Origin of the sequence: Streptomyces klenkii, from assembly GCF_003626645.1 — a bacterium.
Classification (GTDB): Bacteria; Actinomycetota; Actinomycetes; order Streptomycetales; family Streptomycetaceae; genus Streptomyces; species Streptomyces klenkii.
This window is the reverse complement of the sequence record NZ_RBAM01000002.1, coordinates 170,632-395,813: the sequence shown is the minus strand read 5'-3', so window position 1 is coordinate 395,813 and position 225,182 is coordinate 170,632. Positions and strand designations below refer to the sequence as shown.

Sequence of the window (225,182 nt, the reverse complement as noted above, 5' to 3'; positions counted from 1 at the left end):
ATCGACCGCCCGGCCACTCGAAGGAGTGAACATCCATTGCTGATTGACAATCGGCCTGCTTCACTCATCGCACACGTGCCAGGTCAGCACGTCACCTGAAGCAACGCGGAGGGCGCCGACAGGATGCGCATGTGCCACGGTGGAATTCCGGCATCCGGCACACTGGCCCCATGCGCATCGAACTCGCCACCCAGCCGGGGGATCTCCGCCACCCGAACGAGGACTTCGTATCCGTAGCCCTGCCGGCCTCCGGTAAGGGCGGTGCGCTGGTGCTGCTCGACGGGGTCACGCCGCCGCCCTCCGGGGACACCGGATGCGTGCACGGAGTGCCCTGGTTCACGGCGCGGTTGGGCGGCGCCCTGCTCGAACTGGCCCTCTCGGAGCGGGAGCTGAGCCTGGCCCGCTGCCTGTCCGGCGCCATCTCCCGTACGAAGGAGGCCCATCGGGGCACGTGCGACCTCGGTCACCGGCGCACGCCGCAGGCCACGGTCGTCGTGGTGCGGTGGGACGACGTACGCGTGGAGTACCTGGTGCTGTCCGACTCCGCGCTGCTCGTCGAGTCCGCGGACGGCGCGGTGACGGCCGTCCTGGACGACCGCATCGAACGGCTGCGGGCCCTGGGGCCGGTGACGGACGCCGCGCGCAACGCGGAGGGCGGCTTCTTCACGGCGGCGGCGGACCCGGCTGTCGCCGGCCGGGCGGTGACCGGTGCGCTCGCGCGGGCGGAGGTGCGGGCGCTGGCCGCGCTCACGGACGGCGCGGGCCGGTGGGTGGAGGTGTTCCGGGAGGGGGACTGGCCGGACTGCCTGGCCGTCCTCGCGAAGGAGGGCCCTCAGGCGCTGATCGACCGCGTACGGGCCGTGGAGGAGGGTGCGCGGGGAGAGCGCCTCGGCAAGCGGCACGACGACGCGGCGGCGGTGTACGTGGAGCTCTAGCCGCCCCCGCTCCCCGGCCCGCTCCGCCGCGCGGGCCGCCCTACTGCTCGGCGCTCGTGTTCAGCTGGTGGAGCAGGCGGGCCAGCTCCGCCACTTCGCCGCGGTCCCAGTCCGCCAGTTTGCGTACGTACTGCGCACGGCGGGCGTCGCGCACGCGCGTGAAGCGGGCGCGGCCCTCCTCCGTGATGCGCACGAGGGACGCCCGGCCGTCGGCCGGATCCGGCTCGCGGGTGACGAGGCCGAGCTCGGCCAGCGCGCGCAGCTGGCGGCTCATCGTGGCCTTGCCGACCCCGAAGTACGCCGCGAGGTCCGTGGCGCGCTGCGCTCCCGCGTCCTCCAGGCGGACGAGGAGGCCGTAGGCGGCGGCCTCCAGCTCGGGGTGCACCTCGCGCGCCATCTCACCGGACGACGCCCGGGCCCGGCGCAGGAAGACGGCCAGCTCGCGTTCCAGGGAGAGGTACGCCTGGTCCATACCTCTGCTCTGCGCGGCGCCCGGCCCGCCCTCCCCGGGGGGCGGGGTAGTCGTCTGGTGCACGTCAGGAACCTCTCCGGTTTTCCGGTTGTTGAAAGTTTTTCCCGTTCGCGGTCTTCACCGCAGCTCCGCCAGTATTTCGCAGGATTAGACCAACGGCAGCACCGCGTCCCCCTATGCCTGGCGCGTCCGTCGCCATAACGTCATTTATGACATGGCCATACCAATGTCTTCGCGCCGTCGGCGCGTCATTGGTACTCCCCCCACGGACCCTTCTGGAAGGCACGCCATGGTCACGTTCAGATGCAGATCCGGCCGCACGGGCCGCAGATCCCCCACGGATTTACGCGCCCCCTCCCCCCTGTCCGTCCTCTCCCTCCTCCTGGCCTCCCTGCTCTCCGCCCTCTGCCTCCTCGGCACGCCGGCCGCCGCGCACGGCGCGAAGCGGCCCGCCCACCCGGAGCGGGACTGGCTCGGCTCCACCCTGCGGGACCACGAGCGCCCCGCCCCCGGCACCCCTCCCCCGCCCGGCTTCGCCTCCGTCGAGGGCGTCGACGTCTCCAGCCACAACGGCAGCGTCCCCTGGTCGTCCCTGTGGAACAGCGGCAACCGCTTCGCCTACGTCAAGGCGACCGAGGGCACCAGCTACACCAATCCCTCCTTCGCGCAGCAGTACAACGGCTCCTACGGCGTGGGCATGATCCGCGGCGCGTACCACTTCGCCCTGCCCGACAACTCCGGCGGAGCCGCGCAGGCCGCGTACTTCGCCGGCCACGGCGGCGGCTGGTCCCAGGACGGGAAGACGCTGCCCGGCGTCCTGGACATGGAGTACAACCCGTACGGCTCCACCTGCTACGGCATGAGCGCGAGCGCACTCGTCAACTGGATCGCGGACTTCTTCGCCACGTACAAGGCCCGCACGGGGCGCGACGCCGCGATCTACACGTCGACCGGCTGGTGGAAGCAGTGCACCGGCAACTACGGCGGCTTCGGTGCCACCCACCCGCTGTGGGTGCCCCGCTACGGCTCCTCCGCCGGGGAACTCCCGGCGGGCTGGGACTACTACACCTTCTGGCAGTACACCGACACCGGCCCGACGGTCGGTGACCACAACCGCTTCAACGGCGCGTACAGCCGCCTCCAGGCCCTCGCCAACGGGTGAGGCGGCGCCCCTCACAACCCCCCACGCCCCCACGACCCCCCACAAGGAAAGACACCGGGCCCCCGGCACATCGGCGCCGGGGGCCCGGTCCTGTCCTGCCGCCGTTCAGCGGTCAGCAGTCAGCGGTCAGCCGCAGGTGCCCGCCGGGCGGGTGCGGGTGACCAGGTCGGTCGAGCCGGTGGTGGCGTCGATCCACACCACCTGCTTGCCGCCCGCCGCGGCCGGGGAGGACTGCTCGCCGCGGTTGCAGGAGACGCGCGCCCGGGAGGAGCCGTCGGCCGCGAACTGCCACAGCTTGGGCAGCGACTCGTTGAACCCTGTCGCGTCCGGCTGCGCGTCGGTGACCGTGACCGCGCTCTCGGAGGCGGTCAGCTCGGAGGCGCGGAGCGCGCCGGCGCCCTTCTCCGGGCTGAGGTCGGTGACGCCCGTCCCGTCGGTCTTGGCGCGCCGCACGGCCACGTGGCCCTTGTCGTCCGCCGTCTCGTCCACGAGCCAGAAGACGGCGGTCTCGTTGATGCCGGTCTGGCCGATGTTCTCGGGCTTGCCGAGCTGACCCATCGCGGTCTTCGTGCCGGTCTTAAGGTCCAGCACCTCGGTGCCGAGGCGGTAGTCGTCGCCCTCGGGGAAGAGCGTGGCGTACGCGATCCTGCCGCCGTTCAGCGACGGGAGGGCCGTCGAGAGCTCCGCGCGGCCGCCGTCCACCCAGGTGGGCTGCTTGTCGCCGGTGCGGACGTAGCCGACGTGGCGGCCGCCGAGGAGGTCGGCGGTGTCGAAGACGACCGTGCCGCCCTCGACGCGCACGTTGTACACCGAGCCCGAGCCCGTCCCGTACAGCTTCTTGACCGGGCCGCCCGCCAGCGGCCGGGAGAGGACGTCCGTGCCGGCGCTCCCGTAGGCGACCCAGGCGACGGTCTTGCCGTCGGTGGCCGGGGAGACGTGGAAGCGGCCGTCGTTGGGGCTGATCAGCTTCGGGGAGCCGCTGCCGTCCACGCGGCCGGCCCACACCGAGTACGCCTCGTTGCCCTCCTCGTTCGACCGGGAGGCGGTCCACCAGCCGCCGCCGGCGCCCGCGCCCGTGGCGGTGGTGTTGAGCTTGGCGGAGAGCACGTCGGTGTCGACGCCGAGCGCCAGCTCCCAGCCCGGCACGATCCCGTGGGCGTTGAAGGACCGCTGGACGGCGTTCAGGTCCTTGCCGGAGACGCCGAGCGCCTTCGCCGCGGCGATGACGGCGTCGCGGCCCTCGGTGAAGCCGTCGAGGGGCGTCATGTACTCCGACAGCGCCTTGTAGACGATGCGGTCGGCGAGGGTGCGGCCCACGTCCTCACGGATGTCCCACAGGGCGCCCGAGAAGATGGTGGAGTTGAGGTGCACGCCGCCGTTGTCGGTGCCGAAGCCGACGCCGAGGAAGCCCTTCGACGTGGTGCGGCCGTCGTTGAGGTCGCGGAAGGCGCACTGCCGCGGGGTCTTCGTCCGGCACAGGTTCCCGCCGAGCAGGCCGGCGTCCGGGTCGTCCATGGACATGCCCGCGGCGTCGACCGCGATGGCGTTGCCGAAGTAGTCGGCGAGGGCCTCGTTGAGGGCGCCGGACTGGCCCGCGTAGACCAGGTTGGCGGTGTGCTCGACGACGCCGTGGGTCATCTCGTGGCCGACGACGTCGAGGTCGGCGGAGAGCGTCTTGTAGTCCTCGTTGCCTCCGCCGTACACCATCTTGGTGCCGTCCCAGAAGGCGTTGACGTACGCGCCGCCGAACTCGGTGACGCCGACGAGGGAGTTGATGGTCATGCCGCGGCCGTCCAGGCTGTCGCGGCCGTGGACCTTCTTGTAGTAGTCGTAGACCTTGCCCGCGGCCCAGTGGGCGTCGACGGCCCCGGCCTCCGAGGCGTCCTTGCCGAAGGACGGCGTGGGCGAGCCGAACTCCTTGATGCCGTCGGGCCAGCGGCCCTCGACCTCGCTGACCTCCTTGCCGCGCGCGTCCCAGGTGGTGACCGGGTTCTTGCTGGAGTCCCACATCCGCGCGTAGTCGGACATGACGTACTCGTTGCGGGCGGTGTCCTTGACCAGGCCGAGCTCGACGGTCGTCCCGTCGTACTTGACGCCGGAGCCGTTGACGCTGGGGCTGATCGGGCCCGCGGCGGCGCGGGCGGCCGCCTTGGAGGTGTCCGTGGCGGCCGCGCGGGCGCGCTCCTGCAAGCCGTCCGCGCCGAACGTCTTGATGCCGCTGTACTGCAACACCGGGTAGCCGGCCTTGGCGTCGACGTAGACCTCGCGCAGCACGGGGTGCCCGGTAGCCGGATCGGTGCCGCGGACGGTGACGTGCTGGGTGAGGACGCCGGGGCCCTTGGGGACGACGACGAGGCCGCGCGCGGTGCCGGTCAGGGACCGGGCCGCGGGCGTCGCGCCCTTCGCGCGGGCGGCGTCGCCCTTGCCGAGCCGGTTGCCGGCGAGGTCGTGCAGGGTGGCGGCGACGGCCCGCTCGACGGCGAGCTTCTCGCCGACCTCGGCGCGGGTGTCCGCCTTCAGGCCGGTGAAGTACTTGCCGGAGGTTCCGGTGACGACGCGCTTGCCGTTCTTGTGTTCCATCCGGACGACGTACTGGCCGCCCAGGACGTCGACGCCCTGGTGCTTCTGCTGGAGCCGTACGGTCTCGGAAGCGCCCGCGCTCACGGTCTGCACGGGCTTGAGGTCCCGGGCCGGCTCGGCGATGCGGTAGCGGTTGCGCTTGCCGGCGAGGTGGCCGCGGGCGGCGTCGGCGGCGCTGCCGGAGGACGCGGCGGCCTCGCGGATGCCGTCGACCAGGGCCGGGGTGGAGGTGCCCTTGCCCGGGATCACCTCCGCCGGGCCGTCATCGCCACCGCCGGCCGCCGCCTGGGCGGGCACCGCGGCAACAAGAAGCGCGGCGGCACCGATCAGTGCCGCCGCGCCCGGTATTCCGCTCTTGATGGTCCGTCTTCCTGCTCTTCGTGAACGTGCGTGGGTCATGCGCACAGTTCCCCCTCCGAACGTGACTGGTCGGTCAGCGGAGCTTGGTCGGGGACCATGCAAGCGGTGGGGTTCGCGTCCGTCAACGGAGCGAATGAGACAGGACCTTCGCCGCGGACCCTACGCGTCGACGGGCTCCCACGAGGCGGCCCCCGCGGCGTCGCGCACGACGCGCCCGAACACCACGTCCGCGAAGTGGATGCCGAAGCCGAGCGTGCCGGGCCCGGCCATCTCCTCCACCAGGCGGCGGCGGTGGACCGCGGACTGCCGGGCGTCGTGGTCGACGACGGCCGACCACTCGGGGTGGGCTATCTGGACCGGCGAGTGCAGGGCGTCGCCGAAGGCGATCAGGCGGCGGCCGCCGCCGGTGATGACGTAGGCGGCGTGGCCCGCGGTGTGGCCGGGCGTGAGCATGACGCGGACGCCGGGGAAGATCTCCTCCCCGTCGGCGACGGTGCGCAGGCCGGACTCCAGGGCGGCGAGCGCCTCCGGGGACACGCCGTGCTGCTCGGCGAGGTGGCGGTGCTCCCACTCGGGCGCGCTCATGAGGTGGACGGCGCCGGCCTCGGCGAGCCGAGCGGACCAGCCGGTGTGGTCGCCGTGCAGGTGGGTGATGGCCACGGCCTCGATGCCGGCGGGGGTGCGGCCGAGGCGGGCGAGGTTGTCGAGGAGGGCACCGCCGTTGATCTCCCCCACGGGGGCACCGGGCTGGGCCGGCAGGTGCACGGGGCCGACGCCCGCGTCGATGAGCAGGGCCCGGTCGCCGTGCTCGACGAGGAGGCCGCCCATGCTCGCCACGAGGTTGCCGGTCGCGTCGAGGTGGGCGGAGTGCTCCGCCCACACCTCGTCGGTGGTGTCCGGCAGCCAGCCGCGCGGGCTCAGCCGGCCGGCACCGTCCGGCACGTAGGTGACCTTGATGTCGCCGAGCTGGAGGGAGCGGATGCCGGCCGGGCGGCGGAGGCGGTCGTCGTTCATGGGTGTGTTCCGTCCTTCGTACTGCGGGGTTCTTGATCAGCGACAATAAACTTACAGCTTGAATGATTCAAGCTGTAAAGGTGTCGGCTTGATGGAGTTGGCTACGATGGCACCCATGACCACCCAGGAAGCGCACATCCTCGCCGAGCGGCGGCTCTGCGGCCTGGTGAACGGCCTCGCCCGGCGGATCGCGGACCACGTGCGCGACCGCGCGGCCCTGCTGGACCTCACCACACCCCAGGCCACGGCCCTGCGGGAGCTGAGCGGCCCGATGACGATGCGCGAGCTCGCCGGCCGCATGGCCTGCGAGCCCTCCAACGCGACCTTCGTCATCGACAAGCTGGAGGGCCGCGGGCTCCTGGAGCGCCGGCCGCACCCCACGGACCGCCGCGCCAAGCAGCTGGTCCTGACCGGCGAGGGCACGGCCCTGCGCGAGCGGCTCATGGAGCTCCTCGCCCGCGAATCGCCGCTGGCCGGGCTGTCCCAGGAGGAGCAGGACGCCCTGCACGGGCTGCTGGACAAGGCCGTCAGCCACAGCTGACAGCGCGACCGCACAGGAAACGGCGCGGGGCCCGTACCTCCGGTGAAGAGGTACGGGCCCCGCGCCGTTCGCGTCCGTCACGCCGCCGCTACGACCTCCGCCCCGGCCGGCCGCAGAGCCAGGGCGAGGACCTGGCGGACGTCCGAGACCGGGTGGACGTCGAGCTTCTCCAGCACCTCGGCCGGCACGTCGTCCAGGTCCGGCTCGTTGCGCTTCGGGATGATCACCGTCGTCACGCCCGCGCGGTGCGCCGCCAGCAGCTTCTGCTTGACGCCGCCGATGGGCAGGACGCGCCCCGTCAGGGACACCTCGCCCGTCATCGCGACGTCCGGCCGCACCGCCCGGCCCGACAGCAGCGAGGCGAGCGCCGTCGTCATCGTGACGCCCGCGCTCGGGCCGTCCTTCGGGACGGCGCCCGCCGGGACGTGCAGGTGGATGCCCCGGTCCTTGAAGTCGCCCACCGGCAGCTCCAGTTCCGCGCCGTGCGAGCGGAGGAAGGACAGGGCGATCTGTGCCGACTCCTTCATCACGTCGCCCAGCTGGCCCGTCAGGGTCAGGCCCGCGCCGCCCGTCTCCGGGTCGGCCAGCGATGCCTCGACGAAGAGGACGTCGCCGCCCGCGCCCGTGACCGCGAGCCCGGTCGCGACGCCGGGCACGGCCGTGCGCCGCTCGGCCGGGTCCTGCGCGGACTCCGGGGTGTGGTGCGGCCGGCCGATCAGCGGGCGCAGCTGCTCGGCGCCGATGGTGAACGGCAGCTCCTGCTCGCCCAGTTCGTGCCGGGCCGCGACCTTGCGCAGCAGCCGGGCCACGGAGCGCTCCAGGTTCCGCACGCCCGCCTCGCGGGTGTACTCGCCGGCGAGGCGGCGCAGGGCCTCGTCCTCGATCACGACCTCGCCGGGTTCGAGGCCCGCCCGGTCGAGCTGCCGGGGCAGCAGGTGGTCGCGGGCGATGACGACCTTCTCGTCCTCGGTGTAGCCGTCGAGGCGGACGAGCTCCATGCGGTCCAGGAGGGCTTCGGGGATGGCCTCCAGGACGTTGGCCGTCGCCAGGAACACGACGTCCGACAGGTCGAGTTCGACCTCCAGGTAGTGATCCCGGAAGGTGTGGTTCTGCGCCGGGTCGAGGACCTCCAGGAGGGCCGCGGCGGGGTCGCCGCGGAAGTCGGAGCCGACCTTGTCGATCTCGTCGAGGAGCACGACCGGGTTCATGGAGCCGGCCTCCTTGACGGCCCGCACGATGCGGCCGGGCAGCGCGCCCACGTACGTGCGGCGGTGGCCGCGGATCTCGGCCTCGTCGCGGACGCCGCCGAGGGCGACGCGCACGAACTTGCGGCCCATGGCGCGGGCGACGCTCTGGCCGAGGCTGGTCTTGCCCGTGCCGGGCGGGCCGACGAGCGCGAGCACCGCGCCCCCGCGCCGGCCCCCGACCACGCCCAGCCCCCGGCCGGCGCGCCGCTTGCGCACCGCCAGGTACTCGGTGATCCGCTCCTTGACGTCCTCCAGGCCCGCGTGGTCCGCGTCGAGGACGGACTTCGCGCCGGGGATGTCGTACGCGTCCTCCGTGTGCTCGTTCCAGGGCATCTCCAGGACGGTGTCCAGCCAGGTGCGGATCCAGCCGCCCTCGGGGCTCTGGTCGGAGGACCGCTCCAGCTTGCCGACCTCCTTGAGGGCGGCCTCGCGGACCTTCTCGGGGAGGCCGGCGGCCTCGACGCGGGCGCGGTAGTCGCCGGACTCGTCCTCGGGATCGCCGTTGAGCTCGGCGAGCTCCTTGCGGACGGCCTCCAGCTGGCGGCGCAGCAGGAACTCGCGCTGCTGCTTGTCGACGCCTTCCTGGACGTCCTTGGCGATGGACTCGGCGACGTCCTGCTCGGCGAGGTGCTCGCCGAGCCGGCCGACGGCGAGCTTGAGGCGGGCCACCGGGTCGGCGGTCTCCAGGAGCTCGACGCGCTGGGCGACGGTGAGGAAGGGCGAGTAGCCGGAGTTGTCGGCGAGCTGGCCGATGTCGTCGATCTGCTGGACGCGGTCGACGACCTGCCAGGCGCCGCGCTTGCGGAGCCAGCTGGTGGCGAGCGCCTTGTATTCCTTCGCGAGCTCGGCGACGGCGCCGGGGAGGGGGTCCGGGACGGTCTCCTCCACGGGGGTGCCCTCGACCCAGAGCGCCGCCCCGGGCCCGGTCGTCCCGGCGCCGATGCGCACGCGGCGGACGCCGCGGACGAGCGCGCCGGGGTCGCCGCTGCCGGAGAGCCGTCCCACCTGCTCGACGCTGCCGAGGGTGCCGACGCCCGCGTACGTCCCGTCGACGCGCGGCACGAGCAGGACCAGCGGCTTGCCGCCGCTCCCCCGCGCGGCGGCCTGGGCGGCCTCGACCGCGGCCCGCACGTCGTTGTCGGACAGGTCGAGGGGCACCACCATGCCGGGCAGCACGACCTCGTCGTCGAGGGGCAGGACGGGCAGGGTGAGCGGTGCGGACAGCGAAGCCATGATCTCCCCTTAGGCAGGCAAGTTGAGCTATGCCGACTCAATGCGGGGCGCTCCGCGGATGTTCCCGGGTCCGTCCGGCGTTCGCTCTGAGCGATCGCCGGCGGCGAGGCCCGCGGGCAGGGCTCGCCCTGTCCAGCAGGGAGCTCGCTGCTGTTGTTCCCGCCGCCGCGGCGATCAGCCGAAGCGGCGGTATCCGGCAGTGCCGGGCCCGGCACCGCCGTGAACGCCGTGCGGCCGGTCAGGCCGCGGCCGCCGGCCCGGGCGGGAAGGACCTCCGGTAGTCCGTCGGCGTCACGCCGAAGTGGAGCGTGAAGTGGCGCCGCAGGTTGGCGGCCGTGCCCAGGCCGCTCAGTTCGCTGACGCGTTCGACGGACAGGGCCGTCGACTCCAGGAGCGACTGGGCGCGGGCGAGGCGCTGGGTGAGGAGCCATTGCAGCGGGGTCGTGCCGGTGGCGGCGTGGAGGCGGCGGAAGAAGGTGCGCGGGCTCATGCCGGCACGGGCGGCGAGGTCGTCGACGGACAGCGGGCGGCCGAGGTGCTCGCGGGCCCACTGGAGGACGGGGGCGAGGCTGTCGTCGTCGGCCTCGGGCACGGAGAGGTCCACGTACTGGGCCTGTCCGCCGGGCCGGTGCGCGGGCACCACCAGGCGGCGGGCGAGCTGGTTGGCGACGTGCGCGCCGAGGTCGCGGCGGACGAGGTGGAGGCAGAGGTCGAGGCCCGCGGTGACGCCGGCGCTGGTGAGGACGTCGCCGTCGTCGACGTAGAGGACCGAGTCGTCCACGCGTACGCGCGGGTGGCGGCGCGCGAGGGCTTCGGTGTGCATCCAGTGGGCGGTGACGCGGCGGCCGTCGAGCAGGCCGGCGGCGGCGAGGGCGAAGGCCCCGGCGCACAGGGAGACCATGCGGGCCCCGGAGTCCGCGGCCCGGCGCAGGGCCTCCAGCAGCTCGGCCGGCAGCTCGCGTTCGCCCTCGATGCATGCCTCGGGCACCGACGGCACGATCACCGTGCCGGCGCCTTCCAGCCCTTCCAGGCCGTACGGGGTGCGCAGCGTGAGCCCGAACGGCCCGGGCTGCGGTTCGCCGCCGCCCACGGAGCACACGCGCAGGTCGTACCAGGGGTCGGCGAGGTCGGGCTGCGGGATGCCGAAGACGGTGCAGACCACCCCCAGCTCGTACAGGTCCCACAGGGGGACGTCGTCGTCGATCACGGCCACGGCCACGGTTCCGGCGCTCATGATCGACAGCCTAGGCGGGGATGGCAGGAATTTTTCGGAGTGCGTCAGTCCTGCCACTGTCGGGCCGCCCGTGCCGGTGCGAGGCTGATCGCACTTGATCAACTTCTGTGACACACGGGGAGAAACCACCCATGAAGGTGACCGTTCTCGGCCTGGGTTCGATGGGGACGGCTCTGGCCGGCGCCCTCCTGGAGGCCGGCCACGAGACCACCGTCTGGAACCGATCGGCGGGCAAGGGCGAGGCGCTGGCCGCACGCGGCGCCGCACGGGCCGGGACCGCCGCGGAGGCCGTGGCGGCGAGCCCCCTGGTCATCGCCTGCCTGTCCGACTACGACGCCGTCGACGGCGTCCTCGACCCGCTGGCCGAGACCCTGCGCGGCCGCACGCTCGTGAACCTCACCTCCGGCACGCCGGAGCAGGCCCGCGAGAGCGCTTCCCGGGCCGCCGCACGCGGCATCGGCTACCTCGACGGGGCGATCATGTCGACGCCGCCCGGCATCGGCAGCCCGCAGGTCATGCTGCTCTACAGCGGCTCTTCCCAGGCCTTCGCCGAGCACCGGGAGACCCTGGCGAGCCTGGGCGACCCCGTCGGCCTCGGGGAGGACGCCGGGGCCGCCTCGCTCTACGACACCGCCCTGCTCGGCATGATGTGGGCGACGCTCGGGGGCTGGCTCCAGGGCGTGGCGCTGACCGGCGCCGACGGGGTGGACGCGGCGACGTTCACGCCCGTCGCCGTCCGCTGGATGACGGCGGTGAGCGGCTTCATGAGCACCTACGCGCCGCAGGTCGACGCGGGGGCCTACCCCGGGGACGACGCCACGCTCGACGTCCACTTCGCCACGATCGAGCACCTCGTCCACGCGAGCGCCGCGCGCGGCCTCGACCCGCGGCTGCCGGAGCTGTTCAAGACCTTCGTCGGACAGGCGATCGCGGCCGGCCACGGCGGCGACAGCTACGCCCGCCTGATCGAGACCGTCCGGGCGGGGGGCCGGGCATGACCGCGGCCGTACGCGCGGCGACCGCGCCCGCGGTCCCGGCCGCCGGCCCCGCCGCGCCCCTCACCGCCGGCGCCTGGGCGGCGCTGGTCACCGACGCCGCCGACCACTGCTCGGCGGTCCTGGAGGCGGGCGCGGACCACGACTGGTCCCGGCCCGCGGCCGGCCTGGAGTGGTCCGCGGCCGCGACGCTCGACCACCTCGCGCTCGGCCTCGTCGGCTACGCGGGCCTGCTCACGGCCCGGCCGACGGACCGCTACATCGCCCTGTTCGCCTCGCTCGACCCGAAGGCCCCGCTACCGGCCCGGCTGGAGGGCATCCGCATCGCGGCGGCGCTGCTGGCCGCCACCGTCCGCGGGGCGGGCGCGGGGGACCGCGCCTGGCACCCGTGGGGCCACTCCGACGCGCCCGGCTTCGCCGCCATGGGCGTGACGGAGCTCGTGCTCCACACGGACGACATCGCGCGCGGCCTCGGGCTGGCCTCCGCCGTCCCCGGCGAGCTCTGCACGCCCGTCCTCGCCCGCCTCTTCCCGGACGCCCCGGCCGGCCGCTCGCCCGCGCAGACGCTGCTGTGGTGCACCGGCCGGGCCGCCCTGCCCGGCCTCCCGCGGCGCGCGCAGTGGGCCTGGGACGGCACCGTCCGCGGCTGACGCGGCCGCCGGCCCCTTGTCGCGCACCAGCCCCCAGCACGCCATGCCTGTCAGCAGGGCGATCGGGTGGCCCCAGCTGGCGAGGGGGTCGGCGAACTCGACGAGGTCCTGGGCGCACATCAGGAAGGAGAGGCCGAGGACGGTCCACTTCGCGCGCGGCCCCAGGAGCCCGGAGAGCGCGCCTATGCAGGCCATCACGCCGAAGCTGATGCCGTAGTCGAGGCGGTGCAGGGAGGCCTCGGGCAGCCGCCCGGCGGCGACGGCGCCCGCGACGGGCAGCTCGGTGGCGAGCGTGGCCAGGACGTGGCCGAGGAGGAAGACGCCGGCGGTGCGGGCCCCGCCGGTCCGCCGCTCCAGGGCGGAGACGACGAGGACGAAGAGGATCCCGTACAGCGAGTACAGGCCGCCGGCTATCCACAGGGCGCTGGCGAGCAGGACGACGAGGGGCTGCTCGGCCAGGTGCGCGGCGTCGGTGCTGGACTCGCGCAGGAGGTGGCTGACGGTGGCCTCGTCGCCGTAGTCCGTGTAGATCGCGGTGGCGAGCAGGACCAGCGCGTAGAAGAACGTGAACGGCGTGCCGAGGGGCGTGGGCAGGGCCCGCAGGAGGCGCCGGCCCGGCCGGAGGGCGCGGCGCGGGGGCCGCAGGGGCATGCCGTCGGGGTCCACCACGTTCACTCGGCCAAGCCCCTTCCTCGCGGGGTCCGTACTGGCACCCGGCGGGGCGAAAAGCGCGCCCGCCCCCGCTCCCACCGAGATTAAGGTCCATCGAGGGCAGGGGAATCAAGCTCAGCCAGTGACTCCGGTCACCCTCGTCAACCTCACATCCGCCTGCCGCGTCCGCCGCGTACCGACCGACCCGGAGGCCACCTCGTGACCACCCTCCAGCGCGACCCGTACGACACGAACGACCCGCACGGCCCGTATGACACACCCGGCCCGTACGGCACACCCGGCACCCACGACGAGCCCGTCACCCTCGACCGCCGTGACGGCCCGTACGGAGAGGTCGTCCTGCGCCGCCGGGGCACCGGGGACCGCGCCGTCCACGAGATCATCGCGAACGGCTGCTTCCTGATGGACACCTCCGACGGGCGCTCGGAGCGCCTGCTCGTGGACGCGGCGCTGGCCGCGCTCCCCGCGGACCGCGCGGAGCCGGCCGTCCTCATCGGCGGGCTGGGCGTCGGCTTCTCGCTCGCCCGGGCCGCGCAGGAGCCGCGCTGGGGCCGGATCACGGTCGTGGAGCGGGAGCCGGCGGTGATCGGCTGGCACAAGGACGGCCCCCTCAGCGGGATCTCGGCCCGCGCGCTGGCCGACCCGCGCGCGCAGATCGTGGAACACGACCTCCTCGGACACGTGCGCACGGCCCCCGTCCGCTACGACGCCCTGTGCCTGGACATCGACAACGGCCCCGACTGGACGGTCACGGAGAGCAACGACAGCCTGTACTCCCCCGCCGGTCTGGCCGCCTGCCGGGAGCGCCTGACGCCCGGCGGCGTGCTCGCCGTCTGGTCGGCCCGGCCGTCCGCCCGGTTCGAGCAAGCCCTCCGGAATGCCGGGTTCGAAGGGGTACGGACCGAAGAGATCGCGGTTGCCCGGGGCGTACCGGACGTAGTGCACCTCGGGCAACGTGCCGCGTAGCCGTCGCCCGCCGCGTGCCCGTACCCTGCTTGCCACAGCTGCCGAAGCCGGAGCTGCCGAAGCCGGCAAGGAACGACGCGACGGAAGACGCTAGGGGCGGGGCGCGCATGGAGCAGACACACATCGGCCCGAACGGGGCCGCCGCGTCCGCCGGGGCGCAGCGCCGGGTGCTGGTCGTCGAGGACGACCGGACCATCGTGGACGCCATCGCGGCCCGGCTGCGGGCCGAGGGCTTCCAGGTCCGCACCGCGGGCGACGGGCCGGCGGCCGTCGACACCGCCGAGGCGTGGCAGCCCGACCTGCTGGTGCTCGACGTGATGCTGCCGGGCTTCGACGGGCTGGAGGTGTGCCGGCGGGTGCAGGCGCAGCGGCCGGTGCCCGTCCTGATGCTCACGGCGCGTGACGACGAGACGGACATGCTGGTGGGCCTGGGCGTCGGCGCGGACGACTACATGACCAAGCCGTTCTCGATGCGCGAGCTGGCGGCCCGGGTGCACGTGCTGCTGCGGCGCGTGGAGCGGGCGGCGCTGGCCGCGCACACCCCGCGCAGCGGCATCCTGCGCCTGGGTGAGCTGGAGATCGACCACGCGCAGCGGCGGGTCCGGGTCAGAGGTGCTGACGTGCACCTGACGCCGACCGAGTTCGACCTGCTGGTGTGCCTGGCGAACACGCCGCGCGCCGTCCTCTCCCGCGAGCAGCTGCTGGCGGAGGTGTGGGACTGGGCGGACGCCTCGGGCACCCGTACGGTCGACAGCCACATCAAGGCGCTCCGCCGGAAGATCGGCGCGGAGCGGATCCGTACGGTGCACGGCGTGGGCTATGCGCTGGAGACCCCGGCGGCATGACCGGCGGCACAGCCGGCCCGCGGGGCGGCGCCGAGCGTCGCAGGGGCATCCCGGTGGCGGGCCTCGGCGGGCGGGTCTGGGAGGCGCTGCGGCCGCTGGACCCCTACCGGTCGGTGAAGGCGGCGCTGGGCGCCCTGGTCATCGGCTCCGTGGTGATAACGACCTTCCTGGTGTTCGTCGCGATCCGGTCGGCGACCGAGCTCCGGGTGATCACCGTCTTCTCGATCATCGCCTCGCTGCTCATAACGCAGTTCGTCGCGCAGGGCCTGACCGCGCCGCTGGACGAGATGACCGAGGTCACGCGGGCCATGGCGCAGGGTGACTACACGCGCCGGGTGGGCGCCGGGCGGCGGGACGAGTTCGGGCACCTGGCGAACGCGTTCAACCGCATGGCGGCCGATCTGGAGGCGGTGGACACCCACCGCAAGGAGCTCGTCGCCAACGTCTCGCACGAGCTGCGGACCCCGATCGCGGGCCTGCGGGCGGTGCTGGAGAACGTGGTGGACGGGGTGTCGGCCGCGGATCCCGAGACGATGCGGACGGCGCTGCGGCAGACGGAGCGGCTCGGCCGGCTGGTGGAGCAGCTGCTGGACCTGTCCCGGCTGGACAACGGGGTCGTGCCGCTGCACGCGCGCCGCTTCGAGGTGTGGCCGTATCTGGCGGGCATCCTGAAGGAGGCGAGCATGGCCAACGGCTCCAGCTCCTCTCCGCACGCCCGCAAGGACGTACATCTGCACCTGGACGTGTCGCCGCCGGAGCTGACCGCTCACGCGGACGCGGAGCGGCTGCACCAGGTGGTGGCGAACCTCGTGGACAACGCCGTCAAGCACAGTCCCCCCCACGGGCGGGTGACGGTGCGGGCGCGGCGGGGCGAGGGGCCGCAGTCGCTGGCGCTGGAGGTGCTGGACGAGGGCCCGGGCATCCCCGAGGCGGAGCGGCACCGGGTCTTCGAGCGGTTCAACCGGGGCGGCTCGGGCCAGCAGGGCCCGGGCACCGACGGCGGTACGGGACTGGGCCTGGCGATCGCGCGCTGGGCGGTGGATCTGCACGGCGGGTCCATCGGGGTGGCCGAATCCCCGCACGGATGCCGCATTCAGGTCACTCTTCCGGGCGGACCTCGCGATCAATGTTGACGTATGGTCGATGGCGGAGGCACACATTCGAGGGAGTGTGGGGCGCGCTGGAGCGAACCCTGATACCCCCGGGACCAGCAGAACCCCGTGTGTTTCCCGCCAAGTCATGCCCCGAAACCCCCGAGCAAATGTGACTTGCGCGACTGCTTGCCCGGGTGGCCTGCATCAACCGTGCAGACAGGCGTAGCCTTTATTCCCGCTGTCCATCACCTTGTGAAGCGGAAGAGGGCGGTTACCGCCGTGTCGCCACAGTCCCCCAACACCTCGAGCATCTCGACCGACCAAGACGGGCAGGGCAAGAGCCCTGCCGACGTGTTCGGTCCCAATGAGTGGCTCGTCGACGAGATCTACCAGCAGTACCTCCAGGACCCGAACTCGGTCGACCGAGCCTGGTGGGACTTCTTCGCCGACTACAAGCCGGGCACGGCGGCGTCGGCTCCGCCGGGGCAGGCTGTGAGCGCGGGTGCGCCGCAGGCGGCCCAGGCCGCCGCTCCTCCCGCGGCGCAGGCCGCCCCGGCCGCCGCCGCTCCGGCTCCGGCCGCTCAGGCCGCCGCCCCCGCTGCCGCGCCGCAGGCGCCGGCGGCTCCCGCGGCGAAGCCCGCTGCCGCGCAGCCGGCCCCCGCCAAGGCCGCGCCCGCCGCCGCGAAGCCGGCCGTCAAGCCCGGTGCAAGCACCGGCTCCACCGGAGCGGCCGGCGCCGCGCGCGTCTCTGCGGCGACCGAGGCCCCCGCCGGCCCCGAGTACGTCACGCTCCGTGGCCCCTCGGCCGCCGTCGCGAAGAACATGAACGCCTCCCTGGAGCTGCCGACGGCCACGTCCGTCCGCGCCGTCCCGGTGAAGCTGCTGTTCGACCAGCGCATCGTGATCAACAATCACCTCAAGCGCGCCCGCGGCGGCAAGGTCTCCTTCACGCACCTCATCGGCTTCGCCATGGTGCAGGCGCTGAAGCTCATGCCGTCGATGAACTACTCCTTCACGGAGAAGGACGGCAAGCCGACCCTCGTCAAGCCCGAGCACGTCAACCTCGGCCTGGCGATCGACCTGGTCAAGCCGAACGGTGACCGCCAGCTCGTGGTCGCGGCCATCAAGAAGGCCGAGACGCTGAACTTCTTCGAGTTCTGGCAGGCCTACGAGGACATCGTCCGCCGCGCCCGCATCGGCAAGCTGACGATGGAGGACTTCACCGGCGTCACCGCGTCGCTGACCAACCCCGGCGGCATCGGCACGGTCCACTCCGTGCCGCGTCTGATGCCCGGCCAGGGTCTGATCCTCGGCGTCGGCGCCATGGACTACCCCGCCGAGTTCCAGGGCACCTCGCAGGACACCCTGAACAAGATGGGCATCTCCAAGGTGATGACCCTGACCTCGACGTACGACCACCGGGTGATCCAGGGCGCCGCCTCCGGCGAGTTCCTGCGGATCATGTCCCAGCTGCTGCTGGGCGAGAACGGCTTCTACGACGAGATCTTCGAGGCGCTGCGCATCCCCTACGAGCCGGTCCGCTGGCTCAAGGACATCGACGCCTCGCACGACGACGACGTCACCAAGGCCGCCCGCGTCTTCGAGCTGATCCACTCCTACCGGGTCCGCGGCCACGTCATGGCCGACACCGACCCGCTGGAGTACCGCCAGCGCAAGCACCCCGACCTCGACATCACCGAGCACGGCCTCACCCTGTGGGACCTGGAGCGCGAGTTCGCGGTCGGCGGCTTCGCCGGCAAGGCGATGATGAAGCTGCGCGACATCCTCGGCGTGCTGCGTGACTCGTACTGCCGCACCACCGGCATCGAGTTCATGCACATCCAGGACCCCAAGCAGCGCAAGTGGATCCAGGACCGGGTCGAGCGCGGCCACTCCAAGCCGGAGCGCGAGGAGCAGCTGCGCATCCTGCGCCGGCTGAACGCCGCCGAGGCCTTCGAGACCTTCCTCCAGACGAAGTACGTCGGCCAGAAGCGATTCTCCCTGGAGGGCGGCGAGTCCGTCATCCCGCTGCTGGACTCGGTGCTGGACGCCGCCGCCGAGGCGCGCCTGGACGAGGTCGTCATCGGCATGGCCCACCGCGGCCGCCTCAACGTCCTCGCCAACATCGTCGGCAAGTCGTACGCCCAGATCTTCCGCGAGTTCGAGGGCAACCTCGACCCGAAGTCGATGCACGGCTCCGGCGACGTGAAGTACCACCTGGGCGCCGAGGGCACCTTCACCGGCCTGGACGGCGAGCAGATCAAGGTCTCGCTGGCCGCCAACCCGTCCCACCTGGAGACCGTCGACCCGGTCGTCGAGGGCATCGCCCGCGCCAAGCAGGACATCATCGGCAAGGCGGGCACGGACTTCACCGTCCTGCCGGTCCAGCTGCACGGCGACGCGGCCTTCGCGGGCCAGGGCGTCGTCGCCGAGACGCTCAACATGTCGCAGCTGCGCGGCTACCGCACCGGCGGCACCGTGCACATCGTCATCAACAACCAGGTCGGCTTCACCGCGCCGCCGGAGTCCTCGCGCTCGTCGATGTACTGCACCGACGTCGCCCGGATGATCGAGGCACCGATCTTCCACGTGAACGGTGACGACCCGGAGGCCGTGGTCCGCGTCGCGCGGCTCGCCTTCGAGTTCCGCCAGGCGTTCAACAAGGACGTCGTCATCGACCTGATCTGCTACCGCCGCCGGGGCCACAACGAGTCGGACAACCCCTCGTTCACCCAGCCGCTGATGTACGACCTGATCGACAAGAAGCGCTCGGTGCGCAAGCTGTACACCGAGTCCCTCATCGGCCGCGGCGACATCACCCTGGAAGAGGCCGAGCAGGCCCTCCAGGACTACCAGGGCCAGCTGGAGAAGGTCTTCGTCGAGGTCCGCGACGCGGACGCGGCGACGGCTCCGGCCGCCGCCGTCCCGGCCCCGCTGGGCGGGTTCCCGGTGGCGGTGAACACCGCGATCTCCCAGGAGGTCCTCAAGCGGATCGCCGAGTCGCAGGTCACCACGCCGGAGAACGTCACCGTGCACCCGCGCCTGGTGCCGCAGCTCCAGCGCCGCGCCGCCAGCCTCGAGGACGGCACGATCGACTGGGGCATGGGCGAGACCCTCGCCTTCGGCTCGCTGCTGATGGAGGGCACCCCGGTCCGGCTCGCCGGCCAGGACTCCCGCCGCGGCACCTTCGGCCAGCGCCACGCGGTGCTCGTCGACCGCGAGACCGGCGAGGACTACACCCCGCTGCTCTACCTGTCCGACGACCAGGCCCGCTTCAACGTCTACGACTCGCTCCTGAGCGAGTACGCGGCGATGGGCTTCGAGTACGGCTACTCGCTGGCCCGCCCGGACGCGCTGGTGCTGTGGGAGGCCCAGTTCGGTGACTTCGTCAACGGCGCCCAGAGCATCGTCGACGAGTTCATCTCCTCCTCCGAGCAGAAGTGGAACCAGACCTCTGGTGTCACGCTGCTCCTGCCGCACGGCTACGAGGGCCAGGGCCCGGACCACTCCTCGGCCCGCGTCGAGCGCTTCCTCCAGCTCTGCGCGCAGAACAACATGACGGTCGCCATGCCGACGCTGCCGTCGAACTACTTCCACCTGCTGCGCTGGCAGGTCCACAACCCGCACCACAAGCCGCTGATCGTCTTCACCCCGAAGTCGATGCTGCGTCTGAAGGCCGCGGCGTCGAAGGCGGAGGAGTTCACCAGCGGCGGGTTCCGTCCGGTCATCGGTGACGACACCGTCGCCGCGGCGGACGTCCGCAAGGTCGTCTTCTGCTCCGGCAAGGTCTACTACGACCTGGCCGCCGAGCGGGCCAAGCGCGGCGCGAACGACACGGCCATCGTCCGCATCGAGCGCCTCTACCCGCTGCCGGGCGAGGAGCTCCAGGCCGAGATCGCCAAGTTCCCGAACGCCGAGAAGTACATCTGGGCGCAGGAGGAGCCGGCGAACCAGGGTGCGTGGCCGTTCATCGCGCTGAACCTGATCGACCACCTGGACCTGGCGGTCGGCGCCGACGTCCCGGCCCGCGAGCGGCTGCGGCGGATCTCCCGCCCGCACTCCTCGTCGCCGGCGGTCGGCTCGGCCAAGCGCCACCAGGCCGAGCAGCAGACGCTGATCAACGAGGTGTTCGACGCCTGACGGACGTCGTCCGACGTCGTACGGCGTACGGAACGGGCCCCCACCGCTGCGAGGCGGTGGGGGCCCGTTCCCGTACCGGCGCCCGCCTATCCTTGGCCTGACCACAGACCTGACCGACCTGATTGATCCGACGGAGAGAACGTGTACTTCACCGACCGAGGCATCGAGGAGCTGGAGAACCGGCGGGGCGAGGAGGAGGTGACGCTCGGCTGGGTGGCCGAGCAGCTGCGCACCTTCGTCGACCTGAACCCGGACTTCGAGGTGCCGGTGGAGCGGCTGGCGACGTGGCTGGCACGGCTGGACGACGAGGACGACGAGTAGAACCTCCTTATCCCGCGCCCCGTAAGGGGCGCGGGGCAGTGTTCATCTGCGGCTCCGCCGCGTGGGCGCGACAAGCCCCCACCGGCCCGCAGGAACACTCAGGCGCGGCCCCGCCACCAGTCGTACGCGAGCGTCAACGCGCCGTCCGCGAGGACCACCGCTCCGGCGGTCACGGCGCCGCGCCGCCCGCTCCGGCGGCCCCACATCACCAGGGCGGCCCCGGCCACCATCTCCCCCGCGCCCAGGGCGCGGGCCCGCCGCCCCCGCGTCCACGCGCCGAGCCGGCTGCTGTCCGCCGCGTCGAACCCGGCCCGTACGGCCTCGCGCCAGCCGGGCCAGTAGACCGCCTCGGCGGCGGGGAGCGCGCCCGCGGAGGCGCGCAGGCCGTCGGCCGGGACGCCCGGGGCGAGGCCGGGCGGCAGGTGCAGTCCGGTGCGCGAGAGGACGGCGATCAGCCCGCGGACGCGCGCGGCGGCGTCGGCGTCCGGGTCGGGCCGGGTGAGCGCGTCGAGCGCGTCCCCGTCGAGGACGGGGTCGAGGCCGGTCCGGGCCCGCAGCGCCGTCATGGCCGGCTCCTCGCCGAGCGGGGTGCCGTCGGCGAGCCACGCGTACCCGGCGGTCCGCCGGAAGCCCGCCGCGACGACGAATCCCGCGCCCGACCCGTCCCACCACAGGCCCACGACGGGCCACGGCTCGGCGACGGCCAGCGCGTGGGCCCAGCCGGCGGTGGCGGTCGCGAGGCCGGTGCCCTCGGTGCGCCAGGAGTCCTCGCCCGGGATCAGCGCGCTCCAGCCCTCCCCGGCCGGGACCAGGAGAAGCGGTTCGTTCAGGAGCTGGGCGGAGGGCCGGACGCGGCCGGGCTCGGCCCGGCAGAGCAGCAGGACCCCCGCGGCGCGGCTGTGATCAGTAGCGGACATGCGACAACGCTATGCCAAGGCGAAGGCGCTTGACTTCACACGACCGCGATATATCGTGTTTATGGAAGACGCGATAGGTTGCGTCTCGTAGGTCATCGCGTACGCCGTCGCGCAGGTCTTCACGTAGGCCATCGCGTAGGACATCGCGTACGCCAGCTCGTTCGTCCATCCCGACGCAGGAGGGGGTCCGGCATGCCCGCAGAGTCCGCAGGGTCCGCAGAGTCCGAGTGGTCGCTGTCCGCACCGGAGAAAATCGTCTTCGAGGGCCCGGTCACCGGCCTCGACGTGAGCATCGTGAACGGCGCGGTCAACGTCGTCGGCGCGGACGGCGGCCCGGCCCGCCTGGAGCTGACGGCGCTCGACGGCCCGCCGCTGAAGGTCGTCCACCAGGGCGGCAAGCTGACCGTCGGCTACGAGGACCTGACGAGGAAGTCCCTCCTCGGCTGGTTCGGCCGCAAGAACTGGAACCGCTCGGCCGGCGTGACGCTCACCGTGCCCGCGACCGCCGACGTCAAGGTCGGCATCGTCGGGGCGAGCGCCGTGGTCTCCGGCATCGCGGGCGACACGAAGGTCTCGGGGGTCTCCGGCGACACCACGCTCGTCGGCATCACCGGCGACGTCCGTACGGAGACGGTCTCGGGCCGGGTGGAGGCCCAGCGCCTCGGGGGCGACGTGCGCTGCAACGGCGTCTCCGGCGACCTCACGCTCGTGGAGTGCTCGGGCGGCCGGATCAAGGCCGACTCGGTCAGCGGCAACGTGGTGATCGACCTGGCGCCGGCCGCGCCGGCCGTCGACCTGGCGGTCACCACGGTCTCCGGCGAGGTCGCCGTCCGGCTGCCGTCCTCGGCGGACGCGGCGGTGGACGCGGGCACCACGGTCGGCCCGGTCTCGTGCTCCTTCCCGGAGCTGTGGGTCAAGGACCAGTTCGGCTCGCGGAACATCACCGGCCGGCTCGGCGCCGGCCGCGGGCAGATCAAGGTCACCAGCGTCTCGGGCGCCGTCGCGCTGCTCCAGGGGCCGGACGCCGACGACACCGACGAGTGGGCGGACGACGACGCCCCCGCCCAGGGAAAGGTCCTCTGATGCCCCCCGTCTTCGCCCACGGCCGGCTCCGCCTCTACCTGCTCAAGCTGCTCGACGAGGCGCCCCGCCACGGCTACGAGATCATCCGGCTGCTGGAGGAGCGCTTCCAGGGCCTGTACGCCCCGTCCGCCGGCACGGTCTACCCGCGGCTGGCCAAGCTGGAGGCCGAGGGCCTCGTCACGCACACCACCGAGGGCGGCCGCAAGGTCTACGCGATCACCGCCGCCGGCCGCGCCGAACTCGCCGGCCGGCAGGGCGAACTGGCCGAGCTGGAGCTGGAGATCCGCGAGTCGGTCTCCGCCCTCGCGGCCGACATCCGCGAGGACGTCCGGGGCGCCGCGGGCGACCTGCGGCGCCAGATGCGCGAAGCCGCCCGGCTGACCCGCGCGTCGGGGGACGCCCACTCCTTCGACGGCGCCAAGGAGGACTTCCGCCGCGCGAAGGAGCAGTGGAAGGAGCAGGCCCGCCGGGCGAAGGAGGAGAGCCGGCGCGCCCGCCAGGACGCGCAGCAGGCCCGCCACCAGGCCCGGGAGGCCCAGGAGAAGGCCCGCGAAGAGGTCCGGCGCATCACCGAGCGCGTCCAGGAACAGGTCCAGGAGCAGGTGCGCCGCGGCGACTGGCCGACGGGCATCGCGGAGGGCGTCAGCGCCCTGGCGAAGGAGTTCGGAGCGTTCACGGGCTGGACACCGGGGGCGGCGGGAACGGCGGACGGGGCCGGCACGAACGGCACCCCGCGTGCCGAGCAGCCGGCGGGCCCGGCACCGGAGTGGGCCGAAGCCGCGGACAGCCTCTCCAAGGACCCGGCCCGCGACCTGGACCGCCTCCTCGACCGCTTCCGCGACGACATCCGCGACGCGGCCCGCGACCACGGCGTGACCCCCGCCCAACTGGCCGAATCCCGCCACCACTTGGCTACGGCAGCCGCCCGCATCACGGCCCTCCTCCACCCGGGAGACTGACATGCCCACAGGATCCACAGCATGGTGGCTGTCCCGCCTCTTAGGCCCCCGGACCACACCCCCGACTACCCGGCAGCCGCCACAGCCACGGCCTTGACGGCCCCGGGCCCGCACAGCCCCTCCGCCCCGAGGGGCGGCCCCAACAGCCAATGCGCCCCGGGCGGCCCACCCCGCCCCGGCGCCGGCACCCCCAGAAAACAGGCAGTCCCCAGCGCCTCGGTGCCGGACTCGTCCCAGGACGCGGCGGTGCCGCACGGCACGAGGACGTAATACCAGCGCCGCGCGGGATTGACGATCACCCCGCACTCGACACCGGCCTCCCGGAAGACCCGCTCGACGGCGTCCCGGTCCCCTCCCCCGGCCCGGGCGTGAACGACCTCGGCGGACAGCCGGACGGCGTCGAAGAAGAGACCGGTGCGCAGCATGGCGGGAGCACCCCGGGTCCAGGCTTCCCGGACGCCTTGAGGATGACGCTCACCTGCGGCGAGCCAGTAGGCGGCATGGCTGAACATGGGCGGCTCCGGAGTGTGCTCGGCACGGATGGGGTGACGGCCCCAGCATCCCGGTGGGCCCTGGCCCGGACGAGGGCTCTGAAAGGGCTTCGAACGGACCTCCCAAGGACCTCCAGTCGCCCAAAAGGCTGAACAGAAGCCCTTGTTCAGGCATACGGTGCTGCCATCGCCAGGATGCCCCCGGAGGTCTTGTGTCACGTTCGGTCGGGAACAACCGCCTCAAGGCCGCCCGAATGGCAGCCGGATACACGTCCCAGCAGAAGCTGGCCGACGCCATCACCGGGGCAGCGCCACAGCTCGGGCTCCGCGGGGTCACGGTGGGAGTCCGGCAGGTCCGGCGATGGGAATCGCCCACCCCGCCGTGGCCCCAGCCCGACATCGGGCGCGTCCTCGCCCACCTGCTCGGCCAAGGCCTGGAAGAGCTGGGCTTCACGCCCCCCTGGGGTCCGGGGGGCGACCGTCCCGACCCCGTACGGCGGAATTCCGTCGCCGCCACCGCCGCGGTCGCGGGACTGGGCTCCGCTCCGCTCCGAGCCGTCGCCGCGCCCCAGCCGGCAACAGTCGGCACCGACTTCAGCGAGGTGACGCGGTCTCACAGACGGCTCTACTGGAGCGTTGCTCCGGCGACGCTCCACCCCGCCGTGCTGGGACACGCGCACCTCGGCTGCGCTCTCCTGCCGGACACGAGGGGGACAGCCCGCCACGTCCTTGCAGCGGCCCTGGCGGAGTCCTTCCTCCTGGCCGGACGCATCGAGTTCTTCGATCTGCAACAGCCGGAGCAGGCGGCCGAGACGCTCCTGCGCGCCCTGCAAGCAGCCGGTGAAGCGGACGACTCCCTCCTCGGCAGCGCGATCCTGGCCCATACGGCGTTCATTCCCGGCTGGGCCGGCAAACGGGACGAAGCCGCCGAGCGCATGGTCGCGGCACGGGCGTACGCTCGGCGCGCCACCCCGTCGGCGGAATTCCTGGCTTGGCTGGACGCCGTGGAGGCCGAGTGCGAGACCCGGTGCGGCAATCCGCGCGCCGCGCTGCACCTCATCTCCCATGGTGAGGATGTCCTCTCCACAGGGCCCGTTTGTCCGCCGCCGGACTGGCTCGACTGGTTCGACGCCACCAGGCTGGCCGCCTTCAAGGGCAACACACAGCTGAGGGCCGGGCACCTGCCGCAGGCCCGGGAGACACTCCTCCGCGTCCTGGAGGAGCTGCCCCTGGAGTCCGACAAGCAGCGCACGGTGATCCTGGGCGACCTCGCAGCCGTGGAAGCGGCCGCCAAGCGCCCCGAGGAGGCATGCACGTACGCGATCCGTGCCCTCGACCAGCTTCACCTCACCTGGTACGCGACCGGCATGGAGCGCGTGCGCGAGGTGCGCCGGGCACTCACGCCGTGGCAGCACGAGCCGTACGTGCGCGAGCTCGACGACCGGCTGTACAGCTGGGGTACGACCGTCAGCGCGCTGCGGCGTTGAACTTGCCCACCTTCTCCGCGAGTTCGGCGAGGCTGTCGATGCGGAAGGTCGGCAGCTCCGCCGCGGCCGGGTCGTGCTGCTGGATGGTGCCCCAGGGCCCTCGGCGGATCAGGGCCGTCCGCATGCCTGCGGCCGCGGCCGGCCTGATGTCGTTGTCCAGACGGTCACCGACGTAGAGCGTCTCGTGAAGGGCGAACGGCACGGCCTTCGAGACCCGGACGAAGAACTCCGGATCGGGCTTGCTCGCACCCCAGTCGTCGGAGGTGCCGATCAGGTCCACGTCGTCCGTGAAAAGCTCACGGAGCAGACCGCCTGCCCGTACGGTCTGATTGCCCGCGATGGCCAGCCAGAGCCCGGCTGCCCGCAGTTCCGCGAGCGCAGGCCGCACGTCGGAGTAGAGGTCGTCCTCGCCGAACCACTCCGGCATCCCGGCGGCCGCGCGCTTCTCCCGCTCCTCGTAGAGGTCGAAGCCGGGCCGGAAGGCCTGGAAGGTCTCCCGGTAGTCCTGCCCGCGGGCGATGACCGCGCCGAACATGGCGGCGAACGTGTGCCGGGGAACACCCAGCCAGTCGGCCCACGTCCCGTACTCGCGGGTCTCGTCCACAAGGCACTCGCCGACATCGAAGACCACAGCTCTGATCATGCGGCGATCGTAGAGGCGGACGCACCGCCCCGGCCAGGGGCAGCCGCCCCGGGCGGCACGCGTTCAGGGGGCGGTACGGGCCCTGGCCCGTACCGCCCCCTGTTCGTCGGTTCGTTACAGCACCTTCGAAAGGAACGCCTTCGTCCGGTCGTGCTGCGGGTTGGTGAGGACGTCGCGCGGGTTGCCCGCCTCGACCACCACGCCCTGGTCCATGAAGACCACCGAGTCGCCGACCTCGCGCGCGAAGCCCATCTCGTGCGTCACCACGATCATCGTCATGCCGTCCTCGGCCAGGCCCCGCATGACGTCCAGGACGTCGCCGACGAGCTCCGGGTCGAGCGCCGACGTGGGCTCGTCGAAGAGCATCAGCTTCGGCTCCATCGCCAGCGCCCGCGCGATCGCGACCCGCTGCTGCTGGCCGCCGGAGAGCTGCGAGGGGTAGTTCTCGGCCTTGTCGCCGAGGCCGACCCGGTCGAGGAGCTTCTTCGCCCGCTCGCGGGCGACGGCCTTCGTCTCGCCCTTGACCTGGACCGGCGCCTCCATGACGTTCGCGAGCGCCGTCATGTGCGGGAAGAGGTTGAAGCGCTGGAACACCATGCCGATGTCCCGGCGGTTCCGCGCGACCTCGCTGTCCTTGAGCTCGTACAGCTTGTCGCCCTGCTGCCGGTAGCCGACCAGCTCGCCGTCCACGTACAGCCGCCCGGCGTTGATCTGCTCCAGGTGGTTGATGCACCGCAGGAACGTGGACTTGCCCGAGCCGGACGGGCCGATGAGGCAGAACACCTCGCGCGGGGCGACCTCCAGGTCGATGCCCTTGAGGATGTGGGCCGCGCCGTAGGACTTGTGGACGCCCTCGGCCTTCACCATTGCGTTCATGCGCTGACGCCTCCGGACGGACGGTTGCTGAAGGAGGCCAGGTTGACCTTGATCTTCTGCCATGGGGTGAGCGGCAGGGTGCGCAGCGAACCGCGCGCGTAGTGCCGCTCCAGGTAGAACTGACCGACGCTGAAGATGCTGGTCAGGATGAGGTACCAGGTGGCGGCGAGGAAGAGCATCTCGACCGTGGCGCCTGTGGTCTGGCCGATGTCGGAGGTGGACCGCAGGAGTTCGAGGTATTGCGCGGCGCCGGCGGCCAGCGACGAGGTCTTCAGCATGTTGATGAACTCGTTGCCGGTGGGCGGCACGATCACGCGCATGGCCTGCGGGAGGACGATCCGGCGGAGCGTCCTGCCCTGGCTCATGCCGAGCGCGTGCGCGGCCTCGGTCTGGCCCTCGTCTACGGACTGGATGCCGGCCCGGACGATCTCCGACATGTACGCGGCCTCGTTGAGTCCGAGGCCGAGGAGCGCGGCCACGAACGGGGTCATGAAGTCGCTCATCTCGTCCCGGTAGATCGGGCCGAGGTTGATGTACGGGAAGATCAGCGCGAGGTTGAACCAGAGCAGCAGCTGCACGTAGACCGGGGTGCCGCGGAAGAACCAGATGTAGACCCAGGCCACGGATGACGTCACGGGGTTCTTCGACAGCCGCATCACGGCCAGCACGATGCCGAGCACGAGGCCCAGCAGCATGGCCAGCAGCGAGATCAGCACGGTCTTGCCGAGGCCGGAGACGACCGTGCCGTCGAAGATGTAGTCCGGGATGGCGCTGTAGTGCACCTTCGCGGTGGCGAAGGCGTTGATCAGCAGGCCGAGCAGGGCCAGCACGAGCACGGCGGAGATCCAGCGGCCGTAGTGCCGGACGGGGATCGCCTTGATCGCCTCGGGGACGGTGGCGGTCGCGGTTGCGGCCGGACCGGGGTTGTCCTTGCCGGGGTTGTCCTTGCCGGGGTTGTCCTTGCCGGGGTTGTCCTTGCCGGGGTTGTCCTTGCCGGGGTTGTCCTTGCCGGGGTTGTCCTTGCCGGTCTTGCCCGGGTTGGTCTTGGCGAGCTTGTCTCCGTCGGCCGGGTCGGCCGGGTCGGAGGACTTGGCGGCCTTGGCGGACGCGTCGGCCTCGGCGGGCTTGTCGTCGCCCTTCGCCGGCTCGGCGTCGTCCTCGGCGCCCTTCGCGGGCTTGTCGCCGTCGGCCGGCTTCGCGTCCTCGGCGGGCTCGTCGGCCTTGGCGGCCTTGGCGGCCTCAGCAGCCTTGCCGGCCTTCTCAGCCTTCTCGGCCGCGGCGGCCTCAGCCGGCTTCGCGGCCTCGGCCTGCTTTTCCGTTTCGGCCGGCTTCGCCGGTTCCTTCTTGTCGGGCTCGTCGGGGGACGGGGAGTCAGGGGAAGAAGTCACGGGGAGTGCCTTTCCAGCAGATCCGTACGAGGGAGAGGGGGACGGAGGGGGGAACTCCCGTCAGGAACCGCCGTTGACCTTGGCTTCCTTGACGGCACCGGCGTCGACGCCCCAGGTCTTGACGACCTTTTCGTACGCACCGTTCTTGATGATCGCTTCGAGGGCCGCCTGAAGCGCGTCCCGCAGCTGGGTGTTGTCCTTCGCGACGGCGATTCCGTACGGCGCGGCCTCGACCTGCTCGCCGACCGCCTCGAAGGCATTGCCGCCGTCCGCGGTCTTCACCGCGTACGCGGCGACCGGGAAGTCGCTGGAGACGGCGTCGACACCGCCCGCCTTCAGCCGGGTCTGGGCCTCCAGATCAGTGTCGAAGGCCTCGATGCTGATCTTGTCCTTGTCGTTCTTCTCGCACTTCTCGGACTGGGACTTGGCCAGGTCGTCGGAGACCGTGCCGCGCTGCACCGCGATCTTCTTGCCGCAGAGGTCTTCCCAGGTGGCGATGCCCTTGGTGTCGCCCTTCTTGGTGTAGATCGAGACGCCTGCGTTGAAGTAGTCGACGAAGTCGACGCCGTCGGTGACCTTTTTGCCGGTCTTGGCGTCGATGCCGTTCTGGCGGTCCTTCGTGTCCGTCATGGCCGACATCGCCATGTCGTACCGCTTGGAACGCAGTCCGATCAGCAGGTTGTCGAAGATGCCGTTGTTGAACTCGACCTTCACGCCGAGTTCCTTGCCCAGGGCGGCGGCGATGTCGGGGTCGATGCCGACGACCTTGCCGTCCTTCTTGAACTCCACGGGCGGGTAGGCGATGTCCGAGCCGACCTTGATGACACCGGCGTCCTGGATCTTCTTCGGCAGCTTGCCGAAGAGGGGCGCTTTCGAGCCCTGGGCGCTCTGACCGGCCCCATTGCCGGTCTTGTCCCGCTGATCGCCACAGCCGGTGAGCAGCAGGGCGCCGGCGACCGCGATCGCGCCGGCCGCGGCCAAACGACTCCTGGCGGCAGCCGTGCGAGGGGTGGTGCTTGCGGTCATTGCTGGTTCCTCCTGCGGGTGAGGGGGTGGCCTGCCGTCGGGACGGCACGGAGCAAACACGGAACAAACACAGGAAAACGCTGATGACGCACGAGGGGCGGAGCACACGCCCTTGGATGTCGCGACCTCGTGCGATTGGGGCATCTTGCCATCCGGACTGCACCATTCGGGGGGCTCGCTATGTCAAAATCGGATAACGGGCGATCCCCGTGCCGCATCAGGGCCGTATCGGGCCCGCGTCAAGGCCGCACCGGGTCCGTATCGGGTCCGCATCAGGTCGGTGCCGGGTCGGCCGGGTCTACCGGACTCATGGGTTCCCTTTCTCTGGACCGCTCTGCGGGCCGCCGGTACGAGACGTATCTCACGCACCCTCTGTCTCAGTACGTGGACATATCCGCCCGCTTGACACGTCTTTTCCACCGCCTTGCCACCGTTCTGACACGCCTCTGCGGTTGCGCTGAACCGCGCCGCGGCAAGTCAGCGGGAACTCACTCGTAGGCCGTAGCGCTCATTTGATAGAAAGACCAGCTACACCCCGTATCCGGGGCTGAGGGCGCGTGTGCGGCGCGCCCGGCATACGGATCCGTACCGTGCGGCACCAACCCCACGCACGGAGGTCATCTCGGTGGCCGGACACGGACCCGAAGCCCGACCCGCCCCGTAACCCAGGGCGGCTACCCTCGACGGACATTCGACAAAGGGGTCAAATACAGTGGCAGCGGAGATCGTGAATCCTCGCAGCGACAGCGCTCCGGACGGCGATGACACTCATGGCGAGTTCTTCGATCCGGCCTTTGCGCTGCACCGTGGCGGCAAGATGGAAATCCGGGCGACCGTGCCCGTGCGCGACCGGGACGACCTGTCCCTCGCCTACACGCCCGGTGTGGCAAAGGTGTGCAGCGCCATCGCGGAGCACCCGGAGCTCGTCCACGACTACACCTGGAAGTCCCAGGTCGTCGCCGTGGTCACGGACGGCAGCGCCGTCCTCGGGCTCGGCGACATCGGCGCCGAGGCGTCCCTGCCCGTGATGGAGGGCAAGGCGATCCTCTTCAAGCAGTTCGGCGGCGTCGACGCCGTCCCCATCGCCCTCGACTGCCGCGGCGTCGACGAGATCGTCGAGACCGTCGCGCGCCTCGCGCCCTCCTTCGGCGGCATCAACCTGGAGGACATCTCCGCGCCGCGCTGCTTCGAGGTCGAGCGCAAGCTCCAGGAGCGTGTGGACATCCCCGTCTTCCACGACGACCAGCACGGCACCGCCGTCGTCACCCTCGCCGCCCTGCGCAACGCCGCCAGGCTCACCGGCCGGGCGCTCGGCGAGCTGCGCGCGGTGATCTCGGGCGCGGGCGCGGCCGGCGTCGCGATCGCCCGGATCCTGGTGGAGGCGGGCATCGGCGACGTCGCCGTCTGCGACCGCAAGGGCATCGTCTCGGCCGACCGCGAGGACCTCACGGCCGTCAAGCGCGACCTCGCCGGCTTCACGAACAAGGCCGGTCTCTCGGGCACCCTGGGCGCGGCGCTGGACGGCGCGGACGTGTTCATCGGCGTCTCGGGCGGCACCGTGCCCGAGGAGGCGGTGGCCACCATGGCGAAGGACGCCCTGATCTTCGCCATGGCCAACCCCAACCCGGAGATCCACCCGGACGTCGCGCACAAGTACGCGGCCGTCGTCGCGACCGGCCGCAGCGACTACCCGAACCAGATCAACAACGTCCTGGCCTTCCCCGGCATCTTCGCGGGCGCCCTCCAGGTGCGGGCCTCCCGCATCACCGAGGGCATGAAGCTCGCCGCCGCCGAGGCGCTGGCCGCGGTCGTCGCGGACGAGCTGAGCGCCGAGTGCGTCATCCCGTCGCCGTTCGACGAGCGGGTCGCCCCGGCGGTCACCGCCGCCGTCGCGGCCGCCGCCCGGGCGGAGGGCGTGGCGCGGCGCTGACGCCCGCGCCTTGAGCCGTACGTGCAGCTGTACGTGCACGAGCCGTACGTGCAGCCGTACGTGTACGAGACCGGGCCGCACTCCCTTCCGGGGGGGGTGCGGCCCGGTTTTCGTGGATCAGCCGAGCCGCCGTACGAACACGTCCCCGCTGCCGTTGGTGTCACCGGGCACCAGGTTGCTGCCCCAGCTGTTGAAGACGGCCGTCCGGCCCAGCAGGTCGGTCCGGACCTCGCCCGCGGTGCCGTTGTCCTGGGTTCCGTCCGCGGCGACGTTGAGCCGTTCCACGGCGCCGGTACGGAGGTCCCGTACGAAGACGTCCTGCCGGTCGTTGGTGTCGCCGGGCACCAGGTTGGCGGCGTCGGAGGCGAAGAACACGCGCCGGTTGTCGGCGCTCATCGCGGCGCCCCCGTAGGAGCTCCCGTCGGCCTGGGAGCCGTCGGCCGCGAGACTCAGGCGCCGGGTGGCCCCCGTCAGGAGGTCCTTGGCGTAGACGTCCTGGGCGCCGTTGGTGTCGTCCTCCGCCACCCGCTCGGGGCTGGAGAAGAGCGCGTACCGGCCGTCGGGGCTGAGGCCGATGCCGCCGGTGACCAGCGCGGGCAGTCCCTCGTACGTCTCGGCGGCCCGCTCGGTGCGGCCGGTGCGCAGGTCGTGCACGCAGAAGCCGTAGAGGCCGGGCCGGGCGAGGCCCTTGCCGGGCTTCGGCGGCCCGCCCGGGGCCAGGTTGCCGGCCGCCGTCCGGAAGCCGACGCGGCTGCCGTCCGCGCTGATCACCGGGTAGCCGGACATGCCGTCGGCCTGGGTGCCGTCGCTCGCGACGCTCACCCGCCGCGTGGTGCCGCGCAGGCGGTCGAGGACGAAGACGTCCTCCCGCTGGTTGGTGTCGCCGGGCACGAGGTCGTCGCGGGCGGAGACGAAGGCGACGTAGCGGCCGTCCGTGCTGATGACCGGCGAGTGGTTGGAGCCGCCCGCAGCGGTGCGGTTCTTGACGAGCACGTCGGTCCGCCCCGTGCGGCGGTCGCGGACGAAGACGTCGGAGCCCTCCGGATTGCTGCCCGGGGCGAGGTCGGCCCCCGAGTCGAAGACGACGTACCGGCCGTCGCCGCTGATCGACGGCGACGAGCCCCCGGTGCCGGCCGGGGTGCCGTCGCTCGCCGCGCTGACCAGCTCGGTCCTGCCGGTCCGCAGGTCCCGTACGAAGACGTGGCCGGCGGGCCCCGCGCCGGGCACGAGGTTGCCGGCCCGGGACGCGAAGGCGGCGTACCGGCCGTCGGCGCTGAGCGAGGCGCCCCACGACTCCGCGTCGGCCTGGGTGCCGTCGCTCGCGACGCTGACGCGCTCGGTGCGGGGCGGGGCGGGCGGCGCCCCTGCGGAGGCCGCGGAGGCCGCGGGAGCGGCGGGCAGCAGGGTGACGCAGCCGCCCAGTAACGCGGCCGCTACGGCGATCCTTCTGATCCGTCTGATCCGTCCGATCCGTGAGGACTGTCTGATCGGTGGGGACTGTCTGACCGGTCCGGTGCCACTCGGGTTCGGGTAACGCATGGTTCCCCCTCCGTGAGCTCCCGCACCGGGTGGCACGGGGCCAACCGAAGCCAACCCCCGGCCCTCACGCCCGGTCAATGAGGAGGCGCAGCCTCCGCCGCGGATACAGCCGTTGCGACAGGGGGTTCTGGACACAAAAGCGGGGCGCGGCGCGTGTCACACCACGGCGAGGTTCCGCCCGGCGGGGCGGCGGGGCTAGGTTCGGATCATGTTCGCCGCCTACGCCGCACGCATCGACCGTGACCAGCCGCTCAACGGACTCGAGTTGGGGCAGCGCCCCGAGCCGGAGGCGCCCCCCGGCTGGACGGTCGTCCACGTCAAGGCGGCGACGCTCAACCACCACGACCTGTGGTCGCTGCGCGGCGTCGGCCTCGGCGAGGAAGCCCTGCCGATGATCCTCGGCTGCGACGCCGCCGGTGTCGACGAGTACGGCAACGATGTCGTCGTCCACTCCGTCATCGGCCAGACCGGCCACGGCGTGGGCCCGCTGGAGACGCGCTCCCTCCTCACCGAGCGCTACCAGGGCACCTTCGCCGAGCGCGTCGCCGTCCCCGCGTGGAACGTGCTGCCCAAGCCCGCGGAGCTCAGCTACGAGGAGGCGGCCTGCATGCCGACCGCGTGGCTCACCGCGTACCGCATGCTGTTCACCAACGCGAACGTGCGCCCCGGGCAGAGCGTCCTCGTGCAGGGCGCGGGCGGCGGCGTCGCCACCGCCGCGATCGCCCTCGGCGCGGCGGCCGGCCTGCGCGTCTACGCGACCAGCCGGGACGCGGTCAAGCGCGAGCGCGCCGTGGAGCTCGGCGCCGAGGCGGCGTTCGAGCCGGGGGCGCGGCTGCCGCACCGGGTCGACGCCGTCATCGAGACCGTCGGCGCCGCGACGTGGTCGCACTCGGTGAAGTCCCTCAAGCCCGGCGGCACCCTCGTGATCTCCGGCGCGACCAGCGGCCAGAACCCGCCGGCCGCCGAGCTCAACCGCATCTTCTTCCTGGAGCTGAAGGTCGTCGGCTCCACCATGGGCACCAAGGAGGAGCTGGCGGACCTGCTGAGCTTCTGCGCGGCGCGCGGCCTGCGGCCCGTCATCGACACCGTCCTGCCGCTGGACCGGGCCCGCGAGGGATTCGAAAAGATGGCCGGTGGCGACCTGTTCGGCAAGGTCGTACTGACGGTATGAACGGCGGATGCCGAAGAGACGCTCGCGACGCTTGCGCAAGGCGGCGTTCCTCGCCGTAGCCGCGGTCCTGGCACTCCTGGCGCCGGGAACGGCCGCGGAGGCCCGCGCGCCCGGAGCCCGGGACACCGCCGCGGCCCCGGGCATCCCGCCCCTCACCGACGAGCAGGGCCGCACCCTCACCCTCCGCGGCTGGAACCTCGCGGACAAGGAACACCGCGGCGACGAAGCCCCCGCGGACATCACCGAGCGCTCCCTGCGCGACATGTCCGCGCAGGGCTTCAACCTCGCCCGGCTCGCGGTGTTCTGGGACGACCTGGAGCCGCGGCCGGGCCACTACAGCGAGCGCTACCTGCGCAAGATCGAACGCGTCCTGGACTGGGCGCACCGCTACCGCGTCCGCGTCGTGATCGACGCCCACCAGGACGTCTACGGCCCGGCCTTCGGCAGCCACCGCGGCATCCCCGCCTGGGCCACCCGCACCGACGGCCTGCCGTACCGGACCCATCCCGACGACTGGTTCGCCGAATACTTCGAACCCGCCGTGCAGGCCGCTTTCCAGCACCTCTACGAGGACGACGACCTGCGCCGCGCCCAGGCCCGCATGTGGCAGGTCCTCGCGGGGCGGCTCGCGGACCACCCGGCCGTGTTCGGCTACGACCTGATCAACGAACCGATGGGCCGGCTGCGGGAGGGGGAGGGCATCCCGGACGCGGCGCGGCGCATCGAGGCCACGCAGATCACCCCCATGTACCAGCGCGTCGCCGAGGCGATCCGGCGCGTCGACCGCCGCCACTGGCTGTTCATCGAGCCCACGCCGGCGGCCGGCGAGGGCGTCCCGACCGGCCTGGGCCGTATCCACGACCCCAAGGTCGTCTACGCCCCGCACTTCTACAACGCCGCCATGGAGGCCGGCCGCGACTACGACCCGGCCTCGGGCTGGCTCTCCGCCTACGAGGCGGCCGTCGTGCACTACCCGCGCGCGATGCGCATCCCCGTCTTCATCGGCGAGTGGGGCCCGCTGAACAGCTCCCTGCCGAACATGGCCCGCTTCTACGCCGACGCCCTCACCTCCATGTCCCGCTACGCCACGGGCTGGGCGAGCTGGACGTGGTGCTACGGCGGCGCGTACTGCGCGATGGACGAGCGGGGCCGCTTCCAGCCGAACAAGTCCCGGACGGCGGAGCCGTACGCGGCGGCGGTGGCGGGGTCGGTGCGGACCGTGTCGTACGACGCGGGAGCGGCCGTCTACCGCCTGACGTACACGCCCCGGGGGAAGGGAGTGACGGAGTTGTCCACACCCCCGTCGCCCCGAGGCTGGCACATCACGGTGAGAGGCCCTGCCCACGCTGATGTGACGAGGGTGCGACCGGGCGAGCGGGGCGTCGTACGGATCCGCGCGGGGGTGGGCGCGGGAACGGGTGAGGTGAGGGTGACGGTGACGCCGGGCTAGCCCTGGGGGAAGCGGTCGGTCTCCAGCGTCATATCGAGGGCGGTGTCCGTGAGGTCGATCGGCTGGCCGAACTCAACGGTCAGGTTGCCCCAGTACTCGCCGTCCTTCGGCAGGGTATGCAGATGACACCGCCCGGTATACGGGTTCGCGATCAGGTAGACCGGGATCTCGCCGACAGCGTACGCAGTCTTCTTCTTGCCGTAGTCGTTGTCGATGGTTCCGCGCGAGATCACTTCGAGAACGAACTCGACGTCCTGATGGCGCCAGCGGTTCTTCTCATCCCGCTCAGCGTCGTCCGACAGCTTGAAGAGGTCGGGAGCGAAGGCGTTGTCGCTACCCGGGAGATCCAGGCGTACATCAGACATGATCTTGCTGCTGCGCCCGAAGCGCATCTTCATTTGCAGGAGCACGTCGGCGATGATCTCCCAGTGCGTGCTCCTCTGCGGCGTCATGAAAATAGCCCCCCCCACGATCTCGCCCTTGAACCCCTCGGGGACGATCTCGTAGAGAAGCTCGAACATGTCGTCGAAGCTCTGCTCGCCGCTGTCGGCCATCTCGGTCCTGTCGGTCAGTGCGATGGTCACCGTGACGCTCCTCCCCGCTGCCACTGGTTTCAGCAGCCGCGCAGTTCAACGATACGCACGGATGCCCGGATACGCCTTAGCCGATGTGGCGTGCCTCACGCGGGAGGCGGTACGGGGCACCTCCCGTACCGACTCCCGCCGTTGTGCGCCTGCGGCCGCTACCTCAGCGCGAGCACCATCGCGTCCGACGGGGAGCTCCAGACCGTGCGGGCCTCCGCGAAGCCCGCTTCGCGGAGGGTGCGGGCGTGCCACTCGGCGGAGGGGGTGTCGCCGTCGGCGTGTTCGCCGTAGATCGCGAAGCGTTCGGCGGTGGGGCCGGCGAGGACGGGGTCGGCGGCGGCGAGGTCCCACCAGGCGCGCCAGTCGACGGCGCCGGCGGCCTTGGCGCGGTCCATGCGGGCGTGGCGCAGGGCCCGCTCGGCCTCGTTGATGCGGGGCGTGGCGGGGTCGGGCATGTGGTCGGCGTTGAGGAAGACGCCGCCGTCGCGGACGAGGCCGGCGAGCTGCCCGTAGAGGGTGCGCAGGGGGTCCGAGTGGAGCCAGTGCAGGGCGGTGGCGGTGAGGACGGCGTCGTAGCGGTCGTGGGGCAGCCGGGCGGTCCAGTCCGGGTCCTTGAGGTCCGCGGTGACGAAGCGGGCGCGGTCGTCGCCGGCGAAGGTGCCGCGGGCGATGGCGAGCAGGGCCGGGTCCAGGTCGACGCCCGTGGACTCGGCTCCGGGGAAGCGGGCGAGGAGGCGGGCGGTGATGGTGCCGGTGCCGCAGGCGAGGTCGAGCACACGGGGCGCGGGGCCGGCGAAGGCCTCGACCATGTCGAGCATGACGCGGAACCGCTCCTCGCGGTCGGGCAGGTACCACTCCTGCTGCCGGTCCCAGCTGTCCTGCCAGGCGCTCCAGTCCGTGCCGGTGACGGCCTCGGTCATGGGGGGTCCCTCCAACGGGTCGCGCGTGTAATACCCTCGGTCAGGTACCGACCATTACAAGAGTCGGCGCTCCGACCCTAAACCCGCCTGCGTAAGGACCACAAGTGGAACTGGCCTATTACTCGGACTTCGCTGTGCGGCTGGTCAACAGCGAGGAGCCCGCGCGCGGCACGGACACGCTGACCTCCGTGGACGCCGTGCGCGAGCTCTTCGGCAACAGCGCGCAGGCCGCACGGCGCGCGGGCGACAGCGACGTGACCCGGCTGCGGGCCGTACGGGCCCGGCTGCGCGCGGTCTTCGAAGCGGCCGCCGAGGGCGACGAGGTGCGCGCCGTGGACCTGCTCAACGCGCTGCTGATGGAATACCCGGTCAGCCCGCAGGTATCCGGGCACGAGTACCGCGACGAGGACGGCCGCCCCAAGTGGCACATGCACATCGCCGACCACGCGGCCAACGCCGGCGCCTCGTACGCGGCCACCGCCTGCATGGGGCTGGCCGTCCACCTGACCGAGTACGGGGTCGACCGGCTCGGCATCTGCCAGGCCGCGCCCTGCCGCAACGCCTACCTGGACACCTCGACCAACCGCTCGCGCCGCTACTGCTCCGACCGCTGCGCCACCCGCGCCAACGTCGCCGCCTACCGGGCCCGCAAGCGCCTGGAGAGCCGCGCGACCGAGGCCCCCGCGGGCAGCGACCGCACCGGCCTGAGCGCCGACGCCAGCCACGACAGCAGCGCGCCGGCCGAGCGCTGACCCGCCTCCGGGGGCCTCCGCAGCCGCACCAGCGCGCGGGCGACCACGAACTCCTCCGGCACGGCGCCGAACTCCCGGCTGTCGTTCTCGACCAGCGGGTTGTCCCCCCGCACCCACCAGCCGCCCTCGCGCCGCTCGACGGCGCGCTTGACGATCAGCAGGTCCTGCCGGAACGGGTGGCGCAGCACGACCACGTCACCCGGCCGCACCACCGCTCCGTACTGGACGACGAGCTGGTCCCCGGGGTTCAGCGTCGGCACCATCGACGGGTTGTAGACCTCGGCCAGCCCGATCCGCAGCAGTCCGCGACGCTCGCGGTCCTGCTCCTGCCCGCGCTCGTCCACTTGCTCCTGCACCACGGCACCTCCCGGTCCGTATCCTCCACCAGTCCCAGACTGACACCGGTCTTTTGTCCTAAGCCCCCCGGGGCACCCGAGAAAAGCCTTCCCACACCGAGTAATCTCGCACCTGAGAAGACGATCACGAGGAAGGACAGCTCTATGCTCTCCCGCCTGTTCGCACCCAAGGTGCGAGTCAGCGCCCACTGCGACCTGCCCTGCGGTGTCTACGACCCCGCCCAGGCCCGCATCGAGGCGGAGTCGGTCAAGGCCGTCCAGGAGAAGTACCAGGCGAACGACGACGCGGACTTCCGCGCCCGTGCGCTCATCATCAAGGAGCAGCGCGCGGAGCTCGCCAAGCACCACGTCTCGGTGCTCTGGAGCGACTACTTCAAGCCGCCGCACTTCGAGAAGTACCCGCAGCTGCACCAGCTGGTCAACGACACCCTGAAGGCCCTGAGCGCCGCCAAGGCGTCCAACGACCCGAAGACGGGCGAGAAGGCGCTGGAGCTCATCGCCGAGATCGACCGCATCTTCTGGGAGACGAAGAAGGCCTGATTCAGGCTGAAGACGCGTCACCTACGGCCCGGCAGCTGTGCTGCCGGGCCTTTGGCGTAACGTGCCCGCGCCACCGCCAGCGCCGTCCCGTAGAGCGTCAGGACGACGGTCATCAGGGCGTAGTACAGCGGCGGCAGGGGCGTCATGCCCAGGGGCGGGCCCAGGGGGGACAGGGGCAGGAGGAGGCCTACGACGGCCAGGCCGGTGGTCGCCAGGCGGACCGGCAGCGGGGCGCGGCGCTCGGCGGCGTCCCGGCCCGCGCGGAGGAGGAGCATCACCAGGGCCTGGGTGAGCAGGTTCTCCGTGAACCAGCCGGCGTGGAAGGCGGCCTGGCCGCCGGTGCTGCCGGCGGAGCGCAGGGTGAGGGCCAGGACGGCGAAGGTCGCGAGGTCCGCGGCGGCGTTGATAAGGCCGAAGGCCGTCATGAAGCGGAACAGCGCGCGGGGCCGCAGGACCGCGGGCCGCTCGTGGACCGTGGCGGCGGGGCGGTCGTAGGCGAGGGAGAGCTGGGCCGCGTCGAAGCACAGGTTCTGCACGAGGACCTGGGCGGGCAGCATCGGCAGGAACGGCAGCAGCAGGCCCGCCGTCAGCATCGCGATGACGTTGCCGAGGTTGGACGAGAGCGTGATGCGCAGGTAGGCGGCGATGTGGCCGGTGCTGCGGCGGCCGGTGACGACGGCGCGGCCGAGGGCGGTGAGGTCCTTCGAGGCGAGGACGACGTCGGCGGCCTCGCGGGCCACGGGCACGCCGTCGCGCGGGCAGATGCCGACGTCGGCGGCGTGCAGGGCGGCCAGGTCGTTGACGCCGTCGCCGAGGAAGCCGGTCGTGCTGCCGGCGGTGCGCAGGGCGCGGACGACGCGGGCCTTGTGCTCGGGGGCGCAGCGGGCGAAGACGGTGGTGCGGGCGGCGAGCAGGGCGAGTTCGGCGTCGCCGGCGGCGTCGATCCGGGCGGCGGTCAGGGGTTCGCCAGGGTCCAGGCCTAGTTCGCGGCAGGCGCGGGCGGCCGTGCCCGGGTGGTCGCCGGTGAGGACCTTGACGGCCACGCCGCGGTCGGCGAGGACGGTCAGGGCCTCCGCGGCGGTGGGCGCGAGGGCGTCGCGCAGGCCGACGAAGCCGGCGAGAGTGAGCTCGCGCTCGTCCTCGGGCGCGTACGGGCCCGCGCTCGCGGGCCGCTCGGCCACGGCGACGGCGAGCACCCGCAGGCCGCTCTCCGCGAGGGCGTCCGCCCGGGCGGCGAGGCGTGCGCGGTCCGCGGGGCCGAGGGTGCGGCCGGCTCCGGGGCTCCCCGTGCCGTCCGCCACGCGCGTGCAGCGCTCCAGGACGTCCTCCGCGGCGCCCTTGACGACGAGGACGTACGTGGCGGCCGGGCGGCGGCCGCGGCTGCCCGTGAGCGTACGGACGTTGCCCGGCAGCACCGGCTCCGGGCCGTCCGGTTCGTACCCGCTGCCCGGCTCGTACCCGCCCGGCACCCGCACGAGCGCCGAGGCGATGCGGCGCCCGGGCCCGCACGGCAGCGCCGCGACGCCCTCGACGCCGTCGGCGCCGCCGCCCCGTTCCTCGTCGGCGTCGAGGAGGGCCTCGTCGAGGGCGTCGGGCGCGGGGAGCTCGGCGAGGTGGAGCGTCCAGAGGGCGGCGACGGCGGCCCAGTGGAGCACGGCCGGGTCGTCGCGGCCCTCCGCGTCGACCGCGCGGTCGAAGACCGGCCGGTCCTGGGTGAGGGTGCCGGTCTTGTCGACGCACAGCACGTCGACGGCGCCGAGGTCGTGCAGCGCGGGCAGCCGCCGCACGATCACCTCGCCGCCACGGGCGAGGAGGGCCGCGCCGCGGGCGAGGGCGGTGGTCACGACGACCGGCAGCATCTCGGGCGTGAGCCCCACCGCAACGGCGACCGCGAACGGGAGGGTCTCCAGGCCGCGGCCGCGCAGCAGCGCGCTCGCGACGAGCACCAGGGGCGCGGTGAGCAGCATGAACCGCACCAGGGTCCAGGCGATGCCGTTCACGGAGCGGTCGAAGGGGCCGGGCAGGCGCGGGCCGGGGTTCCGCGGCAGGGCGCCGGAGAGGACGGTGTCCGCGCCGGTGGCGACGACCACGCCGGTGGCGCTGCCGGAGACGACGCTGCTGCCCTGGAGGCAGAGGTCGCCGGCCGTGTCCTTGGTGACGGGCGCGGACTCGCCGGTCAGCGCCGCCTCGTGCACGGTCAGGCCCGTCGTACGGAGCAGCCGCAGGTCGGCGGGGACGAGGTCGCCGGGGGCGAGGAGCACGACGTCGCCCGGGACGAGCTGTTCGACGGGCAGCTCGCGGGTCACGGGGGCGTCCGGCTCCGCGGGGCGGCGGCGGACGGTCGCGGTGGTGGCCACCAGCTCGCGCAGGGCGGCCGCCGAGCGGTCGGCGCGGTGCTCTCCGGTGGCGCGCAGCACGCAGCTGACCGTGACCAGGACGGCGATCACGCAGGCGGTGCCCCAGGCGGCGAGGGCCGCCGAGACCAGGCCGAGGGAGAGGAGGACGGCGGTGAAGGGGTCGCGCAGGCTGCGCGCGAAGCGGCGCGGCCAGGGGTCGGGGCGGCGGCCGGGGAAGACGTTCTCGCCGTGGCGCGCGAGCCGCGCGTCGGCCTCGGCCTCCACCAGTCCGCGCGGCCCGCTCTCCAGCGCGCGCAGGACCTCCAGGGCAGTGGCACCGGCGGCTTCGCCTCGCCCGGTGGCTGCTCCGCGGCCGGTGGCCGGTCCTCGCGCGGCGGGGCGGTCAGGCGCCCAGGCCATGGAGGCGCCCGGTGCGGGCGGCGCCGAGGGCACCGGCGTCCCCGGCACCGACCCCGGCCTTGCGGTCGGCGAGCTGTCCCACCATCAGCCGGACGATCGTGACGACGTGCGGATCGTCCACGAGGTAGACCATGCGCCGCCCCTCGCGGCGCGACCGCACGAGCCCGGCCAGCTTCAGCTTCGCGAGGTGCTGGCTGATCGCGGGCAGCGCGCCGCCGACCCGCTCGGCGAGGGCGGTGACGTCGCTCTCGCCCTGGGCCAGGGCCCACACGAGGTGGAGCCGGGCGGGCGAGGCGAGCAGCCCGAACGCGGCGGCGGCCTCGGTGAGCACGTCCGCCGCGGGGTCGCCGAGGCCCTCGCCGAAGTCCTCTTCGACGTCCTCGAAGCTTCCGACACCTGCGGCCACAGTCGCTCTCCCGTTCCTGCCGCGCTTCCCTGTGCCCGGCACGACCAGTCTAGGCAGGGCGCGGCGGGCGGACGGGCGGACATGCGCCGCCCCGAGGCTGGGCAGAAGTACCGAGAGGAACCGGTCTGGAAGGGCGGCAACAGGCTGCAAGAGGGGGAGCCGTGGAAATCTCCGGAATTTTCAGTGCAATCATCATCGGTCTGATCATCGGCGTGCTGGGGCGGCTGGTCGTGCCGGGCCGCCAGCACATCGGCGTGCTGTGGACGATCGTGGTGGGCATCGCCGCGGCGTTCCTGGGCGCGGCCATCGCCCACTGGCTGGGCGTCGACGACACCAAGGGGATCGACTGGATCGAGTGGCTCATCCAGATCGGCCTGGCCGCGCTGGGCGTGGCCGCGCTCGACCGGGCGAAGGCGCGGCACTGATGTCCGTACGGGCCGGGTGGTTCAGGAGATCAGTAGCGGTTCAGTAGCGACGCAGGAGCGGTTCAGGAGAGCTTGCCGTCGTAGTCCGGCAGCTTGAAGGTCCGCTCGGCGTGGCCGCCCACCAGGTCGCTGTTGTTGTTTCCGATGTTCGCGATGATCGTGTAGCCGTTGTTCTCGATCTCGGCGCGCTTGGCGGTCTTGTACGTGCTCACCTCGTGGAAGAGGTCGGGGAGGTGGCGTACGTACAGGCCGCTGACCGGGTAGCCGACGTTGCGCAGGTTGTGCTCGGTGAGCCCGTCGAGGATGCCGGGGCGCGCGGTGACGAAGAAGATCGCGGCGCCGCGGGCGTTCGCGTACCGGGTCAGGTCCAGCACCGGCTTGATGGCCGGCGTGGGGTACGTCCAGTGGAAGTCGGTCTCCAGCGAGCTGTTGTCGATGTCGAGGACGATGGCCTGCTTCCGGCCGTGCGCGTTCGCCGTGCGGTCCTTGACGTAGGGCAGGGCCTGGTCGATGACGGCCTGGACGTCGCGCTGCCAGGTGGCGTAGTCGACGCCCTTGAGGCCCGCGGTGCCGGAGGTGTGTGCAGCGGCGCCGGCAATCGTGCTCGCGTTCGCGTTCGTGCTCGCGCTCGCCGTGGTGTTCGTGGTGACGGCGGCGGGGCTGTCGGCGGCGGTCGCGGCCGTGGCGGTGGCGGCGGTCGCGGCCGTGGCCAGGACGGTGGCGGCGAGGGCGAGGGCTGCGCGACGGGCCGGAATCGGTGCGGTCATGCGTGGCATGTTCACGTCCGTCAGTGACGCGCAGGGAACGCGCGGGTGGCCGTCCGGCGTCGCGGGGCTGCCCGGTCCGTGCACCCGCCCCCGCATCCACCCCCGCGTCCACCCCGGCGTCCGCATCCGCGCCCGCTCACGCGTCCTGCCCTGGTCCTGTCGTACGCCCATCGGCTGACGATCCGTCGTATTTTCTTCCGTTTACGCGCCGGTCCCCGAACCGGGAGGCATGGGCCACGGGTCGCCGGGTAGGCGGGCGGGGGTCACCTACGGATCTGGGGAGGACGATGTGACCATCACGGCATCCACGTTTACGACGGAGCATTCGGCGGCTGCCCCGCAGCGGCTCGAAGAAGCGGTCGGGGGGCTGCCGTACATCGAGGACGCGACCACAGTTGCGCCGCGGGACGCCCGCGCGCTGTCCGGGCTCTTCTTCGCACGGCTGCGGGAGCTGGAAGAGGGCACCCGCGCCTACCAGTACGCACGGAACACCCTGATCGAGATCAACCTCTCGCTCGTCCGCTTCGCCGCCTCCCGGTTCCGCAGCCGCGGCGACCAGATGGAGGACATCATCCAGGTCGGCACGATCGGGCTGATCAAGGCGATCGACCGGTTCGACCTCTCGCGCGAGGTGGAGTTCACGACCTTCGCCGTGCCGTACATCGTCGGCGAGATCAAGCGGCACTTCCGCGACACCGGCTGGTCGGTGCACGTACCGCGGCGCCTCCAGGAGCTGCGCGTCGAGCTCGCGAAGGCCACCAGCGAGCTCTCCCAGGAGCTCGACCACGCGCCGACCCCCGCCGAGCTGGCCGAGCACCTCGGCATCAGCCGCGAGGAGGTCGTCGAGGGCATCGTCGCCGGCAACGGCTATACGGCCGGCTCGATCGACGTCCCCGTGGACGACGGCTCCGAGCAGACCGGCACCACCTACGCCGACCGGCTCGGCGGGCTCGACCCCGCCCTCGAAGGCGTGGAGAACCTGCACGCGCTCAAACCGCTCGTCGCCGAGCTGGACGAACGCGACCGGAAGATCCTCCGGATGCGGTTCGGCGGGGAGATGACCCAGTCGGAGATCGGCGCGGAGCTGGGCATCTCGCAGATGCACGTCTCGCGGCTGCTGACCCGGATCCTGGGACGGCTCCGGGCGGGGATGCTCGGGCAGGGGCACGCGCAGAGGCAGAGGTAAGCAGCAGAGGTAAGAGGTAGCGGCGCCGCGGGCCGGGTGCCCCCGGGTACCCGGCCCGCGGCGCTACGCCCGCTACGCCCGCCCCGCTACGCCACCGCCGGTGCCGGTGCCGCCGGCCCCGTCGCCGCCGGCACCAGCCACGTCGCCCGGACGGTCTTCCCGTCCGGCCGCCGGTCCACCTCCAGCAGGCCGGCCAGCCGCTCCACCATGTGCCAGCCCAGCCCGCCGCCCCCGCCGAAGTCCGGGGTGCGCGGCTGCGGCGGCCGCGGGCTCGCGTCGGCGATCTCCACCACCAGCCGGTCCTGCACAGCGCGCACGCACAGCCGCCACCAGCCGCCCGCGTGCCGGATGGCATTGGTGACCAGCTCGGACACCACGAGGACGACGGCGTCCGGATCCGCCCAGGGACAGTGGCGCGCCAGGAACTCCGCCGTCGCGTGACGCGCGCCGGCGGCGTCCCCGTACGGGGCTTCGATCACAACCATCCGGCGGCTCCCTCGTTGCTGACCTGTTTCGTTGCTGACCTGGCTGTTCGTGTCCGTCGTGCCGCGTATACCCAGCGATCGCCGGGTCATGACCACCGCGGGACGAGGGGTTCGTCACCGTATGGCAGGCGCTTCCCGGGCCCGCCGCTCCCCCGCCCGCGGCCGCGCGCTCACCAGTACCCCCAGCGCGCCCGCCACCAGCAGCCCGCCCAGCCACAGCGCCGCCGGCAGCGACACCGCGTCCACGGCCCGCCCGCCCAGCAGCGCCCCCAGCGCGATCGCCGCGTTGAACGCCGAGACGAAGAGGGCCGACGCCGCCTCCCGCGCCGCCGGGGCCGACGCCGTCAGCAGCCCCTGCGTGGCGACCGACACCCCTCCGTACGCCAGCCCCCACGCCACGACGAGGACGCCGGCCGCGAGCACGCCGCCCGCCGGCACGGACATCGCCGGGACCACGACGGCCAGCGCCGCCGAGATCACCAGCAGGGCGCGGCGCGGGCTGCGCGCGGCGGCCGTGCCCGCCAGGAAGTTGCCGGCCACGCCCGCCGCGCCGTACGCCAGCAGCAGTCCGCTGATCAGGCCGGCACCGGCACCGGACGCCCGCTCCAGGACGGGCCGGACGAAGGTGTAGCCCGCGAAGTGCCCGGTCACCAGCAGCAGGACGACCAGCAGGCCCGCCCGTACGCCGGGGACCCGCAGCAGCCCCGCGACCTCCGCCGGCCGCACGGCGCGCTCCGGCGGCAGCGGGGGCAGCAGCAGCGCGAGCGCCGCCGCCACGGCGAGGGACAGCACGCCCACGGCGGCAAACGCCACCCGCCAGCCGTCCAGTCCGCCCGCAAGGGTCCCGGCCGGCACGCCCAGCACCGACGCCACGGCTATACCGCTGAAGATCAGCGACGTCGCCGGTCCCACCGACCGCTCCGGCACCAGCCGCACCGCCAGCCCGGCCGCCACGGCCCACACTCCCCCGATGCACAGCCCCACCAGCACCCGCAGCGCCACCAGGACCGCGATGTGGGGCGCCGCAGCCGACAGCAGGTTCGCCACGGCCAGCAGGCCCATGAGCCCCACGAGCACCCACCTCCGGTCGAGCCGCCCCGCGGCCGCCGGCACCGCGGGCGCGGCCACGGCCGCCACGAGGCCCGGCACGGTCATCGTCAGCCCGGCCGTGCCCGCCGGGACGCCGAGCCCGGAGCCGATCGGGGTGAGCAGGCCCACGGGGAGCATCTCGCTGGTCACGACCGAGAACGTCCCTGCGGCGACCGCCGCCACGGCGGGCCAGCCGCCCCGCGCCTTCGCGTTGCCCTTCGCCTTCACGTACGTGTTCATGGTCACGAGCCTCGGTACGGCCGCGCCCGGGAACAACGCCGGACCTCTCATCCTTCAATGAGCGGAGCTAATGGACGGCAGGACTACGGCGGGGGTACGACGTGGGCACGGGCATCGGCGTAGGCGTGGGCGTAGGCATCGGCGTGGGCGCGGACCTCAGGGAGCTCGAAGCCTTCCTCGTCCTCGCCGAGGAACTGCACTTCGGCCGGGCCGGCGAGCGCCTGTACGTGTCCCAGGGCCGGATCAGCCAGCTCCTGCGCTCCCTCGAAGGCCGCGTCGGCGCCCGGCTGTTCGACCGCACCAGCCGGCGCGTGGCGCTCACGCCGCTCGGCGAGCGGTTCCTGGCCGGGCTGCGGCCCGCGTACGAGGCCCTGGCGGGGGCCGTCGGCGACGCCCGGGACGCCGCCCGGGGCGTGGACGGCACCCTGCGGATCGGCTTCCAGGGCATGGCGGGGGGCGGGGTGACGGAGGCCGTGGGCACGTTCCAGGACCGCCACCCGGGGTGCGCGGTCGAGCTCGTGGAGATCCCGCTGAGCGATCCCTTCGGCGCCGTGCGCGGCGGCGAGGTCGACGCGGCGGTGGTGCTGCTGCCCGTGGCCGAGCCGTCCCTGGCCGTGGGCCCGGTCTTCTCCCGGCAGCCGCAGACCCTGGCGGTGTCCGTCCGGCACCCCTTCGCCGGGCGCGCCGAGGTCGCGGCGGAGGAGCTCGCGGACTGCCCGCTCGTGGTGCCCGCCGGCCCGGCCCCCGCGTACTGGCGCGAGGCGCAGGCCCCCGCCGTCACGCCCGGCGGCCGTCCCGTCCCCCGCGGCCCGGAGGTGACGACCCTTCAGGAGGGCATCACGCTCACGGCCGCGGGCCGCGCCGGAATGCTCCTGTGCCGGGCCACGGCCGACTACCACGCGCGCCGCGACATCACCTTCGTGCCGGTGACCGGCCTGCCCGACTCGGCCCTGGGGCTCGTACGGCGGCGGGGCGGGGAGACGGCACGGCTGCGGGCGTTCGGGCAGGTGCTGGCGGCCGTCGCAGGCCGGGCCGCCGCTATCTGCTGACGCCGCCGGGGAAGCCCGTGGGGAAGCCGGTCGGGAACCCGCTCGGCATTCCGGTGGGGAATCCGCTCGGGAGTCCCGAAGGGAAGTCGTCCGGCGGGCCGTCCGGCAGGGACGGCGCGGGCGGCGGGGCGACAGGCGAGGGAGTGACAGGTGACGGAGTGGCGGGCGGCGGAGTGACGGGGGCCGCCGACGGCGGACGCCAAGGCTCCCTGACGCGCTCCTCGGCCTTCTCCCCGATGGGCTTGAAGACGGTCAGGTAGAAGACCCCGAAGCCCACGCACCCGGTCACGAACACCGCCAGGAACGCCAGCAGGACGCCCGTCCCCACCCAGGTCCTGACGTCCCCCGGCGGCAGGGCCGTGGCCCGGTCCGGGCGGCCCTGCGGATAGCGGACGGTGACCGCGTCGCCCTCGATGACCGTCGCCGGCCCGCCCGCCTCCTCGAAGCGGTGGTGCGCCCCGTCCGCGGCGGTGAACTCGTAGACGTGGTGCAGCGTCGTCGAGGACGACCGGTGCGTGCCCTGCCGGCGGGTGGTCGTCGTCGCGTACAGCCGCAGGCAGCGGCCCGGGACCTCGATGCCACTGCGCCACGCGGCCCGCAGCCGCCGCATCCGCACCACCGCCCACACCATCCCGGCGATCCCCGCGGCCGCCATCAGGCCGGGCAGCGTCAGGACGAAGAAGTCGAGCATGAGCGGTGAACCCCCCGATGTCGTACGTGTGTGCGCATATTCAACTCTGTCGGGAGTCCGGACACCATGGCGTTATTGATCTGCATCGGCCTGCATCGATCCGCATTGATCTGCATCGATCAGATCGTGAGGTCCGCGCACGGGAGGGTGGTGGTGAACCGGGCGCCGCGCGGGCTGTCCGTGACGGCCAGGGTTCCGCGGTGCACGGTGGCGATGTGGTGGGCGATGGCGAGGCCCAGGCCGGTGCCGCCGGTGGCGCGCGTGCGGGCGTCGTCGAGCCGGGTGAAGCGCTCGAAGACGCGGCGGCGGTCGGCGGGCGGGATGCCCGGGCCGTCGTCCTCGACGTGCAGGACGGCCAGGCTCCGGCCGGGGTCGTGGCCGAGACGGACCGTGACGGTGTGTTCGGCGTGCCGCTCGGCGTTGTCCAGGAGGTTGCCCAGGAGGCGGGCGATGAGGGTGTGACGGCCGTGCACGGTGAGGGGCGGTTCGGGGTCGTCGAGGTGCAGGGCGAGGGTCCGGGGGCCGGGCGGGCGGCGGCCGAGCTCCTCGCGGACCAGCGCGGTGAGGTCGACGGGCTGGGCGCCCGGCAGCCCCTCGGTGGCGGTCGCGTCCAGGCGGGCGAGCAGCAGCAGGTCCGTGGTGATGCTCTGGAGGCGGCGGGTGTCGCCGAGCGCCGCCTCGGCCACCGCCGTCCACCGCGCGTGCTCCGGGTGCGCGAGCGCGATCTCCAGCTCGGCCCGCAGGGCGGCCAGCGGGCTGCGGAGTTCGTGCGAGGCGTCCCCGACGAACCGGCGCTGCTGGTCGACGGCCGCCTGGAGCTGGTCGAGGGTCTCGTTCATCGTCGTGGCCAGCCGGGCGACCTCGTCGCGCGTGTCCGGTACGGGCACGCGGCGGTCGAGGTGGCGCGCGGTCAGCTCGGCGAACTGGGTGCGGATCGCCTCCACCGGGCGCAGCACCCGCCCGGTCACGAACCACGTCGCGCCCGCGAGGGCCGCCGTCACCACCAGGACGGCGCCGCCCAGCAGCCAGACGATGTGGTCGAGGCGGCGCTGCTCGTCCTGGAGCCGGTTGGCGACGTGCAGGTAGAGGCCGTCGGTGCCGGCCTGGATGTAACTGACGGCGGGGGTCCTGCTGCCGGGGTCGGTCCACGGCCACAGCGACAGCACGTCGCTGCCGTGCGAGGGCTCGTGATCCGGCATCCGGGGTCCCGGCTCCCAGTTCGGCTGACGGTCCTCGACCCCCGTGGACACCTCCAGCCTGGGGTCGTCGCGCAGTTTCCCGGCCGTGTAGAAGAGCTGGGAGTCCGGGTCGTAGTCGACGAGCCGGGGGACGGCGGCGACCTGCCGGCCCGTGTAGTCCACGGCCTCCCGCGCCAGGTAGTCGCGCAGCGAGCCCGCGGCCAGCCCCGCGCCGGCGAGCAGCGGGAGGAGGGCGCAGACGGCGACGATCCAGGTCAGCCGGGCCCGGATCGAGGCGGGCTGCAGCCGGCGCCGCGGGCGCCCGGTCCGCCCCCGCGGACGGCGTGGCAGCCCCCGCGGGCGTACGGGCCGCCTCACCGGCCCGGGGCGTCGGCCGCCAGCCGGTAGCCGACGCCGCGTACGGTCTGGATGCTGTGCCGTCCGAAGGGCGCGTCGATCTTCCTGCGCAGGGAACTGACGTGCACCTCCACGATGTTCACGTCGCCCTGGAACGCCTCGTCCCACACGTGCGCGAGGATCTCCGCCTTGGCCACGACCTCGCCGTCGCGCCGGGCGAGGTACTCCAGGACCGCGAACTCCCGGGCGGTGAGCTGGAGATCGGTGGTGCCGCGCCGGCAGCAGCGGGTCGCGGGGTCGATCTGGAGGTCGCCGATGCGGATGAGCGCGGGCCGGGCGGGGCGGCCGCGGCGCACGAGGGCGCGCAGGCGGGCGACGAGGGCCACGTAGGAGAAGGGTTTGGTGACGTAGTCATCCGCTCCGGTGTCCAGGCCCTCGGCCTCGTCGTACTCGCCGTCCTTGGCGGTGAGCATGAGCACCGGCGTCCACACGCCGGCCTCGCGCAGCCGGGCGCACACGCGGTAGCCGTTGAGGCCGGGCAGCATGACGTCGAGCACGATCACGTCGTGGGCATCCTCGGCCGCGAGGTGCAGGCCCGTGTGCCCGTCGTGCGCGACCTCCACCGCGAACCCCTCGGCGACCAGTCCCCGGCGCAGCAGCTCCGCGAGCCGACGGTCGTCCTCAACCACCAGTATTCGCATGCCTTCAGGATGGCGCGGACGGGCGGCCCGCCGCCTGAAGACCGCTTCAGGAACGCTCAGCGTTCCTTCAGCTGCGGGCTGCCAGGATCCGGGGCGTGCCCTTCCCGGCACGCCGGCCCGCGGAGCGCGCACCGGCGGCTCACGGGGGTGGGGCCCGTACGCCTCGGTGGCCGGGCCCGGCCCGCCGGTCCGCGCTCCCGGCCCTTCAGGTGCTTCAGGCGCTTCAGGTGCTGAAGACGCTCCCAGCGCCTCAGGCGGTGACGCGTCGCGGACCCCGGCCTCCTGCCGTCACCAGTCCCCTCCCCCGAACCCTCCGCCGTCGCCGCCTCCGTCGCCCCAGCCGCCGCCGAAGTCGTCGGGGTTGTAGTCGCTGCCGGTCCAGTCGCCGCCGTCGGGGCCGGTGTCGGCCGGGGCGGCGTAGGCGGGGCCGGAGAGGAGGCCGCCGAGCGCGGTGCCCACGAGGAGGCCGGGCAGGAGGCCGCCGCCGAAGTAGCCGCCGGCCCAGGGGGCGTAGGCGGGGCCCGCGTTCCAGTAGGGCTGCCGGCCGTCGGGGGTCTGGACGGTGCGCGAGAGGGGCTCCTCGCCGTCGGCGACCCGGGCCGCGTCGGCCGCGCACGCGGGGACGGTGCGGGGCGCGCCGCCCGGGGGCGCCCACTGGACGTCCTGCACGGAGGGGCCGTGGCGCGGGTCGAAGAAGCAGGGCAGGCGGCGCTCGGGCAGCGGGGAGCCGGCGCGGCGGGCGGCGAGGGTGGCGAGGGCGAAGCGGCCCTTGTCGAGGGACTCGGTGACGGCCGTGACGTCCTGCGGGTGGGCCACGGCGGCCATCTTGGACTTGGCCTCCTCGTACGCGTCGAGGGCCTCTTCGTAGTCGCGCCGCATGGCGTCGTCGGCGCCGGGCTCGGAGGGGTGGAAGTCGAGCCGGTCGAGCTCCTCGCCGAAGGCGGTGATGTCCTCGTCGACGACGACGCGCAGGGCGTCCAGCTCGGCCTGCTCACGCTCCTCGCGCTTGCGCTTGTTGCGGCGGTAGAGGGCGTACGCGCCCGCGCCGCCCGCGACGACGATCGCGCCGCCGGTGATCAGCCCGGTGGCGCCCACGCCGGACTCCCCGCCGCCCCAGGAGCCGGGGGCACGGCCGCGGGCCTGGCGGTCGGCCTGGTCGACGAAGCTGTTGAGCATCGTCGTGGCGTCGCCGCCGGAGCGCTGGACGGACCCGACGAGGTTGCTGACCGCGTTGCGCGACATGACCTTGGAGTCGGCGTGGGCGTTGAACGCGTCGCCGAGGCGGATGGCGTAGACGCCGGCGATGCCGACCTTGGTGCGCAGGTCCTTGAAGACGGTGGCCCTGGGGAACTCGGCGCTCTCGGGCAGGACGGCCACGAAGACGGGTTTACCGGCGTCCTCGATCTTCTTGGCGAGGGCTTCGGCCTCGGCGGGCGGGAGCTGGGCGCTCGCCCGGGGGTCCACGTAGACCGGGCTCTTGCGCAGCGCTTCGGCCACGGTGTCGATGCCGGTGGCGGCGTGCGCCGCGGGGGCGGGAGCGCAGAGCGCCGTGCCGGCCAGGGCGATCAGGGCGGCGGCCAGGACGGCGATCAGGGCCTGCAACGGCCTGGGAAGCGCCCGGGTGGTGGCGGGCATGGCGGTGCTCCTCGGATGGAGGTCGGTGGTTCCTGTCGTTCGCTATCTAGAGCTTCTGCGACTTCTACGGGCTTCTACGGGCTTCTACGACTTCTCGGGCCTCTACGGCTTCTCGGACTTCTCAGCTGGTGTCGCTCTATCCGAAATCTACCGCCAATGCGGATGAATCTGACATTTCACACCTTCCTCTCGTACGAGATATCAGCCGTACGAGAGGTTCGCGCAGGGGTCGTCATCCGCCGAGCGGGCCGTGGCGGCCACGTCGGCCGAGAGGGTGCCGGGGTTCGCCGCGGAGGGCGCCGGCGCGGGCGGGGCCGGCGAGGTGGACGTCCCGTCGCCGCCCGCGGCGGCGTAGTCCCGCCCCAGCGTCACTGTGATCCCGTTCGCCGCGACCCCGTGGACGTACGCCCCGGGGAAGAGCCGGGCCAGCGTCCGCGCCTCGGCCGCCCGGCCCGGCCCGAACCCGATCACGGTGGTGCCCGCGTCGCGGACCTCCGCATTGCCGGTGTCGGCGACGGTGTACCCGTGCTTCTCCAGTTGCGCGGCGGCCCGCGCCGCGAGCCCGCCCACTCTCGTGCCGTTGGCGACGGAGACGCTCACACCCTCCCCGGAGACCTGCTCGGGAGCCGCGGGGGACGCGGGAGCCGTCGGCCCGGCCTTCCGCTCCCCGCCCGCGTCCTTGCCGTCGATCGTGCGGTCGGCCTTCAGCGAGGCCCACAGCGCTTCCGCGTCGGGCTGCACGATGTCGACGCGGTCACCTTCGTAGCGCCAGGGCACGGTGATGAACTTGATGTTGTGCAGGTCGACGCCCTTCAGCGACATGGCGAAGGACAGCAGCTTGTCGGCCGAGCCCAGCCCGGGGTCGACGGTGAGCGATTTGGTGGCGGCGTCGGCCAGAGGCAGCAGCGTGGCCGGGTTGAAGCCCTGCTCCCGCACCTTCTTGACCATGCCGGCGACGAAGGCCTGCTGCCGCTGGATGCGGCCGATGTCGGAGCCGTCGCCGATGCCGTGCCGCACGCGCACGTAGTCCAGCGCCTTCTGCCCGGAGACGCTCTGCCGCCCCTTGGCGAAGAGGAGTTCGCCGCGCGAGCCGCGGTGCGGGTCGAGGTCGCCCTGGTAGACGTCCTTGGGCACGCACACGGGCACGCCGCCCACGGCCGAGGTCATCGCGGAGAAGCCCTCGAAGTCGACGACGACGGTGTGGTCGACGCGCAGCCCGGTGAGCTTCTCGACCGTGTTCTGCGTGCAGGCCGGGTTGCCCTTCGCCGACTCCCCCACCGAGAAGGCCGAGTTGAACATCGCGCGGGTGCGCCCGGACGTCCAGCTGCCGTCGGGAAGCAGGCACGGCGGGATGTCGACGAGCGTGTCCCGCGGGATCGAGACGGCGACCGCGTGCGCGCGGTCGCGGTAGACGTGCAGCAGGAACGCGGTGTCCGAGCGGCCCACGTCGCCCTCGCCGCCGCCGAGGTTCTTATTGCCGCCGGAGCGCGAGTCCGAGCCGATGACCAGGACGTTCTGCCCGGCGACGCCCGCGCCCGGGCGGTTCTTGGACAGCCCGTCCGCGTCGAACGTGCTGATGTTGCCGTCGAGCCGGAGCCAGAGCCAGCCCGCGCCGGCGGCCAGCAGCACCACGAACGCCACCGCGACGAGCGTCGCCGTCCGCGCCCGGTGGTGCGCCTGCTTCCCTCGGCTGCCACTCATCCGCCAGTCCTCGTCCATTCCCCCGCGTCTACCCCGGCTGCGTGCCGTCTCACCTGGATAGACGGCCGGACACCCACTTTGGTTGTCCAGTTGCGCAATCTGGCAAGTATGGTGAATGCACCGGTTGCGGAAGACAACGCGAGAGAACGTAAGAGAGAGGTGCGCCGATCATGCTGCGCAATGCCCTTGAGCCCTGGCACATCCTCGTGGTGGTGCTCGTGATGGTCGTCCTGTTCGGGTCGCGCAAGCTCCCCGACACCGCCCGCGCGCTCGGCAAGTCGATGCGCATCCTCAAGAGCGAGGCCAAGGCCCTGAAGTCGGACGACCAGCAGGTCGCGGCCGGCACGCCCGAGACCGCGTCGGCCGCCGCGCCCGAAGCCGCGGCGCACCGCAACAGCCCGGCTGACAACCCCCGGTGAACTGGAGGACACCTGTACGCCTCCTCCGGTACACCCGCCCCTGGTGAGCTTCCCCCGGCCGGGCATCCCGCCCGGCCTACGAGGAGGAAAAACCATGGGTTCTCGTCCGTACCGGCGTCGTCTCGCCTGGGGCGCCGCCGCACTGCTCGCCGCCGGGGTCGCGGTGCCCGCCGCGGCCTTCGCCTCGGACGCGGGCGGCAGCTCGGACGTCCCCGCGCTCAGCGCGGGCCACGGCCCCAAGAAGGCCAAGAACGTCATCCTGCTCATCGGTGACGGCATGGGCGACTCGGAGATCACCCTGGCCCGTGACTACACCGTGGGCGCGGCCGGCCGCCTGAACATGGACAAGTTCCCGCTCACGGGCGCGTACACGACGTACTCGGTCGACAAGAACGGCAAGCCCGACTACGTCACCGACTCGGCCGCCAGCGGCACCGGCTGGGCCACCGGCCGCAAGACCGTGAACGGCCGGATATCCAAGTCGCCCGGCACGGACAAGGCCATGCCCACCATCCTGGAGCTGGCCCAGAAGAACGGCCTGGCCACCGGCAGCGTCACCACCGCCGAGCTGACCGACGCCACCCCGGCCGTCCTCGCCTCGCACGCCACCGACCGCAGCTGCCAGGGCCCGGCCGACATGAAGGCCTGCCCGAGCGACACCGTCGCCAAGGGCGGCCCCGGCTCGATCGCCGAGCAGAGCGTGAACCACAAGGTGGACGTCCTCCTCGGCGGCGGCAAGGCCCGCTTCGACCAGAAGATCACCGAGGGCGCCTTCGCCGGGCAGACCGTGACGCAGCAGGCGCAGAAGCTCGGCTACCAGATCGTCACCGACGACAAGGGCCTGAAGGCCGCGAAGCCCGGCAAGCCCGTGCTCGGCCTCTTCGCCGACGGCAACGTCCCCGTCGAGTGGACCGGCAAGGCCGCGGCCCAGGGCGGCACCGAGCCGCAGCGCTGCGTGACGAACAACCCCGAGCGCAAGGCCGGCACCCCGGAGCTCGCGGACCAGACCCGCAAGGCGCTCCAGCTCCTGGAGGCCAAGCAGAAGGGCGCCGGTTCCAAGAAGGGCTTCTTCCTCCAGGTCGAGGGCGCCTCGATCGACAAGCGCGACCACGCCGCCGACCCGTGCGGCCAGATCGGCGAGACCGCGGCCCTCGACCGCGCCGTGAAGGTCGCCCGCGCCTACGCCGCGGAGCACCCGGACACCCTGGTCGTCACCACCGCCGACCACGGCCACACCAGCCAGATCGTGCCGCTGGAGGCCACCCCGCCCGGCCTGTCCTCCACGCTGGTCACCAACGAGGGCCAGCAGCTCAAGGTGAACTACTCCACCAACACCCCGGGCAAGGCCCAGGAGCACACCGGCACCGAGGTGCGCATCGCGGCCCAGGGCCCGCAGGCGGAGCGCGTCCTCGGCGTCACGGACCAGACCGAGCTCTTCACCACGATCCGCACGGCGCTCGCACTGCGCTGACGCGGCGTGCCGCATCCGTGACGTAAGGATCGTCACAGATCACCACAGGGGGGACAGGGCCCGGCCGCAGCAGCGGCCGGGCCCTGCGGGTTGTGCCAGTTATCGCGGCAGAACATTGGGCGGATCACATACCCGATTACGGGTCCGCAGCGTCAACACTTGTGAATCCCGTACCACTGATACCAGCGGTACGGACCCGCAGGACAGCAAGACAGCACGTCAGCACGCTCTTGTACCGATCGTTCGTACCGTCCGCCAGCCTCGGAGGAACCGCCGATGACCGGCTCCCGCGTCCTCGCCCTCGGTCACTACCAGCCTGCCAGGGTGCTGACCAACGACGAGCTGGCGGCCATGGTCGACACCAGCGACGAGTGGATCCGCTCGCGCGTCGGCATCCGTACGCGCCGGGTCGCCGAGCCCGGTGAGACGGTCGCCGACATGGCGACCGAGGCCGCCGGGAAGGCGCTGGCCGGCAGCGGGCTCGCGGCGCAGGAGATCGACCTCGTCCTCGTCGCCACCTGCACCGCCGACGACCGCAGCCCCAACACGGCCGCCCGGGTCGCGGCCGCGCTCGGCCTCGCCACGCCCGCCGTGATGGACGTCAACGTCGTCTGCTCGGGCTTCACGCACGCGCTGGCCAGCGCGGACCACGCCATCCGCGCCGGCGCCGCGACGAACGCCCTGGTCATCGGGGTGGAGAAGTTCACCTCGGTGACGGACTGGACCGACCGCACGACGTGCGTCCTGACCGGCGACGGCGCGGGCGCCGCCGTGGTCACGGCCTCGGCCGAGCCGGAGATCGGCCCCGTGGTGTGGGGCTCGGTGCCCGGCATGGGGCACGCCGTACGGATCGAGGGCACGCCCTCGCGCTTCTCCCAGGAGGGCCAGTCGGTCTACCGCTGGGCCACCACGCAGCTGCCGCCCATCGCCCGCCGGGTGTGCGAGCGGGCCGGGGTCGCCCCGGAGGAGCTGGCGGCCGTCGTCCTGCACCAGGCCAACCTGCGGATCATCGAACCGGTCGCCCGGAAGCTGGGGGCCGTCAACGCGGTCGTCGCGACGGACGTCACCGAATCCGGCAACACGTCCGCCGCGAGCATTCCGCTGGCACTGTCGAAGCTGGTCGCCCGCGGGGAGATCCCGTCGGGCGCACCGGTCCTGCTGTTCGGCTTCGGCGGGAACCTGTCGTACGCGGGGCAGGTCATCCGCTGCCCGTAGGGGTGCGGCGCGCCCTGTAGCGGCGCGCCCTGTAAGGGGCGGCGTCCATGGCGGGCGCCCCTTACGGGGCAACGCCTGGAACACCCGCCTGGAACACCCGCCTAGAACACCGACCACCCGGTCAGCGTGGTGAAGTGGTCCAGCGCCGCCACACCGGCGACGGAGTTGCCCCGCGTGTCCAGCCCGGGCGACCACACGCACAGCGTGCACCGCCCCGGTATGACGGCGACGATGCCGCCCCCCACCCCGCTCTTGCCCGGCAGCCCCACCCGGTAGGCGAAGTCCCCGGCCGCGTCGTACGTCCCGCACGTGAGCATGACGGCGTTGACCTGCTTCGCCTCGCGCCGCGGCAGCAGCCGCGAGCCGTCGGCGCGCAGGCCGTGCCGGGCGAGGAAGCTGCCCGCACGGGCGAGGTCGCGGCAGCTCATCTCGATGGAGCACTGCCAGAAGTAGTGCTCCAGGACCGTGGGGACGGGGTTGTCGAGGTTGCCGTAGCTGGCCATGAAGTGGGCGAGGGCGGCGTTGCGGTCGCCGTGCTCGGTCTCGGAGGCGGCGACGGCGGGGTCGAAGGAGACGTCCGGGTTGCCGCTCTCGGCGCGCAGGAACTCCAGCATGGTGGTGCTGGCGTCGCCGGTGAGGGTCTGGAGCCGGTCGGTGACGACGAGCGCGCCCGCGTTGATGAACGGGTTGCGCGGGATGCCGTTCTCGTATTCGAGTTGGACCAGGGAGTTGAAGGGGTTTCCGGACGGTTCCGTGCCGACCCGGTCCCAGATCTTGCCGCCGCCCTCGGCCAGGACGAGCGCCAGGCTGAAGGCCTTGGAGATGGACTGCACGGAGAACGGCCGTTCCCAGTCCCCGATGCCGTACACCCCGCCGTCGACATCCGCGACGGCCATGCCGAAGCCGTTGATGTCCACTTCGGCGAGGGCGGGGATGTAGTCGGCCACCTGGCCCCGGCCGACGAGCGGCCTGGCGAAAGCGGCGACTTCTTCGAGGACGGCCTCGTAGTCCACAGTCCTTGGTCCGTACTTCCGTGTCGACGGCGCTGTCGACGATGCGATCGGTGGGATATTCGGCCAACGGCCGGATCGGCTCGCACGATATCCGAACGCCCGGCCCACCTGCGAACTTTTGGGTACAAGGGGGTCATTCGGCCTACGCGACCGGCGTACGCCACCTGCTCTACCGACCCGTCCACGGCTCCGTCTCCACGGCTCCGTCCACGACCACCCGTCGCACATCTACCGAGGGAGGGCGGCATGGCCCCACCCATGTCCGCGAACGAATTCCTGGCCGCGCTCAGACGCGAGGGCACCACCGTCGCCGAGGTGGACGGCTGGCGCCACCACAACCGCGCCGGACACGGCCTCTGGGGGCCCGTCAACGGCGTGATGATCCACCACTCCGCGACCTCGGGCACCGACAGCACCGTCCGGCTGTGCTGGAACGGCTACGAGGAGCTGCCCGGCCCCCTGTGCCACGGGGTCATCGCCAAGGACGGCACGGTCCACCTGACCGGCTGCGGGCGCGTCAACCACGCGGGCGGCGGCGACGGCGACGTGCTGAAGGCGGTCATCGCCGAGAAGCGGCTGCCGCCCGTGCGGTGGGCGGACACCGACGGGAACGTCCACTTCTACGGCTTCGAGTGCGTCAACCGCGGCGACGGCGAGGACCCCTGGCCGCAGGTCCAGCTGCGGGCCGTGGAGCAGGTGGCGGCCGCGATCTGCCGGCACCACGGCTGGTCCGAGCGCTCCGTCATCGGCCACCTGGAGTGGCGGCCCGGCAAGGTCGACCCGGTGGGCTTCTCCATGGAGTGGCTCCGCGAGCGGGTCCGTGAGCGGCTCAAGTGAGGCGCACCGCGACCCGCCGGACCGTGCACGCGACAATGGGGGCGTGACCAGCCAATCCCCCGCCGCCGGCGGAGCCGGGCTCGCCGGCCTGCGGCCGCGGCTGCCGTCGCCGCTCGTGGAGCTCCCGGACGAGAGGTTCGCGCGGCACGGCGTGCGCCTGCTGCTGAAGCGGGACGACCTGATACACCCCGAGCTGCCGGGCAACAAGTGGCGCAAGCTCGCGCCGAACCTGCGGGCCGCGGCCGAGGCGGGCCGGCACACCCTGCTGACGTTCGGCGGCGCGTACTCCAACCACCTGCGGGCCACGGCCGCCGCGGGCCGCCTGCTCGGCTTCGCCACCATCGGCGTCGTACGGGGCGAGGAGCTCGCCGACCGGCCGCTGAACCCCTCGCTGCGCTACTGCGTCGCGTCCGGCATGCGGCTGCTGTTCGCCGACCGCGCCACGTACCGCCGCAAGACCGAGCCGGAAGTGCTGGCCGGGCTGGTCGAGCGGGCGGGCGGCGACTGCTTCGTCGTGCCCGAGGGCGGGTCGAACGCGGCGGCCGTGCTGGGCTGCGCGGAGCTCGGGCGCGAGCTGCGCGGCATGGCGGACGTCGTCGGGGTCGCGTGCGGCACGGGCGGCACGCTCGCCGGGCTCGCCGCCGGCCTCGGCGAGGGGCAGCGGGCGATCGGCTTCCCCGTGCTCAAGGGCGGCTTCCTGGGCGCGGAGGTCGAGCGGCTCCAGGGCGAGGCGTTCGGCGGCCGGCGCGGGACGTGGCGGCTCGACGAGCGCTTCCACTGCGGCGGCTACGCCCGCACCTCCCCCGCGCTGGACGCGTTCGCGGACGACTTCACGGCCCGCCACGGCCTCCCCGTGGAGCGCCTGTACGTGGCGAAGATGCTGTACGGCCTGACGACCCTGACGGAGGAAGGCGCCTTCCCCAGAGGAACGACGGCGGTAGCGGTCATCACGGGAGCGCCGTAAGACCGCTAAGACCGCTTCGCGGCCCTCAGGCCGCACCCTCCTCGCGGTACGCGGCGGCCTCCTCCAGGTCGAGCCGCCGCAAGAGCGTCCGCAGCATCTCGTCATCGATCCGCCGCTCGTCCCGCAACCGTACGAAAACCTCCCGCTCCGCCCCGATCATCTCCCCGGCGAGCCGCCGGTAGAGGTCGTCCGCCGACTCCCCCGTCACCGCGCTGACCGTCCCCAACCGCTCCCACACCGCGTTGCGCCGCCGCTCCATGACCCCGCGCAGCCGGTCGGCGAGCGGCGACGGCAGGGCGTTCCGCTCGTCGGTGAGCAGCTCCTCCAGGCGCCGCTCCGCGGCAAGGGACGCCTCGTTCTGCGCCTGCGCCTCCGCGAGCGTCTCCGCCGCGCTGTCGCGCGCGGGCAGCCGCAGCAGGCGGATGAGCGGGGGCAGGGTGAGGCCCTGTACGACGAGCGTGCCGATGACGGTCATGAAGGTGAGGAAGAGAACGAGGTTCCGGTCGGGGAAGGGCCCTCCGGCGTCGGTGAGCTCCGGGATGGAGAAGGCGATGGCGAGGGAGACCACCCCGCGCATGCCCGCCCAGCCGATGACGAGGGGGCTCTTCCAGGTGGTGTCGGGCTCCCGTTCCCGGATCCGCGCGGACAGGGCGCGCGGCAGGAACGTCGCGGGGAAGACCCAGACGAAGCGGGCGGCCACGACGGCCAGGAAGACCGCGGCCGCGTACCAGGCGGCCCGCCCCGCGCCGTAGTCGCCGAGGCCGCGCAGCACGACGGGCAGCTGGAGGCCGATGAGGGCGAAGACGGCGGACTCCAGGATGAAGGAGACCATCTTCCACACGGCGGCCTCCTGGAGCCGGGTCGCGAAGTCGACCTGCCAGGCGCGGTGTCCGAGCCAGAGGCCGACGACCACGACGGCGAGGACGCCGGAGGCGTGGACCTCCTCGGCGGCGGCGTAGGCGGCGAAGGGGATCAGCAGGGAGAGGGTGTTCTGGAGGAGCGGCTCGCGCAGGTGCTTGCGCAGCCAGTGCAGCGGCACCATGAGGGCCAGGCCGACGCCGATGCCGCCGAGGGAGGCGACGGCGAACTCCCTGATGCCCTCGCCCCAGGTCGCGCCCGCGCCGACGGCGGCGGCGAGGGCCACCTTGTAGGCGGTGATCGCGGTGGCGTCGTTCACCAGGGACTCGCCCTGGAGGATGGTGGTCATCCGGGAGGGCAGGCCGAGGCGGCGGGCGATGGCGGTGGCCGCGACGGCGTCGGGCGGGGCGACGACCGCGCCGAGCACGAGGGCGGCCGTCAGCGGCATCCCGGGGACGACGAGGAAGGCCGCGTAGCCGACGGCGAGCGTCGCGAAGAGGACGTAGCCGAAGGACAGCAGGGCCACGGGGCGAACGTTGGCCCGCAGGTCGAGGTAGGAGCTGTCGAGGGCGGCCGTGTGCAGCAGGGGCGGCAGCAGGAGGGGCAGCACGATGCCGGGGTCGAGCGTGTAGTCCGGGACGCCCGGGATGTACGAGGCGGCGAGCCCGGCCGCGACGAGCAGCAGGGGCGCCGGCACGGGGGTGCGGCGGGCGGCGCCGGCGACGGCGGCGGCCCCGGCGACCAGCATCAGCAGTGGCATGACGTCCATCGGTGCGGTGCCCGTCCCCTCGTGCGTTCCGCCCGGCCCGCGGGCCCGTGTGTCGGCGGTGCGATCTAACCTGGCAATCATGAGCGAGTGCCAGCATCTTCCCGGTCTGCCGCGCCCCGAGCCCGTCGCCGCGCACCCGACGTGCCCGGAGTGCGAGACGGCCGGCAGCCACCCCGTGCAGCTGCGGCTGTGCCTGGTCTGCGGCCACGTCGGATGCTGCGACTCCTCCCCGTACCGGCACGCCACGGCGCACTTCGAGGCGACCGGCCACGCCGTGATGCGCAGCTACGAGCCGGGCCAGAGCTGGCGCTGGTGCTACGTGGACCAGCGGCTCGTCTGACGCCGCCCGCTAGCATGCACGCATGATCCGAGCCGCGACGCCCGCCGATGTTCCCGCCGTCCATGCGATGATCCGCGAACTCGCGGCGTACGAAAGGGCGCTGGAGGATGCCCGGGCGACCGAGGAACAGCTGCGCGAAGCGCTCTTCGGAGAGCACCCCGCGGCCTTCGCACTGATAGCGGAGAGTGACGAAAAGGCGGGCGGCGGCGCGTCCGGGGCGCCGGATCCGGCGGGCTTCGCGATCTGGTTCCGCAACTTCTCCACGTGGACGGGCACGCACGGTGTCTATCTGGAGGATCTCTACGTGCGTCCGGAGGCGCGCGGCGAGGGGCACGGCAAGGCGCTCCTCGCGGCCCTCGCGCGGATCTGCACGGAGCGCGGCTACCAGCGTTTCGAATGGTCAGTGCTGGACTGGAACACGCCCTCGATCGGGTTCTACAAGTCCCTCGGCGCCGAACCGATGGACGAGTGGACCACGTACCGCTTGTCGGGAGAACCCCTCCGGACCCTTGCGGCGCTCGCGCAGAGTGACGAAAATCCCAACTAGGCGACAGCTCTTTCGATTTGAGGCCCCGAACCCCTAGCCACTGTCCGTGCTCATGGGTTTACCATGAGTGACAGTCGCGGGGCTGCTCCACGGACCCGCAGATCGCGATAGCGTCGCAGCCGAACCATGTGCCGCACCGGCCCGCGCACGGCCTTCGACCGAAGGGCGGCCGAGGGCCGGGGGCCGGTGCTCGTAACAGCTCAAGAAGCTTGTGCCACCTTGGAGGTGAGGGTGTCCCCAATCGCAGGCGAGCCCGGGACCCAGGACTTCGTGGAAGTCCGGCTGCCCGCTGCGGGTGCCTACCTGTCGGTGCTGCGGACGGCGACAGCCGGCCTCGCGGCCCGCTTGGACTTCACCCTCGACGAGATCGAGGACTTGCGCATCGCGGTCGACGAGGCGTGCGCGATCCTTCTGCAACAAGCGGTGCCCGGCTCCGTTCTCAGCTGCGTCTTCCGCCTGGTGGGCGACGCGCTGCGGGTGACCGTCTCGGCACCCACCACGGACGGCCGCGCGCCCGAGCGCGACACCTTCGCCTGGACGGTGCTCTCCGCCCTGGCCGGTGAGGTCGACTCGACCGTCGCCGACGACCGCACGGTCAGCATCAGCCTGCACAAGAAGCGCGGCGCCGGCCCCGGACAGCCGTGACGGAAGAGGGGGCTCCGTGAGCACTGCATCGTCGCGGGGGGTGCGTACCCCGGCCATCCCGCAGCAGCCCGCCCGGCAGCTGCCGGGCGATCCTGCGAATCCCGCGCCGGACGAGGCCGGCGACCCACCAGAGCGGGCGGACCACATGGACCAGCACGAGCACCGGCACTCCACCGCGCAGGACCGCAGTGGTGCCCGGGCCCTGTTCATCGAGCTGCGCGCACTGCCGGACGGCTCGCCCGAGCGGGCCGAGCTGCGCAACCACCTCGTGCGGATGCACCTGCCGCTGGTGGAGCACCTGGCCCGGCGCTTCCGCAATCGCGGGGAGCCGCTGGACGACCTCACCCAGGTCGCGACGATCGGTCTGATCAAGTCGGTGGACCGGTTCGATCCGGACCGCGGCGTGGAGTTCTCCACGTACGCGACGCCCACGGTGGTCGGGGAGATCAAGCGGCACTTCCGCGACAAGGGCTGGGCGGTCCGGGTTCCGCGCCGGCTCCAGGAGCTGCGGCTGGCCCTGACCACGGCCACCGCGGAGCTCTCCCAGCGGCACGGCCGCGCGCCCACGGTCCACGAGCTGGCCGAGCAGCTGGGGATCTCCGAGGAGGAGGTGCTGGAGGGCCTGGAGTCCGCCAACGCCTACAGCACGCTCTCCCTGGACGTGCCCGACACGGACGACGAGTCGCCGGCCGTGGCGGACACCCTCGGCGCGGAGGACGAGGCGCTGGAGGGCGTCGAGTACCGCGAGTCGCTGAAACCGCTGCTGGAGGACCTGCCGCCGCGCGAGAAGAAGATCCTGCTGCTGCGGTTCTTCGGCAATATGACCCAGTCCCAGATCGCCCAGGAGGTCGGGATCTCGCAGATGCACGTGTCGCGCCTGCTGGCGAGGACACTGGCGCAGCTGCGGGACCGCTTGCTGATCGAGGAGTAGCGGGCCTCCCGGCCCGCGCGCACCGGGGTCCGGGGCGAAGCCCCGGGTCCTACTCCCGCGGGCCGATCCCGAGCGCTTCCGTCGCCGTGGGGTTCACCAGCAGCACAAGCGTGCCCACGGCCACGGCGGCCAGCGCCACCGCGGCGGCGATCAGGACGCCTCCGCCGTTGAACAGCGTCCAGGCCACCGGCAGCGCCATGATCTGCGTGATCATGGCGGGCCCGCGGCTCCAGCGGCGCCGCAGCCACAGCCCGCGCGCTGCCGCCAGCGGCAGCGCGGACAGGGCGAGCACGGTCAGGCCGCCCATCTCCGCCTGCTGCGGGCTGTTCGGCTTGCCGAGCAGGCCCATGACCAGCAGGTAAATGCCGGCGGCGGCGAGCGCCAGGCCCTCCAGGCCGGTCAGCGCGGCGGCGGCCGTCAGCCGGGCCGGGCGGGGCCCGGCGGGCGCGGGTGCGGGGGCCGCGGCGGCCTGCCGCCGGGTGCCGGCGGGGCCGCTCGTACGGGCGTTTTTCGGCGCGGACTGCTTGCTGCTCACCCCAGCAGGGTAGCCGTACCGCCGTCGATCCGAGGGGGGCCGAAGGCGGGCCGGGGCGGTTCGTGTACCGACAGGTAGGTAGGCTGGCGCGCATGCGTGCGCTCCTCGTGGTCAACCCCTCGGCCACCACCACCAGTGCCCGTACCCGTGATGTCCTGGTGCACGCCCTCGCCAGCGATCTCAAGCTGGAGGTGGCCACCACCGAGTACCGGGGCCACGCCCGGGACCTCGCACGGCGGGCGGCCGAGAGCGGCACCACCGAGCTGGTGGTGGCGCTCGGCGGCGACGGCACGGTCAACGAGGTCGTCAACGGCCTGCTGCACGAGGGCCCCGACCCCGAGCGCCTGCCCCGGCTCGCCGTGGTGCCCGGCGGCTCGACCAACGTCTTCGCCCGTGCGCTGGGGCTGCCCAACGACGTCGTGGAGGCGACCGGCGCCCTGCTGGACGCCCTGCGCGACGGCAGCGAGCGCACCGTGGGGCTGGGGCTCGCGGGGGGCACTCCGGGCACGGAGGACGAGGGGGTGCCGGAGCGCTGGTTCACCTTCTGCGCGGGCTTCGGCTTCGACGCGGGCGTCATCGGCCGGGTGGAGCAGCAGCGGGAGCGCGGCAAGCGGTCGACGCCCGCGCTGTACGCGCGACAGGTGATGCGGCAATTCGTCGGGGAGACCCACCGCCGGCGCGGCACCATCACCCTCGAACGGCCGGACGAGGAGCCGCTCGAGAATCTCGTCATGTCGATAATCTGCAACACGGCGCCGTGGACGTACCTCAACAACCGCCCGGTCTACGCGTCGCCGCAGGCATCCTTCGACACCGCTCTTGACGTGCTGGGATTCACCCGGCTGTCGACGACCGCGGCCGGCCGCTACGCGACCCAGCTGCTGATGTCCACGCCGGAGCGCGGCCCGCGGGGCAAGCACACCGTCTCGCTGCACGACCAGACGCGTTTCACCTTGCATTCGCAGGTTCCACTGCCCTTCCAGATGGACGGTGACCACCTCGGAGTGCGGACGAGCGTGACGTTCACAGGCGTACGCCGTGCACTGCGTGTGATTGTGTGAGTGCCAGGGCCTAAAGTCCTTTCACTCGAACGTTTAGGCTGGGTTCCACCCCCTGGAAGTACGGCTGTGACCTAGCCGACACCGAGGAATCAAAAAAAACTTTCCAGAAGGGGTTGTATCCGCCGCCGAGGTTTGCGAGTCTCTTCATGGCGATCGGGACGTCCGCTCTTCCGGCCTTCCGATACAGCCCGAACCCCTCCCTTTTCCTGATGGACCGCACCAGTTTCACGACTGGGCGTCGGCCCTTCCCCTGCGGAGGGATTCGTGAAAGCGTTCACATTCACAAGCAACGTAGCCGCAATAACGAGGAGATGGAGCAGCCATGGACTGGCGTCACAACGCCGTTTGCCGCGAGGAAGACCCCGAGCTCTTCTTCCCCATCGGCAACACCGGTCCTGCGCTGCTGCAGATCGAGGAAGCCAAGGCCGTCTGCCGCCGCTGCCCCGTCATGGAGCAGTGCCTGCAGTGGGCGCTCGAGTCCGGCCAGGACTCCGGCGTCTGGGGTGGCCTCAGCGAGGACGAGCGTCGTGCGATGAAGCGCCGCGCCGCTCGCAACCGGGCGCGCAACGCCACCGCCTGACGACGCCCCTCGGCCCCCGAGCCGCAGCGCGCAGTACCCCCTGACGCTCCCCCCGAGCTTTGCCTGGGGGCGCCCCGCATTACGCAGCTTTGAGCCCCGGACCGGAATGCCGGCCCGGGGCTCAGTGCTGTGTGCGGTGATCCCCGCCGGGGCCGGGGCCGGCCGGGTCAGCCCTTCTCCGCCCGTACCGGGATGTCGAGGACGACCCTCGTGCCCTGCCCGGAAGCGGGCACCATGTCGAACGTCCCGCCCATCTCGCCCTCGACCAGGGTGCGGACGATCTGCAAGCCCAGATTGCCGGCGCGCTGCGGGTCGAAGCCCTCGGGGAGGCCGCGGCCGTCGTCCTGCACGGAGATCAGCAGGCGGGCGTCGCGCCGGGTACCGCTGCGCACGGCGGTGACCTCCACCGTGCCCCGCTCCCCCGGCCCGAAGCCGTGCTCCATGGCGTTCTGGAGCAGCTCGGTCAGCACCATCGCCAGCGGCGTCGCCACCTCGGCGTCGAGGATGCCGAAGCGGCCGGTGCGCCGCCCGGCGACCCGCCCGGGCGAGATCTCGGCGACCATCGACAGCACCCGGTCGGCGATCTCGTCGAATTCGACCCGCTCGTCCAGGTTCTGCGAGAGCGTCTCGTGGACGATCGCGATCGAGCCGACCCGGCGGACGGCCTCCTCCAGCGCCTCGCGCCCCTCTGCCGAACCGATCCTGCGGGCCTGGAGGCGCAGCAGCGCGGCTACGGTCTGCAAGTTGTTCTTCACCCGGTGGTGAATCTCCCGGATGGTCGCGTCCTTGGTGATCAACTCTCGCTCGCGGCGACGCAGTTCGGTGACGTCGCGCAGCAGTACGAGCGAACCGATGTGGTTTCCCTTGGGTTTGAGGGGAATCGCCCGGAGCTGGATGACCCCGTCGTTGCCCTCGACCTCGAACTCGCGGGGCGCCCAGCCGCTGGCGAGCTTGGCGAGCGACTCGTCGACCGGGCCGCGGGAGGGCGCCAACTGAGCGGTGGTCTCGCCCAGATGATGCCCGACGAGGTCGGCGGCGAGGCCGAGGCGGTGGTAGGCGGACAGGGCGTTGGGGCTCGCGTACTGCACGATGCCGTCGGCGTCCAGCCGGATGAGGCCGTCGCCGGCCCGCGGCGAGGCGTCCATGTCGACTTGTTGACCGGGGAACGGGAAGGCGCCGTTGGCGATCATCTGGGCGAGGTCGGAGGCGCTCTGGAGGTAGGTGAGCTCCAGCCGGCTCGGGGTGCGCACCGTCAGCAGGTTCGTATTGCGGGCGATGACGCCCAGCACCCGGCCCTCGCGGCGGACCGGGATGGATTCGACGCGGACCGGGACCTCCTCGCGCCACTCGGGGTCACCCTCGCGGACGATCCGCCCCTCGTCCAGGGCGGCGTCGAGCATGGGGCGGCGGCCGCGCGGCACGAGGTGGCCGACCATGTCGTTCTGGTACGAGGTGGGGCCGGTGTTCGGCCGCATCTGCGCGACCGAGACGTAGCGCGTGCCGTCGAGGGTGGGCACCCACAGGACGAGGTCGGCGAAGGAGAGGTCGGAGAGCAGCTGCCACTCCGAGACCAGCAGGTGCAGCCACTCCAGGTCGGAGTCGCCGAGGGCCGTGTGCTGACGTACGAGGTCGTTCATGGAGGGCACGGTGGTGAGCCTACCCGGGGCCGGGGCCCTCACCTCGTGCCGCCTTCGGGCCGCGACGGGCCGCCCGGACCGCGGGTGATACCCGGGGAAACCCGCGCGGTGCGAAGCATGGACAGGAAAGAATGGTCTAGTCCACAATGAGTGAGCAAAGCTTCCGCCTTCCCCGCACAGGAGGGCGGAGCGAGGCCCGGCGCTCTCTGCCCTGATCGCGCCACGGCCTCCAGTCGGCCCACTCCGGCCGCGGGGTCCGCACACCCCGCGCGCCCGGCGGGCCGATACGGCTCCGGGCTGCGGTGCCGGCCGGGTTGAGGGTCCCGGCCAGGCGCCGCGGCCCGAAGTGATCTCCGGGCCGGGGCCTCGCGCGCGCCCCGGGCCTGCGTCTCACGCGCTCCCCCGGCTGACGCCTCGCACATTCCCCGGGCCGGCGCCTCACGCTTCTTCGTCGTGCACCCCCCGCCTCCGGCCGGTCACCCCGCGCCGGACGAGCCCTCCGTGTCGGACGACGCCTCCCCCGCCCGCTCCCGGGGCCATGCCTGCATCGCCAAATCGGCGACCGCCTCCAGAGTGGCGCGGTCCGCGCCGTCGCGCGCCTGTTGCGACAGGCCCTGGAGGACGGCGCCGGTGTAGACGGCGAGCGCACGGGCGTCGGTCTCCGGCGGCAGGACGCCCGCGGCGATGTCGGCGGCGACGCGGCCCTCGACGCACGCGACCATCTCGTTGCGCCGCCCCTGGAGCGCCTCGGCCACGTCGGAGGACTGCTCGGTGCAGTTGACGGCGGCGTTGATGATCATGCAGCCGCGCGGCAGGCCGGGGAGGGTGTGGGAGACCGCCGCCGCGCGCAGGAGGCGGCCCACCGCGGCCCGGGCGGTCGGCGCCTCGGCCACGGCCTCGGGCGTGAAGACGGCGTAGCTGCGCGTGTACGCCTCGACGGCCTCTTCGAACAGGGTGCGCTTGTCGCCGAACGCCGCGTAGAGGCTGGGCGCCTTGATGTCCATGGCCCGGGTGAGGTCCGCGATGGAGACGGCCTCGTAGCCGTGCTCCCAGAAGGCGCGCATCGCCTGTTCCAGGGCCGTCTCACGGTCGAAGGAGCGGGGCCTTCCGCGCTGCTTGGTCGCCATGGACCCATTCTATAGCGCTCGCTAAAAAACCTGTGCTACGTTCTTTCTGTAGCACTCGCTAAAGAAAGAGGGGAGCGCGGTCATGGGCACGCTCACGGGCAGGACGGCACTGGTCACGGGCGGCAGCCGGGGCATCGGGCGGGCGGTCGCCGAGCGCCTGGGCAGGGAGGGCGCCCGCGTCGCCGTGCACTACGGCCGGGACGCGGCCTCGGCCGAGCTGACGGTGAAGGAGATCAGGGCGGCCGGCGGGGACGCCTTCGCGATCCGGGCCGAGCTGGGGGTGCCGGGCGATGCCGAGGCGCTCTGGGCCGCCTTCGACGAGCAGGCCGGGGACGGCCTGGACATCCTGGTGAACAATGCGGGCATCGTCGGCCCGCGGGCGCCGCTCGGGGAGGTGGCCGAGGAGGACTACGACCGGATCTTCGCGGTCAACACCAGGGCACCGTTCTTCGTCACGCAGCACGGCCTTGCCCGCCTGCGCGACGGCGGGCGCGTCATCAACCTCTCCACGGTGCTGACCCGCGGCGCGGCCCTCCCCGATCTGATCGCCTACACCATGACGAAGGGCGCGGTGGACGCCTTCACCTCGGTGCTGGCCAAGCAGCTGGGCGAGCGCGGGATCACGGTCAACGCGGTGGCGCCGGGCGTGATCGACACGGACATGAACGCCTCGTGGCTGCGGGCCGGCGCGGAGGTCCAGGAGGGCACCGCGGCAATGTCCCCGCTCCGGCGGGTGGGTGAGGCGCGCGATGTCGGCGATGTCGTCGCCTTCCTGGCGTCGGACGACAGCCGGTGGGTGACGGGGCAGTGGATAGACACCTCCGGGGGCGCGCTGCTCTGAGGCGTGCCCGCCCGGGCTGGCGGCGGCTGAGGAGCGGGGGCCCGCGGCCGGCGGGGACTGAGGAGCGGGGGCCGCGGCCGCCGTGGGCCGGCGCGGTGCGTCAGCGGGTCTCGGTGACCTTCGCGAGGGCGCGGGGCGCGTCGGGGTCCTGCCCCCGGGCGACGGTGATCTCGTAGGCCAGCATCTGCAAGGGGAGGATCTCCAGGATCGGTTGCAGCTCCTCGGGGACCCCGGCCGTGGGCAGGGCGAATCCGGCCGTGCCCCGGGCGGCCTCCGCCTCGCTGCCGACGATCATCAGGTCCGCGCCCCGGCCGCGCAGCCGTTCCAGGACGGGTTGCAGGGCCTCGCCGCCGCGGCCCTCGGTGACGATGGCGATGACGGGCGAGATGTTGTCGACCATGGCGAGCGGGCCGTGCAGCAGATCGGCGCCGGAGTAGGAGAGGGCGGGGATGTAGCTCGTCTCCATCAGCTTGAGCGCGGCTTCCTTGGCGGTCGGGTAGCCGTAGCCGCGGGAGGTGAGGACCATCCGTTCGGCGAAGCGGTAGCGGGCGGCGAGCTGTCTGACCTCGGCGGCACGGTCGAGGATGCCTCGGGCGAGGCCGGGCAGGGCCTCGGCCGCGGCCCTGTCGGCACCGCCGCCCGGGCGCAGGCCCTGGACGAAGAGGTAGAGGGTGAGCAGCGAGGCCGTGTAGGTCTTGGTGGCGGGCAGGGCCCGCTCGGGGCCGGCCAGGATGTCGATGTGGTGCTCGGAGACGGCGGCGAGCGGGGAGTCGGCGTTGTTGGTGACCGCGAGGGTGATCGCCCCCGCCTCGCGGGCGGCCTTGGTGGAGGCGACCAGGTCGGGCGAGCCGCCGGACTGGCTGATGGTGATCGCCAGGACGTCCGTCAGGTCGGGCCGGGCCCCGTAGGCGGTGACGGTCGACATGGAGGTCAGGCCGCAGGGCTTCCCGAGCTGCACTTCGAGGAGGTATTTGGCGTAGAGGGCGGCGTTGTCGGAGGTGCCGCGGGCCGTGAGGAGCACGAAGCGCGGGTCCCGGGCGGCGATGGTGCGGGCGGTCCCGGCGATCGCGGGAGCGCCCCGGTCGAGGATGCGGCGCAGGACGGCCGGCTGTTCGGCCATCTCGGCGGACATGATCCCGCCCGGCTGCTCGCGGTGGTGGGCGGCGGTCGTGTCGCTCATGCCGGATACCTCCCGGACGGGGATGCAGTCCCAGTCGACCACGGGGTGGGGCGCGGCCGCCAGCCGGAAGCGGGGTCCGGGGCGGGTTCCGGCGGGGTTCCCGGAGTGCCCCCCTCTGCTAGATTGGTCTATACCACACGATCCGCTCCACTCTTTAAGATCGGCAGGCCCCAGCGTGGAAGTTGTCATCGTCCCGGACGCCAAGGCAGGCGGAGAACTCATCGCGGAGGCCATGGCCGCCCTCCTGCGCCGCAAGCCCGACGCCCTGCTCGGCGTGGCCACGGGCTCGACGCCGCTGCCCGTCTACGAAGCCCTGACCGCCAAGGTCCGCTCCGGCGCGGTGGACGCCTCGCGGGCCCGCATCTGCCAGCTCGACGAGTACGTCGGCCTGCCCGCCGACCACCCCGAGTCGTACCGCTCGGTGGTCCTGCGCGAGGTCGTCGAGCCGCTCGGCCTGACCGAGGCGTCCTTCATAGGCCCCGACGGCACCGCCGAGGACGTCCAGGGCGCGTGCGAGGCCTACGACCGGGCGCTGCCCGCGGCCGGCGGGGTGGACCTCCAGCTGCTCGGCATCGGCACCGACGGGCACATCGGCTTCAACGAGCCGTGCTCCTCGCTCGCCTCCCGCACGCGCATCAAGACGCTCACGGAGCAGACCCGCGTCGACAACGCGCGCTTCTTCGACGGCGACATCGAGCAGGTGCCGCACCACGTCATCACCCAGGGCATCGGCACCATCCTGGAGGCCCGCCACCTGGTGCTGCTCGCCACGGGCGAGGGCAAGGCCGACGCCGTGGCGGCGTCCGTCGAGGGCCCGGTCTCGGCGCTCGTCCCCGCCTCGGCGCTCCAGCTGCACCCGCACGCCACGGTCGTCGTCGACGAGGCCGCCGCGTCCAAGCTGAAGCTCGCGGACTACTTCCGCGCCACGTACGCGGCGAAGCCGGAGTGGCAGGGGCTGTAGCCCCACGCATCCCCTCGCCGCGGCGGGTCCGGCACCGCCGGATTCCGCCGCGGTGGCTAAGCGCCGTTGCGGCGGGGGGAAGGGGCCCCGCTCCCGCCCTTTCGCCGTTTCCTCCTCCGGAGGGGTCCGGGGGCTACGGCCCCCGCACTGCCCCCGCCGCAGCGGCGATCGGCCCCCACCGGGGAGTCCGGCGGTGCCGGAACCGCCGTCAGTTGCGCGGCCCCGCGACGGCCTCCGCGGCAGCGACCCCGCAGACCCGCGCCGCGCCGTGCGTCACCACGTGCAACGCCCCCCGCGGCGGGGCCGCGTTGAGGCCCATCTCCACCACGACCGTGTCCGGCCGCGCCGCGAGCAGCGCGTCGAGCGCCTCCGCCATCCACCCGTGCCGGTGCACGTCCCGTACGACGGCGACGATCCGCCGGCCGCCCGCGGCGGCGAGCACCTCGGAGGCGCGGGCGACGTCGGGCCCGTACGTGCCGGTCCGCGTGCCGGGCAGCAGCCGGGCGAGTTCGGCGCCGATGCCCCAGGGGGTCTCGTCGCCGACGGCGATGTTCGCCAGCGGGGTGAACGCGGCCACGTAGGCGGGCCCGGCGAGCGGCTCGTAGCCGGGCGAAGCGGTCACCCGCAGGGCGCGCCGCGCCGCGGTGAGCCCCACCTCGGGGGAGGGCGCGGTCCCCTCCTCGGCCGTGCCGGCCGCGCCCTCCCCCGAGGTCCAGCGCGCCAGGGCGCGCACCCGTGCCGCGGCGTCGGCGAGCCGTTCCTCCGGCAGCTCGCCTGCGCGTACGGCCGCGACCAGCGCGTCGCGCAGCCGCAGCACGGTGTCCTCGTCGGCCAGCCCGCCGCCGACGCAGATCGCGTCGGCGCCCGCGGCGAGGGCCAGCACGCTGCCGCGCTCGATCCCGTACGTGCCGGAGATGGCCCGCATCTCCATGCCGTCGGTGACGATGAGGCCGTCGAAGCCGAGGCCGCCGCCGGCGAGGGGCGCCCGCAGCAGCCCGTGCAGCGCGGCGGGGCTGAGGGTCGCCGGCAGGCCGGGGTCGAGCGCGGGCAGCAGGATGTGCGCGCTCATGACGGCCTTGGTGCCGGCGGCGACCGCGGCCCGGAAGGGCACCAGTTCGCGCTCGCGCAGCGTGCCGAGGCCGGCGTCGATGCGCGGCATGTCGTGGTGGGAGTCGACGGCCGTGTCGCCGTGCCCGGGGAAGTGCTTGGTGCAGGCGGCGACGCCCGCGGACTGGAGGCCCTCGACGTAGGCGGCGGTGTGCCGGGCGACGAGCCGCGGGTCGGCGCCGAAGGAGCGGACGCCGATGACGGGGTTGTCCGGGTCGGAGTTGACGTCGGCGGAGGGCGCCCAGTTGAGGTTGACGCCGCACTCGGCGAGCCGCCGGCCGAGCTCGCGGGCGACGGCCCGGGTGAGCCCGGTGTCGTCGACGGCGCCGAGGGCGAGGTTGCCGGGGAAGGAGGAGCCGGTGCGCGCCTCCAGCCGGGTGACGTCGCCGCCCTCCTCGTCGATGGCGACGAGGACGTCGCCGCGTTCGGCGCGCAGCCGGGCGGTGAGCGCCGCGAGCTGCTCGGGGGAGGCGATGTTGCGGCCGAAGAGGCCGACGGAGGCGAGCCCTTCGCCGAGCCGGCGCAGCAGCCACTCGGGGGCGGTGGTGCCGGTGAAGCCGGGCTGGAGGACGGCGAGGGCGTCGCGCGTGAGCGTGTCCATGGGAGTAGCGCTAACCCTTCACTGCGCCGGAGGTGAGGCCGCCGACTGCCTTGCGCTGGAGGATGACGAAGAGGATCAGGATGGGCACGGCGAAGAGCGAGGAGGCGGCCATGGTGGCGCCCCAGTCGTCGCCGAACGCCGTGCGGAATCCGGTGAGCCACACGGGGAGCGTCTGGGCCGAGGCGTCCTTGTTGAGGATCAGGACGTAGGGGAACTCGTTCCAGACGGTGATGAAGCCGAAGAGCGAGGTGGCCATCAGGCCCGGCGCCAGCAGCGGGAAGATCACCTTGATGAAGGCCTGGGCGCGGGTGCAGCCGTCGACCATCGCGGACTCCTCCAGCTCCTTGGGCACGGCGGCGACGTAGCCGCGCAGCGTCAGGACGGTGAAGGGGAGCACCATGACGGTGTAGATGGCGATCAGGGGCACGAGGCTGTTCAGCATCTCGGCGTCCCGGACGATGATGTAGTACGCGAGGGCCATGACCTCCCAGGGGGCCATCTGCGCCATCATCATCACCAGGATGAAGCTCTTGCGCCCCTTGAACCGCATGCGCGCGACGGCGAACGAGGCGAGCAGGGCGATCACCAGCGACAGTGCGACGGCCACGAGGGTGACGGTGAAGGAGTTACGCACAAGCGTCCAGAAGCCGTCCGCCTGCACCGCCCGCTGGAAGTGCTCGAAGGTGGGGCTGGTGGGGAACCAGACGGGGTCCTCGCTGACGATGTCCTTGTTGGCCTTGAAGGCCGTGCTGAACATCCAGTAGACGGGGAACACGAACGCGAGGAAGAGAACGACCGCGGTCGCTCCCGGCCACACCCGGCCCAGGGTCGATCGCCTCACAGCTCGTCCTCCTCTTGCTTGAGCACCAGGCGCAGGTAGTAGGCCGTCAGGGCCAGCAGGATCACGATGGTCAGGATGGAGACGGCGGCGCCCATGCCGAAGTGCTGGCTGCCGAAGCCTTCCTGGAAGGCGTAGACGGGCAGGGTCTCCGTGAGCCGGTCGGGCCCGCCTTCGTTGATCGCGAAGACCTGGGTGAACGACTTGAAGATCCAGATGACTTCGAGGAACGTCGTCGCGAGGAAGAACGGCTTGAGGAAGGGGAAGGTCACCGAGGTGAACTGCTTCCAGGAGCCGGCGCCGTCGAGCGAGGCGGCCTCGTAGAGCTCCTTGGGGATCGTGGTGGTCGCCGCGTACAGGTTGATGGCCACGAAGGGCACCGACTGCCAGACGATCAGCACGGTGATCACGAAGAAGGTGGAGAACTGCCCGCTGGTCCAGCTGTAGCCGGCCATGGAGTGCCAGCCGAGCGCGTCCAGTACGTAGTTGACGACGCCGAAGCGCTGGTCGAAGAGCCACTGGAAGACGGTGGTCGCCGCGACGACGGGCATGGCCCAGGCGAGGACGAGGCCGAGCGAGAGCAGCAGCCGCAGCGCGGTGCCGAGGCGGGCGAGGAGCAGGCCGATGAAGCAGCCCAGCGCCATGATGAGGACGACGTTGGCGAGGGTGAAGACCACCGAGCGCCCGGTGACGCCCCAGAACTCGGAGCTGCCGAGCTGTTCGGCGTAGTTGTCCGTGCCGGTCCACTCGGTGAGGTGCTGGATGAGCTGGCGCGGGCCGAGGTTCTGGAACGACAGCAGGCCGTTCTTCAGCAGCGTCCAGCCGAGCAGCAGCACCGTGACGGCTGCGGCGGGGAGGATCAGGAGGTACGGCGTGCCCTGGGCGAGCCGGCCGGGGCCGCGGCGGGGCGGGGGCGGGGCGGTGCCCTTGCCGGTCCGGGAGGCGGGCCCGCCGGCCGTCGCCTCTTCGATCTGCGCTGACATCGTCGTCCGCCTTCTCCCCTGTCGAACGGTATTGCGTTGGTGCGCGGCCGGGCGGGAGGCCGTCTCTCACGGCATCCCGCCCGGCCGTCGGGTCACTGCTGCCGGGTCGCTGCCGCCGGCTGCTGCTTCCGGGCTATCGGCTGCTGCTACTGCTTCTGGCTGAGGCGCTTGTTGACGTCGGCCTCGACCTGCTTGGCGGCTTCCTCGGGGGACTTTCCGTTCAGCACGGCCGTCATGTACGCCTTGATCGGGTTCGGGGCGTTCTCCACCGCGGCCCACTCGGGGATCAGCGGGGTGGTGCCGCCGCCCTTGGCGGCGGGGGCCGCGGCCTCGGCGGCGGCGTTGCCCTTCAGGCTCTCCAGCAGGGAGTCCTTGTTGGGGATCGAGCCGACCTCCTTGGCCAGCGCGCCCTCGTTCTTGTCGGACAGTGCGATCTTCAGGAACTCCTTGGCGAGGTCCTGCTTCTTGCTGCCGGCGGCAACGGCGAGGTTGGAGCCGCCGAGGAAGACGCCCTCGGGCTTGTCCGCGGTCTCACCGGGGATGGTGAAGTAGCCGAGGTCCTTCTCGATGGCCGGGTTCGCCTTGATGGCGGTGGCGGCCTCCCAGCCCATGCCGATGAAGGCGCCGGTCCTGCCCTTGGCGAAGACGTCGGCCTGCTGCGGCGTGGCCTCGTCCTTGTCCTTGGGGGCCTTGCTGAAGGCCTGGTACTGCTTGTAGACCTCCATGGCCTTGGCGACCTTGGGGTCGGCGAGGTTGGAGACCCACTTCTTGCCGTCCTTCTTCACCAGGTCGGCGCCGGTGCCGATGGTCAGGCCGTCGAAGAAGTACCAGTTCTGGCCGGGCAGGTAGAGCGGCTCGGCCTCGCCCTTCTTCTGGATGGCCTCCAGGGCCTTGAAGAAGTCGGCGCGGGTCTTGGGGACGTCGGTGACGCCCGCGTCCGCCCACACCTTCTTGTTGTAGATGACGACGCGGTTCGCGGCGTACCACGGGGCGGCGTACTGCTTGCCCTCGAAGACGGAGGGCTTGTTGAGGGAGTCGGTCCAGTCGGCGCCGATCTCCTTCTTCAGGTCGCCGAGCTCGGCGAGGCCGCCGGTCTGCGCGTAGGAGGGGGTCTGGGTGTTGCCGACCTCGACGACGTCCGGCGGGCTGGACTCGGAGAGGGCCGTGGTCAGCTTCTGCTGGATGCCGTCCCACTTCTGGACCTGGACGTTGAGCTTCGCGCCGGTCTTCTGTTCGAACTCGGCCTGGACCGCCTTCGTCCAGCCCGGAGGGTTGGAGCCGTCCATGAACCAGACGGTGAGGCTCTTGTCCTTGGCGCCGTCGCCCGATCCCTTGTCACTGTCGCTGGACCCACAGGCAGCAACACTCACCAGCATGGCCGCGACACCCGTCGCCGCTATGAGCCCTCGCTTCACAGCACTCTCCTCAAGGACCGAATGTGGTCTTTAATGGTTTAGACCAGTGCCCGCAGCTTGGCCTAGACCTTTTGGGGTGTCAAGGGTGTATAAGAGTCGCTGTCGGCTCCGTTACCGGACCGACACCTCGAGGTCGACCTGGGCGTCTCCGGGCCCCTCGGGCTCTGCCCGTGCCACCATGTGACCGCGACAGACGGAGGAGCCGGTGACAGCAGCAGGATCGGAGTCGGGAAGGCAGGCCATGGCGACCGAGGGCGGTACGGCCGAGGGCGGCGGCGCGCCGGGCGGCGCGCGGACCGCGCGCGTTCCCAAGTACTACCGGCTGAAACGCCATTTGCTGGACATGACCGAAACCATGCCCCCCGGCACGCCCGTACCGCCGGAGCGCACCCTGGCGGCGGAGTTCGACACCTCCCGCACGACCGTCCGCCAGGCCCTCCAGGAGCTGGTCGTGGAAGGCCGCCTGGAGCGCATCCAGGGCAAGGGGACGTTCGTCGCGAAACCCAAGGTCTCGCAGGCGCTGCAACTGACCTCCTACACGGAGGACATGCGCGCCCAGGGCCTGGAGCCGACCTCCCAGCTCCTGGACATCGGCTACGTCACCGCCGACGACCGGCTCTCCAAGCTGCTGGACATCGCCACCGGCGGCCGCGTCCTGCGCATCGAGCGGCTGCGGCTGGCCAGCGGCGAGCCGATGGCCATCGAGACGACGCACCTGTCGGCGAAGCGCTTCCCGGCGCTGCGCCGGAGCCTGGTGAAGTACACCTCGCTCTACACCGCCCTGGCCGAGGTCTACGACGTCCGGCTCGCGGAGGCGGAGGAGACGATCGAGACGTCCCTGGCCACGCCGCGCGAGGCGGGCCTGCTGGGCACGGACGTGGGCCTGCCGATGCTGATGCTCTCCCGCCACTCGCTGGACGCGCAGGGGGAGCCGGTGGAATGGGTCCGATCGGTGTACCGCGGGGACCGCTACAAGTTCGTCGCGCGCTTGCAGCGGCCGACGGAGTAGGGCGCTCCGGCCCGGGCCGGGGGTCCGGGGGAGGGCGGCGGCGCGGGTCTAGACCTATTGACGGTCGTCACGGCGGCTCCTAGTGTCACCCGCGCCGAACCTCTGGCCTTGCGAGAGCCGTGCGAGAGGAACTCCATGAACGACACCGCACCCGTGCGGAGTTACGAAGCGGCCGCCCCCACCAGCCGTCCCGGACTGCCCGTGGTCAGCCTCGACCGGGCGCACTCACCGCAGAAGGTCCTCGCGCACGGCGAACTGCTCCGCCGCTTCGTCGAGGGCGGGGAGATCCGGCCCGTCCACATGCGCATCGGCATCATGGGTGCCTGCAATATGCGCTGCGCATTCTGCAACTTCCACTCCCCCGCCGAGGAGCAGTTCTACGACCTTTTCTCGTTCAAGGACGTCATCTCCACGGAGAACGCGATTTCCCTGTTACGGGAATTCGCCGCCAATGAGGGCCGCGCGGTCACGTTCTGCGGCAGCGGCGAGTGCACGATCCACCCGGGGTATCCGGCCGTCTGCGACGCCGGGCACGAGGCGGGCCTGCGGATCGGCCTGATCACCAACGGCTCCCGGCTGGGGCGGCCCGCGATGGCCGAGTGCGTGGCCAGCACGCACACGTGGGTGCGGATCGGCCTCAATGCGGGCACGGAGGCCACCTTCGCGGAGATCACCCGCGACCGCGAGCACACCTTCGCCTCCTTCCTGGACAACGTCGGCAGGCTGCGGCAGTCGGCGATCGACCCCGACTTCCGCATCGGCTTCAATTACGTGATCACCGAGCGGAACCACCGCGAGATCGTGGCCGCCGCGCGGGTCGCCCGGGAGGCCGGGGCGCACTACGTCCGCTTCGAGCCGGAGTTCTACTCCGCTCTGGGCCACCGGACGATCGAGCCGGTGATGGACGAGATCACGGCCGCCCTGGCCGGGGCTGCGGAGCTGGCCGCCCCGGGCTTCGAGGTCTCCGTGCCCAAGCTCGACCGCGGCCCGATGGACCGGGTGGAGGCCGTGGAGGGCGACTTCGAGCGCTGTCACTACAGCCGCTTCGTGACCGCCGTCGGCGCGGACGGGCACCTCTACCCCTGCCCGCAGGTCCATCTCAACAGCCGCTACCGCATCGGCAACGTGATCGAGGACGGGTATGCGGGCGTGCTGGACGGCGGGCCGCGGGCGGAGTGGGAGGCCTCCAACCCGCTCCGGACGGACCTGTGCAAGTCCTGCTTCTACCGGCCGCAGAACGAGCTCCTGGAGCTCCTGCGGGGCGGACAGGTCAAACTTGACGACGCCCTCGGCGCGTACGCGCTGGAGGTGCCCTCCACCCTGCACGCCGACTTCGTCTGACGACGTACCCCCGCGTACTGCGAAGGGCTCCATGCAGATCCATCGTTTACGTCAGCTTCTCTCCGTCGAGCGCGCGCTGGGTCCCGCCCCGGGGGCGGGTGCCGGAACGTCCGGGACTGCCGCGTCCGCCGGCCCGCCCACCGGCCTGTCCGCCGGCCCGTCCGCCGACTGGTCGCGGCGCGTGCGGGCCGTCGTGGAACGGCTCGCCCGGGCCGGGCAGGACACCCTGGCGGCGGCTCCGGACGGCCCTCCGGAGGAGAGTGACGGTTTTGTACGGGAGCGGCTGCTGTTCGACAGCCCGGCCCGGGGCAGGTTCCGTGCCGCGGTGCTCGCCCCCGCCGGCACCGGCCCCCTGCCCGCCGTGCTCGTCCTCGGCGGCAGGAACGCCCGGCTGGACCAGCTGACCGGCGCGGAGCCGCCCGACCACCCCGACCGCGACGTCGCCGCGCACCTCGCCCGCGCGGGCTTCCTCACCCTCGCCCTCGACCACGGCATCGACGGCGGCCTGGACGCGGACCGCCTCGCCGGGCGCGACGAGGGCACCGTCCTCGCGCACGCCTTCGCCCTGCGCGGCCACTCACTGCTGGGCGCCCTCCTGGGCGACGCCCTCGCCGCCCTGGGCTGGCTCCGCGGCCACCCCCGGGCCGCGGCCGGCCGCACCGGGCTGTTCGGGCACAGCCTCGGCGCGGCCGTCGCGCTGCACACGGCGCTGCTCGCGCCGGAGCCGCTGCCGGTGTGCGCGGCGGGCCACCTCGGCAGCTACCCCGCCCTGTTCGCCCGGCTGCTGACCGGCTTCGAGGGCGCCGCCCTGCCGGGCATCCTGGAGTACGCCGACCTGCCGGAGCTCTACGGGGCGCTCGCCCCCGCTCCCTTGCAGCTCCAGTACGGGCTGCGGGACCCGTTCCTCGACCCGGCGGACGCGCGCGAGGCCGCGGCCGCGGTGCGCCGCGCGTACGCCGGTGCGGGCGCCGCGGACCGGCTGGAGGTCCTGGAGCTGGACCTCGGCCACGGCACCGACCGGGACCGCGCCGCCGCCTTCTTCTCCCGCTCGCTCGCCGGCCCCTGCGCGTCCCCGGCGGCCTCCGCGGCCCCCGTGCCCGCCCAGCGCGTCCGCTTCACCGCGGACGAGCGCCGTACGGTCACCGACCGCGTGGACGCCGCCCTCGCCTCCGGCGTCCTCACCCAGGGTCCGGAAGCGGCCCGCTTCGAGGCGCTGGCGCGCACCTGGACCGGTGGCCGGGAGGCCGTCGCCGTCAGCTCGGGCACGGCCGCCCTGGAGATCGCGCTGCGCATCCTGGACGTCGCAGGGCGCACCGTCCTCACCCCGGTCAACACCTTCTTCGCGACGGCGGCCGCGGCCGTACGGGCCGGGGCGCGGGTGCGCTTCGTGGACATCGAACTCGACGGGCTGGGCATGGACCCGGAGGCGCTGCGGCGGGCCCTGGACGGCGAGCGGGACGTCGCCGCCGTGGTGCCCGTCCACATCGGCGGCGTCGTCTCGCCCGCGCTGGAGGCGCTGCTGGAGGAGTGCCGCGAGCGCGGTGTCCCGGTGCTGGAGGACGCGGCGCACGCGTTCGGCAGCACGCTGGACGGGCGGGCGGCGGGGGCCTTCGGCCGGTTCGGGGCGTTCTCGTTCTTCCCGACGAAGGTGGCCACCAGCGGCGAGGGCGGCCTGCTGACCGGTGCGCGCGCCGGCGACATGGAGGCAGCCCGGTGCTGGCGCGACCACGGCCGCTCGGCCGCGGACCCGGGGCGGCATGACCGGCCCGGCGGGAACTGGCGGATGGGCGAACTGCCCGCGGCCGTCGGCACGGTCGACCTGGAGCGCTTCGGCACGGCGCTGGCCGCGCGGCGCGCCGCGGCCGCCCGCTACGACGAGCTCCTGGCGGGCATGGGCGGCCTGCGGCCGTTCCCGGTCCCGAAGGCGTCGGGCAGCAACTTCTACAAGTACCTCGCCTATCTGGACGACGGCGTCGACCGGGCCGCGTTCAAGGCGCGCCTGCGCGAGCGGCACGGCGTCGCGGCGGCCGGGGAGGTCTACGACACGCTGCTGTGCGACCAGCCGTTCTTCCGGGGCGGCGCGGCAGGCGCCGGGGGCGGCGGGGACCCGGTGGCCTTCCTCCGGGCGCGCTGGTTCGCCGGGCGGCACGTGGCTCTGCCGCTGTACCCGTCGCTGACGGAGGCCGAGCAGTTCCGGGTGGCGGCGGCGCTGCGGAGCGAGCTGTCATGACGGGGGCGACGCGAACGCACCGGAGCGCGGTGCAGGTGCGGGCCTTCCGGCGGGGCACCTGGCAGCCTTCTGCGGACACCGTGGCCCTCCCAGGCCACTCCGGGCGGCTCTCCTTGTCGCTCGTCCCGGAGGCCGTGGCGGTCGCGGACCGGCGCCGGTACGAGCCGCCCGCCGGGAGCCTTCCGCCGGCCGCCCGGCGCAAGCTGATCGGCACCGCGCTCGGCCTCTTAGACCGCGGCACGGTGACCGTCGGCGGGCTCGGCGAGCAGAGCGCGGCGGACTTCCGTACGGCGCTGTGGGAGACCGCCGGGATACCGGCCGCGCTCACGGACCGCTGGTGCGGTCTGCTGCGCGCGGCTACCCCGTATGCCGTGGAGGAGCCCGACGGAGCGCTCGCCCTGGTGTCCCTGCCCGGCAACACGTTCACCTGCCTGGAGTCGGTGCTCGCCGAGGCCGCCCGCAGCGCGGCCGTGTGGGTCCGGCCCAGCCGCCGGGAGCCCCTGTCCGCGGCGCGTATGGTCGCCGCCCTGCTGGAGGCGGGCTGGCCGCCGGAGCGGCTGGGCTTCTACCCCACCGAGCAGTCCGCCTTGCGCACCCTGGTCGGCCTGACGGACCGGCAGACCGTCTACGGGGGCGCGGGGCTGTCGGCGGCCGTGCGTACCGCCGTACGCACCGGAGCCTCGGACCGGCTGCACGTACGCGGCCCGGGCCGCGGCTGCGCGCTCCTCCCGCCCGGCACGGACCCGGCAGGCGCGGTGGAGTGGCTGCTGCCGCTGGTGGCGGGGGACGGCGGAAGGTTCTGTAGCAACGTCCGCACGGTGGTGTGTGTGAGCGAGGAGGAGGTGAGCACGGGGAGGGGCGCGGAGGAGGCGCACGCTGCTACCCGGGCCCTCGCCTGCGGCGTCGCCCGGTGCCTCGCCGCCGCCCTGGACGCCATCCGCACCGAGCCCGTGGACGACCGGCTGCCGCTCGCGGCCTTCCGGGTGCCCGGCGAGGCCGGCCGGTGCGCGCGGCGGCTGCGCGAGGGGCTGGGGCCGGGCGACCGGATGCTCACGCGGCGGCCTCCTGCCGCCCGCGGCACCGGCGGCGCGGAGTACGCGCTGCCCGCGCTCGCCCTGCTGGGGGCGGGGGCGGGCCCCGGCCACCCGCTGGTCGGCCGGGAGGTGCCGTTCCCCTTCGTCGCGGTGCTGGCCGCGTCACCCGCCGGAGCCGCGGCCGTCGCCGCGGGTTCGTCGTTCGTCCACCGGCCGCGGGGAGGCGCGCTGTGACGGGGGTCCTCTTCGAGGCGATGTGCGACCGGGTGCCGGAGCTCCGGACCGGCCTGGACGAGTGGACCCGGCGGATGATGCGCTGGCACTTCTCCCCCGCGACCGGTTCGCCGTTCTGGCTCGGCCGCCGCGCGGGCCTGGGCTTCGACCCGCTGTACGACGTCGGCGGCTTCGCCGACCTGAGGCTCTTCGGCCTGTTCGACAAGGAGGAGCTGCGCCGGGCGAGCGCCCGGGACCTGCTGCCGCGCGGCTACCGCGGACGGCCGTTCCGGGTGTTCGAGACGGGCGGCACGACGGGGCCGCCGTGCCGGGTCGTCAACGTCTCCCGGCTGGACGCGGACGTACGGATCTACCGCACGCTGCTGGAGGCGCGCGGCGTCGCGGGCGGCGACGTCCTGGCGATGACGCCGGGCGGGCCGCACGCGTACGGCCACTTCGTGGAGGGCCTGGCCGACAGCTGGCACGGCGCGGTCTTCGCCGTGGACTTCGACCCGCGCTGGGTCAAGGCCGAGCTGCGCGCCCGCGGCGAGGCGGACGCGTACACGGCCCACCTCGTAGCCCAGACGGAGACCCTGCTGACCGCCGAGCGGCCCACGCTGCTGTTCACCACGTCGCGGCTGCTGCTCGCGCTCGCCATGCGGCTGCCGGAGCCGCTGAGCGCCTACGGGCTGCGCGCCGTGTGCACGGGCGGCACGTCGTGCACGCCGGCGGAGGCGGAGTACCTGCGCGAGGAGCAGTTGACCGGCGTGCAGTGGATCGACACCTACGGCAACACGCTCGTCGGCCACGCCCTGCAAGCCGAGCCGGTGGGCTCGTCGTCGCGCTCGTACCACCTCCCGCCGCCGTTCGCCGTGCTGACGGTGACCGATCCGGCGGACCCGTGGCGGGAGGTCGCGGTGGGCGAGCGCGGGCGGGTGCGCGCCACGACGCTCCTGGAGGACCTGTTCCTGCCGAACCTCCTGGAGCGGGACAGCGCGGTGCGCACCGGGCCGCACCCGTGGTTCCCGTGGGACGGCGTGGCGGACGTCAGACCGTGGCGTAAAGAGGGGGAAGAAGGGGAAGGGCGGGAGGATCAGGGCGACGAGGTCGAAGGCGTGTACTGATGCCGCCGGTCGTCTCGTCCCAGGGCCTGCCCCTCGACCTCTCCGACCGCACCCTGTTCGCCCCCGGGCCTATGCGGGACGGCGCGCACCTGCTCGGCCGCCCGGACGCGGCGCGGGAGCGGCTGGCGGCGGAGGGGTGCCTGTACCTGCGCGGGATGCTGGCCCGGGCCGAGGTCCTGCGGCTGCGGGAGGCGTACTTCGCGGCGTGCGACCCCGTCCTGCTCGCCCCCGGGACCGCGCCCCGGGAGGGCGTCTTCTCCGGCCGGGTGCCGCCGGGGCTCCCGCCCCACGGCGTCCCGGGCCACCCGGCGTACGCGTTCGTCCGCTCGGAGACGTTTCGCCGGTTCCTGGCGTCCCCCGCCCTCACGGCCGTGGCCGGCGCCCTGCTGGGCGGCCCGGCCGTGATGCTGCCGCGCCGCATCCTGCGCCACTTCCACCGCGGCGCGCGGACCGCCTCGCGCGCCCACACCGACCGCGCCTACCTGGACCGCGGCACGGACCGGGTGCTCACGCTGTGGATCCCGCTCGGCGACTGCCCGCCCGCCACCGGCGGACTGGTCTACCTGGAGGGCTCGCACGCCCTCTCCCCCGCCTCGTACGCCTCCCTCCGCGCCGGCGCGGACCGCCCGCACGACCGTCGCCCGATCAGCCACGACCTGGCCCGGACGGCCCGCGCGCTCGGCCGCCGCTGGCTGTGGGCGGACTACGCGGCGGGCGACGTCACCGCCCACCTGCCGCACATCGTCCACGCGTCCCTCGACACGCGGACGGCGGCGATGCGGCTGTCCGTGGACGTACGGTTCGTCCGGCGCGGCGACCGGGCGGATCCGCGCTGGCTGCGGGACTGGGCGGGGGACGACGGCTTTTGATCCCCCGCCCGGCCTTCCTGACGACGACGGGATTCCCGCCCCGGGATTCCTATGCCGGGATTCCCGCCTTTTCGGCCATCGGTCTCAGGAGCACCGGCTCCGTCCCCGCGTCGTGGTGCCGCTCCGCCCAGTTCTCCAGGGCCGTGCGGCACGCGTGGTCCAGGTGCCGGAGGCCGGTCAGGTCGAGCTCTATGGGTTTGTCCTTGGGGAGGGACTCCAGGGTCTCCAGGATTTTGGGCAGGCGCAGGAACGTGGCGTTGCCGGTCACCGTCACGACGAGCCTGCCGCCGGTCAGTTCGCGGGTGGCGACGTGGGCGTGCGAGGTCTCCCACGCCGTCTTCACGACGGCGAGCAGCAGGCCGAGCACCACGCCCTCGAACATGTTGGTCGCGACGATCGCCACGGCCGTGACCCCGAGGACGACGGCCTCGCCGCGGTGCTCGCGCCACAGGGGGCCGAGCTCCTTGACGGGGACGAGCTTGCAGCCCGCGTGGACGAGGACGCCCGCGAGGGCGGCCAGCGGGATGACGCCGATCGCGGCCGGCAGCAGCACCGCGAAGAGCAGCAGCCACAGGCCGTGCAGGATGCGGGAGAGCGAAGTGCGCGCCCCCGCCTGGACGTTGGCGGAGCTGCGGACGATCACCGCGGTCATGGGCAGGGCGCCGAGCGCGCCGCACACCGTGTTGCCCACGCCCTGGGCCATCAGCTCCTTGTCGTAGTCGGTGCGGGGGCCGTCGTGCATGCGGTCGACGGCCGCCGCGCTGAACAGGCTCTCCGCCGAGGCGATGAGCGCGAAGGCGAGCACCGTGCCGAGGGCGGCCACGCTGCCGAGCGCGCCCAGGTCGTCCAGGCCGGGCGGCCGGACGGCGTCGGCGAGGCCCTGCACCTCCACGTGGGCCACGTCCAGGCCCGCCGCGACGGTCACCGCCGTGGCCAGCGCGACCGCCGCGAGGGGAGCCGGGACGACCCGCACCTTCGCCGGGAGCCGCTTCCACAGCACCAGGACGGCGATGGTGCCGGCGCCGACCGCGAAGGCGGTGAGCGCCGCGCGGTCGGTGGCGACGGCGGACAGCAGGCCCGGCAGGCCGGCGATCTTCGCGGGGCCGGAGCCGGGGGCCTTGCGCCCGGCCATGGTGTAGAGCTGGCCGAGGAGCAGGACGAGCCCGATGCCGGTGAGCATGCCCTGGACGACGGCGACGGAGATGGCGCGGAACCACCGTCCGAAGCCCAGTGCGCCGAGGGCGAGTTGGACCAGGCCGGCGGCCAGGACGAGCGCCCCGAGCGCGCCGAGCCCGAACTGCTGGACGGCCTCGTAGACGAGCACCGTCAGGCCGGCGGCGGGCCCGCTGACCTGAAGGCTGCTGCCGGGCAGGGCGCCCACGACCAGGCCGCCGACGATGCCGGTGATCAGGCCGAGTTCGGCGGGCACCCCGGAGGCGACGGCCACGCCCACGCACAGGGGCAGGGCCACCAGGAAGACGACGAGGGAGGCGAGCACCTCACGCCGCACCGCGGCGGCGCTCTTGAGGGACGCGAAGGTTCTGAGGGTTGCGTGCATGGCGGATGAGGGTTCTTCCTCGTGGTGCGGTCGGGGAACGTGGGGCGCAGGCCGCGTCACAGGGGCCCGAACGGCGCTCGGCCGCCGCGCTCGGGGCGGTGCGCGCTGACGGCCCCGGTGTGCACTTCGTAGTACCAGGCGTGGAGGGACAGGGTGCCCTCGCCGAGGCGTTCCCGTACGCAGGGGTAGGCGCGCAGCCGCTCCAACTGGGCCACGGCGTGCTGCTGCACGGGCGCGGCGAGATCCGCCGGTGCGTCCGGCGCGGCCCCCCGCACGGGGCCCGGCGCGGCGTGGTCGAGCCAGCCCCGTACGGCCGGGGCGGCGGAGAGGTCGTCGCCCCGCACGAGCGCGCTCACCGCGCCGCAGTGGGAGTGGCCGCACACCACGATGTCGCGGACGCCCAGCACGCGCACCGCGTATTCGATGGTGGCCGTCTCTCCGGCGGGGTGCCCGCTGTGGTACTCGGGGACGATGTTGCCCGCGGTGCGCAGCTCGAAGAGCTCGCCGGGGCGGGCGCCGGTGATGAGGGAGGGGATGACGCGGGAGTCGGAGCAGGTGACGAAGAGGACTTCGGGGCTCTGGCCGGATTCGAAGGCCCGGAAGGCGTCCGCGTGTTGAGCGACGTGCGTGGCGAACGAACGGGCGTTGTCGATGAGTGTCTGCATTTGGTCTGCCTCCTGCGCCCTCCGCTGCGTACGCGGGGCGCGGTGTGGTCGGATCAAGCATTCGGTCAGGCGTTCATGCACGCGTTGATGCATGCGTTCATGCCGGGCATGCCGTGCCGTTCCCATCGAGTCTGCACGGCTGCCGCGACATTTAATTTACCCGCACATTACCTACGTGTGACAGCTTAAATTTTCCGTAAATTACGGACTGACCGGGTCACTTGGGGCGCGAAGGGGCGCAGTTCACGGCTTTCCCCGGTAACACTGCTTTACCTGTTCCGGACCTGTGCACGAATTATTACGGAACTCGTACTACCCATTCCGGAACCGTGCCGCCCAGCAAGCCGTCGTCACGATGTCGTCCACGAGCACGGCGTCCGCGACCGGGCAGACGGGCGCCCTGCCCTCCCGTACCGCCGCCGTGAAGTCGGCGATCAGCGGTACGTGCGGCTCGGGGGCGAGCCCCGCGTCGAGCGGGTCCAGCGTCAGGAAGCGGCCTCCGGCGGTGACGTCGATCCGGTCCCGCTCGGCCCCGCCGACCCAGGCGAACCGGCACTCCGCCGACGTGCCCGAGGCCCAGCCCAGCGTCACGTGGGCGCGCCGCTCGGCCCCGGCGGGGAACCTGCGGCCGAACCGCGCGCCCACCCGTACGGGCGGCCCCAGCACCGACAGCAGCAGGTCCAGGCGGTGGCTGCCCGCGTCGGCGAGCACGCCGCCGCCCGCCACGGCCGGGTCCGTGCGCCAGAGCTTGGGGTCGTCCGGCGCCGGGTCGAAGGGGGTGCAGAACGTGAGCTGCACGCGCGCGGGCGCGCCCGCCGTGAGCGCCTCGCGCAACTGCCGCGCCGCGGGCCCCAGCCTGCGGTAATACGCCACTCCGGCGCACAGCCCCGCCGCGGCCGCCGCCTCCGCCAGCGCGCCCCCGCCGCCGAGCGCGCCCGCCAGCGGCTTCTCGACCAGGACGTGGCAGCCCGCCCGCAGCGCGTGGAGCGCGACCGGCACGTGGCCGGCGACGGGCGTCGCCACGTAGACCGCGTCGGCGGCCGTCAGCCGGGCCGGGTCGTCGCCGCCCGCGGGCACCCCGAACTCCGCGGCCGTGCGGGCGGCGCGGCCCGCGTCCCGGCCCCAGACGTAGACCGGCTCCTCGCCCAGGGCGCGCAGGGCGGGCAGCACGCGGCGCCGCACGACGTCGCCGTAGCCGGCGACCGCCCACCTCACGGCCGCACCGCCACCTTGAGGACCTTCGGTGGTGGGCCGGCGTACGGGGCGGGCCCGGCGTCCGGGTAGAGGGAGCGGCTGGCCGACAGCAGGCGGACGGCGCGGGGGAGTTCGGCCAGCGGCAGGACGTGGGTGAGGAGGTCGTCGAGGTGCAGGCGGCCGGTGCGGTCGGCGGCCAGGCGCTCGGCGACGGCCATGGCCTCCGCGCGGGCGGCGTCGTGCGGCTCGGCCGAACTGTGCGCGCGCAGGCCCTTCCTCTCCCAGGTCACCAGGTCGATGCCGACCCGCGTGTCGATGTGGTGCGTGCCCAGCAGAACCACGAGGCCGTTCTGCCGCACCAGCCCCACGCACGCCTCCAGTGTCGTGGGCGTGCCGACGGCGTCGACGGCCACGTCGAAGGCGCCCTCGCCCGCTTCCAGCAGGGCGGCCGCGCTGCCGTCCACGCGCCGGCACTCGTCCGCGCCCAGCAGCCGCGAGCGCTCCAGCCGCCACGCGTCGAGGTCCATCACGGTGATGCGCGAGGCGCCGCGCGCGGCAGCGGCCAGGAGTGCCATCAGCCCGACCGGCCCCTGCCCGGCGATCGCCACGCGGTCGCCGAGGCGGACGCCGCGCGTGGCGTGCACCGCCAGCGGCAGCAGTTGCAGGATGGCGCCCTGCTCGAAGGGGACGTGGTCGGGGAGCGCGCCGACGCAGACCTCCCGGGCGAGGGCGTATTCGGCGAATCCGGTGGTCAGCGGCGTGCGGACGAAGACGCGCCGCCCGGTGGTGAACCGGGTGGCGCCGGGGCCGGTGTCCGCGACCGTGCCGGAGATCTCGTGCCCGAAGCAGCCCTGCGCGCAGTGCTCGCGCAGCCCGTAATAGTGGTAGTAGGCGAGGTCGCTGCGGTTGCAGACCGTGCAGGCGGCGACGCGGACGAGGACCTCGCCGGGCCCGGGGGCCGGCACGGGCGCGTCGTCGGAGAGCCGGATATCGCGGCGGCCCACGAGTGCGTAGCGGCGCAAGGCGATCTCCTTATGCCTCGGGTGTCCCGGCGTTCACAAGAGATCCTCAACTCACCACAAACGGAAGGGCATTTCAACAGCTCAGAAGCTCGGTGCGCCCTTGACACCCCTATTGGTACAGTCCAATATCGCGACTGTCCGGGCGCCACTGCATCGCAGCGCATTGCATTGCAGCGCACCGCATCGCACCAGGAGGTACCCGCCATGCTCTCCCAAGGTCGCGGCGATCGACTCGGCCGGCTCTCCCACGCGGTGCTGCAACCGGGCTTCGAGGGCACCACGGCGCCGGACTGGGTGCGCCGCAGGATCGCCGAGGACGGGCTCGCGTCCGTCGTCCTCTTCGGCCGCAACATCGCCGGCCCCGAGCAGGTCGCCCGCCTCACCGCGCAACTCCGCGCGGAGAACCCCGATTTGATCATCGCGATCGACGAGGAAGCCGGGGACGTCACCCGCCTGGAGGCCTGGACGGGCGCCTCCCGCCCCGGGAACCTGGCGCTCGGTGCGGTCGACGACACCGCCCTGACCCAGTCCGTCGCCCGCGACATCGGCCGCGAGCTCCACGCGGCCGGCGTGTCCCTGAACTACGCGCCCAGCGCCGACGTCAACTCCAACCCGCGCAATCCGACCATCGGCGTACGGTCGTTCGGCGCCGGTACGGAGCTGGTCGCGCGGCACACCGCGGCGTGGGTGCGTGGCTTGCAGTCCGCGGGCGTCGCGGCGTGCGCCAAGCACTTCCCCGGGCACGGCGACACCGCCGTCGACTCCCACCTCGACCTGCCGCGCGTCACCGCCTCCGCCGAGGAGCTCGCCGCGACCGCCCTGCCGCCCTTCGCCGCCGCCCTCGAAGCCGGCGTCAGGGTGGTGATGACCGGCCACCTCCTCGTCCCCGCGCTCGACCCGGAGCTGCCGGCCACCCTGAGCCCCCGCATCCTGGTGGACCTCCTGCGCGGACGGCTGGGCTTCACCGGCCTCGTCGTCACCGACGGCATCGAGATGAAGGCGGTCACGGCGCGCTACGGGATCGACGGCGCGAGCGTACGGGCCGTGGCTGGAGGGGCGGACGCGGTGTGCGTCGGCGGCGAGCACGCGGCCGAGGCGCACACCGAGCTGCTGACTGCCGCGCTGGCCTCGGCCGTGCGGGACGGCGTCCTGGCCGAGGAGCGGCTGGCCGGGGCGGCCGCGCGGGTCGCGGAGTTCGCCGCCTGGTCGGGGGAGCGCTTCCGGGCGCACGCGGAGGACTCCCCGGGCGCCGCGGCCGGGTCCTCCGGCATCGGGCTGGTCGCCGCCCGCCGCGCCATGCGGGTCGTGGGCGGCGCGGACGGCGCCCTGCCGCTGCCGGCCGACCCGCACGTGGCCGAGTTCGCCCCCGCCTCGACCCTGGCCATCGACCGGCGGACCCCGTGGGGCGTGGCAGCCCCGCTGCGCGAACTGCGCCCCGGCGCCACCTCCGTGCGCCTCACCCAGGACGAACTCGCCGCCGACGCGGGCGTCCTGGAGCGCGAGGTGCTCGCCCCCGCCGCCGGCAAGCCGCTCGTCGCCGTGGTGCGCGACGCCGCCCGCCACCCGTGGATGGCCGCCGCCCTCGACCGGCTGCTGGGCGCGCGGCCCGACGCCGTCGTGGTCGAGATGGGCGTCCCCGGCCCGCGCTCGCCGGGCGCCGTGCACCTCGCGACGCACGGGGCGACCCGCGTCTCGGGACAGGCCGCGGCCGAACTGCTCGCCGGAAGTTCCCACTTCTCCGGCTCGTGAAACCGCCGGGCCGGCGCTCGTGTCGTCCCCGTCCCGGCATCTCGTGACGTTGTCATACCGATATGCGGACGGGGGGTGACTCCCGGCGGCCCCCTCGCCTAGATTTCCTGCGCATCACGCAGTGATCACACAGGGGGGAGTCGGCACCATGACGGAACCACCGGAGGGCGGCAGCAGGAGGGCGGTCGTCACCGCGCCCCTGGCCGTGGCGGGACTGTGCCTGGCGCTTCCCTTCGCCGCGATGCTGTGGGTCGCCTCCTACGCCCGGACCGGCCCGGCCTTCATAGGCATCCCGTTCTTCTACTGGTACCAGATGCTGTGGGTGCCGGTCTCGACGCTGCTGACGGTGATCGCGTACGTGATCGTGCGGCGCCACGAGCGCGCCCGCAAGGCGGGTGAGCAGCGGTGAAGGACGGCGTGAACGGCGTGGCACTCGCCGTCTTCATCTTCTTCTTCCTGGTCGTCACGGTGATGGGGTTCGTCGCCTCCCGGTGGCGGCGGGCGGGGACCGCCGACGAAATGGCCAACCTCGACGAGTGGGGGCTGGGCGGCCGGTCCTTCGGCACCTGGATCACCTGGTTCCTGCTCGGCGGCGACCTCTACACCGCGTACACCTTCGTGGCCGTCCCGGCGGCGATCTACGCGGGCGGCGCGGCCGGCTTCTTCGCGGTCCCGTACACGATCCTCTGCTACCCCCTGGTCTTCACCTTCCTGCCCCGCCTGTGGTCGGTCGCCCACAAGCACGGCTACGTGACGTCGTCGGACTTCGTCCGCGGCCGGTTCGGCTCCAAGGGGCTCTCGCTCGCCCTCGCGCTCACGGGCATCCTCGCGACGATGCCGTACATCGCGCTCCAGCTCGTCGGCATCCAGGCGGTGCTGGACGTGCTGGGCGTGGGCGGCGGCTCGAACTGGTTCATGAAGGACCTGCCGCTGCTGATCGCGTTCGGCGTGCTCGCGGCGTACACGTACTCCTCCGGGCTGCGGGCGCCCGCGCTGATCGCCTTCGTCAAGGACGCGCTGATCTACATCGTGATCATCGTGGCGATCATCTACATCCCCATCAAGCTGGGCGGTTTCGACCACATCTTCGCGAAGGCGGGCGAAGCGTTCGCGGTGAAGAACCCGGAGACGGGCAAGCCGCGCGGCGCGCTGGTGAGCGGGCCGGACGCGCAGTGGTCGTACGCGACGCTCGCGCTCGGCTCGGCGATGGCGCTCTTCCTCTACCCGCACTCGGTGACGGCCGTTCTCTCCGGCAAAGGCCGCAACGTCATCCGCCGCAATACGACGATCCTGCCGCTGTACTCCCTGATGCTGGGTCTGCTCGCGATGCTCGGCTTCATGGCCATCGCCGCGGGGATCAAGGTGCAGAACGGCCAGCTCGCGATCCCCCAGCTGTTCGAGAACATGTTCCCGGACTGGTTCACGGGGGTGGCCTTCGCGGCGATCGGGATCGGCGCGCTGGTGCCGGCCGCGATCATGTCGATCGCCGCCGCGAACCTTTTCACCCGCAACATCTACAAGGACTTCATCAAGCCGGACGCCTCGCCCGCGCACGAGGCGAAGGTCTCCAAGCTCGCCTCGCTGCTGGTGAAGGTCGGCGCGCTCGTCTTCGTCCTGACCATGGACAAAACGGTCGCCATCAATTTCCAGCTGCTCGGCGGCATCTGGATCCTGCAAACGGTCCCGGCGCTGGTGGGCGGGCTCTTCACCCGCTGGTTCCACCGCTGGGCCCTGCTGGCCGGCTGGGCGGCGGGGATGGGCTACGGCACCTGGAAGGCGTACGACACGCCGAGCGCCACCCAGGCACATTTCGGCAATACCAACCTCATCCCCCTTATTGGAGAAAAGGGTTATATCGGGCTCACCGCCTTCGTGCTCAATGTGATCGTCGTCATCGTCCTGACCATCGTCCTGAAGGCGCTCGGCGCGCCGGAGGGCGTGGACGAGACCACGGCCGCCGACTACACCGCGGACGCGGGCGACCCCGGAGTCCAGGAGGAGCTCCCGCCGGCCACCGCGGGGGTCCCTGGCGGGCACTAGAACGACCTCCGGCGGGCCTCCGGGCCCGCCGGGCCGACCGGGCCGCCGCGTCCCCCTGGAGGGGGCGTGGCGGCCCTTCGCTGCGCCCGGCGCCGGAGGCCCGGCACCGCCCCGCGGAGGGCCTGGGAACGGCCCGTGGAAGGCCCGGGAGCGGCCCGCACGTGACCTGCGATCCCACCCTCAACACCGGGGCCTGATAACACATTCCGACCTATGCGCTTACCGCGCGACACAACATGTGGGGGCGCGTGCGAGGGGCGGCACTAGATGTATGCTCGTCCTCGCTGTCGTCGCAGGGGAATCCGGTGGAAATCCGGAACTGTCCCGCAACGGTGCATGTATGCCGTTAAGCCGCGCATGCAGGAGTCCGAGTACCTGCCGGCAGCCGCCCTCCACCGAGCCTGCCCTGGGCTCGGCTATGGGCGTTGAATTCGTCCGGGCCTCGCGGGTTGGGCCGGCGGACGCCTACGAGGCATGTCCTGTGCATCAGGCATGCCCGTACGCGACCGTCGTGCCCCTCCCGCCGGCCCACCCAGCCGAGCGAGGGAGAGCCTCAGTGACCATCGCGCCCGCCGATCCGGTCTCAGCGACTGCGGAAGAAGCGACCGGCGGCCCCGGGACCGCGCTGCTGCGCACCCTGACCGACCTCACCGCCGACCTTCCCGCCACCGACCCGGGCAAGGTCGCCGCCGCCGCACTGCGGGGCCGGAGCGCCACCTCGGACGAGGCCGAGCTCCGCTCGCTGGCCACCGAGGCCGCCGCGGGTCTGATCGCCGAGGAGCCCGAGTACTCCCGTCTCGCCGCGCGCCTGCTCACGGTCGCGATCGCCGACGAGGCCGCCGGCCAGGGTGCCACCTCCTTCTCGGCCTCGGTCGCCGTCGGCCACAAGGAGGGCCTGATCGCGGACGAGACCGCCGCGTTCGTCGCCACCCACGCCGCCCGCCTGGACGAGCTCGTCGAGAAGGCCCTCGCCGACGGCGCCGACGACCGCTTCGGCTACTTCGGCCTGCGCACCCTGCACAGCCGCTACCTGCTGCGCCACCCGATCCACCGCGACGTGATCGAGACCCCGCAGCACTTCCTGCTGCGCGTGGCCTGCGGCCTCGCCGAGGACCACTCGGAGCGCGCCCTGGACGACGTCGCGGAGCTGTACCGGCTGACGAGCACCCTCTCGTACCTGCCGTCCTCCCCGACGCTGTTCAACTCCGGCACCCGCCACCCGCAGATGTCGTCCTGCTACCTGCTGGACTCCCCGCTGGACGAGCTGGACTCGATCTACGACCGCTACCACCAGGTGGCGCGGCTGTCGAAGCACGCCGGCGGCATCGGCCTGTCGTACTCGCGCATCCGCTCCCGCGGCTCGCTGATCCGCGGCACCAACGGCCACTCCAACGGCATCGTGCCGTTCCTGCGCACCCTCGACGCCTCCGTCGCCGCCGTCAACCAGGGCGGCCGCCGCAAGGGCGCCGCCTGCGTCTACCTGGAGACGTGGCACGCCGACATCGAGGAGTTCCTGGAGCTCCGCGACAACACCGGTGAGGAGGCCCGCCGCACCCACAACCTCAACATCGCGCACTGGATCCCGGACGAGTTCATGCGCCGCGTCGAGACGGACGCGGACTGGTCGCTCTTCTCGCCCGCCGACACGCCCGACCTGGTCGACCTCTACGGCGACGAGTTCGACGCCGCGTACCGCAAGTACGAGGCCGAGGGCAAGGCCGTCAAGACCATCCCGGCGCGCGTCCTCTACGCCCGCATGATGCGCACCCTCGCGCAGACCGGCAACGGCTGGATGACGTTCAAGGACGCCGCCAACCGCACGGCCAACCAGACGGCCGAGAAGGGCGCGGTCGTCCACTCCTCGAACCTCTGCACCGAGATCCTCGAGGTCACGAACGACGGCGAGACCGCGGTCTGCAACCTGGGCTCGGTCAACCTGGCCCAGCACCTGGGCGCCGACGGCGAGATGGACTGGGAGAAGCTCGACCGCACGGTCCGCACGGCCGTCACCTTCCTCGACCGCGTCGTGGACATCAACTTCTACCCGACCGAGCAGGCCGGCAACTCCAACAGCCGCTGGCGCCCGGTGGGCCTGGGCCTGATGGGCCTCCAGGACGTCTTCTTCCGCCTGCGCCTGCCCTTCGACTCGGCCGAGGCGAAGGCCCTGTCCACCAAGATCTCCGAGCGGATCATGCTCGCGGCGTACGAGGCCTCCGCCGACCTCGCCGAGCGCAACGGCCCGCACCCGGCCTGGGCCGCGACCCGCACCGCCCGCGGCGTGCTGCACCCCGACCACTACCCGAACGCCGTCAAGGCCTGGGCCGGTCGCTGGGAGGCGCTGCGCGCCCGCATCGCCGAGGTCGGCATGCGCAACTCCCTGCTCCTCGCCATCGCCCCCACGGCGACCATCGCCTCCATCGCGGGCGTGTACGAGTGCATCGAGCCGCAGGTCTCCAACCTCTTCAAGCGCGAGACGCTCTCCGGTGAGTTCCTCCAGGTCAACACCTACCTGGTGGAGGACCTGAAGAAGCTCGGCGTGTGGGACCGCACCACGCGCGACGCCATGACGGACGCCAACGGCTCGATCCAGGACATGAAGTGGATCCCGGAGGAGGTGCGCGACCTCTACCGCACCGCCTGGGAGGTCCCGCAGCGCGCCCTGATCGACATGGCCGCGGCCCGTACGCCGTACCTGGACCAGAGCCAGTCGCTCAACCTCTTCATGGCCTCGCCCACCATCGGCAAGCTCAGCTCGATGTACGCGTACGCCTGGAAGCAGGGCATCAAGACGACGTACTACCTGCGCTCGCGCCCGGCGACCCGGATCGCCCGCGCCGCGTCCGGAGGCTCCGCCGCCCCCGCCACCATCCCGGTGCAGCAGGTCGCGCCCGACGCGGACGCCATCGCCTGCTCCCTTGAGAACCCCGAGTCCTGCGAGGCCTGCCAGTAATGCCCGCCCGTCGCCCGACCGCCACCCCTGAAGGACAGCACTCCGTGCCGGAAGCCTCTTCCCAGAAGAACCTGCTCGACCCGGGCTTCGAGCTGACCCTGCGCCCCATGCGGTACCCGGACTTCTACGACCGGTACCGCGACGCGATCAAGAACACCTGGACCGTCGAGGAGGTCGACCTCCACTCGGACGTCGCCGACCTCGCCAAGCTGTCCCCGGGTGAGCAGCACATGATCGGCCGCCTCGTCGCGTTCTTCGCGACCGGCGACTCGATCGTGGCGAACAACCTCGTGCTGACGCTGTACAAGCACATCAACTCGCCCGAGGCGCGCCTGTACCTGTCGCGGCAGCTCTTCGAGGAGGCCGTGCACGTCCAGTTCTATCTGACGCTGCTCGACACCTACCTGCCCGACCCGGAGGAGCGCGCGGCCGCGTTCGACGCGGTGGAGAACATCCCCTCCATCCGCGACAAGGCCCAGTTCTGCTTCAAGTGGATCAACGAGGTCGAGAAGCTGGAGCGCCTGGAGACGAAGGCCGACCGCCGTCGCTTCCTGCTCAACCTGATCTGCTTCGCCGCCTGCATCGAGGGCCTGTTCTTCTACGGCGCCTTCGCCTACGTGTACTGGTTCCGCAGCCGCGGCCTGCTGCACGGCCTCGCGACCGGCACCAACTGGGTGTTCCGCGACGAGACCATGCACATGAACTTCGCGTTCGAGGTCGTCGACACCGTCCGCCAGGAGGAGCCCGAGCTCTTCGACGACGAGCTCCAGCAGCAGGTCACCGACATGCTGAAGGAAGCCGTCGAGGCGGAGCTGCAGTTCGGCCGCGACCTGTGCGGCGAGGGCCTGCCCGGCATGAACACCGAGTCCATGCGCGAGTACCTCCAGTGCGTCGCCGACCAGCGCCTCGTGCGCCTCGGCTTCAAGCCGGTCTTCGGCTCGGAGAACCCCTTCTCCTTCATGGAGCTCCAGAACGTCCAGGAACTGACCAACTTCTTCGAGCGCCGCGCCTCCGCGTACCAGGTCGCCGTCGAGGGCACGGTCGGCTTCGACGAGGAGTTCTGAGCCGGGAATCGTGCTGATTCTCTGCGATCCGGCCCGCCCCTCCCGAGGGGCGGGCCGGGCCCGTTTCCGTCTATGACGGGCTGGGACGACTGCTCTCCCTCACGCAGTCGAGACAGACCCACCCTTTGCGCGCCAGGAGCCGGGTGCGTTCCCTGGGATGCCTGCCGCACCATTCGGAGGGGCCGGAACCGTCGGGCAGATCACGCTTGATCAGCATGCCGATCATGAATCGGTTGCTCGGGGGGCGGTCCGGGAAGGGGGTGTCAGTCATCGTCACCTTCCTGCGGGTCCGGGTCGGGCTCGGCCGGCGCGACGATCTCGTTCTCGAATACGTCATACCCGTTGACTTCGTCTGTGCCACCCATAACGGGACTCCTCTCTCGGAGCTCTGTCAGCCGTCGAGGCTCGTGACCAGGAACCCGGCGCCGCGGGCGAGGACCTCCAGATAGGCCGTGGCCGATACCGCTGCGTGGTCACCGTCGTGCTCCAGATCGCCACACACCTGGTCAATGAGCGCCTGCGAGCGGTCCCACTGCACGGTTCCGCGGTCGAGCTGATCCACGCGGAACCGCGCCTCGGCGATCATCGCCTCCATGTGTCCCCGGAGTGTCCGGGTGAGCTCCTCGGCCTCGGCGGGTCCGGGTCCGGTCGCCCGCTCCTGAAGAGCCCTACGGACCGTCGCGCGGATGGTCACCAGGTCGAGGGGCCGGGTGTCGCCGGTCATCATGGTGGTGAGGCGTGCTGTGTGCTGAGCGGATGTGCGGTTCATCTGCGGACGTCCTCTTCTGCCGGTCGCAGCGGCGCATTGCGGGAACCCGTACGCCTACACAACCGGTCATCGCCCCTGCTCAGTAGGGCGAACGATGGTCGGGCAGCCCGCCGGCCACCGGACGAAATTACCCATGCTTTAAACGACGGCTGTGACCGGACCACCGCGCAGCCCTACGGTGATGCCATGCCGGGGAACGTGCGGTTGGCGGCTCTGATGCGAGCGCGGGGGCTGTCCCAGATGGAACTGGCCGAGCAGATCAACGACGCCGTGGAAAGGCTGACCCGTCGCCGGGGCAACGCGTCCGACCGGACAGTACGGCGGTACTTGAGCGGCGAGACCTCCTGGCCACAGGGGCGGCAGCGGCTAGCCATGGAAGCGGTGTTCGGATGCACTGCGGAGGAGTTGGGGTTTACGCCCCCGGCGTGCAGGGCGCAAGGTGGATCAACCCTTGCAACGCACCTGCATAGCCCGCAGGAGGAGCCCGTGCACCGCCGCACGTTCATCGCCGCATCGACCGGAACCGTCCTCTCCGCCACGTCCCTGGTCGGTGCCGCCCGGCCGACCGTCGGAACCGCCGACGTCCAACGGCTGCGTAATGCGCTCACCGCGCTGTGGCTCCTTGACGACCAGGAGGGCGGCGGGCCTGCCCTGGAAGGCCGTGCCGTAGCTCTTAGCCAGAAGGCCATGGATCTCCAACAGAACGGCAGCGCCGCACAGCGGATCCGCGGCCGTCTCTACGGCCTGGCCGCAGCCTTTACCGCCACTGCCATGTGGGCCGCTGTGGATTCCCGTCAGCTCGACCGAGCACAAAGGCACATGGAGTCGGCGGTCACCCTGGCAGGTCTCTCCGGCGAGGGACAGGTGCAGCACCAAACCTGGCGCTACGCCGCCATGCTTGCTGACCAGAGAGGGCGTCCGGCCGATGCCCTCGCTGCCGCCGAGGCAGCCATGAGCACATCCATTCACCGCCGAGATCCGCTGTACGCCGCGTTGAGTCATTCCCGGTTGGCACTGTCACTGCCAGGAGCCGGCGACCCTGCCCGTGCTCAGCGGGCCCTCGGCCGAGCCTTCGAATGCTTCGACCGAGCCGATCCTTTCGAACACCGCCCCGCTTCTATGGACTTCTTCACCCGAGGCGAGCTGCACGGCCTGGCCGGCATCACGTACCTCCGGCTTCAACGGCCTGACGAGGCCGAGAGCCACATGCACCAATGTTTGACCGCTCTCCGTCCGGACCAGCATCGTAACCGTGCTTACTACAAGGCCCACATGGCCTTGGCCCAGCTTGCACAAAACGATTTCGAGCAAGCGTGCGCCACTGCGGCCGAGGCAATCCCGCCCCGCGGTTCCGGTGGGACCGGGCGTATCCCGCACCTGCTCCAGGCTTTCACCACCGGACTCAATGCAAGAGCCCCAGGATCCGGGACGGCCCGCGAGTGGAACGACCGAGCCCGTACGCCGTGACGCCCAAGGGAGATGGCATGAACAAGTCCCACGACACTGTGAGACTCACCCGCTACGCGGCGGACGACCTACCGTCCGTTCGGCAAACCTTGGTGGCAACGTACGCCGAGGTCTACGCCGACCAGTTGTCCAACCCGTTCTTTTCCGTGGAGCGGTTCGAGGAACGGCTTGCGGGTCATGCCTCGCGACCTGGGTGGGGAGCCGTCGTGGGTTACGTTGAGGGCCGAGCCGTCGGCTACGCCTATGCCTCCCCGCTTCCGCCCGGAACCCGCTGGTGGGCGGGCATGCTCCAGCCGCTCCCGGAAGCGGACAGCGAAGAGGACGGCAAACGCACGCTCGCCCTGTTCGAGCTGATGGTCCGACGTCCATGGCGCGGCACCGGCGCCGCGCAGCGCATCCACGAGGAATTGCTGTCCGGTCGCCCCGAGCAGCGGGTGACGCTCCTGGTGGACCCCGCTCACGCAAAGGTCAAAGCGCTCTACGAACGCTGGGGGTACCGGTACATCGGCGACCAGCGGCCGTTCCCGGACGCTCCGGTCTACGCCACCATGCTCCGCGCTCTCTGACGTGCGAGGCGCGGCGCCTCCGGCGAACCTGGGAGAACGCCCCAAACCACCGAGACCGACGGGAGACGACGCAATGCCCCGCTTCATGATGATCGTCAAGGCGAGCGAGGAGTCCGAGGCCGGCGTGCTGCCGACCAGGGAGGCGCTCGCCGAGATGGGGAAGTACAACGACGAGCTCACCAAGGCCGGTGTCATGCTCGCCGGCGAGGGGCTGCGGGACTCCTCCAAGGGAGCGCGCGTCTCTTTCACGGGCGGCAGGCCGGTGGTGACCGACGGGCCCTTCGCCGGGCCGCCGGGGCAGCTGGTCGCCGGGTTCTGGGTGATCCGGGCGAAGGACCGGGACGAGGCTGTCGAGTGGGCCCGGAAGGTGCCGTTCGAGGACGGTGAGATCGAGGTCCGGCAGATCTTCGAGGAGTCGGACTTCCCCGCCTGACCACGAGCGAGAAGCGCCGGAAGCGAGAAGCGCCGTACGGACCGGGAAGATCCCGGCCCGTACGGCGCTTCCGCCGCTACCAGCGCAGAAGGTCAGTCGTTAGCGACGACCGGGTACCGCGGCGTGCCCTCTTCCATCTGCCGCAGCGCGTCCTTGCGCTCGCGCTTGGAGAGGCGGTCGATGTAGAGCCGGCCGTAGAGGTGGTCGGTCTCGTGCTGGAGGCAGCGCGCGAAGTAACCGGTGCCCTGGACGCGGATGGGGTTGCCCTGGGCGTCCTGGCCGCTGACGACGGCGTAGTCGGGGCGGGCGAGGGCGGCGTAGGCGGTGGGGACGGAGAGGCAGCCCTCGTTGGAGTCGTCCAGGATCCGGCGGTCGGCCGGCAGGTCCTCCAGGACGGGGTTGCACACGGTGCCCACGTGGCGGACGCCCTCGTCGTCCATGCAGTCGTAGACGAAGACCTTGAGGTCGACGCCGATCTGGTTGGCGGCGAGGCCGACGCCCTCGGCGGTGTGCTGGCTCGCGAACATGTCGTCGATCAGCTGAGCGAGCTCGTCGTCGAAGGAGGTGACGTCCTTGCACTCGCGGTGCAGGACGGGGTTGCCCACGACGGTGATCGGGCGGGACGTGCCGCGCTCGCGGTGTGCGAGCTCGCGCGCCTCGCAGTCCTCGGTGTCCACGATGAACTCGCCGTCCACCGGCTGGTCGGTCTCTTGCTGCGACTGCTGCGACTGCTGCGACATGTCCGCCGTTGTGCCTCTCTCAAAACCCAAAAGGATGTCCTGTACAGGGTACGGGTCCCCGCCCGCGGCGCCGGGGGTCCTCGGAAGTGCTCAGCAGACCTCTTCCAGGTCGCGCCACTCCCGGCTGTCCGGGCTGTCCGCCACCCAGCCGTCCAGCAGGCCCCGCACCAGCCCGGCGGGGGCGGCGATGCCGCACTCGCGCTCGGGCACCCACAGCGAGCCGGAGCCGGCCGTGCGGTGGCCGAGGGGGCCGGGGTGGCCGGGCTCGCTGTGGTCGTGGGGGTCGAGGTGCTCGCCGTTGCCCTCGTCGCTGGGCATGCGGCTCTCCGAGCACGTGCGGCACAGGAGCCGCACGGACGAGGACCAGTCCTCGGCGGCGAAGCCCGCGTCGGCGGCGAGCCGCTCCAGGGCGTCCCGGTCGGCCTCGGTGGCGGCCTCCAGCAGGACGACCCAGGTGGGCACGGGCGAGGGGGCCCACAGCTCGATCTCGTCGAAGACGGGGTAGGAGGGCCCGGCGGCGGTGACGCGCTCGCCGTGCGGGACGCCGTCGTGCAGCACGACCTCGCCCCAGCGGCGGCCCGAGGAGGGCAGCGGGATGGAGAGGACCTCCATCCGGGCCGGGTCGAGCCGGCGGCCCCAGACGACCTCCGCCTCGCCCTCGGGCGAGAGTCTGACGGCGGCGCTGCCGAGCTCCATGCCGACGGGCTCGCCGGCCGGGGTGCCCTCGCCGGGCACGCGCAGGCCGTACGCCTGCCAGGCGCGGCGGGCCAGCGGCCAGTCCTGGAGGGCGGTGGCGGCGATGCCCACGTTCCACCAGTCCGGGGCGCCGGCCTCGCGGTCCAGGAGGGCCACAGCGCGCAGCCCGGCGGCGCGGGCCTGCTCCCAGTCGTGGCGGAACTTGTGCAGCAGCGCCAGGTTGAACCACGACTCGGAGAGCCAGGGCTCCATGTCGGCCGCGCGGGTCAGGAGCGCGCCCGCGTCCTCGTACCGGCCGTCGCCGATGAGCGTGAAGGCACGGTCGGTGGCCTGCCGCCACGAGGCGGAAGGCCGGTGCCGTACCTTGCCGAAGATCCTCACGATTCCCGCCTGCCGGTTTCTGCGTGCGACCACGCCGGATGACCCAGGTGAAGGCCGCCGTCCTCCCTGACGACAACCTGCCACATCTCACTCTCTCCGGGAAGTCGCGCCCGTCACACCTCCGTGCCGGAGGCGGCGACGCGCCCGACGCCCCCCGTCGTCTTCGCGGTTCTTCTCGCCTTCTCTCCTCTGCTCTCCTCTTCGCATCCAACCATGCCCCTTTGGACGCCCGCTCATTACCCGTGGGTTCACCGCGGTACTCCCGCTTTGACCGGACTCTTACCTCAGCTCGGGCGCCCCCGGCCCGCCCCCGCGCGCGAGCACTCCGGCCAGGGCCGCGACCACCTGCGGGTCGTGTTCGTGGGCCGTGTCGAGCCGGAGGCGCTCCAGGGCGCACAGCGGGCCGCAGCCGGTCCGGCCGACGAGGTCCTCGTAGGCGTTGACGGTGCGGACGACGCGGGCGGCGAGCGGCTGCTCGCGGTACGGGTCGGCCTGGCGCTCGACCACGACGGCGACGTCGGAGGGGACGCCGGTGCGGCGGACGACGGCCCCGCCGAGGAGGGCGATGCGGCGGCGCTGCTCGGGCGGCAGGGGCTCGGTGGCCCCGGCGGGCACGGGGTCGAGGAGGGAGAGCTGGCCGATGTCGTGCATGAGTGCGGCGTACTCCAGAACGGTGAGGCCGGCCTCGGACAGGCCGAGCTCGCGTCCGGTGGCGCGGCTGAGGGCGGCGACGCGCCGGGCGTGCCCGGGCGGGGTGTGGCCGGCGATCTCCGTGGAGCGGGCGAGGGAGGCGATGGTCTGGTGGTACGTGGCCCGCACGGCGGTGTAGCGGTGGAAGGAGAGCTGGGTGAGGAGCAGGGGCAGGCAGAAGACGGGCAGGGCCCACAGCCCGGCGACGCCGACGGCGAGGGCCATGACGACGCCGGTGGCGCAGATCGCGGTGCCGATGCCGGCGAGGGCGCGCAGCTCGTCGCGCAGGGCGGTGCCGTAGGGGCCGCCCGTACGGGCCCGGGTGAGGGTCGCGGCGAGGACGGCGTCGAAGAGGGTGGTCAGGGCGAGCACGAGGAGCAGGAGGAAGGCGTAGGCGGGGCCGTGGCCGGGCCAGTGGTCGAGGGCGCCGGAGTGGTGCAGGGGCTGGAAGCAGACGGCGGCGAAGGCCGTGGTGAGCAGGCGGCGCGCGAGGTGGTCGCGCGCGGGCGGGCGGCCGGTCGCGCCGGCGAGGGTCGCGGCGAGCACCACGGCGACGACCTGGGGGGCGCCGTGGGCGGTGGGCTGCCCACCGATCTCGCCGAGCAGGGCGTACGAGAGGGCTCCGGCGGCTCCTACGGGCGCGGTCTGGCGGTCGCCGGGGCCGGCGGTGGGGCGGCGGCGCCGGGCGGCTTCGCCGACGGCGATGAGGAGGCCGTAGGCGAGGGCGACGCCGGGCTGGGCGACGCCGTGCCAGGCGGTGCGGGCCAGGGCGGCCAGGGCGAGGGCGACGGCCGCCGCGTGCACGCTCCGTACCAGGAGTCCGTCAGGGCGCCCCGTCACCCCTCACCTCCCGGTTGGCCGGCCCCGGTGACCGGCCGGCGGGATGAAGGGACGTTTCCGCTGGGTGGAGTTGCACTCTCCGTAGCCTCCGAGGTCACTGTCGAATGCCATCCGTGACGGTCGAGGGCCGCGCACAGGGCGGCAACCATGCGAGGGTCGAACTGGCTTCCCGCGCAGCGGTGGAGCTCGGCGAGGGCGGCCGCTACGGGGCGGGCCCGGCTGTAACTGCGCGTGGAGGTCATGGCGTCGAAGGCGTCGGCGACGGCCACGACCCTGGCGAAGAACGGAATCTGATGACCCCTCAGCCCGTACGGGTAGCCGCTGCCGTCCAGGCGCTCGTGGTGGTGGAGGATCGCGGCCCGCGCCTCGTCGAGAAAGCCGATGCCGCGCACCATCTCGTGCCCGTACTCCGGGTGCAGCTCGATGACGCGCCGCTCCTCCGGGGTGAGTGGGCCGTCCTTGCGCAACAGGCGGGTGGGGACGCCGAGTTTGCCGACGTCGTGCAGGATGCCGGCGAAGCGCAGCGCCTCCAGCCGCTCGCCGGCCAGGCCGAGCTCGCGGCCGATGAGCACGGAGGCGCGCCCGACGCGCTCGCTGTGGCCGCGGGTGTAGCGGTCCTTGAGGTCGACGGCCTGGACCAGCGCCCGGATGGTGGCCTGGTGGGCGGCGCGCTCGCGCTCGCAGCGGTCCAGGAACCAGGAGGAGACGGACATCGGCAGCAGGACGAGCAGGGCCGCGGGCGGGCCGTAGGCGCTGTGCCACAGGGCTGCGGTGAGCAGGCCGGTGGGGCCGTGCACGAGGGCCGGCAGCAGCGGGCCGGGCAGCAGGAGGCCGCTCCAGGCGGCGCGCGGGCGGCGGCGCTCGGCGGCGACGCGGACGGCGCCGTCGAGGGCGGCGGCCACGAGGGAGAGGACGAGGGCGGCGGCGAGGGCGGGCGGCAGGGCGGCGGGGAAGTCCTCGGGCGCGAGCGGGGAGAGGCCGGTCTCGGTGCACATGGCCGGGGCGGCGAGGGCGAAGACGTGGGAGGCGGCGCAGGAGGCCAGGGAGAGCTGGGCGGCGTGCCACAGCCGCCGGACCCACGCGGGGCGCTGCTCGACCCGGCCGACGAGCGCGCCCGGCACCGCCACGAGGCCCGCGGCGGCGGGCGGCAGCAGGAACGCCCCGGCGAGCAGGACCGGCAGGGTCAGGGTGCGGCGGGGCAGGCGCTCGCAGACGGCGCAGACCGCGGCCAGGAGGCCCACGGCGCACCAGGGGACGCCGGGTCCGGCCCGCAGGGCGGGGGCGGCGCACGCGACGGCGGCGAGGACGGCGCACAGCACGCACAGACGCGCTGCCGCCGGTAGTGCCCCCATGGTGCGTCCTCCCCGTCCCGTGAGGTGCCGACATGCTTGCCGTCAGGAAGGGGAGAATAGGGTCCGGCGGAGCCGGGGATCGTCGCATTCAGGGATTGCCCCGCGCGAACCGACCAGATGCACACCTTCGGGTGATTATCGCCGCCGGGCGGCATGCGCGGGCCGGGCCGTATAAGGCCGTAGCGTCGGCAGGGGCGCATGAGGCCGGGCCGATGAGCCGGATCCGGATTGAGGACGTAGGCGCGAAAGGACGCAGGCGCGATACGTCTCGCCGTACGTCTGTGGCCGCGGGCCGGATCCCCGCGGCGCGGGCGCGGGGCCCGCGCTACTCCTGCGTCGTGGCGCCCAGCGGGCCCGGCCGCGCGGGGCCGCCCGAGGCGCTGCGGGTGCTCTTGGTGCCTGCCGTGCCCGACGTGCTCGGCCCGCTCTCCGCGCCCTTGGCCGTGCGCGCGGCGGCCTCCGCCGCCCGGGCCTCGGCCACGACGTCCTGGTCGGGCACCGACTGCCCGGAGCGGATGAGCTCGATCCGGCCCATCACCTTCGACCGCAGGTCGGCCGGCACGTCGTCATGGCCGCAGCAGCGCTTGACCAGCTTCTTCACGGCCTGTTCCAGGCCGTACTTCTCCAGGCACGGGGAGCACTCGTCGATGTGCACCTCGAACTTGGCGCAGTCCCCGGCGGGCATCTCGTGGTCGAGGAACTCGTAGAGGTGGTCGAGAACCTCGGAGCAGTCCGTCTCGTGCGGGTCTCCGCAGCTCATGAGTCCGAGCCTTTCCGGTTGTGCGACTCGTCGGAGCCGTTCGGCGCAGCAGGGGCCGCCCCGGCGGGGACGAGACCCCGCTCACGGGCGTAGTCCTCCAGCATTCCGCGCAGCTGGCGGCGGCCCCGGTGGAGCCGGGACATGACCGTGCCGATGGGCGTACCCATGATGTCCGCGATCTCCTTGTAGGCAAAGCCCTCGACGTCCGCGAGGTAGACCGCTATCCGGAATTCCTCGGGGATGGCCTGGAGGGCCTCCTTGACATCGGAGTCCGGGAGGTGGTCCAGGGCCTGGGACTCGGCGGAGCGCAGGCCGGTCGACATGTGCGACTCGGCGCGGGCCAGCTGCCAGTCCTCGATCTCCTCCGACGCGCTGCGCAGCGGCTCGCGCTGCTTCTTGCGGTAGGAGTTGATGAAGGTGTTGGTCAGGATGCGGTACAGCCACGCCTTGAGGTTCGTGCCGTCCCGGAACTGGTGGAAGGACGCGTACGCCTTGGCGTAGGTCTCCTGCACCAGGTCCTCCGCGTCGGCGGGGTTCCGCGTCATCCGCAGGGCGGCGGAGTACATCTGGTCGAGGAAGGTGAGGGCGTCCCGCTCGAAACGGGCGTTGCGCTCGGCCGCGCTCTCCGCCGCCGCGGCCGTGGTGTTCACGGCGTTCTCCGCAGCGGTGCTCGCGGTGGCGCCCTTGGCGGCGTTCTCGGTCGCGCTCATGCCCGTGGCCCCGGTGTCTTCGGTCCCCTCGTCGGTCCCAGTGACCGGACCCACCTCCTCCAACACGACGGCGGGACCGGATGCGGACCCGCTCGAATCGGAGAATAGACGACGATCCCGCCCGTCCGCCGCTCCGGACGGGGCGGGCTGCGCCACATGCAGTGCGGACCATCCCAGGTCAGCGGTCTGCTGCGGGCGGGACAGGCATGCGATCGAACCCATGCGGCGAGCTCCCTGTTCCTCGGTCGGGACGGCGGCTGATGACGACTGGCACAACATCGCCCGGGCACGCCGCATTCCCGGAATCCTCCGGAATTCAACAGCACTTCCGGAATCTGGAATTCCGAAACCGGGCGCGGGTGGCGCCGGCCGCCCGCGCGACGCCGGTCAGCCTCCGGCGCCGGTCAGCCGCCGATGCCGTCCAGCCACTCCGCGACGGCCGCGGTGATCCCGGCCAGCGCCTCCTCCTGCCCGACGTCCGCCTTCTTCGGTACGGCGAAGCCGTGGTCGCCGTGCGGCACGGGCACCAGGTGCGTTCCGGACGGGAACTCCTCGGGACGGCCGAACGGGTCCTTCGCGCCCTGGACGACGAGCGTGGGCAGCCCGGCACCGGCCGCGCCGAGCAGCTCGTCCGCGCGGGACTTCTCCGGCTTGCCCGGCGGGTGCAGCGGGAAGCTCAGGGCGAGCACGGCGACGGCGCCGAGGCCGGCCGCCGTGCGGCAGGCGACGCGGGCGCCCGCGCTGCGGCCCCCGGCCACGACCGGCGGGCCGGGCTTCCGCAGCGCCGGCCACAGCGCGGTCCACGCCGCGTCCAGGGTCTTCGGCGCGGGGGCGACCTTCTTGCCGGCGACCCGCCAGGGCTGCTCCACCAGGGCCACGGTGACGCCGTGCGCGGGCAGCGCGGCGGCGAGGGCCCGGAGGTCGCGGGCCTCGATGCCGCCGCCGGCGCCGTGGCCGAGGGCGAGCACGAGGCGGGCGCGGGGCGCCGGGTGCCAGTGGATGCGGGCGTCTCCGGCGGGGGTGGGAACGGTCTCGATCACCGGTCCATCATCGTTCACAGGCCGGAAAACCCGTCAGAACCAGCGATCAGAACTCAGAACTCGGAACTCAGAACAGCGTCGCCTCCTCCGGCGCCTCCAGCTCCTCCAGGAGCTCCGGCCCGTTGTTGCGGACGTCGCTGACCGCCGTCGTGACCGGGTAGGCGCGTACGGACCCGGCGGACGGCGCGGTCAGCAGGGCCCGCAGCTCCTCGGTGCCGGTGCGGGCGGGGTCGAGCCAGGCGGCCCACCGGTCCGGCGGCAGCACGAGCGGCATCCGCGGGTGGATCTCGGCCAGGGAGCGCGGCCCGCCCTCCGGCGCCGTGCCGCCCTCCGGGAGGGCGAAGGGCTCGTGCTCGGCCTCCGTCGTGAGCACCGTGCAGGTGGCCCACCAGGCCTGGGGGTGGTCGGGCGGCAGGGTGGGGTCGCGCCAGAACTCGTACAGCCCGGCCATCGCCATGACCGACCCGTCGGCCGGGGTGACGAAATAGGGCTGCTTGCGGGTGCGCTTCTTGCGGCCCTTCTCCTCCAGCTCGCGCTCCGCCGCGCCGGTGACCCACTCGTAGTAGCCGTCGGCGGGTATGAGGCAGCGGCGGGCCTCGAAGGCCCTGCGGTAGGACGGCTTCTCGTGGACCGTCTCCGACCGGGCGTTGATCATCTTCGCGGCGCCCTCGGGGGATTTCGCCCACGACGGCACGAGGCCCCAGCGCAGGGGCCGCAGCTGGCGAACCGGACGCCGGTCTGCTGCGTCTTTCAGGGGACGCTCGAGCACCGCGTACACGCTCTTCGTCGGGGCCACGTTCCAGTCCGGGGCGAGGGCCTCGGACGGCTCCCACTTCTCGACGCCGAAGAGCCCCACGAGATCCTCGGGCTTACGGCTCGCCGCATATCGACCACACATATTGGCCACCCTGCCACGGACCCACGAGGAGCCGCGCACAAATGGACAGCACCGAAGCCACCGCCCTGTGGGACCGCGTGGTGGGGACCCAGCCCGCACCGTCCGTGTGGCTCGTGGCCGCCACCGGGCTCGTCGCGCTCGCGGCGGTGGCCCCGCGCGGCATATGGCTGGTGACCCGCAACGCCGTCACCATCGCCCACGAGGGCGGCCACGGGCTGGTGGCCCTGCTGGCCGGGCGGCGGCTGGAGGGCATCCGGCTGCACTCGGACACCTCCGGGCTGACGGTGTCGCGCGGCAAGCCCACGGGCATCGGCATGATCCTCACCGCGGCCGCCGGCTACCCCGCGGCGTCGCTGCTGGGCCTCGGCGGCGCGTGGCTGCTGTCCGCCGGTCACATCACGGCGCTGCTGTGGCTCGCGACGGCGCTGCTGGCCGCGATGCTGCTGATGATCCGCAACGCCTACGGGGTGCTGACGGTGGTGCTCTCCGGCTCGCTGTTCGTGCTGGTGTCCTGGCTGGCGGGGCCGGCGGTGCAGGCGCTGTTCGCGTACGGGGTGGTGTGGTTCCTGCTGCTCGGCGGGGTCCGGCCGGCGTTCGAGCTCCAGGCCAAGCGGCGCTACGGCGGCGCTCCCGACTCGGACGCGGACCAGCTCGCCCGGCTCACCAACCTGCCGGCCGTCGTGTGGCTGGTTTTCTTCCATGTGATCTCGCTGTGCGCGCTGACGGGCGGCGGGCGCTGGCTGCTCGGCCTGTGACACGGGAGGCCCCGGCCCACAGGGCGGGAAGGCCCGGCCTGACTCCGGCCCGGCTCCGACCTGACGAGGCACGAGGCGCGACCTCAGGCCTGAGCACTTCGGGGACGGGACCACCGGGAGAACGTCAGTAAGGTAAAGGCATGACCGAGAACCCCGCGCACTCCGACCTCTGGCCCGCCCCCCTCGCCACAGGGGCGGTCGACGCGACCGTGACCGTGCCCGGTTCCAAGTCGGTCACCAACCGCGCCCTGGTGCTGGCCGCGCTCGCCTCCGAGCCCGGCTGGCTGCGCCGTCCGCTGCGGTCCCGCGACACCCTGCTGATGGCCGAGGCGCTGCGCGCCATGGGCGTCGGCATCGAGGAGACGGTCTCCTCCAGCTCCACCGACGCGGAAGGCACGGCCGGCTCCGGCGAGGCGTGGCGGGTGATCCCGGCCCGGCTGCGCGGCCCCGCCACCGTCGACGTCGGCAACGCCGGCACGGTGATGCGCTTCCTGCCGCCCGTGGCGAGCCTCGCGGACGGCCCGATCCGCTTCGACGGCGACCCGCGCAGCTACGAGCGCCCCCTGCACGGCGTGATCGACGCGCTGCGCGCCCTGGGCGCCCGCATAGACGACAACGAGCGCGGGGCCCTGCCGCTGACCGTGCACGGCGGGGGCGCCCTGGAGGGCGGCACCGTCGAGATCGACGCCTCGTCCTCCTCGCAGTTCGTCAGCGCGCTGCTGCTGTCCGGGCCGCGCTTCAACCAGGGCGTCGAGGTCCGGCACACCGGCTCCGTCCTGCCGTCGATGCCGCACATCCGGATGACCGTCGACATGCTGCGCCAGGCCGGCGCGCAGGTGGACACCCCCGAGTCCGGCGGCGAGCCGAACGTGTGGCGGGTCTCCCCCAGCGCCCTGCTGGGCCGCGACGTCGTCGTGGAGCCGGACCTGTCCAACGCGGCGCCGTTCCTGGCCGCGGCCCTGATCACCGGCGGCCGGGTCACCATCCCCGACTGGCCGGAGCGCACCACCCAGCCCGGCGACGCCCTGCGGGAGATCTTCACCGCCATGGGCGGCTCCTGCGAGCTGACCGAGACCGGCCTGACCTTCACCGGCACCGGCCGCATCACGGGCATCGACGCCGACCTGCACGAGGTCGGCGAGCTCACCCCGGTGATCGCCGCCGTCGCGGCGCTCGCCGACTCCGAGTCCGTCCTGCGCGGCATCGCCCACCTGCGGCTGCACGAGACGGACCGGCTGGCCGCCCTGGCCAAGGAGATCAACGAGCTCGGCGGCGACGTCACCGAGACCGAAGACGGGCTGCGCATCAGCCCGCGTCCCCTGCACGGCGGCGTCTTCCACACCTACGAGGACCACCGGCTCGCCACCGCGGCCGCCGTCATCGGCCTCGCCGTCGACGGCGTCCAGGTGGAGAACGTCGCGACCACCGCCAAGACCCTGCCCGACTTCCCGGAGCTGTGGACCGGGATGCTGGGCACCGTCGCGGGGGCGGCGACGGCGCCGAGAGTCTGAGAAAGCCAGGAAAGCCAGCAATGCGCCGCTACGGCAAGAACCCCGACGAGGACGACATCCGCGTCCGCCCCAACCGCAAAGGCAACCGCCCCCGCACCAACATCCGCCCCAAGCACGAGGACGCCGCCGAGGGCTTCGTCCTGACCGTCGACCGCGGCCGGCTGACCTGCCTGGTCGAGGACCGGATCGTGATGGCGATGAAGGCCCGTGAGCTGGGCCGCAAGGGGGTCGTGGTCGGTGACCGGGTCGCCGTCGTCGGGGATCTCAGCGGCGCCAAGGACACCCTCGCGCGCATCGTGCGGGTCGAGGAGCGCTCGTCGGTGCTGCGCCGCACCGCCGACGACGACGATCCGTTCGAGCGCGTGGTGGTCGCCAACGCCGACCAGCTCGCGATCGTCACCGCCCTCGCCGACCCCGAGCCGCGGCCCCGGCTCATCGACCGCTGCCTCGTCGCGGCCTTCGACGCGGGCCTGGAGCCGCTGCTCGTCCTGACGAAGTCGGACCTCGCCTCGCCGGACAAGCTCCTGGAGTCCTACGGCGCGCTCGGCGTGCGCTACGTGGTCACCAGCCGCGAGGAGCTCGCGGACGGCGGGGCCGCCGACCGGGTCCGCGAGGAGCTGGAGGACCGGATCACCGCGTTCGTCGGCCACTCCGGCGTCGGCAAGACCACTCTGGTCAACGCCCTCGTCCCGGACCGGCAGCGGGCCACCGGCCACGTCAACGCCGTGACCGGCCGCGGCCGGCACACCACCACGTCCGCGCTGGCCCTGCCGCTGCCGGCCGGCGCGGGCTGGGTCATCGACACCCCGGGCGTGCGCTCCTTCGGCCTGCACCACATCGATCCCTCGCGCGTCATCCACGCCTTCCCCGACCTGGAGCCGGGCACCGAGGGCTGCCCGCGCGCGTGCAGCCACGACGAGCCGGAGTGCGCGCTGGACGCGTGGGTCGCCGACGGCCACGCCGATCCGCAGCGGCTGTACTCGCTGCGGCGGCTGCTTTCCACGCGGGAGCGGCGCGAAGGCGATTGATCGCCTACGTTTGCGAGTGACCGCCAGTGGCAAGGGCATCAAGCACACCGGGACGGACGGCGGTCACCGAGACGCGGGAGGCAAACTGATGGCGTGGCTGCTGGTCGTGGTCGCCGGACTGCTGGAAACCGGCTTCGCGGTCTGTCTCAAGCTCTCCCACGGTTTCACCCGGCTCTGGCCGACGATCGCGTTCGCGTGCTTCGCGCTCGGCAGCTTCGGCCTGCTGACGCTCTCCCTGAAGAAGCTGGACGTGGGCCCGGCCTACGCCGTGTGGACGGGCATCGGCGCGGCCGGGACGGCGATCTACGGCATGGTGTTCCTGGGCGACCTGGTGTCGACGCTGAAGCTGGTGTCGATCGGCCTGGTGATCCTGGGAGTGATGGGCTTGCAGTTGTCGGGTTCCGCTCACTGATCGCCGAGGGCTGAGGGGCCCGCTACGCCTCCGCGAAGTGGCACGCAGCCACATGCCCCTCGCCGAATTCCCGTGCGGCCGGCCGCACCCCCTCGCACCGTGACCCGTCCGCCTCCCCCAGCGCCGCGTACACCGCACACCGCCCCCGGAACCGGCACCCCTCGTCCCGTACGACGGGGCTCGGCGGGTCGCCCGCCAGCAGGATCCGTTCGCGGGCGCGCTCCCGCGAGGGATCCGGCACCGGGACGGCCGACAGCAGCGCCTGCGTGTACGGGTGCCGGGGCCGGGCGAACACCTCCCCGACGGGGCCGGATTCGACGGTGCGCCCGAGGTACATGACGCTCACCCGGTCCGCGATGTGCCGCACGACGGCCAGGTCGTGCGACACGAACAGGTAGGCGAGCCCCAGTTCGTGCTTGAGGCGCTGGAGCAGGTTGAGCACGCCGGCCTGGACGGACACGTCCAGCGCGGACACCGGCTCGTCGAGGACGAGCAGTTCCGGCTCGACGGCGAGCGCCCGCGCGATGCCGATCCGCTGCCGCTGCCCGCCGGAGAACTCGTGCGGGAAGCGGTCCGCGTGCCCGGCCTCCAGGCCGACGAGCTCCAGGAGCTCCGGGACGCGCCCGGCGACGGCGGCCCGGCCGCGCCCCTGGGCCCGCAGCGGTTCGGCGATGATCTCGCCGGCCGGCATGCGGGGGTCGAGGCTCGCCATGGGGTCCTGGAAGACGATCTGCACGGAGCCCCGCAGGGTGTGCGCCTCGCGCTGGGTGAGCCCGCCGACGGGCCGGCCGAGGAGCTCGATCTCCCCCGCCTCGGGCCGGGCGAGCCGCAGGATCTCCATCAGGGCGGTGGACTTGCCGGAGCCGGACTCGCCGACGAGCCCCAGGGTCTCCCCGCGCCGGATGTCCAGGTCGACGCCGTCGACGGCGTACACGCTGCCGACGCGGCGGCGGAAGGCGGCGCCCTTGAAGACGGGGAAGGTCTTGGCGAGCCCCTGGACGCGCAGGACGGAGGGCAGGTCCTCGCGGGGCACGCCCGTACGGGCCGGGGGCACGGGCTCCGGCACGGGGTACGGATCGGGCCCGGGGGTCTTCACGCACGCGGTGACGTGCTCGCCGGGCCCCGCGAGCGCGGGCTCGTCCGCCGCACAGGCCTCGTCCGCGAGCGGGCAGCGCGGCGCGAACGGGCATCCCCCGGTCAGCAGCCGCAGGTCGGGCGGCGAGCCGGGCACGGGGGTGAGGGGGCGCCCGTCGGTGTCTGGGCGGGGCACGGCGCCGAGCAGCCCGATGGTGTACGGCATGCGCGGCGCGGCGAACAGCTCGTGCGCGGGCGCGCTCTCCACGACGCGCCCCGCGTACATGACGGCGACCCGGTCGGCCATCCCGGCGATCACGCCGAGGTCGTGGCTGACGAGCAGCAGCGCGGCGCCGGTCTCGCGCTGCGCGGTGCGCAGGACGTCGAGGATCTGGGCCTGCACAGTGACGTCGAGGGCGGTGGTGGGCTCGTCGGCGAGGATGACGTCGGGGTCGTTGGCGACGGCCATGGCGATCACCGCGCGCTGGCGCATGCCGCCGGAGAACTCGTGCGGGTAGGCGCGGGCGCGCCGGCCCGGGTCGGGAATGCCGACGAGGTCGAGGAGTTCGACGGCGCGCCGCCGCGCGTGGTCGCGGCTCACGTCCTGGTGGGCGCGGACGGCCTCGGCGATCTGGTCGCCGACGCGGTGGACAGGGGTGAGCGCGGAGAGCGGGTCCTGGAAGACCATCGCGACGCGGCGCCCGCGCAGCCGGGACAGCGCCTTCTCCCCCGCGCCGAGCATCTCGGTGCCGCCGGCCAGGACGGAGCCGCGGACGCGGGCGGTGCGCGGCAGCAGCCCCATGGCGGCGAGGGCGACGGTGGACTTGCCGGAACCGGACTCGCCGACGAGGCCGAGGACTTCGCCGCGGCGCAGGGTGAGGTCGACGCCGCGGACGGCGGGCACGGGGCCCGCGGGGCCGTCGAAGTCGACGCGGAGACCGCGTACGGCCAGGGCGGCGTCCGTACGTGCCGGGGTGCTCACGTCGGCGGGCGGCGCGGTCCTGGCTGGTGTCCGTTCCGGCGCGGGCGGCGCCTGGTGCGAGGGTGGCCCGAGGTGGGGTCGAGGGCGTCGCGCAGGCCGTCGCCGAGGAAGTTGACGGCGAGGACGAAGACCACGAGGAGCCCGGCGGCGAAGAAGAACATCCACGGGTAGGTGAGGGCGGCGTCGGAGCCGTCGGCGATGAGGGTGCCGAGGGAGACGTCGGGGGGCTGCACGCCGAAGCCGAAGTAGGACAGGCCGGTCTCGCTCATGACGGCGCCGCCGACGGCGATGGTGGCGTCGACGATGAGGAAGGAGGAGACGTTGGGGAGGATGTGGCGCACGATGATGCGGAGCGGGTGCACGCCCATGAGCTGGGCGGCGCGCACGAATTCGCGCTCCCGGAGGGAGCGGGTCATGGAACGCACCACCCGCGCGGTGATCATCCAGCCGAAGACGGCGAGGAGCGCGACGAAGACGATCCAGCCGCTGTCGCGCAGCCGGGGCGAGACGATGGCGATGATCAGGAAGGCGGGGAAGACCAGGAGCAGGTCGATGAAGAAGGTCATGATCCGGTCGGTCCAGCCGCCGAAGTAGCCCGCGCAGGCGCCGACGACGGAGGCTAGGACGGTGGCGGTCAGCGCGGTGAGCAGCCCGATGAGCAGGGATTTCTGCAAGCCGTGGAGGACTTGGGCGTAGACGTCCTGGCCGATGCGGTTGGTGCCCCACCAGTGGTCGGCGGAGGGGGCCTCGCGCAGGGCGCTGTAGTCGATGTCGGTGTGGCTCCAGTGGGTGAAGTAGGGGCCCACGAAGGCGAGCAGGAAGAGCAGCAGGAGGACGGCGGCGCTGGTCACGGCGTTGCGGCCGGCGGCGAAGCGGCGCAGGGCGACGCGTCCCCGGCCGCGGGCGGCGGGCGCGGCGGCTGCCGCGGGCGGCCCGGCGGCGGGCGGCGGGGCGGGCTGGGTGGCGGTGGTGGTCATGGCGGGGTGCCTCGCTCAGCTGGTGCGGACGCGCGGGTCGAGCGCGGCGTGGAGGACGTCGGCCAGGAAGCCGGAGAGCAGCACCATGACGGCGGCGAACACGTTCACCGCGACGACGGAGTTGACGTCGCTCTTGCCGGTGACTCCTCCCCCCGGATGAATCCAGGGGGCTTCTCCTGTTGGCGGCTATGCCACGTCAGGAAGGACCAGCCCGGCCCTGAGCGCAACGTTCCAGGCTCCCACGCGGTCGGCGTGGTCGATGTGCTGGCATGAGGTGCACTGGAACTTTTCGCCGTGGCGGTTCTCGCTGTCAACGTGCCCACATTTAGGGCAGGTGCGCGAGGTGTTGCGGGGGTCCACCGGGATCAGTACACGAGCGGCGCTTTCAGCCTTCTGCGCGAGGATGCCCAGGAACACCCCCCAACCCGCGTCAAGAATGCTTCGGTTGAGCCCGGCCTTCAATGCGGCGCCGTTCGGGAGGAAGGCGCCGGGGGCGGCGGGGTCGGGCTTCGGCTTGGGGGTACGAACCATGTTCGCGATGTTCAGCCGCTCGTGACCGATCTGATCGTAGTCACGGACCAGTGCGAGCGCGGCTTTGTGCGCGTGGTCAAGGCGCTGACGGCGCACCTTGCGGTGCAGCTTGGCCACCTTCTCCACCGCCTGGCGGTGCTTCGCGGTGCGATTCTCCCGCTTGCGGCGACCGAACGCCTTGAGGACCCGCTGAGCGTCGGCGAGGGCATCGGCGTTGCGTTTGCCGTGCCGGGGGTTTCCGACGTGGGTGCCTTCGGAGGTGGTGAGGAAGTGGGTGACGCCCATATCGATGCCGGTCACCGCGCCTGCGGTGGGAAGCGGTTCGGCCGGAACCTCGTCACAGGCGAGGATGACGTACCACTGCCACCCCTCGCGCTTGATGCTGACGGTCTTGACCCGGCCTTTTACAGGCCGGTGCTGGTGCACGCGGACATGCCCGACACCTTGCAGACGGACGCGGGTGACGGGGTCGTGCGGGGTCGAGTCCCACCGGCAGCCGTCCCCGTCCTTGGGGAAGTCCACGGTGTCGAACCACATCGCACCCCGGAACCTGGGGTATCCGGGCTTCTCCCCTGCTTTCACGCGCCGGAAGAAGGCTTGGAAAGCCTTGTCCAGGCGGCGCAAGGTGGCCTGCTGGGACGAGAAGGACCAGCGGCCTTGCCGCTCGGGGGCGAATGCCCGTATCTCCTTGAGCTGCGCGGACTGCTGCCCGTACCGAACCGTCGTCTTCGACGGGTGCCGGTAGGCGTCGCGGCGTTCCTGCAAGGCGCCGTTGTAGAGGGAGCAGTGATCCCGCAGCATCTCGCCGAGCGCGGCGGCCTGGCGGACGGTAGGGCGGAGGAGGAATTTATACGCCCGGTGCACGGTCGGCCTCCTCACTCGGAATCCTGTGCCCTGCCTCATCCGCCTCAAGACACATACGCAGCCCGTCGCTGTAGACCACTCGCGCGCACCCGAACACCTTGGCCAGCGTGATGCACTGAGCCGGTGCCGGGTCGATGCGGAACTGGTAGCGGAGCTACATGACGATCAACGTACTCACGTGGGTCATGGCTGAATACCAGAACACCAGAACCGACCAGCATTGCGCTTTCCAGCGCGTATGCAGCAGCAAAACTGACCGTTTCAGACGGTAAACGCCGCCCCGAACAGCTACGACGCGAGCCGGATGGAAAAGGCCCTCCTGACCGGCAACGCCTGGAAGGTCGGCGCGTACGACAAGACCGCCAAGACCATCACGCTCGTGCCGGACCCCGCCTGGTGGGGCGAGAAGCCGAAGCTCGACAAGTACATCTTCTGGGCCATGGACAGCAAGGCCCGCACCGACGCCTACCTCAACAAGGAGATCGACGACACCCCGGCCTCCGCCCCCGAGGACTACCAGCGCCTCAAGGGCGACAAGGACACCGACTTCCGCATCGGCGCCCGCTGGGACCAGGTCACCCTCAGCCTCAACGGCGGCCGCGGGCCGCTCCAGGACGTCAGGGCGCGCCAGGCGGTGACGCTCGGCGTGGACCGCGAGGCGCTGGCGAAGGTCGCGGGCAAGGACCTGCCGTTCCGGCCGAAGCTCGTCAACAACCACTTCTTCATGCCGAACCAGGAGGGCTACCAGGACAACGCGGGCTCCTTCGGCAAGCGCGACGTCGCACGGGCGAAGAAGCTGCTGGACGAGGCGGGCTGGAAGGACGAGGGCGCGGGGAAGCCGCGGACGAAGGACGGCAAGCAGCTGGCCCTGGAGTACGTGATGCCCGCCGACGCGATCGGGCTCGCCGAGGACCAGGCCAAGCTCACCCAGCAGATGCTCGGTGAGATCGGCGTCAAGGTCGGCCTGCGGAAGGTCCCGGGCGACGACTACTTCGACCGGTACGTGCACCGGGGCAACTACGACCTCACGCTGTTCCGCCAGGTCGACCGGATCTACCGCTCCAGCTCCTACCAGGACTACCGGCAGCCGGACGGCGACAACGCCTTCAACAACCACGGCCGGGTCTCGTCCCCCGAGGTGGACAAGCTGCTGGTGGAGGCGTCCCGGACCACGGACGCGGGGAAGCAGGTCGCGCTGTACAACGAGGCCGACGCGAAGCTCTGGGAGCTCGGCCACTCCGTGCCGCTCTACCAGCGCCCGCAGATCCTCGCGATCCGCAAGGGCCTGGCCAACACCGGGGCGCCGGGGCTGGGCGACGAGAACAGCGTCCGGATCGGGTGGCTGAAATAGCCGGTGCCCGCGGGCGGGCTCACTGATCCGTACGGGACCCCGCCGCGTCGTGCTCGCCCACAAGGGTGCGGACCAGACGGGCGACTTGCGCGGCGGCCTCCTCGTCCGACGCGCCCGGGGCGACGACGAAGGACAACGTCAGCCGTACGGCCGCCTCGCAGGCCCACTGCACGGCCTCCGGCACCCGCTCCCCCGCCGTGCCGGAGACCGCGCGGACGGTGCGCTCCCGTACAGCGTCGGTGAGGGCCGCGGCGCCGGGCGCGGAGCGCGGCGCGGCCGGGGCGAACGGGCCGCGCGGAGCCGGCAGGACGGGGGCCGCCGCGACGGGCAGCCGGTCCCCGCGGCAGCCGGTGAGCGCGGCCCGCACGAGGGGGTTGGCCCGGGCCGTGCGCAGGATCCAGCAGGCGGCGGCCGCGCAGCGGGCCCCGGCATCGGCGCCGGCGGCGGCCGGGGCGGCGGGCGCGGCCGCCAGGGCCCGCTCGACGCCGGCCAGGAAGGCCTCCGCCTCCCGCCGCACCAGGGCCCTGGCCAGGCCGTCCTTGCTGCCGAACTCGTTGTAGAGCGTCTGCCGGGACACCCCGGCCGCGGCCGCGACGTCCACCATCCGGACCCCGTTCCAGGGCCGGCTGCGCAGCGCCGCGAAGGCCGCGTCCAGCAAGAGCTCTCGTGCCGCGGGCATGGTCGCCTCCCCGGCCGTACGGCCGCACTACGGCTGTGGCCACAGAATTGACGTGCCGCCATACGGTGTCAAGAGCCGTGGGCGGGCCGCGAGGCCCGAAGCGGATGCCACAGGTACTGTTCAGCCATGTCCGACTACCACGATGATCTGCGTCTGGCCCACGTCCTTGCGGATGCCGCAGACGCGGCCACCATGGACCGGTTCAAGGCCCTCGACCTGAAGGTCGAGACCAAACCGGACATGACCCCGGTGAGCGAGGCGGACAAGGCCGCCGAGGAGCTGATCCGCGGCCATCTCCAGCGTGCGCGGCCGCGCGACGCGGTGCTGGGCGAGGAGTTCGGCAGCGAGGGCACGGGCCCGCGCCGCTGGGTGATCGACCCCATCGACGGCACCAAGAACTATGTGCGCGGCGTGCCGGTCTGGGCCACCCTGATCTCGCTCATGGTGCAGGTCGAGCAGGGCGGATCGGTCGGTTTCGAGCCCGTCGTGGGCGTGGTGTCGGCACCGGCGCTGGGCCGCCGGTGGTGGGGCGCCCGGGGCTCGGGCGCGTACACCGGCCGCAGCCTGACGTCGGCGACCCGCCTGAACGTGTCGCGGGTGGGCCGCATCGAGGACGCGTCCTTCGCGTACTCCTCGCTCAGCGGCTGGGAGGAGCGCGGCCTGCTGCCGGGCTTCCTCGACCTCACGCGCGACTGCTGGCGGACCCGCGGCTACGGCGACTTCTGGCCGTACATGATGGTCGCCGAGGGATCGGTGGACATCTGCGCCGAGCCGGAGCTGTCGCTGTGGGACATGGCGGCGAACGTGGTCATCGTGGAGGAGGCCGGCGGCCGCTTCACGGGCCTGGACGGCCGCCCCGGCCCGCACAGCGGCAACGCCGCGGCGTCCAACGGCCTGCTCCACGACGAGCTGCTGGGCTACCTCCGGACGTAGCGCGTGCGGGGCCGGCTTCCGGTCCCGCACGCCCGGAGCGGGCCGGTGCGGGCACGGCGGCGCCCCCGAGCGCGGTTACGGCCCCACGCGCCCCTTGTTGGGCGGGCCGTGTCGTGTGACGATGAAGGACCCACGCTTGTGAACTTGTGAATCCCTTCTGGGGGTTCACGGTCCACCAAGGAGGTGGCTCCAGCCATGCTCGTCCGCGACGCCATGAGCACGGTGGTCCTCACCATCGGCCCCGCCCACACCCTCCGCCAGGCGGCCCGGCTGATGTCCGCGCGCAGGATAGGGGCCGCGGTCGTCCTCGACCCCGATACCAGCGGGCTCGGCATCCTCACCGAGCGGGACATCCTCAACTCGGTAGGCGCCGGGCAGGACCCGGACCGGGAGACGGCCCACGCGCACACCACGACGGACGTCGTCTTCGCGGCCCCGGAGTGGACCCTCGACGAGGCCGCCGCGGCCATGTCGCACGGCGGCTTCCGGCACCTGATCGTCCTCGACGGCCACGGCCCGGTGGGGGTGGTGTCGGTGCGGGACATCATCCGGTGCTGGGTGCGGGCGGGGACCCGCGGGGCCCGTCAGGACGCCGGCATGCTGGCGGGCTGAACGGAGCACGAGTGCGCAGCGCAGCCGGAGAGACCGGAGCCCAACGGCGTCCGGCCTCTCCGGGTCATGCACGGCAAGCAGCCATTGAGCGACCCCTACGGCGAGTCACCACCTCCGCGAGAGCGGCGGCGGCTTAGCCGCAAAGGGGGCGCCGGACAGCCGGAGGGGCCGGAGCCCAATGGCGTCCGGCCCCTCCGGTGTGTACGGCAAGCGTCCAGTGGCTTCTCAGCCGCGCAGTGCCTGGACGGCGGCATCGAGCCGCTTGCCGTAGTCCGCGTCCGCCTGGCGGAAGTTGTTGATGGCCCGCTCGGCGATGTCGTCGCGCGAGACCTTCGCGATGAAGCCCGCGAGGTTGGCGATCAGGCGCTCCTTCTCCTCCTCCGACATCAGCCGGTAGAGGTTGCCCGCCTGGACGAAGTCGTTGTCCTCGGCGTGCGTGGGCGCCTCGTGCGTGCCGGTGACCCCGCTGACCGCGGTGGACTGCCACAGCGCCGCGCCGCTCTGCTGCGGGCCGCCGAAGCTGTTGGGCTCGTAGTTCTTGGCCCGGCCGTGGCGGCCGTCGTAGGCGTAGCCGTCGCGGCCGTAGGTGCGGGCCACGGTGGCGCGGGGGCGGTTGACCGGCAGGTGGTCGGCGTTGATGCCGACGCGGTAGCGGTGGGCGTCGCCGTAGGCGAAGAGCCGGCCCTGGAGCATCTTGTCGGGGGACGGGCCGATGCCCGGCACGAAGTGCGCCGGCGAGAAGACCGCCTGCTCCACCTCGGCGAAGATGTTGTCGGGGTTGCGGTTGAGCTCCAGCTTGCCGATCTCGATCGGCGGGTAGTCCTCGTGCGGCCACACCTTGGTGAGGTCGAACGGGTTGAAGCGGTAATGGGCCGCCTCGTCCGCCGGCATGATCTGCACCTGGAGGGTCCAGGTCGGGAAGTCGCCGCGCTCGATGGCCTCGCGCAGGTCGCGCTGGTGGAAGTCCGGGTCCTCGCCGGCGATCCGGTCGCCCTCGGCCTGGGTGAAGCTCTTGATGCCCTGGTCGGTCTTGAAGTGGTACTTGACCCAGAAGGTCTCGCCGTCGGCGTTGTTCCACTGGAAGGTGTGCGAACCGTAGCCGTTCATGTGGCGGTACGAGGCGGGGATGCCGCGGTCGCCGAACAGCCAGGTCACCTGGTGGGTGGCCTCCGGGGAGAGACCCCAGAAGTCCCAGACGTTGTCCGCCTCCTGCGAGCCGGTGTACGGGTCGCGCTTCTGGGTGTGGATGAAGTCGGGGAACTTGATGGCGTCCTTGATGAAGAACACCGGGGTGTTGTTGCCGACGAGGTCGTAATTGCCCTCCTCGGTGTAGAACTTGAGGGAGAAGCCGCGGGGGTCGCGCACCGTGTCGGCGGAGCCGAGGCTGCCGGCGACGGTCGAGAACCGCAGGAACGTCTCGGTCTGCTTGCCCACCTCGGAGAGGAAGTCCGCCCGGGTGTACCGGGTGACGTCGGCGGTCACGGTGAACGTGCCGTACGCACCGGCGCCGCGGGCGTGCACCACGCGCTCCGGGATGCGCTCGCGGTTGAAGTGCGCGAGCTTCTCGATCAGCGACTGGTCCTGGATCAGGACGGGGCCGCCGACGCCCGCGGTCTCACCGTTCTGGTTGTCCGCGACCGGAGCTCCGGACTCCGTGGTCAGCGGGCCCGTCGTGTAGATGTCCTCGCCCTGAACCGGCACGTGTGCCTCCGTCATCCGTCATCTCGTCCGTCACTCGGCCCTGACCGGTCGACCGGTCTTTTGAGCCGGTCGCTTGGCCTGAGCCGAGCTCGATCCTACATTAGACAATGTCTAAGTCAAGATGGATGTGACATAGATATGAGATCCAATGGTGGACTAGGGCCGCTGCTACGCTGGTCCTATCTGACTGATAGGTGAATGGCATGAGTGACCTGCTGGAACGGCTCCGGGGACGCGGCTGGCGGCTGACCGCGCAGCGACGCGTCGTCGCCGAGGTCCTCGACGGGGACCACGTGCACTACACCGCGGACGAGGTGCACGCCAGGGCTGCCGAACTGCTGCCGGAGATCTCGCGCGCGACCGTGTACAACACGCTCGGGGAGCTGGTCTCGCTCGGCGAGATCATGGAAGTGAGCACGGACGGGCGCGCCAAGCGCTACGACCCCAACGCCCACCACGCGCACCAGCACCTGGTGTGCTCGCAGTGCGGCACCATCCGGGACGTCCACCCCTTGGGCGACCTGCTGGCCGGGCTGCCCGCCGAGGAGCGCTTCGGCTTCCAGGTGGCGGCGGTCGAGGTCACCTACCGCGGACTGTGCCCGGGCTGCTCCGCGGCATGACGAAGGCCCGGATCCTTGAGGATCCGGGCCTTGGCCTTCAGTAGCGGGGACAGGATTTGAACCTGCGACCTCTGGGTTATGAGCCCAGCGAGCTACCGAGCTGCTCCACCCCGCGTCGGTAGGTTCACACTAACCCGGCGAGGGCTGCTGAGGCAAATGAGGTACGCCGGGCTGCCCGATCCGGCCGCATCGGGCAGCCGGCCCTAGGCGGTCAGCTCCTGCTGCAACGCGTCTCTCAGCCGCGCGGCGCGCTCGGCCACCTCCGGCGGCCCGAGCGCGACGGCCCGGTCGCACCAGTGCCGCCCCTCCGTGAGGTCGCCCCGCCGCGCCGCCAGCAGGGCGAGCCGCAGGGCGGCCCGCCCGTGGCCGGACTCGGCCGCGCGGGCCCACCACAGGGCGGCCTCCGGCTCGCTGCCCTCGCGGGCCAGCAGCAGCCCCAGGTTGAAGGCGCCGTTGCGGCTGCCGGCCTCGGCCGCCTCGCGGTACCAGTGCGCGGCCTCGACCACGTCGCCCCGCTCGGCGACGAGCATCCCGAGCCGCACCTGGGCGCGGCGGTGGCCCTGCCGGGCGGCCCGCCCGTACCACTCCTCGCACTCCTCGCGCGCTTCCTCGTCCCGGTCGAGGAGCGCGCCCAGGCGGAAGGCGGCCTCCGCGCTGCCGCCCCGTACGGCCACGCGGAGGTGGCGCTCGGCGGCCTCTTCGTCGCCGTCGCGCAGGTGGGCCATGGCGACCTGGAGGGCGGCATCGGTGTGCCCGGCCGACGCGGCCCGCTCGTACCACTGGAAGGCCGTGCGGTCCTCGTCCCGCCCGGCGTAGAGGATGCCGAGGTTGAAGGCGGCGTCGACGCTTCCCGCCTCGGCGGCCTTGGAGAACCACGGCTCCGCGCCGGCCGTGTCACCGGCCTGGAGGAGCAGCACGGCGAGGGCGTTGGCGGCCTCCTTGTGGCCGGCGTAGGCGGCGCGGCGGTACCACTGCTCGGCCTGGGCGGTGCGGCCCTGCTCGGCGCAGAGCAGGCCGAGGTTGTACGCGCCGTTGACGTCGCCGTGGTCGAGCGCCGTGCGGTACCAGCGCTCGGCCTCCTGGGACTCGCCGCGGTCGGCGTGCAGGGCGCCCAGGGCGTTGGCGGCGTTGCCGTCGCCCTCCTGGGCGGCGCGGCGCCACCACACGGCGGCGCTGTCGGTGTCCCCGGCGTCGCGCAGCAGGAAGCCGAGGGCGCAGGCGGCGCGGGGCTCGCCGTCCTTGGCGGACGTCAGGTACCAGCGGGCGGCCTCCTGGGACTCGCCGCGGGCCTCCAGCAGGGTGCCCAGGTGGAGGGCGGCCCGGCGGTGGCCGCGGGCGGCGGCCTGGCGGTACCACTGCTCGGCCTCGCGGGCCGGGCCGCTGCTGTCGCGGCCGCCCGCCGCGGCGGCGCGCAGCTCGCGCACGGAGGTCTCGACGCCGCCGGGGCCGAGGGCCTCGGCGCGGGAGCGCGGCGCGCGGCCGTCCAGGATGCGGGCGAGGCGGTAGGCGGCCTCGCGGTGGCCCCGCTCGGCCGCGGCCCGGAACCAGCGCTCGGCGCCGACGTCGCTCCGGTGCTCCAGGAGGTCCGCGAGGGCGTAGGCGCCCAGAGCGTGCCCGGATTCAGCCGATTGGCGCAGCCAGTACTCGGCGGCGGGCTCGTCCCCGCGCTCACGGTGGTAGCGGCCGAGGGCGTGCGCGGCGGCCGGGGACCCGGCGACGGCGGCGATGCGCCACCACCCGGCGGCCTCGTCGGCGTAGCCCCGCTGGTGCAGCAGGACGCCGAGGTTGTTGGCGGCGGAGCGGTCGCCCTCGGCCGTGGCGGCGCGCAGGTGGCGCTCCGCCCCGTCGAGGTCTCCACGGCGCAGCAGCAGGGCGCCGAGCATGCTCAGGGCGGCGGGATCGCTGCCCTCCGCGGCGCGGCGGCGGGCGGTCTCCAGCTCGAGGTCGGCGGCGTCGCCGGCGTCGGCGGAGTCCGCCGTGCCGGGACGGAGCCCCGGCATTTCCTGATCGCTCCCGTCACCGGGAGCCTCTACAAGCCGGCCTGTCTCCCACAGCGTCGTCCTGTCCCCCATAAGCCCCATCGTCGCACCACCCGCAACCCGCGTACACCTGGTATACCGCAGCCAGTGAGGTCACTTCAGCGTTTTGTCGACTTCCCGACTTCCCGACACGACGGGGCTCCAAACTCTCCACAGAAGCCCCGCACACAACCCGCACAGTCCGCGTCACCCGGACACCGCACGGCCGGGGTGGCCGGCGGGGTCCGGGAACGACAAGGCCCGGAGTCCGTAGCCGGACTCCGGGCCTTGTCTTGAAGTAGCGGGGACAGGATTTGAACCTGCGACCTCTGGGTTATGAGCCCAGCGAGCTACCGAGCTGCTCCACCCCGCGCTGTTGTGGAACAACCGTACCACGGCGCGGGGCGGGCCTTGATCAACTTCCTGGCTTGCCGCTCTTCTCGGCGGCCTTGGCCTCGGCCTTGGCGGCCCGGTCCAGGGCGTCCTTCAGGGCGTCCTGGGCCTTGCCGTAATCCGCCCAGTTCTTGTTCTCCAGGGCCTTCTGGCTCGCCGCGAAGGCGTCCTGGGCGTCCTTCAGGGCCTGCTTGACGGTGGGGTCCTGAGAGGGCGACGGCTTCTGGGTGCCTTCGGCCGGGGGCTTCGTGGGCTCGCCCTTGCTCCCGAAGATCTCGTCCAGGGCCTCGTCGAGGGTGTCCCGGAAAGCGATCTTGTCGCCGTAGTTCACCAGCACCTTCTTCAGGCGCGGGTAATTGGAGCCCGCACCCCGCAGATAGACCGGTTCCACGTACAGCAGCCCGCCGTCCAGGGGCACGGTCAGCAGGTTTCCGTACTCGACCTCGGAATCGCCCTTCTTCCAGATGTTGATCTGGTCGGCGACGGGCGGATGGCTGTTGAAATTGCCCTGCGCCTGCCGGGGTCCCCACACCGAGGTCTCGGACGGGAGTTTCAGAATCCTGATCTTCCCGTAGTCCGCGCTCTTGGCATCGGCGTCCACGGCCATGAAGGCACCGAGATTCGGCCGGTTCTTGGGCGTGAAGGTGGTGGTCAGCGAGAAGGCCTGCTTCTGCTGGTCCGGCATCTTCATGCTCAGGTAGTACGGCGGGACGGCGTTGCCCTTGGTGTTGGTCGGGTCGTCCGGCACCTCCCAGCGCTCACTGCCCGTGTAGAACGTCTCCGGGTCGGTGACGTGGTAGCGGGAGAGGAGCTCGCGCTGGACCTTGAAGAGGTCCTGCGGGTAGCGCAGGTGGTCCATCAGCGCCGAGCCGATCTCGCTCTTCGCCTTCACCGTGCCCGGGAACGCCTTCATCCAGGTCTTGAGGACCGGGTCCTTGGTGTCCCACTGGTAGAGCTTCACCTTGCCGTCGAAGGCGTCCACGGTCGCCTTGACGGAATTGCGGATGTAGTTGACCTGGTTCTGCTGCGCGACCACGGCGCGCTGCCCGGTCGTCAGCGAATCGGCCGTGGTGTCACCGAGGGTCGTGCGGGAGGCGTACGGATAGCCGTTCGTCGTCGTGTACGCGTCCACTATCCACTGGATGCGGCCGTCGACCACCGCCGGATAGGCGTCACCGTCGATGGTCAGCCAGGGGGCGACCGCCTCGACGCGCTCCTTGGGCGTGCGGTTGTAGAGGATCCGCGAACCCTCTCCGATGGCGCCCGAGTAGAGGATCTGCGGCTCGCCGAAAGCCACCGCATAAGCGGCCCGGTTGACGGGGTTGGAGAGGCTCACGCCGCTCTTGCCCTTGTACGAGTAGCTCTGCTCACCCTTGTCCGAGGGGTAGTCGAGCTCCTCCTGCGGACCGCCGACGATCGAATACTGCGTCGTCTTCTCGCCGTAGTAGACGCGCTGCTCGTAGGCGGGGAACAGGCCCTCGGTCGGCAGGCTCTTGGCCGTGAAGTCCGGGGCGCCGGCCTTGTCGGTCGTGGTGCCCTTCGCGGTGATGGCGCCGTAGCCGTGGGTGTACTTGAAGTGGTCGTTGATCCAGTTGCGCTCGGGAATGCCCTTGAGGTTGAGCTCGCGCAGACCGATGACCGTGTCCTGCTCCTTGCCGTCCACCTTGTAGCGGTCGACGTCCAGCGTGGAGGGGAACTGGTAGTACCCCTTGACCTGCTGCTCCTGCTGGAAGGCGGGCGAGACGACGTTCGGGTCGAGGAGGCGGAGGCTGGCCGTCGAGTTCACCTCGGCGCGCACCTTCTCGGGGTCCTTGCCCGTCAGGTTGCTGTTGCCCTTGTAGTTCTTGACGTCGGAATCGTCGATCCCGTAGGCCTCGCGCGTCGCCGTGATGTTCTTCTTGATGTACGGCGCTTCCTTGGCCTGCTCGTTCGGCTGGACCTGGAACTTCTGCACGATCGCCGGGTACAGCCCGCCGATCAGCACGGCCGACAGCACCATCAGCCCGAAGCCGATCACCGGCAGCTGCCAGGTGCGCCGCCACAGCGTGGCGAAGAACAGCACCGCGCAGATCAGCGCGATGATGAAGAGGATCGTCTTGGCCGGCAGATACGCGTTGGCGTCGACGTAGCGCAGGCCCGTCCAGCCGTCGGTGGACTTCAGGCCGCTGGACTTCACCGCCAGGCCGTAGCGGTCCAGCCAGTAGGCGATGGCCTTCAGGCCCACGAAGATGCCGAGCAGCACCGAGAGGTGCCCCGTGGCCGCGGCCGTCGCCCGGTGGCCCGGGCTGGTCAGCCGCAGGCCGCCGTAGAGGTAGTGCACCAGGGCGGCGGCGATCAGCGACAGCACCGCGGCGGCGAAGCCGAAGCTCAGCAGGAAGCGGTACCAGGGCAGGTCGAAGGTGTAGAAGGAGATGTCCTTGTGGAACTGCGGGTCCTTCTGGTGGAAGGAGACGCCGTTGACCCACTGGAGCCACGTGCGCCACTGACCGGCCGCCGAGGCGCCGGCGACCAGGCCCACGAGCGCGGTGACCGCCAGCAGCACCCACTTCTTGTACGGCGCGATGCTCATCCGGTAGCGGTCGAGGCTCTGCTGCTCCATCGACATCGCGCTGAGCGGCGGCCGCAGCCGGTGGGCCAGCCAGACGTTGACCCCCACCGCGAGCGCCATCAGCAGGCCGAAGACCGCGAACAGGCCGATCTTGGTGCCGAGGGTGGTGGTGAAGACCGAGGAGTAGTCCACCGAGCGGTACCAGAGCCAGTCCGTCCAGAACCCCGCGAACATCACGAAGAGCATGGCCAGTGCGGCCAGCACTCCCAGTGTCGTCAGCAGGGTCCGGATCCGCCGGGACGGACGGCCGACTCTGATCCGTGGCCCTGTCGGGCCTCCGCCGCGGTCCGGCATCTGGAAAGCCAAGGTGCGCACCTCGAAGTTCGCTGTGGATGGAGCTGTCGATCAGGGCCCAGCGATACTAGGGCCCAAGGTGGCAACTTACCGAGGCTTTACTCAGTTCCCGTTTTCGGTCACTCTCAGGGCACGATATTGCTCATGTCCAGCACTTCCAGCACCCCCGACCCCTCCCTTCCGTCCGGCCCGGGCGGCGACGTCCCCATGGCGGCCAGCCCGCTGACCCGCGCCGTCCTCGAGATCGACCAGTACGCCGCCACCCTCGGCTGGGACCAGCCCGCGCGGCTGTTCGCCCTGGTCGACACCGGCAAGCTGCGCGCCCAGGAGCCCGGCCTCGCCGATCAGCTCGGGCTCGACGAGAGCACCCAGGCCGGCTCCCTGACCCCGATCGAGCAGGACGAGATCCAGGCGGGCACCCCCCTGGACAAGTTCCTCGGCACCATCGCGTGGCCCGACGCGGTGACGGGCTGCGCCCTGACCGTGGAGCGGCTGATGCTGCCGCCGTCCGCCGAGGGCACCGTGCCCAACGGCATGAGCGAGAAGCAGCTCGCCAAGTGGGTCGCCGCCCACCCGGAGCGGCAGGAGGTCCGGATGACGGTCGCCGTGCTGCGGGACGGCGCGCGGGAGACCGCGGTGCGGCTGCGCGAGAAGGACTCGCCGACCGAGGTCCTCACCGGCCCGGACCTGGTGCCGGGCCTGGCGGAGGCGCTGGCGGCGACGTTCGAGGACTAGGAGGACCGGTCCGCATGACCTCCGGGCGCCTCGGGCGCCGGGCGCGCTGAAGACTCAGCCCGTCCGGCGCTCGGGGACCGGGGCCGGGGCGGAGACCCGGCAGCGGGACCTCACCCTGCCGAGCAGAGGGGCAGCCCCGCCGAATCCCCCTTGCGGATCTTCTCCAGGGCGCCGACGGCGTCGCCGATGGTGTCGACCTTGACCAGCGTGAGCCCGGACGGCTTGTCCTTCGCGGCGGCCGCGCAGTTGTCCTTCGGCGTCAGGAAGTACTGAGCGCCCTTGTTGCGCGCGCCCACCGTCTTCATTTCGACGCCGCCGATCGGGCCGACCTTGCCGCTGTCGTCTATGGTCCCGGTGCCCGCGATGAACTTGCCGCCGGTCATGTCCCCGGGCGTGAGCTTGTCGACTATCCCGAGGGCGAACATCAGCCCGGCGCTCGGCCCGCCGACGTCCGCCAGCTTGATGTTGATCGTGAACGGGAAGGTGTGGTCCGTACCGGCCTGGATGCCGACCACGGCCCGCTTGTCGTCGGGCGCCTTGGCCGTGGTGAGGGTGACGTCCTGCTCGCCGGAGGGCTGCCGCTTCTCCTTCTCGGCCGCCGCGGCCTCCTTGGCCGGAATGATCCGGAAGGTGACCTTCTGGCCGGGCTGGTGCTTGGTGACCAGCTTGGCGACGTCACCGGGCTGCTTGATCTCCGTGCCGTCGACGGCCTTGATCACGTCGCCGGCGTGCAGCTGCCCCTCGGCCGGGCTGTTCTTGACGACCGACGACACCACCGTGCGCGTGCCGACCGGGATGTCCAGTTGCTTGAGCGCCGCCACCTTGGCGCTCTCCTGGGACTGGGTGAACTCCTCCGCCGTCTCCTGGTTGAGCTCGTCGGGCGTCTTGTCGTCCGGGTAGAGCGTGGAGTGCGGGACGACCAGGTTGTCGTGCGCGATCCAGCCGTAGACCGCCTCCACTAGGTTCATCCGGTACTGGGAGCCGGTGACGCGGACCGTCGTCATGTTCAGATTGCCGGTCGTCGGATACGTCTTGCGGCCGGAGATCTGGAGGACCGGCTCCCCGCCGTGCTCACCGAGCGTGTTGACCGTCGGCCCCGGCGACATTTCCGCGTAGGGCACGGGGATTAGCACGCCCGCGCAGAGGAGCGCGATCAGCATCAAGAGGGAGGCGAGCATCGTCGCGGTGCGGCGGGGCATGGAACGACAGTACGGGACGGGTCTGACAGTCCACCCGCGGGGCGGTCCGTCCGGGGAGCGGGCGGGGAGGCCACCCGGGGCTCCCGGTCAGGGGCCCGCGCTCCGGCGCGAGCCCGGGGGCGCGTCAGGAGACTCCGGTACCGGAATCCGAGCGCTCCATCGCCTCGCGGAACCGTGCGTAGCCGGCGAGCTCGGAGATGTCCCCGGCCTTGCGGTTACGAGCGGCCCAGGTGCCCCACAGGAGAGCAACGAGGGCCGCGGCAACCGGAATCAGCAACCACACGAGTGCCGCCATACCGACCTCCGGACCCCCGAGCACCGCCAATGAAAAGACCGATGAGCAGATTAGTCTTTCGCACACTCAACGCTCACGTCAGGGGGCCGGTTACGCAACCGGAAGTGACCCTTCAGGCCATTTCTCTGAGCATCGGCACCGACCCTCCCCCAGCTACCGCTGGGGGTGCCCCCACGACCTAAGCGCCCACCCTCCCCCAGCTACCGCTGGGAGGTGCCCCCATGCCCTAAGCACCGACCCACTCTTCGGTGCCGTCTTGGAACACCTGGTGCTTCCAGATCGGGACCTCGCGCTTGAGGTCGTCGATGAGCCGCCGGCAGGCCTCGAACGCCTCCGCCCGGTGCGGGCACGAGACCGCCACGACGACGGCCAGATCACCGATCTCCAGGTCCCCCACGCGGTGGACCGCGGCCAGCGCCCGGACCGGGAAGTCCGCCGCGACCTTCTCCGCGACGCGGCGCAGCTCCGCCTCCGCGGTGGGGTGCGCGGAGTAGCCGAGCCCCCGGACGCCCGCGCCTCCGTCGTGGTCGCGCACCGTGCCCACGAAGAGAGCGGTGCCTCCCGCGGCGTGGTCGCCCACGGCCGAGAAGACCTCGTCCACGGACAGGGGGGTGTCGCGCACCGCCAGCAGACGGACCGGGTCCGCCGCAGCGAGCTCGCCGGGGTGATCGTACGTAGGCGCCATGACCCCCATCGTGCCGTACGCGGGGGACGGGCGAGGACCTGCCTTTCACACAGCCGTACGAGACGGCTCCTGGGCGGTCCTACGGGCCCGTGCGGGCCTTGTACGGGCTTGCGGGCCTCTCCGGGCCCGGGGAGCCGCTAGAGCCGGCGGCGCGCCTTGCGGGCCCGGCGGACGAGCGCGGCGGTGCCCAGCAGTGCCACGGTCGCCCCCGCGGCGCCCGCGGCGGTGGCGTCCTTGCGGCCGAGGCGGCGGCCCGCGACCGTGTGCCGGCCGGAGACCTCCTCCAGCAGCTCGGCGAGGACCTCCTCGTTCGTCCAGCGCGGCCGCCAGCCCGCCTCGTGCAGCCGGCTCCCGCTGACCACCCACGGGTGCATCGTGTATTCGAGGTCGCCGGCGGGCGACGGCGTCAGGCCGAGGCGGTGCAGCCGGGAGGCCGCCCCGAGGGCGACCGCGGAGGGCAGCTCCATGCGGCGGATGCCGGAGAGCTCCTCGACCTCCTCCTGCTCCAGCCAGCCGTCGCAGCCGACCGCGAGCTCGCCCTCGGCCTTCTCCAGGGCGGCGAACTCCAGGGCGCTGACCAGGTCCTCCACGTGGCAGAACTGCCAGGTCGGCCGGGACCCGGCGACGACCAGGAGGCGGGGCGACTCGAAGTAGCGGGTCAGGGCCGTGTCGGTGCCGCCGACGAGGACCGCGGGCCGCAGGACGGTGACGTTCAGGCCGGGGTGGGCGCGCGGCGCCCGCCGGGCGAGCCGCTCGATCTCCAGCAGGTCGCCGACGCCGGTGGCCTCGGCGGTGGCGCGCAGCTCGGCGTCCTCGGCGAGCGGGACGTCGTTGTCGGGCAGGGCCCCGTAGACCATCGCGGAGGTGCACAGCACGACGCGGTGCACCCCGGCGGCCGCGGCGGCCGTCAGGACGGTCTGGGTGCCGCGCACGTTGTAGGCGGTGCGGGCGGCGGCGTCGGTCTCCAGGTCGAGGTCGAGCGCGAGGTGCACCACGACGTCGGCGCCGCGCAGCTTCTCGGCGATCGCCGGGTCGCGGACGTCGAGCACGTGCCACTGCGCCTCGGTCACGTCACCGCGGCGCTCGTCGATCGCCACGACCTGCTTGATGTGCTCGGACACGGCGAGCCGCTGCGTGAGCAGGGCGCCGACGCCGCGCGCGGCACCGGTGACCGCGACGACGGGCCGTCGGCCGCCGTGCGGGCTCGTACTGTCTCGCGCGGAACCGTTTCGCGCTGCGCGAACTTCTGGGTCGGGGGAACTCACCGGGCGTCTCCAGCGGTTGTCTTCAGTACGTACGAGAGATGACGCGTACGGACCAGGTGACGTCCATCCTGCCGCAGGCCCCGGGTCGGCGAAGCACCAAGCCCGGATACCGGTGAGGTGTCTAGGCTGGTGGTGATGTCGGGCATTCGCCGCCGGCCTTCCGCCGGCGGCCCTACGAGCCGAGGAAACCCGTGAGTGACACCCCATTCGGATTCAATCTTCCGCCGGAGGAGCCCGAGAACGGCGGCGACGGCAAGAAGAAGGGCGAGGGCCGGGGCGGCCAGGGGCCTGCGGATCCGTTCGGGTTCGGCGGGCAGGGCGCCGGGGACAACCCCTTCGCCGCGATGTTCGGCTCCATGAACCCCGGTGATCTCGGGGCGGCCTTCCAGCAGCTCGGGCAGATGCTCTCCTACGAGGGCGGCCCGGTGAACTGGGACATGGCCAAGGACATCGCCCGCAAGACCGTCGCGCAGGGCACCGCCGACGGCACCAAGGACGCGAGCGTCACCTCCGGCGAGCGGGCCGCGGTCGAGGAGGCCGTGCGCCTGGCCGACCTGTGGCTCGACGGCGTGACGTCGCTGCCGTCGGGCTCGGGCACGGCGGTGGCCTGGAGCCGCGCCGAGTGGGTCGAGGCGACCCTCCCGGTGTGGAAGGAGCTCGTGGACCCGGTCGCCGAGCGCGTGGGCGCGGCGATGGGCGGCGTGCTGCCCGAGGAGATGCAGGCCATGGCGGGCCCGCTGCTCGGCATGATGCGCTCCATGGGCGGCGCCATGTTCGGCACGCAGATCGGCCAGGCCGTGGGCGTGCTGGCGGGCGAGGTCGTCGGTTCCACCGACATCGGCCTGCCGCTGGGCCCCGCGGGCAAGGCCGCGCTGCTCCCGGTGAACATCGCGGCGCTGGGCGAGGGCCTGGGCGTCCCGCTGGACGAGGTCCGGCTCTACCTGGCCCTGCGCGAGGCGGCCCACCAGCGGCTCTTCGCGCACGTGCCGTGGCTGCGCTCGCACCTCTTCGGTGCCGTCGAGGGCTACGCCCGCGGCATCAAGGTCGACACCTCCAAGCTGGAGGACGTGGTCGGCCAGCTCGACCCCACCCACCCCGAGCAGATGCAGGAAGCCCTCCAGCAGGGCATGTTCCAGCCGGAGGACTCTCCGGAGCAGAAGGCGGCCCTGGCCCGGCTGGAGACCGCCCTGGCGCTCGTCGAGGGCTGGGTGGACGCCGTCGTGCACGCGGCCGCCGCGCCGCACCTGCCGTCGGCCGGCGCCCTGCGCGAGACGCTGCGCAGGCGGCGCGCCTCCGGCGGCCCGGCCGAGCAGACCTTCGCGACGCTGATCGGCCTGGAGCTGCGGCCGCGCCGGCTGCGCGACGCCTCCCGGCTGTGGGCCTCGCTGGCGGACGCGCGCGGCCCGGAGGGCCGTGACGGCCTCTGGGAGCACCCGGACATGCTGCCGACCGCGGCCGACCTGGACGACCCGGACGGCTTCGTCCACCGCGAGCACCTGGACTTCTCCGAGATCGACAAGATGCTCGGCGAGGCCGCCCGCGGCAAGAGCGCCGAAGACAGCAAGAGCGCCGAGGACGGCAAGAGCGAGGGCGGGAAGGGCGAGCAGCCCGGCGCCGACGGCGAGGGTGACGACAAGAAGTGAGCCTGCACGAGGATGCGGTCCGCGTGCTGAAGGAGTACGCGGACCAGGATGAGCTGCGCGGGCTCTATCTGGACCACCTGGCGGCCCACCCGGACGGCATGGGGAAGCCCTGCGAGGCCGGGCACGTCACGGCGAGCGCCCTGGTGATCGACCCCTCGCGCGGGCAGGTGCTGCTCACGCTCCACCGCAAGCTGCGGATGTGGCTGCAAATGGGCGGCCACTGCGAGCCCGGTGACGCGACGGTCGAGGCCGCGGCGCTGCGGGAGGCCACGGAGGAGTCCGGGATCGCCGGCCTGACGCTGCTGCCGGGCGGCCCCGTGCGGCTGGACCGGCACCCGATCCCGTCGCCCTGCAACTGGCACCTGGACGTGCAGTACGCGGCGCTGGTGCCGGCGGGCGCGACGGCGGCCATCAGCGACGAGTCGCTGGACCTGCGCTGGTTCCCGTACGCGGAGGTGGGCGAGGTCGCCGACGACTCGGTCGTACAGCTCATGAACAGGACGCTGGAGCGGCTGTAAAGCCCGATGTGTAAGGGGCGGTCACCCATGGTGGCCGCCCCTTACGCGTGCAGCGGGCTCAGTTGGACCAGATGTTGCCCTGGTTCTGGCCGTGTGCGCCCTGCTGGCCGAGGCCGTACTGGGCCATGAGCCCCTGGCCGATCTCGGCGCCCTGGGGCGGCAGCAGCTCGCTGGGCTGGACGAGGGCGTAGCCGTGACCGGCGAAGTTCAGCTCCCAGCCCTCCCCCGTGCCGCCACGGCGCCGCCACACGCCGGAGGACGACGTCTGGGCCTGCATCTGCACGCGCAGGGACGTCGACCAGGCGATCACGGCGTCCGCGTCGGCGCTGACGAACCGGTCGGGGGTGACCTGGAGCATCAGGGGCTGCCCGGAGGTCATCAGGGCGACCTTGCCCTGGCCGCTGATGTTGAGCTGGTACGCGCCGGTGCCGGAGATCCCGTACTGGCTGTCGACGGCGATGGTCTCCCAGTGCAGCGTGGAGTCCAGGGCGAGGACGTAGGCGCCGTCCACGGTCAGGCCGTCGCGGTCGACGTCGACGACGTGGACGTGCTGGGCCAGGTTGGCGAAGTAGACGGTGCCCTGGCCCGAGCAGCGCATCAGGTCCAGGCCCTCGCCCGTGCGGGCGCGGGAGTTCTGCTGGCCGCGGGTCTGGTACTCGCCGTCGAACTCGATCAGGCCCTGGTAGGCGACCATCGAGCCCTTGCGGGCGAGGACGTCGTCGTGGCCGGTGAGGGAGACGCGCAGCATCTGCGGGTTCTGCAGGGCGTAGCGGTCCTGCGTCTGGGCCTCGGTGAAGCCGAAAAGCGGGCTCTGCATGGTGTCCTCGTTCCCCCTCAGCCCCGGGCCCGGAGCCGGTCGGTGCTGTCCTCGCTGGGCTGTACGACCACGAAGCCCTCGCCGGAGAAGCCCAGTTGGTAGGCCTCGCCGCTGCCCCGGCCGATCAGGGAGGAGGCCTTGAAGCTGCGCTTGCCCTTCATCTTGAGGTTGCTGGACCAGGCGACGAGCGCGTCGGGGTCGACGTAGGTCTCGTCGTCGCCGCGCCCGCAGTCCACCACGATGGGGGTGCCGCGGGAGGTGAGGGCGACCCAGCCGGTGCCGCTGATGCCGACGTTGAACAGGCCCTGCCCGGCGAACTTGGCCATGCCCTTGACGCGCTCGACGCCCCACTGGAGGTGGGCGTCGAAGGCGAGGACGTTGGTGCCGTTGACGGAGAGGGAGTCGCCGTTGAGCTGGAGGCAGACGACGTCGGCGCCGTAGTCGGCGAGGTAGAGCAGGCCGTCGCCGTGGCAGCGCATGAGGGGCACGCCCTCGCCGGTGAGCCACTGGGAGGCCATCTGGCGGACCGCGGGCGGGTTCGGGTCGTACTGGACGTAGCCGTCGTAGGCGACCATCGAGCCGGTGCGGGCGAAGAGGTCCTGCCCGGTCTGCATGGCGACCTTCAGCATGCTGCTGCCGTGGTTCTCCATGCGGGCGGTGACGGGGGTGGGGGCGTAGCCCTGGATCGGTGTCTGGTTCATGGTCTTCGCGGGCTCCCTCAGACCTCGTAGGGCTGGACGACGACGAAATTGCCGGGAGCGCCCCGGAATTGGAGGTTCACTGCTTCTCCGCTGTGGCCCGGGAAGGAGCTGCGGCGCAGCCGCACCTGGCTGGAGATGATCACCTGGGCGCCTGCGGACCAGGCGACGATCGCGTTGCTGTCCACGTAGGTGGAGGGGGTGACCGGCAGGACGACGGGCGTGCCGTGGGTCTTGACGACGACGGTGCCGTGGCCCTGGAACTGCATGGTGAACAGGGCGCCGCCGGGGATGCCGTGGCCCTCGATCCGGCGGACCTCGTGCTGGAGCGACTCGTCGAAGGCGAGCACCGACTCCGCGGAGACGCAGAGGGCGTCGCCCTGGAGCTCGATGGGGTGCACGTGGGCGGCGGTCTCCGCGAGGAAGACCTGGCCGCGGCCGGTGCAGCGCATCAGCTGCAGCTCCTGGCCGGTGGCGTTGCCCACGATGCGGCCGGCGAAGCCGGCGCCCTTGTAGCCGAACTCGACCTTGCCCTGGTAGAGCACCATGCTGCCCTGGCGGGCGAGCACGGGCTGCTGGTCGACGCCGAGGTCGACGCGGACGAGCTTGGGGTTCTGCAAGGTCCAGCGCTGCCCGGTGGGCACTTCCCGGTACTTCTGGAGGGCCGCCTGGACGCCTGCCGCGCCCGGGGCGCCGGCCGGCTGGCCGTACGGGGCGGGCTGGCCCGGGTAGGGCTGGCCGTGCTGCGGGGCCGCGGGGTAGGGCTGGCCCGGGTAGGGCGCGTGCTGCTGGGGCGGCTGGTGCGGTGCCTGGGGCTGCTGGCCGTAGGGCTGCTGCTGGCCGGGCTGGCCGTAGGGGGCGGGCTGCTGGCCGTACGGGGCCGGCTGGCCGGGGACGCCGGGCGGGCCGGGCGGCGGCGGGACATGGCCGCCGGACGAGGCCCCGGGGTCGTTGAAGAAGCCCGGAGGGGCGATGCCCGCGGCCAGGGTCGGCGCGGCGTGCATCTGCCCGGCGGGCGGGGCCGGGGGCGGGGTGCTGCCGGGCGGGGGCGGGAAGCCCTGGTGGGGCGGCGGCGTGTGGGCCTGGTGAGCGGGGGCCCGGGGCGGTACGGGCGCGGGGGCCGGTGCCGCGGGGGCGGCGAAGGCCGGGGGCGGCGTCGTCTGCTGCGGAGGGGCGAACGCGGGCGCCGCGGCCGGTGCCTGGGCGGGGGCCGCCTGCGGTGCCTGGGCCGCCTGGGGCTCGGGCTCCTCCTCCAGCACCTCGCCGCCGAAGTTCCTCAGCAGGGCTTCCAGGCCGCCGTCGAAGCCCTGGCCGACGGCGGCGAACCGCCAGACGTCCTTGAGGTAGATGTCGCCGAGCATCACCGCGCGTTCGGTGCTGAATTCGCTTCCGGTGAAGGAGTAGCGCGCGACTTCCTGGCCGCCCGCGACGATGCGGAGGTAGCCGGGGCCGGTCTGCGACATCCGGCCGGCGCCGTCGAGGGTGGCCGTGAAGGTGAGGCGCTGGATCTGCGGGGGGATCTGGTCGAGGGTGACGCGGAAGGACTCCGTGTCCCCGGCCTGCGCGCCGAGCTGCTGGACGGCGCCTTCGGGCGACTTGGGCTGGTTGAAGAAGATGAAGTACCGGTCGTCCGAGAGCCGCTCCGCGGCGTCGAGGCCGAAACAGCTGATGTCGAAGGTCAGGCCGGGACCCGCGATCTGCACGCCCACGTACAGATCGGTCCCCGCCGTCAGGTCACTGATCTTGGCCTTGTGGCCGCGCTGGAATTCCCTGGCCATGCGTTACGACCGTCCCCCATCCGAACGTGCGATGAAAACGTGTGATGAATGCTGTGATGAATGCGTTGCGTCAGGCTAACGGCTGGGGGCTGGATCATCCGACTCAGGACCGGCCGCGCTCCCCATGGGGGACGCGGCGGGGCCCGGCACGGTTCATTCGCTGCGCGCTGCGGGGAGATGGGGCAGCCGGTCGGCGGCCACCACGCCTTCGAGGTAGCCGCGGGCGCGCTCGGTGCGCGGGTAGGCGTCGAGGAGCCGCCAGAAGCCGGGGCCGTGGCCGGGGACGAGCAGGTGCGCTAGCTCGTGCAGGAGCACGTAGTCGAGGACGTACTCGGGCATGCCCTGGAGCCGGTGCGAGAGGCGGATGCTGCCCTCGGCGGGGGTGCACGAGCCCCAGCGGGTGTTCTGGTTGGTGACCCAGCGGACGGTCGCGGGGCGGGCCCTGCCGCCGAGGTACTGCTCGGACAGGCGGGCGGCGCGCTCGGCGAGCTCGGTGTCGCCGAGCATGCGCTTGCTCTCCTGCGCCGCGAGCTTGTCGAGCATCGTCGTGACCCAGCGCTGCTCCTCGGCCTCCGACATGCGCGCGGGGATGAGGACCACGGTGCGGTCGCCCTCGCGGTACGCGGAGACCGTCCTGCGGCGGCGCGCGCTCCGCCGGACCTCGACCGCACCCGGCTCGGCGCCACCGGTGAGCGGGCCGGGAGCGCTGCGCTGTGGTCGTGCGGCACTGTGCAGAGGGTCGACGGGCACGCCCCGACGTTACCGGCTGCCGGCGCGTGAAGTCCCGCCCATCGCTCCTTGTCGGGGGCAAAGACCCCCGCAGGAACAGCATTCGTACGACCATCACACCGCGCCTGTGGACAACTTCTCACGGCGGCGGCGCGGGCGGTCCATGCTGGGGGCCGACCGAGGGGGAACCATGCAGAAGACCGCAGAGCGCGTGAATCACGACCAATCCGCGTCATCCGCCCATCCCATGCTCAAGCCCGCGCTGCGCCGCAGCTGGCGCAACCGGGACACCGTCCAGTTCGGGGTGGCCCCGGCGCATGCGGTGACGGTGGGGCCGGTGGACACGGCGACGGGCAGCTTCCTGGGCCTGCTCGACGGCACCCGGGGGATGCCGCTCCTGCGCGAGGAGGCGAGAGCCGCGGGCCTGCCGGAGGGGCGGGCGGATGCCCTGGTGGAGCGGCTGTCGGCAGCCGGGCTGGTCGACGATCCGTGCGGGGGCGGCGAGGGGGCGGCGGCCCTGCGGGGGACGGGGGCGGCGCTGGAGCGGCTGCGGCCCGACCTGGCCTCGCTGTCCGTGCTGCACCCGGGGCCGGGCGATGCGATGCGGCTGATGGGCGCGCGGCAGGCGATGCGGGTGCAGGTGCGGGGCGCCGGCCGGGTGGGCGCGGCCGTCGCGGCGCTGCTGTCGGCCTCGGGCGTGGGGCAGGTCGATGTGATGGACGGCGGCTGCGTGGAGCCGTGGGACGCGGGGCCGGGCGGGCTGGGCGCCGCGCGGTGCGGGGAGCGGCGGGAGACCGCGGCGCGGCGCGCCGTGCGGGAGGCGGCGCCGGAGCCGCGGCGGCGGTCCCGGCGGGGCGGTGAGCCCGAGCCGCCGCTGGCGCTGGTGGTGTTCGCCCCGAGGGACGGGCTGGCCGCGTATGCGCCCGATCCCGGCGCCGCGCAGGAGCTCGTCCTGTCCGGCACCCCGCACATGTACGCGGGCGTCCTGGAAGCGACCGGCCTGGTGGGGCCGTTGGTGCTGCCCGGGGCGACGGCCTGTGCGGGCTGCGTCGAGCTGGGGCGGGCCGGCCGCGATCCGGCCTGGCCGCGGATGCTCGCCCAGTGGCGTTCGGGCCGCGGCTCGGGGGTACCGTCGTGCGACATGGCACTGGCCACGGTTGTGGCGGGGCTGACCGTGGCGCGGGCTCTGGCCTTTCTCGACGGTGGGTCCCCGGCGAGCGCGGGGGTGCGGCTGGAGCTGGCCCTGCCGGGTCCGGCCTGGTCCCCGCGGCCCGTCGAGCCGCATCCGCGGTGCCCCTGCGGCGCGGCACGCTCCCCGGAACCCGGGTGTGCCGCGGGTACGGGGCCATCGCACGGGACAATGAGCAGGTAACCGCCGTCCGCGGCGTGGCTGTTCAGCTCAGCTAGTTGGAGGGGCGAATGTCTGATCTACCCCGCAAGGCGGTCACGCGTACCGCCAAGTTGGCGGCGTTGCCACTGGGGTTCGCGGGGCGCACGGCCCTGGGGCTCGGCAAGCGCATCGGGGGGCGGCCGGCGGAGCTGATCGCGACGGAGTTGCAGCAGCGCACCGCAGAGCAGCTCTTCGCGACGCTCGGGCAGCTCAAGGGGGGTGCGATGAAGCTGGGTCAGGCGCTGTCGGTGTTCGAGTCGGCCCTTCCCGAGCAGGTCGCCGGGCCGTACCGGGCCGCCCTGACCAAGCTTCAGGAAGCGGCCCCGCCCATGCCGGTGAAGACGGTGCACGCGGCGCTGGCGGAGCGGCTCGGCGAGGACTGGCGGGAGCTGTTCGAGGAGTTCGACGACCGGCCCGCGGCGGCCGCCTCGATCGGGCAGGTGCACCGGGCGGTCTGGCACGACGGCCGGCAGGTCGCGGTGAAGGTGCAGTATCCGGGCGCGGGCGAGGCCCTGCTGTCGGACCTGACCCAGCTGGGCCGGTTCGCGAGACTGCTGGGGCCGCTGGTGCCGGGCATGGACATCAAGCCGCTGATCTCGGAGTTGAAGGACCGGGTCTCCGAGGAGCTGGACTACGGCCTGGAGGCCCGGGCGCAGAGTGCGCACGCCGAGGAGTTCGCGGGCGATCCGGACGTGGTCGTCCCGGGGGTGGTGCACCAGAGCGATCAGGTGCTGGTCACCGAGTGGATGGAGGGGCTGCCGCTGTCGGAGGTGATAGCGGAGGGCACCCGGGAGCAGCGGGACCGGGCGGGGCAGCTGCTGGCGCGCTTCCTCTTCTCGGGCGCGGCGCGCACGGGCCTGCTGCACGCCGACCCGCACCCGGGCAATTTCCGGCTGCTGACCGGGGACGACCCCGACGGCCCGCCGGAGAAGTGGCGGCTGGGCGTGCTGGACTTCGGCACGGTCGACCGGCTGCCGCAGGGCCTCCCGCCGGAGATCGGCACCGCGCTGCGGCTGACGCTGGACGGCGAGGCCGAGGCGGTCCACGAGCTGCTGCGGGAGGAGGGGTTCGTCAAGCCGGGGATCGAGCTGGATCCGGGTGCCGTGCTCGACTATCTGCTGCCGATCATCGAGCCGGCGCAGGTGGCGGAGTTCACCTTCACCCGCGGCTGGATGCGCGCGCAGGCGACGCGGATCGCCGATCCGCGCTCCCCCGCGTACCAGCTGGCCCGGCAGCTCAACCTCCCGCCGGCCTATCTGCTGATACACCGCGTGACGACGAGCACGATCGGTGTGCTGTGCCAGCTGGGCGCGACCGTGCGGCTGCGGGATGAGATGGAGGCGTGGGTGCCCGGCTTCGCGGCGGCGGGCGGGGACCCGGCCGGGGAAAGCCGGGAGACGCCGGCCTGATCGGCCGGGCGCCCGGCCTCACCACCAGGCCGAGTCGAGGCGGCCCTCGATCGATCTGATGTTGGCCCGGGCGCAGTCGTCGCAGAAGTAGCGGCGGCGGCCGTTCTCGAAGGAGCAGGTCCAGGTCGGCGGCGCACCGTCGGCGGGGGTGCCACAGCGAGCGCAGGCGATGGTCTCGTCGGTCTCGGTGGCCTCAGGGTTCAACTGCACTGATTCATGCGTCTTCTGGTCCACTCCCAGACGATATCCCCGCAGAGGTGCCGGGAGGGCACAACGCACCCGAACGCCCCGCGGGGCCGGTCCGTGCGGACCCGGCCCCGCGGGGGTGGGAGAGAGTGACGGGCGGGCCCGCCGGGGCGGCCGGGGTCAGTTCATGACCGCCATGGCCAGGGCCCGGCGGGCGCGCATCGAGGCGCGCTCGGCGCGGCGCTGCATGCGCCGGGCGGCGGCCAGCCGGGTGGCCCTCCTTTCGGATTCGGCCTCCCTCAGTCGCTCGTGCATATGGGCACGGGCCAGGGCTTCTGGGATGAGTTGCATTTCGAGGTTCCTGTTCTGGCGCGAGGCGGTCGCGCGAGCGGTGTCACGGAGGGGGAATTCGGGGCCGAAGGGCTCGGCGGAGTGGCGGTGCATGGTCGGATCCTGCTTCTTGGGGTCGTGCGTGGTGGGGCGGTCGATGGTGCCGAAGACGCTCATGCGGCGACCGGGTTCTTGCGCGGACGGCCACGGGGGCGCTTGCGGGCCACCACGACGCCCTGGACGAAGAGCTCGCCGCCCCAGACGCCCCACGGCTCGCGGCGGTCCATGGCGCCGGCGAGGCAGGCCTCACGCAGCGGGCAGGTCCGGCACAGCGACTTGGCGTACTCCACGTCCGCGGGGGACTCGGCGAAGAAGACCTCCGGGTCGTAGCTGCGGCAGGGGACGGGGGTGCCCAGGTTCTCGATCGCGTCGTCGAGGTCGGTCAGGGCGGTGAGGGGGGTCAAGGTGTCCTCCGTGGGGACGGGCGGGGGGATCAGGTCGGTCGCTACTGACGGGGTGTGCGCCTTGAGTTGCACGGTGTCTTTTTCCTCGTCTGTCTTCCGGCTTGTGGCCGGGCTGGTTCCCCTCGGCGAGGGGGCAAACAAAAGGGCCGCGGATCCCGGTGTGGGTTCCGCGGCCCTGGAAGGTGCCGACCTGATCATGCCGATCAGGCTGGATCTCTCCAGGGTTCGAGCCCACGGAAGGCCCACATCGTGTGGTGCTGGTGCTGCGTGCTGACGGATCCGGCGCCGTTGGTCGTCGCCGCAAGGGCATAGGCCTGGGCCTGTGCCGTTGCTGCTGCCCTTACCGCGGACGCCTCGGTCGGTCGCTCATTGATCAGGGAGGTTTCGCTGATCAGGGCGGAGCCGTTGATCGAAGCGAAGCCGGCGCCGGACAGACCGGTGCCCCGGAGCGAGTCGAAGGAGAAGCCGAGCGGACGGGTGGCGAAGACCGGGCGATCGGTCATTTTGTTGCTGGTCTTGAAGCTGATCATTGGTCTCGCCTCCTCTCGGCGTCGTCGGGGGCCTGTCGGGACAGGTCCGGGCTTTTAAGTTCAGTACAGCTGGTTCAGTACAGCACGGATCCGACGGCTCCCGGAAGAGCCGTTGTCTCCGTGCTCGGAAGGCTATGGGTATGCCGTCCGCGTGCGCAAACTATTTTTCCGGAGTTTCTTCGGATGCGTCGTGAGACGCATCGTCCGACGTCAGGTCGTGTCCTGCACACAGCGCGAGGACGTCGGCACCGAACGAGTCGAGCTTGCGTCCTCCCACCCCTGAGATGCGTGACAGCTCCGCTTCGGTTCCCGGAGCGGCCTCCGCGATCGCGAGGAGCGTCTTGTCGGTGAAGACGCAGAAGGCGGGCTGGCCCAGCCGGGCGGCCAGGTCCGCGCGCCAGTCGCGCAGCCGTTCGTAGAGCGCCTCGTCGAGCTCGGAGGGGCAGTCCTCGCAGCGCATGAGCTTGATCTCGCCCGCGTCGGTCAGGGTGCGGCCGCAGACGCGGCAGCGGGCGGAGCCCCGCTTCCGGCGGCGGTCTGGGCCGCGCTCGACGCCCCCCGGGCCGCCGCGGGAGACCGTGCCGGGGCGGACCGCGGCGGAGCCCGGGCGCAGGCCGTTCAAGAAGCGGGTGGGGCGCCGGGAGGGGCGGCCGCCCGGCGTCCGGGAGAGCGCCCAGGAGAGGGAGAGGTGGCGGCGGGCCCGCGTGACCCCCACATAGAGGAGCCGGCGCTCCTCCTCGATCTGCTCGTCCGTCTTGGCGTATGTGATCGGCATCATGCCGTCGGCGAGGCCGACGAGGAAGACGGCGTCCCACTCCAGGCCCTTGGCGGCGTGAAGTGAGGCGAGAGTCACACCCTCGACGGTGGGGGCGTGCTGGGCGCTCGCCCGCTCGTCGAGCTCGGCCACGAGATCGGCGAGGGTCGCGGCGGGCCTGGCCCGGACGAAGTCCTCGGCGAGCCGCACGAGGGCCGCCAGGGACTCCCAGCGGTCCCGGACCGCGCCCGAGCCCGCGGGCGGCTCAGCCGTCCAGCCACGGGTGCCCAGGACGGCCCGCACCTGGGACGGGACGTCATCGGCGCCGGACAGCTGGGAGTCCGCGCCGCCGGCGCGGGCGGCGCCGCGCAGCAGCAGCCCGGCCTCGCGCACCTCGGGCCGCTCGAAGAACCGCTCGGCGCCGCGCAGCTGGTAGGGCACCCCGGCATCGGCGAGGGCCTGTTCGTAGACCTCGGACTGGGCGTTGATCCGGAAGAGGACCGCGATCTCGCTCGCGGGCACCCCGGAGTCGATGAGGTCCCGGACGCGGCGGGCGGTGCCCTCGGCCTCGGCGGGCTCGTCCGCGTACTCGCCGTAGACGGGCTCGGGGCCGGCGTCGCGCTGGGAGACCAGCGCCAGGCGGTGCTCCGCGGCGCGGCCGCCGGCCTGGGAGAGCAGGCCGTTGGCCAGGTGGACGACCTGGGGGGTCGAGCGGTAGTCCCGGACGAGCTTGACGACCGTGGCGTGGGGGTGACGGATGCGGAAGTTCAGCAGGTGGTCGGGGGTGGCGCCGGTGAAGGAGTAGATCGTCTGGCTGGCGTCGCCGACGACGCAGAGGCTGTCGCGGTCGCCGAGCCACAGCTCCAGGAGGCGCTGCTGGAGGGGGCTGACGTCCTGGTACTCGTCGACGACGAAGTGCTGGTACTGGCGGCGGACGGTCTCGGCGATGTCGTGCCGGTCCTGGAGGACCCCGACGGTCAGCAGCAGGACGTCCTCGAAGTCGATCACGCCGCGGTCGCGCTTGAGCTGCTCGTAGCCGGCGTAGATCCGGGCGGTCTCGGCGGGGTCGCGGGGGGCGTCGCGGCCCGCCTTGGCCCTGGCCGCCGGATAGTCCTCGGGGACGGTCTGGGTGACCTTCGCCCACTCGATCTCGCCGGTGACGTCGCGCAGCTCGGTGCGGTCGAGGCGGAGCTTGCAGCGGGCGGCGGCCTCCGCGACGATCTGGACCTTCCGCTCGGCCAGCCGCGGCAGCTCCCCGCCGACGGCCTTGGGCCAGAAGTACTGGAGCTGGCGCAGGGCGGCGGAGTGGAACGTGCGGGCCTGGACGCCGCCGGCGCCGAGCTGGCGGAGCCGGCCGCGCATCTCCCCCGCGGCGCGGTTGGTGAACGTGACGGCGAGCACACTGGAGGGCTGGAGCACGCCGGAGCGGACGCCGTAGGCGATGCGGTGGGTGATCGCGCGGGTCTTGCCCGTACCGGCGCCGGCCAGCACGCACACCGGGCCGCCGAGGGCCGTCGCCACCTCGCGCTGCTCGGGGTCGAGCCCGTCGAGCACCGCGTCCGGGGAGTCCGGGACCGGCGGGAAGAGGGTGGAGTGCGTTGCTGCTGTCACCCCGCCATGCTGCCAGGTCCGGCGAGGCGACCGGGAATGTCGTCCACAGGCGTGACCCGTCAGTCGTACGAATACGGGAATGGCTGTGGACAGGTGCACGTTCTACCACCGGAACAACACCCGGATCGGTACCCACGGCACGGCCGGGAGTGGACCGGACCACCACCTAGCGAGAGAAGGGCACGAGGTCGAATGTCGGGCACCGTGACGATGTACAGCACCACCTGGTGCGGCTACTGCCGCCGTCTGAAGAGCCAGCTGGACCGCGAGGGAATCAGCTACAACGAGATCAACATCGAGCACGACGCCGAGTCGGCCGCCTTCGTGGAGAAGGCGAACGACGGCAACCAGACGGTCCCGACGGTCCTGGTGAACCCGCTCAGCGGTGCCGCGCCGGTCACCATGACGAACCCGTCCCTGGCCCAGGTCAAGCAGGCCCTCGCGTCCTGACGCGCGCTCCTGGCGAGCACCCGAGCAGAACGGCCCCGGTCCGCGGACCGGGGCCTTCGCCGTGCCCCGCCCGTCAGGGCTGGGCCTGCGGCAGGGGCTCGCCGTACCAGAGCTCCAGCAGCCGGGCCGCGATCGAGATGCCGGTCGGGGGCAGGACGTCCCCGGAGGCGAAGCCCGCCCGCAGGTCCTCGCGCGAGAACCAGCGCGCCTCGTGGATCTCCTCGCCGTCCACCTGGATGTCGCGGGAGACGGCCCGCGCCATGAAGCCCAGCATCAGGCTGGACGGGAACGGCCAGGGCTGGCTCGCGACGTACTCCACGTCCCCGACGACGACGCCCGCCTCCTCGGCGACCTCGCGCCGCACCGCCTGCTCCAGGGACTCCCCCGGCTCGACGAAGCCCGCGAGGGTGGAGAAGCGGCCCTCCGGCCAGTGCATCTGGCGGCCGAGCAGCGCGCGGTCGTCCTCGTCCGTGACCAGCATGATCACGGCCGGGTCGGTGCGCGGGTAGTGCTCGGCGCCGCAGGCCGGGCAGCGGCGGATGTGGCCGGCGGCCGCGACGACCGTGCGCTCGCCGCAGCGCGAGCAGAAGCGGTGCAGCCGCTGCCAGTTCTCCAGGGCGACCGCGTGGACCAGCAGCCCGGCGTCGCGCGGCGAGAGCAGCAGGCCCGCCTCGCGCAGCCCGGCGGGGCGCGCGGACTGGTCCATCCGCCCCGGCAGGGCGTCCTTCTGGAGCGCGAAGTAGGCGATGCCGTCCGCGTCCTGGCCGAGGAAGTAGCGGTGGGTCTCGGTGACGGGCGCCTCGAAGGCGGGCGTCATGACGAGCTCGGTGCGGCCGTCGGGGGTGTCGTCGATCAGCGCCTGCCCGCCGGAGACCACGAAGACTCTCGTGGAGGGGTGGCTCCAGGCGGCGGCGAGCCACGCCTCGTCCAGGCGGTGGTGGGCGGCGCGGTCGATGCCGCTCGCGCCGGTGAGGGTGATCGGCCGGGCGGCCGTGCGATCGGTCCAGGTGGTCACTGCTGCTTCCAACTCCCCCTACGAATCCCTGCGATTGGTCGTCTGTGCGGTGCGCGGGCTAGCCGGCGCGTCCTTCCCCCGGCGCCGTCGTGCCGGCGCCCGCTTCCGCGAGGTCGGTCCACAGGTGGGCGGCGGTCTCGACGCCCTTCATCAGGAGGTCGAGCTCGACCTTCTCGTTCGGGGCGTGCCAGCCGTCCGAGGGCACCGAGATGCCGAGGAAGAGCACCGGGACGCCGAGCACGTCCTGGAGGTCGGCGGCGGGGCCGGAGCCGCCCTCGCGGGTGAAGCGGACCTTCTTGCCGAAGGCGCGCTCCATGGCCCGTACGACCGACTTCAGGTACGGGTGGTCCAGGGGGGTCAGGCAGGGGCGGGTGGCGCCCCAGAACGTGATCTCGTGGCGGATGCCGTCCGGGAGGGTGTCGGCGACCCACCGGCGCACGGCCTGCTGGACGCTGCCGGTGTCCTGGCCCGCCACGAGCCGGAAGGACAGCTTCAGTTGGGCGGCGGACGGGACGATGGTCTTCCCGCCGGGGCCCTGGTAGCCGCCGCCGATGCCGTTGACCTCGGCGGTGGGGCGGGCCCAGATGCGCTCCAGGGTGCTGTACCCGGCCTCGCCCATGGAGGCGTACGAGTGGGAGGCGCGCAGCCAGTGCTGCTCGTCGAAGGGCAGCTCGGCGAAGAGCTCGCGCTCGCGGTCGGTGAGCTCGACGACGCCGTCGTAGAAGCCGGGGATCGCGACGCGGAGGTTCTCGTCGTGGAGGGCGGCGGCGAGCCGGGCGGCCTCCATGGCGGGGTTGGGCACCGCGCCGCCGAAGGAGCCGGAGTGGATGTCCTGGTCGGGGCCGTAGAGGTCGACCTGGCAGTCGGCGAGGCCGCGCATGCCGGTGCAGACGGTGGGGGTGTCCTCGGACCACATGCCGGTGTCCGAGACGATCACCGTGTCGCAGGCGAGGCGGTCGGCGCGGGCGCGCACGAGATCGGCGAAGTGCTCCGAGCCGGACTCCTCCTCGCCCTCGATGAGCAGCTTGAGGTTGACCGCGGGCGCCGTGCGGCCGGTGGCGGCGAGGTGGGCGCGGACGCCGAGGGTGTGGAAGAACACCTGGCCCTTGTCGTCGGCGGCGCCGCGGGCGTACAGCCTGCCGTCCTTGACGACGGGCTCGAAGGGCTCGGTGTGCCAGCCGTCCTCGCGGGCGGCGGGCTGGACGTCGTGGTGCCCGTAGACCAGGACGGTCGGGGCGCCCTCGTCGCCCGAGGGCCACTCGGCGAAGACCGCCGGGGCACCGTCGGTCTCCCAGACCTCCGCGGTCGGGAAGCCCGTCTCCTTGAGCTTCGCGGCCAGCCATTCGGCGCTGCGGCGCACGTCCCCGGCGCGGCCGGGGTCGGCCGAGACGGAGGGAATGCGGAGCCACTCGACGAGGTCGTCGAGGAACGCGGTGCGGTGGCCTTCGATAAACGCGCGGACGGCGCTGTCCGGAGTCTCGCTCATGGCATCGAGCCTATCCGGACACGCATCGTGACCATGACCGGCCCGGCGTCCGCCCTGGTCACCCCTGCTCCCCCAGCAGGAGCCGTTCGAGCCCGGCGCGGTCGGGGAGGCCGGGCGGGCGTACGGTCTCGCCGTCGCGCACGTACACGAACGCGGCCGTCACGGAGGACAGCGGCAGGCCGTGCTGCTCGGCCCAGGCGACGCGGTAGATCGCGAGCTGAAGGGGGTCGGCGTCGTGGGCGCGGCCGGTCTTCCAGTCGACGATCTCGTACGTGTCGCCCTCGGGGCCGCGCTCGCGGTAGACCGCGTCGATGCGGCCGCGGACGACGCGGCCCGCGAGGGTGAGCTGGACGGGCACCTCGATCCGGTGGGGGACGCGGTGGGCGTACGGGGTGCGCTCGAAGGCCTCCTTGAGGGCCGTGAGGTCCTGCTCGTCGGCGATCTCGGGGCCCGGGCCGTCGTCGTCCGCGCCGCCGGGCAGCTCGTCGGGGCCGAGCAGCGGCAGGGGCAGCGGCTCGAAGCGGGACTCGATCCAGGCGTGGAAGCGGGTGCCGCGGCGGGCCGCGGGCTGGGGCGGGCGCGGCATGGGCCGGGCGAGCTCGCGCGCGAACCCGTCGGGGTCGCCGGCGAGCCTGACCAGCTGCCAGGCGCTGAGCGCGGCGGGCAGGACGACGTCGCGCTCACGCGCCCGCGCCCGCCGGAGCTCGCCCGCGAGGGCGTCGAGATCCCGGTCCCAGGAGGCGGCCAGACGGGCCTCTTCGGGCACAAGGTGCCCTCCGGGCGGGCCGGAAGGAACGTCCTCGGGCTCCGGCGCCGGGTGGGGCAGGCCTCCGGCGGGGCGGGGGCGGGCGGGGACGTGCTCGCCCCGTACGGGCACGGGAGCGCCGGGCGCCCGGCGGGGCCCCGGCAGCACGGCGGCCCCGCCACCGGCCGCCTCGGGCTCCGCAGGGGCCTCGGGACGAGCCGTCGGCAAGGACTCCCACGCGTCCGGGTCGGCGAGGGGCTCGTCCTCGTACGGCTCGTGCCACTCGGGCGCCGCGTCGTCCTCGTCCTCCGGCGGGGGCGGCCAGTCGGGATCGTCGGCGGGGCCGGGCTCGGCCCCGGCCCCGTTCTCCAGCCGCTCCAGATGCGCCAGCACCGCGTCCGCCGCGGCGCGGCGGCGGGTCAGGGAGTCCGGGTCCAGGGGCAGCGGCCAGGAGCGGTCGGTTCCGGTGTCCTCCAGGGCGGGGTTCTCCGCGCCGTCCTCGGGGGCATCGGCCCAGGCCTCGATCTCGCCGTGGCCGGCCTCGCAGTGCGCGCGGAGGGCTTCGAGGAAGGCGGACGGCCCGCGGGGCTTCTTCTGGCTGGGGCCCCACCAGTGGCCGGAGCCGAGGAGGAGGGAGCGGGGGCGGGTGAAGGTGACGTAGCCGAGGCGGAGTTCCTCGATGCGCTGGTGCTCCTTCATGGCGGCCTTGAAGGCGGCCATGCCCTTGCTGTCCCACGCCTGAACGTCGGGCAGGGTGGCGGCGTCGCCGCGCAGGGCGTGCGGGAGGACCTTGGCCTGGGCGGTCCAGGAGTCGCGGGACTGCTCGCTGGGGAACGTCCGGTCGACGAGGCCGGGGACGGCGACGACGTCCCACTCCAAGCCCTTGGACTTGTGCGCCGTGAGGATCTTGACGGTGTCCTCCCCTCCGGGGAGGGAGCTGTCGAGCCCCTTCTCGTACTGCGCGGCGGTGCGCAGGAAGCCGAGGAAGGAGAGCACCGTGGTCTCGCCGTCGAGGGCGGCGAAGCCCGCGGCGATGTCCAGGAAGTGGGAGAGGGTCTCGCGGCGGCGGGCGGCCAGGGCGTGCGGCGAGGCGGACAGCTCGACCTCCAGGCCGGTGACGGCGAGGACGCGGTGGAGGACGTCCATGAGGGGGTCGGCCAGGGAGCGCCGCAGGTCGCGCAGTTCGGCGGCGAGGCGGGCGAAGCGGACGCGGGCCTCGGCGGAGAACGGCAGGCCGTCGTCGGGGGCGTCGGCGGCGAGGAAGGTGTCGAGCGCGTCGGCGAGGGAGACCGTCTCGGCGGGGTCGACACCTTCGACGGCTTCGGCGAGGCGCCGCTCGGGGTCGTCGCCGGCGCTGCCGTAGGGCACGAGGGTGCGGGCGCGGCGGCCGAGGAGGGCGAGGTCGCGGGCGCCGATGCGCCAGCGGGGCCCGATCAGCAGCCGGACGAGGGAGGCGTTGGCCGTGGGGTCCTGGAGGACCTCGCAGACGGCGACGAGGTCGGCGATCTCCGGCAGGTGCAGCAGCCCGGACAGGCCGACGACCTCGACGGGGAGGTCGCGCCGCACGAGCGCGCCCTGGATCTCGGCGAAGTCGGCGGCGGTGCGGCACAGGACGGCGATGTCGCCGGGGCGGGTGCCGGTGCGCACGAGGTGGGCGAGGGAGTCCGCGAGCCAGTCGAGCTCTTCGGCGTGGGTGGGCAGCAGGGCGCAGCGCACCACGCCGTCCCGCTCGGCGCCGGGGGCGGGGCGGAGGGCCTCGACGCCCGCGTGGCGCTCGCGCAGCTCGGCGGCGAGGCCGTTGGCGAGGCCGAGGAGGCGGCCGCCGCTGCGGCGGTTCTCGCTGAGGGCGAAGCGCTGGGCGGGGCGGCCGTCGGCGTACGGGAAGTGCTCGGGGAAGTCGTCCAGGTTGGCGACGGAGGCGCCGCGCCAGCCGTAGATGGCCTGGCAGGGGTCGCCGACGGCGGTGACGGCGTGGCCGGTGCCGGCGCCGAAGAGGCCGGAGAGCAGGAGGCGCTGGGCGACGGAGGTGTCCTGGTACTCGTCGAGGAGGACGACGGCGAACTGCTCGCGCAGGATGCGGCCCACTTCGGGGCGGGTGCGGGCGAGCTCGGCCGAGAGGGCGATCTGGTCGCCGAAGTCGAGGAGGTCGCGCCGCCGCTTCTCCTCGCGGTAGGCGCCGACGAGCTCCAGCAGTTCGAGGCGGGCGCGGGCGGCCTCGGGGACCTTGCGCAGGTCGGGGTTGGTGAGCCGGGCGCCTTCCAGGGCGGCGAGCAGCTCGCGGTCGTGGGCGCGCAGGCGACCGGCCGGCACGAGGTGCTCGGCGAGCTCGCCGTCGAGGGCGAGGAGGTCGGCGACGAGGTCGCCGAAGGAGCGGGTGAGGGCGGGGTAGGGGCCCGGTGAGGTGCGCAGGACGCGGGCGGCGAGCTGGAAGCGGGTGGCGTCGGCGAGGAGGCGGGCCGCGGGCTCCAGGCCGATGCGCAGGCCGTGCTCCTTCAGGAGGCGTCCGGCGAAGGCGTGGTACGTGGAGATCTGCGGTTCGCCCGGGGCCTGGTCGGGGTCGGCGGCCGAGGGCTCGGGGTCGGTGACGCCGGCCGCGACGAGCGCCTTGCGGACGCGCTCGGCCAGCTCGCCCGCGGCCTTGTTGGTGAACGTGAGGCCGAGGACCTGCTCGGGGGCGACCTGTCCGGTGCCGACCAGCCAGACCACGCGCGCGGCCATCACCGTGGTCTTGCCGGAGCCGGCGCCGGCCACGATGACCTGCGGGGCGGGCGGCGCGGTGATGCAGGCCGTCTGCTCCGGGGTGAACGGGATGCCGAGGAGCTCCTTGAGCTGCTCGGGGTCGGTCAGGCGCGGGGTCACGGCACACCACGCTAACGGCCGCCACTGACAGACCCGCATCGCCGCAGGTCAGAGCCCTCTTCTTCGGGGACCCGGCGCTATTCGACGACCTGCCGGCCCTCGGGGCGGGCGGTGCAGGAGGCGCGGAAGGAGCAGTGCGAGCAGTGCTGGCCGGGGCGGGGCGCGAAGCGCTCCTCCAGGACGCGGCCCGCGGCCTCGGCGAGCAGCCCGCCGATCCACTCGCCCTCGCCGAGCGCCTCCTGGGCCTGCACCTTCGGTACGGAGTCGCCGCCGTCCTTCTTCGCCGCGCCCTGGCGCAGCTGGACGAGCTCGGCGCCGCCGGGCCGCGGCCGGGCGCCGTCGAAGGCGTCGTCGACGGCGCCGTGCTCGACGGCGAGCTGGTAGACGGCGAGCTGGGGGTGGCGCTCGACCTCCTTGGCGGAGACGGTGCCCTTGCCGGTCTTGAAGTCGACGACGTAGGCGCGGCCGTGCTCGTCCGCCTCGACGCGGTCCATGGAGCCGCGGATGCGGACCAGGTAGTCCTCGGCCTTCAGGGTGACGTCGAAGGCGTGCTCGGTCGCCACGGGGGCCCGGCCGCCGCGCTCCATCACGTGCCAGCGCAGGAAGCGCTCCAGGGCGGCGCGGGCGTTCTCCTTCTCCTGCGCGGACTTCCAGGGGGCGTCGAAGGCGAGCGCGTCCCACACGGAGTCGAGGCGCTCCATGAGCACGGCGAGGTCGGCGGGGGTGCGCCCGGAGGCGACCTCGTCGGCGAGGACGTGCACCACGTTGCCGAAGCCCTGGGCGGCGGTGGCGGGCGCGTCGGCCTTCACCTCCCGGCCCAGGTACCACTGGAGGGAGCAGGTGCCCAGCTGGCCCAGGGCCGAGCCGGACAGGGCCACGGGATGCGTGCGGTCGCGCAGCGGCACCTCGCTGTGCGTCGGTTCGTGCAGGCCCCACCAGCGGTACGGGTGTGCCGCCGGGACGAGCGGCTGGCCCTCGTCGTCGCGCAGGGCCGCGAGCCGGGCGAGCCGCTGCGCGGCGGCGGCGCGCAGGGCGTCCGAGGCGGCGGGGTCGACGGTGGTGGCGCGCAGCTCCGCGACGAGCGCGGAGACGGCCAGGGGGCGCCGGGGGCGCTGGGTGACGTCGACGGGCTCGGCGCCCAGCTCGGCCAGGAACCGGGAGGGCTGGTCGCCGTCCTCGGCGGCCGCCTTGACCGCGGTGACGACCACGCGCTCGCGCGCACGCGTGGCCGCCACGTAGAACAGGCGGCGCTCCTCGGCGAGCAGCGCGCCGGGGCTGAGCGGCTCGGCGAGGCCGTCGCGGCCGATCCGGTCGGCTTCCAGGAGCGAGCCGCGGCGCCGCAGGTCGGGCCAGAGGCCTTCCTGGACGCCGGCGACGACCACGAGGTGCCATTCGAGGCCCTTAGAGCGGTGGGCGGTCATCAGGCGCACGGCGTCGGGGCGGACGGCCCTGCGGGTGAGGGTGTCGGCGGCGATGTCCTGCGCTTCGAGCTCGTCGAGGAAGTTCAGGGCGCCGCGGCCGCCGGTGCGCTCCTCGGCGCGGGCAGCGGTCTCGAAGAGGGCGCAGATGGCGTCGAGGTCGCGGTCGGCGTTGCGGCCCGCGGCGCCGCCGCGGTGGGCGGTGCGCTCCAGGCGGGCGGGCCAGGGGGTGCCGTCCCAGAGGGCCCAGAGGGCCTCTTCGGCGGTGCCGCCGGCCGCGAGGAGCGCGCGCGCCTCGCGCAGGAGCGCGCCGAGGCGCTGGGCGCCGCGGGCGTAGGCGGGGTCGTGGACGGCGAGCCGTCCGGGCTGCGCCAGGGCTTCGGCGATGAGGGTGTCGGAGGGGCGGGGGACGGCTTCGCCCGCGGCGCGCTCCTCGTCGCGCAGGGCGCGTCCGAGGCGGCGGAGGTCGGCGGCGTCCATGCCGCCCAGGGGGGACGTGAGGAGGGTGAGGGCGGTCTCGGGGTCCATGGCCGCGGGAGCGGGGGCCGGGGGCTCCTCGTCAGAAGCCTCCGTGTCGTCGGAGGCCTCCGTGCCCGTAGCCGACGCCACCTCCTCCGCCACCACCCTCAGCGCCGTCAGCAGCGGCGCCACCGCCGGTTCCTGGCGCAGGGGGATGTCGTCGCCGTCTATCTCCACGGGGACGCCCGCCGACGTCAGGGCGCGCCGCAGGGACGGTATGGAGCGGGAGCCCGCGCGGACGAGGACGGCCATCTCGTGCCAGGGGACGCCGTCCTCCAGGTGGGCGCGGCGCAGGATGTCGGCGATGTTGTCGGTCTCGGCGCCCGCGGTCGGGTACGTGTACGCCTCCACGCTCCCGCCCTCGCGCACCGCGGCGAGGTCGCGGTGCGCGCGGACGGCGTCCGCGGGGAGGCGGGTGAGGGGCATCCGGCGGGTGAGCAGCCGGGTGGCTTCGAGGAGCTTCGCGGCGGAGCGGCGCGAGGTGGTGAGGACCTCGACGGGCGCGGGTGAGCCGTCCCGGCGGGGGAAGGCGTGCGGGAAGCCGAGGATGCCGTTGACGTCGGCGCCCCGGAAGGCGTAGATCGACTGGTCGGGGTCGCCGAAGGCGATGAGGGTGCGGCCGTCGCCGGCGAGCGCCCGCAGGAGGCGGACCTGGGCGGCGTCGGTGTCCTGGTACTCGTCGACGAAGACGGCGTCGTACCGGCCGGCGAGCTCGGCGGCGGCGTCGGGCCGCTCGGCGAGGAGGACCGCGCGGTGGACGAGTTCGGCGTAGTCGAGGACGCCCCGCAGGTCGAGCAGGTCCAGGTACTCGGCGAGGAAGGACGCGGCGGCGGCCCAGTCGGGCCGGCCGGTGCGGCCGGCGAAGTCGCCGAGGGCGCCGGGGCCGAGACCGAGCTCGCGGCTGCGGGCGAGGACGGCGCGCACCTCGTCGGCGAAGCCGCGGGTGGTCAGGCAGGCGCGCAGCTCGTCGGGCCAGCGCACCCGGGCGCGGCCGGCGCGCTCCAGGTCGGCCTGGCCGGCCAGGAGCTCGCGCACGACGGCGTCCTGCTCGGGGCCGGACAGCAGCCGCAGCGGGTCGATGAACAGGTCGGCGTCCTGGTGGGCGCGGACCAGGGCGTAGCAGTACGAGTGGAAGGTGGTGGCCCGGGGCGCGCCGGCTCCGGCGCCGAGCCGGGCGGCCATCCGGTCGCGGAGCTCGACGGCGGCCTTGCGGCTGAAGGTGAGGACGAGGATCCGCTCCGGCGGGGTGCCCCGGCGCACCCGCTCCGCGACGGCCTCGACCAGCGTGGTGGTCTTCCCCGTGCCGGGCCCGGCGAGGACGAGCAGGGGCCCGCCCGCGTGCTCAACCACGGCGCGCTGGCGCGCGTCCAGCTGAGGAAGGGCCGTGGGGCCCGGCCGGGTGCGCACGAGGCGGTAGGCGCCCTGGGAGGGCTGCCGTGCCTGCGGGCGCTGCGGCCGGGTCGAGCCGGAAGGCGGGGAGGAGCTCACGTGGGTTGCCGGTCCTGGTGGGGGTGCGGGGAGTCGTGCGGCCGTGCGGGCGCGGGGGCCGGGGAGTGACGGCGGTTCCCGACGCTACGCCAGGCGGCGGCCGGGGCGCAGGGCGTCCCGGGAGTCGGCGCACGGCTTCCACGGTCTCACCCGTTCGGGTGAGAGCGGTCCTGGACCGGTCACACCGTGGCCGGGGAAAACCGTCAGGTGTGCGGAGTCACACTCTCCGGGCCGCAGCCGTCCCAGCGGGCGCGGATCATCGCGAGCCGGGGCACGTGCCCCTCGGCCGCGCGCCCGGCCTCGCGCAGCGGCGTGCCCTCCTCGCGGTAGTGGGCGAGGGCCCGCAGCTCGTGTCCGGGCAGCAGGACGCCGTCCGCGCGGACGACGCGCCACCAGGGCACGGCGCCGCCGTAGAGCGCCATGACGCGCCCGACCTGCCGGGGCCCGCCCTCCCCCAGCCACTCGGCGACGTCCCCGTAGGTCATCACCCGGCCGGGTGGGATCCGCTCGGCGACCTCCAGCACCCGCTCCGCGTACTCGGGGAGCTCATCGTCCTCGCTCATCCGGTCCATGGTGCCGCACACCACCGACAGCACCTACCCCCGGTCACTCAGAGTGCGCATTCGCACCACAGGGCGTACGATCCGGAGTCCGCGCCCCCGAATTGCACCCTGATGCCCCCTCGCCCGGTGGGGCCGTGCCACCATCTTCCGGGCGGTGACAGGTGATACGAGACCAAGAAGAAGAGAAGGACCGGCAGCAGGGCGCGGAGCCTCCTGACAAGGACCGCGCTCCCCGAGCGCTGCCCGCGCCCGGGGAGCCCGGCTACGACTGCGCGGACGGGGAGGCGCACATCGACCGGGTCTCCGGAGATGAGCCCCTGCTGCCCGCCCGCGTGCACCGCCCGGCCGACCTGGTGCGGCTCTTCCTCGGCATCGTCGGCATCGCCCTCGTCCTGGCGCTCGCGGCCTTCGCCCACGGCACCACCACGGGCCTCGAACAGGACATCAAGGAGAGCACGGGGCGCGCCCCGCAGCTGCTGGCGAGCTTCGCGGGCCTCGCGGCCAACATCGCCATCTTCATCGTCCCCGTGGCCTTCGCCATTGAGCGGCTGATCAAACGGGACGGGCTGCGCATCGCCGACGGCGTGCTGGCCGCCGTGCTCGCGCACGGCGTGTCGCTGGCCACCGACCTGTGGGTCGCCCGGTCGGCCCCGGGGTCGATCCGGGACGCCCTGACCCAGCAGGCCCCCACGGGCGGCCTCACCGACCCCGTGCACGGCTATCTGGCGCCGGTCATCGCCTACATGACGGCCGTGGGCATGTCCCACCGCCCCCGCTGGCGCGTGGCCATGTGGGCGGTGCTCCTCCTGGACGCGTTCGCCGTCCTGGTCAACGGCTACACGACGCCGTTCTCGATCGTCACCACCGTCCTGATCGGCTGGACGGTCGCCTACGGCACGCTGTACGCCGTCGGCTCCCCCAACGTCCGCCCCACGGGCCGGCACCTGCTGACGGGCCTGCGGCGCGTCGGCTTCAAGCCGGTCACCGCGCTGCGCACCGAGGACGGCACGGACGACACCGAGCCGCACGACCGGGGCCGCCGCTACATCGTCACCCTGGAGGACGGCCCGCCCCTGGACGTCACGGTCGTCGACCGCGAGCAGCAGGCGCAGGGCTTCTTCTACCGCGTCTGGCAGCGCCTGGCCCTGCGGGGCATCACCCAGCGCCGCAGCCTCCAGTCCCTGCGCCAGGCCCTGGAGCAGGAGGCGCTGCTGGCCTACGCGGCCATCGCCGCGGGCGCCAACGCCCCCAAGCTGATCGCCACCTCCGAGCTGGGCCCGGACGCCGTGATGCTCGTCTACGAGCACATCGGCGGCCGCCCCCTCGGCCAGGTACCCACCGAGGAGATCACCGACGAGCTCATGGCGGGCGCGTGGCGCCAGGTGCACGCCTTGCAGTCGCGCCGCATCGCGCACCGCAGGCTCGACGGCGACGCCCTGCTGGTGGATCGTTCCGGCAACGTGGTCCTGACCGACCTGCGCGGCGGCGAGATCGCGGCCGGCGACCTCGTCCTGCGCATGGACGTGGCCCAGCTCCTCGTCACGCTCGGCCTGCGGGTGGGCGCCGAGCGCGCCGTGGCCACCGGCGTGGCCGTCCTCGGCCCCGACGCGATCGCCGACAGCCTCCCGCTCCTCCAGCCCATCGCCCTCACCCGCACCAGCCGGGCGACGCTGCGCCAGCTCGCCCGCGAGCGGGCCCAGCGCGAGCGCGAGAAGGTCCTGGAGGCCGCGGCGGCCGTCAAGGAGGCCAAGGAGTCCGTCAGCGACCGCAAGGCCCTCAAGGCGGAGCGGCAGGCCGAGAAGCGCGCCATGGACGAGGCGCTGGAAGAGGCCCGCGAAGAGGACCTGCTGGCCCAGATCCGCCGCCAGGTCCTCCTCATCCGCCCCCAGGCCCCGATAGAGCCCGTCCGCCTGGAGCGCATCAAGCCGCGCACCCTCATCAGCTTCGTCGCGGGCGCCTTCGCCGCGTACTTCCTGCTGTCGCAGCTCACCCACGTGCAGTTCGGCGATCTCGTCGAGAAGGCGGACTGGTGGTGGGTGGCGGTCGCGGTGGCCTTCCAGGCGCTCACCTACGTCGCCGCGGCGATGAGCCTGCTGGGCTTCGTGCCCGAGAAGGTGGGCTTCGGCCGCACGGTGCTGGCCCAGGTGGCCGGCTCGTTCGTCAAGCTCGTGGCTCCCGCGGCGGTCGGCGGCGTGGCCCTGAACACCCGCTTCCTCCAGCGCTCGGGCGTCCGCCCGGGCCTGGCGGTGGCGAGCGTGGGCGCGTCCCAGCTGTTCGGCCTGGCCTGCCACATCCTGCTGCTGCTGTCCTTCGGCTACGTCACCGGCACGGAGCGCAGCTCGTCCCTCGGCCCCTCCCGCACGGTCATCGGCGGCCTCCTGACGGCCGCCGTGCTCGTGCTCGTCGTGGCGGCGATCCCGGTCCTGCGGAAGTTCGTGTCGACCCGCGTCCGGTCGCTGTTCGCGGGCGTCGTCCCGCGCATGCTGGACGTGATGCAGCGCCCGCAGAAGCTGGTCTCGGGCATCGGCGGCATGCTGCTGCTGACGGCGGCGAACGTCATGTGCCTGGACGCGGCGATCCGCGCGTTCGGCGGCGAGCTGAGCTACGCGAGCATCGCGGTGGTGTTCCTGACCGCGAACGCGCTGGGGTCGGCGGCGCCGACGCCGGGCGGCGTGGGCGCGGTGGAGCTGGCCCTCACGGCGGCGCTGACGGTGGCCGGACTCCCGGCGGAACAGGGCACGCCGGCGGTGCTGCTCTTCCGCCTGATGACGCTGTGGCTGCCGGTGCTGCCGGGTTGGCTGTCGTTCACGCACCTGACCCGCAAGGGAGCGATCTGATCCGGGGCTCCGCCCCGGAGCCCGGTCCTCAATCGCCGGACGGCTCAAAGCCGGACCACGGCACCTACCAACGAGCGCCCCGACCAAACCTTGCAAATGCGAGCCACACACCCTTAACGTGCCGCATATGCGTTCTTACACCATCGGCCGCGCGGCCAAGTTGCTAGGGGTCAGCGCGGACACCGTCCGGCGGTGGGCCGATGCGGGCCGGATACCGACGCGGCGCGACGAGGCGGGGAAGCGGCACATCGACGGGGCCGACCTGGCCGCGTTCTCGGTGTCCCTCGCGGCGGAGGCGGCCGACGGCGAGGACGCGTACACCAGTGCCCGCAACGCCTTCCCCGGCATCATCACCGCGGTCAAGCTCGGCGACGTGGCCGCCCAGGTCGAGGTCCAGGCCGGCCCGCACCGGCTGGTCTCGCTCCTGACGCGCGAGGCCGTCGACGAGCTCGGCCTGGCGGTCGGGATGGAGGCGGTGGCCCGGGTGAAGGCCACCAATGTGCACATCGACCGCACCTGACCACGGAGAACCGATGCACACTCGCCGCTTCCTGCCCCTCCTGGCCGGCGCCTTGCTGGTCCCGCTCCTCGCGGCCTGCGACAGCGAGAAGAAGAGCGACGCCGAGGAACCCACCACCATCACCGTCCTGGCGGCGGCCTCCCTGACGGACGTCTTCAAACAAGCGGGCGCGGCCTACGAGAAGGAGCACCCGGACACCAAGGTCACGTTCTCCTTCGCGGGCTCCCAGGAGCTGGCGGCGCAGGTGCGCCAGGGCGCGCCTGCGGACGCTCTGGTGACGGCCGACACGAAGACGATGGACGACCTCAAGAAGGACACGGGCGCCCCCACCGTCATCGCGAAGAACCGGCTGACCATCGCCACGGCCAAGGACAACCCCAAGCACATCAAGTCCCTCTCGGACCTCTCGCGCGACGACCTCAAGGTCGTCCTGGCGGCACCCGAGGTCCCGGTGGGCCGCTACAGCAAGAAGGTCCTGGACCAGCAGCACGTCACCGTCAAGCCGGTGTCGCAGGAGCCCAGCGTGCGGGCGGTCCTGAGCAAGGTGAGCCTGGGCGAGGCGGACGCGGGGATCGTCTACGTGACGGACGCGACGACGGCCAAGAACAAGGTGGCCACCACGACGATCCCGGACGACCAGAACGCGGTGGCGTCGTACCCCGCGGCAACGCTCAAGAGCTCCAAGCACACGGCACAGGCAGCCGACTTCGTGAAGTGGCTGAGCACGGACGGGGCCCGGAAGCTGCTCCGTGAGGCGGGCTTCCAGCAGCCGTGAAGAAGACGCCACTGACGCTGGCGCTGCCCGCAACAGCGGCAGTGGCGTTCCTTTTCCTGCCACTGGCGGGCATCTTGGCGCGCACGCCGTGGAACACGCTGCCGACGCGCCTGACGTCACACGCAGCAACGGAGGCCCTGACCCTCTCCCTCTGGGTCTCGGCCTGGGCCCTGGGCCTCTCCCTGATCATGGGCGTCCCGCTGGCCTGGCTCCTGGCCCGGGTGAACTTCCGCGGCAAATCGCTCATCCGCTGCCTGGTGATGCTGCCGATGGTGCTTCCGCCCACGGTGGCGGGAGTGGCCCTGCTCCAGGGCTACGGCCGCCGGGGAATCCTGGGCCCGGCTCTGGAATCGCTGGGCATCACGCTCCCGTTCTCCACAGCGGGCGCAGTAGTGGCGTCGTCCTTCGTAGCGATGCCGTTCCTGGTGATCAGCCTGGAAGGCGCCCTGGCCGGCCTCAACCCCCGCTACGAGGAGACAGCAACTTCCCTGGGGGCAACGCCTCTCCGCGTCTTCCGCACGATCACGCTCCCCATGGTGGCCCCGGGCCTGATCGCAGGGGCGGCGCTCACCTGGGCCCGCGCGCTGGGCGAGTTCGGCGCGACGATCACCTTCGCGGGAAACCTCCCGGGCGAAACACAAACACTGCCCCTCCAGGTCTACCTACTCCTCCAAGAGGACCCGGAGGGCGCCACAGCGGTGTCGCTGCTCCTCCTACTCATCGCCACAGCAGTACTCCTGGCGCTCAGGGGCCACTGGCTGCAGACGCGAACGGCGGGGCGGGGCCGGGGTGGCCGGGGCCCGGCAAGGGGCGTTGGGGGCACCCCCAGCGGTAGCTGGGGGAGTGATTTGCGGCAAGGCTCCGGGGGCCCGGAACGACGAACGGGGGCCGTAAATCATGCAGCCCCGGAGGGCTCCGGCCACCCCGGCCCCGCCCCCACCCCGCACCCCCTGCGCACCACAGTCACCGGCGCCACGAACACCACGCTAAGCGCACAACCCGGCACCACCATCGCCGTAGTAGGCCCGAACGGCGCAGGCAAGACAACCCTCCTCCGAGCCCTCCTGGGCCTGACGGACCGCGCCGCGGCAACCCCCCTGCACCTGGGCGACAAGGACGTAGCCCAAGAGCCACCCCACCGCCGCCACATCTCCTGGGTCCCCCAGGACACCGCCCTCTTCCCCCATCTCACCACCCTCGCCAACACCGCCTACGGCCTCCGCGCCCAGGGCGTCCCCAAAAGCGAAGCCCACGCCCAGGCCCGGCACTGGCTGACCCGCCTGGGCATAGGCGACCTGGCGCACCGCAAGCCCGGCAGCCTCAGCGGCGGCCAGGCCCAGCGCGTGGCCCTGGCCAGGGCCCTCGCGGCCCGCCCCCGCCTGCTCCTCCTGGACGAGCCCCTGGCCGCCCTCGACCAGTCGACCCGCTCCGCGGTCCGGCACACCCTCCGCACCCACCTCGCGGACTTCCCGGGCGTCTGCCTGATCGTGACCCACGACCCCGTGGAGGCGGTCTCCCTGGCCGACCGGATCCTCGTGCTGGAGGACGGGGCGACGGTCCAGTACGCGACGCCCGCCGAGCTGACCCGCCACCCCCGCTCCCCCTGGGTGGCCCGCATGCTGGGCCGGAACGCGTGGCGGGGCACGTCCACGCCGGAAGGAACCCTCCTCCTGGACGCGGGCGCAAGCCTCGTCACCGCGGACCCGCACACCACCGCGACGGGCCTGGCCGTCGTCGGCCCGGAGGCGGTCTCCCTCCACGCCGAGCCTCCCACCGCGGGGAGCCCCCGCAACGTCTGGGAGGGCACGGTCCGGGAGATCACGGCGCACGGCGGCCGCCTCCGCGTGATCGTGTCGGGCGAGCCGGACGTCGTAGCGGAGATCACTCCGGCCGCCGCGGCCGAGCTGAAGCTGTCGGAGGGCACACCGGTGTGGGTGAGCGTCAAGGCCACGGAGATCACATTCGTCCCCCTGTAGGGGGTTAACCACAAACTCCCCGAGCAACCCGATCAACCCCGATCGACCCGATCAACCCGAGTACCCCGATTAACCCGTACGCCCCACCCCGCGCGCACCAACCCACCCCGCCCCGGACGATGAACGAGTGATCAGATCCGCGTGGGCAAGAGGCGTGCTCGCCGCCGCACTCCTGGCGGTAACGGCGACGGCTTGCACAGGCGCGGGAAGCAGAGAAAGCAGCAACGGGGGCAACGGAACCCGCACCCCACCCCCCAGCGGAAAATCCGCCCAGGCCCAGGCCCAAGACCCGCAAACCACCCGCCAGACCCTCTCCTGGAAGGCCTGCCCGCCCCCCACCCCCGCGGAGGGCGGCTCCTCGGGCCGGGCGCCCGGCCCCGACTGGGAGTGCGCGACGCTCCACGCGCCCCTCGACTACGCGAAGCCCAGGAGCAACGCCAACTCCATCGACATCGCCCTGATCCGGGCCAAGGCCACGGACCGGTCCCACCGCATCGGCTCGCTCGTCTTCAACTTCGGCGGCCCCGGCGGCTCCGGCATCACCACGCTCCCGGCCTTCGCCGACGACTACAAGAAGCTCCGCACCCGCTACGACCTGGTCAGCTTCGACCCGCGGGGCGTGGGCCGCAGCAGCGGCGTGACCTGCCTGGACGACAAGCAACTCGACGCGTACTACGCCGCGGACGCCGCCCCGGCCACCCCGAGCCAGCAGAAGGCGCTGGTGGAGCGGGTGACGGCCTACGCGGCCGGCTGCGAGCGCAACTCCGGCAAGGTCCTCCCGTACGTGGGCACGGAGAACGCGGCCCGCGACATGGACCTGATGCGCGAGGTGCTGGGCGACGCCAAGCTGCACTACTTCGGCGTGTCGTACGGGACGGAACTCGGCGGCGTCTACGCCCACTTGTTCCCGGACAAAGTCGGCCGCGCACTCTTCGACGGTGTCGTGGACCCCTCCGCGGACCCCGTGCAGAGTGCCCTCGCCCAGGCCCAGGGCTTCGAGCTGGCGCTCACCAACTACATGGACGCATGTACGAAGACGTCCGACAACTGCCCGACGGAGCCCCAGGTCAGCGCCCTCCTCAAGCGTCTGGGCGACAAGCCGATCCCCGGCGGGGCGGGCCGCGACCTGACCCGCTCCCTCGCGACCAGCGGCATCGCCCAGTCCCTGTACTCGAAGGACTTCTGGGATTACCTGACCGAGGGCATCGAGGACGCCGAGAACGGCGACGGCCGGCTCCTGCTCTCCCTCGGCGACGCCATGAACGGCCGCGGCCAGGACGGCCGCTACAGCACCCTCCAGTCCTCCCTCAACGCCATCAGCTGCGCGGACTTCGCGCAGCGCTACACCGCAGCCGAGATCGCGCAGCGCGTGCCGGAGTTCCGCAAGGCCTCCCCCGTCTTCGGGGACTTCATGGCCTGGAGCCTCACGCAGTGCACGGGCTGGCCCGTGAAGGGCGCGTGGCAGACGCCCGACGTGAGCGCGAAGGGCTCCGCGCCGGTCCTCGTCGTCGGCAACACCGGTGACCCCGCCACTCCTTACGGGGGAGCGAAGCACATGGCGCAGGAGCTGGGTCCGGGCGTGGCCGTCGAGCTGACCTACCGGGGCGAGGGGCACGGCGCCTACGACAGCGGCAATGCGTGTGTCAAGGGGGCAGTTGACGCCTACCTGCTGGACGGTACGGTGCCGGAACCAGACAAGATCTGCTCATAGCACACATAGCACATATCACCGGTGACGAGGACGAGACGCGATCAACTCGGTCGAATGTCAGTGGCTCGCACTACGATCGCCCGCACAGAAGTTCCGCGGACGACGAACGAAGTTCGGGGGGACGAAAGTGCCGCACGCATCACCGCACGGGGCGCCGCACACCGGCGCGCACCCCGACCAGCCCGACCGACCCGACCAGCCCGACCACCGCAGGGCCCGGGCCCTCACCGGCGCCCTGGCCATCGCCGCCCTCGTGGCCGCCCTGGTCGCGCTGTGGCAGACGCAGTCCACGCCGCTCGGCGGGCGCGCGTACTGCTGGGGCTCCTGGCCCGAGGACGAGGCCCCTTTCCGCCGCGGCGACCGCGACCGCGTCGCCGACGAGATCCCGCCCGCCCCCGGCCACCCCTCCGGCCAGTGCTCGCTCCGCTGGCACGGCGGCAGCGGCTCGGGGGCGTACGACCAGCGGCTCGACCTGCACCTGGGCTCGGGCCCGCGGGATGCGGGAGAACGGCGGTCGTGGCTGGGAGAGTTATTCAGCGGCGGCGACGTCCCGCTCCCCGACGGCTTACCGGGCTTCACCGCACCCGCCTCCGGCACGGGCGCCCTGGTGCTGCCGGAGAGCTGCGACGTGGACGGCCGCCCGTCGGTGGTGACGCTCAAGAGCGCCAAAGCCCTTTCCCTCGCCACCACAGGGGAGTTGCTGATCAGGGCGGCCAACCAGGCGGCAAAGGCGACGAGTTGCACCACCCTCCCCCCGCTCCACCTGCGCCGTGCGCCCTCCTCCCCCGTCTCCGACCGCGACCCCTGCGGCATCGCGGCGCTGGAGGAAGAGGCAGGGACCGGCACCGGCCCGCCCACCAACACCGACTTCCACAGCTGCGCCATAGCGGGCGCAAGCAGCGACACCAGCACACCCTCACCCGCACCCACATCCGCAGCCGCCCCCACGCCCACACCCCACTGGGCCGCCCGCTTCACCACCACCGCCAGGCCCCGCCTGGTGGCCCTCTTCGACGGCCTCACCGGCGACCGCCCTCCCGCCCCCGGCTGGCGGGCGCACGGCAGCATCGACGCGGCCGGCGCGCTGGTCAGGGCGGACTGCGGCGGCAGGCCCACCGTCTTCGCCATGCGCAGCGGCCCGGCCCGCACGCACACCCGGCTGGACGACCCGCGCGAGGTCTTCCCGCTCTACGTGGACGCGGTGGCCGCTCATATGGGTTGTGCGCCCCTGCGCGCCGGGTGACGCCTCCGCGCGGCGGCGACTCCGCCGCCTTCACCTCCGTACAGTCGGGGGAATGAGCTCCTCTCGACCTCGGGCCACCACCGCCCTCCTCGGCGCCGGCATCGCGCTCGTGACGGCCCTCGCCGCCTCCGGCTGCGGCGACTCCGGCCCCCCGGCGGCCGGGGACGCCAAGAGCAGCAAGAGCGGCGCCAAGGACGGCGGCGCCACCGCGAGCGCGGCCCCGCTGCGCTGGACGCCCTGTCCCCCGCCCAGCGCCGCGCAGGGCGCCTCCCTCGACGGCAAGGCGCCCGGCAAGGACTGGGAGTGCGCGAAGCTCCCCGTCCCCCTCGACTACGCGAAGCCCGGCGGCGAGACGATCGAGCTCGCCGTGATCCGCGCGAAGGCACGGGACAAGGGCAAGCGCCTCGGCTCGCTCGTCTTCAACTTCGGCGGCCCCGGCGGCTCGGGCGTGGCCACCCTGCCCGGCCTGGCCCCCAGCTACGACAAGCTGCGCGACCGCTACGACCTGGTCAGCTTCGACCCGCGGGGCGTGGGCGACAGCGCGGCCGTGCGCTGCCTGGGCGACAAGGAGACCGACGCCGCCAACCAGATCGACGGCACCCCGGACGACGCGGAGGAGGAGCGGGCCGCCCTCGCCTCCAACAAGGCGTACGTGGACGCCTGCGCCAAGAACTCCGCGAAGGTCCTGCCCTACGTCGACACGATCAGCGCCGCCCGCGACATGGACCGGCTGCGGGCCGCCCTCGGCGACGCGAAGCTCAACTACTTCGGCATCTCCTACGGCACCGAGCTGGGCGGCGTCTACGCCCACCTCTTCCCCAAGAACGTGGGCCGCGCGGTCCTCGACGCCGTGGTCGACCCGACGCAGGACCCGGTCGAGGGGAACCTCGGCCAGACCAAGGGCTTCCAGCTCGCCCTGAGCGACTACCTCAAGGACTGCGCGGCCTCCGCCCAGGCCGCCGCCTGCCCGACGCAGGACTCGATCGTCTCCCTGCTCAAGAAGCTCGACGGGCAGCCCCTGCCGACCCGTCAGGGCCGCAAGCTGACCCAGGACGAGGCCGTCAGCGGCATCGCGTCCGCGCTGTACTCCAAGGACACCTGGAAGTACCTGACGCAGGGCCTCCAGGAGGCCATGAACAAGGGCACGGGAAACACCCTGCTGGTGCTCTACGACCTCCTGAGCGGGCGCGGCCCCGACGGCCGCTACAGCAACCTCCAGCCGGCGAACCGGGCGATCTCCTGCGCCGACGCCCAGCAGCGCTACACCGCCGCCGACGTGAAGGGCCGGCTGCCCGAGTTCCGGGCCGCGTCCCCGGTCTTCGGGGAGGCCGCCGCCTGGTCGCTCCTCAGCTGCACGGGGTGGCCCGTCGAGGGCAAGTGGAAGACGATCGACGTCAGCGCGGAGGGCTCGGCGCCCATCGTCGTCATCGGCAACACCGGGGATCCGGCGACGCCCTACGCGGGCGCGCACCGCATGGCCGAGGGCCTCGGCAAGGGCGTCGCCGCGGAGGTCACGTACAAGGGCGAGGGGCACGGGGCGTACAACAGCGGCAACGCGTGCATGGTGCGCACCGTCAACGACTACTTGCTGGAGGGCAAGGTCCCGGCCGGGGGCACGACCTGCTCGTAGCAGTAACCGGTAAGCGGTAAGGGGTGGCCTCCATGGAGGCCACCCCTTACTACGTACGCAGAAGGCTCAGTACACCGGCTTGTCCGGCTCCACCTGGTGGACCCACCCGATCACGCCGCCGCCCACGTGCACCGCGTCGGAGAACCCGGCCGCCTTGAGCACCGCCAGCACTTCCGCGGACCGGACACCCGTCTTGCAGTGCAGGACGATGCGCTTGTCCTGCGGCAGGTCCTGGAGGGCCGTGCCCATCAGGAACTCGTTCTTCGGGATCAGCCGGGCGCCCGGGATGGAGACGATCTCGTACTCGTTCGGCTCGCGGACGTCGATGACGTCGATGTTCTCGCCGTCGTCCAGCCACTCCTTGAGCTGCTTGGGAGTGATCGTGGAGCCGGCGGCCGCCTCCTGGGCCTCCTCCGAGACCACGCCGCAGAACGCCTCGTAGTCGATGAGCTCCGTGACGGTCGGGTTCTCGCCGCAGACCGCGCAGTCGGGGTCCTTGCGGACCTTGACCTGGCGGTAGGTCATCTCCAGGGCGTCGTAGATCATCAGGCGGCCGACCAGCGGGTCGCCGATGCCCGCCAGCAGCTTGATGGCCTCGTTGACCTGGATGGAGCCGATCGAGGCGCACAGCACGCCCAGCACGCCGCCCTCGGCGCAGGAGGGCACCATGCCCGGCGGCGGGGGCTCGGGGTACAGGCAGCGGTAGCAGGGGCCGTGCTCGCTCCAGAAGACGGACGCCTGGCCGTCGAAGCGGTAGATCGAGCCCCACACGTACGGCTTGTTCAGCAGCACGCACGCGTCGTTGACGAGGTAGCGCGTGGCGAAGTTGTCCGTGCCGTCGACGATCAGGTCGTACTGAGAGAAGATCTCCATCACGTTGTCGGCTTCGAGCCGGCCCTCGTGCAGGACGACGTTCACGTACGGGTTGATGCCCTGGACCGTGTCGCGCGCGGACTCGGCCTTGGACCGGCCGATGTCCGCCTGGCTGTGGATGATCTGGCGCTGGAGGTTCGACTCGTCGACCTCGTCGAACTCCACGATGCCCAGAGTGCCGACGCCGGCGGCGGCCAGGTACATCAGGGCGGGGGAGCCGAGACCGCCGGCCCCCACGCACAGCACCTTGGCGTTCTTCAGGCGCTTCTGCCCGTCCATTCCGACATCCGGGATGATCAGATGGCGGGAGTACCGACGGACCTCGTCAACGGTGAGCTCGGCAGCCGGCTCGACCAGGGGTGGCAGCGACACGGGGACTCCAGGAAGGGGTCATCCCCGCCGGGGCGGGGAACATACAGGCGGCATTCGGTCCTTCCCCCGTAACACTGCCACGCCCCGCCTCATTCCGAGACACCAGGTCCGATACGCGAGACGATCTCGTCCCAGTAGCCGGGCATCACCTCCCAGGGGTCCGCTTGGTCCCGGTCCGTCCTGTCGGTGAAGTAGATCGTGCCGGCGCCCTGCCAGCGGGCGAGGCGCAGCGCCTCCTCCAGGTGGGCGCGGGGGACGCCGTGCACGAGGTGGCAGAAGCGGGCGGCCGGGAAGTCGGCGGTCCACTCGGCCACCTGCGACCAGCGGTAGGCGGACCAGGGGCCGTAGAAGGTGACGAGCTGGTCGGCGAGGTCGGCGTAGCCGGGCGAGGGGTGGGTGCCGTGGACGAGGACGACGTACGCCCGGTCGAGGACGGTGCGCAGGGAGGCGACCGTGCGCCGGGTGCCGGGCAGGGCGGCCGGGTCGGCGGGGGTGGCGTCGAGGGCGAAGCCGTCGACCCGGTACCAGTTGAGGTAGCGCTGGGCCTCGGAGAGCACCTCGCCGAGGGGGCGCTCGCCGAACCTCAGGTCCAGGTGGCCGAGGACCCGGACACCCGCCTCGCGCAGCCGGGCGGCGGCGGCCACGCGGTGCGGGTCCGGGCGGTCGCCGGGGCCGCCGGAGGCGGTGCCGCCCGGGGCGGCCATGGCGCCGCTGCCGAGCACGACCCACTCCACGGGGACGTCGGCGCGCAGGAGTTCGCCCCACTCGGTGGGGGCGAGCAGGGGGTGCGCGAAGCCCGGCACCCCGAAGCGCAGGGGGGCCTCGCGCACCCGGGTCCGCCGCTGCCCGGGCGGGCTCAGATACGACACGCGGCCTCCATCCAGATGTCGGCCAGGGACTCCTCCAGGCCGATCCGGGGGCGCCAGCCGAGCCGGTCGCGGGCGGTGCGGACGTCGGCCTGCTGCCAGCTGCCGCAGCCGTCGGGGTAGGGGTAGGCGGGCGGGCTGCCCAGGTGGGGGTCGTCGAGCTCGTGGAGGGAGCCGCCGTAGCCGGCGACGCGGGCGAGGGTGGCGGCGGCCTCGCGCAGCCGGACCGCGCGGCCGGTCCCGATGTTGACCGCGCCCTGGGCGGCGGAGAGGGAGGCGGCGTGCACGGCACGGGCCACGTCGCGGACGTCCACGAAGTCGCGCTGGACGCCGAGGCCGCTGAGCTTGAGCTCGTTGTCGCCGTTCTGCATGGCGCGCCGCAGGGCGTCGGCGAGCCGGCCGAGGGGGGAGCCGGCCGGGGTGCCGGGGCCGACGGGCGAGAAGACGCGCAGGACGATCGCGTCGAGGCCGGAGCCGAGGACGAGCTCGGTGGCGGCGAGCTTGCTCACCCCGTACGGGCCGCCGGGGCGCGGCACGGCGTCCTCCGCGGTGGACGAGCCGGGCTGGGAGGGCCCGTACTCCGAGGAGCAGCCGAGCTGGACGAGGCGGGCGCCGCAGCCGCTGCGGCGCAGTGACTCGCAGACGGTGGCGACGGCGACGGTGTTGTGGCGGGTGAGGTCGCGGGCCCCGCCGCGGGTGGCGCCCGCGCAGTTGATGACGACGCCGGGGTGGACGGCGTTGAGGAAGCGGGTGAGCGCGCCGGGGCTGCCGGTGGCGAGGTCGAAGCGGACGTCCGCGTCGTCGCCGCGGCCGAGCGCGGTGAGCTGGACGGCGGGGTCGGCGAGCAGGCGGTCGGCCACGTAGCGGCCGAGGTAGCCGTTGGCACCGAGCAGCAGAACCCTCATCGGTCGCGCCCTCGCTCTCGCCCGGCGGTGCTGATGGGGTGAACGGTCATCTTCCTTGCTCCTCTGAAGGGGGTGTGCGGCTGGGACGTGCGGTCACCGGGCCCGGGCCGGGGCTTCTCCGGGGTCGGCGGGGACGGGTGCGTGTGCGCCGTGGCGGTGGGCGGAGGCCCGGGAGAGCGCGGTCAGGGCGTGGGCGAGGAGGGCGAGCGCGGGGAGGGCGCAGGCCACGAGGGGTATGACGGAGGGGCCGTATGCGCCGGTGGCCCAGGCGACGGCGGGCGCGGCGAGGGGCGGTGCGGCGAACGACGCCCCCGGCGCTCCTGCGCCCAGCGCGGCCGCTTCCAGGGCGCAGGCGGCCAGTGCGGCGGCGGCCGCCCGCCCGGAGCCGCGGGTGGCGAGCAGCCGGGCGAGGAAGAGCAGCCCGCCGAGCGCGGTGACGGCGGCGAGCTCGCCGGGGCCGGTGGCGGGGGCGCCCGAAGCCGCCCGGGCGGACCACAGGAGCGTGGCCAGGGCGGCCGTGAACAGCCCTGCGGCCGTGAGGAGCAGGGGCCAGGCGCGGGCCCGGAACTCGGCGCGGGAGCGGCTGGCCACGAGTGCGTGCCGCACCCGCGCGGTGAACCAGCGGGCGCACCACAGGGCGGGGGCGAGGCTGCACAGGAGGGCGGCGGCGGCCGGGAGGGCGTCCGGCAGGAGCGAGCGGCCGGAGAGCCCGCCGGAGCCGGAGAGCAGCGCGCCGAGGGCGGGCCCGCCGAGGAGGGCGTACGCGACGAGCCAGGCGCCCGCGAGCAGCCCGGCGAACCGCCAGCGGGCGCGCGCCTTGTCCGGGAGCGCTCCTGGTGCGCCCGGCGCGCCGGGCGCGGGCCGCGCGGGCTCCTCGCGCACGGTGCGTGCGTACAGCTCGTCGGCCAGCGAGAACACGTCCCGGTGGCGGCACTCCGCGGCCGCGTGGTCCGTGAGGCCCCCGTCCTCCAGGACGGCGGCGATCTCCAGGGGATCCACGGCGCGGGCGCACAGCCCGTGATGGCGCTGCATGAGGGCCTTCACGGGGTCGGTCCTCGCAGGGCCGGCGGCGGTACCGGAGGCGGCTATGCCGGCAGCGGCGGCGGGCGCGCTGCCGTCCCTGAGGGGTGTGGTCATGGGCGGCCTGCCCAGGTCGGCGAGGTTTGACGATGCGTCAGGTCAAGGGGTGTGCGGGACTCGGCGGCGCGGGAGAAGGGGACGGCGGGGTCGGGCGCGGCGCCGCGCCCGTCGGGTGCGCGGGAGATGAGTTCGAGGTAGAGGCCGTGGAAGTCCGTCACATGCCGTTCGGTGGTGAAGAGTTCGAGGGCGCGGGCGCGGGCGGCGGCGCCGAGTCTGGCTCTTCGTCCGGCGTCGTGCAGCAGGTCCAGGCAGGCGGCGGCGAGGGCGGCGGCGTTGCGCGGGGGGACGACGAGGCCCGTGCCGCCGATGACTTCGCGGACGGCCGCGGAGTCCGGCGAGACGGTGGCGCGGCCGCAGAACATGGCCTCGACGAGCGGCGTGGGGAACGAATCGGCGCCGCCCGCGAGGACGACGACGCTGCCCGCCGCGTACGCGCCGGGGCCGGCCTCGGGCTCGTAGGAGACGCCGAAGGCGGGCTGGACGCCGGGGACGGGGTCGCCGGCGATGCGCATCCGCACCTCGGGCTCGGCCTGGCGCAGGGCCGCGAGGGTCTCCCACAGATAGGGCTCGGCCTTGCCGCCGGCCCAGAGCACGGTGAGGCCGTCGTCCGTCCCCTCACCCGCCTCGGACCGCTCCCCCACGGCCTCGTACGGACCGGGGTCGAGGCCGGGGTGGACGGTGCGCAGCCGGCCGGGCTCGGCGCCGCAGCGCTCCTGCCAGCGCCGCACCTGGGCGTCGCCGGGGGTGATGATGTCGGCCCGGGCGTAGATCTCGGCGGTGAGCTGCCGGTGGAAGGCGGACAGCAAGGTCCGCACGGGGAGGGAGAGGCCGGCGGCGCTGGCGGCGCTGTTGAGGTAGTAGGCGCGCAGGCGGACCTCGTATTCGGTGACGAGGAAGGGCGTGCCGAAGAAGCGTTTGGCCAGGAGTCCCGGGAGGGCGGCGGGCCCCGCGGAGGTGGCGTGGCACAGGTCGACGCCGGTGAGGCCGCGGTCGGTGCCGGTGCCGTACCAGTCGAGGGACAGGGGGCGCAGGGCGCGCTCCAGGAGGGCGGTGACGGCGAGGAGGTCGGCGACGCGGATGCCGTAGGCGGCGGGGTGGGAGCCGGGGGCGCGGCAGGCGGACTCCAGGATGCGCAGGGCCTGCTCGGAGCGGAGGGCGGAGCCGAGGCCGCCGGCGTCGCGGGCGAGGTCGGCGAGGCCGTTCAGGGCGTCGGCGAAACGGTACGCCTGGGTCTTGCGGTCCTCGGGGCCGGGCTCGACGGTGGCGGTGAGGGCCTCGGCGAGGCCGGCGAAGTACGCGCCGAAGCGGCGTCGCTCGCGGCGGCCGTAGGCGCGGTGGGCGCGCCCCACGGCCCCGGCCGGATCGCCCCACAGGGGCGCCGTCCGCACCCGCCGCACGTGCTCCGGCAGATCGCACCAGCCGCCCGCGTCCTGCCGGGCGCGGCGGCTCAGGGCGCAGATCTCGAAGTCGTGCCCGGGCAGGCCGCGCACGAGCTGGTCGCACCACTGGCCGCCCTCACCCGAGGCGTACGGATACCCACCCTCCGTAAGGAGTCCCACGCGCACGCACGCACCCCCGTCTGTCCCTTGTGGTCGCCCTCGCCTGACCTGCGGCCGCCGAACGGCTACGGCAGCGGAAGCACGCTATGCGGGCTCGCCCGTGGCGCGGCGGACGGTTGTCCGTCGCGCCACCGGAAGGGGTGAACAGAGGTGACTTTCCCGGAGATGGGGCGTTGCCCCGCGCTATGCGGGGGCTTCGGCCGCTTCGAGCCGCGGGACGGCCGCGAGCAGGCCCTTGGTGTAGGGGTGCGCGGGCTGCTCGTAGACGGTGTCGGCCGGTCCCTCCTCCACGATCCGGCCGCCGCGCATGACGACGACCCGGTCGCTGACCTGCCGTACGACGGCGAGGTCGTGGGCGATGAAGACGAGCGCGAGCCCCAGGTCGCGCTGCAACTCGCCGAGCAGCCGCACGACCTGTGCCTGGGTGGTGACGTCCAGGGCGGAGACGGGCTCGTCGCAGACGATCAGCTTCGGCTCGGGCGCGAGGGCCCGCGCGATGCCGATGCGCTGCCGCTGGCCGCCGCTGAACTCGTGCGGGTAGCGGTGGTAGGAGGCCGGGTCGAGCCCCACGCGCTCCAGCAGCTCCCGCACGCGCGCGACGATCGCGGCGTCGTCCAGCTTCCCGGCGGCGCGCAGCGGGTCGGCGATCGATTCGCCGATGCTGCGGCGGGGGTTGAGGGAGGAGACGGGGTCCTGGAAGACCATCTGGAGCTCGCTGCGGAAGGCGCGCAGCTCGCGCTCCTTCAGGCCGCCGATGTCGCGTCCGCGGTAGCTCAGCCGGCCGCCGGTGGGCTCCAGCAGGCGCACCAGCATCCGCCCGAGCGTGGTCTTGCCGCTGCCGGACTCGCCGACGACGCCGACGGTCTCGCCTGCGCGCACGGTGAGGGAGACGTCGTCCACGGCGGTCACGGCGCGCTTGCCGCGCCCGAACTCCCGCCGCAGGCCGGACGCTTCCAGGAGGACGGCCGCTTCCGGCAGGGCGGACGCTCCCGGCACGACGGATGCTTCCGACAGGACGGACGCTTCACGCAGGGCGGAGTCGTCACGTCCGGGCTCGTGCAGTCCGTCCTTACGGGTCTGCCTCCGGACGTTTACGCGCGGAACGGCCGCCAACAGATCGCGGGTGTAGTCCTCGCGCGGCGCGTGGAGCACGTCGCGGACGGGCCCGTGCTCGACGGCCCGCCCGTCCTTCATCACCAGCAGTTCGTCGACGCTGCTGGTGGCCACGCCCAGGTCGTGGGTGACCAGGATCAGGCCCATGCCCGTCTCCGCGCGCAGCTCGCGCAGCAGGCCGAGGATCTGGTCCTGGACGGTGACGTCGAGGGCGGTGGTGGGCTCGTCCGCGACGAGCAGCCGCGGCCGGCAGGCGAGGGCCATGGCGATGAGGGCGCGCTGGCGCATGCCGCCGCTGAACTCGTGCGGGCGGGAACGGGCGCGGCGGGCCGCGTCGGGGATGCCCACGCGGTCCAGCACCTCCGCCGCGCGGGCCCGGGCCTCCCGGCGGGAGGCGCCGCGGTGGTGGACGCGGTAGACCTCGGCGATCTGGTCGCCGACGGCCATGTACGGGTCGAGGGAGGAGAGCGGGTCCTGGAAGACCATGGCGGCGACGCCGCCGCGCAGCCGCCGCAGGGCGGCGCCGTCCGCGGCCTGGACGTCGTGCCCGGCGACGGTCACCGATCCGGTGACGTCGGCGCCGGTGTCCCGGTGCAGCCCCAGCAGCGCGTAGGCCGCCGTGGACTTGCCGGAGCCGGACTCGCCGACGATGCCGAGGGACCCGCCCTGCGGGACGGTGAAGGACAGGCCGTCGACGGCCCGTACGGGGCTGCCGCCGGGCCCGGCCGGGAAGGCGACGGAGAGGCCGGAGACGGCCACCAGGGGCCCGTCCGCGGCGGGTCCGGACGCCGTCCGGGCGTCCGCCGGTCCGGCGCTCGTGCGGGGTGCGGTCATCGCAGGGCCACCCTTCGGTCCGCGGCGGCGTAGAGCACGTCCGCCACGATGTTGGCGAGGACGACGGCGGTGCCGGTGACCATGACCACGGCGACGACCACGGGCAGGTCGAGGGTCACGGTGGCGTGCACCAGCAGCGCCCCGATCCCGGGCAGGCCGAACATCATCTCGGTGAGGACCGCGCCGCCGAACATCGACCCGAAGTCGGCGGCCGACAGGGAGATCACGGGGGCGACGGCGCCGCGCAGGGCGTGCCGCGTGACGAGCTTGCGCTCGGCGACGCCGTAGGCCCGGAAGGTGCGGATGTGGTCCTCGGCCAGCGTCTCCAGCAGGGAACTGCGCGTGAGCCGGGCGTACTTCGCGGATTCGAGCAGACCGAGCGCGGCCCAGGGCAGCAGCAGGTTCCAGGCCCACTGCTCGGGGTCCTCGGTGAGCGGCACGTAGGACGGGAAGGGCAGCCAGGCCAGGTAGGCGCAGAACAGCATCAGCAGGGCGAGGCCGCTGATGAAGACGGGGGTGGCGGTCCCGGCGAGGGTGAGCCAGGTGAGCACCCGCTCGGTCACCCCGCCGCGGCGCAGCGCGGAGAGCAGGCCGGTGACGGTGCCGAGCAGCAGGCTGACGGCCATGGCGCCGACCGCGAGCGAGGCGGTGGCGGGCAGCCGCTCGATCAGCATGTCGGTGACCTGCTGGTTGTTCTGGTACGACAATCCGAAGCACGGTGCGTCGCAGTGGAGCAGGGCGGTGCCGGTGGAGTAGTCGTGCCCGGCGACGATGCCCTGGAGGAAGTGCCAGTACTGGACGTACACGGGGTCGCCGAGGGAGAGCTGGGCGCGCACCTGGGCGATCTGCTCGGGGTTGCAGCGCGGGCCGCAGGCCAGGCGGGCGGGGTCGCCGGGCGCGATGTAGAAGGTCGCGTAGACGACGACCGAGAGGACGAGGAGGACGGCGAGCGCCCCTGCGGCGCGCCGCAGGAGGTATCCGGTCATGCCGCGCCTCCCGCGCCGCTCGTGCGCGCCTTGCGCCGGGTGCGGCCGACGCGCAGCCGGGACGCTTCGCGCGGGTCGAGCGCCGCGCGCACCCCGTCGCCGAGGACGGTGAAGGCGAGCGTGGTGACGAACAGCATGAGCGCCGGCAGCAGCACGTACATGGGGTCCGCGCGGAACCACGTGGTGGCCGTCGAGAGCATGTGGCCCCAGGAGGGGGTCGGTGGCTTCACGCCGACTCCGAGGAAGGACATGCTCGCTTCGAGCACGATGTTGGTCGGCAGCAGGACGGCCGCGTAGGTGATCACAGGAGCGGCGAGCGAGGGCAGCAGTTCGCGGCGGGCGACGCGCCAGGACGAGGCTCCGGTCAGCCGGGCGGCGGAGACGTAGTCGAGCTTCTTCAGGCTCAGCGTCTGGGCGCGCACGAGGCGGGCCATCCCGCCCCACTGGAGCAGGCCGATGGAGACGGCGAGCAGCAGGGGGCGCGGGAAGTCCCCGGGGACGACGGCCATCGTGGCGATGGCGAAGACGAGCAGGGGCATGGCCACCATCACGTCGGTGACGTGAGTGAGCAGGCTTTCCACAAGGCGGTTGCCGAGCGCGGCCGCGAGGCCGGTGCCGACGCCGATGAGGATCTGGACGGCGGTCGCGCCGAGGGCGACGAGCAGCGAGACCCGGGCGCCGTAGACGAGGCGCACGAACAGGTCGCGTCCGGTGCCCGGTTCGACGCCCAGCCAGTGCTCGGCGCTGACGCCGCCGAAGTCGCCGAGGGGGACGCCGCCGCGCGCGGAGTCGACGAGGGCGTCGTGGTACGTGTTCGGGTCCTGGCCCTCGATCGCCGCCAGCAGGGGCGCGGCGAGGGCCAGGAGGACGAGCAGGCCCAGCACGGCGGCGGCCGCGAGCGCGGACTTGCGCGCCCTCAGCCGCCGCAGGACCTGCCGGGCGCCGGAGGCGGGAGCGACTCCCGCCTCCGGTTCCGCGGTGGTGAGCAGATCGGTGGTCACTTGACTGCGACCTGCGAGACGTCGAGGACACCGGTCCAGTTGCTGATGACGACGTTCTTGACGTCCTTGCCGAAGAGGCGCTTGTAGACCGGGTTGAACAGCGGCACGGTCAGGGCCTGCTCGCCGATCTTCTGGTCGAGGGCGCCCCAGCGCTGCGCGGCCGCGTCATGGTCGGTGATCTTGTTGATCGCGTCGATCTCGTCGTTGACCTTGGGGTCGTCGAGGCGGCCGGTGTTGAAGTTGGCGCCGTCCTTCACGATCTGCCGGCCGTCGAAGACCGGGGCGAGGAAGGGGCCGCCGGAGGGCCAGTCGGCACCCCAGTGGGCGATGAAGAGACCCGGCTGCTTGTCGAAGCTGTGGATCTTCTCGTCGTAGTCGTTGTCCTCCAGGCCCTCCAGCTTCACGGTGATCCCGGCCTCCTTGAGCGCGGCCTGGACGGCGGTCGCGATCTCGGGGCTGGTCTCCCGGTTCTGGGCGGTGGAGTGGGTGAGGGTGATCTCCAGGCCGTTCTCGTGACCGGCCTCCTTCAGCAGCTCCCTGGCCTTGGCCGGATCACCCTTGTCGCCGGCCGGGAAGTGGTCGTAGGGCGTGTAGCCCAGCGGCTTCTGGCGGGGCAGGAAGGTCGTCGTGGGCTCGGCGAGCGAGGAGCCGCCGGCGGCGTTGACGACGCTCGTGCGGTTGATCGCGTACGAGATCGCCTGCCGGACCTTCGGGTCGTCGAAGGGCTTGACCGCGGGGTTGAACGCCAGGTACGAGGTCTGGCCGAAGTGGCCGGTGCCGACCCGGGCGGCGAGGTTCTTGTCGCCGGTGACCTGGGCGAGTTCGGCCGGGCCGAGGTTGGTGTCGGTGGTGACCGCGGCGGCGTCGGGGCCGGAGCCGGTCGACAGGCGCTGGTTGATGACCGCGGCGGACAGGCCCGATCTGACCTCGATCCGGTCGGGGTAGGCGTGCCGCTCCTTGTCCGTCTCCTCGGACCAGTTGGGGTTGCGCTCCAGCGTCATCTGCTCGCCGTCGCCCGCGTTCTTGACGACCTTGTACGGGCCGGAGGAGACCGGGTGCTCCGCGTACTTCGCGCCGGTGTCCTTGGCCTTGGGCACGGGGGCGAACTGGGTGGAGGCGGCGAAGTAGGGGAAGTCGCCCTCGGACTTCTTCAGCTTGAAGACGATGGTCTTGTCGTCGGGCGTCTCGATGGAATCGAGGCCCTTCTTCTCCTTGTACGGGCCCTGGTACGTGTCGCCACCGATGAGCCAGTCGCGCAAGTAGGGGGCGCCGCCGGAGAGTTCGGCGGCGAAGGAGCGCTCGACGCCGTACTTGATGTCGGCGGAGGTGATGGGCGAGCCGTCCTCGTACTTCAGCCCGTCCTGGAGCTTGTACGTCCAGGTCTTGGCGTCGTCGCCGGGCGTGCCGGTGTCCGTGGCGAGGTCGGGGACGACCTTGGTGCCCTCGGCGCCGTTCGCGCGGTGACGGGTGGTGAGGGTGCGGTAGACGAGCGAGGGGATGTTGCCGCCGCCGGAGGTGTAGAGGCGGGCCGGGTCGAACTGCTTCTGCGGCGCGCCGTTGAGCACCGTGAGCGTGCCGCCCTTCTTGGGCGCGCCCTCGGCACCGCCGCCCTTGGCGTCGCCGCCCTCCTTCGGGCCGCACGCCGCTGCGCCCCCGAGCAGGACCACGCTGACGGCGGCGGCCGCCACACGGCGGGATATGACGGACATGTGAGGCATGGAAGTGAGGCCTTTCGCGGAATGCGACGGTGAACCGAAGAGGGTTGGACCGAAGAGACGGGGAGCAGGAAACACCCGCGGAAGGCGGTGGATACGAGCGCGAGGAACGCAGAACCGCCCCCGGCGGACGCGACGCTGCGGGGCAGCGCGGGACGGCGCGAGGGGAAGGGCGGTCTCAGCGACAGTGGATGTCGGCGACGCTGTGCGCGGCCACGCCGATCAGCGCCAGCACGAAGGCGGCGTTCTCGGAGGCGTGGCGGTACGACATGCGCAGAAGACTGAACGAATTTTCGGCCCCTGTCCAAGGTGTCTCACATCCAGAGATGAGACGTCCCGGACAGCGAGACATTCGATCACCGGGGCGCAGGCCGGCGGATCACCGCGACACGGGCCAGCGGATCACCGGGACACAGCCCGGCGGATCACCGGCTCAGGGGTGCGGCCAGGGGTTCGGCCGGCAGGTGACGCCGTCCGTCGTCAGGAACTTGGTCTGCTGCATCATCACCGGGGCGAGCGCGCCCTCCTTGCTGCACGTCTCGTGGTCGTGCCCGAGGCGGTGGCCGACCTCGTGGTTGATGAGCATCTGCCGGTAGGCGTGGATCTTGTCGCCGTACGTGGGGGCGCCCTGCGCCCACCGGTAGGCGTTGATCATGACGCGGTCGGTCGCGGCGGAGTCGCAGGAGACGTTGTCCTCGGTGGTGTCCAGCCCCGACTTGGCGCACCACACGGCCGTCGTGCCCGGCGTGGCCAGCGTGATGACGAAGTCCGCGTGCCCGGAGGAGACCCGCTCGAACGTACGGGTGCCGCCGTGGCCCCAGCTGCGCTCGTCGTTGAGCGTGCGGTGCACGGCGGTGGCAAAGAGCTCGCCGTCGAGCGGCAGCCCCTTCTCCACGTCGACGCGGTAGCGCAGCACGTCGCCGCGGCCGGGAGCGCTGTCGTGGCCGCCGACGGTTTCGAAGGAGCCACTGCCCTTGGCCTTCTCGTCCAAGGGGTACTTGCGGTCCATCTTCTGTTCGTACGTGAGCTGCCCGGCGGCGCCGCCGTTGGGCGTGGGGCGGCTGTCGGAGCGGGAGGCGGCGTCCGGTCTCGCGCGCTCGACGTCGGCGGGGCGCGCCTGTGCCTGGGTGTCCGCGCCGTCCTCGACCTGCCCGGCGACGACGACGGCGAGCACGGCCGTCACGACGGCCGCGGCCACGCCGGTCGCCGTCCGCGCCATGCCGCCGCCGGACTTCGGGGAGCCGGTGTTGCGCGAAGTGCCGCGGGATCCGCCGGTACGGGGGCGGGCCGTACTCGGCCGGGGAGCGGGCACCCGCGCGGGAGGCGCGGAGGGAGCGGAGAACGCAGAGGGCGCGGAAGGCGCAGAGGGCGCGGGGTCCTCGGCCAGGACGGGGCCGGAAACAGAGGGCCCGGAAGCGGAGGGGGCGCCGCCCAGCCAGTACGGGGAGGAGGCGGCCTCCGGCTCGGCCGCGTACCCGCCGAGGTAGCCGGCCAGCCGCGCGTCGCCGTCGGGAACGCCCCCCGGGCCGTACGTTCCGGTGTCCGCGCCGTGGACGCGCTGCACACCGATGACGCCCCAGCCGACGCCGACGTCCTGCCGTCTGAAGGCGTCGAACGCATCGGAGGGATCGTCAGAAGGATCGAAGGACCCTGACGGCCCTGACGGATCATAGGAACTGTGCGGGTCAAAAGGACCGGCCGGATCGAACGGATCGGCCGGGACGAAGGAACCGTGCGGGTCGAAGGGACCCGGGGCCTCGAAAGAACCGGGCCGGCCCGCGGGACCGGGGGCGCCTGCCGGGCCGAAGGGCCCGCCGAGTGGCTCGCCCTCGCTTTCGCCCTGCGGGGCGGCCGTGGCGTCGTGCCCGGCCGCGCCCGGTCCGCCACCCGCGCCGGAGGCGGCGGGCGCGGCGGGCCGGGAGACGGCGCGGGGGGCGCGTGCGCTGTGTTTACCCACGAGGCGAGGCGCTCCGATCGGCAGTGGCAGTGTCCGCTACGAGGTCGCGGAAGGCACGAGCCACCGCGTCCGGGTCCTCCATCATGGCGACATGTCCCGATTCCACCAGTGTCAGCAGCCGCGAGTCGCGGAAAGTCCTGCCGGCACGTCGGGCCATCCGGATGGAGACGAGCTGGTCGCGCATTCCGTAGACCAGAAGAGTAGGGGCAAGGACGCGCTCCGCCTGCCGCCACAGCGAATGCTGGCCCCCAAGGGTGTACGCGTCGACCACTCCCCGTGCGGAGCGGGCCATGGCGTCCCAGAAGTAGGGGAGCTCCAGGCGGCGCTCGTACTCCGCGACGGCCAGGGCGAAGCCCTCGGATGTCACTCGTCCGGGGTCTCCGTAACAGAGCGCGAGGACGTCACGCGTACGGCGCTCGGGTGTCCAGTCCTTCGTCAGCCGTGCGAAGAGGGCCGCCACGCCGGGCAGCGCGAGCAGGGCCGTGGGCGCCGCCGTGCGCTGCGGGCGCAGCTCGGGCAGCGCCGGGGAGACCAGGGTGAGCGTGCGGACCAGGTCCGGGCGGACGGCGGCCACGCGGGTCGCTATGGCGCCGCCCATGGAGTTGGCGATGAGGTGGACGGGGCCGCGGCCGCTCGCGTCGAGGTAGCGGATGACCACCCGGGCGAAGGCGGTGATCGAGTAGTCGCCGTCGTCCGGGGGCGGGGAGTCGCCGAAGCCGGGCAGGTCGAGCGCCTCGCACGCGACGTCGCCGGCGAGCAGCTCCATGAGCGCGGACCAGTTCTGCGAGGAGCCGCCGAGGCCGTGGACGCACAGCGCGGGCGCGAGCCCGGGCGCCCGGGGCGGGCGGGAGCGCACGGCCAGCGTGACCCCGGGCAGGGCCACCGTGCGGACCTCCTCGCCCTCGCTGACGCGCGAGGGCCGACCGGGAGGCACCACGGGGACGGTACGGGCATCCGGCGACTCGGTCGAAGACATGCGGGCAATGTTACGAGAGGATCACGCCGGGGCCGTTGTGGCGGGGGTCACAGATCACCTGGCGGGGCGGGCCCTTGTCTCCTAGGCTCGACCGCAAGGAGTAGGGCGCACTTCCCGGAAACCGGAGAGAGGGTCCGCATGTCTGTCGACCCGACCGACCCCGATACGTTCGATGACTTCGACGAGTTCGACGAGGAGGACGCCGACGTGACGGAATACGACGCCGAGGCCCCGGAGGCCGACGCCGCGGAGCAGCACGCCGACCTCACCCAGCACCGCGACGACCCGCTCGCTCTCCTGGACCCCGCGGCGGCCAATGTGGCCGACGTCGCCGAGCAGGCGCGCGTCGTGGACCTGGACGAGGACGACTACCGCTGACCTCGGGTAACCGTCATTGACCGCGGGGGCAAGGGCTGACCTGCGCCAATTGTCAGGATTTTGTCGACTTCCCACAGCGTCCGGTCCGTGAAATTCTCCGCTCCGACCACGCACGCCCGGGTTACCCAAAAGTACGATGGCGGGCGCGGTGCATACCGTGCAGTGAACAATCTTGGGAGGCGGCGTGACAGCCATCGAGCAGACCGAGGCGCGGCCGCGGGGCACGCGTCTGCCGCGCCGGGCCCGACGCAACCAGCTGCTGGGCGCGGCCCAGGAAGTCTTCGTCGCCCAGGGGTACCACGCCGCGGCGATGGACGACATCGCGGAGCGGGCGGGCGTCAGCAAGCCGGTGCTCTACCAGCACTTCCCGGGCAAGCTGGACCTCTACCTGGCCCTGCTGGACCAGCACTGCGAGAACCTGCTGCACGCGGTGCGCACCGCGCTGGCCTCCACGTCCGACAACAAGCTGCGGGTGGCGGCCACCATGGACGCCTACTTCGCCTACGTCGAGGACGAGGGCGGCGCCTTCCGTCTGGTCTTCGAGTCGGACCTGACCAACGAGCCGGCCGTGCGCGAGCGCGTCGACAAGGTCTCGCTCCAGTGCGCCGAGGCGATCAGCGACGTCATCGCCGAGGACACGGGCCTGTCGAAGGATGAGGCGATGCTGCTGGCCGTGGGCCTGGGCGGCGTCTCGCAGGTGGTCGCGCGCTACTGGCTCTCCAGCGAGAGCACGGTGCCCCGCGGCACCGCCGTCCAGCTGCTGACCTCGCTCGCCTGGCGCGGCATCGCGGGCTTCCCGAAGAACGCCCCCGAGCAGCACTGACACCGACCGTCCCGGGCTAATGTGTGGACATCAATCCACACCTTCGGAGGGACGTAAGCCGTGGAGGTCAAGATCGGCGTGCAGCACGCGCCGCGCGAGATCGTCATCGAGAGCACCCAGAGTGCCGAGGAGGTCGAGCGGGTGATCTCCGACGCGCTGGCCGGCAAGGCACCGCTGCTCAGCCTGGAGGACAGCCGCGGCCGCAAGGTCCTGGTCCCGTCCGAGCGCCTGGCGTACGTGGAGATCGGCGAGCCGGCGGCCCGCAAGGTCGGTTTCGGCGCGCTCTGAGAGCGCTTCCAGCGGCGGGGCCCCGGTGAGGAATCACCGGGGCCCCGCCGTTGTCTTTACGGATGCACGCCGGGGAGGTTGCCGGAGACCCTCGTGGGGTAGTACGGCTTCGACCGGTTTGCACCCGCCCCTCGCCCCGTACGGGAGGGAAGTGACGATGATCCTCTGGGAAGTGCTCGGCTCGCTTCTCATCGGCCTCGCCGTGTCCTACGGCGCCCTGCACTGGCTGCCCGAGCGGTACGGGCAGTTCCGCTCGCGGGCGCTGACACTGGCCACCGGTCCCGTCGCGGCGCTCTTCGGCGCCCTGCTCGGCCACTCGGTCCTCGGCCCGGGGCAGACCCCTGCCGTCCTGGCGGTCTCGCTGGGGGTGGCCGTCGCGCTGCTGTCCCTGCTGCTGCGCCAGGGCGACCGCCCGGCCCGCCGATCAGCCACGGCCTGAAGAGGGCCGGAGCGGCCCGGGCCGGAGCCCGGGCCGGTGTCGTCGGGCGTGCGGTCAGGCCGCGAGGCCCAGCGCGGCCATGCGCTTGGTGTGCGCCTCGGTGATCCGGGAGAACATCTTGCCGACCTCCGCGAGGTCGAAGCCGTCGGCCACGCCGCCCACGAGCATCGTGGAGAGCGCGTCACGGTCGGCGACGACGCGCTGCGCCTGCGAGAGCGCCTCGCCCATCAGCCGGCGCGCCCACAGCGCGAGGCGGCCGCCGACGCGCGGCTCGGCCTCGATCGCGGCGCGCACCTTCTCGACCGCGAACGTCGCGTGGCCGGTGTCGTCCAGCACGGTCAGCACCAGGGCGCGGGTGTCGGAGTCCAGGCGGGCCGCCACCTCGCGGTAGAAGTCACTGGCGATCGAGTCGCCCACATAGGCCTTGACCAGGCCTTCCAGCCAGTCCGAGGGCGCCGTCTGGCGGTGGAACTCGTCCAGCGCGGCCGCGAAGGGCTGCATGGCGCCGGTCGGATCCACGTCGATGGCGGCCAGCCGGTCGCGCAGCCGCTGGAAGTGGCCGAACTCCGCCGCGGCCATCTTCGCCAGCTCGGCCTTGTCGTCGAGCGACGGCGCCAGCTTGGCGTCCTCGGCGAGCCGCTCGAAGGCGGCCAGCTCGCCGTAGGCGAGCGCGCCCAGCAGGTCCACGACCGCCGCGCGGTACTGCGGGTCGGCGGATGCCTGATCCCAGTCCTGGGCGGCGATCCCGGTGAGCGCCTCGGTGGGCTCGTTGGCGTTCTCAGCGTTGTCGGACGTCTCCATGGAGCGCACAATAGCCCGCTTCGCAACACGGGGAAGCCCCAGGTCAGCTACTTCATCCGGATCTGTCCCAAGGAATGTCCGGAGGATTGTCCGGACACACATGCGCCTTTCCGGGGTACAGTGGTAATGCGCCTGTCGAGTGTGTCGGCAGGCTGTCCCATGCTGTGTCCTCCGGGGGCATTTTCTCGCCCCAGCCCCTGGGCCCCCAGCGGATGCCCGGTCGGTGGCCCGATCGGCTTCCAAAACCGACCGCCCTCCGCACGGCGCGCACGAGACGTGCGTACCAGGAGGGATCCGCTCGCGGCACGTGTGCTCGAGCGAAGGCAGTGGTCCCGCGCCTTCCGGCGTCCCCAGGCCGGACAGTACCCCGGCGCGGTCCGTACGACCTGTACGACCCCCTTCGCCGCCCAGCGTCGCGTCTCACAGAAGAGGCAAGATCCTGTCCACTCTCTCGAACCCCTCGACCTTCCGAGACCTGGGAATCCTCCCCGAGACGGCCGAAGCGCTCGAAGCCGTCGGCATCGTCCACCCCTTTCCGATCCAGGAGATGACGCTCCCGGTCGCCCTCTCCGGCTCCGACGTCATCGGCCAGGCCAAGACCGGCACCGGCAAGACGCTGGGCTTCGGCCTGCCGCTCCTGGAGCGCGTCGTCGTCCCCGCGGACGTCGAGGCGGGCCGGGCGAAGCCCGAGCAGCTGACCGACGCCCCGCAGGCGCTCGTCGTCGTCCCCACCCGTGAGCTGTGCCAGCAGGTCACCAACGACCTCCTGACCGCCGGCAAGGTGCGCAACGTCCGCGTCCAGGCCATCTACGGCGGCCGCGCCTACGAGCCGCAGGTCGAGGCCCTCAAGAAGGGCGTCGACGTCATCGTCGGCACCCCCGGCCGCCTGCTCGACCTCGCCGGCCAGAAGAAGCTCAGCCTCGCGCACGTCAAGGCCCTCGTCCTGGACGAGGCCGACGAGATGCTCGACCTGGGCTTCCTCCCCGACGTCGAGCGCATCATCACGATGCTCCCGGCCAAGCGCCAGACCATGCTCTTCTCGGCCACCATGCCGGGCGCGGTCATCTCCCTCGCGCGGCGCTACATGTCCCAGCCCACGCACATCCGCGCCACCTCGCCGGACGACGAGGGCCAGACCCACGCCAACATCGCGCAGCACATCTTCCGTGCCCACAACATGGACAAGCCGGAGATGGTCTCCCGCATCCTCCAGGCAGAGGGCCGCAACCGCGCGATGATCTTCTGCCGGACGAAGCGGACCGCCGCGGACATCGCCGACCAGCTCCTGCGCCGCGGCTTCGCCTCCGGCGCGGTCCACGGCGACCTCGGCCAGGGCGCCCGCGAGCAGGCGCTGCGCGCCTTCCGCAACGGCAAGGTCGACGTCCTCGTCTGCACCGACGTCGCCGCCCGCGGCATCGACGTCGACGACGTCACCCACGTCATCAACTACCAGGCGCCCGAGGACGAGAAGACCTACCTGCACCGCATCGGCCGCACCGGCCGCGCCGGCAAGTCGGGTACGGCCGTCACCCTCGTCGACTGGGACGACATCCCGCGCTGGAAGCTCATCAACAAGGCGCTGGAACTGCCCTTCGACGAGCCCGAGGAGACGTACTCCACGTCCCCGCACCTGTACGAGGCGCTCGGCATCCCCGCCGGCACGAAGGGCATACTGCCGCGCTCCGAGCGGACCCGTGCCGGGCTCGCTGCGGAGGAGATCGAGGACCTCGGCGAGACCGGCGGCCGTGGTGGCCGCGGCGGCCGTGACCGCGACCGGGACCGTGGCCCGCGCCAGGAGACCGAGGAGCGCCCGGCCCGTACGCGCACGCCGCGTCAGCGCCGCCGCACCCGTGGCGGGGCCTCGCTCGGCAGCGAGCAGGCCGCTCCGGCCGCCGCCGCGCCCGCGGCTCCCGTGGCGGAGGGTGCTCCCGCTACGCCCGCGAAGCCGCGTCGCCGTCGGCGTACGCGCAGCGGGGCCGGCTCGGCCCCGGTCGCGGCCGTCGCCGCCGAGGCCGTGGTGACCGCCGAGCCCGCCGCTGCGGTCGAGGCTGCCGCCCCGGCCGCCCCGGCGCCCGCCGCGGAGGTTCCGGCCCAGCCGCGCCGCCGCCGCACGCGTGCGGCGAAGCCGGAGGCTGCTGCCGCGATGGTGGCCGCCGAGACGGTGCCCGTCGTCGAGACGGCTCCGGTCGTCGAGGCCGCGCCGGTCGTTCCGGCCCAGGAGCCGGCCGAGGCCGAGGCTCCGGCCAAGCCGGTCCGCCGGACCCGCGCCAAGAAGGCCGCGGCGGCCCCCGCCGAGGCTGCGGTCGACACGGCGGAGGCCGTGGAGGCGAAGCCGAAGCGCACCCGTACGACGAAGAAGGCCGCGGCTGCGGTCGAGGCCGAGGTCGTCGTCACTGAGGTCGCCGAGGTCACTGAGGTCAAGCCGAAGCGGACCCGCAAGGCCGCTGCCCCCAAGGCGGAGACCGTGGAGGCCGAGGCCGCGACCGAGGTCGTGGAGAAGCCGAAGCGCACCCGCAAGACGGCTGCGAAGAAGGCCGTGGCCGCGGTGGAGACCGTCGCCGAGGCCGAGGCCGAGGTTGCGGAGAAGCCCAAGCGCACCCGCAAGACGGCTGCCAAGAAGGCCGTGGAAGCGGTCGACACGGCCGAGGCGGCCGAGGTCGTGGAGAAGCCGAAGCGGACCCGCAAGGCTGCCGCCCCCAAGGCGGAGGCCGTAGAGGCCGAGGCCGAGGTTGCGGAGAAGCCGAAGCGTACCCGCAAGACGGCCGCCAAGAAGGCCGTGGCCGAGCCCGCGGCCGAGGCTGAGGCTGAGGCGAAGCCGAAGCGCACGCGCAAGGCCGCTGCCGCCAAGACCGAGGCCGTGGAGGCCGAGGTTGCGGAGAAGCCCAAGCGCACCCGCAAGACGGCCGCCAAGAAGGCCGCGGCCTCCACGGAGGCCTGACGCCTGGTCTGCTGACCGTTGAAGGCCGGTCGCCCCGCACTCGTGGGGCGACCGGCCTTCGCCGTACCGTCGGCCGGGCCGGTTCGGCACCGCCGGATACGCCGGTGGGGCCGAGCACCGCCGCGGCGGAGGAAACGCCCCGGCCCCGCCCTTCCACCGTTTCCCGGGGCTGCGCCCCTGGGCCCCGGGCCCTCGGGGATCCGGGCTTGCCCCGTACTCCCTCCGACGTCGTGGCGAAGCCGCGTTAGCCTCATGCCATGAGCAGGCCTCCCTTCTTCACGCTGCCCCCGGGCGCCCGCGCCCACCAGCTCTCCACCTCCCGTGGGGACTTCGCGGTGATCGACGCCCGCCCCGCCGCTCCCCCGCGCGGCACCGTCCTGCTCGTGCCGGGCTTCACCGGCAGCAAGGAGGACTTCATCGCGCTGCTGGAGCCGCTCACGGCGGCCGGGTACCGGGCCGTGGCCGTGGACGGGCGCGGGCAGTACGAGACCGCCGGGCCGCGCGACGAGGCGGCGTACGCCCGCGCCGAGTTGGCCCGGGACGTGCTCGCCCAGGCGGCGGCCCTCGGCAGCGGCGTGCACCTGCTGGGGCACTCGCTCGGCGGGCTGATCTCCCGCGCCGCGGTGCTGGCCGACACGTCCCCGTTCCGGTCGCTGACCCTCATGAGCTGCGGCCCGGCCGCGATCTGCGCACCGCAGCAAGAGCGCACGCTGCGCCTGGTCGCGGCGCTCGGCGCGTACGACATGGGCGCGGTGTGGCTGGAGATGCGCAAGGCGGACGGGGAGAGCGCCCCGGCCGCGCCCGTCCCGCCGGAGCTGGACGCGTTCCTCCGCCGGCGCTGGATGGGGACGGTGCCCGAGCAACTGATGGCGACGGGCAGGCAGTTGACGTCGGAGCCGGACCGTACGGCGGAGCTGGCCGCGGTGCCGCTGCCCAAGCACGTCCTGTCGGGGGCCGTGGACTACGCGTGGCCCGTGCCGTCCATGGACGCGATGGCGAAGGAGCTGTCCGCCGTCCGTACGGTCATCGAGGGCGCCGAGCACTCGCCCAACGCCGAGCGGCCGGGCCCCACGGCCGAGGCGCTGGTCCGCTTCTGGGAGCTGTCCGACCGGGCCTGAACGTCAGGCCTGAGCGTCAGGGCTGAACATCAGGACCGGCCGTCAGAGCTGGTCGTCGGCCGAGCCGGTCGTGACCGTGAAGAGCCCCCCGTCCGGGTCGCACAGCGTCGCCTCGCGCCCCACCTCCGACTCCCCCGGTTCCACGACCACGGTGCCCCCGGCCGCGAGCGCGGACTCGACGGCCTTCTCCACGTCCTCGACGCAGAAGTAGACGTGCCAGCGCGGCCGGATCCGCGGGTCGGGGGCGGCCTCGATGGCGCCGCCGCGCAGGCAGGCCACGGTGTGACCGCCGGACCGCACCATGACGGCCTCGTCCTCGTAGCGGACCTCGCAGCGGTCGGGCCGCCCCGTGGCCCATTCGAAGACCTCGCCGTAGAAGATGGCGGAGGCGAACGCGTCGCGGGTGCGCAGCTCCAGCCAGGCCGGGGCGCCCCGCTGGCCGATCTGCCACTCGCGCAGGGTCCTGCCCTCCCAGAAGCCGAAGACGGCCCCGGCGGGGTCGGCGGCCAGCGCGGCGCGGCCGGGGCCGACGGAGAGCGGGCCGACGGCGACGGTGGCGCTGCGCTCGCGGATGCGCGCGGCGGTCACGTCGGCGTCCTCGACGACGAAGTAGGAGGTCCAGGAGACGGGCACGCCCATGCGGCGCGCGACGTTGCCGATGCCGGCGACGGGCCTGCCGTCGGAGAGGGCGACGGAGAAGTCCTCTCCGAGGCTGCCGCGGCGGAAGGTCCAGCCCATGACGGCGCCGTAGAAGGCCTGTGCCGCGGCGAGGTCGCCGGTCAGCAGGCTCACCCAGCACGGCGCCCCGGGCACGGCACGGTCAGTGACCGACATGGCCGATCGCCTCGTTTCTGTTCCGGATTGCGAGTCAGGAGTTCCCGTCGGGGGTGGCCGGACCAATGGCCACGGCCCCCTGCCAGGGTTCCACTCGGCTTCCCCGTATGCATTCCGGCACGCGCTTTCCCCCCGCAGTTGATCCCATCCGAGGGAAGCCCGGCCGGAACGGGTGCGGATCAGAACTGAGTGTGCAAGTGGTCCCAGAAGCCGTCGCGCAGGGCCCGGCGCAGGTCGGCGTGCCCGCGCAGGGACAGGCCGAGCAGCGCCTCGGCCTCGACGAGGAGCTCCTGGTCGACGGCGCCGGGCAGGATGGGGTGCCCGGGCAGCAGCTCGGCGACGTTGTCGCGGCCGCGCGAGGCCAGCCACTGGGCCGCGACCTGGGCGCCGACGAACCGCACGTCGTCGCGGCCGGGCGCGGGCCGTCCGGCGAAGGCCCCGTCGGCGTACGCCTCGTGGGTGGTGCGCCGGGTGACGTACGGCTTGCAGAAGTCGAGGTCGAAGGTGCGCTGGCTGTCGACCTCCCACAGCAGCGGCTCGGCCTGGTTGCGCCCGCCGGCCGCCTCGATGCCCCACAGGTGGACGCGGGCGCCGTAGCCCTGGGCGGCCTCGACGGCCGAGACGAGGTCCTCGTCGCCGCCGATGAGGGCCGCGTCGCTGATGGCCCGGTGGCGGGCGAGCGATTCGAGGTCGGTGCGGATGAGGGAGTCGACGCCCTTCTGCTGGTTGTTGGCGTTGAGGTTGCCGAGGCGGACCTTGACGTCGGGGAGCTCGGCGATGCGCTGCTGCTCGGTGGTGTGGATGCGGCGGCGGGCGCCGTCGTACCAGTAGACGCGCAGCAGCCGGCTGTCGGGGAAGATCGTGCGCGCCCTGTCGATGAAGGCCTCGATCAGCCCTTCGGCGTCGAGGTCGAAGGAGCGGCGGTCCTCGGTGCCGGCGACGAGCCGGCCGGCGGCCGCGTACACGTAGCCGGCGTCGACGAAGATCGCGTGGGTGGACGGGGTCGTGGCGACCTCGGCCAGCACGCGCGTGAGGAGGTCGTTGGTGCGCTGGACGGCGGCGGCGATCGCGCGCAGGTGCTCGGGGGGCTGCTCGTGCCGGGCGGGCTGCTCGGCGGACTGCTCGGGGGACTGCTCGGGGGACTCGGAAGGATCCGTCATGGTGTCGTCTCGTTCGTTACGCACAGGCGGTTACGGCAACAACGCGTTCGGTTACACGGATTTAACAATTCTTAGTCATGTTAAAAATTTCCTTAGCGTAGGGAATGTTTGCAGGGGTAACCTCGTTGTACCCCTACGGAACGCGCCCCACGGACGCGGCGTGTTCCGTCAGCCATGCAGTTCTCCTCAGGAGGATCAGACGAAGGGAGAAGCCGTGCGCTTCGAAATCATGCGCCTGGACGACGTCAACGGCACCGCCGTGGACAGCACCGTCGTGGACGCCGCCTCGGTCAACCGGATCGTGCAGCAGGCCGCTTCGACGGGTCAGCGCATCTATATCCGCCCGGCCGCCTCCGCGGCACAGTAGCGCCGACGCTCCTTCGCGAACAGCGACACCCCCGTACGGACAGTCCGTACGGGGGTGTCGTCGCATGCGTGGCCGCGCGCCCGGCGCGGCGGCGGGTCACCTGGCCTCGATCACCTGCGTGATGCCGTTGATGATCTGCTGGACAGCCAGGGCGGAGAGCATCATGCCCGCGAGCCGCGTCACCAGCACCACGCCGCCGTCCTTGATCACCCGGATGATCAGCAGCGAGTAGCGCATCACGAGCCACAGCACGACGTGCATCGCGGCGATCGCCGCCCACACCGAGATCTGCGCGCCGGCCGAATCCGCGTGCTGCACGGCGAGGATCACCGAGACGATCGCTCCCGGCCCCGCGAGCAGCGGCATGCCGAGCGGCACGAGCGCCACGTTGACGTCCTTGGTCTGCGTCGGCTCCTCCGACTTGCCCGTGAGCAGGTCCAGCGCGATCAGCAGCAGGAGCAGACCGCCCGCGATCATCAGCGCCGGCGTGGTGATGTGCAGGTAGTCCAGGATCTGCTGGCCGCAGATGCCGAAGACGGTGATCACGCCGAAGGCGACCGCGGCGGCCTGCCAGGCCATGCGGCGCTGGACCTTGGCCGGGCGGCCGGAGGTGAGGGCGAGGAAGATCGGCGTGATCCCGGGCGGGTCCATGATCACGAAGAGGGTGAGGAAGAGGGATCCGAAGACGGCGAAGTCGAACACAGATGAGCCTTGCAGGAGTGGGTGGTGCGAGCAGGTGCGGAACGCCCGTCGGCGCGTACGGGCGTACGGCGGCGCGGGCGGGGGGCGTACGGGTGCGGTCACCCGCGCACGGCATCACCGGGGGTGGTGAGGACGGGGATATGCGGGCGCGACCGGAACCGGGAAGAGGGGTGCGGTCAGCCGCCGGCGCCGGGGACGGGGAACGCGCCCGTGGCCCGGCGCGTGATCTCGCCGTAGATTTCCGGGTCGGTCGTGAACTCGCCGAGCGAACAGGTCTTGCGGCTGCCGTGGTAGTCGCTGGAACCGGTGGTCAGCAGGGAGAGGTCGGCGGCGAGGCCGCGCAGCCGGGCCCGGGTGGGGGCGTCGTGGTCCATGTGGTCGACCTCGATGCCGTCGAGCCCGGCCGAGGCCAGCTCGGCTATCGCGCTCTCCGAGACGCAGTTGCCGCGCTTGAACGCGAACGGGTGCGCGAGGACGGTGACGCCGCCGGCCGCCTTGACCAGGCGGATCGCGTCGAACGGATCCAGCTCGTGCTTCTCGACGAAGGCGCGGCCGTCGCCCGAGAGCCACTCGGAGGTGAAAGCGTCGGAGACGCTGCCCACGACGCCGAGCTCGACCATGGCGCTGGCCACGTGCGGCCGGCCGACGGCGCCGTCGCCGGCGATCTGCGCGACGCGCTCCCACGAGACGGGCACGCCGAGCTCGTTGAGCTTGGTGACCATGGCGCGGGCGCGGGGGACGCGGTCGTCGCGGACGAGGTCCCGCTCGCGGGCCAGGTCCGGCTCCAGCGGGTCGAAGAGGTACGCCAGCATGTGGACGCTGAAGCCGTCGGGGCCGGGGAGCCGGCAGGACAGCTCCGCGCCCGTGACCAGGGTCAGCCCGGCGGGCAGCGCCGCAATGGCCTCGGCGTGGCCGCCGACGCCGTCGTGGTCGGTGAGCGCCACGACGTCCAGCCCGGCCGCGGCCGCGTTGCGGACCAGCTCGGCGGGGGTGTCCGTGCCGTCGGAGGCCGTGGAGTGGGTGTGCAGGTCAATGCGCACGACACGGCTCCTCACGGCAACGGTAAAGACAAGGGACCGCTTCAGGATAACCGGGGCCCGCCCCGGCCCCGGTCAGCGCTTCCCCGGGCCCGCCCGGCCGGGGCTAGCGGCCCGGCGGGGGCAGGAGGCGCGGCGAGAGCGCCCCGCACGGGAGGAGGTCCACCTCCGCGCCCGCGTCCCGCAGGTCCGTGAGCACCAGCTCGTCGTACATCAGGAGGCCCGACCGCTCCGGCCAGACCACGGCCCACAGCCACAGGCCCCGCGCCTCGCCCGCGAAGACGGCCCGGTCCTCGGGCGCGCCCTCGACGTGCCACAGGGGCGTGGGGCGGCCGGCCGCGTGCACCTTGGCGTGCGGGGAGCGGTCGACGCGGAGGGAGGGGCCGGGGTCGGGGCCGTCGATGCCGGCGTAGCGCGCGCCGAGGCCGACGCCGAGCTCCTCGGCCACCAGGAGCAGCTCGCCGGGGCCGCCCAGGGGGCTCGGGCCGGAGCAGGCGACGGCGGTGGCCCGCCCGCCGCTGCGGTCGTCCCCGGCGCAGACCACGCCCGTGAACAGCCAGCCGACGGGCAGCGGCCAGGGCATCCACACGGGCACGTGGGAGCGGTTGACGACGACGGCCAGCGCATCCACGCTCGGCGGGACGACGGGCTGCAAGGGGTACACCGTGCCGTGGACGTCGCACTGCCACGAGTCGGCGAAGAGACCGGGCGCTCGCACCCGGCCACCGCACTTCGGGCAACTGGGTTCGCCCCTCATAGCCTCCAACGGTCCTCCCAGGCCGCCGCCGCGTCAAGGACGATCACCCGTCCGGACGGCGCGGGCCCGGAGGGTCACCCCAGGGGTACCCCGGAGCGCTTCGGGTCACGCAGGTCGGTGCCGTTCTTCAGCCACCGCTCTTGCAGCGCCTCCGCTCCCTGCACGCGCTTCCAGGCCGCCTCATTGGGGGTCATGGGCAGCAGGGGGAGGAAGCGGACGGGGTCCATGGGGGCGTCCAGCTCCAGGTCCTCGACCAGGCCCCCGGACTCGGCGACGAGGACGGAGGTGAAGGGGGCCCCGGGCCACAGCGGTTCGCCGGTGTCGAGCGAGGCGCCGGGCGCGACGACGAGGCCCTCCACCTGGGGGGAGGCGGCGAGGACGGCGAGCGGGCGCAGCACCTTGTCCGTGTCGGCGAGGCCGGCGCGGACGGAGAGGACCAGCTCGGCGCGGGGGCCGCGCAGGGGGTCGGCCACGACCGCCGTGGGGTCGGCCATGGGCTGGGCCGACATGCCGAGCGTGGCGTAGCGGACGACGTCCCCGTCATGGAACCGGAGGACCTCGATCCGGTCCGTGCCGAGGAAGGTCACCGCTGCGCGCGCGTCCGGTTCGCCCAGGGCTGTCCGGAGCCGGGCCTCGACCAGTGCGAGAACGTCTGACATGCAGTGAGCATAGAACGCGTATCGAACGGGCAAAGGAGGGTATTGACGGGTCAAGTGGCTGCTAGCCTTGACCTCTGGTCAGGGAGTTACGTTCGTCCCTCAGCGGGGACCGGCCGGAGGAGGTGGGGCTGCGGTGGATCCTAGTCGACCGTGCAGTACCGGCAGTTCTCCCGTCCCTTCGCTCCGGACGCACACCCTGTGATCTGAGATCTTCCGACCCGGCAGTGCCGCCGACGTTTTCCCGGAAGTTCTTTCGCGCCCGCAGTGCCCGACGGAAGAGCGCCTTCGTCCCGCTTTGTTCCGTGTTCTCTGCGAAGTTCTCTGCTTCGAAGTCACCGCTTCTCTGCGAAGTTCTCCGCGAACTGCCGTCAGCCTCCCGCACTGCTCGAAGCGCCGTCCGATGTGCGGACGTGTTCCCGGTCATGGATGCACGTCCACGTTCCGGACAGCGTTGCGCGCGCACTCCGCACCCGGGCTGGCGGCCGGCCCGTGAAGGAGCCCTGCCATGTCGATGATCCGCGACCTGCGCGCCGCCGTCCGTCCCGCCCTGCGCCGGGATGCCGTCCCGTACAACTACGACACCACCCGGGACCCCTCGGTCAGCAGCGCGGTCGTCGACTGCGCCGTCTACCGCGGCGGCAAGCGCATGAGCGACCACGTCAGCCCCGCCGAGGCGATGCGCCGGGTGCGGGCCGGCGGCGGCTTCGCCTGGATAGGGCTGCACGAGCCGACGGAGCGTGAGTTCTCCGGCATCGCCGCGGAGTTCGGGCTGCACCCGCTCGCCGTCGAGGACGCCGTCCACGCCCACCAGCGGCCCAAGCTGGAGCGCTACGACGACACGCTGTTCACCGTCTTCAAGACCATCCACTACGTCGAGCACGCCGAGCTCACCGCGACCAGCGAGGTCGTCGAGACCGGCGAGGTGATGTGCTTCACCGGGCCGGACTTCATCATCACCGTCCGGCACGGCGGCCAGGGCTCGCTGCGCGCACTGCGCCACCGCCTCCAGGACGACCCGGAGCTGCTGGCCAAGGGCCCGTCCGCGGTGCTGCACGCGATCGCCGACCAGGTCGTGGACGGCTACATCGCCGTCGCCGACGCCGTGCAGGACGACATCGACGAGGTGGAGATCGACGTCTTCTCGCCCGCCGGCAAGGGCGCCTCGCGCGGCGGCGACGCGGGCCGGATCTACCAGCTCAAGCGCGAGGTGCTGGAGTTCAAGCGGGCCGTCGCCCCGCTGCTGCGGCCGATGCAGCAGCTCAGCGAGCGGCCGATGCGGCTGGTCGACCCGGACATCCAGAAGTACTTCCGGGACGTGGCCGACCACCTCGCCCGCGTCCACGAGCAGGTCCTGTCCTTCGACGACCTGCTGAACTCGATCCTCCAGGCCAACCTCGCCCAGGCGTCCGTCGCCCAGAACGAGGACATGCGCAAGATCACGTCATGGGCGGCAATCTTCGCCGTGCCGACGATGATCGCCGGGATCTACGGCATGAACTTCGACCACATGCCGGAGCTGCACTGGAAGTACGGCTATCCGGCGGTCATGGTCGTGACGGTCGCCATCTGTGTGACCATCCACCGCGGCTTCAAGCGCAACGGCTGGCTCTAACCCTCTTCAGCCCTTCTTCGCCGCGCGGTCGGCCATGATGACGAGGCCCAGGCCGGCCATGATCACCGCCAGCGCCGGGTAGGACGCGGCCGGCGGGGTCTGCCCCAGCCACAGCGCCGCGATCAGGGCCGCGCCCGGCGTCTCCAGCAGGATCGCCGTGGAGGTGATGGACGGGCCGAGGCCCTTGACCACGCGGTTGATCAGCGAGTGGCCGAGCAGCTGCGCGGTGACCGTCAGGACCGCCAGCTTCAGCCAGGTGCCGCCGTCGTAGCCCCCGAGGGACGCGCCGGAGACCAGGCACGCGGCGAGCAGCAGGACGGTCGTCGTCCCGTAGCAGACGTAGCTGTACGTGACCGTGCCGACCGTACGGCGCACCTCCGCGCCCAGCAGCACGTAGCCGGCGGCGGTCATGCCGCCGAAGAGGGCGAGCGCGTCCCCGGCGAGGGCGCGCGAGGACAGGGACAGGTCGACGCCGGTCAGGATCACCACGCCCAGGAAGGCGAGGGCGGTGCCCGCCCACACCAGCGCGGGCGGGCGGTGGCCGCGCAGCCGCATCAGGAGCGTCGTCCAGATCGGGGTCGTGGTGACCAGGGCGGTCGAGGAGGCGACCGACGTCATCTGGAGGCTCGGCAGCCACACCCCGAAGTGCACGGCCAGCAGCGCGCCGGCGGCCACGGCCAGGAGCAGGTTCCGGCGGCCCAGGGAGAAGAGCTCGGCGCGGTGCCGGGTGAGGGCGAAGGGCGAGAGGGCGCCCACGGCCATGGCGTTGCGCCAGAAGGCGATGGCCAGGGCGGGCGCGGCGGTCGCCGCGATCAGGGGGGCCGAGAGCGAGATGCCGGAGATGGCGATCGCGAGCAGGAAGAGGTCCGTACGGACGGTGGGGTGGGGGTGGAGGTCGGCGCGGGGCTGGGAAATCGCCCCGCCCGCCTTGGGCAGGGCTTCACGGCGCGTACGGGCACTGGTCACGCGTCCAGGGTAGGTCTCCTGCTCGTACGGGCCACCGCGCGTCCCACGGGCCGCCGCATAAGGTAGGCGGCATGACACAGACGCAGGCGCTGCTCGACCAGGCGCTCATCGAGGAGGCCACGAAGAAGTCCGGCCTCATCTGGGTGCGGGGACCGGTGGGTCCGAGCCGTGCGCTGTGGCACGTGTGGCACGAGGGTGCCGCCCATGTGGTGGGCGGGCCCGGCGAGCAGCCGCTGGACGGGCTCGGGCTCGCCGACGGCGGCGAGGCGACGGTGACCGTCCGCAGCAAGGACAAGGGCGGGCGCCTGGTGTCCTGGGACGCGCGGGTCACCGAGCTGCCGGCGGGGAGCGAGGCGTGGGAGGCGGCGGTCGGCGAGCTGAAGGCGAAGCGGCTGAACGCGGCCGACGCGGAGCGGGTCACCGAGCGGTGGGCGAAGGACTGCCGCGTCCTTCGCCTGGAGCCGTCCGGGACGACGGCGCCGCTCCCCGGCACGTCCCTGACCGCGGTCCCCCTCCCGACCCCGGCCACGACCCGCCACCCGATGCCGGCGGCCCTGCCGAAACTCCTCCGAAGGAGCACCCGGGGCAAGCGCTAGCCACGCCTCCCTCCCGCCACAACGGCGCCCAGCCGGAGCGAGCCTTTCCGGCGGTGCCGGACCCGGCTTGCGCATGGCTCGGCACCGCCGGGCACGTCGTCGACGCTTGCTCGTCGTCGCGGCGGAAATCAGCTGGCGCGGCCAGGACGCGATGGGTGCTGCGGCACCAACCCCCGCCGCAACGGCGCTCAGCCGAAACGCGCCTGACCGGCGGTGCCGGACCCGCCCCCGCCCGTGAGGGACTACTTCGCCGGACCCGGCAACGGCGCGCCCTCGCCCGTGGACGGGATGCGTTTGCCGTAGTCCACGACATCCTGCTTCGGTGGGGCCGTCAGGGCGAAGTCCTTGCCCCAGTCGGACAGTTCCAGCTGCCCCGCGCCGCCCGCGCGCTGGACGCGCAGGGGGTACGGGTCGCCCATCAGCGAGACGTCGAGCTTCCCGCCCGAGCCCCCCGCGCCGTCGACCCGGATGGTCCGGGCGCCCCCCACCGTGCCGTGGTCGCCGCGCGCCAGCTTGCCGTGCAGGGCGATGAGGCCGTCCAGCAGGACGTTCTTGTCGGTGAAGCCCTTGAACTGCGCGTAGGCCGGGTCCCCGGCCGGCACCTTGACGTACTTCTTCTCCAGCTTGCCCGCGGCCGCGGCCCCGTCCCCCTTGTCGCCCCGCGACCAGAACGCCGCCGGCGCCTTCAGGAAGAGCTCGTCGCCGACCCGCAGCAGCTCGAACGTGCTGGCGTCGGAGGCGACCCGCCCGGTCCCCCCGTCCCGCTTCAGCCGCATGTCGAGCTTGTACGTACGCCCCTGGCTGACGACGCTGCCGGAGAGGTGGACGGCCGAGGCGTCCCGCGCCGCCGTCCGCGCCTTGTCCTGGATCTTCGCCGGATCGAGCTTGCCGACCCCGTTGGTCCCGGCGTCGGGGTCCTCCGCCGCGCCGCCGCAAGCGGTCAGGGCCACGGACAGGCCGACGCACAGCGCTCCCACGAGAGCGGCCTTCCGGGTACGCACGTCGCTCCTGCCTCCTGTTCAGCGGGGGGAAGTAGGGGGCAGCGTACCCGTGCCCGGCACAGGCGGAAGGCAGCAGTCCGGACGGCCCCCTCTCCCGCGCCGGGGAGAACCCGGTCACGTTAGCCTGAACCGGACACCGGACCACGGAGGAGGTGCGCGGCATGGCGGCAGGCGCCCACCGGGTCTTCGTGTCGCACCTCTCGGGCGTGGCGGTCTTCGACCCCAACGGCGACCAGGTCGGCCGCGTCCAGGACCTCGTCGCGATGCTCCGCGTCGGCGGCCGCCCGCCCCGCGTCCTCGGCCTCGTCGTGGAGGTCGTCAGCCGCCGCCGGATCTTCCTGCCCATGACCCGGGTGACGGGCGTGGAGTCCGGCCAGGTGATCACCACAGGGGTGGTCAACATGCGCCGCTTCGAGCAGCGCACCACCGAGACGCTGGTGCTGGGCGAGCTCCTGGACCGGCGCGTACGTCTGGTCGACGGGGGCGAGGAGGTGACCGTCCTGGACGTGGCGATCACCCAGCTGCCGGCCCGCCGCGACTGGGAGCTCGACAAGGTCTTCGTGCGCCGCGGCAAGGGCGGGGCGCTGCGCCGCAAGGGAGAGACCCTCACGGTGGAGTGGTCGGCGGTCACGGGCTTCTCCCTGGAGGAGCACGGGCAGGGCGCGGCGAGCCTCCTGGCCACCTTCGAGCGGCTGCGCCCCGCCGACCTCGCGAGCGTGCTGCACCACCTCTCCCCCAAGCGCCGCGGCGAGGTCGCGGCGGCGCTCGACGACGACCGGCTCGCGGACGTCCTGGAGGAGCTCCCGGAGGACGACCAGATCGAGATCCTCGGCAAGCTCAAGGAGGAGCGCGCCGCGGACGTCCTGGAGGCCATGGACCCGGACGACGCGGCCGACCTGCTCTCCGAGCTCCCGGAGGAGGAGAAGGAGCGGCTGCTGGCCCTCATGCAGCCGGGCGAGGCCGCGGACGTGCGCCGGCTCCTGGCGTACGAGGAGCGCACCGCGGGCGGCCTGATGACCACCGAGCCGATCGTGCTGCGCCCGGACGCGACGGTCGCCGACGCCCTCGCGCGGGTGCGCAACCGCGACCTCTCCCCCGCCCTGGCCGCACAGGTGTACGTGTGCCGGCCGCCGGACGAGACCCCCACCGGCAAGTACTTGGGGACGGTCCACTTCCAGCGGCTGCTGCGCGACCCGCCCTTCACCCTCGTCGGCTCGATCGTGGACACCGACCTGCGGCCCCTCCCGCCGGGCACCCCGCTGCCGGCCGTCACGAGCTACCTGGCGACGTACAACATGGTCGCCGCGCCGGTGGTCGACGAGAGCGGCTCCCTGCTGGGCGCGGTCACCGTCGACGACGTCCTGGACCACCTGCTGCCCGACGACTGGCGCGAGACCGAGCTGCACCACGGCGCACCGGGCATGACCGAGCTGCCGGAGGCCGCCGATGGCCGGTAACGACCGCGGGCGCGAGGCCGACCGGCCCGGGCACCGGCCCGACCGCGCCGAGCGCGTGCGGGCGCAGGCGGAGGCCGTCCACCCGCACCCCCACCCGCGGCCGCGCGTGCGCCTGGACCTGCCGCGGGTCCGGCGGCGCGCCTGGCTGCCGGAGTACGACCCGGAGGCGTTCGGGCGGACGTCGGAGCGGATCGCCCGGTTCCTGGGGACGGGGCGGTTCATCGTCTGGATGACGGTCGTCATCATCCTGTGGGTCGTGTGGAACACCACGGTCCCCGGGCACCTGCGGTTCGACAACTACCCCTTCATCTTCCTGACCCTGATGCTGTCCCTCCAGGCCTCCTACGCGGCGCCGCTGATCCTCCTCGCGCAGAACCGCCAGGACGACCGCGACCGGGTCAACCTGGAGCAGGACCGCAAGCAGAACGAGCGGTCGATCGCGGACACGGAGTACCTGACCCGGGAGATCGCCTCGCTGCGGATGGGGCTGGGCGAAGTGGCGACGCGGGACTGGATCCGCTCGGAGTTCCAGGACCTCGTGAAGGAACTGGAACAGCGTCGCGTATTCCCCGCGGAGAGTGAGGAACGCGACCGCTGACGGCCCTTTCCGGAGGCCCCCTCACGCGCCGTACCATCTCCGTATGGCTACCGACACGAACGGAACGTCTCCGAGCGAGGACGCGGTCCGCGCCGCGCTCGCGACGGTGAACGACCCCGAGATCCAGCGACCCGTCACCGAGCTGGGGATGGTCAAATCGGTGGAGATCGCGGCGGACGGTTCGGTTGCCGTAGAGATCTACCTGACGGTCTCCGGCTGCCCCATGCGGGAGACGATCATCAGCCGCGTGACGGACGCCGTCGCGCGCGTCGAGGGCGTCACGGGCGTGACCGTCGGGCTCGACGTCATGAGCGACGAGCAGCGCCGCGAGCTCGCGGCCTCCCTGCGCGGCGGCACCGCCGAGCGCGAGGTGCCCTTCGCCAAGCCCGGCTCGCTGACCCGGGTGTACGCGGTGGCGTCCGGCAAGGGCGGCGTCGGCAAGTCCTCCGTGACGGTCAACCTGGCGGCGGCCATGGCGGCCGACGGCCTGAAGGTCGGCGTCGTCGACGCGGACATCTACGGCCACTCCGTCCCGCGCATGCTCGGCGCGGACGGCAAGCCGACCCAGGTCGAGAACATGATCATGCCGCCGTCGGCGAACGGCGTGAAGGTCATCTCGATCGGCATGTTCACCCCGGGCAACGCCCCGGTGGTGTGGCGCGGCCCGATGCTGCACCGCGCGCTCCAGCAGTTCCTCGCGGACGTCTACTGGGGCGACCTGGACGTCCTCCTGCTCGACCTGCCGCCGGGCACCGGCGACATCGCGATCTCCGTCGCGCAGCTCGTGCCGAACGCCGAGATCCTCGTCGTGACGACGCCGCAGCAGGCGGCCGCCGAGGTCGCCGAGCGCGCCGGCTCGATCGCCGTGCAGACCCACCAGAAGATCGTCGGCGTCGTGGAGAACATGTCCGGGCTGCCGTGCCCGCACTGCGACGAGATGGTCGACGTCTTCGGCACGGGTGGCGGTCAGATGGTCGCCGAGGGCCTCACCCGCACGACGGGCACGAACGTGCCGGTGCTGGGCTCGATCCCCATCGACGTCCGCCTGCGCGAGGGCGGCGACGAGGGCAAGCCGGTGGTCCTGACGGACCCGGAGTCCCCCGCGGGCGCGGCGCTGCGCGCGATCGCGGGCAAGCTCGGCGGCCGCCAGCGCGGCCTGTCCGGGATGTCGCTCGGCATCACGCCGCGCAACAAGTTCTGACCCGGTGCGCCGGCGGGCCCGGGCAAGGGCCCGCCGACGGCACTGCGGCTATGCCTGGTGGCCCAGGTCCTTCACGGGCGCCGAGGCCGCGTTCTGCTTCACGGACTCGATGCCCTTCTCACAGGCCGCCTTGCTGTTGTACGACTCGCCGACGGCGATGATCTCGCCGTTGCCGGCCTTCAGCCGGTAGCGGTACTTGCCACCCTTGTCCTCGTACATCTCGAACTTGCCCGACATGGCACCTCACCTCTCGGAGTGCTGCCCCCTGCCGGGAATTCAAGCCCGGCACGGCGGCGCGCGCAGCCCGGGTGGGCCCGGCGGGTGACCCGGCGGGTGACCTGGTCGCCCGCGGGAGCAGCCACGGAGGCGGCCGTCAGCCCTTATACGCCGTGATGTCCTTGATCACCGAGAAGCCCATGCCGTACGCGCTCATGCCCCGGCCGTACGCCCCGATGTGGACCCCCTCCGCCGAGCCGGCGAGCACCCAGCCGTACTCCGACTCGCGGTAGCGGAAGTCCGTCGGCACGCCGTCCACGGGCAGCGACAGCGTCGACCACGCGGAGTCGTCCAGGTGGTCCGCAAGCTCCCACGCGAGGGCCGTCTGCTGGTCGAGCCAGTCCTGCCGCAGGGCGCGCTCCATCTGCGCCGGCCACGTGCACGACAGCAGCCCCGAGCCGGCCAGCCAGGCCGCCGAGGAGACCGAGGTGGCCTCCAGGACGCCCGTGCCGTCGGCGCTGCGCCGGCCGGGGCGGCTGGCCACGGTCACGACGACCGTGAAGCGCTGCTTGGCGGCGTGCGGATCGGCCCGCTCGATGCGCAGCGTGGGCTCCTCGCCGTGGCCCGTCGCACCGTGCTCCACGGTCCCGTCGGCGGCGGCGCCGACCTGCATCAGCCAGCGCGGCCCGGTGTAGGCCTCGTCCAGGCCGTACCAGGGGAACGAGGCCAGCAGATAGCCGTCGACCGCCCGCCGGGTGCCGAGCCCGCCCTCCGCGTCCTTGGCCGCGGCGTCCACGGCGGACGCGTCGGCCGTGCCGGCCCCTTGAGCCCCAACCCGACTCGTCGTCTCCATCTGCGCGGCGCCTCCTCGTTGCCCGGTGTCCTGGGCGAGCCCGCCCCCCTAGGACGACTTCACCCCAAACAAAGGGAGGATAGCCACCCCCGTCAATGGCGCAGGGGATGCGCGGTACTCAGGTGGCGTCGGAGTCGAACGGAGGGCGCTCCCCCGGCTCGGGCTTCCGGGGCTTCTTGAGCAGGTCCGGCCGGGCGGGCGAGCCGCCGTCCGGAGAGGACGGGGCGGAGCCGGGCGCCGCGGCGTCGCCCGTACGGCCGTGCACGGCGTCGGCGACGTCGGTCATCTCCGCCTTGAGGTCGAAGCCGTTGCGGATCTCCTTCAGGCCGAGCTCGTCCTTGTCCAGCACGTGCTTGCGGACGAAGGTCTTCGGGTTGAGGTCCTCGAACTCGAAGTCCTTGAACTCGGGGCCCAGCTCGGAGCGGATGTCCTCCTTGGCGCTCTCGGAGAACTGCCGGATCTTGCGCAGCGTGCGCGACACGTCCTGGATCATCTTCGGCAGCTTGTCCGGTCCGAAGATGAGCACAGCGAGCACCACGAGCGCGACCAGCTCGAGGGGTCCTATGTCGAGCACGTTGAAGCTCCTTGATGCGTCAATGGCCGACGGTCCAGGCCACCTATCACGGTACCTGGCCCGGCGCGGCCTGAGGGATACGCCCGGGCCAACATCAGGCCAAAGGCGACGTCGGGGCGGGGCCCGGGGAGGCTCAGCGGGCGCTCGCGGAGCCGAGGGTCAGGTCGACCGACCGGTCCGTGCCGTCCCGCTCCACGGTCAGGGTGAGGTGGTCGCCGGGCCGGTGGCTGCGGATCTTGACGATGAGCTCCTGGCCGCTGTGCACGGCCACGCCGTCGACCTTCTTGATCACGTCGTGCGGGCGGAGGCCCGCCTTGTCGCCGGGGCCGCCGGGGGTGACCGCCGGGTTGTCGCCGTTCTTCGTGTTCACCCGTGCCCCGTCGCCCGAATACCCCATGTCCAGGGTGACGCCGATGACCGGGTGCGTGGCCTTGCCGGTGTTGATGAGCTCTTCGGCGACCCGCTTGGCCTGGTTGATCGGTATGGCGAAGCCCAGGCCGATGCTGCCGCCCTGGCCGCCGCCGAGGTCGCCGCTGTCGCCCGCGGAGCGGATGGCGCTGTTGATGCCGATGACCCGGGCCTCCGAGTCCACCAGCGGGCCGCCCGAGTTGCCCGGGTTGATGGGGGCGTCGGTCTGCAAGGCGTCGACGTAGCTGACGTCGCTGCCGTCGCCCTTCCGGCCGCCCGCCGTGATCGGGCGCTCCTTGGCGCTGATGATGCCCGTGGTGACCGTGCCCGCGAGGTCGTACGGGGCGCCGATCGCGATCACCGAGTCCCCGACGCGCACGGAGTCGGAGTTGCCGAGAGCGAGCGGGGTCAGCCCGGACACGCCCGACACCTTGATCACCGCGAGGTCGTAGCTGCTGTCCCGGCCGACGACGGCCGCCTTCGCGGTCTGGCCGCTGCTGAACGTCACCGATATGTCGCCGGCGGAGCCGGCGGGCTCCACGACGTGGTTGTTGGTGAGGATCCGGCCGTCCTTGTCGAGGACGAAGCCGGTGCCGGTGCCCTGGTCGCTGCCGCCGCGGACGTGGATCGTCACCACGCCCGGCAGGGTGCGGGCGGCGATGCCCGCGATGCTGCCCGGCGCGCGGGCCGAGCGGTCGGCGCCGGCCTGGGGCAGCTCCACGTGGCGCCCGATGGTGCCGTCCCGCTCCAGGAACGCGCCGACTCCGCCGCCGATGCCGCCGGCGACGAGCGCCACGAGCAGGGCTCCGGCGACGAGCCGCCCGCGGCGGCGCGGGCCGGCCGGGCCCGCCGGGGCGGCGCCCCACGGGTCGTACCGCCAGGGCCCGCCGACGGGCGGGTAGGGCGGCGGGGGCACGGGGGCGCCCGATGCGGGCGCCATGCCCGCGGAGGGCATGGGAGTGCCGTGTCCGGGCGCCATGCCCGCGGGAGGAACAGGGGTGCCATGCGGGGGCGTGACGGGAGGTGCGGGCGTGCCGTGCGGCGGCGTCATGCCCACGGGCGGTACGGGCGGCAGCACGGTGCCCTGCGGCGGCGTGACCGGCCGCTGCACGGGCGGCGCGGGCGCCCACGGCCCGGGCTGCCCGTAGGGGGGCGTGCCGTAGGGATCGGGGGCGTGGCGCGGGATGCCCTGGGCGGACGGGCCGGGCGCCGGGGCCTGCGACTCGTACGCGGGCAGCGGGCGCGTGGCGTCGACGGGGGCCGCGCCCGGCCCGGGGCCGGGCGCACGGGAGGCGCCGCCCTCCTGACCGTACGCGGGCAGGGGGCTCGTGACGGCCTCCGCCGAGTGCGCGGACTCGGCGGTCGCGCCCGGGGCGGGCTCCTGGCCGTACGCGGGCAGGAGGCTTGTCTCCGGCTCCGGCGGGGTCGCCGGGGCCGGGTCCAGGAACTGCGGGTCCTCGTGCCGGCCCGCGGCAGCGGAACGCGGGCGGCTCCACCACTTCGGCCCGGGCGCGGCGGCCCGCGGCTTCCCCTCGTCCATCTTCTCCCCACCGTTCGCCGGAGGGCGCACGGCATCGCCGGAGGATGCGCGGCCCACTGGAATTCAACCAGGTCTGCGCGGGCGTGCGCAGGGGGCCCGCGCGGGGATCAGCGCCGGGCGGCGTCCGCCGCGGGCTGAGCCGGCGCCGAGTGGCCCGCCCGTATCAGCGGGGGCAGCGGCGGCGCGGCGGAGGGCCGCAGCAGGGAGACCTCCCGCACCGGCACGGCGCCGGACGAGCCGGGTCCTGTCTGGCCGCCCTGCGAGGACGTGCGGGTCAGGCGCCGGCGCTCCTCGCGGGCACCGCCGGACGGGGCCGAGAGCGGGGTGGTCGCCGTGCGGGGGTTCTCGGCGCGCGGGCTCTGCGGGCCGGTGACCGAGGCCAGGGGCGACGCGCCGCCGAGGGCGAACGCGGCGAGCGAGACGGCCCCGGCCGCGGCGAAGGCGATCCGCCGCCCCCGTATGCCGCCGCGCGGCGGCTCGGGCATCTCATGGATCCGGAAGCCGCCCTCGCGGGGCCGGGCGCCGGGCCGGACGCCGCCGGGGAGCAGCCCGAGGGGTGCCAGGGCCTCAGCCCTGGCGGCCGGGCCGGCTTTTCCCGGCCCTCCGGCACCCTCGCGGCCCTCCGGGCCGTCGCGGTCGGCTCCGAGGGGGGCGTGGGGATCGCCCCCGGCCAGGCCCTGGAGCTTGGCCAGGAAGCCCTCGGAGAGCGGCGGGGGCGCCGCCTGGGCGAACACACTTTTGAGCCGGCGCTGAGCGTCGGCTTCGGCTTTGCAGTTCCAGCAGGTGGCGAGGTGCGCGAGCACTCGCTCCCGAGAGTCGTGTCCCAACTCCCCGTCGACCAGGGCCGCGAGGCGGTCGCCGAGATGGTGCTCGGCGGGGGACTGACCGCCTGAACCGGTCACGCGATCCCGACCTCCCCACTCAGCGGAACGCCGGCGGCCACACCCGCCACGGCGCGCTGCTCGGCCCGGGCGGCGGGCGAGCGGTGCTGAAGCGCCTTGCGCAGGTGGGAGCGGCCGCGGTGGATGCGGCTGCGGACCGTGCCGAGCTTCACGCCGAGCGTCGCGGCGATCTCCTCGTACGAGAGTCCTTCGATGTCGCACAGGACGACGGCGGCGCGGAACTCCGGGGCGAGCGTGTCCAGCGCCTGCTGGACGTCCGCGTCGAAGTGCGTGTCGTTGAAGTGCTGCTGGGGGGAGGGCTCGCGGCTGGGGAGCCGCTCCGCGGCGTCCTCGCCGAGCGCGTCGAAGCGGATGCGCTGGCGTCGCCGGACCATGTCCAGGAAGAGATTGGTGGTGATGCGGTGCAGCCACCCCTCGAACGTGCCGGGGGTGTACGTGGACAGCGACCGGAAGACCCGGACGAAGACCTCCTGCGTGAGGTCCTCGGCGTCGTGCTGGTTGCCGGTGAGGCGGTAGGCCAGGCGGTAGACGCGGGCACTGTGCGTGCTGACGATCTCCTCCCAGGTGGGAGGCGTCCACGCCTGCGAATCCGCATCGGTGGCGAAGGTCGCGGTCTGTGCGGAGTCTTTGGTGCGCGAACGGTCAGCGGTCTTGGTCACGGATTTCGGCTCGCCGGCGGACCTGCGAAAGCGCTTCAGCACTCCCCGACGGTCGTCGGCCGCAGCCGCACCTCCCCTGTCGGCTCTGGTGGTGTCCAGTAGAGCCCCTACCATATCCATCCTGCCCGTTAGCTCCGGATAAGGAATTTTGACCTGCATTTGGCCTTGATCCCCCCGCCCTTCCCGGCATCCCCTCCGTTTGCCCTCCCTTCCCCTCAACGCCCGGTCCCATCTGCGGGTTCCCGTGGTCAGCGGATACAGTCACGGTTGCGTCGACTACGGGGACAGGAGAGGGCCATTACCGGCAACCGGCAGACGAGCTGGGCGTTCGCCGATGCGTTCGTCGCCGAGGACGAGGCGCTGCGCTGGGCCCGGGACCGGGCCGTGGAGGCAGGCCTGCGCTCGGTGTCGTCCGGCACCGGCGCGGCGCTGCGCCTGCTCGCCGCGGCCGTGGACGCCAAGGCGGTGGCCGAGATCGGCACGGGCACCGGCGTCTCCGGCATCCACCTCCTGCACGGCATGCGGCCCGACGGCGTGCTGACCACGGTGGACGCGGACCCCGAGTGCCAGCAGTTCGCCCGGCAGGCGTTCCGCGCCGCGGGCTTCGCGGGCAACCGCGCGCGCTTCATCCCCGGCCGCGCCCTGGAGGTGCTGCCGCGCCTGGCCGACGGCGGATACGACCTGGTGTTCTGCGACGGCGACCGGCTGGAGTGCCTGGACTACCTAGCCGAATCGTTGCGCCTGCTGCGGCCGGGCGGCCTCGTCTGCTTCGAGGGCGTCTTCGCCGACGGCCGCACGGTGGACTCCGCGGCCCAGCCCGCCGAGGTGCAGCGGCTGCGCGAGCTGCTGCGGGCCGTGCGGGAGTCCCGGGTGCTGGTGCCGTCGCTGCTGCCGGTGGGCGACGGCCTGCTGTGCGCGGCGCGGCGCGGCTGAGGCCGCGCGGGCGCGCCGTACGGGCGGCCGCCGGCCCGGGCCTACGCCCCGCCGACGGCCCCGGCCCGGATGCACCACTGCCCCGGCAGCCGGTACGAACCGGCTGCCGGGGCAGCGTAAGAACGGTGGTTCGGCGTGTGTCAGCCGACAACCTTCTTCAGGGCGTCTCCGAGGGCCTCGGCCTCATCCGGGGTCAGCTCGACGACGAGCCGACCGCCGCCTTCGAGCGGAACCCGCATGACGATGCCCCGCCCCTCCTTGGTCACCTCGAGCGGGCCATCGCCCGTCCGCGGCTTCATGGCCGCCATGCTCGTTCCCCTTCCTGAAACCAGCTCATCGTCAGCCGACGGCCCCACGACAGGCCCGCGTCACCGGCATCGAACACATTGCTTCCAGGCCATTATCTCGCATCGCGTGACCCAATGAACAACATCGGTCCGTATCCCTTCGGCAACGCGATCGCACAAAACCCCTCAATTCGGCGATCGGACTGCGATACTGCGCCGCCCCGGCCATGAATCCATGGCCGGATTCTTTGACGCAGGTCACATATCGGCTGCCGGTGATCTCCGGCATGCTGAGCCCTGAACGCCGCCCGCAGGGCTTGCGACGAGGGAGGGAACGCACCATGGCCGACTCCGTGCTCTACGAGGTGACGGACGGACTCGCGACGATCACGCTGAACCGTCCCGATGCGATGAACACGCTGAACACCGGGACGAAGGCGGCTCTGCGCGATTCCCTGGAGCGTGCGGGCGCGGACCCGGCCGTACGGGCGGTGCTGCTGACCGGCACCGGGCGCGCCTTCTGCGTCGGGCAGGACCTCAAAGAACACGTCGAATCGCTCGCCGCCGACCGGGAGCACGGCACGCAGCGGACGATGACGACGGTCAAGGAGCACTACAACCCCATCGTCACGGCCATCGCCGGCATGCCGAAGCCGGTGGTCGCGGGCGTCAACGGAGTCGCCGCCGGCGCGGGAGCGGGCTTCGCCTTCGCCGCCGACTACCGCGTCGTCGCCGACAGCGCTTCCTTCAACACCTCCTTCGCGGGCGTCGCCCTGACCGCGGACTCGGGCGTCTCCTGGACGCTGCCGCGCCTCGTCGGCCACAGCCGCGCCTCTGACCTGCTGCTCTTCCCGCGCAGCGTGCCAGCTCAGGAGGCGTACGAGCTGGGCATCGCCAACCGGGTCGTCCCGGCGGCGGAGCTGGCGGCCGAGGCGGAGGCCGTCGCGCGGCGGCTTGCGGACGGGCCGACCGCGGCCTACGCCGCGATCAAGGAGTCCCTCGCCTACGGAGCGGGGCGGCCGCTGGCCGACGCCCTCGCCAAGGAGGACGAGCTCCAGTCCCGTGCGGGGGCGTCGGAGGATCACGCCATCGCGGTGGACGCGTTCCTGAAGAAGGAAAAGCCGAGGTTCGTGGGGCGCTGACCCGTACGGGAGGACCGGGCCCCGGCCCGGCGCCCCCCGGCACCGGGGTTCAGCGGGCGTGGCACCCCTTCAAGTGGTCGTTCACCAGCCCGCACGCCTGCATCAGCGCGTACGCCGTCGTCGGCCCGATGAAGCGGAAGCCACGCTTCTTGAGGTCCTTGGCCAGGGCCGTCGACTCCGGTGTGGTCGCCGGGACGTCCGCGGCCGAGCGCGGCGCGGCCGCGGCCGGCTCCGGGGCGTAGGACCAGATGAGGGCGTCCAGCTCGCCGGGCGCCCACTCCGCCGCCACCCGTGCGTTGGCGATCGCGGCCGTGATCTTCGCGCGGTTGCGGATGATGCCGGTGTCGCCCAGCAGCCGCTCGGCGTCCGCGTCGGTGAAGGCCGCCACCTCGGCGATGGAGAAGCCGGCGAAAGCGGCCCGGAATCCCTCGCGGCGGCGCAGGATCGTCAGCCAGGACAGTCCTGACTGGAAGGCCTCCAGGCACATCCGCTCGTAGAGGGCGTCGTCGCCGTGCACGGGGCGGCCCCACTCGGTGTCGTGGTAGACGCGGTAGTCCGCCATGGACTCCGCCTCCAGGCCCCACGGGCAGCGTTGGAGGCCGTCCGGGCCGGTGATCAGGCCGCCGCTCATGCCTTCGTCTCCCCCTCGTCGTCGCCGGCGCCGCCGCCGGTCCTGCCCGCGGCCTGCGCGCCGCCGCCCATGGCCGCGGCCTGCGCCCCGGCCAGCGCCGCCTCCAGCTCGGCGATGCGGGCGTCGCGCTCGGCGAGCTCGGCGCCGAGGCGGTCCAGCGCCTCGTCCGTCTCGGCCATGCGATAGCCGCGCAAGGAGACCGGAAGGCGCAGGGTGTCGACGTCGGCGCGGGCCATGGGGCGGTCGGCGGGGAGCGGCCAGACGGTCCGGTCGGCGGCGGCCTCGGGCAGCGCCGCGCCGCTCCCGCCACCGGCGACGAACAGCGCGACCGCGGCGACCACCACGACCAGCGCGATGAGCAGGAACCAGAACACGACCATCTCCCCTGGAACACGGACTGCGATTCCGTCCACCCCGATCGTGCCATGCCGCACTGACAGTTAAGGTCGCTGGCGGACCACCGAGAGGGAGTAGGGACATGCTGCGGCTGGGACGACGCGAGTTCGATGCGCACGAGCCGGTGATCATGGCGATCGTCAACCGGACGCCGGACTCCTTCTACGACCAGGGTGCGACGTTCGGCGACGAGCCCGCGCTGGCCAGGGTGGAGCAGGCCGTCGCCGAGGGCGCCGCCATCGTCGACATCGGCGGGGTGAAGGCGGGGCCGGGCGAGGAGGTGACCGCCGAGGAGGAGGCGCGGCGCACGGTCGGCTTCGTCGCCGAGGTCCGCCGGCGCCACCCGGACGTGGTGATCAGCGTCGACACCTGGCGGCACGACGTGGGCGAGGCGGTGTGCGAGGCGGGCGCCGACCTGCTCAACGACGCGTGGGGCGGGGTGGACCCCGAGCTGGCGGAGGTCGCGGCCCGTTACGGCGCGGGCCTGGTGTGCACGCACGCGGGCGGCGCGGAGCCGCGCACGCGCCCGCACCGGGTGGAGTACGAGGACGTGATGGCGGACGTCCTGCGGGTCACGCTGGGGCTCGCGGAGCGCGCGGTGGCGCTGGGCGTCCGGCGCGACGGCATCATGATCGACCCGGGGCACGACTTCGGGAAGAACACCCGGCACTCGCTGGAGGCGACCCGGCGGCTCGGCGAGATGGCGGAGACGGGCTGGCCGGTGCTGGTCTCGCTGTCGAACAAGGACTTCGTCGGCGAGACGCTGGACAAGCCGGTGAAGGAGCGCGTGCTGGGCACGCTCGCGACGACGGCCGTCTCGGCGTGGCTGGGCGCGCAGGTCTACCGCGTGCACGAGGTCGCGGAGACGAAGCAGGTCCTGGACATGGTGGCGTCCATCGCGGGCCACCGCCCCCCGGCGGTGGCCCGGCGAGGGCTCGCGTAAACGAGGACCTCACGTCCCCGGGGGCCTGACCCCCTTACATCCCCGCTTCCTTCGTGACCAGCCGCACCGCCTCTTCCACGTCGTCCGTGACGTGGAAGAGGTGCAGGTCGTGCGGGCCGGCCTTGCCCTCGGCGACGATGGTGTCGCGGAACCAGTCGACCAGGCCGCTCCAGTAGGCGGAGCCGAAGAGCACGATCGGGAAGCGCGTGACCTTCTTGGTCTGGACGAGGGTGAGGGCCTCGAACAGCTCGTCCAGCGTGCCGAGTCCGCCCGGCAGGACCACGAATCCGCTCGCGTACTTCACGAACATCGTCTTGCGCACGAAGAAGTAGCGGAAGTCGACGCCCAGGTTGACGTACGGGTTGAGCCCCTGCTCGAAGGGCAGTTCGATGCCGAGGCCGACGGAGACGCCGCCGGCCTCCGTCGCGCCCTTGTTGGCGGCCTCCATCGCGCCGGGCCCGCCGCCCGTGATGACCGCGAAGCCCGACTCGACGAGCCCGCGCCCGATCGCGATGCCGGCCTCGTACTCCGGCGAGTTCCGCGGCGTGCGGGCGGAGCCGAAGACGCTGATGGCGGGTGGCAGTTCGGCCAGGGCCCCGAAGCCCTCGACGAACTCGGACTGGATGCGCATCACCCGGAAGGGGTCCTCGTGGACCCAGTCCGCGGCCCCCCTGGTGTCCAGCAGGTGCTGGTCCGTGGTGCCCGCCTGCATCTGGCCGTACCGGCGTACCACCGGCCCCCGGCGCTGCTCCCGCTGTGCGCGCGATCCTTCGGGATGTGCCATGCCGTGCTCCCTCCGCTGCCGATCGTTGCTGTTCAGCGTAGGCCCACGCGCTCGGCCTCCCGGCGGGTCACCGGAAGATCGACGGAAGATCGATGGAAGGACGACGGCAGACCGCCGGAAGACCGGCGGCGGGGTCAGCCGGCCAGCCAGGCCCGCAGCCGCTCCTCGCAGTCGTTGATCAGCGAGGCCCGGACGCGCTCGTCCCGCTTGTGGGCGAGGGTCGGGTCGCCGGGGCCGTAGTTGACGGCCGGCACCCCGAGCGCGCTGAAGCGGGAGACGTCGGTCCAGCCGAACTTGGGCTTGGGCGTGCCCCCGACGGCCTCGATGAACGCGGCCGCGGCGGGGTGGGAGAGCCCGGGCAGCGCGCCGGGCGACTCGTCGTCCACGACGATCTCGGCGACGCCGCAGTCCGCGAAGACCTCGCGCACGTGCTCCAGGGCCTGCGCGGGGCTGCGGTCGGGCGCGTAGCGGAAGTTGACCGTGACGGTGCAGGCGTCGGGGATGACGTTGCCGGCGACGCCGCCCTCGACGCGGACGGCGTTGAGGCCCTCCCGGTACTCCAGGCCGTCGATGACGTGGCGGCGCGGCTCGTACGCCGCGAGCCGGGCCAGGATGGGCGCGGCCGCGTGGATGGCGTTGCTGCCCATCCAACTGCGCGCGGAGTGGGCGCGCTCGCCGGTGGTGTGCAGGTGCACCCGGAGGGTGCCCTGGCAGCCGCCCTCGACCTGGGCGTCGGAGGGCTCCAGGAGGACGGCGAAGTCGGCGGTGAGCCACTCCGGGTGGGCGTCGGCGATGTGGCCGAGGCCGTTGAGGTGGGCGGCGACCTCCTCGTTGTCGTAGAAGACGAGGGTCAGGTCGCGGTTGGGGTCGGGCACGGTGGCCGCGATCCGCAGCTGGACGGCGACGCCGGACTTCATGTCGCTGGTGCCGCAGCCCCACAGGAAGCCGTCCTCGTCCAGCCGGGAGGGGACGTTGCCGGCGATGGGGACGGTGTCGATGTGGCCGGCGAGCACGACGCGCTCGGGGCGGCCCAGGTGCGTGCGGGCCACGACGTTGTTGCCGTGCCGGTCCACCGTCAGGTGCGGCAGCGCGCGCAGGGCGTTCTCGATGGCGTCGGCCAGCGGCTTCTCGCTCCCGCTGACCGACGGGAAGTCGACGAGCTGTGCGGTCAGGGCGGCGGCGTCGAGGGACAGGTCGAGTGCGGCGTCATCCATGCGGCGACTCTAGCCCGGCCGGTGCGGGCGGGGCCGGGCCGGAGGGCGGGACCCGGGCGCCGTCGGCACTCTCCAGTAACGTGGGCCGCATGTCCCGGATCTTCGTCACCCGACGTGGCCGTATGTTGCGCATCGTGGCCGCCTGTGCGGTGCTGCTCGCGCTGATCGGTTACGGGATCGCCCAGCTGGTGACGGGCGGCCCGGGGGCGCCGCGCTGCACGGTGCGCGCGGACGGCGCGTCGTACACCCTCTCGCCCGAGCAGGCGGTGAACGCGGCGACGATCTCGGCCGTGGGGGCCGGGCGCGGACTGCCGGAGCGGGCGGTGACGATCGCCCTGGCCACGGCCATGCAGGAGTCGGGGCTGCGCAACATCCACCACGGCGACCGGGATTCGCTGGGGCTGTTCCAGCAGCGGCCGACGCAGGGCTGGGGCAGCACGCAGCAGATCACCGACCCGGTGTACGCGGCGGGGAAGTTCTACGACCACCTGGTGCAGGTGCCGGGCTATTCGCGGCTGCCGCTGACGGTCGCCGCGCAGAAGGTGCAGCGCAGCGGCTTCCCGCAGGCGTACGCCAAGCACGAGCCGGACGCGTCGCTGCTGTCGTCCGCACTGACGGGCCGGCAGGCCGCGGCGTTCACGTGCACGACCAGCCCGAGCGACGGCAAGAGAGGCGACATCTCGGCGGTGCGGGCCAAGCTGCGCCGGGAGTTCGGCGAGACGGCGGTCCCGGCGGCGGACACGCTCGCGGCCGGGAGCGGCGGCGCGGGCGCGGCCGGGGGTGCCGCGGCGCGGACGCTGACGGTGCCCGTGCCGGACAAGGCGCCCGGCCCGGGCGAGCCGGCCGAGGGAGGCCGGGAGCGGCGCGGCTGGCAGCTGGCGTCGTGGGCGGTGGCGCACGCGAGCGAGCTGCGGATCGAGCGGGTGTCCTTCGGTGACCGGGTGTGGACGGCGGCGGATTCCCGGGACGGCTGGCGCGAGGACACGAGCGCCAAGGGGGCCGGGGGCTCCGGAGGACCGGCCGGGCCGGGGAATTCGGCGGGGAACTCCTCGCCCGAGGTACGGATCACGACCGCCCCGTAGACGCTCAGGAGTGCGAGCGGACCCCCCACCGGGGGTATGCACAACAGCCCCGCGCGATTGCCGGGCACCGCCCGCCCCAGGCGTCCGGATTTCTCGGAGTTTCCTTGTAACTAAAGGCTTGTAAGCCTTCCCGACGGGCATACTGCGCGCCCGTTTTGCCCCGCTATTAGGGGGACAGATAATGCGACGCATTGCCAACTCTTTACCGTGGCGTACCGCAACCTTCCGCGGATTCACGCGGTAGTCACTGCGTCCGCTCGCCGGACAGCCAACGTCCTCAACTCCGCCAAAGGAGCATCATGTCCCTCCCCCTGACGCGTCGGATCGCCCGGGCCGCCCTCCTGGTAGCTGCCGGTGCGGCACCCGTCATCGGCGCGGCCGGAGCGGCGAGCGCCGCCCCGCAGGCTCCCGACCTGACGAGCGGCCTGACCGCGGTGGACGGCGCGAACCTCGGCACCAACGTGGACGCGGCCGCCCACAAGGCCGGGGACACGGTGACGGGCGTCGGCACCAGCGCCATCAAGACCACCGTCCCCGGTGCGGCCGACGCCACCGGCAAGGCCGCCAAGACCGCCGCCCCCGCCGTCCAGAAGGTCGCCGGCGAGGCCGCGGGCACCACCTCCGGGCTCGCGGGCGAGGCCACCAAGACCGCCGGCGGCCTGAACGCCAAGGGCCTGCCCCTCGGCGGCGGCCAGCTCCCGATCGGCGGCTGACACAGCGCACGCACCGCACGCGAGAGGGCCCGGGAGATTCTCCCGGGCCCTCTCGCGATATCTCTCGCGGGCCGTTTCCCGCAGGTCGCGGCTATGCCGCCAGGCGGCGGACCGCAGCCTCCACGCGCTCGTCGGTCGCCGTGAACGCGATCCGTACGAACCGCTCCCCCGCCTCCCCGTAGAACACCCCGGGCGCCACGAGGATGCCGCGCTCGGCCAGGGCGGCGACGGTGTCCCAGCAGGGCTCGTCCCGCGTGGCCCACAGGTACAGCGAGGCCTCGCTGTGCTCGATCCGGAAGCCCGCCGCCTCGAAGGCGGCCCGCAGGGACGCGCGCCGGGCGGCGTAGCGCGCCCGCTGCTCGGTCACGTGCGACGTGTCCCCCAGGGCCACGGCCGTGGCGGCCTGCACCGGGGCGGAGACCATCATTCCGCTGTGCTTGCGGACCTGGAGCAGCTCGCCCAGGACGGCGGCGTCGCCGGCCAGGAAGGCCGCGCGGTAGCCGGCCAGGTTCGAGCGCTTGGAGAGCGAGTGGACCGCGACGATGCCCTCGTAGGAGCCGCCGCAGACGTCCGGGTGCAGGACGGAGACCGGCTCGGCCTCCCAGCCCAGCTCCAGGTAGCACTCGTCGCTGAACAGCAGCACCCCGTGCTCGCGGGCCCACGCGACGGTGCGGCGCATCTCGTCGGCGGTCAGCACGCGGCCGGTGGGGTTGGACGGCGAGTTGAGCCAGAGCAGCTTGAGGCCCGTGGGGTCGAGCTCCGTAGGGTCGTCGTAGACGACGGGCTCGGCGCCCGCGAGGCGCGCGCCCACCTCGTACGTCGGGTAGGCCAGCCGCGGGTAAGCGACCTTGTCGCCCGCGCCGAGGCCGAGCTGCGTCGGCAGCCAGGCCACCAGCTCCTTGGAGCCGACGATCGGCAGCACGTTGGCGTGCGTCACGTCGCGGGCCCCCAGCCGGCGCTCCACCCAGCCGGTCAGCGCGTCGCGCAGCTCGGCCGTGCCCCACACCGTGGGATAGCCGGGGCTGTCGGCCGCGTCGGTGAGCGCCCGCTGGATCAGCGCCGGTACGGGGTCGACGGGGGTGCCGACCGAGAGGTCCACGATGCCGTCGGGGTGGGCGGCGGCTTTCGCCTTGTACGGGGCGAGCCGGTCCCAGGGGAAGACGGGGAGGCGGGAGGAGACTGCGCTCACGGTGTTCGCTCTCTTGCTCTGGGGGTGACCGGAGATACGCCGCGGCCCCGCACGGCTGCGGCCGTACGGGGCCGGGGTGGCCGCTCGGGTCAGTGCTCCGGGTTGATGTCCGCGGGCAGCGCGGCGATGAAGGGGTGGTCGCGCTCGATCAGGCCGAGCTTCGAGGCGCCACCGGGCGAGCCGAGCTCGTCGAAGAACTCGACGTTCGCCTTGTAGTAGTCCTTCCACTCCTCGGGAGTGTCATCCTCGTAGAAGATCGCCTCGACGGGGCAGACCGGCTCACAGGCACCACAGTCGACACATTCGTCCGGGTGGATGTACAAGGACCGGGAACCCTCGTAGATGCAGTCGACGGGGCACTCCTCGATGCACGCCTTGTCCTTCACGTCGACACAAGGCTGCGCGATGACGTAGGTCACGCTGTCGTTCCTCCTCGGTAGGGCTCATCTCGCGCGGGAGCGCGGCGTCGTCGATGCCCACACCTAGTATCTCCGTTCCCGGGCACTTGACGAACAAGAGGGGCGAGGAGAGCTGTGGAATTCACCACGGGCGGACGGCTGGAAATCAGGATCAGTACCGCTGATGTGGGAAAAAGGGTATCCGTACGCCGTCTGAACCCTTCAGTAGGGTCTTCCGCGGGGTCCGCCGAGCGGTTCACGGACACCGTCGGCGTCCTCACCTCCTGGGAGGGCGGCGTGCTGCGGATCACACGGCGGACCGGAGAGATTGTCACGTTCGGCGAGGACGCGCTCGTCGCGGGCAAGGTGGTGCCGGCCGCCCCGCCCCGGCGGCGGGGTCCCGCCGCCACGGTGCGCGAGCTCCAGGAGACCGCCGCCCGCGGCTGGCCGGCCCGGGAGACCGCGCGCCTCGGCGACTGGACCCTGCGCGCGGCGGGCGGCTTCACCACCCGCGCCAACTCGGCCCTGCCGCTCGGCGCTTGCGGGCTGCCGCTGCCGGAGGCCGTGGACCGCGTGAGCGCCTGGTACGCCGAGCGCTCCCTGCCCGCGGCCATCCAGGTCACGACCGGCGACCCGGAGCGGGACGCGCTGCTGGACGCGGAGCTCGCCGGGCGCGGCTGGACGGCGGAGCGCCACGCCCTGATGCGGACGGCCGCGCTCGCCCCGATCGCCGACACCGGGGCCCCCACGGAACACGTGCAGCTGACACGTACCGCCGACGAGGCGTGGCTGCGCGCGTACGGGCGGACCGGCGCGAGCGCCGGGGACGCCCTGGCCGTGCTGGGCGGTGGGCCGTCGGTGTGGTTCGCGACGGTGCCGGGCGGGGCCGGCGGCCCGGCCGCCGTGGGCCGGTGCGTGGTCGACGGCCGGTGGGCGGGCTTCTCGGCGGTCGCCGTGCACCCGGACCACCGCCGGCAGGGGCTCGCCACGCAGGTCATGGCACGCCTCGCGGAGCGGGCCCTGAGCGAGGGCGCCTCGGCGGCGTACCTCCAGGTGGAGACGGACAACGGCGCGGCGGCGGCCCTGTACGACGAGCTGGGCTTCACGACGCACCACGCGTATCACTATCGCCGTGAGGCGCGTCCGTAGCACCGCGTAGCACTGCTTGCGGTGACCCCGTATTCCGCCGGACCCTCGCCGTCGTGGTGTGTCGCCGTCGCGGCGGGATCGAGAGGCCGGGCCTCTCTCCGCCGCGCGCAGGGCAGGAGAGTCCCGCCGCCACGGTGGGCACCACGACGGCGAGGGTCCGGCGGAATGCGCAGGCACCGGGACCGAAGCGCACCATAGAAACTGCGGAGGCAGCCATGTTCGATACCACCGGCCGGCGGCAGCGGTTCGCGGAGGCCGCGCGCGAGACGCGGCCCGACCTCGCCCTGCTGTGCCTGCTGATCGCCGGAGAGGCCGACCCCGAGGCGGGCGAGGAGGCGGTCGACGCCGCGCAGATAGAGCTGGACCGGCTCGCCGGGCTGCTCCCCGCCCTGGGCCGGCAGGCGCCCCCGCGGCGGTGGGCGGAGGCGCTGGCGGTCCTCCTCGGCGAGCGCTGCGGCTTCCACGGCTCCCCCGCCGACTACCGGCGGCTGGAGTCCTCGCTGCTCACGGAGGTGCTCCGGCGCCGCCGCGGGCTGCCGATCCTGCTGTCCGTGGTGTGGATGGAGGTCGCGCGGCGGGCGGGCGCGCCGGTGTACGGGGTGGCGCTGCCGGGCCACTTCGTCGTCGGCTTCGGCGAGCCGTACGGGCAGCACGTGCTGGCCGACCCCTTCGACGGCGGGCGGACGCTGTCCGAGGAGGAGGCGGGCCTGCTGGTGGCAGGCGCCACGGGCGCCCCGCTGGCCCCGTCGATGTTCTCCCCCGCGGAGCCGGCCGAGATCGTGCTGCGGGTCCTGAACAACATCCGCGCCTGGGCCGCGGCCCGGCCCGAGCGCAGCGACGTCCAGCTGTGGGCCGTCGAGCTGTCCCTGCTGCTGCCCAGCCACCCGGCCAGGCTGCGCTACGAGCGCGCCGAGCTGCTCGTGGAGCGGGGCGACTTCGTGGGCGGCGCGCACGAGATGGAGGAGTACGCGGAGGTCATCGACGCGCTGGAGCCGACGGTCGCGGAGACCGTGCGGCGGCAGGCGCGGGCGGCCCGGGCGATGCTCAACTGACCACCGCCCCGGCCGCGGGGCCCGCCGGCATCCTCACAGCCAGCCCTTGTCCCTCGCGATGCGGACGGCCTCGGCGCGGTTGCGCGCGCCCGTCTTCTGGATAGCGGTCGAGAGGTAGTTGCGGACGGTGCCGTTGGAGAGGTGCAGCGCCCTGGCCAGCTCCGCGTTGGTCGAGCCGTCGGCGGAGGCGCGCAGCACCACCCGCTCGCGGTCGGTCAGCGGATTGGCGCCCTCGGCGAGGGCGGCCGCCGCGAGCGTCGGGTCGATGACGCGCTCGCCGCGCAGCACCCGGCGCAGGGCGTCCGCGAGCTGCGCCGCGGGGGCGTCCTTGACGAGGAAGGCATCCGCGCCCGACTCCATCGCCCGGCGCAGATAGCCCGGGCGGCCGAAGGTCGTGAGGATCACGACCTTGAGGGAGGGCAGCTCGCGGCGCAGCAGAGCGGCCGCGTCGAGCCCGGTCATCCCGGGCATCTCGATGTCGAGCAGTGCCACGTCCAGGTCGTGGGCACGGGCGGCGTCGAGCACCTCGTCGCCGCGGGCGACCTGGGCGACAACCTCGATGTCCCCTTCCAGCCCGAGCAGCGCCGCCAGCGCCTCCCGGACCATGGACTGGTCCTCCGCGAGAAGGACTCTGATGACGCGTCGGCCCGCGGTGTCCGCGGGGTGGTACTGGTCTGTCACAGCGACAGGGTAGGGCGCTCCGGGGCAGGGGTGCGGGAGAGGGGGACAAATGCGCGCAAGCGGAAGCCGCAGCGCGGGCCCGGGCCGGTTTCCAGGTGGCCGGCGGCCAGGGCGAGGCGCTCGGCGAGGCCCGTGAGGCCGTTGCCGTGGGTGCCCCGGGGGCCGCGGCCGTCGTCACTGACGGTCAGGCAGAGCTCGTCGCCCTCCTCGGTCAGCGCGATCTCGCAGCGGCGTGCGCCGCTGTGCCGCACCGCGTTGGTCACGGCTTCCCGGAGCGCCCAGGCCAGCGCGCCCTCTTCGTCGGGCGCGAGGTCGGGGTGGCCGGCGGCGGCGCGGGAGACGTCGGCGGCGATGCCGGCGGCCGCCAGGGCGGTGCGGGCGCCGGCGAGCTCGGCCTCCAGGGTGGGGCGGCGGAAGCCGCTGACCGCTTCCCGGACGTCCACCAGGGCCTGGCGGCTGACCCGTTCGATGTCGGCGACCTGCTGGGCCGCCTCTTCGGGCTTGCCGGGGAGCATCCGCCCGGTGAGCTCGCTCTTGAGCGTGATGAGCGACAGGGAGTGCCCGAGGAGGTCGTGGAGGTCGCGGGCGAGGCGCAGCCGCTCCTCGTTGGCGGCGAGGTGGGCGACCGTGGCGCGGGCCTCGCGCAGCGCACGGGCCGTCAGGGCCATCTGCCGCACCCCGTTCATCGCGAAGCCGCCGAGCAGCGCCGGGACGAGGAGGGCGGCGAGGTATTCGGGGGCGCCGGGCGTCAGCGCGCCGAGTCCCGCCAGTACCCCCGTGACCAGCGGAATCACGACGCGGGACAGCTTCGCCGGAAGGACCGCGCCGGCAGCGACGCAGACGTAGACGAAGAGGACGAGCCAGGCGCCCCCGAGTGTGAGGGAGAGCGCGGTCGCGAGCGCGATCAGCGCGCCGAGCGCGCCGAGCACGCGGTCGCGCTCCAGGGGCCGGGACGTGTGCCGGAAGACCAGGGCGAGGTAGGCGACGACGAAGGCCACGAGGCCCGCGCCGCCGATGACGTCGCCGGTCAGGGTGTGGTGGTCCCCGAGGACGTCCTCGACGGGAGCCGCCATGTAGGCGAACCAGATGGAGATCCAGATGAGCTTGACGGTCACCTGGCGGCGGTTCTCGGGCTCCGCGCCGATGCCGATGGTGTACGACGGGTCGTCCTGGATCTCCATGGCGGCCCGCCATGGGTTCCGGCGCCGCGGTCCTCCGGCCATGTCCTTCGCCCTGCCCTGTCTTCCGTTCCCGTCCCGTACCGCATCAGCGGCCTGCGGCCGTCGCCGGCCCGTCAGCCCTTGCGGGTGTCCTTGCGGTACAGCCAGGCTGCCATGCCGGCGAACAGCACGAGGTAGGCGATGAGGAGCGTCACCTGCTTCAGCTCGGGGGCGTGGGCCTGCTCGATGGAGCGGCCGAGCCCGGCGTAGGCGTAGGTGGGCGTCCACTCCGCGACCTTCTGGAGCCAGTGCGGGAACGTCGTGGTGGGCATCCACAGGCCGCCGAGCATCGACAGGCCGAAGTAGATGATCATCGTGATGGGGCGGACGGCGTCGCCCGTGGCGAGGTAGCCGACGGCCACGCCGAGCGCGGCGAAGACGATGCTGCCCGCCCAGATGGCGCCGATCAGCGCGAGCCACTGCCAGGCGGCGTCCATCCGGACGTCCTTGACGGCGGCGGCTATCGCGAAGACCACGAGGATCGAGGGGAGCGAGACCACGGCGGCGGAGGCGACCTTGGCGGTCACGTAGCCGCGGCCGGGCAGGGCGGTCAGGCGCAGCTGGCGCACCCAGCCCTTCTCGCGCTCCTTGGCGATCTTCTCGCTGTTGCCGACGAGGACGGCGGTGATGGCGCCGAAGGAGGCCATGGAGACCATCATCAGCAGCGGCAGGGTCAGCCCGGTGTCACCGACGATCTCGGTGTTGCTCGCGCCGCCCGCGATCATCAGATACAGGCCGGCGGGGTAGAGCACCGAGAAGAACATGAACTTCTTGTTGCGCAGGGTGCGCGCGATTTCGAGCTTGATCAGGGTGTTCACAGGGCCGCCTCCTCGGCGGTGGCAGCGTCGGTGATGGCGATGAAGGCCTGCTCCAGGCCGAGGCCCGCGACCTCCAGGTTGCGCGGGTAGAGACCGAGGCCGTAGAGGGCGTGGACGGTCGCGTCGGCGTCGTGCGACTGGATGCGCACGGTGCGGCCGGACACCTCCAGCGAGGACAGGAACGGCAGCTCGCGCAGGGCGGCCTCGCCGATGTGCCCGTCCAGGTCGAAGACGATGCGGCGGGCGCCGGCCTTCGCCTTGATCTCGGCGGCCGAGCCGTCCGCGAGGACGCGCCCGCGGTGCAGCACGATGACCCGGTCGGCGATGGCGTCGGCCTCTTCGAGGTAGTGCGTGGCGAAGAGGATCGCGCGGCCGTTCTGCGCCTGCTCGCGCATCACGCCCCAGAAGGCCTGCCGGGCCGAGACGTCCATGCCGGTGGTGGGCTCGTCCAGCACGATGAGCTCGTTGGCGCCGGCCGTCGCGAGGGCGAACCGCACGCGCTGCTCCTGGCCGCCGGAGAGCTTGCCGACCTTGCGGTCGGCTATCTCGGTCAGATCGGCGGCGGCGAGCACCTGGTCGACGGGGAAGCGGCGCGGGTGCAGATCGCAGCCGAGCTTCACTATCTCGCGGACGGTGACGTCCTCCATGAGGCCGCCGGACTGGAGCATCGCGCCGACCTTGCCCTGGGCGAGGGCCTGCTGCGGGCTGGTGCCGAACAGCTCGACCCTGCCCGCGTCGGGGTTGCGCAGGCCCAGCAGCAGGTCGAGGGTGGACGACTTGCCGGCGCCGTTGGGGCCGAGGAGGGCGACGGTCTCGCCCGGGTACAGCTGAAGGTCGAGATCCGCCACGGCGCGCACCGCACCGAAGCTCTTGCTCACGTTCTCGAAGCTGACCACGGGGGCGCCGGTGCGGCGCCCTTCCCCCGTGTACGTTCCTGTGGTGGTCATGCTGACCATGTTCCCCGGTCGGCGGGGGTCCGCGGCAGTGTCAGGCGTACGGTCCTGACCATGACAGATGTCATGGCCGGCATGACGGAAGCCATGCGGACGCGGGCAGCACGGAGCCCCCGTGCCGGTGAGGCACGGGGGCTCGGCTCGGACCGCTCGGTGATCAGCTCAGCGGGATGGTCCCCACGCGCTCGGCGGGCGTCTTGCCCATGAGCGCCTTGCGCAGGGCACCCACCACGTCCTGCGGGGTGACCTCGGTCTTGCTGCCGTTGCCGCGCTGGATCAGGACGCCCTTGAACGCCGTGCCGTACAGCTCCTTGACCGCTTCGAGGTCGTAGTTGTCGACGAGCTTGCCGCCGACCTCCTTGACGCCAAGGATCTTCGGCAGCGAGCGCTCCGGACCGAACTGGATCTTGTGGAGCGGGTCGGTCTGCACCGTGACGAGGCCGGACATCGCGGGCTGCGCGAACTCCTTCATCATCCGGTCGACCTCGGCGTTGCTCACCTTCGGCTGCTGGCTCGCGCTCGGCAGCTCGACCGGGGTCTCCTGGCCGGTGGCGGCGCGGTCCTTGTACGCCTTGGCGACGGCGGCGACGCCCTTGTCGCCGTCGATGCCCTGGTACGGCTTGCCGTAGACGGGGACGGCCTTGCCCGGCTCGAACTTGATCGTGCCTTCCTTGGCCGCGCCCGACTCGCCCGCGAGCGTCTTGAGCGCGTCCGCGATCTTCTCCTCGTCGGCGACGATCACGGGCTCGGCCGTGCGGGTGCCGCCCATGAGCGAGGGGATGACGGTCAGCGGGTTGTAGTCCCGGCCGGCCGCCTCGCGCACCGTGGCCTGGGTGTCGATGGACAGGCCCGCCACGGACGGCTTGAGCTGCGCCTCCTTGCCGCCGATGGAGACCTTGAGCGGCTTGGTCGCCCGGTCGCCGAGCGCGGAGTCGAGCTTCTGGACGGCCTCTTCCTTGGAGGAGCCGCCGATGCTGACGCCGAGGACGGTGGTGCCGTTGGGCACGTCCGCGTGGTCGAGCACCAGCCCGGCCACGTACGCGACGCCGACGAGGCCGACGACCGCGCCGCCCAGCAGCACGACCTTCGAGCGGCCCTTCTTCTTGGGCTGCGCCTTGGCGGGCGCGCTCTTCGGCGCGGCCTTCGCGGCGCCCTTGGCCGGGGCCGCGGGGCCCGCACCGGGCGCGGGCACCTTGGGCTTGGGCACGGCGATGCGCGGCGCGCCGCTGTCCACGGGCTTCCCGGCCTGCGCGGCGCCGCCCGGGGCGGGCGGCGGCACGGCGGGCACGCCGCCGCCGGCCGCGGGAGCCTTGGCCCCGCCCTTCTTGCCGCCCTTGGCACCCTTGCCGCCCTTGGGCTGCTGGGGGGCCTTGCCGGGCGCCGCCGGAGGAGCGGCCGCCGCGGCGGACTGCGCGCCGGCGGGCGGCGCGGGCACGCGGGGCACGCCTTCGTGCGGCGTGTCCGTACGGCCGAAGCCGCCCGCGGCGGGGGCGAACGGATCCGCCGCGCCCTGGCCCATGACGGGCGCGGGGAACTGCTGCGTGCTCTCCGGCTCGGTCCACTGCGCGCCGCCGCCCGCGGGCGCACCCGGCGCCGGGGGCTGCATGATGCCCATGGACCCGGTGCTCATCGGGTCCTCGGGCCAGGGCGCGCCGCCGCCCGGGGCGGGCGGCTGCGGCATCGAGCCGGTCGTCGAGGGGTCGCCCGGCCACGGCGTCGAGGCCGTGGTGGAGGGGCTGCCGGGCCAGTCGTCCACGGGCGCGCCCGGGGCGGCCGGGGCCTGGGATGCTTGCGGGCCGCCCGGCCAGTCGTCCTGGGCGCCGCGCCGCTGCGCCATGCCGCCGGCGGGTGCGCCGCTGCCGGGCACGCCGCCGGGCGCACCGGCGCCCGGAATGTCGTTCATACCCGCGTTCATACCCGCGTCCCACGGGGTCGCACCCGTGGTCGAGGAGCCGCCGGGCCAGTCGTCCTCGGCGCCGCGCCGCTGCGCCGCGCCGCCCGCCTGGGGAACGCCCGTCTGCGGGGCGGCGGCACCGTGCGTGGTGTCGCGCTGCCAGCCGTTGCCCGGGTTGGCCGGGGAGGGCTGCTGCGGCACGGAGCCGGAGCCGGTCGTCTGCGCGTCACCCGGCCACGGCGTACCGCCCATGGTCTGACCGCCGGCCGGGGCGGCGTCGCGCGGCCCGGAGTGCTGCGGGGCGCCCGCGCCGCCCGCGCCGGCGGCACCCGCCGAGCGGCGCGGCAGGTCGGCCTTGCGCCCGCCCGCCGGAGGGGGAGGCGTGGCGCCGCCGGACTTGCGGGGCGCGAACCAGTCGCTGGCCTTCTCCCCCTTGCCGCCGCCCTGCTCCGTGGAGCCGGTGCGGTCCTGGGGGTTGCGGCCGGGAGGCGTCGCCGGGGCGGGCCGGCGCGGCAGTTGTGCCTTGCGCTCGCCCGACGGCGCGCCGCCGCCCGCGGCCGCACCGCCGCGGGCCGGAGCCTGCTTGGCGGAAGCGGAAGCGGAGGCCGAAGCGGATCCGGAAGCGGAGACGGCACCCGGGGCGGCCGCGGAACCGGTGCCGGACCCGCCCGCGGAAGCGCCCTCGCCCTCGACGGGCGTGCGCATGATGACCGGCGGGATGGGCCGCGAACCGGGGATGTTGATCCGGATCCGCGTCGTCAGCGTGGTCTCGGTCTTGGGCTCTTCGGGCCTGGAGGCCGCGGCCGCACGGGCCTGGTCCTCACTGCCGTACGGAGGGGTCCCGGACGGGTAGGCGGCGCCACCGCGGCCCTGGGGCCCGGAGGACGAACTGTCAGATTCACGGCTCAAAGCAGGTTCTCCCGGTTAGCTCCGCCGCCCGTCATGACCTCGCGCGGGCGGCTCGGCGGCGCGCACCACCATACTGGGCACCGCGCACACGCACTTGACGACCGCCGGTTCACGCCGGCGGGCGGGAGCGCGCTGCGTGCTCGCGCGCCGTCGGCCCGTCACGGGACAAGTCCGGCAGATGCCGGATGACCTGTGCGCGGGCCGGACGACACTCAGGCAGAAATCGTCACGTCACTTGCCAAGTCGGACCGAAGGTCCGTCCGGTTGCGGCAGTTTCGGGACAGTGGCGCACATCACAGCCAGCGCCATCCCGCCCAGCAGGAAGACCCACGAGCTGATTCCGGCGCCGAAGAAGAAGTCGCCCTCGGGGCGGCTGGAGGTCATCAGCATGACCGCGGCGAGCCAGCCGCCGGCGGCCACGGCGCCGCCGGCACGGGTGCCCGTGGCGGTCACCGCGCCGTAGCTGAGGCCCGCGACGGCGAGCAGGGCGAGCGAGAGGCCGCCGGGGAACCAGCCGCCCTGGGTGAGCGCCCCGGCGAAGCCGGTGGCGGCGCCGAGGACGAAGAGGCCGAGGTACGCGGCGAGGCGCGCGGCGCTTATGGGCGTGGTCATGCCGCTCATGCTTCCACCCCGGCGAACAGGTCGTCCTCGCGCGGGCCGGCGGCCCGGCCGCGGACCAGCTTGTAGTACTCGTCGGTGAGGATCGGCTGCCCCAGGTCGTTGGAGAGCGCGAAGAACGGGCCGTCCACGGCGATCTGTGTGGCGTGGGCGCGCATCGCCGCGGCCTTGGCCTCGGCGTGGCCGGCGGTCGGGACGGCGGCGGTGACCTCGTCGTCGGGGACGACGCCCGGGACGTCGGCCGCGGAGGCGACGCCCGGGAAGGAGACCTCGCGGCCCGCGGCGCGCAGCCGCGCGAAGCCCTCCTCGATGACCGACAGGGGCACGCAGTTCCAGTAGACCTTCGCGATCTCGTGGGGGTCGCCGAGGTCGCGGCGGAAGGCCGGCTCGCCGGCGAGCTCGGCGGCGCGCATGGCGACGCGGTGCGCCTGGATGTGGTCGGGGTGGCCGTAGCCGCCGTCCGGGTCGTAGGTGACGAGCACCTGGGGGCGCACCTCGCGAATCACCTCAACGAGGGACGCGGCGGCCTCGTCGACGTCGGCGCGCCAGAAGCACTCGGGGCGGTCGTTCTGCGGGGCGCCCATCATCCCCGAGTCGCGGTAGCGGCCCGGGCCGCCGAGGAGGCGGTGGTCGGTGACGCCGAGCTCCTTCATGGCGGCGGCCAGCTCCCCGGCGCGGTAGGGGCCCAGGCGGTCGTCCCGGTCGGCGGCGAGGTGGGCCAGCTCCGGCGGGATCACCTCGCCCTCTTCGCCGAGTGTGCAGGTCACGAGCGTGACGTGGGCCCCCTCGGCCGCGTACTTGGCCATGGTCGCGCCGTTGTTGATGGATTCGTCGTCCGGGTGCGCGTGCACCAGGAGGAGCCGGCGGCCCGGCAGGACGGAGCTGTCGGTCATGGGAGAAGCCTACGAGTCCTGCGGGCCCGGCGGAGCCCCGCCCGCGGGACCCGGGGCGCACACCCTCAGAACTTGATGTTGCTGATCACATCGGTGGCGCTCTTGGTCACCTGGTGGATCGTCGGCCCGAGTGACGAGCTCGCCAGATAGAAGCCCAGCAGGACGCAGACCGCGGCGTGGCCGGCCTTCAACCCGGACTTCCGGCACAGCATGAAGACGACGATCGCCAGCAGCACCACCGCCGAAATCGAGAGTGCCACGGCGGTTCACCTCCAGATACGCGCGGTTGAGACGCATGAGACGGATGACGGTTGACGGATGACACGCGGGACTTATCGGCTATGCGTCCGTGATCATAACTTTCCGGAGCGTGACCCAGCACTGGGTGCATGGGGGCAATTCCGGGGCGCACGGCGGATTCTCGCCGCTCCGCCGTAGGCTCGGCGCCATGACCAGACAAGTCTCGTTCCCGCGACAGTACGCCCGTACGCAGCGGTTCTCGCTCGGCGCGCCGCGTGCGTTCACCGTGTCACCTGACGGAACCCGTGTCGTCTTCCTTCGCTCCCGTTCGGGGACCGATCGCACGGGTGTCCTGTGGGTCCTCGACCCCGCCGCCGGACGGGAGTTCCCGGCGGCCGACCCGGCCGTCCTGCTGTCGGGCGCCGCCGAGGAGCTGTCGGCCGAGGAGCGGGCCCGCCGCGAGCGGCTGCGCGAGGGTTCCGCGGGCGTCGTCGCGTACGCCGTGGACAGCGCGGCGGAGTTGGCGGCGTTCGCGCTCTCGGGACGGCTCTTCGTGGCGGAGCTGCGCGGCGGCACCGCCCGTGAACTGGCGGTTCCCGGCCCCGTGGTCGACCCGCGGCCCTCCCCCGACGGCCGCCGGGTGGCCTATGTCGCGGGCGGCGCGCTGCGGGTGGCCGACGTGGAGCCGGCGGCCGGCGCGGCGGCGGGGGAGACCGCCGACCGGGCCCTG

General features: G+C 72.9%; 203 protein-coding genes, 2 tRNA genes, 3 pseudogenes and 1 riboswitch (1 of these 209 running past the window's edge). Of the genes and pseudogenes, 88 read left to right on the top strand and 120 right to left on the bottom strand.

All coding sequences use genetic code 11. The features are described from left to right. Positions 1-170 precede the first annotated feature (170 nt). Positions 171-935 carry a protein phosphatase 2C domain-containing protein gene (locus D7231_RS05140; RefSeq protein ID WP_120753715.1) on the top strand — a complete coding sequence of 255 codons (765 nt, stop codon included), beginning with the start codon at positions 171-173 and terminating at the stop codon, positions 933-935. Positions 936-975: 40 nt separating this feature from the next. Here D7231_RS05140 and D7231_RS05135 read toward each other — a convergent pair whose 3' ends face one another. Then, positions 976-1,407, bottom strand: a complete 432-nt coding sequence (locus D7231_RS05135; protein WP_106681145.1) for a MarR family winged helix-turn-helix transcriptional regulator — start codon at positions 1,405-1,407, stop codon at positions 976-978. Positions 1,408-1,696: 289 nt separating this feature from the next. Between D7231_RS05135 and D7231_RS05130 the strand changes: the two genes are divergently transcribed. After that, complete coding sequence (locus tag D7231_RS05130; protein WP_120753714.1) at positions 1,697-2,569, top strand: lysozyme; 873 nt, start codon at positions 1,697-1,699, stop codon at positions 2,567-2,569. A 126-nt stretch (positions 2,570-2,695) separates the two neighbouring features. Here D7231_RS05130 and D7231_RS05125 read toward each other — a convergent pair whose 3' ends face one another. Beyond that, complete coding sequence (locus tag D7231_RS05125) at positions 2,696-5,548, bottom strand: M4 family metallopeptidase (protein WP_120753713.1); 2,853 nt, start codon at positions 5,546-5,548, stop codon at positions 2,696-2,698. A gap of 120 nt (positions 5,549-5,668) precedes the next feature. Continuing rightward, the gene (locus D7231_RS05120; RefSeq protein ID WP_120753712.1) at positions 5,669-6,523 is read right to left on the bottom strand and encodes an MBL fold metallo-hydrolase; all 855 of its coding nucleotides are present in this window, start codon (positions 6,521-6,523) and stop codon (positions 5,669-5,671) included. A 115-nt stretch (positions 6,524-6,638) separates the two neighbouring features. Between D7231_RS05120 and D7231_RS05115 the strand changes: the two genes are divergently transcribed. Further along, entirely contained in the window at positions 6,639-7,064 is a 426-nt protein-coding gene (locus D7231_RS05115) for a MarR family winged helix-turn-helix transcriptional regulator (RefSeq protein WP_120754002.1), read from the top strand. Positions 7,065-7,141: 77 nt separating this feature from the next. Here D7231_RS05115 and lon read toward each other — a convergent pair whose 3' ends face one another. Continuing rightward, positions 7,142-9,544 (bottom strand): endopeptidase La, encoded by a 2,403-nt coding sequence (lon, locus tag D7231_RS05110; RefSeq protein WP_120753711.1) that lies wholly within the window; start codon positions 9,542-9,544, stop codon positions 7,142-7,144. A gap of 238 nt (positions 9,545-9,782) precedes the next feature. Continuing rightward, complete coding sequence (locus tag D7231_RS05105; RefSeq protein ID WP_416385373.1) at positions 9,783-10,763, bottom strand: helix-turn-helix domain-containing protein; 981 nt, start codon at positions 10,761-10,763, stop codon at positions 9,783-9,785. A 146-nt stretch (positions 10,764-10,909) separates the two neighbouring features. Between D7231_RS05105 and D7231_RS05100 the strand changes: the two genes are divergently transcribed. Continuing rightward, entirely contained in the window at positions 10,910-11,776 is an 867-nt protein-coding gene (locus tag D7231_RS05100; RefSeq protein WP_120753709.1) for an NAD(P)-dependent oxidoreductase, read from the top strand. Between the two features lie 293 nt (positions 11,777-12,069). On the opposite strand, the gene D7231_RS38290 is transcribed toward D7231_RS05100, so the two are convergent. Beyond that, positions 12,070-13,098, bottom strand: a complete 1,029-nt coding sequence (locus tag D7231_RS38290) for a rhomboid-like protein (protein ID WP_199739305.1) — start codon at positions 13,096-13,098, stop codon at positions 12,070-12,072. A gap of 336 nt (positions 13,099-13,434) precedes the next feature. Here D7231_RS38290 and D7231_RS05085 point away from each other — a divergent pair, with 336 nt between their 5' ends. From D7231_RS05085 to D7231_RS05065, 5 genes are all read left to right on the top strand, one after another. Then, positions 13,435-14,061, top strand: a complete 627-nt coding sequence (locus tag D7231_RS05085; RefSeq protein ID WP_120754000.1) for a spermidine synthase family protein — start codon at positions 13,435-13,437, stop codon at positions 14,059-14,061. Between the two features lie 107 nt (positions 14,062-14,168). After that, positions 14,169-14,906, top strand: a complete 738-nt coding sequence (locus D7231_RS05080) for a response regulator transcription factor (RefSeq protein ID WP_030366311.1) — start codon at positions 14,169-14,171, stop codon at positions 14,904-14,906. After that, positions 14,903-16,039, top strand: coding sequence for a HAMP domain-containing sensor histidine kinase (locus tag D7231_RS05075; RefSeq protein WP_120753708.1), 1,137 nt, complete (start codon positions 14,903-14,905; stop codon positions 16,037-16,039). The genes D7231_RS05080 and D7231_RS05075 overlap by 4 nt, the downstream gene beginning before the upstream one ends. A gap of 240 nt (positions 16,040-16,279) precedes the next feature. Further along, positions 16,280-20,140 carry a multifunctional oxoglutarate decarboxylase/oxoglutarate dehydrogenase thiamine pyrophosphate-binding subunit/dihydrolipoyllysine-residue succinyltransferase subunit gene (locus D7231_RS05070; RefSeq protein ID WP_120753707.1) on the top strand — a complete coding sequence of 1,287 codons (3,861 nt, stop codon included), beginning with the start codon at positions 16,280-16,282 and terminating at the stop codon, positions 20,138-20,140. 141 nt (positions 20,141-20,281) lie between these two features. Beyond that, on the top strand, positions 20,282-20,461 hold the full coding sequence (locus D7231_RS05065; RefSeq protein WP_004937694.1) for a DUF6104 family protein: 180 nt from the start codon (positions 20,282-20,284) through the stop codon (positions 20,459-20,461). Positions 20,462-20,559: 98 nt separating this feature from the next. Here the strand turns inward: D7231_RS05065 and D7231_RS05060 are convergent, their stop codons facing one another. Further along, positions 20,560-21,378, bottom strand: coding sequence for a hypothetical protein (locus tag D7231_RS05060; RefSeq protein WP_120753706.1), 819 nt, complete (start codon positions 21,376-21,378; stop codon positions 20,560-20,562). Positions 21,379-21,570: 192 nt separating this feature from the next. Between D7231_RS05060 and D7231_RS05055 the strand changes: the two genes are divergently transcribed. Together D7231_RS05055 and D7231_RS05050 are read left to right on the top strand one after the other, a co-directional pair. Beyond that, a complete protein-coding gene (locus D7231_RS05055) occupies positions 21,571-22,461 on the top strand; it encodes a DUF4097 family beta strand repeat-containing protein (protein WP_120753705.1) in 891 nt (296 codons plus the stop codon). Continuing rightward, positions 22,461-23,420 carry a PadR family transcriptional regulator gene (locus D7231_RS05050; protein ID WP_120753704.1) on the top strand — a complete coding sequence of 320 codons (960 nt, stop codon included), beginning with the start codon at positions 22,461-22,463 and terminating at the stop codon, positions 23,418-23,420. Before D7231_RS05055 ends, D7231_RS05050 begins: the two co-directional genes overlap by 1 nt. Before the next feature lie 65 nt (positions 23,421-23,485). Here D7231_RS05050 and D7231_RS05045 read toward each other — a convergent pair whose 3' ends face one another. Beyond that, positions 23,486-23,932: a hypothetical protein gene (locus D7231_RS05045; RefSeq protein WP_147449687.1), complete on the bottom strand. Its 447-nt coding sequence runs from the start codon at positions 23,930-23,932 to the stop codon at positions 23,486-23,488. 233 nt (positions 23,933-24,165) lie between these two features. Here D7231_RS05045 and D7231_RS05040 point away from each other — a divergent pair, with 233 nt between their 5' ends. Then, positions 24,166-25,398: an NsdA family TPR-like regulatory protein gene (locus tag D7231_RS05040; RefSeq protein WP_228774459.1), complete on the top strand. Its 1,233-nt coding sequence runs from the start codon at positions 24,166-24,168 to the stop codon at positions 25,396-25,398. On the opposite strand, the gene D7231_RS05035 is transcribed toward D7231_RS05040, so the two are convergent. The 4 genes from D7231_RS05035 to D7231_RS05020 all read right to left on the bottom strand — a co-directional run bounded on the left by D7231_RS05035 (position 25,379) and on the right by D7231_RS05020 (position 29,331). Next, positions 25,379-26,041, bottom strand: coding sequence for an HAD family hydrolase (locus D7231_RS05035; protein ID WP_120753701.1), 663 nt, complete (start codon positions 26,039-26,041; stop codon positions 25,379-25,381). The two genes, D7231_RS05040 and D7231_RS05035, sit on opposite strands and share 20 nt — an antisense overlap. Before the next feature lie 114 nt (positions 26,042-26,155). Next, the gene (locus tag D7231_RS05030; RefSeq protein WP_120753700.1) at positions 26,156-26,917 is read right to left on the bottom strand and encodes an amino acid ABC transporter ATP-binding protein; all 762 of its coding nucleotides are present in this window, start codon (positions 26,915-26,917) and stop codon (positions 26,156-26,158) included. Further along, positions 26,914-27,798: an amino acid ABC transporter permease gene (locus D7231_RS05025; RefSeq protein WP_120753999.1), complete on the bottom strand. Its 885-nt coding sequence runs from the start codon at positions 27,796-27,798 to the stop codon at positions 26,914-26,916. Before D7231_RS05025 ends, D7231_RS05030 begins: the two co-directional genes overlap by 4 nt. A gap of 567 nt (positions 27,799-28,365) precedes the next feature. Beyond that, positions 28,366-29,331, bottom strand: a complete 966-nt coding sequence (locus D7231_RS05020) for an ABC transporter substrate-binding protein (protein WP_120753699.1) — start codon at positions 29,329-29,331, stop codon at positions 28,366-28,368. Positions 29,332-30,043: 712 nt separating this feature from the next. Here D7231_RS05020 and D7231_RS05010 point away from each other — a divergent pair. Next, on the top strand, positions 30,044-31,261 hold the full coding sequence (locus D7231_RS05010) for an NAD(P)-dependent malic enzyme (protein WP_120753697.1): 1,218 nt from the start codon (positions 30,044-30,046) through the stop codon (positions 31,259-31,261). 117 nt (positions 31,262-31,378) lie between these two features. Here D7231_RS05010 and D7231_RS05005 read toward each other — a convergent pair whose 3' ends face one another. Next, positions 31,379-32,800: a TolB family protein gene (locus tag D7231_RS05005; RefSeq protein WP_120753696.1), complete on the bottom strand. Its 1,422-nt coding sequence runs from the start codon at positions 32,798-32,800 to the stop codon at positions 31,379-31,381. A 208-nt stretch (positions 32,801-33,008) separates the two neighbouring features. Here D7231_RS05005 and D7231_RS05000 point away from each other — a divergent pair, with 208 nt between their 5' ends. Both D7231_RS05000 and D7231_RS04995 read left to right on the top strand, forming a co-directional pair. Continuing rightward, positions 33,009-33,971 (top strand): zinc-binding dehydrogenase, encoded by a 963-nt coding sequence (locus D7231_RS05000; RefSeq protein ID WP_120753695.1) that lies wholly within the window; start codon positions 33,009-33,011, stop codon positions 33,969-33,971. Between the two features lie 7 nt (positions 33,972-33,978). Beyond that, positions 33,979-35,421 (top strand): cellulase family glycosylhydrolase, encoded by a 1,443-nt coding sequence (locus tag D7231_RS04995; protein WP_120753694.1) that lies wholly within the window; start codon positions 33,979-33,981, stop codon positions 35,419-35,421. Here the strand turns inward: D7231_RS04995 and D7231_RS04990 are convergent. Further along, positions 35,418-36,005, bottom strand: a complete 588-nt coding sequence (locus D7231_RS04990; RefSeq protein ID WP_241999574.1) for a Uma2 family endonuclease — start codon at positions 36,003-36,005, stop codon at positions 35,418-35,420. The genes D7231_RS04995 and D7231_RS04990 overlap by 4 nt on opposite strands. A gap of 158 nt (positions 36,006-36,163) precedes the next feature. After that, complete coding sequence (locus D7231_RS04985; protein ID WP_120753693.1) at positions 36,164-36,925, bottom strand: class I SAM-dependent methyltransferase; 762 nt, start codon at positions 36,923-36,925, stop codon at positions 36,164-36,166. Between the two features lie 104 nt (positions 36,926-37,029). Between D7231_RS04985 and D7231_RS04980 the strand changes: the two genes are divergently transcribed. After that, positions 37,030-37,677, top strand: a complete 648-nt coding sequence (locus D7231_RS04980; RefSeq protein WP_120753692.1) for a CGNR zinc finger domain-containing protein — start codon at positions 37,030-37,032, stop codon at positions 37,675-37,677. Here the strand turns inward: D7231_RS04980 and sodX are convergent. Then, complete coding sequence (gene sodX / locus D7231_RS04975; protein WP_194960579.1) at positions 37,563-38,033, bottom strand: nickel-type superoxide dismutase maturation protease; 471 nt, start codon at positions 38,031-38,033, stop codon at positions 37,563-37,565. The two genes, D7231_RS04980 and sodX, sit on opposite strands and share 115 nt — an antisense overlap. 144 nt (positions 38,034-38,177) lie before the next feature. Between sodX and sodN the strand changes: the two genes are divergently transcribed. Beyond that, positions 38,178-38,573, top strand: a complete 396-nt coding sequence (gene sodN / locus D7231_RS04970; RefSeq protein WP_120753691.1) for a superoxide dismutase, Ni — start codon at positions 38,178-38,180, stop codon at positions 38,571-38,573. 17 nt (positions 38,574-38,590) lie between these two features. Here the strand turns inward: sodN and D7231_RS04965 are convergent, their stop codons facing one another. Both D7231_RS04965 and D7231_RS04960 read right to left on the bottom strand, forming a co-directional pair. Next, positions 38,591-41,329: an HAD-IC family P-type ATPase gene (locus tag D7231_RS04965; RefSeq protein ID WP_120753996.1), complete on the bottom strand. Its 2,739-nt coding sequence runs from the start codon at positions 41,327-41,329 to the stop codon at positions 38,591-38,593. After that, a complete protein-coding gene (locus D7231_RS04960) occupies positions 41,313-41,735 on the bottom strand; it encodes an ArsR/SmtB family transcription factor (RefSeq protein WP_120753690.1) in 423 nt (140 codons plus the stop codon). Before D7231_RS04960 ends, D7231_RS04965 begins: the two co-directional genes overlap by 17 nt. Positions 41,736-41,896: 161 nt before the next feature. Here D7231_RS04960 and D7231_RS04955 point away from each other — a divergent pair, with 161 nt between their 5' ends. Then, positions 41,897-42,160, top strand: a complete 264-nt coding sequence (locus D7231_RS04955) for a hypothetical protein (protein WP_030366288.1) — start codon at positions 41,897-41,899, stop codon at positions 42,158-42,160. A gap of 62 nt (positions 42,161-42,222) precedes the next feature. On the opposite strand, the gene D7231_RS04950 is transcribed toward D7231_RS04955, so the two are convergent. Further along, entirely contained in the window at positions 42,223-42,927 is a 705-nt protein-coding gene (locus tag D7231_RS04950) for an HAD family acid phosphatase (protein ID WP_120753689.1), read from the bottom strand. Positions 42,928-43,222: 295 nt separating this feature from the next. On the opposite strand from D7231_RS04950, the gene D7231_RS04945 reads away from it, so the two are divergent. Further along, positions 43,223-44,113, top strand: coding sequence for an RNA polymerase sigma factor SigF (locus D7231_RS04945; RefSeq protein ID WP_391474060.1), 891 nt, complete (start codon positions 43,223-43,225; stop codon positions 44,111-44,113). 86 nt (positions 44,114-44,199) lie between these two features. Here the strand turns inward: D7231_RS04945 and D7231_RS04940 are convergent, their stop codons facing one another. Both D7231_RS04940 and D7231_RS04935 read right to left on the bottom strand, forming a co-directional pair. Further along, positions 44,200-44,598 carry an ATP-binding protein gene (locus D7231_RS04940; protein ID WP_120753687.1) on the bottom strand — a complete coding sequence of 133 codons (399 nt, stop codon included), beginning with the start codon at positions 44,596-44,598 and terminating at the stop codon, positions 44,200-44,202. Between the two features lie 114 nt (positions 44,599-44,712). Further along, complete coding sequence (locus tag D7231_RS04935; RefSeq protein ID WP_120753995.1) at positions 44,713-45,927, bottom strand: MFS transporter; 1,215 nt, start codon at positions 45,925-45,927, stop codon at positions 44,713-44,715. A 101-nt stretch (positions 45,928-46,028) separates the two neighbouring features. Here D7231_RS04935 and D7231_RS04930 point away from each other — a divergent pair, with 101 nt between their 5' ends. Then, entirely contained in the window at positions 46,029-46,976 is a 948-nt protein-coding gene (locus D7231_RS04930; protein ID WP_241999573.1) for a LysR family transcriptional regulator, read from the top strand. Here the strand turns inward: D7231_RS04930 and D7231_RS04925 are convergent. The 5 genes from D7231_RS04925 to D7231_RS04905 form a co-directional block, all read right to left on the bottom strand. Further along, positions 46,966-47,667: a DUF3592 domain-containing protein gene (locus D7231_RS04925; protein ID WP_120753686.1), complete on the bottom strand. Its 702-nt coding sequence runs from the start codon at positions 47,665-47,667 to the stop codon at positions 46,966-46,968. The two genes, D7231_RS04930 and D7231_RS04925, sit on opposite strands and share 11 nt — an antisense overlap. Positions 47,668-47,786: 119 nt before the next feature. After that, positions 47,787-49,223 carry a sensor histidine kinase gene (locus D7231_RS04920; protein WP_241999572.1) on the bottom strand — a complete coding sequence of 479 codons (1,437 nt, stop codon included), beginning with the start codon at positions 49,221-49,223 and terminating at the stop codon, positions 47,787-47,789. Continuing rightward, complete coding sequence (locus D7231_RS04915) at positions 49,220-49,903, bottom strand: response regulator transcription factor (RefSeq protein ID WP_120753685.1); 684 nt, start codon at positions 49,901-49,903, stop codon at positions 49,220-49,222. The genes D7231_RS04920 and D7231_RS04915 overlap by 4 nt, the downstream gene beginning before the upstream one ends. 288 nt (positions 49,904-50,191) lie before the next feature. Further along, positions 50,192-51,538 (bottom strand): hypothetical protein, encoded by a 1,347-nt coding sequence (locus tag D7231_RS04910; RefSeq protein WP_120753684.1) that lies wholly within the window; start codon positions 51,536-51,538, stop codon positions 50,192-50,194. A 201-nt stretch (positions 51,539-51,739) separates the two neighbouring features. Further along, positions 51,740-53,239, bottom strand: a complete 1,500-nt coding sequence (locus D7231_RS04905) for an LCP family protein (RefSeq protein WP_120753992.1) — start codon at positions 53,237-53,239, stop codon at positions 51,740-51,742. 170 nt (positions 53,240-53,409) lie between these two features. Between D7231_RS04905 and tatA the strand changes: the two genes are divergently transcribed. From tatA to D7231_RS04890, 3 genes are all read left to right on the top strand, one after another. Next, entirely contained in the window at positions 53,410-53,658 is a 249-nt protein-coding gene (tatA, locus tag D7231_RS04900; protein ID WP_120753683.1) for a Sec-independent protein translocase subunit TatA, read from the top strand. Between the two features lie 94 nt (positions 53,659-53,752). Then, positions 53,753-55,129 (top strand): alkaline phosphatase, encoded by a 1,377-nt coding sequence (locus tag D7231_RS04895; RefSeq protein ID WP_120753682.1) that lies wholly within the window; start codon positions 53,753-53,755, stop codon positions 55,127-55,129. Between the two features lie 276 nt (positions 55,130-55,405). Then, a complete protein-coding gene (locus tag D7231_RS04890; RefSeq protein WP_120753681.1) occupies positions 55,406-56,344 on the top strand; it encodes a beta-ketoacyl-ACP synthase III in 939 nt (312 codons plus the stop codon). Between the two features lie 101 nt (positions 56,345-56,445). On the opposite strand, the gene D7231_RS04885 is transcribed toward D7231_RS04890, so the two are convergent. Continuing rightward, a complete protein-coding gene (locus D7231_RS04885) occupies positions 56,446-57,357 on the bottom strand; it encodes a glutaminase (protein ID WP_120753680.1) in 912 nt (303 codons plus the stop codon). Between the two features lie 246 nt (positions 57,358-57,603). Here D7231_RS04885 and D7231_RS04880 point away from each other — a divergent pair, with 246 nt between their 5' ends. Both D7231_RS04880 and D7231_RS04875 read left to right on the top strand, forming a co-directional pair. Further along, entirely contained in the window at positions 57,604-58,194 is a 591-nt protein-coding gene (locus D7231_RS04880) for an N-acetylmuramoyl-L-alanine amidase (RefSeq protein WP_120753679.1), read from the top strand. A 43-nt stretch (positions 58,195-58,237) separates the two neighbouring features. Then, a complete protein-coding gene (locus tag D7231_RS04875; protein WP_120753678.1) occupies positions 58,238-59,158 on the top strand; it encodes a 1-aminocyclopropane-1-carboxylate deaminase/D-cysteine desulfhydrase in 921 nt (306 codons plus the stop codon). 25 nt (positions 59,159-59,183) lie between these two features. On the opposite strand, the gene D7231_RS04870 is transcribed toward D7231_RS04875, so the two are convergent. Further along, entirely contained in the window at positions 59,184-60,785 is a 1,602-nt protein-coding gene (locus D7231_RS04870; RefSeq protein ID WP_120753677.1) for a Na+/H+ antiporter, read from the bottom strand. A 79-nt stretch (positions 60,786-60,864) separates the two neighbouring features. On the opposite strand from D7231_RS04870, the gene D7231_RS04865 reads away from it, so the two are divergent. The 4 genes from D7231_RS04865 to D7231_RS04850 all read left to right on the top strand — a co-directional run bounded on the left by D7231_RS04865 (position 60,865) and on the right by D7231_RS04850 (position 63,248). Then, on the top strand, positions 60,865-61,125 hold the full coding sequence (locus D7231_RS04865; protein WP_120753676.1) for a UBP-type zinc finger domain-containing protein: 261 nt from the start codon (positions 60,865-60,867) through the stop codon (positions 61,123-61,125). 22 nt (positions 61,126-61,147) lie between these two features. Next, entirely contained in the window at positions 61,148-61,672 is a 525-nt protein-coding gene (locus D7231_RS04860; protein ID WP_120753675.1) for a GNAT family N-acetyltransferase, read from the top strand. Between the two features lie 231 nt (positions 61,673-61,903). Further along, on the top strand, positions 61,904-62,317 hold the full coding sequence (locus D7231_RS04855) for an ATP-binding protein (RefSeq protein WP_030366270.1): 414 nt from the start codon (positions 61,904-61,906) through the stop codon (positions 62,315-62,317). Positions 62,318-62,372: 55 nt separating this feature from the next. After that, positions 62,373-63,248 carry an RNA polymerase sigma factor SigF gene (locus D7231_RS04850; RefSeq protein ID WP_194960581.1) on the top strand — a complete coding sequence of 292 codons (876 nt, stop codon included), beginning with the start codon at positions 62,373-62,375 and terminating at the stop codon, positions 63,246-63,248. A gap of 49 nt (positions 63,249-63,297) precedes the next feature. Here D7231_RS04850 and D7231_RS04845 read toward each other — a convergent pair whose 3' ends face one another. Next, positions 63,298-63,783, bottom strand: a complete 486-nt coding sequence (locus D7231_RS04845; RefSeq protein ID WP_120753673.1) for a hypothetical protein — start codon at positions 63,781-63,783, stop codon at positions 63,298-63,300. A gap of 92 nt (positions 63,784-63,875) precedes the next feature. On the opposite strand from D7231_RS04845, the gene D7231_RS04840 reads away from it, so the two are divergent. Further along, positions 63,876-64,844: a diacylglycerol/lipid kinase family protein gene (locus D7231_RS04840; protein ID WP_120753672.1), complete on the top strand. Its 969-nt coding sequence runs from the start codon at positions 63,876-63,878 to the stop codon at positions 64,842-64,844. 322 nt (positions 64,845-65,166) lie between these two features. Then, on the top strand, positions 65,167-65,424 hold the full coding sequence (locus tag D7231_RS04835) for a WhiB family transcriptional regulator (protein WP_004937597.1): 258 nt from the start codon (positions 65,167-65,169) through the stop codon (positions 65,422-65,424). Between the two features lie 167 nt (positions 65,425-65,591). Here D7231_RS04835 and D7231_RS04830 read toward each other — a convergent pair whose 3' ends face one another. Together D7231_RS04830 and D7231_RS04825 are read right to left on the bottom strand one after the other, a co-directional pair. Beyond that, positions 65,592-67,061, bottom strand: a complete 1,470-nt coding sequence (locus D7231_RS04830; protein WP_120753991.1) for a sensor histidine kinase — start codon at positions 67,059-67,061, stop codon at positions 65,592-65,594. A gap of 476 nt (positions 67,062-67,537) precedes the next feature. Further along, a complete protein-coding gene (locus tag D7231_RS04825; protein ID WP_120753671.1) occupies positions 67,538-68,188 on the bottom strand; it encodes a TetR/AcrR family transcriptional regulator in 651 nt (216 codons plus the stop codon). A gap of 82 nt (positions 68,189-68,270) precedes the next feature. On the opposite strand from D7231_RS04825, the gene D7231_RS04820 reads away from it, so the two are divergent. Then, positions 68,271-69,029 carry an SDR family oxidoreductase gene (locus D7231_RS04820; RefSeq protein ID WP_120753670.1) on the top strand — a complete coding sequence of 253 codons (759 nt, stop codon included), beginning with the start codon at positions 68,271-68,273 and terminating at the stop codon, positions 69,027-69,029. 100 nt (positions 69,030-69,129) lie between these two features. Here D7231_RS04820 and D7231_RS04815 read toward each other — a convergent pair whose 3' ends face one another. Then, complete coding sequence (locus D7231_RS04815; protein WP_120753990.1) at positions 69,130-70,209, bottom strand: SIS domain-containing protein; 1,080 nt, start codon at positions 70,207-70,209, stop codon at positions 69,130-69,132. 175 nt (positions 70,210-70,384) lie between these two features. Between D7231_RS04815 and nagB the strand changes: the two genes are divergently transcribed. Then, complete coding sequence (gene nagB, locus D7231_RS04810; RefSeq protein ID WP_120753669.1) at positions 70,385-71,170, top strand: glucosamine-6-phosphate deaminase; 786 nt, start codon at positions 70,385-70,387, stop codon at positions 71,168-71,170. Between the two features lie 208 nt (positions 71,171-71,378). Here nagB and D7231_RS04805 read toward each other — a convergent pair whose 3' ends face one another. From D7231_RS04805 to D7231_RS04790, 4 genes are all read right to left on the bottom strand, one after another. Further along, complete coding sequence (locus D7231_RS04805; RefSeq protein ID WP_120753668.1) at positions 71,379-72,878, bottom strand: glycoside hydrolase family 3 protein; 1,500 nt, start codon at positions 72,876-72,878, stop codon at positions 71,379-71,381. 10 nt (positions 72,879-72,888) lie between these two features. Beyond that, a complete protein-coding gene (locus D7231_RS04800; RefSeq protein ID WP_120753667.1) occupies positions 72,889-73,719 on the bottom strand; it encodes a carbohydrate ABC transporter permease in 831 nt (276 codons plus the stop codon). Further along, positions 73,716-74,699, bottom strand: coding sequence for a carbohydrate ABC transporter permease (locus D7231_RS04795; protein WP_120753666.1), 984 nt, complete (start codon positions 74,697-74,699; stop codon positions 73,716-73,718). The genes D7231_RS04800 and D7231_RS04795 overlap by 4 nt, the downstream gene beginning before the upstream one ends. Before the next feature lie 146 nt (positions 74,700-74,845). Continuing rightward, positions 74,846-76,114 (bottom strand): extracellular solute-binding protein, encoded by a 1,269-nt coding sequence (locus D7231_RS04790; RefSeq protein ID WP_120753665.1) that lies wholly within the window; start codon positions 76,112-76,114, stop codon positions 74,846-74,848. A 241-nt stretch (positions 76,115-76,355) separates the two neighbouring features. Between D7231_RS04790 and D7231_RS04785 the strand changes: the two genes are divergently transcribed. From D7231_RS04785 to D7231_RS04760, 6 genes are all read left to right on the top strand, one after another. Then, complete coding sequence (locus tag D7231_RS04785) at positions 76,356-77,123, top strand: GntR family transcriptional regulator (protein ID WP_120753664.1); 768 nt, start codon at positions 76,356-76,358, stop codon at positions 77,121-77,123. A 135-nt stretch (positions 77,124-77,258) separates the two neighbouring features. Further along, the gene (locus D7231_RS04780) at positions 77,259-78,464 is read left to right on the top strand and encodes a radical SAM protein (RefSeq protein ID WP_120753663.1); all 1,206 of its coding nucleotides are present in this window, start codon (positions 77,259-77,261) and stop codon (positions 78,462-78,464) included. A gap of 31 nt (positions 78,465-78,495) precedes the next feature. Continuing rightward, complete coding sequence (locus tag D7231_RS04775) at positions 78,496-80,694, top strand: DegT/DnrJ/EryC1/StrS family aminotransferase (protein WP_120753662.1); 2,199 nt, start codon at positions 78,496-78,498, stop codon at positions 80,692-80,694. After that, the gene (locus D7231_RS04770; protein WP_147449686.1) at positions 80,691-81,962 is read left to right on the top strand and encodes an aldehyde dehydrogenase family protein; all 1,272 of its coding nucleotides are present in this window, start codon (positions 80,691-80,693) and stop codon (positions 81,960-81,962) included. The genes D7231_RS04775 and D7231_RS04770 overlap by 4 nt, the downstream gene beginning before the upstream one ends. Beyond that, positions 81,959-83,065 (top strand): phenylacetate--CoA ligase family protein, encoded by a 1,107-nt coding sequence (locus D7231_RS04765; protein WP_241999571.1) that lies wholly within the window; start codon positions 81,959-81,961, stop codon positions 83,063-83,065. The genes D7231_RS04770 and D7231_RS04765 overlap by 4 nt, the downstream gene beginning before the upstream one ends. Beyond that, the gene (locus tag D7231_RS04760; RefSeq protein WP_120753660.1) at positions 83,065-83,934 is read left to right on the top strand and encodes a phytanoyl-CoA dioxygenase family protein; all 870 of its coding nucleotides are present in this window, start codon (positions 83,065-83,067) and stop codon (positions 83,932-83,934) included. Before D7231_RS04765 ends, D7231_RS04760 begins: the two co-directional genes overlap by 1 nt. Positions 83,935-83,983: 49 nt before the next feature. Here the strand turns inward: D7231_RS04760 and D7231_RS04755 are convergent, their stop codons facing one another. The 4 genes from D7231_RS04755 to D7231_RS04740 all read right to left on the bottom strand — a co-directional run bounded on the left by D7231_RS04755 (position 83,984) and on the right by D7231_RS04740 (position 88,373). Further along, entirely contained in the window at positions 83,984-85,492 is a 1,509-nt protein-coding gene (locus D7231_RS04755) for a SulP family inorganic anion transporter (RefSeq protein WP_120753659.1), read from the bottom strand. 56 nt (positions 85,493-85,548) lie between these two features. Further along, complete coding sequence (locus D7231_RS04750; protein WP_120753658.1) at positions 85,549-86,157, bottom strand: carbonic anhydrase; 609 nt, start codon at positions 86,155-86,157, stop codon at positions 85,549-85,551. Between the two features lie 312 nt (positions 86,158-86,469). After that, entirely contained in the window at positions 86,470-87,372 is a 903-nt protein-coding gene (locus D7231_RS04745; protein ID WP_120753657.1) for a Gfo/Idh/MocA family protein, read from the bottom strand. Further along, positions 87,369-88,373, bottom strand: coding sequence for a zinc-dependent alcohol dehydrogenase (locus tag D7231_RS04740; RefSeq protein WP_120753656.1), 1,005 nt, complete (start codon positions 88,371-88,373; stop codon positions 87,369-87,371). The genes D7231_RS04745 and D7231_RS04740 overlap by 4 nt, the downstream gene beginning before the upstream one ends. Before the next feature lie 204 nt (positions 88,374-88,577). On the opposite strand from D7231_RS04740, the gene D7231_RS04735 reads away from it, so the two are divergent. The 5 genes from D7231_RS04735 (at position 88,578) to D7231_RS04715 (ending at position 96,176) form a co-directional block, all read left to right on the top strand. Further along, entirely contained in the window at positions 88,578-90,122 is a 1,545-nt protein-coding gene (locus D7231_RS04735) for a glycoside hydrolase family 3 protein (protein WP_120753655.1), read from the top strand. Between the two features lie 148 nt (positions 90,123-90,270). Continuing rightward, positions 90,271-90,531 carry a DUF3311 domain-containing protein gene (locus tag D7231_RS04730; protein ID WP_120753654.1) on the top strand — a complete coding sequence of 87 codons (261 nt, stop codon included), beginning with the start codon at positions 90,271-90,273 and terminating at the stop codon, positions 90,529-90,531. After that, positions 90,528-92,162 (top strand): monocarboxylate uptake permease MctP, encoded by a 1,635-nt coding sequence (gene mctP, locus D7231_RS04725; RefSeq protein WP_120753653.1) that lies wholly within the window; start codon positions 90,528-90,530, stop codon positions 92,160-92,162. Before D7231_RS04730 ends, mctP begins: the two co-directional genes overlap by 4 nt. A 284-nt stretch (positions 92,163-92,446) precedes the next feature. Beyond that, a riboswitch (adenosylcobalamin-variant (AdoCbl-variant) riboswitch) is annotated at positions 92,447-92,547 on the top strand. Positions 92,548-92,718: 171 nt separating this feature from the next. Continuing rightward, positions 92,719-95,112, top strand: coding sequence for a ribonucleoside-diphosphate reductase subunit alpha (locus tag D7231_RS04720; protein WP_120753652.1), 2,394 nt, complete (start codon positions 92,719-92,721; stop codon positions 95,110-95,112). Next, positions 95,112-96,176 (top strand): ribonucleotide-diphosphate reductase subunit beta, encoded by a 1,065-nt coding sequence (locus D7231_RS04715; protein ID WP_228774461.1) that lies wholly within the window; start codon positions 95,112-95,114, stop codon positions 96,174-96,176. The genes D7231_RS04720 and D7231_RS04715 overlap by 1 nt, the downstream gene beginning before the upstream one ends. A gap of 391 nt (positions 96,177-96,567) precedes the next feature. On the opposite strand, the gene D7231_RS04710 is transcribed toward D7231_RS04715, so the two are convergent. After that, positions 96,568-96,945 (bottom strand): DUF6415 family natural product biosynthesis protein, encoded by a 378-nt coding sequence (locus D7231_RS04710; RefSeq protein WP_120753650.1) that lies wholly within the window; start codon positions 96,943-96,945, stop codon positions 96,568-96,570. 186 nt (positions 96,946-97,131) lie between these two features. Between D7231_RS04710 and D7231_RS04705 the strand changes: the two genes are divergently transcribed. The 3 genes from D7231_RS04705 to D7231_RS04695 all read left to right on the top strand — a co-directional run bounded on the left by D7231_RS04705 (position 97,132) and on the right by D7231_RS04695 (position 99,411). Then, a complete protein-coding gene (locus D7231_RS04705; protein WP_120753649.1) occupies positions 97,132-98,412 on the top strand; it encodes a helix-turn-helix domain-containing protein in 1,281 nt (426 codons plus the stop codon). Positions 98,413-98,429: 17 nt separating this feature from the next. Continuing rightward, the gene (locus D7231_RS04700; RefSeq protein ID WP_120753648.1) at positions 98,430-98,978 is read left to right on the top strand and encodes a GNAT family N-acetyltransferase; all 549 of its coding nucleotides are present in this window, start codon (positions 98,430-98,432) and stop codon (positions 98,976-98,978) included. 73 nt (positions 98,979-99,051) lie between these two features. After that, positions 99,052-99,411: a YciI family protein gene (locus tag D7231_RS04695; protein WP_199739304.1), complete on the top strand. Its 360-nt coding sequence runs from the start codon at positions 99,052-99,054 to the stop codon at positions 99,409-99,411. A gap of 92 nt (positions 99,412-99,503) precedes the next feature. Here the strand turns inward: D7231_RS04695 and def are convergent, their stop codons facing one another. The 9 genes and pseudogenes from def to D7231_RS04655 all read right to left on the bottom strand — a co-directional run bounded on the left by def (position 99,504) and on the right by D7231_RS04655 (position 107,518). Further along, positions 99,504-100,151 carry a peptide deformylase gene (gene def, locus D7231_RS04690; protein ID WP_120753647.1) on the bottom strand — a complete coding sequence of 216 codons (648 nt, stop codon included), beginning with the start codon at positions 100,149-100,151 and terminating at the stop codon, positions 99,504-99,506. 90 nt (positions 100,152-100,241) lie between these two features. Next, positions 100,242-101,228 (bottom strand): tetratricopeptide repeat protein, encoded by a 987-nt coding sequence (locus tag D7231_RS04685; protein ID WP_120753988.1) that lies wholly within the window; start codon positions 101,226-101,228, stop codon positions 100,242-100,244. A 279-nt stretch (positions 101,229-101,507) separates the two neighbouring features. Then, positions 101,508-102,758: an HD-GYP domain-containing protein gene (locus D7231_RS04680; protein WP_241999570.1), complete on the bottom strand. Its 1,251-nt coding sequence runs from the start codon at positions 102,756-102,758 to the stop codon at positions 101,508-101,510. After that, a complete protein-coding gene (locus tag D7231_RS04675; protein ID WP_120753646.1) occupies positions 102,755-104,110 on the bottom strand; it encodes an HD-GYP domain-containing protein in 1,356 nt (451 codons plus the stop codon). The genes D7231_RS04680 and D7231_RS04675 overlap by 4 nt, the downstream gene beginning before the upstream one ends. A 325-nt stretch (positions 104,111-104,435) precedes the next feature. Continuing rightward, the gene (gene rsrA, locus D7231_RS04670) at positions 104,436-104,870 is read right to left on the bottom strand and encodes a mycothiol system anti-sigma-R factor (RefSeq protein ID WP_120753645.1); all 435 of its coding nucleotides are present in this window, start codon (positions 104,868-104,870) and stop codon (positions 104,436-104,438) included. After that, positions 104,867-105,502, bottom strand: a pseudogene (locus D7231_RS04665) (sigma-70 family RNA polymerase sigma factor); the annotation flags it as partial. The pseudogene D7231_RS04665 and the gene rsrA, both read right to left, overlap by 4 nt. Before the next feature lie 92 nt (positions 105,503-105,594). Then, positions 105,595-105,802, bottom strand: a pseudogene (locus D7231_RS38430) (sigma-70 family RNA polymerase sigma factor); the annotation flags it as partial. Positions 105,803-105,984: 182 nt separating this feature from the next. Next, the gene (locus tag D7231_RS04660) at positions 105,985-106,620 is read right to left on the bottom strand and encodes an alpha/beta hydrolase family protein (protein WP_120753643.1); all 636 of its coding nucleotides are present in this window, start codon (positions 106,618-106,620) and stop codon (positions 105,985-105,987) included. Between the two features lie 67 nt (positions 106,621-106,687). Continuing rightward, positions 106,688-107,518, bottom strand: a complete 831-nt coding sequence (locus tag D7231_RS04655) for an SOS response-associated peptidase (protein ID WP_120753642.1) — start codon at positions 107,516-107,518, stop codon at positions 106,688-106,690. Positions 107,519-107,559: 41 nt separating this feature from the next. On the opposite strand from D7231_RS04655, the gene D7231_RS04650 reads away from it, so the two are divergent. From D7231_RS04650 to D7231_RS04635, 4 genes are all read left to right on the top strand, one after another. Then, on the top strand, positions 107,560-108,273 hold the full coding sequence (locus D7231_RS04650) for a M50 family metallopeptidase (protein WP_120753641.1): 714 nt from the start codon (positions 107,560-107,562) through the stop codon (positions 108,271-108,273). 140 nt (positions 108,274-108,413) lie between these two features. Continuing rightward, positions 108,414-109,784 (top strand): 3-phosphoshikimate 1-carboxyvinyltransferase, encoded by a 1,371-nt coding sequence (gene aroA, locus D7231_RS04645; RefSeq protein ID WP_120753640.1) that lies wholly within the window; start codon positions 108,414-108,416, stop codon positions 109,782-109,784. Between the two features lie 20 nt (positions 109,785-109,804). Further along, on the top strand, positions 109,805-110,812 hold the full coding sequence (gene rsgA, locus D7231_RS04640) for a ribosome small subunit-dependent GTPase A (protein ID WP_120753639.1): 1,008 nt from the start codon (positions 109,805-109,807) through the stop codon (positions 110,810-110,812). An 88-nt stretch (positions 110,813-110,900) separates the two neighbouring features. Then, positions 110,901-111,224 (top strand): DMT family transporter, encoded by a 324-nt coding sequence (locus D7231_RS04635; RefSeq protein WP_030366234.1) that lies wholly within the window; start codon positions 110,901-110,903, stop codon positions 111,222-111,224. A gap of 22 nt (positions 111,225-111,246) precedes the next feature. On the opposite strand, the gene D7231_RS04630 is transcribed toward D7231_RS04635, so the two are convergent. From D7231_RS04630 to D7231_RS04610, 4 genes and pseudogenes are all read right to left on the bottom strand, one after another. Continuing rightward, positions 111,247-113,280: an ABC transporter ATP-binding protein gene (locus D7231_RS04630; RefSeq protein ID WP_120753638.1), complete on the bottom strand. Its 2,034-nt coding sequence runs from the start codon at positions 113,278-113,280 to the stop codon at positions 111,247-111,249. Then, on the bottom strand, positions 113,277-114,257 hold the full coding sequence (locus tag D7231_RS04625; RefSeq protein ID WP_120753637.1) for an ABC transporter permease: 981 nt from the start codon (positions 114,255-114,257) through the stop codon (positions 113,277-113,279). The genes D7231_RS04630 and D7231_RS04625 overlap by 4 nt, the downstream gene beginning before the upstream one ends. Before the next feature lie 186 nt (positions 114,258-114,443). After that, the gene (locus D7231_RS04615; protein WP_120753636.1) at positions 114,444-115,652 is read right to left on the bottom strand and encodes an RNA-guided endonuclease InsQ/TnpB family protein; all 1,209 of its coding nucleotides are present in this window, start codon (positions 115,650-115,652) and stop codon (positions 114,444-114,446) included. After that, a pseudogene (locus tag D7231_RS04610) lies at positions 115,636-115,791 on the bottom strand (helix-turn-helix domain-containing protein); the annotation flags it as partial. The gene D7231_RS04615 and the pseudogene D7231_RS04610, both read right to left, overlap by 17 nt. A 165-nt stretch (positions 115,792-115,956) precedes the next feature. Here D7231_RS04610 and D7231_RS04605 point away from each other — a divergent pair. After that, on the top strand, positions 115,957-117,003 hold the full coding sequence (locus tag D7231_RS04605; RefSeq protein ID WP_120753634.1) for an ABC transporter substrate-binding protein: 1,047 nt from the start codon (positions 115,957-115,959) through the stop codon (positions 117,001-117,003). Between the two features lie 19 nt (positions 117,004-117,022). Here the strand turns inward: D7231_RS04605 and D7231_RS04600 are convergent, their stop codons facing one another. Then, positions 117,023-117,682, bottom strand: coding sequence for a TetR/AcrR family transcriptional regulator (locus D7231_RS04600; protein WP_120753633.1), 660 nt, complete (start codon positions 117,680-117,682; stop codon positions 117,023-117,025). Positions 117,683-117,808: 126 nt separating this feature from the next. Here D7231_RS04600 and hisN point away from each other — a divergent pair, with 126 nt between their 5' ends. Beyond that, positions 117,809-118,615: a histidinol-phosphatase gene (hisN, locus tag D7231_RS04595; protein ID WP_120753632.1), complete on the top strand. Its 807-nt coding sequence runs from the start codon at positions 117,809-117,811 to the stop codon at positions 118,613-118,615. 195 nt (positions 118,616-118,810) lie between these two features. Continuing rightward, entirely contained in the window at positions 118,811-119,227 is a 417-nt protein-coding gene (locus tag D7231_RS04590) for a CBS domain-containing protein (RefSeq protein WP_120753631.1), read from the top strand. 225 nt (positions 119,228-119,452) lie between these two features. On the opposite strand, the gene D7231_RS04585 is transcribed toward D7231_RS04590, so the two are convergent. Next, the gene (locus tag D7231_RS04585) at positions 119,453-120,943 is read right to left on the bottom strand and encodes a catalase (protein WP_120753630.1); all 1,491 of its coding nucleotides are present in this window, start codon (positions 120,941-120,943) and stop codon (positions 119,453-119,455) included. Positions 120,944-121,131: 188 nt separating this feature from the next. On the opposite strand from D7231_RS04585, the gene D7231_RS04580 reads away from it, so the two are divergent. After that, on the top strand, positions 121,132-121,548 hold the full coding sequence (locus D7231_RS04580) for a Fur family transcriptional regulator (protein WP_120753629.1): 417 nt from the start codon (positions 121,132-121,134) through the stop codon (positions 121,546-121,548). Between the two features lie 41 nt (positions 121,549-121,589). Here the strand turns inward: D7231_RS04580 and D7231_RS04575 are convergent. From D7231_RS04575 to D7231_RS04560, 4 genes are all read right to left on the bottom strand, one after another. Beyond that, positions 121,590-121,663, bottom strand: a tRNA-Met gene (locus D7231_RS04575). Positions 121,664-121,751: 88 nt separating this feature from the next. Beyond that, complete coding sequence (locus D7231_RS04570) at positions 121,752-123,629, bottom strand: tetratricopeptide repeat protein (RefSeq protein ID WP_120753628.1); 1,878 nt, start codon at positions 123,627-123,629, stop codon at positions 121,752-121,754. Between the two features lie 236 nt (positions 123,630-123,865). Next, positions 123,866-123,939, bottom strand: a tRNA-Met gene (locus D7231_RS04565). Positions 123,940-123,981: 42 nt separating this feature from the next. Continuing rightward, positions 123,982-126,861 carry a UPF0182 family membrane protein gene (locus D7231_RS04560; protein ID WP_120753627.1) on the bottom strand — a complete coding sequence of 960 codons (2,880 nt, stop codon included), beginning with the start codon at positions 126,859-126,861 and terminating at the stop codon, positions 123,982-123,984. 144 nt (positions 126,862-127,005) lie between these two features. Between D7231_RS04560 and D7231_RS04555 the strand changes: the two genes are divergently transcribed. Continuing rightward, the gene (locus D7231_RS04555) at positions 127,006-127,596 is read left to right on the top strand and encodes a PPA1309 family protein (protein WP_120753626.1); all 591 of its coding nucleotides are present in this window, start codon (positions 127,006-127,008) and stop codon (positions 127,594-127,596) included. A gap of 110 nt (positions 127,597-127,706) precedes the next feature. Here the strand turns inward: D7231_RS04555 and D7231_RS04550 are convergent, their stop codons facing one another. From D7231_RS04550 to D7231_RS04540, 4 genes are all read right to left on the bottom strand, one after another. After that, the gene (locus tag D7231_RS04550; RefSeq protein ID WP_120753625.1) at positions 127,707-128,795 is read right to left on the bottom strand and encodes a YlbL family protein; all 1,089 of its coding nucleotides are present in this window, start codon (positions 128,793-128,795) and stop codon (positions 127,707-127,709) included. Positions 128,796-128,919: 124 nt separating this feature from the next. Then, positions 128,920-129,090: a hypothetical protein gene (locus D7231_RS36930; protein WP_194962119.1), complete on the bottom strand. Its 171-nt coding sequence runs from the start codon at positions 129,088-129,090 to the stop codon at positions 128,920-128,922. A gap of 226 nt (positions 129,091-129,316) precedes the next feature. After that, positions 129,317-129,784, bottom strand: a complete 468-nt coding sequence (locus D7231_RS04545) for a molybdenum cofactor biosynthesis protein MoaE (RefSeq protein WP_120753624.1) — start codon at positions 129,782-129,784, stop codon at positions 129,317-129,319. A gap of 128 nt (positions 129,785-129,912) precedes the next feature. Beyond that, the gene (locus tag D7231_RS04540; protein WP_120753623.1) at positions 129,913-131,040 is read right to left on the bottom strand and encodes an SDR family oxidoreductase; all 1,128 of its coding nucleotides are present in this window, start codon (positions 131,038-131,040) and stop codon (positions 129,913-129,915) included. Between the two features lie 191 nt (positions 131,041-131,231). Here D7231_RS04540 and D7231_RS04535 point away from each other — a divergent pair, with 191 nt between their 5' ends. Beyond that, positions 131,232-132,683, top strand: a complete 1,452-nt coding sequence (locus D7231_RS04535) for a zinc-dependent metalloprotease (protein ID WP_120753622.1) — start codon at positions 131,232-131,234, stop codon at positions 132,681-132,683. After that, on the top strand, positions 132,680-133,201 hold the full coding sequence (locus D7231_RS04530; RefSeq protein WP_120753621.1) for an NUDIX hydrolase: 522 nt from the start codon (positions 132,680-132,682) through the stop codon (positions 133,199-133,201). Before D7231_RS04535 ends, D7231_RS04530 begins: the two co-directional genes overlap by 4 nt. A 58-nt stretch (positions 133,202-133,259) precedes the next feature. Here the strand turns inward: D7231_RS04530 and D7231_RS04525 are convergent, their stop codons facing one another. The 4 genes from D7231_RS04525 to D7231_RS04510 all read right to left on the bottom strand — a co-directional run bounded on the left by D7231_RS04525 (position 133,260) and on the right by D7231_RS04510 (position 137,244). Further along, complete coding sequence (locus D7231_RS04525) at positions 133,260-134,018, bottom strand: AIM24 family protein (RefSeq protein ID WP_120753620.1); 759 nt, start codon at positions 134,016-134,018, stop codon at positions 133,260-133,262. A 17-nt stretch (positions 134,019-134,035) separates the two neighbouring features. Further along, positions 134,036-134,719: an AIM24 family protein gene (locus D7231_RS04520; protein ID WP_120753619.1), complete on the bottom strand. Its 684-nt coding sequence runs from the start codon at positions 134,717-134,719 to the stop codon at positions 134,036-134,038. Between the two features lie 17 nt (positions 134,720-134,736). After that, positions 134,737-136,494, bottom strand: coding sequence for a TerD family protein (locus D7231_RS04515; protein WP_120753618.1), 1,758 nt, complete (start codon positions 136,492-136,494; stop codon positions 134,737-134,739). Between the two features lie 153 nt (positions 136,495-136,647). Then, positions 136,648-137,244 carry a M48 metallopeptidase family protein gene (locus tag D7231_RS04510; RefSeq protein ID WP_120753617.1) on the bottom strand — a complete coding sequence of 199 codons (597 nt, stop codon included), beginning with the start codon at positions 137,242-137,244 and terminating at the stop codon, positions 136,648-136,650. Between the two features lie 169 nt (positions 137,245-137,413). On the opposite strand from D7231_RS04510, the gene D7231_RS04505 reads away from it, so the two are divergent. Both D7231_RS04505 and D7231_RS04500 read left to right on the top strand, forming a co-directional pair. After that, positions 137,414-138,595, top strand: a complete 1,182-nt coding sequence (locus D7231_RS04505; RefSeq protein ID WP_241999565.1) for a ThiF family adenylyltransferase — start codon at positions 137,414-137,416, stop codon at positions 138,593-138,595. 47 nt (positions 138,596-138,642) lie between these two features. Beyond that, positions 138,643-140,022, top strand: a complete 1,380-nt coding sequence (locus D7231_RS04500) for an ABC1 kinase family protein (RefSeq protein WP_120753616.1) — start codon at positions 138,643-138,645, stop codon at positions 140,020-140,022. An 18-nt stretch (positions 140,023-140,040) separates the two neighbouring features. On the opposite strand, the gene D7231_RS04495 is transcribed toward D7231_RS04500, so the two are convergent. The 5 genes from D7231_RS04495 to D7231_RS04475 form a co-directional block, all read right to left on the bottom strand. Then, positions 140,041-140,256 carry a hypothetical protein gene (locus D7231_RS04495; protein WP_391473888.1) on the bottom strand — a complete coding sequence of 72 codons (216 nt, stop codon included), beginning with the start codon at positions 140,254-140,256 and terminating at the stop codon, positions 140,041-140,043. A gap of 132 nt (positions 140,257-140,388) precedes the next feature. Next, positions 140,389-140,715: a hypothetical protein gene (locus D7231_RS04490; RefSeq protein ID WP_120753614.1), complete on the bottom strand. Its 327-nt coding sequence runs from the start codon at positions 140,713-140,715 to the stop codon at positions 140,389-140,391. Then, positions 140,712-141,074: a WhiB family transcriptional regulator gene (locus D7231_RS04485; protein WP_030366211.1), complete on the bottom strand. Its 363-nt coding sequence runs from the start codon at positions 141,072-141,074 to the stop codon at positions 140,712-140,714. The genes D7231_RS04490 and D7231_RS04485 overlap by 4 nt, the downstream gene beginning before the upstream one ends. 131 nt (positions 141,075-141,205) lie before the next feature. Next, a complete protein-coding gene (locus D7231_RS04480; protein ID WP_120753613.1) occupies positions 141,206-141,532 on the bottom strand; it encodes a hypothetical protein in 327 nt (108 codons plus the stop codon). Positions 141,533-141,692: 160 nt separating this feature from the next. Beyond that, positions 141,693-143,897, bottom strand: coding sequence for an ATP-dependent DNA helicase UvrD2 (locus tag D7231_RS04475; RefSeq protein ID WP_194962116.1), 2,205 nt, complete (start codon positions 143,895-143,897; stop codon positions 141,693-141,695). Positions 143,898-144,089: 192 nt separating this feature from the next. On the opposite strand from D7231_RS04475, the gene D7231_RS04470 reads away from it, so the two are divergent. Beyond that, positions 144,090-144,347, top strand: coding sequence for a mycoredoxin (locus D7231_RS04470; protein WP_120753611.1), 258 nt, complete (start codon positions 144,090-144,092; stop codon positions 144,345-144,347). 73 nt (positions 144,348-144,420) lie between these two features. On the opposite strand, the gene nudC is transcribed toward D7231_RS04470, so the two are convergent. The 5 genes from nudC to D7231_RS04445 all read right to left on the bottom strand — a co-directional run bounded on the left by nudC (position 144,421) and on the right by D7231_RS04445 (position 154,440). Further along, positions 144,421-145,362 carry an NAD(+) diphosphatase gene (gene nudC, locus D7231_RS04465; RefSeq protein WP_120753610.1) on the bottom strand — a complete coding sequence of 314 codons (942 nt, stop codon included), beginning with the start codon at positions 145,360-145,362 and terminating at the stop codon, positions 144,421-144,423. Between the two features lie 58 nt (positions 145,363-145,420). Next, positions 145,421-146,848, bottom strand: a complete 1,428-nt coding sequence (locus D7231_RS04460; protein ID WP_120753609.1) for a dipeptidase — start codon at positions 146,846-146,848, stop codon at positions 145,421-145,423. A 58-nt stretch (positions 146,849-146,906) separates the two neighbouring features. Next, positions 146,907-150,452, bottom strand: a complete 3,546-nt coding sequence (locus D7231_RS04455; RefSeq protein WP_120753608.1) for an ATP-dependent helicase — start codon at positions 150,450-150,452, stop codon at positions 146,907-146,909. A gap of 77 nt (positions 150,453-150,529) precedes the next feature. Beyond that, complete coding sequence (locus D7231_RS04450; protein ID WP_120753607.1) at positions 150,530-153,877, bottom strand: ATP-dependent helicase; 3,348 nt, start codon at positions 153,875-153,877, stop codon at positions 150,530-150,532. A 203-nt stretch (positions 153,878-154,080) separates the two neighbouring features. Then, complete coding sequence (locus D7231_RS04445; protein WP_338419822.1) at positions 154,081-154,440, bottom strand: MGMT family protein; 360 nt, start codon at positions 154,438-154,440, stop codon at positions 154,081-154,083. A 239-nt stretch (positions 154,441-154,679) separates the two neighbouring features. On the opposite strand from D7231_RS04445, the gene D7231_RS04440 reads away from it, so the two are divergent. The 7 genes from D7231_RS04440 (at position 154,680) to D7231_RS04410 (ending at position 165,132) form a co-directional block, all read left to right on the top strand. Further along, a complete protein-coding gene (locus D7231_RS04440; RefSeq protein ID WP_228775326.1) occupies positions 154,680-157,277 on the top strand; it encodes a lysylphosphatidylglycerol synthase transmembrane domain-containing protein in 2,598 nt (865 codons plus the stop codon). Between the two features lie 127 nt (positions 157,278-157,404). Continuing rightward, the gene (locus D7231_RS04435) at positions 157,405-157,797 is read left to right on the top strand and encodes a TOBE domain-containing protein (RefSeq protein WP_120753605.1); all 393 of its coding nucleotides are present in this window, start codon (positions 157,405-157,407) and stop codon (positions 157,795-157,797) included. Between the two features lie 13 nt (positions 157,798-157,810). Continuing rightward, positions 157,811-158,572, top strand: coding sequence for a molybdate ABC transporter substrate-binding protein (modA, locus tag D7231_RS04430; protein WP_120753604.1), 762 nt, complete (start codon positions 157,811-157,813; stop codon positions 158,570-158,572). After that, the gene (locus D7231_RS04425) at positions 158,569-160,548 is read left to right on the top strand and encodes an ABC transporter permease (protein WP_120753603.1); all 1,980 of its coding nucleotides are present in this window, start codon (positions 158,569-158,571) and stop codon (positions 160,546-160,548) included. The genes modA and D7231_RS04425 overlap by 4 nt, the downstream gene beginning before the upstream one ends. Before the next feature lie 127 nt (positions 160,549-160,675). Next, positions 160,676-162,259 (top strand): alpha/beta hydrolase, encoded by a 1,584-nt coding sequence (locus D7231_RS04420; RefSeq protein ID WP_241999564.1) that lies wholly within the window; start codon positions 160,676-160,678, stop codon positions 162,257-162,259. Between the two features lie 127 nt (positions 162,260-162,386). After that, a complete protein-coding gene (locus D7231_RS04415; protein ID WP_120753601.1) occupies positions 162,387-163,502 on the top strand; it encodes a hypothetical protein in 1,116 nt (371 codons plus the stop codon). A 52-nt stretch (positions 163,503-163,554) separates the two neighbouring features. Then, on the top strand, positions 163,555-165,132 hold the full coding sequence (locus tag D7231_RS04410; RefSeq protein ID WP_120753600.1) for an alpha/beta hydrolase: 1,578 nt from the start codon (positions 163,555-163,557) through the stop codon (positions 165,130-165,132). A gap of 66 nt (positions 165,133-165,198) precedes the next feature. On the opposite strand, the gene moeZ is transcribed toward D7231_RS04410, so the two are convergent. The 12 genes from moeZ to D7231_RS04355 form a co-directional block, all read right to left on the bottom strand. Further along, complete coding sequence (gene moeZ / locus D7231_RS04405) at positions 165,199-166,377, bottom strand: adenylyltransferase/sulfurtransferase MoeZ (protein ID WP_120753599.1); 1,179 nt, start codon at positions 166,375-166,377, stop codon at positions 165,199-165,201. An 89-nt stretch (positions 166,378-166,466) separates the two neighbouring features. Continuing rightward, the gene (locus D7231_RS04400) at positions 166,467-167,237 is read right to left on the bottom strand and encodes a spherulation-specific family 4 protein (protein WP_228775322.1); all 771 of its coding nucleotides are present in this window, start codon (positions 167,235-167,237) and stop codon (positions 166,467-166,469) included. Beyond that, the gene (locus tag D7231_RS04395; protein ID WP_120753597.1) at positions 167,234-168,148 is read right to left on the bottom strand and encodes an NAD-dependent epimerase/dehydratase family protein; all 915 of its coding nucleotides are present in this window, start codon (positions 168,146-168,148) and stop codon (positions 167,234-167,236) included. Before D7231_RS04395 ends, D7231_RS04400 begins: the two co-directional genes overlap by 4 nt. A 93-nt stretch (positions 168,149-168,241) precedes the next feature. Beyond that, on the bottom strand, positions 168,242-169,285 hold the full coding sequence (locus D7231_RS04390) for a hypothetical protein (protein WP_147449685.1): 1,044 nt from the start codon (positions 169,283-169,285) through the stop codon (positions 168,242-168,244). Next, the gene (locus D7231_RS04385) at positions 169,282-170,847 is read right to left on the bottom strand and encodes a DUF3492 domain-containing protein (protein WP_324197104.1); all 1,566 of its coding nucleotides are present in this window, start codon (positions 170,845-170,847) and stop codon (positions 169,282-169,284) included. The genes D7231_RS04390 and D7231_RS04385 overlap by 4 nt, the downstream gene beginning before the upstream one ends. Positions 170,848-171,030: 183 nt before the next feature. Further along, entirely contained in the window at positions 171,031-172,794 is a 1,764-nt protein-coding gene (locus tag D7231_RS04380) for a dipeptide ABC transporter ATP-binding protein (protein WP_120753594.1), read from the bottom strand. After that, on the bottom strand, positions 172,791-173,780 hold the full coding sequence (locus D7231_RS04375) for an ABC transporter permease (RefSeq protein WP_120753593.1): 990 nt from the start codon (positions 173,778-173,780) through the stop codon (positions 172,791-172,793). The genes D7231_RS04380 and D7231_RS04375 overlap by 4 nt, the downstream gene beginning before the upstream one ends. Then, positions 173,777-174,781 carry an ABC transporter permease gene (locus tag D7231_RS04370; RefSeq protein ID WP_120753592.1) on the bottom strand — a complete coding sequence of 335 codons (1,005 nt, stop codon included), beginning with the start codon at positions 174,779-174,781 and terminating at the stop codon, positions 173,777-173,779. The genes D7231_RS04375 and D7231_RS04370 overlap by 4 nt, the downstream gene beginning before the upstream one ends. After that, the gene (locus D7231_RS04365; protein ID WP_120753591.1) at positions 174,778-176,499 is read right to left on the bottom strand and encodes an ABC transporter substrate-binding protein; all 1,722 of its coding nucleotides are present in this window, start codon (positions 176,497-176,499) and stop codon (positions 174,778-174,780) included. Before D7231_RS04365 ends, D7231_RS04370 begins: the two co-directional genes overlap by 4 nt. Positions 176,500-176,674: 175 nt before the next feature. Then, the gene (locus D7231_RS38285; protein WP_324197103.1) at positions 176,675-176,767 is read right to left on the bottom strand and encodes an Ms4533A family Cys-rich leader peptide; all 93 of its coding nucleotides are present in this window, start codon (positions 176,765-176,767) and stop codon (positions 176,675-176,677) included. 162 nt (positions 176,768-176,929) lie between these two features. Further along, entirely contained in the window at positions 176,930-178,453 is a 1,524-nt protein-coding gene (locus D7231_RS37385) for a DUF3152 domain-containing protein (RefSeq protein ID WP_241999563.1), read from the bottom strand. Continuing rightward, on the bottom strand, positions 178,446-179,429 hold the full coding sequence (locus D7231_RS04355) for an alpha/beta fold hydrolase (protein ID WP_120753590.1): 984 nt from the start codon (positions 179,427-179,429) through the stop codon (positions 178,446-178,448). Before D7231_RS04355 ends, D7231_RS37385 begins: the two co-directional genes overlap by 8 nt. Positions 179,430-179,567: 138 nt before the next feature. On the opposite strand from D7231_RS04355, the gene D7231_RS04350 reads away from it, so the two are divergent. From D7231_RS04350 to D7231_RS04335, 4 genes are all read left to right on the top strand, one after another. Further along, on the top strand, positions 179,568-179,807 hold the full coding sequence (locus D7231_RS04350; protein ID WP_120753589.1) for a hypothetical protein: 240 nt from the start codon (positions 179,568-179,570) through the stop codon (positions 179,805-179,807). Positions 179,808-179,991: 184 nt separating this feature from the next. Beyond that, positions 179,992-180,630, top strand: a complete 639-nt coding sequence (locus D7231_RS04345; protein ID WP_120753588.1) for a TetR/AcrR family transcriptional regulator — start codon at positions 179,992-179,994, stop codon at positions 180,628-180,630. Between the two features lie 60 nt (positions 180,631-180,690). Continuing rightward, entirely contained in the window at positions 180,691-180,918 is a 228-nt protein-coding gene (locus D7231_RS04340) for a DUF3107 domain-containing protein (protein WP_106682111.1), read from the top strand. A 157-nt stretch (positions 180,919-181,075) separates the two neighbouring features. After that, the gene (locus D7231_RS04335) at positions 181,076-181,357 is read left to right on the top strand and encodes a hypothetical protein (protein WP_194962105.1); all 282 of its coding nucleotides are present in this window, start codon (positions 181,076-181,078) and stop codon (positions 181,355-181,357) included. Positions 181,358-181,411: 54 nt separating this feature from the next. Here the strand turns inward: D7231_RS04335 and D7231_RS04330 are convergent, their stop codons facing one another. After that, entirely contained in the window at positions 181,412-182,158 is a 747-nt protein-coding gene (locus D7231_RS04330) for a ferritin-like fold-containing protein (protein WP_120753587.1), read from the bottom strand. 547 nt (positions 182,159-182,705) lie between these two features. On the opposite strand from D7231_RS04330, the gene D7231_RS04325 reads away from it, so the two are divergent. After that, positions 182,706-185,096 carry a DEAD/DEAH box helicase gene (locus tag D7231_RS04325; RefSeq protein ID WP_241999562.1) on the top strand — a complete coding sequence of 797 codons (2,391 nt, stop codon included), beginning with the start codon at positions 182,706-182,708 and terminating at the stop codon, positions 185,094-185,096. Between the two features lie 257 nt (positions 185,097-185,353). Continuing rightward, positions 185,354-186,214 carry an alpha/beta fold hydrolase gene (locus tag D7231_RS04320; RefSeq protein WP_120753585.1) on the top strand — a complete coding sequence of 287 codons (861 nt, stop codon included), beginning with the start codon at positions 185,354-185,356 and terminating at the stop codon, positions 186,212-186,214. Between the two features lie 42 nt (positions 186,215-186,256). Here the strand turns inward: D7231_RS04320 and D7231_RS04315 are convergent, their stop codons facing one another. Both D7231_RS04315 and D7231_RS04310 read right to left on the bottom strand, forming a co-directional pair. Further along, positions 186,257-187,048, bottom strand: a complete 792-nt coding sequence (locus D7231_RS04315) for a VOC family protein (protein ID WP_120753584.1) — start codon at positions 187,046-187,048, stop codon at positions 186,257-186,259. Positions 187,049-187,227: 179 nt separating this feature from the next. Further along, on the bottom strand, positions 187,228-188,208 hold the full coding sequence (locus D7231_RS04310; protein WP_120753583.1) for an NYN domain-containing protein: 981 nt from the start codon (positions 188,206-188,208) through the stop codon (positions 187,228-187,230). Between the two features lie 214 nt (positions 188,209-188,422). Here D7231_RS04310 and D7231_RS36925 point away from each other — a divergent pair, with 214 nt between their 5' ends. Beyond that, the gene (locus tag D7231_RS36925) at positions 188,423-188,575 is read left to right on the top strand and encodes a hypothetical protein (protein ID WP_169748814.1); all 153 of its coding nucleotides are present in this window, start codon (positions 188,423-188,425) and stop codon (positions 188,573-188,575) included. A gap of 96 nt (positions 188,576-188,671) precedes the next feature. Here the strand turns inward: D7231_RS36925 and D7231_RS04305 are convergent, their stop codons facing one another. The 4 genes from D7231_RS04305 to D7231_RS04290 all read right to left on the bottom strand — a co-directional run bounded on the left by D7231_RS04305 (position 188,672) and on the right by D7231_RS04290 (position 191,730). After that, positions 188,672-189,277 carry a MarC family protein gene (locus D7231_RS04305; protein WP_120753582.1) on the bottom strand — a complete coding sequence of 202 codons (606 nt, stop codon included), beginning with the start codon at positions 189,275-189,277 and terminating at the stop codon, positions 188,672-188,674. Positions 189,278-189,453: 176 nt separating this feature from the next. Beyond that, on the bottom strand, positions 189,454-190,317 hold the full coding sequence (locus tag D7231_RS04300; RefSeq protein ID WP_120753581.1) for a PHP domain-containing protein: 864 nt from the start codon (positions 190,315-190,317) through the stop codon (positions 189,454-189,456). A gap of 103 nt (positions 190,318-190,420) precedes the next feature. Then, on the bottom strand, positions 190,421-191,071 hold the full coding sequence (locus D7231_RS04295) for a DUF6758 family protein (RefSeq protein ID WP_120753580.1): 651 nt from the start codon (positions 191,069-191,071) through the stop codon (positions 190,421-190,423). Positions 191,072-191,145: 74 nt separating this feature from the next. Continuing rightward, the gene (locus D7231_RS04290) at positions 191,146-191,730 is read right to left on the bottom strand and encodes a suppressor of fused domain protein (protein WP_120753579.1); all 585 of its coding nucleotides are present in this window, start codon (positions 191,728-191,730) and stop codon (positions 191,146-191,148) included. Positions 191,731-192,235: 505 nt separating this feature from the next. Between D7231_RS04290 and D7231_RS04285 the strand changes: the two genes are divergently transcribed. Continuing rightward, positions 192,236-193,342 (top strand): magnesium and cobalt transport protein CorA, encoded by a 1,107-nt coding sequence (locus D7231_RS04285; protein WP_120753578.1) that lies wholly within the window; start codon positions 192,236-192,238, stop codon positions 193,340-193,342. 6 nt (positions 193,343-193,348) lie between these two features. Here the strand turns inward: D7231_RS04285 and D7231_RS04280 are convergent, their stop codons facing one another. Continuing rightward, positions 193,349-194,257, bottom strand: coding sequence for a DMT family transporter (locus D7231_RS04280; RefSeq protein WP_241999593.1), 909 nt, complete (start codon positions 194,255-194,257; stop codon positions 193,349-193,351). A 122-nt stretch (positions 194,258-194,379) separates the two neighbouring features. Here D7231_RS04280 and D7231_RS04275 point away from each other — a divergent pair, with 122 nt between their 5' ends. Further along, complete coding sequence (locus D7231_RS04275) at positions 194,380-194,904, top strand: hypothetical protein (protein WP_120753577.1); 525 nt, start codon at positions 194,380-194,382, stop codon at positions 194,902-194,904. Between the two features lie 242 nt (positions 194,905-195,146). On the opposite strand, the gene D7231_RS04270 is transcribed toward D7231_RS04275, so the two are convergent. Continuing rightward, positions 195,147-195,905: a hypothetical protein gene (locus D7231_RS04270; RefSeq protein ID WP_120753576.1), complete on the bottom strand. Its 759-nt coding sequence runs from the start codon at positions 195,903-195,905 to the stop codon at positions 195,147-195,149. Between the two features lie 161 nt (positions 195,906-196,066). Between D7231_RS04270 and D7231_RS04265 the strand changes: the two genes are divergently transcribed. From D7231_RS04265 to D7231_RS04255, 3 genes are read left to right on the top strand one after another with little or no spacing between them, the layout of a single operon-like run. Continuing rightward, a complete protein-coding gene (locus tag D7231_RS04265) occupies positions 196,067-197,362 on the top strand; it encodes a magnesium transporter MgtE N-terminal domain-containing protein (RefSeq protein WP_120753575.1) in 1,296 nt (431 codons plus the stop codon). Further along, a complete protein-coding gene (locus tag D7231_RS04260; RefSeq protein WP_241999561.1) occupies positions 197,352-197,960 on the top strand; it encodes a DUF1003 domain-containing protein in 609 nt (202 codons plus the stop codon). Before D7231_RS04265 ends, D7231_RS04260 begins: the two co-directional genes overlap by 11 nt. 43 nt (positions 197,961-198,003) lie before the next feature. Then, entirely contained in the window at positions 198,004-199,161 is a 1,158-nt protein-coding gene (locus tag D7231_RS04255; protein ID WP_120753574.1) for an Mrp/NBP35 family ATP-binding protein, read from the top strand. Between the two features lie 48 nt (positions 199,162-199,209). Here the strand turns inward: D7231_RS04255 and D7231_RS04250 are convergent, their stop codons facing one another. The 6 genes from D7231_RS04250 to sigE form a co-directional block, all read right to left on the bottom strand. Beyond that, a complete protein-coding gene (locus D7231_RS04250) occupies positions 199,210-199,398 on the bottom strand; it encodes a YegP family protein (protein WP_120753573.1) in 189 nt (62 codons plus the stop codon). 136 nt (positions 199,399-199,534) lie between these two features. Next, on the bottom strand, positions 199,535-200,230 hold the full coding sequence (locus tag D7231_RS04245) for a hypothetical protein (RefSeq protein ID WP_120753572.1): 696 nt from the start codon (positions 200,228-200,230) through the stop codon (positions 199,535-199,537). A 118-nt stretch (positions 200,231-200,348) separates the two neighbouring features. Next, positions 200,349-200,804 carry a sec-independent translocase gene (locus tag D7231_RS04240; protein ID WP_120753571.1) on the bottom strand — a complete coding sequence of 152 codons (456 nt, stop codon included), beginning with the start codon at positions 200,802-200,804 and terminating at the stop codon, positions 200,349-200,351. A 133-nt stretch (positions 200,805-200,937) separates the two neighbouring features. Next, positions 200,938-202,752, bottom strand: a complete 1,815-nt coding sequence (locus D7231_RS04235) for a trypsin-like peptidase domain-containing protein (protein ID WP_120753570.1) — start codon at positions 202,750-202,752, stop codon at positions 200,938-200,940. A gap of 107 nt (positions 202,753-202,859) precedes the next feature. Beyond that, positions 202,860-203,654: a zf-HC2 domain-containing protein gene (locus D7231_RS04230; protein ID WP_120753569.1), complete on the bottom strand. Its 795-nt coding sequence runs from the start codon at positions 203,652-203,654 to the stop codon at positions 202,860-202,862. Continuing rightward, positions 203,651-204,427 carry an RNA polymerase sigma factor SigE gene (gene sigE, locus D7231_RS04225; RefSeq protein ID WP_120753568.1) on the bottom strand — a complete coding sequence of 259 codons (777 nt, stop codon included), beginning with the start codon at positions 204,425-204,427 and terminating at the stop codon, positions 203,651-203,653. The genes D7231_RS04230 and sigE overlap by 4 nt, the downstream gene beginning before the upstream one ends. Before the next feature lie 153 nt (positions 204,428-204,580). Between sigE and D7231_RS04220 the strand changes: the two genes are divergently transcribed. Continuing rightward, positions 204,581-205,246, top strand: a complete 666-nt coding sequence (locus tag D7231_RS04220; RefSeq protein WP_120753567.1) for an O-methyltransferase — start codon at positions 204,581-204,583, stop codon at positions 205,244-205,246. A gap of 140 nt (positions 205,247-205,386) precedes the next feature. Here D7231_RS04220 and D7231_RS04215 read toward each other — a convergent pair whose 3' ends face one another. Further along, entirely contained in the window at positions 205,387-205,554 is a 168-nt protein-coding gene (locus D7231_RS04215; RefSeq protein ID WP_009997451.1) for a DUF3117 domain-containing protein, read from the bottom strand. Between the two features lie 320 nt (positions 205,555-205,874). On the opposite strand from D7231_RS04215, the gene chcB reads away from it, so the two are divergent. Continuing rightward, the gene (gene chcB, locus D7231_RS04210; protein WP_120753566.1) at positions 205,875-206,675 is read left to right on the top strand and encodes a 2-cyclohexenylcarbonyl CoA isomerase; all 801 of its coding nucleotides are present in this window, start codon (positions 205,875-205,877) and stop codon (positions 206,673-206,675) included. Positions 206,676-206,724: 49 nt separating this feature from the next. On the opposite strand, the gene D7231_RS04205 is transcribed toward chcB, so the two are convergent. Together D7231_RS04205 and D7231_RS04200 are read right to left on the bottom strand one after the other, a co-directional pair. Next, positions 206,725-207,306, bottom strand: a complete 582-nt coding sequence (locus tag D7231_RS04205) for a DNA-3-methyladenine glycosylase I (protein ID WP_120753565.1) — start codon at positions 207,304-207,306, stop codon at positions 206,725-206,727. After that, the gene (locus tag D7231_RS04200; protein WP_228775291.1) at positions 207,303-207,686 is read right to left on the bottom strand and encodes a DivIVA domain-containing protein; all 384 of its coding nucleotides are present in this window, start codon (positions 207,684-207,686) and stop codon (positions 207,303-207,305) included. The genes D7231_RS04205 and D7231_RS04200 overlap by 4 nt, the downstream gene beginning before the upstream one ends. A gap of 98 nt (positions 207,687-207,784) precedes the next feature. Between D7231_RS04200 and folP the strand changes: the two genes are divergently transcribed. After that, complete coding sequence (gene folP / locus D7231_RS04195; RefSeq protein WP_120753564.1) at positions 207,785-208,645, top strand: dihydropteroate synthase; 861 nt, start codon at positions 207,785-207,787, stop codon at positions 208,643-208,645. A 34-nt stretch (positions 208,646-208,679) separates the two neighbouring features. On the opposite strand, the gene D7231_RS04190 is transcribed toward folP, so the two are convergent. Further along, positions 208,680-209,429: an LOG family protein gene (locus D7231_RS04190; protein WP_030366155.1), complete on the bottom strand. Its 750-nt coding sequence runs from the start codon at positions 209,427-209,429 to the stop codon at positions 208,680-208,682. A gap of 134 nt (positions 209,430-209,563) precedes the next feature. Further along, a complete protein-coding gene (gene dapE / locus D7231_RS04185) occupies positions 209,564-210,643 on the bottom strand; it encodes a succinyl-diaminopimelate desuccinylase (RefSeq protein ID WP_120753563.1) in 1,080 nt (359 codons plus the stop codon). An 89-nt stretch (positions 210,644-210,732) separates the two neighbouring features. Between dapE and D7231_RS04180 the strand changes: the two genes are divergently transcribed. After that, positions 210,733-211,725, top strand: a complete 993-nt coding sequence (locus D7231_RS04180) for a VldE C-terminal domain-containing protein (RefSeq protein ID WP_120753980.1) — start codon at positions 210,733-210,735, stop codon at positions 211,723-211,725. A 299-nt stretch (positions 211,726-212,024) separates the two neighbouring features. After that, entirely contained in the window at positions 212,025-212,438 is a 414-nt protein-coding gene (locus D7231_RS04175) for an ATP-binding protein (RefSeq protein WP_120753562.1), read from the top strand. Positions 212,439-212,529: 91 nt separating this feature from the next. On the opposite strand, the gene dapC is transcribed toward D7231_RS04175, so the two are convergent. Together dapC and fdxA are read right to left on the bottom strand one after the other, a co-directional pair. Continuing rightward, a complete protein-coding gene (gene dapC, locus D7231_RS04170; protein WP_120753561.1) occupies positions 212,530-213,627 on the bottom strand; it encodes a succinyldiaminopimelate transaminase in 1,098 nt (365 codons plus the stop codon). 89 nt (positions 213,628-213,716) lie between these two features. Further along, positions 213,717-214,046: a ferredoxin gene (gene fdxA / locus D7231_RS04165; RefSeq protein WP_030366150.1), complete on the bottom strand. Its 330-nt coding sequence runs from the start codon at positions 214,044-214,046 to the stop codon at positions 213,717-213,719. Between the two features lie 114 nt (positions 214,047-214,160). Here fdxA and D7231_RS04160 point away from each other — a divergent pair, with 114 nt between their 5' ends. Both D7231_RS04160 and D7231_RS04155 read left to right on the top strand, forming a co-directional pair. Beyond that, positions 214,161-215,174, top strand: a complete 1,014-nt coding sequence (locus D7231_RS04160) for a GNAT family N-acetyltransferase (protein ID WP_120753560.1) — start codon at positions 214,161-214,163, stop codon at positions 215,172-215,174. A 215-nt stretch (positions 215,175-215,389) separates the two neighbouring features. Beyond that, a complete protein-coding gene (locus tag D7231_RS04155; protein ID WP_120753559.1) occupies positions 215,390-216,226 on the top strand; it encodes a transglutaminase family protein in 837 nt (278 codons plus the stop codon). A gap of 33 nt (positions 216,227-216,259) precedes the next feature. Here D7231_RS04155 and D7231_RS04150 read toward each other — a convergent pair whose 3' ends face one another. The 8 genes from D7231_RS04150 to D7231_RS04115 form a co-directional block, all read right to left on the bottom strand. After that, the gene (locus D7231_RS04150) at positions 216,260-216,907 is read right to left on the bottom strand and encodes a response regulator transcription factor (protein ID WP_277875543.1); all 648 of its coding nucleotides are present in this window, start codon (positions 216,905-216,907) and stop codon (positions 216,260-216,262) included. Further along, positions 216,904-218,088, bottom strand: coding sequence for a sensor histidine kinase (locus D7231_RS04145; RefSeq protein WP_120753558.1), 1,185 nt, complete (start codon positions 218,086-218,088; stop codon positions 216,904-216,906). The genes D7231_RS04150 and D7231_RS04145 overlap by 4 nt, the downstream gene beginning before the upstream one ends. A 113-nt stretch (positions 218,089-218,201) precedes the next feature. Continuing rightward, on the bottom strand, positions 218,202-218,945 hold the full coding sequence (locus tag D7231_RS04140) for an ABC transporter permease (RefSeq protein WP_120753557.1): 744 nt from the start codon (positions 218,943-218,945) through the stop codon (positions 218,202-218,204). Continuing rightward, positions 218,942-219,892: an ABC transporter ATP-binding protein gene (locus D7231_RS04135; protein WP_120753978.1), complete on the bottom strand. Its 951-nt coding sequence runs from the start codon at positions 219,890-219,892 to the stop codon at positions 218,942-218,944. Before D7231_RS04135 ends, D7231_RS04140 begins: the two co-directional genes overlap by 4 nt. 163 nt (positions 219,893-220,055) lie before the next feature. After that, positions 220,056-222,701 carry a hypothetical protein gene (locus D7231_RS04130; protein ID WP_199739303.1) on the bottom strand — a complete coding sequence of 882 codons (2,646 nt, stop codon included), beginning with the start codon at positions 222,699-222,701 and terminating at the stop codon, positions 220,056-220,058. Positions 222,702-222,932: 231 nt separating this feature from the next. Next, entirely contained in the window at positions 222,933-223,313 is a 381-nt protein-coding gene (locus D7231_RS04125; RefSeq protein WP_422396672.1) for a DUF6113 family protein, read from the bottom strand. A 5-nt stretch (positions 223,314-223,318) separates the two neighbouring features. Beyond that, positions 223,319-224,212 (bottom strand): N-acetyl-1-D-myo-inositol-2-amino-2-deoxy-alpha-D-glucopyranoside deacetylase, encoded by an 894-nt coding sequence (gene mshB / locus D7231_RS04120; RefSeq protein ID WP_120753554.1) that lies wholly within the window; start codon positions 224,210-224,212, stop codon positions 223,319-223,321. A gap of 65 nt (positions 224,213-224,277) precedes the next feature. After that, positions 224,278-224,472, bottom strand: a complete 195-nt coding sequence (locus D7231_RS04115) for a hypothetical protein (RefSeq protein WP_030366139.1) — start codon at positions 224,470-224,472, stop codon at positions 224,278-224,280. Positions 224,473-224,660: 188 nt separating this feature from the next. Here D7231_RS04115 and D7231_RS04110 point away from each other — a divergent pair, with 188 nt between their 5' ends. After that, on the top strand, positions 224,661-225,182 hold the start of the coding sequence (locus D7231_RS04110) for a S9 family peptidase (protein WP_120753553.1). It continues 1,623 nt past the right edge of the window; the window shows 522 of its 2,145 coding nt (coding positions 1-522); it begins with the start codon at positions 224,661-224,663; its stop codon lies off the right edge, out of view.

What these genes read in the sequence shown, in the direction of transcription:
- D7231_RS05140 (WP_120753715.1), top strand. Translation starts at nt 171, where the DNA reads ATGCGCATCGAACTCGCCACCCAGCCGGGGGATCTCCGCCACCCGAAC.
- D7231_RS05135 (WP_106681145.1), bottom strand. Translation starts at nt 1,407, where the DNA reads ATGGACCAGGCGTACCTCTCCCTGGAACGCGAGCTGGCCGTCTTCCTG.
- D7231_RS05130 (WP_120753714.1), top strand. Translation starts at nt 1,697, where the DNA reads ATGGTCACGTTCAGATGCAGATCCGGCCGCACGGGCCGCAGATCCCCC.
- D7231_RS05125 (WP_120753713.1), bottom strand. Translation starts at nt 5,548, where the DNA reads ATGACCCACGCACGTTCACGAAGAGCAGGAAGACGGACCATCAAGAGC.
- D7231_RS05120 (WP_120753712.1), bottom strand. Translation starts at nt 6,523, where the DNA reads ATGAACGACGACCGCCTCCGCCGCCCGGCCGGCATCCGCTCCCTCCAG.
- D7231_RS05115 (WP_120754002.1), top strand. Translation starts at nt 6,639, where the DNA reads ATGACCACCCAGGAAGCGCACATCCTCGCCGAGCGGCGGCTCTGCGGC.
- lon (WP_120753711.1), bottom strand. Translation starts at nt 9,544, where the DNA reads ATGGCTTCGCTGTCCGCACCGCTCACCCTGCCCGTCCTGCCCCTCGAC.
- D7231_RS05100 (WP_120753709.1), top strand. Translation starts at nt 10,910, where the DNA reads ATGAAGGTGACCGTTCTCGGCCTGGGTTCGATGGGGACGGCTCTGGCC.
- D7231_RS05080 (WP_030366311.1), top strand. Translation starts at nt 14,169, where the DNA reads ATGGAGCAGACACACATCGGCCCGAACGGGGCCGCCGCGTCCGCCGGG.
- D7231_RS05075 (WP_120753708.1), top strand. Translation starts at nt 14,903, where the DNA reads ATGACCGGCGGCACAGCCGGCCCGCGGGGCGGCGCCGAGCGTCGCAGG.
- D7231_RS05060 (WP_120753706.1), bottom strand. Translation starts at nt 21,378, where the DNA reads ATGTCCGCTACTGATCACAGCCGCGCCGCGGGGGTCCTGCTGCTCTGC.
- D7231_RS05055 (WP_120753705.1), top strand. Translation starts at nt 21,571, where the DNA reads ATGCCCGCAGAGTCCGCAGGGTCCGCAGAGTCCGAGTGGTCGCTGTCC.
- D7231_RS05050 (WP_120753704.1), top strand. Translation starts at nt 22,461, where the DNA reads ATGCCCCCCGTCTTCGCCCACGGCCGGCTCCGCCTCTACCTGCTCAAG.
- D7231_RS05045 (WP_147449687.1), bottom strand. Translation starts at nt 23,932, where the DNA reads ATGTTCAGCCATGCCGCCTACTGGCTCGCCGCAGGTGAGCGTCATCCT.
- D7231_RS05040 (WP_228774459.1), top strand. Translation starts at nt 24,166, where the DNA reads ATGGCAGCCGGATACACGTCCCAGCAGAAGCTGGCCGACGCCATCACC.
- D7231_RS05035 (WP_120753701.1), bottom strand. Translation starts at nt 26,041, where the DNA reads ATGATCAGAGCTGTGGTCTTCGATGTCGGCGAGTGCCTTGTGGACGAG.
- D7231_RS05030 (WP_120753700.1), bottom strand. Translation starts at nt 26,917, where the DNA reads ATGAACGCAATGGTGAAGGCCGAGGGCGTCCACAAGTCCTACGGCGCG.
- D7231_RS05020 (WP_120753699.1), bottom strand. Translation starts at nt 29,331, where the DNA reads ATGACCGCAAGCACCACCCCTCGCACGGCTGCCGCCAGGAGTCGTTTG.
- D7231_RS05005 (WP_120753696.1), bottom strand. Translation starts at nt 32,800, where the DNA reads ATGCGTTACCCGAACCCGAGTGGCACCGGACCGGTCAGACAGTCCCCA.
- D7231_RS05000 (WP_120753695.1), top strand. Translation starts at nt 33,009, where the DNA reads ATGTTCGCCGCCTACGCCGCACGCATCGACCGTGACCAGCCGCTCAAC.
- D7231_RS04995 (WP_120753694.1), top strand. Translation starts at nt 33,979, where the DNA reads ATGCCGAAGAGACGCTCGCGACGCTTGCGCAAGGCGGCGTTCCTCGCC.
- D7231_RS04985 (WP_120753693.1), bottom strand. Translation starts at nt 36,925, where the DNA reads ATGACCGAGGCCGTCACCGGCACGGACTGGAGCGCCTGGCAGGACAGC.
- sodN (WP_120753691.1), top strand. Translation starts at nt 38,178, where the DNA reads ATGCTCTCCCGCCTGTTCGCACCCAAGGTGCGAGTCAGCGCCCACTGC.
- D7231_RS04965 (WP_120753996.1), bottom strand. Translation starts at nt 41,329, where the DNA reads ATGGCCTGGGCGCCTGACCGCCCCGCCGCGCGAGGACCGGCCACCGGC.
- D7231_RS04950 (WP_120753689.1), bottom strand. Translation starts at nt 42,927, where the DNA reads ATGACCGCACCGATTCCGGCCCGTCGCGCAGCCCTCGCCCTCGCCGCC.
- D7231_RS04940 (WP_120753687.1), bottom strand. Translation starts at nt 44,598, where the DNA reads ATGGTTGTGATCGAAGCCCCGTACGGGGACGCCGCCGGCGCGCGTCAC.
- D7231_RS04935 (WP_120753995.1), bottom strand. Translation starts at nt 45,927, where the DNA reads ATGAACACGTACGTGAAGGCGAAGGGCAACGCGAAGGCGCGGGGCGGC.
- D7231_RS04925 (WP_120753686.1), bottom strand. Translation starts at nt 47,667, where the DNA reads ATGCTCGACTTCTTCGTCCTGACGCTGCCCGGCCTGATGGCGGCCGCG.
- D7231_RS04915 (WP_120753685.1), bottom strand. Translation starts at nt 49,903, where the DNA reads ATGCGAATACTGGTGGTTGAGGACGACCGTCGGCTCGCGGAGCTGCTG.
- D7231_RS04910 (WP_120753684.1), bottom strand. Translation starts at nt 51,538, where the DNA reads ATGCCCGCCACCACCCGGGCGCTTCCCAGGCCGTTGCAGGCCCTGATC.
- D7231_RS04905 (WP_120753992.1), bottom strand. Translation starts at nt 53,239, where the DNA reads ATGAGTGGCAGCCGAGGGAAGCAGGCGCACCACCGGGCGCGGACGGCG.
- tatA (WP_120753683.1), top strand. Translation starts at nt 53,410, where the DNA reads ATGCTGCGCAATGCCCTTGAGCCCTGGCACATCCTCGTGGTGGTGCTC.
- D7231_RS04895 (WP_120753682.1), top strand. Translation starts at nt 53,753, where the DNA reads ATGGGTTCTCGTCCGTACCGGCGTCGTCTCGCCTGGGGCGCCGCCGCA.
- D7231_RS04890 (WP_120753681.1), top strand. Translation starts at nt 55,406, where the DNA reads ATGACCGGCTCCCGCGTCCTCGCCCTCGGTCACTACCAGCCTGCCAGG.
- D7231_RS04880 (WP_120753679.1), top strand. Translation starts at nt 57,604, where the DNA reads ATGGCCCCACCCATGTCCGCGAACGAATTCCTGGCCGCGCTCAGACGC.
- D7231_RS04870 (WP_120753677.1), bottom strand. Translation starts at nt 60,785, where the DNA reads ATGGACGTCATGCCACTGCTGATGCTGGTCGCCGGGGCCGCCGCCGTC.
- D7231_RS04865 (WP_120753676.1), top strand. Translation starts at nt 60,865, where the DNA reads ATGAGCGAGTGCCAGCATCTTCCCGGTCTGCCGCGCCCCGAGCCCGTC.
- D7231_RS04860 (WP_120753675.1), top strand. Translation starts at nt 61,148, where the DNA reads ATGATCCGAGCCGCGACGCCCGCCGATGTTCCCGCCGTCCATGCGATG.
- D7231_RS04840 (WP_120753672.1), top strand. Translation starts at nt 63,876, where the DNA reads ATGCGTGCGCTCCTCGTGGTCAACCCCTCGGCCACCACCACCAGTGCC.
- D7231_RS04835 (WP_004937597.1), top strand. Translation starts at nt 65,167, where the DNA reads ATGGACTGGCGTCACAACGCCGTTTGCCGCGAGGAAGACCCCGAGCTC.
- D7231_RS04830 (WP_120753991.1), bottom strand. Translation starts at nt 67,061, where the DNA reads ATGAACGACCTCGTACGTCAGCACACGGCCCTCGGCGACTCCGACCTG.
- D7231_RS04825 (WP_120753671.1), bottom strand. Translation starts at nt 68,188, where the DNA reads ATGGCGACCAAGCAGCGCGGAAGGCCCCGCTCCTTCGACCGTGAGACG.
- D7231_RS04820 (WP_120753670.1), top strand. Translation starts at nt 68,271, where the DNA reads ATGGGCACGCTCACGGGCAGGACGGCACTGGTCACGGGCGGCAGCCGG.
- D7231_RS04815 (WP_120753990.1), bottom strand. Translation starts at nt 70,209, where the DNA reads ATGAGCGACACGACCGCCGCCCACCACCGCGAGCAGCCGGGCGGGATC.
- D7231_RS04805 (WP_120753668.1), bottom strand. Translation starts at nt 72,878, where the DNA reads ATGGACACGCTCACGCGCGACGCCCTCGCCGTCCTCCAGCCCGGCTTC.
- D7231_RS04795 (WP_120753666.1), bottom strand. Translation starts at nt 74,699, where the DNA reads ATGTCAGCGCAGATCGAAGAGGCGACGGCCGGCGGGCCCGCCTCCCGG.
- D7231_RS04785 (WP_120753664.1), top strand. Translation starts at nt 76,356, where the DNA reads ATGGCGACCGAGGGCGGTACGGCCGAGGGCGGCGGCGCGCCGGGCGGC.
- D7231_RS04780 (WP_120753663.1), top strand. Translation starts at nt 77,259, where the DNA reads ATGAACGACACCGCACCCGTGCGGAGTTACGAAGCGGCCGCCCCCACC.
- D7231_RS04775 (WP_120753662.1), top strand. Translation starts at nt 78,496, where the DNA reads ATGCAGATCCATCGTTTACGTCAGCTTCTCTCCGTCGAGCGCGCGCTG.
- D7231_RS04770 (WP_147449686.1), top strand. Translation starts at nt 80,691, where the DNA reads ATGACGGGGGCGACGCGAACGCACCGGAGCGCGGTGCAGGTGCGGGCC.
- D7231_RS04760 (WP_120753660.1), top strand. Translation starts at nt 83,065, where the DNA reads ATGCCGCCGGTCGTCTCGTCCCAGGGCCTGCCCCTCGACCTCTCCGAC.
- D7231_RS04755 (WP_120753659.1), bottom strand. Translation starts at nt 85,492, where the DNA reads ATGCACGCAACCCTCAGAACCTTCGCGTCCCTCAAGAGCGCCGCCGCG.
- D7231_RS04750 (WP_120753658.1), bottom strand. Translation starts at nt 86,157, where the DNA reads ATGCAGACACTCATCGACAACGCCCGTTCGTTCGCCACGCACGTCGCT.
- D7231_RS04735 (WP_120753655.1), top strand. Translation starts at nt 88,578, where the DNA reads ATGCTCTCCCAAGGTCGCGGCGATCGACTCGGCCGGCTCTCCCACGCG.
- D7231_RS04730 (WP_120753654.1), top strand. Translation starts at nt 90,271, where the DNA reads ATGACGGAACCACCGGAGGGCGGCAGCAGGAGGGCGGTCGTCACCGCG.
- D7231_RS04715 (WP_228774461.1), top strand. Translation starts at nt 95,112, where the DNA reads ATGCCCGCCCGTCGCCCGACCGCCACCCCTGAAGGACAGCACTCCGTG.
- D7231_RS04710 (WP_120753650.1), bottom strand. Translation starts at nt 96,945, where the DNA reads ATGAACCGCACATCCGCTCAGCACACAGCACGCCTCACCACCATGATG.
- D7231_RS04705 (WP_120753649.1), top strand. Translation starts at nt 97,132, where the DNA reads ATGCCGGGGAACGTGCGGTTGGCGGCTCTGATGCGAGCGCGGGGGCTG.
- D7231_RS04700 (WP_120753648.1), top strand. Translation starts at nt 98,430, where the DNA reads ATGAACAAGTCCCACGACACTGTGAGACTCACCCGCTACGCGGCGGAC.
- D7231_RS04695 (WP_199739304.1), top strand. Translation starts at nt 99,052, where the DNA reads ATGCCCCGCTTCATGATGATCGTCAAGGCGAGCGAGGAGTCCGAGGCC.
- def (WP_120753647.1), bottom strand. Translation starts at nt 100,151, where the DNA reads ATGTCGCAGCAGTCGCAGCAGTCGCAGCAAGAGACCGACCAGCCGGTG.
- D7231_RS04675 (WP_120753646.1), bottom strand. Translation starts at nt 104,110, where the DNA reads ATGGGGGCACTACCGGCGGCAGCGCGTCTGTGCGTGCTGTGCGCCGTC.
- rsrA (WP_120753645.1), bottom strand. Translation starts at nt 104,870, where the DNA reads ATGAGCTGCGGAGACCCGCACGAGACGGACTGCTCCGAGGTTCTCGAC.
- D7231_RS04655 (WP_120753642.1), bottom strand. Translation starts at nt 107,518, where the DNA reads ATGTGTGGTCGATATGCGGCGAGCCGTAAGCCCGAGGATCTCGTGGGG.
- D7231_RS04650 (WP_120753641.1), top strand. Translation starts at nt 107,560, where the DNA reads ATGGACAGCACCGAAGCCACCGCCCTGTGGGACCGCGTGGTGGGGACC.
- aroA (WP_120753640.1), top strand. Translation starts at nt 108,414, where the DNA reads ATGACCGAGAACCCCGCGCACTCCGACCTCTGGCCCGCCCCCCTCGCC.
- rsgA (WP_120753639.1), top strand. Translation starts at nt 109,805, where the DNA reads ATGCGCCGCTACGGCAAGAACCCCGACGAGGACGACATCCGCGTCCGC.
- D7231_RS04635 (WP_030366234.1), top strand. Translation starts at nt 110,901, where the DNA reads ATGGCGTGGCTGCTGGTCGTGGTCGCCGGACTGCTGGAAACCGGCTTC.
- D7231_RS04625 (WP_120753637.1), bottom strand. Translation starts at nt 114,257, where the DNA reads ATGACCACCACCGCCACCCAGCCCGCCCCGCCGCCCGCCGCCGGGCCG.
- D7231_RS04605 (WP_120753634.1), top strand. Translation starts at nt 115,957, where the DNA reads ATGGAAAAGGCCCTCCTGACCGGCAACGCCTGGAAGGTCGGCGCGTAC.
- D7231_RS04600 (WP_120753633.1), bottom strand. Translation starts at nt 117,682, where the DNA reads ATGCCCGCGGCACGAGAGCTCTTGCTGGACGCGGCCTTCGCGGCGCTG.
- hisN (WP_120753632.1), top strand. Translation starts at nt 117,809, where the DNA reads ATGTCCGACTACCACGATGATCTGCGTCTGGCCCACGTCCTTGCGGAT.
- D7231_RS04590 (WP_120753631.1), top strand. Translation starts at nt 118,811, where the DNA reads ATGCTCGTCCGCGACGCCATGAGCACGGTGGTCCTCACCATCGGCCCC.
- D7231_RS04585 (WP_120753630.1), bottom strand. Translation starts at nt 120,943, where the DNA reads ATGACGGAGGCACACGTGCCGGTTCAGGGCGAGGACATCTACACGACG.
- D7231_RS04580 (WP_120753629.1), top strand. Translation starts at nt 121,132, where the DNA reads ATGAGTGACCTGCTGGAACGGCTCCGGGGACGCGGCTGGCGGCTGACC.
- D7231_RS04570 (WP_120753628.1), bottom strand. Translation starts at nt 123,629, where the DNA reads ATGGGGCTTATGGGGGACAGGACGACGCTGTGGGAGACAGGCCGGCTT.
- D7231_RS04560 (WP_120753627.1), bottom strand. Translation starts at nt 126,861, where the DNA reads ATGCCGGACCGCGGCGGAGGCCCGACAGGGCCACGGATCAGAGTCGGC.
- D7231_RS04555 (WP_120753626.1), top strand. Translation starts at nt 127,006, where the DNA reads ATGTCCAGCACTTCCAGCACCCCCGACCCCTCCCTTCCGTCCGGCCCG.
- D7231_RS04550 (WP_120753625.1), bottom strand. Translation starts at nt 128,795, where the DNA reads ATGCCCCGCCGCACCGCGACGATGCTCGCCTCCCTCTTGATGCTGATC.
- D7231_RS36930 (WP_194962119.1), bottom strand. Translation starts at nt 129,090, where the DNA reads ATGGCGGCACTCGTGTGGTTGCTGATTCCGGTTGCCGCGGCCCTCGTT.
- D7231_RS04545 (WP_120753624.1), bottom strand. Translation starts at nt 129,784, where the DNA reads ATGGGGGTCATGGCGCCTACGTACGATCACCCCGGCGAGCTCGCTGCG.
- D7231_RS04525 (WP_120753620.1), bottom strand. Translation starts at nt 134,018, where the DNA reads ATGCAGAGCCCGCTTTTCGGCTTCACCGAGGCCCAGACGCAGGACCGC.
- D7231_RS04520 (WP_120753619.1), bottom strand. Translation starts at nt 134,719, where the DNA reads ATGAACCAGACACCGATCCAGGGCTACGCCCCCACCCCCGTCACCGCC.
- D7231_RS04515 (WP_120753618.1), bottom strand. Translation starts at nt 136,494, where the DNA reads ATGGCCAGGGAATTCCAGCGCGGCCACAAGGCCAAGATCAGTGACCTG.
- D7231_RS04505 (WP_241999565.1), top strand. Translation starts at nt 137,414, where the DNA reads ATGCAGAAGACCGCAGAGCGCGTGAATCACGACCAATCCGCGTCATCC.
- D7231_RS04500 (WP_120753616.1), top strand. Translation starts at nt 138,643, where the DNA reads ATGTCTGATCTACCCCGCAAGGCGGTCACGCGTACCGCCAAGTTGGCG.
- D7231_RS04490 (WP_120753614.1), bottom strand. Translation starts at nt 140,715, where the DNA reads ATGAGCGTCTTCGGCACCATCGACCGCCCCACCACGCACGACCCCAAG.
- D7231_RS04480 (WP_120753613.1), bottom strand. Translation starts at nt 141,532, where the DNA reads ATGATCAGCTTCAAGACCAGCAACAAAATGACCGATCGCCCGGTCTTC.
- D7231_RS04470 (WP_120753611.1), top strand. Translation starts at nt 144,090, where the DNA reads ATGTCGGGCACCGTGACGATGTACAGCACCACCTGGTGCGGCTACTGC.
- D7231_RS04460 (WP_120753609.1), bottom strand. Translation starts at nt 146,848, where the DNA reads ATGAGCGAGACTCCGGACAGCGCCGTCCGCGCGTTTATCGAAGGCCAC.
- D7231_RS04445 (WP_338419822.1), bottom strand. Translation starts at nt 154,440, where the DNA reads ATGAGCGAGGACGATGAGCTCCCCGAGTACGCGGAGCGGGTGCTGGAG.
- D7231_RS04435 (WP_120753605.1), top strand. Translation starts at nt 157,405, where the DNA reads ATGCGTTCTTACACCATCGGCCGCGCGGCCAAGTTGCTAGGGGTCAGC.
- modA (WP_120753604.1), top strand. Translation starts at nt 157,811, where the DNA reads ATGCACACTCGCCGCTTCCTGCCCCTCCTGGCCGGCGCCTTGCTGGTC.
- D7231_RS04410 (WP_120753600.1), top strand. Translation starts at nt 163,555, where the DNA reads ATGAGCTCCTCTCGACCTCGGGCCACCACCGCCCTCCTCGGCGCCGGC.
- D7231_RS04395 (WP_120753597.1), bottom strand. Translation starts at nt 168,148, where the DNA reads ATGAGGGTTCTGCTGCTCGGTGCCAACGGCTACCTCGGCCGCTACGTG.
- D7231_RS04390 (WP_147449685.1), bottom strand. Translation starts at nt 169,285, where the DNA reads ATGACCACACCCCTCAGGGACGGCAGCGCGCCCGCCGCCGCTGCCGGC.
- D7231_RS04380 (WP_120753594.1), bottom strand. Translation starts at nt 172,794, where the DNA reads ATGACCGCACCCCGCACGAGCGCCGGACCGGCGGACGCCCGGACGGCG.
- D7231_RS04375 (WP_120753593.1), bottom strand. Translation starts at nt 173,780, where the DNA reads ATGACCGGATACCTCCTGCGGCGCGCCGCAGGGGCGCTCGCCGTCCTC.
- D7231_RS04365 (WP_120753591.1), bottom strand. Translation starts at nt 176,499, where the DNA reads ATGCCTCACATGTCCGTCATATCCCGCCGTGTGGCGGCCGCCGCCGTC.
- D7231_RS38285 (WP_324197103.1), bottom strand. Translation starts at nt 176,767, where the DNA reads ATGTCGTACCGCCACGCCTCCGAGAACGCCGCCTTCGTGCTGGCGCTG.
- D7231_RS04355 (WP_120753590.1), bottom strand. Translation starts at nt 179,429, where the DNA reads ATGTCTTCGACCGAGTCGCCGGATGCCCGTACCGTCCCCGTGGTGCCT.
- D7231_RS04350 (WP_120753589.1), top strand. Translation starts at nt 179,568, where the DNA reads ATGTCTGTCGACCCGACCGACCCCGATACGTTCGATGACTTCGACGAG.
- D7231_RS04335 (WP_194962105.1), top strand. Translation starts at nt 181,076, where the DNA reads ATGATCCTCTGGGAAGTGCTCGGCTCGCTTCTCATCGGCCTCGCCGTG.
- D7231_RS04330 (WP_120753587.1), bottom strand. Translation starts at nt 182,158, where the DNA reads ATGGAGACGTCCGACAACGCTGAGAACGCCAACGAGCCCACCGAGGCG.
- D7231_RS04325 (WP_241999562.1), top strand. Translation starts at nt 182,706, where the DNA reads ATGACGCTCCCGGTCGCCCTCTCCGGCTCCGACGTCATCGGCCAGGCC.
- D7231_RS04320 (WP_120753585.1), top strand. Translation starts at nt 185,354, where the DNA reads ATGAGCAGGCCTCCCTTCTTCACGCTGCCCCCGGGCGCCCGCGCCCAC.
- D7231_RS04315 (WP_120753584.1), bottom strand. Translation starts at nt 187,048, where the DNA reads ATGTCGGTCACTGACCGTGCCGTGCCCGGGGCGCCGTGCTGGGTGAGC.
- D7231_RS04310 (WP_120753583.1), bottom strand. Translation starts at nt 188,208, where the DNA reads ATGACGGATCCTTCCGAGTCCCCCGAGCAGTCCCCCGAGCAGTCCGCC.
- D7231_RS04295 (WP_120753580.1), bottom strand. Translation starts at nt 191,071, where the DNA reads ATGAGGGGCGAACCCAGTTGCCCGAAGTGCGGTGGCCGGGTGCGAGCG.
- D7231_RS04290 (WP_120753579.1), bottom strand. Translation starts at nt 191,730, where the DNA reads ATGTCAGACGTTCTCGCACTGGTCGAGGCCCGGCTCCGGACAGCCCTG.
- D7231_RS04285 (WP_120753578.1), top strand. Translation starts at nt 192,236, where the DNA reads ATGTCGATGATCCGCGACCTGCGCGCCGCCGTCCGTCCCGCCCTGCGC.
- D7231_RS04275 (WP_120753577.1), top strand. Translation starts at nt 194,380, where the DNA reads ATGACACAGACGCAGGCGCTGCTCGACCAGGCGCTCATCGAGGAGGCC.
- D7231_RS04265 (WP_120753575.1), top strand. Translation starts at nt 196,067, where the DNA reads ATGGCGGCAGGCGCCCACCGGGTCTTCGTGTCGCACCTCTCGGGCGTG.
- D7231_RS04260 (WP_241999561.1), top strand. Translation starts at nt 197,352, where the DNA reads ATGGCCGGTAACGACCGCGGGCGCGAGGCCGACCGGCCCGGGCACCGG.
- D7231_RS04255 (WP_120753574.1), top strand. Translation starts at nt 198,004, where the DNA reads ATGGCTACCGACACGAACGGAACGTCTCCGAGCGAGGACGCGGTCCGC.
- D7231_RS04250 (WP_120753573.1), bottom strand. Translation starts at nt 199,398, where the DNA reads ATGTCGGGCAAGTTCGAGATGTACGAGGACAAGGGTGGCAAGTACCGC.
- D7231_RS04245 (WP_120753572.1), bottom strand. Translation starts at nt 200,230, where the DNA reads ATGGAGACGACGAGTCGGGTTGGGGCTCAAGGGGCCGGCACGGCCGAC.
- D7231_RS04235 (WP_120753570.1), bottom strand. Translation starts at nt 202,752, where the DNA reads ATGGACGAGGGGAAGCCGCGGGCCGCCGCGCCCGGGCCGAAGTGGTGG.
- sigE (WP_120753568.1), bottom strand. Translation starts at nt 204,427, where the DNA reads ATGGTAGGGGCTCTACTGGACACCACCAGAGCCGACAGGGGAGGTGCG.
- D7231_RS04215 (WP_009997451.1), bottom strand. Translation starts at nt 205,554, where the DNA reads ATGGCGGCCATGAAGCCGCGGACGGGCGATGGCCCGCTCGAGGTGACC.
- chcB (WP_120753566.1), top strand. Translation starts at nt 205,875, where the DNA reads ATGGCCGACTCCGTGCTCTACGAGGTGACGGACGGACTCGCGACGATC.
- D7231_RS04205 (WP_120753565.1), bottom strand. Translation starts at nt 207,306, where the DNA reads ATGAGCGGCGGCCTGATCACCGGCCCGGACGGCCTCCAACGCTGCCCG.
- D7231_RS04200 (WP_228775291.1), bottom strand. Translation starts at nt 207,686, where the DNA reads ATGGTCGTGTTCTGGTTCCTGCTCATCGCGCTGGTCGTGGTGGTCGCC.
- folP (WP_120753564.1), top strand. Translation starts at nt 207,785, where the DNA reads ATGCTGCGGCTGGGACGACGCGAGTTCGATGCGCACGAGCCGGTGATC.
- D7231_RS04190 (WP_030366155.1), bottom strand. Translation starts at nt 209,429, where the DNA reads ATGGCACATCCCGAAGGATCGCGCGCACAGCGGGAGCAGCGCCGGGGG.
- dapE (WP_120753563.1), bottom strand. Translation starts at nt 210,643, where the DNA reads ATGGATGACGCCGCACTCGACCTGTCCCTCGACGCCGCCGCCCTGACC.
- D7231_RS04180 (WP_120753980.1), top strand. Translation starts at nt 210,733, where the DNA reads ATGTCCCGGATCTTCGTCACCCGACGTGGCCGTATGTTGCGCATCGTG.
- D7231_RS04175 (WP_120753562.1), top strand. Translation starts at nt 212,025, where the DNA reads ATGTCCCTCCCCCTGACGCGTCGGATCGCCCGGGCCGCCCTCCTGGTA.
- D7231_RS04155 (WP_120753559.1), top strand. Translation starts at nt 215,390, where the DNA reads ATGTTCGATACCACCGGCCGGCGGCAGCGGTTCGCGGAGGCCGCGCGC.
- D7231_RS04145 (WP_120753558.1), bottom strand. Translation starts at nt 218,088, where the DNA reads ATGGAGATCCAGGACGACCCGTCGTACACCATCGGCATCGGCGCGGAG.
- D7231_RS04135 (WP_120753978.1), bottom strand. Translation starts at nt 219,892, where the DNA reads ATGACCACCACAGGAACGTACACGGGGGAAGGGCGCCGCACCGGCGCC.
- D7231_RS04125 (WP_422396672.1), bottom strand. Translation starts at nt 223,313, where the DNA reads ATGACCACGCCCATAAGCGCCGCGCGCCTCGCCGCGTACCTCGGCCTC.
- mshB (WP_120753554.1), bottom strand. Translation starts at nt 224,212, where the DNA reads ATGACCGACAGCTCCGTCCTGCCGGGCCGCCGGCTCCTCCTGGTGCAC.